The organism is Variovorax sp. OAS795, from assembly GCF_040546685.1.
Lineage (GTDB): Bacteria > Pseudomonadota > Gammaproteobacteria > Burkholderiales > Burkholderiaceae_C > Variovorax.
Genome location: NZ_JBEPOH010000001.1, coordinates 888289 through 1115198, shown reverse-complemented (window position 1 = coordinate 1115198; position 226910 = coordinate 888289). Strand labels below are relative to the sequence as shown.

At 68.9% G+C, this 226910-nt stretch carries 197 protein-coding genes, 4 tRNA genes and 3 pseudogenes (2 of these 204 only partly in view); 70 read left to right on the top strand and 134 right to left on the bottom strand.

Annotated elements, in window-relative coordinates:
• The 20 genes from rpoB to trpE all read right to left on the bottom strand — a co-directional run.
• Positions 1–1602, bottom strand: partial view of a DNA-directed RNA polymerase subunit beta gene (gene rpoB, locus ABID97_RS05345; protein ID WP_354397502.1) — the start only. It extends 2523 nt beyond the left edge of the window; only the first 1602 of its 4125 coding nucleotides appear in the window; its start codon is at positions 1600–1602; its stop codon lies beyond the left edge, outside the window.
• Positions 1603–1896: 294 nt separating this feature from the next.
• Positions 1897–2271 (bottom strand): 50S ribosomal protein L7/L12, encoded by a 375-nt coding sequence (gene rplL, locus ABID97_RS05340; protein WP_055801198.1) that lies wholly within the window; start codon positions 2269–2271, stop codon positions 1897–1899.
• A 43-nt stretch (positions 2272–2314) separates the two neighbouring features.
• Positions 2315–2848 (bottom strand): 50S ribosomal protein L10, encoded by a 534-nt coding sequence (gene rplJ, locus ABID97_RS05335; RefSeq protein ID WP_354397501.1) that lies wholly within the window; start codon positions 2846–2848, stop codon positions 2315–2317.
• 256 nt (positions 2849–3104) lie between these two features.
• Positions 3105–3803: a 50S ribosomal protein L1 gene (rplA, locus tag ABID97_RS05330; RefSeq protein WP_028258526.1), complete on the bottom strand. Its 699-nt coding sequence runs from the start codon at positions 3801–3803 to the stop codon at positions 3105–3107.
• On the bottom strand, positions 3804–4235 hold the full coding sequence (gene rplK, locus ABID97_RS05325) for a 50S ribosomal protein L11 (RefSeq protein ID WP_055801191.1): 432 nt from the start codon (positions 4233–4235) through the stop codon (positions 3804–3806).
• A 134-nt stretch (positions 4236–4369) separates the two neighbouring features.
• Positions 4370–4981 (bottom strand): transcription termination/antitermination protein NusG, encoded by a 612-nt coding sequence (gene nusG / locus ABID97_RS05320; RefSeq protein WP_354397500.1) that lies wholly within the window; start codon positions 4979–4981, stop codon positions 4370–4372.
• Entirely contained in the window at positions 4982–5365 is a 384-nt protein-coding gene (secE, locus tag ABID97_RS05315) for a preprotein translocase subunit SecE (RefSeq protein ID WP_354397499.1), read from the bottom strand. It abuts the gene before it with no gap.
• A 170-nt stretch (positions 5366–5535) separates the two neighbouring features.
• Positions 5536–5611, bottom strand: a tRNA-Trp gene (locus tag ABID97_RS05310).
• Between the two features lie 22 nt (positions 5612–5633).
• On the bottom strand, positions 5634–6827 hold the full coding sequence (tuf, locus tag ABID97_RS05305) for an elongation factor Tu (RefSeq protein WP_012745744.1): 1194 nt from the start codon (positions 6825–6827) through the stop codon (positions 5634–5636).
• Positions 6828–6900: 73 nt separating this feature from the next.
• Positions 6901–6975, bottom strand: a tRNA-Thr gene (locus ABID97_RS05300).
• A 40-nt stretch (positions 6976–7015) separates the two neighbouring features.
• Positions 7016–7089: transfer RNA gene (locus ABID97_RS05295), tRNA-Gly, on the bottom strand.
• 64 nt (positions 7090–7153) lie between these two features.
• Positions 7154–7239 (bottom strand) — tRNA-Tyr (locus ABID97_RS05290).
• A gap of 106 nt (positions 7240–7345) precedes the next feature.
• Positions 7346–8053, bottom strand: a complete 708-nt coding sequence (locus ABID97_RS05285) for a uracil-DNA glycosylase (RefSeq protein WP_354397498.1) — start codon at positions 8051–8053, stop codon at positions 7346–7348.
• Positions 8050–8850, bottom strand: a complete 801-nt coding sequence (trpC, locus tag ABID97_RS05280) for an indole-3-glycerol phosphate synthase TrpC (RefSeq protein WP_354397497.1) — start codon at positions 8848–8850, stop codon at positions 8050–8052. The genes ABID97_RS05285 and trpC overlap by 4 nt, the downstream gene beginning before the upstream one ends.
• 29 nt (positions 8851–8879) lie before the next feature.
• Positions 8880–9902: an anthranilate phosphoribosyltransferase gene (gene trpD / locus ABID97_RS05275; RefSeq protein ID WP_354397496.1), complete on the bottom strand. Its 1023-nt coding sequence runs from the start codon at positions 9900–9902 to the stop codon at positions 8880–8882.
• Positions 9903–9923: 21 nt separating this feature from the next.
• Entirely contained in the window at positions 9924–10586 is a 663-nt protein-coding gene (locus ABID97_RS05270) for a LysE family translocator (RefSeq protein WP_354397495.1), read from the bottom strand.
• Positions 10587–10602: 16 nt separating this feature from the next.
• A complete protein-coding gene (gene ltaE, locus ABID97_RS05265) occupies positions 10603–11661 on the bottom strand; it encodes a low-specificity L-threonine aldolase (RefSeq protein WP_354397494.1) in 1059 nt (352 codons plus the stop codon).
• Between the two features lie 5 nt (positions 11662–11666).
• Complete coding sequence (locus tag ABID97_RS05260) at positions 11667–12251, bottom strand: aminodeoxychorismate/anthranilate synthase component II (protein WP_354397493.1); 585 nt, start codon at positions 12249–12251, stop codon at positions 11667–11669.
• Positions 12248–12640: a GxxExxY protein gene (locus ABID97_RS05255; RefSeq protein WP_354397492.1), complete on the bottom strand. Its 393-nt coding sequence runs from the start codon at positions 12638–12640 to the stop codon at positions 12248–12250. Before ABID97_RS05255 ends, ABID97_RS05260 begins: the two co-directional genes overlap by 4 nt.
• Positions 12637–14139 carry an anthranilate synthase component I gene (gene trpE, locus ABID97_RS05250; protein ID WP_354397491.1) on the bottom strand — a complete coding sequence of 501 codons (1503 nt, stop codon included), beginning with the start codon at positions 14137–14139 and terminating at the stop codon, positions 12637–12639. The genes ABID97_RS05255 and trpE overlap by 4 nt, the downstream gene beginning before the upstream one ends.
• A gap of 326 nt (positions 14140–14465) precedes the next feature.
• Here trpE and ABID97_RS05245 point away from each other — a divergent pair, with 326 nt between their 5' ends.
• Positions 14466–15071: a chalcone isomerase family protein gene (locus tag ABID97_RS05245; protein WP_354397490.1), complete on the top strand. Its 606-nt coding sequence runs from the start codon at positions 14466–14468 to the stop codon at positions 15069–15071.
• Between the two features lie 15 nt (positions 15072–15086).
• On the opposite strand, the gene gph is transcribed toward ABID97_RS05245, so the two are convergent.
• From gph to ABID97_RS05230, 3 genes are all read right to left on the bottom strand, one after another.
• Positions 15087–15803, bottom strand: coding sequence for a phosphoglycolate phosphatase (gene gph, locus ABID97_RS05240; RefSeq protein WP_354397489.1), 717 nt, complete (start codon positions 15801–15803; stop codon positions 15087–15089).
• Positions 15804–15882: 79 nt separating this feature from the next.
• On the bottom strand, positions 15883–16362 hold the full coding sequence (locus tag ABID97_RS05235; protein ID WP_354397488.1) for a ferritin-like domain-containing protein: 480 nt from the start codon (positions 16360–16362) through the stop codon (positions 15883–15885).
• Positions 16363–16562: 200 nt separating this feature from the next.
• On the bottom strand, positions 16563–16748 hold the full coding sequence (locus ABID97_RS05230) for a hypothetical protein (protein ID WP_354397487.1): 186 nt from the start codon (positions 16746–16748) through the stop codon (positions 16563–16565).
• 278 nt (positions 16749–17026) lie between these two features.
• Between ABID97_RS05230 and ABID97_RS05225 the strand changes: the two genes are divergently transcribed.
• Positions 17027–17383, top strand: coding sequence for a translation initiation factor IF-2 (locus ABID97_RS05225; RefSeq protein WP_354397486.1), 357 nt, complete (start codon positions 17027–17029; stop codon positions 17381–17383).
• Between the two features lie 20 nt (positions 17384–17403).
• Entirely contained in the window at positions 17404–17631 is a 228-nt protein-coding gene (locus tag ABID97_RS05220) for a hypothetical protein (protein WP_354397485.1), read from the top strand.
• Between the two features lie 16 nt (positions 17632–17647).
• Here ABID97_RS05220 and ABID97_RS05215 read toward each other — a convergent pair whose 3' ends face one another.
• The 3 genes from ABID97_RS05215 to ABID97_RS05205 all read right to left on the bottom strand — a co-directional run bounded on the left by ABID97_RS05215 (position 17648) and on the right by ABID97_RS05205 (position 19493).
• Positions 17648–18103, bottom strand: a complete 456-nt coding sequence (locus tag ABID97_RS05215; RefSeq protein WP_354397484.1) for a hypothetical protein — start codon at positions 18101–18103, stop codon at positions 17648–17650.
• A gap of 22 nt (positions 18104–18125) precedes the next feature.
• Entirely contained in the window at positions 18126–18524 is a 399-nt protein-coding gene (locus tag ABID97_RS05210) for a hypothetical protein (protein ID WP_354397483.1), read from the bottom strand.
• A gap of 285 nt (positions 18525–18809) precedes the next feature.
• On the bottom strand, positions 18810–19493 hold the full coding sequence (locus ABID97_RS05205; protein ID WP_354397482.1) for a response regulator: 684 nt from the start codon (positions 19491–19493) through the stop codon (positions 18810–18812).
• Positions 19494–19738: 245 nt separating this feature from the next.
• Here ABID97_RS05205 and ABID97_RS05200 point away from each other — a divergent pair, with 245 nt between their 5' ends.
• Together ABID97_RS05200 and ABID97_RS05195 are read left to right on the top strand one after the other, a co-directional pair.
• Complete coding sequence (locus tag ABID97_RS05200) at positions 19739–21067, top strand: DotU family type IV/VI secretion system protein (RefSeq protein ID WP_354397481.1); 1329 nt, start codon at positions 19739–19741, stop codon at positions 21065–21067.
• The gene (locus tag ABID97_RS05195) at positions 21064–22182 is read left to right on the top strand and encodes a type VI secretion system protein (RefSeq protein WP_354397480.1); all 1119 of its coding nucleotides are present in this window, start codon (positions 21064–21066) and stop codon (positions 22180–22182) included. Before ABID97_RS05200 ends, ABID97_RS05195 begins: the two co-directional genes overlap by 4 nt.
• A 17-nt stretch (positions 22183–22199) precedes the next feature.
• Here the strand turns inward: ABID97_RS05195 and tssJ are convergent, their stop codons facing one another.
• Complete coding sequence (tssJ, locus tag ABID97_RS05190; protein WP_354397479.1) at positions 22200–22718, bottom strand: type VI secretion system lipoprotein TssJ; 519 nt, start codon at positions 22716–22718, stop codon at positions 22200–22202.
• A 71-nt stretch (positions 22719–22789) separates the two neighbouring features.
• Here tssJ and tssA point away from each other — a divergent pair, with 71 nt between their 5' ends.
• The 5 genes from tssA (at position 22790) to ABID97_RS05165 (ending at position 27188) form a co-directional block, all read left to right on the top strand.
• The gene (gene tssA / locus ABID97_RS05185; RefSeq protein WP_354397478.1) at positions 22790–23821 is read left to right on the top strand and encodes a type VI secretion system protein TssA; all 1032 of its coding nucleotides are present in this window, start codon (positions 22790–22792) and stop codon (positions 23819–23821) included.
• Positions 23822–23890: 69 nt separating this feature from the next.
• Entirely contained in the window at positions 23891–24406 is a 516-nt protein-coding gene (gene tssB, locus ABID97_RS05180) for a type VI secretion system contractile sheath small subunit (RefSeq protein WP_354397477.1), read from the top strand.
• Between the two features lie 32 nt (positions 24407–24438).
• Positions 24439–25935, top strand: a complete 1497-nt coding sequence (gene tssC / locus ABID97_RS05175) for a type VI secretion system contractile sheath large subunit (RefSeq protein WP_354397476.1) — start codon at positions 24439–24441, stop codon at positions 25933–25935.
• A gap of 138 nt (positions 25936–26073) precedes the next feature.
• Positions 26074–26556 (top strand): Hcp family type VI secretion system effector, encoded by a 483-nt coding sequence (locus tag ABID97_RS05170; RefSeq protein WP_354397475.1) that lies wholly within the window; start codon positions 26074–26076, stop codon positions 26554–26556.
• 65 nt (positions 26557–26621) lie between these two features.
• Positions 26622–27188 (top strand): hypothetical protein, encoded by a 567-nt coding sequence (locus ABID97_RS05165; RefSeq protein ID WP_354397474.1) that lies wholly within the window; start codon positions 26622–26624, stop codon positions 27186–27188.
• 51 nt (positions 27189–27239) lie between these two features.
• Here ABID97_RS05165 and ABID97_RS05160 read toward each other — a convergent pair whose 3' ends face one another.
• From ABID97_RS05160 to ABID97_RS05145, 4 genes are all read right to left on the bottom strand, one after another.
• The gene (locus ABID97_RS05160) at positions 27240–28064 is read right to left on the bottom strand and encodes a PP2C family protein-serine/threonine phosphatase (RefSeq protein ID WP_354397473.1); all 825 of its coding nucleotides are present in this window, start codon (positions 28062–28064) and stop codon (positions 27240–27242) included.
• A gap of 32 nt (positions 28065–28096) precedes the next feature.
• Complete coding sequence (gene tagH / locus ABID97_RS05155; protein WP_354397472.1) at positions 28097–29809, bottom strand: type VI secretion system-associated FHA domain protein TagH; 1713 nt, start codon at positions 29807–29809, stop codon at positions 28097–28099.
• 126 nt (positions 29810–29935) lie between these two features.
• Complete coding sequence (locus tag ABID97_RS05150; RefSeq protein WP_354397471.1) at positions 29936–30103, bottom strand: hypothetical protein; 168 nt, start codon at positions 30101–30103, stop codon at positions 29936–29938.
• A gap of 10 nt (positions 30104–30113) precedes the next feature.
• Positions 30114–31268: a TIGR02270 family protein gene (locus tag ABID97_RS05145; protein WP_354397470.1), complete on the bottom strand. Its 1155-nt coding sequence runs from the start codon at positions 31266–31268 to the stop codon at positions 30114–30116.
• Here ABID97_RS05145 and ABID97_RS05140 point away from each other — a divergent pair.
• The 3 genes from ABID97_RS05140 (at position 31261) to ABID97_RS05130 (ending at position 32467) form a co-directional block, all read left to right on the top strand.
• Positions 31261–31506, top strand: coding sequence for a hypothetical protein (locus ABID97_RS05140; RefSeq protein WP_354397469.1), 246 nt, complete (start codon positions 31261–31263; stop codon positions 31504–31506). The genes ABID97_RS05145 and ABID97_RS05140 overlap by 8 nt on opposite strands.
• Positions 31507–31582: 76 nt before the next feature.
• The gene (locus ABID97_RS05135; protein ID WP_354397468.1) at positions 31583–32254 is read left to right on the top strand and encodes a hypothetical protein; all 672 of its coding nucleotides are present in this window, start codon (positions 31583–31585) and stop codon (positions 32252–32254) included.
• Positions 32255–32260: 6 nt separating this feature from the next.
• Positions 32261–32467 (top strand): hypothetical protein, encoded by a 207-nt coding sequence (locus ABID97_RS05130; RefSeq protein ID WP_354397467.1) that lies wholly within the window; start codon positions 32261–32263, stop codon positions 32465–32467.
• A 27-nt stretch (positions 32468–32494) separates the two neighbouring features.
• On the opposite strand, the gene ABID97_RS05125 is transcribed toward ABID97_RS05130, so the two are convergent.
• The 31 genes and pseudogenes from ABID97_RS05125 to phnD form a co-directional block, all read right to left on the bottom strand.
• Positions 32495–33574 (bottom strand): DUF2169 family type VI secretion system accessory protein, encoded by a 1080-nt coding sequence (locus tag ABID97_RS05125; RefSeq protein WP_354397466.1) that lies wholly within the window; start codon positions 33572–33574, stop codon positions 32495–32497.
• Between the two features lie 16 nt (positions 33575–33590).
• Positions 33591–34085 (bottom strand): hypothetical protein, encoded by a 495-nt coding sequence (locus ABID97_RS05120; RefSeq protein WP_354397465.1) that lies wholly within the window; start codon positions 34083–34085, stop codon positions 33591–33593.
• A gap of 41 nt (positions 34086–34126) precedes the next feature.
• Positions 34127–34606 carry a hypothetical protein gene (locus ABID97_RS05115; RefSeq protein WP_354397464.1) on the bottom strand — a complete coding sequence of 160 codons (480 nt, stop codon included), beginning with the start codon at positions 34604–34606 and terminating at the stop codon, positions 34127–34129.
• 37 nt (positions 34607–34643) lie between these two features.
• Positions 34644–35405 carry a DUF4150 domain-containing protein gene (locus tag ABID97_RS05110; RefSeq protein WP_354397463.1) on the bottom strand — a complete coding sequence of 254 codons (762 nt, stop codon included), beginning with the start codon at positions 35403–35405 and terminating at the stop codon, positions 34644–34646.
• Positions 35406–35434: 29 nt separating this feature from the next.
• Complete coding sequence (locus ABID97_RS05105; RefSeq protein WP_354397462.1) at positions 35435–35905, bottom strand: DUF6484 domain-containing protein; 471 nt, start codon at positions 35903–35905, stop codon at positions 35435–35437.
• Between the two features lie 10 nt (positions 35906–35915).
• Positions 35916–38318, bottom strand: coding sequence for a type VI secretion system Vgr family protein (locus tag ABID97_RS05100; RefSeq protein WP_354397461.1), 2403 nt, complete (start codon positions 38316–38318; stop codon positions 35916–35918).
• Positions 38319–38361: 43 nt separating this feature from the next.
• Complete coding sequence (locus ABID97_RS05095; RefSeq protein ID WP_354397460.1) at positions 38362–38757, bottom strand: DUF4150 domain-containing protein; 396 nt, start codon at positions 38755–38757, stop codon at positions 38362–38364.
• 24 nt (positions 38758–38781) lie between these two features.
• The gene (locus tag ABID97_RS05090) at positions 38782–39165 is read right to left on the bottom strand and encodes a DUF3540 domain-containing protein (RefSeq protein WP_354397459.1); all 384 of its coding nucleotides are present in this window, start codon (positions 39163–39165) and stop codon (positions 38782–38784) included.
• 79 nt (positions 39166–39244) lie between these two features.
• Positions 39245–39427: pseudogene (locus tag ABID97_RS05085) on the bottom strand (hypothetical protein); the annotation flags it as partial.
• A gap of 44 nt (positions 39428–39471) precedes the next feature.
• Entirely contained in the window at positions 39472–40524 is a 1053-nt protein-coding gene (locus ABID97_RS05080; RefSeq protein WP_354397458.1) for a pentapeptide repeat-containing protein, read from the bottom strand.
• The gene (locus tag ABID97_RS05075; RefSeq protein WP_354397457.1) at positions 40521–43115 is read right to left on the bottom strand and encodes a DUF2169 domain-containing protein; all 2595 of its coding nucleotides are present in this window, start codon (positions 43113–43115) and stop codon (positions 40521–40523) included. Before ABID97_RS05075 ends, ABID97_RS05080 begins: the two co-directional genes overlap by 4 nt.
• A gap of 19 nt (positions 43116–43134) precedes the next feature.
• A complete protein-coding gene (locus ABID97_RS05070) occupies positions 43135–46173 on the bottom strand; it encodes a type VI secretion system Vgr family protein (RefSeq protein WP_354397456.1) in 3039 nt (1012 codons plus the stop codon).
• Between the two features lie 24 nt (positions 46174–46197).
• Positions 46198–48927 carry a type VI secretion system ATPase TssH gene (tssH, locus tag ABID97_RS05065; protein ID WP_354397455.1) on the bottom strand — a complete coding sequence of 910 codons (2730 nt, stop codon included), beginning with the start codon at positions 48925–48927 and terminating at the stop codon, positions 46198–46200.
• Positions 48928–48996: 69 nt separating this feature from the next.
• On the bottom strand, positions 48997–49671 hold the full coding sequence (locus ABID97_RS05060) for a class I SAM-dependent DNA methyltransferase (protein ID WP_354397454.1): 675 nt from the start codon (positions 49669–49671) through the stop codon (positions 48997–48999).
• A gap of 184 nt (positions 49672–49855) precedes the next feature.
• Positions 49856–50332 (bottom strand): annotated as a pseudogene (locus ABID97_RS05055) (tetratricopeptide repeat protein); the annotation flags it as partial.
• Positions 50329–51408 (bottom strand): type VI secretion system baseplate subunit TssG, encoded by a 1080-nt coding sequence (tssG, locus tag ABID97_RS05050; RefSeq protein WP_354397453.1) that lies wholly within the window; start codon positions 51406–51408, stop codon positions 50329–50331. The gene tssG and the pseudogene ABID97_RS05055, both read right to left, overlap by 4 nt.
• Entirely contained in the window at positions 51384–53276 is a 1893-nt protein-coding gene (gene tssF, locus ABID97_RS05045; RefSeq protein ID WP_354397452.1) for a type VI secretion system baseplate subunit TssF, read from the bottom strand. The genes tssG and tssF overlap by 25 nt, the downstream gene beginning before the upstream one ends.
• A 27-nt stretch (positions 53277–53303) precedes the next feature.
• Positions 53304–53816, bottom strand: coding sequence for a type VI secretion system baseplate subunit TssE (tssE, locus tag ABID97_RS05040; protein ID WP_354397451.1), 513 nt, complete (start codon positions 53814–53816; stop codon positions 53304–53306).
• Entirely contained in the window at positions 53809–54651 is an 843-nt protein-coding gene (locus ABID97_RS05035; RefSeq protein ID WP_354397450.1) for a type VI secretion system accessory protein TagJ, read from the bottom strand. Before ABID97_RS05035 ends, tssE begins: the two co-directional genes overlap by 8 nt.
• A 22-nt stretch (positions 54652–54673) precedes the next feature.
• On the bottom strand, positions 54674–55231 hold the full coding sequence (locus tag ABID97_RS05030; RefSeq protein WP_354397449.1) for a hypothetical protein: 558 nt from the start codon (positions 55229–55231) through the stop codon (positions 54674–54676).
• 27 nt (positions 55232–55258) lie between these two features.
• Entirely contained in the window at positions 55259–57274 is a 2016-nt protein-coding gene (locus ABID97_RS05025; RefSeq protein WP_354397448.1) for a caspase family protein, read from the bottom strand.
• A 134-nt stretch (positions 57275–57408) separates the two neighbouring features.
• On the bottom strand, positions 57409–58548 hold the full coding sequence (locus ABID97_RS05020; RefSeq protein WP_354397447.1) for a hypothetical protein: 1140 nt from the start codon (positions 58546–58548) through the stop codon (positions 57409–57411).
• A 28-nt stretch (positions 58549–58576) separates the two neighbouring features.
• Positions 58577–59326: a hypothetical protein gene (locus ABID97_RS05015; protein WP_354397446.1), complete on the bottom strand. Its 750-nt coding sequence runs from the start codon at positions 59324–59326 to the stop codon at positions 58577–58579.
• Positions 59327–59359: 33 nt separating this feature from the next.
• The gene (gene mltA, locus ABID97_RS05010; RefSeq protein WP_354397445.1) at positions 59360–60961 is read right to left on the bottom strand and encodes a murein transglycosylase A; all 1602 of its coding nucleotides are present in this window, start codon (positions 60959–60961) and stop codon (positions 59360–59362) included.
• 52 nt (positions 60962–61013) lie between these two features.
• On the bottom strand, positions 61014–62915 hold the full coding sequence (locus tag ABID97_RS05005) for a protein kinase domain-containing protein (RefSeq protein ID WP_354397444.1): 1902 nt from the start codon (positions 62913–62915) through the stop codon (positions 61014–61016).
• Positions 62916–63018: 103 nt separating this feature from the next.
• Positions 63019–63669, bottom strand: coding sequence for a type VI secretion system-associated protein TagF (gene tagF, locus ABID97_RS05000; protein WP_354397443.1), 651 nt, complete (start codon positions 63667–63669; stop codon positions 63019–63021).
• Complete coding sequence (tssM, locus tag ABID97_RS04995) at positions 63666–67265, bottom strand: type VI secretion system membrane subunit TssM (protein ID WP_354397442.1); 3600 nt, start codon at positions 67263–67265, stop codon at positions 63666–63668. Before tssM ends, tagF begins: the two co-directional genes overlap by 4 nt.
• Positions 67262–68590, bottom strand: a complete 1329-nt coding sequence (locus tag ABID97_RS04990; protein ID WP_354397441.1) for a DotU family type VI secretion system protein — start codon at positions 68588–68590, stop codon at positions 67262–67264. Before ABID97_RS04990 ends, tssM begins: the two co-directional genes overlap by 4 nt.
• A gap of 32 nt (positions 68591–68622) precedes the next feature.
• Positions 68623–69954 carry a type VI secretion system baseplate subunit TssK gene (tssK, locus tag ABID97_RS04985; RefSeq protein ID WP_354397440.1) on the bottom strand — a complete coding sequence of 444 codons (1332 nt, stop codon included), beginning with the start codon at positions 69952–69954 and terminating at the stop codon, positions 68623–68625.
• 138 nt (positions 69955–70092) lie between these two features.
• Positions 70093–71148: a phosphate/phosphite/phosphonate ABC transporter substrate-binding protein gene (locus ABID97_RS04980; protein ID WP_354397439.1), complete on the bottom strand. Its 1056-nt coding sequence runs from the start codon at positions 71146–71148 to the stop codon at positions 70093–70095.
• Positions 71148–72146, bottom strand: coding sequence for a phosphate/phosphite/phosphonate ABC transporter substrate-binding protein (phnD, locus tag ABID97_RS04975; protein ID WP_354401674.1), 999 nt, complete (start codon positions 72144–72146; stop codon positions 71148–71150). The genes ABID97_RS04980 and phnD overlap by 1 nt, the downstream gene beginning before the upstream one ends.
• 266 nt (positions 72147–72412) lie before the next feature.
• On the opposite strand from phnD, the gene ABID97_RS04970 reads away from it, so the two are divergent.
• From ABID97_RS04970 to ABID97_RS04955, 4 genes are all read left to right on the top strand, one after another.
• Positions 72413–74323 (top strand): ATP-binding response regulator, encoded by a 1911-nt coding sequence (locus ABID97_RS04970; protein ID WP_354397438.1) that lies wholly within the window; start codon positions 72413–72415, stop codon positions 74321–74323.
• A gap of 137 nt (positions 74324–74460) precedes the next feature.
• Complete coding sequence (locus tag ABID97_RS04965) at positions 74461–75510, top strand: ABC transporter substrate-binding protein (RefSeq protein ID WP_354397437.1); 1050 nt, start codon at positions 74461–74463, stop codon at positions 75508–75510.
• Positions 75507–77498, top strand: a complete 1992-nt coding sequence (locus ABID97_RS04960) for a hybrid sensor histidine kinase/response regulator (RefSeq protein ID WP_354397436.1) — start codon at positions 75507–75509, stop codon at positions 77496–77498. Before ABID97_RS04965 ends, ABID97_RS04960 begins: the two co-directional genes overlap by 4 nt.
• A 28-nt stretch (positions 77499–77526) precedes the next feature.
• Positions 77527–78321 carry a hypothetical protein gene (locus tag ABID97_RS04955; RefSeq protein WP_354397435.1) on the top strand — a complete coding sequence of 265 codons (795 nt, stop codon included), beginning with the start codon at positions 77527–77529 and terminating at the stop codon, positions 78319–78321.
• Here ABID97_RS04955 and ABID97_RS04950 read toward each other — a convergent pair.
• The 5 genes from ABID97_RS04950 to ABID97_RS04930 all read right to left on the bottom strand — a co-directional run bounded on the left by ABID97_RS04950 (position 78318) and on the right by ABID97_RS04930 (position 90634).
• The gene (locus ABID97_RS04950; RefSeq protein WP_354397434.1) at positions 78318–83864 is read right to left on the bottom strand and encodes a beta strand repeat-containing protein; all 5547 of its coding nucleotides are present in this window, start codon (positions 83862–83864) and stop codon (positions 78318–78320) included. The two genes, ABID97_RS04955 and ABID97_RS04950, sit on opposite strands and share 4 nt — an antisense overlap.
• A 16-nt stretch (positions 83865–83880) precedes the next feature.
• A complete protein-coding gene (locus ABID97_RS04945; RefSeq protein WP_354397433.1) occupies positions 83881–85584 on the bottom strand; it encodes a ShlB/FhaC/HecB family hemolysin secretion/activation protein in 1704 nt (567 codons plus the stop codon).
• A 386-nt stretch (positions 85585–85970) separates the two neighbouring features.
• Positions 85971–88043, bottom strand: coding sequence for a CHAT domain-containing protein (locus tag ABID97_RS04940; protein WP_354397432.1), 2073 nt, complete (start codon positions 88041–88043; stop codon positions 85971–85973).
• Positions 88044–88256: 213 nt separating this feature from the next.
• Positions 88257–90443 (bottom strand): catalase HPII, encoded by a 2187-nt coding sequence (katE, locus tag ABID97_RS04935; RefSeq protein WP_354397431.1) that lies wholly within the window; start codon positions 90441–90443, stop codon positions 88257–88259.
• A complete protein-coding gene (locus ABID97_RS04930; RefSeq protein ID WP_139188787.1) occupies positions 90440–90634 on the bottom strand; it encodes a hypothetical protein in 195 nt (64 codons plus the stop codon). Before ABID97_RS04930 ends, katE begins: the two co-directional genes overlap by 4 nt.
• A gap of 306 nt (positions 90635–90940) precedes the next feature.
• Here ABID97_RS04930 and ABID97_RS04925 point away from each other — a divergent pair, with 306 nt between their 5' ends.
• Positions 90941–91756 carry a transglutaminase-like domain-containing protein gene (locus tag ABID97_RS04925; RefSeq protein ID WP_354397430.1) on the top strand — a complete coding sequence of 272 codons (816 nt, stop codon included), beginning with the start codon at positions 90941–90943 and terminating at the stop codon, positions 91754–91756.
• Positions 91757–91772: 16 nt separating this feature from the next.
• Here ABID97_RS04925 and ligD read toward each other — a convergent pair whose 3' ends face one another.
• Together ligD and ABID97_RS04915 are read right to left on the bottom strand one after the other, a co-directional pair.
• A complete protein-coding gene (gene ligD / locus ABID97_RS04920; protein WP_503012749.1) occupies positions 91773–92663 on the bottom strand; it encodes a non-homologous end-joining DNA ligase in 891 nt (296 codons plus the stop codon).
• A gap of 64 nt (positions 92664–92727) precedes the next feature.
• The gene (locus ABID97_RS04915) at positions 92728–93735 is read right to left on the bottom strand and encodes a M14 family metallopeptidase (protein WP_354397429.1); all 1008 of its coding nucleotides are present in this window, start codon (positions 93733–93735) and stop codon (positions 92728–92730) included.
• 143 nt (positions 93736–93878) lie between these two features.
• On the opposite strand from ABID97_RS04915, the gene ABID97_RS04910 reads away from it, so the two are divergent.
• Positions 93879–94151, top strand: a complete 273-nt coding sequence (locus ABID97_RS04910; protein ID WP_354397428.1) for a hypothetical protein — start codon at positions 93879–93881, stop codon at positions 94149–94151.
• Between the two features lie 6 nt (positions 94152–94157).
• Here the strand turns inward: ABID97_RS04910 and rpe are convergent, their stop codons facing one another.
• A complete protein-coding gene (gene rpe / locus ABID97_RS04905) occupies positions 94158–94850 on the bottom strand; it encodes a ribulose-phosphate 3-epimerase (protein WP_354397427.1) in 693 nt (230 codons plus the stop codon).
• 71 nt (positions 94851–94921) lie between these two features.
• Here rpe and apaG point away from each other — a divergent pair, with 71 nt between their 5' ends.
• The 4 genes from apaG to ABID97_RS04885 all read left to right on the top strand — a co-directional run bounded on the left by apaG (position 94922) and on the right by ABID97_RS04885 (position 99907).
• Complete coding sequence (apaG, locus tag ABID97_RS04900) at positions 94922–95317, top strand: Co2+/Mg2+ efflux facilitator ApaG/CorD (RefSeq protein ID WP_354397426.1); 396 nt, start codon at positions 94922–94924, stop codon at positions 95315–95317.
• 122 nt (positions 95318–95439) lie between these two features.
• Positions 95440–97416: a transporter-like protein TlpB gene (gene tlpB / locus ABID97_RS04895; RefSeq protein ID WP_354397425.1), complete on the top strand. Its 1977-nt coding sequence runs from the start codon at positions 95440–95442 to the stop codon at positions 97414–97416.
• Positions 97413–98684: a cation:proton antiporter gene (locus tag ABID97_RS04890; protein WP_354397424.1), complete on the top strand. Its 1272-nt coding sequence runs from the start codon at positions 97413–97415 to the stop codon at positions 98682–98684. Before tlpB ends, ABID97_RS04890 begins: the two co-directional genes overlap by 4 nt.
• A complete protein-coding gene (locus tag ABID97_RS04885) occupies positions 98681–99907 on the top strand; it encodes a YbdK family carboxylate-amine ligase (RefSeq protein ID WP_354397423.1) in 1227 nt (408 codons plus the stop codon). The genes ABID97_RS04890 and ABID97_RS04885 overlap by 4 nt, the downstream gene beginning before the upstream one ends.
• Before the next feature lie 6 nt (positions 99908–99913).
• On the opposite strand, the gene ABID97_RS04880 is transcribed toward ABID97_RS04885, so the two are convergent.
• Entirely contained in the window at positions 99914–100891 is a 978-nt protein-coding gene (locus tag ABID97_RS04880; RefSeq protein ID WP_354397422.1) for a GlxA family transcriptional regulator, read from the bottom strand.
• Between the two features lie 101 nt (positions 100892–100992).
• On the opposite strand from ABID97_RS04880, the gene ABID97_RS04875 reads away from it, so the two are divergent.
• Both ABID97_RS04875 and thiL read left to right on the top strand, forming a co-directional pair.
• Complete coding sequence (locus tag ABID97_RS04875; protein WP_354397421.1) at positions 100993–101622, top strand: isochorismatase family protein; 630 nt, start codon at positions 100993–100995, stop codon at positions 101620–101622.
• Between the two features lie 32 nt (positions 101623–101654).
• The gene (gene thiL / locus ABID97_RS04870; protein WP_354397420.1) at positions 101655–102611 is read left to right on the top strand and encodes a thiamine-phosphate kinase; all 957 of its coding nucleotides are present in this window, start codon (positions 101655–101657) and stop codon (positions 102609–102611) included.
• Here the strand turns inward: thiL and ABID97_RS04865 are convergent, their stop codons facing one another.
• Positions 102612–103322 carry a DUF3053 domain-containing protein gene (locus ABID97_RS04865; protein ID WP_354397419.1) on the bottom strand — a complete coding sequence of 237 codons (711 nt, stop codon included), beginning with the start codon at positions 103320–103322 and terminating at the stop codon, positions 102612–102614.
• A 158-nt stretch (positions 103323–103480) separates the two neighbouring features.
• Between ABID97_RS04865 and ABID97_RS04860 the strand changes: the two genes are divergently transcribed.
• Genes ABID97_RS04860 through ABID97_RS04845 form a run of 4 tightly spaced genes read left to right on the top strand, consistent with a single transcriptional unit; the run spans position 103481 to position 105363 of the window.
• The gene (locus ABID97_RS04860; protein WP_354397418.1) at positions 103481–104008 is read left to right on the top strand and encodes a phosphatidylglycerophosphatase A family protein; all 528 of its coding nucleotides are present in this window, start codon (positions 103481–103483) and stop codon (positions 104006–104008) included.
• A 5-nt stretch (positions 104009–104013) separates the two neighbouring features.
• Positions 104014–104556, top strand: coding sequence for a CinA family protein (locus ABID97_RS04855; RefSeq protein ID WP_354397417.1), 543 nt, complete (start codon positions 104014–104016; stop codon positions 104554–104556).
• A 1-nt stretch (position 104557) separates the two neighbouring features.
• Positions 104558–105052 (top strand): nuclear transport factor 2 family protein, encoded by a 495-nt coding sequence (locus tag ABID97_RS04850; protein WP_354397416.1) that lies wholly within the window; start codon positions 104558–104560, stop codon positions 105050–105052.
• Entirely contained in the window at positions 105049–105363 is a 315-nt protein-coding gene (locus ABID97_RS04845) for a GNAT family N-acetyltransferase (protein ID WP_354397415.1), read from the top strand. Before ABID97_RS04850 ends, ABID97_RS04845 begins: the two co-directional genes overlap by 4 nt.
• On the opposite strand, the gene ABID97_RS04840 is transcribed toward ABID97_RS04845, so the two are convergent.
• Complete coding sequence (locus ABID97_RS04840; protein WP_354401672.1) at positions 105353–106540, bottom strand: MFS transporter; 1188 nt, start codon at positions 106538–106540, stop codon at positions 105353–105355. The two genes, ABID97_RS04845 and ABID97_RS04840, sit on opposite strands and share 11 nt — an antisense overlap.
• 46 nt (positions 106541–106586) lie before the next feature.
• Entirely contained in the window at positions 106587–107366 is a 780-nt protein-coding gene (locus tag ABID97_RS04835; protein ID WP_503012803.1) for a UPF0149 family protein, read from the bottom strand.
• 60 nt (positions 107367–107426) lie between these two features.
• On the opposite strand from ABID97_RS04835, the gene ABID97_RS04830 reads away from it, so the two are divergent.
• Positions 107427–109124: an FMN-binding glutamate synthase family protein gene (locus ABID97_RS04830; RefSeq protein ID WP_354397413.1), complete on the top strand. Its 1698-nt coding sequence runs from the start codon at positions 107427–107429 to the stop codon at positions 109122–109124.
• A complete protein-coding gene (locus ABID97_RS04825; RefSeq protein WP_354397412.1) occupies positions 109121–110032 on the top strand; it encodes a BUD32 family EKC/KEOPS complex subunit in 912 nt (303 codons plus the stop codon). Before ABID97_RS04830 ends, ABID97_RS04825 begins: the two co-directional genes overlap by 4 nt.
• Here ABID97_RS04825 and ABID97_RS04820 read toward each other — a convergent pair.
• Positions 110029–110433: a putative toxin-antitoxin system toxin component, PIN family gene (locus ABID97_RS04820; RefSeq protein ID WP_354397411.1), complete on the bottom strand. Its 405-nt coding sequence runs from the start codon at positions 110431–110433 to the stop codon at positions 110029–110031. The two genes, ABID97_RS04825 and ABID97_RS04820, sit on opposite strands and share 4 nt — an antisense overlap.
• Before the next feature lie 176 nt (positions 110434–110609).
• Here ABID97_RS04820 and ABID97_RS04815 point away from each other — a divergent pair, with 176 nt between their 5' ends.
• On the top strand, positions 110610–111014 hold the full coding sequence (locus ABID97_RS04815) for a surface-adhesin E family protein (RefSeq protein ID WP_354397410.1): 405 nt from the start codon (positions 110610–110612) through the stop codon (positions 111012–111014).
• Positions 111015–111032: 18 nt separating this feature from the next.
• On the opposite strand, the gene ABID97_RS04810 is transcribed toward ABID97_RS04815, so the two are convergent.
• Positions 111033–112280, bottom strand: coding sequence for a THUMP domain-containing class I SAM-dependent RNA methyltransferase (locus ABID97_RS04810; protein ID WP_354397409.1), 1248 nt, complete (start codon positions 112278–112280; stop codon positions 111033–111035).
• A gap of 81 nt (positions 112281–112361) precedes the next feature.
• Here ABID97_RS04810 and ABID97_RS04805 point away from each other — a divergent pair, with 81 nt between their 5' ends.
• From ABID97_RS04805 to ABID97_RS04790, 4 genes are all read left to right on the top strand, one after another.
• Positions 112362–114158, top strand: a complete 1797-nt coding sequence (locus ABID97_RS04805) for an ATP-binding response regulator (RefSeq protein WP_354397408.1) — start codon at positions 112362–112364, stop codon at positions 114156–114158.
• A gap of 126 nt (positions 114159–114284) precedes the next feature.
• Positions 114285–114863 (top strand): cytochrome b, encoded by a 579-nt coding sequence (locus ABID97_RS04800; protein ID WP_354397407.1) that lies wholly within the window; start codon positions 114285–114287, stop codon positions 114861–114863.
• A complete protein-coding gene (locus ABID97_RS04795) occupies positions 114860–115438 on the top strand; it encodes a YceI family protein (protein WP_354397406.1) in 579 nt (192 codons plus the stop codon). Before ABID97_RS04800 ends, ABID97_RS04795 begins: the two co-directional genes overlap by 4 nt.
• 51 nt (positions 115439–115489) lie before the next feature.
• On the top strand, positions 115490–116122 hold the full coding sequence (locus tag ABID97_RS04790) for a YceI family protein (protein ID WP_354397405.1): 633 nt from the start codon (positions 115490–115492) through the stop codon (positions 116120–116122).
• Between the two features lie 18 nt (positions 116123–116140).
• Here ABID97_RS04790 and ABID97_RS04785 read toward each other — a convergent pair whose 3' ends face one another.
• From ABID97_RS04785 to argS, 7 genes are all read right to left on the bottom strand, one after another.
• Positions 116141–117745 carry a phospholipase D family protein gene (locus ABID97_RS04785; RefSeq protein ID WP_354397404.1) on the bottom strand — a complete coding sequence of 535 codons (1605 nt, stop codon included), beginning with the start codon at positions 117743–117745 and terminating at the stop codon, positions 116141–116143.
• 10 nt (positions 117746–117755) lie between these two features.
• On the bottom strand, positions 117756–119348 hold the full coding sequence (rpoN, locus tag ABID97_RS04780; protein WP_354397403.1) for an RNA polymerase factor sigma-54: 1593 nt from the start codon (positions 119346–119348) through the stop codon (positions 117756–117758).
• A gap of 17 nt (positions 119349–119365) precedes the next feature.
• On the bottom strand, positions 119366–120160 hold the full coding sequence (gene lptB, locus ABID97_RS04775) for an LPS export ABC transporter ATP-binding protein (protein ID WP_354397402.1): 795 nt from the start codon (positions 120158–120160) through the stop codon (positions 119366–119368).
• The gene (gene lptA / locus ABID97_RS04770; RefSeq protein WP_354397401.1) at positions 120157–120885 is read right to left on the bottom strand and encodes a lipopolysaccharide transport periplasmic protein LptA; all 729 of its coding nucleotides are present in this window, start codon (positions 120883–120885) and stop codon (positions 120157–120159) included. The genes lptB and lptA overlap by 4 nt, the downstream gene beginning before the upstream one ends.
• Before the next feature lie 156 nt (positions 120886–121041).
• Complete coding sequence (locus ABID97_RS04765) at positions 121042–121689, bottom strand: thiol:disulfide interchange protein DsbA/DsbL (protein WP_354397400.1); 648 nt, start codon at positions 121687–121689, stop codon at positions 121042–121044.
• A gap of 170 nt (positions 121690–121859) precedes the next feature.
• On the bottom strand, positions 121860–122597 hold the full coding sequence (locus ABID97_RS04760) for an SPOR domain-containing protein (RefSeq protein WP_354397399.1): 738 nt from the start codon (positions 122595–122597) through the stop codon (positions 121860–121862).
• Between the two features lie 7 nt (positions 122598–122604).
• Complete coding sequence (gene argS, locus ABID97_RS04755; RefSeq protein ID WP_354397398.1) at positions 122605–124290, bottom strand: arginine--tRNA ligase; 1686 nt, start codon at positions 124288–124290, stop codon at positions 122605–122607.
• 130 nt (positions 124291–124420) lie between these two features.
• Between argS and ABID97_RS04750 the strand changes: the two genes are divergently transcribed.
• On the top strand, positions 124421–124843 hold the full coding sequence (locus ABID97_RS04750; protein WP_354397397.1) for a PsiF family protein: 423 nt from the start codon (positions 124421–124423) through the stop codon (positions 124841–124843).
• Between the two features lie 64 nt (positions 124844–124907).
• Here ABID97_RS04750 and ABID97_RS04745 read toward each other — a convergent pair whose 3' ends face one another.
• The 5 genes from ABID97_RS04745 to ABID97_RS04725 form a co-directional block, all read right to left on the bottom strand.
• Complete coding sequence (locus tag ABID97_RS04745; RefSeq protein WP_354397396.1) at positions 124908–126935, bottom strand: fused MFS/spermidine synthase; 2028 nt, start codon at positions 126933–126935, stop codon at positions 124908–124910.
• 6 nt (positions 126936–126941) lie between these two features.
• A complete protein-coding gene (locus tag ABID97_RS04740; protein ID WP_354397395.1) occupies positions 126942–127394 on the bottom strand; it encodes a DUF2214 family protein in 453 nt (150 codons plus the stop codon).
• A gap of 65 nt (positions 127395–127459) precedes the next feature.
• Positions 127460–128440, bottom strand: a complete 981-nt coding sequence (locus ABID97_RS04735) for a LysR family transcriptional regulator (RefSeq protein ID WP_354397394.1) — start codon at positions 128438–128440, stop codon at positions 127460–127462.
• Between the two features lie 25 nt (positions 128441–128465).
• Positions 128466–129656 carry a CaiB/BaiF CoA transferase family protein gene (locus ABID97_RS04730; RefSeq protein WP_354397393.1) on the bottom strand — a complete coding sequence of 397 codons (1191 nt, stop codon included), beginning with the start codon at positions 129654–129656 and terminating at the stop codon, positions 128466–128468.
• A complete protein-coding gene (locus tag ABID97_RS04725; RefSeq protein WP_354397392.1) occupies positions 129649–130587 on the bottom strand; it encodes a hydroxymethylglutaryl-CoA lyase in 939 nt (312 codons plus the stop codon). Before ABID97_RS04725 ends, ABID97_RS04730 begins: the two co-directional genes overlap by 8 nt.
• A gap of 115 nt (positions 130588–130702) precedes the next feature.
• Here ABID97_RS04725 and ABID97_RS04720 point away from each other — a divergent pair, with 115 nt between their 5' ends.
• From ABID97_RS04720 to ABID97_RS04705, 4 genes are all read left to right on the top strand, one after another.
• Positions 130703–131443, top strand: a complete 741-nt coding sequence (locus ABID97_RS04720) for an IclR family transcriptional regulator (RefSeq protein ID WP_354397391.1) — start codon at positions 130703–130705, stop codon at positions 131441–131443.
• 103 nt (positions 131444–131546) lie between these two features.
• The gene (locus tag ABID97_RS04715; protein ID WP_354397390.1) at positions 131547–132224 is read left to right on the top strand and encodes a haloacid dehalogenase type II; all 678 of its coding nucleotides are present in this window, start codon (positions 131547–131549) and stop codon (positions 132222–132224) included.
• Positions 132225–132285: 61 nt separating this feature from the next.
• Positions 132286–134460 carry a malate synthase G gene (locus tag ABID97_RS04710; RefSeq protein ID WP_354397389.1) on the top strand — a complete coding sequence of 725 codons (2175 nt, stop codon included), beginning with the start codon at positions 132286–132288 and terminating at the stop codon, positions 134458–134460.
• Positions 134430–135734, top strand: coding sequence for an MFS transporter (locus tag ABID97_RS04705; protein WP_503012748.1), 1305 nt, complete (start codon positions 134430–134432; stop codon positions 135732–135734). Before ABID97_RS04710 ends, ABID97_RS04705 begins: the two co-directional genes overlap by 31 nt.
• Here ABID97_RS04705 and ABID97_RS04700 read toward each other — a convergent pair.
• Together ABID97_RS04700 and ABID97_RS04695 are read right to left on the bottom strand one after the other, a co-directional pair.
• Positions 135731–136495: a hypothetical protein gene (locus tag ABID97_RS04700; RefSeq protein WP_354397388.1), complete on the bottom strand. Its 765-nt coding sequence runs from the start codon at positions 136493–136495 to the stop codon at positions 135731–135733. The two genes, ABID97_RS04705 and ABID97_RS04700, sit on opposite strands and share 4 nt — an antisense overlap.
• Positions 136488–136616 (bottom strand): hypothetical protein, encoded by a 129-nt coding sequence (locus tag ABID97_RS04695; RefSeq protein WP_354397387.1) that lies wholly within the window; start codon positions 136614–136616, stop codon positions 136488–136490. Before ABID97_RS04695 ends, ABID97_RS04700 begins: the two co-directional genes overlap by 8 nt.
• A gap of 498 nt (positions 136617–137114) precedes the next feature.
• Between ABID97_RS04695 and ABID97_RS04690 the strand changes: the two genes are divergently transcribed.
• Positions 137115–137687: a fasciclin domain-containing protein gene (locus ABID97_RS04690; protein ID WP_503012747.1), complete on the top strand. Its 573-nt coding sequence runs from the start codon at positions 137115–137117 to the stop codon at positions 137685–137687.
• 41 nt (positions 137688–137728) lie between these two features.
• Here ABID97_RS04690 and ABID97_RS04685 read toward each other — a convergent pair whose 3' ends face one another.
• A complete protein-coding gene (locus ABID97_RS04685) occupies positions 137729–138664 on the bottom strand; it encodes a LysR substrate-binding domain-containing protein (RefSeq protein WP_354397386.1) in 936 nt (311 codons plus the stop codon).
• An 84-nt stretch (positions 138665–138748) separates the two neighbouring features.
• On the opposite strand from ABID97_RS04685, the gene ABID97_RS04680 reads away from it, so the two are divergent.
• The 6 genes from ABID97_RS04680 to ABID97_RS04655 all read left to right on the top strand — a co-directional run bounded on the left by ABID97_RS04680 (position 138749) and on the right by ABID97_RS04655 (position 143896).
• Positions 138749–139072 carry a DUF2917 domain-containing protein gene (locus ABID97_RS04680; protein WP_354397385.1) on the top strand — a complete coding sequence of 108 codons (324 nt, stop codon included), beginning with the start codon at positions 138749–138751 and terminating at the stop codon, positions 139070–139072.
• 130 nt (positions 139073–139202) lie between these two features.
• Entirely contained in the window at positions 139203–140381 is a 1179-nt protein-coding gene (locus ABID97_RS04675) for an acetyl-CoA C-acetyltransferase (RefSeq protein ID WP_354397384.1), read from the top strand.
• Positions 140381–141184, top strand: a complete 804-nt coding sequence (locus ABID97_RS04670; protein WP_354397383.1) for an enoyl-CoA hydratase-related protein — start codon at positions 140381–140383, stop codon at positions 141182–141184. Before ABID97_RS04675 ends, ABID97_RS04670 begins: the two co-directional genes overlap by 1 nt.
• Before the next feature lie 4 nt (positions 141185–141188).
• On the top strand, positions 141189–142352 hold the full coding sequence (locus ABID97_RS04665) for an acyl-CoA dehydrogenase family protein (protein ID WP_354397382.1): 1164 nt from the start codon (positions 141189–141191) through the stop codon (positions 142350–142352).
• Positions 142353–142400: 48 nt separating this feature from the next.
• On the top strand, positions 142401–143657 hold the full coding sequence (locus ABID97_RS04660) for a 6-phosphofructokinase (RefSeq protein WP_354397381.1): 1257 nt from the start codon (positions 142401–142403) through the stop codon (positions 143655–143657).
• On the top strand, positions 143657–143896 hold the full coding sequence (locus tag ABID97_RS04655) for a cysteine-rich CWC family protein (RefSeq protein ID WP_354397380.1): 240 nt from the start codon (positions 143657–143659) through the stop codon (positions 143894–143896). The genes ABID97_RS04660 and ABID97_RS04655 overlap by 1 nt, the downstream gene beginning before the upstream one ends.
• On the opposite strand, the gene ABID97_RS04650 is transcribed toward ABID97_RS04655, so the two are convergent.
• Entirely contained in the window at positions 143887–145281 is a 1395-nt protein-coding gene (locus tag ABID97_RS04650; protein ID WP_354397379.1) for a zinc-binding metallopeptidase family protein, read from the bottom strand. The genes ABID97_RS04655 and ABID97_RS04650 overlap by 10 nt on opposite strands.
• Positions 145282–145407: 126 nt before the next feature.
• Between ABID97_RS04650 and ABID97_RS04645 the strand changes: the two genes are divergently transcribed.
• The 3 genes from ABID97_RS04645 to ABID97_RS04635 all read left to right on the top strand — a co-directional run bounded on the left by ABID97_RS04645 (position 145408) and on the right by ABID97_RS04635 (position 148922).
• Entirely contained in the window at positions 145408–146892 is a 1485-nt protein-coding gene (locus ABID97_RS04645; protein ID WP_354397378.1) for an MFS transporter, read from the top strand.
• Positions 146893–146964: 72 nt separating this feature from the next.
• Positions 146965–148104: an ABC transporter substrate-binding protein gene (locus ABID97_RS04640; RefSeq protein WP_354397377.1), complete on the top strand. Its 1140-nt coding sequence runs from the start codon at positions 146965–146967 to the stop codon at positions 148102–148104.
• Between the two features lie 50 nt (positions 148105–148154).
• Positions 148155–148922, top strand: a complete 768-nt coding sequence (locus ABID97_RS04635; RefSeq protein ID WP_354397376.1) for a class II glutamine amidotransferase — start codon at positions 148155–148157, stop codon at positions 148920–148922.
• 18 nt (positions 148923–148940) lie between these two features.
• On the opposite strand, the gene gshB is transcribed toward ABID97_RS04635, so the two are convergent.
• Complete coding sequence (gene gshB, locus ABID97_RS04630) at positions 148941–149894, bottom strand: glutathione synthase (RefSeq protein WP_354397375.1); 954 nt, start codon at positions 149892–149894, stop codon at positions 148941–148943.
• The gene (locus tag ABID97_RS04625; protein WP_354397374.1) at positions 149891–151156 is read right to left on the bottom strand and encodes a benzoate/H(+) symporter BenE family transporter; all 1266 of its coding nucleotides are present in this window, start codon (positions 151154–151156) and stop codon (positions 149891–149893) included. The genes gshB and ABID97_RS04625 overlap by 4 nt, the downstream gene beginning before the upstream one ends.
• A gap of 117 nt (positions 151157–151273) precedes the next feature.
• Between ABID97_RS04625 and ABID97_RS04620 the strand changes: the two genes are divergently transcribed.
• The gene (locus ABID97_RS04620; protein ID WP_354397373.1) at positions 151274–151711 is read left to right on the top strand and encodes a nuclear transport factor 2 family protein; all 438 of its coding nucleotides are present in this window, start codon (positions 151274–151276) and stop codon (positions 151709–151711) included.
• A gap of 10 nt (positions 151712–151721) precedes the next feature.
• Complete coding sequence (locus ABID97_RS04615) at positions 151722–152645, top strand: polysaccharide deacetylase family protein (protein WP_354397372.1); 924 nt, start codon at positions 151722–151724, stop codon at positions 152643–152645.
• A 20-nt stretch (positions 152646–152665) separates the two neighbouring features.
• Here ABID97_RS04615 and ABID97_RS04610 read toward each other — a convergent pair whose 3' ends face one another.
• The 6 genes from ABID97_RS04610 to leuS all read right to left on the bottom strand — a co-directional run bounded on the left by ABID97_RS04610 (position 152666) and on the right by leuS (position 161776).
• The gene (locus ABID97_RS04610; protein WP_354397371.1) at positions 152666–154537 is read right to left on the bottom strand and encodes a potassium transporter Kup; all 1872 of its coding nucleotides are present in this window, start codon (positions 154535–154537) and stop codon (positions 152666–152668) included.
• A 178-nt stretch (positions 154538–154715) separates the two neighbouring features.
• Positions 154716–156023 (bottom strand): glutamate--cysteine ligase, encoded by a 1308-nt coding sequence (gene gshA, locus ABID97_RS04605; protein ID WP_354397370.1) that lies wholly within the window; start codon positions 156021–156023, stop codon positions 154716–154718.
• A gap of 120 nt (positions 156024–156143) precedes the next feature.
• Entirely contained in the window at positions 156144–157436 is a 1293-nt protein-coding gene (locus ABID97_RS04600; RefSeq protein WP_354397369.1) for a glutamate-5-semialdehyde dehydrogenase, read from the bottom strand.
• A 79-nt stretch (positions 157437–157515) separates the two neighbouring features.
• The gene (gene holA, locus ABID97_RS04595; protein WP_354397368.1) at positions 157516–158589 is read right to left on the bottom strand and encodes a DNA polymerase III subunit delta; all 1074 of its coding nucleotides are present in this window, start codon (positions 158587–158589) and stop codon (positions 157516–157518) included.
• Between the two features lie 20 nt (positions 158590–158609).
• Entirely contained in the window at positions 158610–159131 is a 522-nt protein-coding gene (locus tag ABID97_RS04590; RefSeq protein WP_354397367.1) for an LPS-assembly lipoprotein LptE, read from the bottom strand.
• Positions 159132–159145: 14 nt separating this feature from the next.
• Positions 159146–161776: a leucine--tRNA ligase gene (leuS, locus tag ABID97_RS04585; RefSeq protein WP_354397366.1), complete on the bottom strand. Its 2631-nt coding sequence runs from the start codon at positions 161774–161776 to the stop codon at positions 159146–159148.
• A gap of 123 nt (positions 161777–161899) precedes the next feature.
• Here leuS and ABID97_RS04580 point away from each other — a divergent pair, with 123 nt between their 5' ends.
• Entirely contained in the window at positions 161900–162877 is a 978-nt protein-coding gene (locus ABID97_RS04580; RefSeq protein ID WP_354397365.1) for a Bug family tripartite tricarboxylate transporter substrate binding protein, read from the top strand.
• Positions 162870–163949, top strand: coding sequence for an NAD/NADP octopine/nopaline dehydrogenase family protein (locus ABID97_RS04575; protein WP_354397364.1), 1080 nt, complete (start codon positions 162870–162872; stop codon positions 163947–163949). Before ABID97_RS04580 ends, ABID97_RS04575 begins: the two co-directional genes overlap by 8 nt.
• 3 nt (positions 163950–163952) lie before the next feature.
• On the opposite strand, the gene ABID97_RS04570 is transcribed toward ABID97_RS04575, so the two are convergent.
• Genes ABID97_RS04570 through ABID97_RS04560 form a run of 3 tightly spaced genes read right to left on the bottom strand, consistent with a single transcriptional unit; the run spans position 163953 to position 166570 of the window.
• Positions 163953–164543 (bottom strand): peroxidase-related enzyme, encoded by a 591-nt coding sequence (locus ABID97_RS04570; RefSeq protein ID WP_354397363.1) that lies wholly within the window; start codon positions 164541–164543, stop codon positions 163953–163955.
• Positions 164540–165061, bottom strand: a complete 522-nt coding sequence (locus tag ABID97_RS04565; protein ID WP_354397362.1) for a CMD domain-containing protein — start codon at positions 165059–165061, stop codon at positions 164540–164542. The genes ABID97_RS04570 and ABID97_RS04565 overlap by 4 nt, the downstream gene beginning before the upstream one ends.
• A 30-nt stretch (positions 165062–165091) precedes the next feature.
• Positions 165092–166570, bottom strand: coding sequence for an FAD-dependent oxidoreductase (locus ABID97_RS04560; RefSeq protein WP_354397361.1), 1479 nt, complete (start codon positions 166568–166570; stop codon positions 165092–165094).
• Between the two features lie 146 nt (positions 166571–166716).
• Between ABID97_RS04560 and ABID97_RS04555 the strand changes: the two are divergent.
• The 6 genes and pseudogenes from ABID97_RS04555 (at position 166717) to ABID97_RS04530 (ending at position 178084) form a co-directional block, all read left to right on the top strand.
• Positions 166717–168406, top strand: a pseudogene (locus tag ABID97_RS04555) (alpha-amylase family glycosyl hydrolase).
• 5 nt (positions 168407–168411) lie between these two features.
• Positions 168412–170583: a 1,4-alpha-glucan branching protein GlgB gene (gene glgB, locus ABID97_RS04550; protein WP_354401668.1), complete on the top strand. Its 2172-nt coding sequence runs from the start codon at positions 168412–168414 to the stop codon at positions 170581–170583.
• A gap of 4 nt (positions 170584–170587) precedes the next feature.
• Entirely contained in the window at positions 170588–172711 is a 2124-nt protein-coding gene (gene glgX, locus ABID97_RS04545; RefSeq protein ID WP_354397360.1) for a glycogen debranching protein GlgX, read from the top strand.
• A 40-nt stretch (positions 172712–172751) separates the two neighbouring features.
• Entirely contained in the window at positions 172752–174056 is a 1305-nt protein-coding gene (gene glgC, locus ABID97_RS04540) for a glucose-1-phosphate adenylyltransferase (RefSeq protein ID WP_354397359.1), read from the top strand.
• A gap of 17 nt (positions 174057–174073) precedes the next feature.
• The gene (glgA, locus tag ABID97_RS04535) at positions 174074–175558 is read left to right on the top strand and encodes a glycogen synthase GlgA (protein WP_354397358.1); all 1485 of its coding nucleotides are present in this window, start codon (positions 174074–174076) and stop codon (positions 175556–175558) included.
• A gap of 42 nt (positions 175559–175600) precedes the next feature.
• Positions 175601–178084, top strand: a complete 2484-nt coding sequence (locus ABID97_RS04530) for a glycogen/starch/alpha-glucan phosphorylase (protein ID WP_354397357.1) — start codon at positions 175601–175603, stop codon at positions 178082–178084.
• A gap of 43 nt (positions 178085–178127) precedes the next feature.
• On the opposite strand, the gene ABID97_RS04525 is transcribed toward ABID97_RS04530, so the two are convergent.
• The 4 genes from ABID97_RS04525 to ABID97_RS04510 all read right to left on the bottom strand — a co-directional run bounded on the left by ABID97_RS04525 (position 178128) and on the right by ABID97_RS04510 (position 180849).
• On the bottom strand, positions 178128–178598 hold the full coding sequence (locus tag ABID97_RS04525; RefSeq protein WP_354397356.1) for an ExbD/TolR family protein: 471 nt from the start codon (positions 178596–178598) through the stop codon (positions 178128–178130).
• 20 nt (positions 178599–178618) lie between these two features.
• On the bottom strand, positions 178619–179326 hold the full coding sequence (locus ABID97_RS04520) for a MotA/TolQ/ExbB proton channel family protein (protein ID WP_354397355.1): 708 nt from the start codon (positions 179324–179326) through the stop codon (positions 178619–178621).
• A gap of 10 nt (positions 179327–179336) precedes the next feature.
• Positions 179337–180137: a 4-hydroxy-tetrahydrodipicolinate reductase gene (dapB, locus tag ABID97_RS04515; RefSeq protein ID WP_354401667.1), complete on the bottom strand. Its 801-nt coding sequence runs from the start codon at positions 180135–180137 to the stop codon at positions 179337–179339.
• Positions 180138–180285: 148 nt separating this feature from the next.
• Complete coding sequence (locus tag ABID97_RS04510; RefSeq protein ID WP_354397354.1) at positions 180286–180849, bottom strand: outer membrane protein assembly factor BamE; 564 nt, start codon at positions 180847–180849, stop codon at positions 180286–180288.
• An 87-nt stretch (positions 180850–180936) separates the two neighbouring features.
• Here ABID97_RS04510 and fur point away from each other — a divergent pair, with 87 nt between their 5' ends.
• Positions 180937–181356, top strand: coding sequence for a ferric iron uptake transcriptional regulator (fur, locus tag ABID97_RS04505; RefSeq protein ID WP_028259096.1), 420 nt, complete (start codon positions 180937–180939; stop codon positions 181354–181356).
• 41 nt (positions 181357–181397) lie between these two features.
• On the opposite strand, the gene hprK is transcribed toward fur, so the two are convergent.
• The 4 genes from hprK to ABID97_RS04485 all read right to left on the bottom strand — a co-directional run bounded on the left by hprK (position 181398) and on the right by ABID97_RS04485 (position 185854).
• Complete coding sequence (gene hprK / locus ABID97_RS04500; RefSeq protein ID WP_354397353.1) at positions 181398–182357, bottom strand: HPr(Ser) kinase/phosphatase; 960 nt, start codon at positions 182355–182357, stop codon at positions 181398–181400.
• An 80-nt stretch (positions 182358–182437) separates the two neighbouring features.
• Positions 182438–182905: a PTS sugar transporter subunit IIA gene (locus ABID97_RS04495; RefSeq protein WP_028259098.1), complete on the bottom strand. Its 468-nt coding sequence runs from the start codon at positions 182903–182905 to the stop codon at positions 182438–182440.
• Positions 182906–183088: 183 nt separating this feature from the next.
• Complete coding sequence (gene hpf / locus ABID97_RS04490; RefSeq protein ID WP_354397352.1) at positions 183089–183418, bottom strand: ribosome hibernation-promoting factor, HPF/YfiA family; 330 nt, start codon at positions 183416–183418, stop codon at positions 183089–183091.
• 318 nt (positions 183419–183736) lie between these two features.
• Positions 183737–185854 carry an ATP-dependent helicase gene (locus ABID97_RS04485; protein ID WP_354397351.1) on the bottom strand — a complete coding sequence of 706 codons (2118 nt, stop codon included), beginning with the start codon at positions 185852–185854 and terminating at the stop codon, positions 183737–183739.
• Between the two features lie 217 nt (positions 185855–186071).
• On the opposite strand from ABID97_RS04485, the gene corA reads away from it, so the two are divergent.
• Positions 186072–187058: a magnesium/cobalt transporter CorA gene (gene corA, locus ABID97_RS04480; RefSeq protein WP_354397350.1), complete on the top strand. Its 987-nt coding sequence runs from the start codon at positions 186072–186074 to the stop codon at positions 187056–187058.
• Here the strand turns inward: corA and ABID97_RS04475 are convergent.
• From ABID97_RS04475 to ABID97_RS04430, 10 genes are all read right to left on the bottom strand, one after another.
• Positions 187051–187836, bottom strand: coding sequence for a 5'-methylthioadenosine/adenosylhomocysteine nucleosidase (locus tag ABID97_RS04475; RefSeq protein WP_354397349.1), 786 nt, complete (start codon positions 187834–187836; stop codon positions 187051–187053). The genes corA and ABID97_RS04475 overlap by 8 nt on opposite strands.
• A 3-nt stretch (positions 187837–187839) precedes the next feature.
• Positions 187840–189474, bottom strand: coding sequence for an ABC transporter substrate-binding protein (locus ABID97_RS04470; protein WP_354397348.1), 1635 nt, complete (start codon positions 189472–189474; stop codon positions 187840–187842).
• Positions 189475–189505: 31 nt separating this feature from the next.
• Complete coding sequence (locus ABID97_RS04465) at positions 189506–190549, bottom strand: dipeptide ABC transporter ATP-binding protein (protein ID WP_354397347.1); 1044 nt, start codon at positions 190547–190549, stop codon at positions 189506–189508.
• A complete protein-coding gene (locus tag ABID97_RS04460) occupies positions 190546–191577 on the bottom strand; it encodes an ABC transporter ATP-binding protein (RefSeq protein ID WP_354397346.1) in 1032 nt (343 codons plus the stop codon). Before ABID97_RS04460 ends, ABID97_RS04465 begins: the two co-directional genes overlap by 4 nt.
• A complete protein-coding gene (locus ABID97_RS04455; protein ID WP_354397345.1) occupies positions 191574–192479 on the bottom strand; it encodes an ABC transporter permease subunit in 906 nt (301 codons plus the stop codon). The genes ABID97_RS04460 and ABID97_RS04455 overlap by 4 nt, the downstream gene beginning before the upstream one ends.
• 2 nt (positions 192480–192481) lie before the next feature.
• Positions 192482–193486, bottom strand: coding sequence for an ABC transporter permease subunit (locus tag ABID97_RS04450; RefSeq protein WP_354397344.1), 1005 nt, complete (start codon positions 193484–193486; stop codon positions 192482–192484).
• A gap of 50 nt (positions 193487–193536) precedes the next feature.
• Positions 193537–195216 (bottom strand): long-chain-fatty-acid--CoA ligase, encoded by a 1680-nt coding sequence (locus tag ABID97_RS04445; protein ID WP_354397343.1) that lies wholly within the window; start codon positions 195214–195216, stop codon positions 193537–193539.
• Positions 195217–195316: 100 nt separating this feature from the next.
• On the bottom strand, positions 195317–196744 hold the full coding sequence (locus ABID97_RS04440; RefSeq protein ID WP_354397342.1) for an NAD(P)(+) transhydrogenase (Re/Si-specific) subunit beta: 1428 nt from the start codon (positions 196742–196744) through the stop codon (positions 195317–195319).
• Positions 196741–197073 (bottom strand): NAD(P) transhydrogenase subunit alpha part 2, encoded by a 333-nt coding sequence (locus ABID97_RS04435; RefSeq protein WP_028259109.1) that lies wholly within the window; start codon positions 197071–197073, stop codon positions 196741–196743. The genes ABID97_RS04440 and ABID97_RS04435 overlap by 4 nt, the downstream gene beginning before the upstream one ends.
• 39 nt (positions 197074–197112) lie before the next feature.
• Entirely contained in the window at positions 197113–198243 is a 1131-nt protein-coding gene (locus ABID97_RS04430; protein WP_354397341.1) for a Re/Si-specific NAD(P)(+) transhydrogenase subunit alpha, read from the bottom strand.
• A gap of 352 nt (positions 198244–198595) precedes the next feature.
• Here ABID97_RS04430 and ABID97_RS04425 point away from each other — a divergent pair, with 352 nt between their 5' ends.
• The gene (locus ABID97_RS04425; protein ID WP_354397340.1) at positions 198596–199291 is read left to right on the top strand and encodes a response regulator transcription factor; all 696 of its coding nucleotides are present in this window, start codon (positions 198596–198598) and stop codon (positions 199289–199291) included.
• Between the two features lie 169 nt (positions 199292–199460).
• Positions 199461–199943, top strand: a complete 483-nt coding sequence (locus tag ABID97_RS04420) for an NUDIX hydrolase (protein ID WP_354397339.1) — start codon at positions 199461–199463, stop codon at positions 199941–199943.
• Between the two features lie 24 nt (positions 199944–199967).
• Here ABID97_RS04420 and mnmA read toward each other — a convergent pair whose 3' ends face one another.
• The 10 genes from mnmA to ABID97_RS04370 form a co-directional block, all read right to left on the bottom strand.
• Complete coding sequence (gene mnmA, locus ABID97_RS04415; protein WP_354397338.1) at positions 199968–201074, bottom strand: tRNA 2-thiouridine(34) synthase MnmA; 1107 nt, start codon at positions 201072–201074, stop codon at positions 199968–199970.
• Positions 201075–201135: 61 nt separating this feature from the next.
• Complete coding sequence (locus tag ABID97_RS04410) at positions 201136–202122, bottom strand: LLM class flavin-dependent oxidoreductase (protein ID WP_354397337.1); 987 nt, start codon at positions 202120–202122, stop codon at positions 201136–201138.
• A 43-nt stretch (positions 202123–202165) separates the two neighbouring features.
• The gene (locus ABID97_RS04405; RefSeq protein WP_354397336.1) at positions 202166–203848 is read right to left on the bottom strand and encodes an FxLYD domain-containing protein; all 1683 of its coding nucleotides are present in this window, start codon (positions 203846–203848) and stop codon (positions 202166–202168) included.
• Positions 203845–206409: a DUF5682 family protein gene (locus tag ABID97_RS04400; protein WP_354397335.1), complete on the bottom strand. Its 2565-nt coding sequence runs from the start codon at positions 206407–206409 to the stop codon at positions 203845–203847. Before ABID97_RS04400 ends, ABID97_RS04405 begins: the two co-directional genes overlap by 4 nt.
• Complete coding sequence (locus ABID97_RS04395) at positions 206400–207545, bottom strand: ATP-binding protein (protein ID WP_354397334.1); 1146 nt, start codon at positions 207543–207545, stop codon at positions 206400–206402. The genes ABID97_RS04400 and ABID97_RS04395 overlap by 10 nt, the downstream gene beginning before the upstream one ends.
• Entirely contained in the window at positions 207542–209419 is a 1878-nt protein-coding gene (locus ABID97_RS04390) for a VanW family protein (protein WP_354397333.1), read from the bottom strand. The genes ABID97_RS04395 and ABID97_RS04390 overlap by 4 nt, the downstream gene beginning before the upstream one ends.
• Positions 209392–209997, bottom strand: coding sequence for a DUF6891 domain-containing protein (locus tag ABID97_RS04385; RefSeq protein WP_354397332.1), 606 nt, complete (start codon positions 209995–209997; stop codon positions 209392–209394). The genes ABID97_RS04390 and ABID97_RS04385 overlap by 28 nt, the downstream gene beginning before the upstream one ends.
• 131 nt (positions 209998–210128) lie before the next feature.
• The gene (locus tag ABID97_RS04380; protein WP_354397331.1) at positions 210129–213947 is read right to left on the bottom strand and encodes a DUF4132 domain-containing protein; all 3819 of its coding nucleotides are present in this window, start codon (positions 213945–213947) and stop codon (positions 210129–210131) included.
• 81 nt (positions 213948–214028) lie between these two features.
• On the bottom strand, positions 214029–216080 hold the full coding sequence (locus tag ABID97_RS04375) for a YehQ C-terminal OB-fold domain-containing protein (RefSeq protein WP_354397330.1): 2052 nt from the start codon (positions 216078–216080) through the stop codon (positions 214029–214031).
• Positions 216080–217207: a VWA domain-containing protein gene (locus tag ABID97_RS04370; RefSeq protein ID WP_354397329.1), complete on the bottom strand. Its 1128-nt coding sequence runs from the start codon at positions 217205–217207 to the stop codon at positions 216080–216082. The genes ABID97_RS04375 and ABID97_RS04370 overlap by 1 nt, the downstream gene beginning before the upstream one ends.
• A 123-nt stretch (positions 217208–217330) precedes the next feature.
• Here ABID97_RS04370 and ABID97_RS04365 point away from each other — a divergent pair, with 123 nt between their 5' ends.
• Positions 217331–218323: a hypothetical protein gene (locus tag ABID97_RS04365; RefSeq protein ID WP_354397328.1), complete on the top strand. Its 993-nt coding sequence runs from the start codon at positions 217331–217333 to the stop codon at positions 218321–218323.
• Between the two features lie 72 nt (positions 218324–218395).
• On the opposite strand, the gene ABID97_RS04360 is transcribed toward ABID97_RS04365, so the two are convergent.
• Positions 218396–218776: a helicase SNF2 gene (locus ABID97_RS04360; RefSeq protein WP_354397327.1), complete on the bottom strand. Its 381-nt coding sequence runs from the start codon at positions 218774–218776 to the stop codon at positions 218396–218398.
• A 378-nt stretch (positions 218777–219154) separates the two neighbouring features.
• Here ABID97_RS04360 and ABID97_RS04355 point away from each other — a divergent pair, with 378 nt between their 5' ends.
• The gene (locus tag ABID97_RS04355) at positions 219155–219868 is read left to right on the top strand and encodes a YebC/PmpR family DNA-binding transcriptional regulator (protein WP_354397326.1); all 714 of its coding nucleotides are present in this window, start codon (positions 219155–219157) and stop codon (positions 219866–219868) included.
• Positions 219869–219932: 64 nt separating this feature from the next.
• Here the strand turns inward: ABID97_RS04355 and ssb are convergent, their stop codons facing one another.
• On the bottom strand, positions 219933–220499 hold the full coding sequence (gene ssb, locus ABID97_RS04350; RefSeq protein ID WP_354397325.1) for a single-stranded DNA-binding protein: 567 nt from the start codon (positions 220497–220499) through the stop codon (positions 219933–219935).
• A gap of 125 nt (positions 220500–220624) precedes the next feature.
• Between ssb and ABID97_RS04345 the strand changes: the two genes are divergently transcribed.
• Positions 220625–222007 carry a chloride channel protein gene (locus tag ABID97_RS04345; protein ID WP_354397324.1) on the top strand — a complete coding sequence of 461 codons (1383 nt, stop codon included), beginning with the start codon at positions 220625–220627 and terminating at the stop codon, positions 222005–222007.
• A gap of 18 nt (positions 222008–222025) precedes the next feature.
• A complete protein-coding gene (uvrA, locus tag ABID97_RS04340) occupies positions 222026–225142 on the top strand; it encodes an excinuclease ABC subunit UvrA (protein ID WP_354397323.1) in 3117 nt (1038 codons plus the stop codon).
• Between the two features lie 61 nt (positions 225143–225203).
• Here uvrA and ABID97_RS04335 read toward each other — a convergent pair whose 3' ends face one another.
• On the bottom strand, positions 225204–225659 hold the full coding sequence (locus tag ABID97_RS04335) for a sterol desaturase family protein (protein ID WP_354397322.1): 456 nt from the start codon (positions 225657–225659) through the stop codon (positions 225204–225206).
• 493 nt (positions 225660–226152) lie between these two features.
• Between ABID97_RS04335 and ABID97_RS04330 the strand changes: the two genes are divergently transcribed.
• Positions 226153–226910, top strand: partial view of a DMT family transporter gene (locus ABID97_RS04330; protein ID WP_354397321.1) — the 5' portion only. Its footprint extends 133 nt past the window's final position; the window shows 758 of its 891 coding nt (coding positions 1–758); the start codon lies at positions 226153–226155; the stop codon falls past the right edge of the window.

Below are 226910 nucleotides of genomic sequence, written 5' to 3'. Positions count from 1 at the left end.
GGACAGCGGGTTCGTCTGGTCCATGAACTGCGACAGCTGCGAAGCGCCGAAGAATTCCTTCAGCGCGGCCGAGATCGGCTTGCTGTTGATCAGGTCGTGTGGCATCAGCGGCTCTTGCTCCGCTTGGCCCAGGCGTTCCTTCACGGCCTTTTCGATACGCGCCAGGCCGGTGCGGTACTGGTTCTCGGCCAGTTCACCGACGCAACGCACGCGGCGGTTGCCCAGGTGGTCGATGTCGTCGACTTCGCCGTTGCCGTTGCGCAGGTCCACGAGGATCTTGACCACGGCCAGGATGTCTTCGTTGGTCAGCACCATCGGGCCGGTCGACTCGTCGCGGCCGACCTTGGCATTGAACTTCATGCGGCCGACGCGCGACAGGTCGTACGTGTCCGGGTTGTAGAACAGGCGCTGGAACAGGGCCTGCACCGCGTCTTCCGTCGGCGGCTCGCCGGGACGCATCATGCGGTAGATGGCCACGCGGGCAGCGAACTCGTCCACCGTCTCGTCGATGCGCAGGGTCTGCGAGATGTACGCGCCCTGGTCGAGTTCGTTGGTGTAGATGACCTGGATGTCCTGCACGCCGGCCGTGCGCAGCTTCTTCAGCAGCGCTTCGGTCAGTTCGTCGTTGGCCTTGGCCAGGATTTCGCCGGAGTCGGCGTCCACGATGTTGCGGGCGATGACGCGGCCCACCAGGAAGTCTTCCGGCACGCTGATGTGCGTGGTTTCCGACTGCTCCAGTTCACGCGTGTGGCGCGCGGTGACGCGCTTGTCCTTGGCGACCACGACCTTGCCCGACTTGTCGGTGATGTCGAAGCGCGCGACTTCGCCGCGCAGGCGCTCGGGAACGAATTCCATCTGCGCGCCGCTGTCCATCAGGCGGAAGTTGTCGTTCACGAAGAAGTTCGCGAGGATCGATTCCGGATTCAGGCCGATGGCCTTCAGCAGGATCGTGACCGGCATCTTGCGGCGGCGGTCGACGCGGAAGTACAGCATGTCCTTCGGGTCGAACTCGAAGTCCAGCCACGAGCCGCGGTAGGGAATCACGCGGGCCGAGAACAGGAGCTTGCCCGAGCTGTGCGTCTTGCCCTTGTCGTGCTCGAAGAACACGCCCGGCGAACGGTGCAGCTGCGAGACGATCACGCGCTCGGTGCCGTTGATGATGAAGGAACCCTTTTCGGTCATGAGCGGCACTTCGCCCATGTAGACCTCTTGTTCCTTCACTTCCTTGACCACCTTCGACTGCGACGTCGACGACTCGCGGTCATAGATGATGAGCTGGACCTTGGCGCGCACGGCCGAGGCGAACGTCAGGCCACGGGTCTGACATTCGCGCACGTCGAAGGCGGGCTTCGCAAGGTTGTACTCGAGGAACTTCATCTCGACAAAACCGTTGTGCGAGACGATCGGGAACGCGGCGTCGAACGCGGCCTGCAGGCCTTCGACGGTGCGTTGTTTGGGAGGAATGCCAGCTTGCAGGAACGCGGTGTACGCGTCTTTCTGCATCTGCAGCAGGTAGGGGATTTCTACGACGCTGTCGCGATTGCCGAAACTTTTTCGGATGCGCTTGCGTTCGGTGTAACTGTACGCGGACGATTGGGCCATGAGAGCTCCGGAGCTTGAGATCTTCAGCGACTTGTCAGCAGTGCCGAGGCACCACTGCTTGGCGGCTGGCCACTACCAGCCGTTGGCGGACAGCGATGCGTTGCACATCGCCCGAACCAAGGGGTCTTCTGCAGTCGGGGTCAGAAGACACTCAAAAATCGTCTCGTTTTGACTTTTCCGTCGACCTGGAGGTCTCCGGGTAAGCCGGCAACGAGCCGCCTTTTGGGTGCGCTCTGAAAGCGGCAAAGGCTGGAGGGCCTTTTCAGGCACCTCCAGCCCTCTAGGGGGTCTGAATTACTTCAGTTCCACCTTGGCGCCAGCGTCTTCCAGCTTCTTCTTGGCGGCTTCGGCGTCAGCCTTCGACAGGCCTTCCTTGACAGCCTTGGGAGCGGCTTCCACCAGGTCCTTGGCTTCCTTGAGGCCCAGGCCGGTGATTTCGCGAACGGCCTTGATCGCCGACACCTTGTTCGCGCCTGCATCCATCAGCATGACGTTGAACTCGGTCTGCTCTTCGACCACGGCTGCAGCAGCGCCGCCGCCAGCAGCGGGAGCCGACATTGCTGCGGCGCTCACGCCGAACTTCTCTTCGATGGCTTTCACCAGGTCGTTGAGTTCCAGGACCGTCATGCTGTCGAGCGCGGTCAGAAATGCGTCTTTATCGAATGCCATTTTTGTTTCCTAACAATTGGGTTGAATACTTCAAACGCAAGGCTCAGGCGGCCTGCGCTTCTGCCGGTGCATCGGCGGGTGCAGCTTCGCCACCACCGCGCTTCTCGGCCAGCGCCGCGAGCACGCGGGCGGTACGAGAGATCGGGGATTGCATCAAGCCCAGCAATTGCGCCAGCAGCACTTCCTTGGAAGGGATGTTGGCCAGTTGCTTCACGCCGTTCACGTCCAGGGCCTTGCCGCCGAATGCGCCGCCGCGAATCACCAACTTGTCGTTGGTCTTCGCGAAATCGGCCACCACCTTGGCGGCGGCCACTGCGTCTTCGGAAAAGCCATAGATCAGCGGACCGGTCATCTGGTCGCCAACAATCTCAAACGCGCTACCAGCAACAGCACGGCGTGCCAGCGTGTTCTTCAACACGCTGAGGGTCACGCCCTTGCTGCGAGCTTCGCTGCGCAGTTTGGTCATATCGGCCACCGAGATGCCACGGTATTCCGCCATCACGAGCGTTTGAGCTTTAGCGGCGAGGCTGGTCACATCACTGATGACCGCTTCTTTCTCACTGCGATTCAGACTCAAGGTCTACTCCTTTTAATGCGACCTTCGGCCGGGGCCTCGGATCGCGCTTCATGCAGCGACCAACTGTTTCGGAACAAAAACAAATTCCTTGCAGTGGGGTCGCCATCTGCGCTGGATACCGGAAGGATCGATCCGGCGATTAAGTGCAGCGCCCTGCACACCAGCGGTCTTGGATGGCTCGCGGCAACCGGAGCTGCCGCGACCCACCACATTCGCCCCGCCCCTCACCGTGAAGTCAGGGGCGGAGCCAATCTCTTCAGCTCGCCGAGATGGTCTGCGTGTCGACGCGGACACCCAGGCCCATGGTCGACGACACAGCCACCTTGCGCAGGTAGACACCCTTGCTGGTCGCCGGCTTGGCCTTGACCAGGGCGTCGATCAGCGCAGCGAGGTTGCCCTGCAGCTTGTCGTTGTCGAACGAGCGGCGGCCGATCGTGCCGTGCACGATGCCGGCCTTGTCGACGCGGAACTGGACCTGGCCAGCCTTGGCGTTCTTCACGGCCGTGGCGACGTCCGGGGTCACCGTGCCAACCTTGGGGTTGGGCATCAGGCCGCGCGGGCCGAGGATCTGGCCGAGCGTACCGACCACGCGCATCGCGTCGGGGGCAGCGATCACGACGTCGAAAGGCATGTCGCCAGCCTTGACCATGGCAGCCAGGTCGTCCATGCCGACGATGTCGGCGCCGGCGGCCTTGGCTTCTTCAGCCTTGGCGCCCTGGGCGAACACGGCCACGCGCTTGGTCTTGCCGGTGCCGTTGGGCAGCACGACGGCGCCACGCACGACCTGGTCAGACTTCTTCGCGTCGATGCCGAGCTGCACGGCCACGTCGATCGATTCGTCGAACTTGGCGGTGGCGGCTTCCTTCACGATGCCGATGGCGTCAGAGAGGGGGTACAGCTTGTTGCTGTCGACCTTGCCTGCCAGCGCTTTTTGCTTCTTGGTGATCTTGGCCATTTACACGCCCTCCACATTCACGCCCATCGAACGGGCAGAGCCGGCGATGGTGCGAACTGCTGCGTCCAGGTCGGCTGCAGTCAGGTCCTTCATCTTGGCCTTGGCAATTTCCTCGAGCTGTGCGCGCGTGATCTTGCCGACCTTGTCGGTGTGCGGACGGGCCGAGCCCTTGTCCAGCTTGATGGCCTTCTTGATCAAGGTGATCGCCGGCGGCGTCTTGATGATGAAGGTGAAGCTCTTGTCAGCGAACGCGGTGATGACCACCGGCAGCGGCAGACCAGGCTCGACGCTCTGGGTCTGCGCGTTGAACGCCTTGCAGAACTCCATGATGTTCAAACCACGCTGGCCCAGTGCGGGACCGATGGGTGGTGACGGGTTGGCCTTACCAGCTGGTACTTGCAGCTTGATGAAGCCGACGATTTTTTTCGCCATGCTTTGCTCCTTGCGGGTGATATCGCCTTGGCTCTCGCCGCAGCTCCCCGGGGTTTGACGACTCTTCGATCAAGGCCGCGCGCCGAGTCGGACAACGCGCAGCCGGAAATGGTTCCGGTCCGAAGACCGGCGGCTCAGGTCTTCTCGACCTGGCTGAATTCGAGCTCCACGGGCGTCGCGCGGCCGAAGATCATGACCGACACACTGACCTTGCTCTTCTCGTAGTTGACTTCTTCGACCGTGCCGTTGAAGTCGGTGAACGGGCCTTCCTTGACGCGCACGAATTCGCCGACGGTGAACTCGACCTTGTGGCGCGGCTTCTCGGTGCCCTGCTGCATCTGGTTGACGATGTCCTCGACCTCTTTCTGGGAGATCGGGGCCGGACGGTTCTTGGCGCCGCCCACGAAGCCCGTCACCTTGTTGGTGTGCTTCACCAGGTGCCAGCTCTCGTCGTCCATGATCATCTCGACCAGCACGTAGCCCGGGAAGAAGCGGCGCTCGGTGGTGCGCTTCTGGCCGTTCTTGATCTCGACCACTTCTTCGGTCGGGACCAGGATGCGGCCGAACTTGTCCTGCATGCCGGCACGGTTGATGCGCTCGGTGATGTTGCGCTCGACGGCCTTCTCCATGCCCGAATAGGCATGCACCACGTACCAACGCAGATCGGGGTTGGCGGCGGGAGCCAGCAGGGAAGTGTTTTCTTCTTCCGTGCCCGCTGGGGTGGTATCAACTGCGTCGTCGGTCATTTATTTTCTCCAGCCCAGAATGAGGTCGAAAAACACCCATTCGAGCGTCTTGTCGGTGAGCCAGAGGAAGACGGACATGATCGCCACGAAGGCGAACACATAGGCCGTCATCTGCATCGCTTCCTTGCGGGTCGGCCAGACGACCTTCTTGACCTCGCGCCACGAATCGCGGCCAAAGGCCCAGAGCTGGCGACCATTCTCCGAACTGCCGAAGGCACCCACGGCCGCGGCCAGGCCGACCAGCAGCGCAGCCCATTGCACCAGCGAGCCCTTGCCCGCCAGCAGGTAGAACGCCACGATGGCGCCTACCGCAAGCGCCACCGCCGCAGCCAGCTTGGCTTTGTCGGCACCCGTGCTCACGGTTTCGATTTGAGAAGTGGCCATGTTCGGCTGATTTCCTGTGGCCTTTCGGCCTTCAATTCAATGCGCCTTTTTGAGACGCCGAAGCCCATCGGGTCACGATGGGCTTTTTTGCCTTCCATCGGGTCACCGATGGGGCTTTTTTTGCCTACCGCCGGGTCATCGGCGGGGCTTTTTCGGAGGTGCCACCTAGGTGGCAGGGGCAGTAGGAATCGAACCTACAACCTTCGGTTTTGGAGACCGACGCTCTGCCAATTGAGCTATACCCCTCCGGTACTCTTTACGCTCGGCTTTAGATGTCGAGGATCTTGGCCACGACGCCCGAACCCACGGTACGGCCGCCTTCGCGGATGGCGAAGCGCAGGCCCTCTTCCATCGCGATCGGGTTGATCAGCTTCACGGTGATGCTGACGTTGTCGCCAGGCATGACCATTTCCTTGTCCTTGGGCAGCTCGATCGCGCCGGTCACGTCCGTCGTGCGGAAGTAGAACTGCGGACGGTAGTTGTTGAAGAACGGCGTGTGACGGCCACCTTCGTCCTTGGACAGCACATAGACTTCAGCGGTGAAGTGCGTGTGCGGCTTGATCGAGCCGGGCTTGCACAGCACCTGGCCGCGCTCGACTTCTTCACGCTTGGTGCCGCGCAGCAGCACGCCGACGTTGTCGCCAGCCTGGCCCTGATCGAGCAGCTTGCGGAACATTTCCACGCCGGTGCAGGTGGTCTTGACGGTCGGGCGGATGCCCACGATCTCGATTTCCTCGCCGACCTTGATCACGCCGCGCTCGACGGCGCCGGTCACCACGGTGCCGCGGCCGGAGATGGAGAACACGTCTTCCACAGGCATCAGGAAGGTGCCGTCCACGGCGCGCTCGGGCGTGGGGATGTAGGTGTCCAGCGCTTCGGCCAGCTTCATGATGGCTTCTTCACCGAGCTTGCCCTTGTCGCCTTCCAGGGCGAGCTTGGCCGAGCCGTGGATGATGGGGGTGTCGTCGCCGGGGAATTCGTACTTGTCCAGCAGCTCGCGCACTTCCATCTCGACCAGCTCGAGCAGCTCGGCGTCGTCGACCATGTCGCACTTGTTCAGGAACACGATGATGTAGCCCACACCGACCTGGCGCGCCAGCAGGATGTGCTCGCGGGTCTGGGGCATGGGGCCGTCGGCGGCCGAGCACACGAGAATGGCGCCGTCCATCTGGGCCGCGCCGGTGATCATGTTCTTGACGTAGTCGGCGTGGCCGGGGCAGTCGACGTGGGCGTAGTGGCGGTTGGCCGTCTCGTACTCGACGTGGGCGGTGTTGATGGTGATGCCGCGGGCCTTTTCTTCGGGCGCCGCATCGATCTGGTCGTAGGCCTTGGCTTCGCCGCCGAACTTGGCCGACAGCACCGTGGCGATTGCAGCCGTCAGCGTGGTCTTGCCGTGGTCGACGTGACCGATCGTGCCCACGTTCACGTGCGGCTTGGTGCGGGTGAATTTACCTTTTGCCATTTTTCGACTCCGAAAAAAACGATTTCAACGTATGCAGATGGGTTGCAAACCGTTCGTTGCAACCCCCAGAAACTGGTGCCCTTTGCGGGAATCGGACCCGCGACCTCTCCCTTACCAAGGGAGTGCTCTACCACTGAGCCAAAAGGGCTTTTGTCTAACCAATCGCTTCCGGCGTCGAACCGGGTCTCTGGAGCGGGAGACGGGAATCGAACCCGCGTCATCAGCTTGGAAGGCTGGGGTTCTACCATTGAACTACTCCCGCATCGGGGGCACCCACGGCACCCAAAGCGCTAGATCCAATCGCTCTTAGAAACCAAATTCATCGCTGGTGGAGAGGGCTGGATTCGAACCAGCGTACTCGTAAGAGGGCAGATTTACAGTCTGCTGCCATTAACCACTCGGCCACCTCTCCGGCGAACCTCGAAATATAGCACGATTTTGTGACTACGCAGAAACTCCGGCACCAAGAAGAAGCGCGGGAACTGCACGAGGCGGAACGCCGGCAATTATCCCTGAATTCAATCCGCCCCTTGCCCAGCCTTCCGCCAGGCACGCGCCTCGCCGAAGTGGCCGCACCCGATGAACGGCACCGGCGGCCGCAGCGCGGAAAGCGGCGACGGGTGATTCGACATCAGCACCTTATGGCGCCCAACATCGATCAATGCACGCTTACTTTGGGCATGCGCGCCCCAGAGCATGAAAACAACAGGTTTCCCGCTGGCTGATACATGCCGGATGACCGCGTCCGTCAACACCTCCCAGCCGCGGCCCGAATGGCTGGCGGGCTGCCCCTCTTCGACGGTGAGGCAGGTGTTGAGCAGCAGCACGCCGTGCGTGGCCCATTTCACCAGGCTGCCTCCCGGATCGGGGAATGGCGGTGGCGGCGTGCCCAGATCGCGCTGCAGCTCCTTGAAGATGTTGCGCAGCGACGGCGGCAGCGCCACGCCGGGCGCCACCGAGAACGCGAGTCCCTCGGCCTGTCCGCGCCCGTGGTACGGGTCCTGCCCCAGGATCACGACCCGCACGTCGTCGGGCGGCGTCAGCTCGAGCGCGCGCAGCGGCTTCGGCGGAAAGATCACCGCGCCGGCGTCGAGCCGCTCGCGCAGGAAGCCCAGCAGCTTCTGCCCCACGGCGCCGGCGAAAAACGCATCGACCAGCGGCCGCCAGCCCGGCGCCACGGGCCAGTCGGCCGGATCGCTGCTCGACAGTTGGTCCTGCCTGGTCATTTGAACAATGCCGCGAGCGCCTCGCCGGGCTCCTTGGCGCGCATGAAGGCTTCGCCCACCAGGAAGGCATGGACGCCCGCGGCGCGCAGCGTGGCCACGTCCTCGCGCGTGGCAATGCCCGATTCGGTGACGGCAAGCCGGTCGGCCGGCAATCTCGGAAGGAGGTCGATGGTGGCCTGGATGGAGACCTCGAAGTTGCGCAGGTTGCGGTTGTTCACGCCGACGAGCGGTGTCTTGAGCTTGAGCGCACGCTCCAGTTCGGCCGCGTCGTGCACCTCGACGAGCACCGTCATGCCGAGCGCGCGCGCCGTGGCTTCGTAGTCCTTCATCTGCGCGTCGTCGAGCACGGCGGCAATCAACAGGATGGCATCGGCGCCCATCGCACGCGATTCGTACACCTGGTAGGCGTCGACGATGAAGTCCTTGCGCAGCACCGGCAGGCCGCAGGAGGCGCGGGCCTGCTTGAGGTAGTCCACGCCGCCCTGGAAAAACTGCTTGTCGGTGAGCACCGAGAGACAGGCGGCGCTGATTTCCCCGTCGCCTTCGGCATAGCTCTGCGCGATGTCGGCTGGAATGAAGTCTTCGCGCAGCACGCCCTTGCTGGGGCTGGCCTTCTTGACCTCGGCGATCACCGCGGCCTGGCCGGCGGCGATCCTGGCGCGCAGCGCGCCTTCGAAGTCGCGCGTGAGCACGCGGCTCTCGGCATCGAAGCGCACGGCTTCGAGCGGGCTTCTCTTTTGCGCAGCCGCAATTTCCTGCCGCTTGACGGCAACGATCTTGTCGAGGATGTCGGACATGTTCTGTGTTCCCGGAAATCTGTGGTGGCTCAAGCGGCCGTGGAGGCCTTGACCAGCTCGGCCAGCTTGGCCCGCGCGGCGCCCGAGGCGACCGCCTCGCGTGCACGCGCAATGCCCGCGGCCATCGAATCGACCACGTTGGCCGCATACAGCGCCGCACCGGCGTTGAGCAGCACGATGTCCAGCGCGGGACCGGACTGGTTGTCCAGCACCCCCAGCAGCATGGCCTTCGACTGCTCGGGCGTCTCCACGCGCAGCGCGCGGTTGCTCGACATGGCAAAGCCGAAATCCTCGGGGTGCAGTTCGTATTCGCGGATCTCACCGTCCTTGAGCTCGCCCACCATGGTGGCAGCGCCCAGCGAAATCTCGTCCATGCCGTCGCGGCCATACACCACCAGGGCGTGCTCGGTGCCCAGGCGCTGCAGCGCGCGCACCTGGATGCCCACCAGGTCGGGGTGGAACACGCCCATGAGGATGTTGGGCGCGCCCGCCGGGTTGGTCAGCGGACCGAGGATGTTGAAGATGGTCTTGATGCCCAGCTCCTTGCGCACCGGCGCCACGTTCTTCATGGCGGGGTGGTGGTTGGGCGCGAACATGAAGCCGATGCCCACCTCTTCGATGGAGCGTGCGATCTGCTCCGGCTGCAGGTTGATGTTGACCCCGAGCGACTCCAGCACGTCGGCGCTGCCCGACTTGCTCGACACGCTGCGCCCGCCATGCTTGCTCACCTTGGCGCCGGCCGCTGCCGCGACGAACATCGAGCAGGTCGAGATGTTGAAGGTGTGCGAGCCGTCGCCGCCGGTGCCCACGATGTCGACCAGGTGCGTGGTGTCCTTCACCGGCACCTTGGTCGACACCTCGCGCATCACCTGCGCGGCCGCGGTGATCTCGCCGATGGTTTCCTTCTTCACGCGCAGGCCGGTGATCAGCGCGGCCATCATCACGGGCGAGCATTCGCCGCTCATGATGAGCCGCACGATGTGCAGCATCTCGTCGTGGAAGACCTCGCGGTGCTCGATGGTGCGCTGCAGCGCTTCCTGGGGGGTGATCATGGGAAGTCTCCTGGGTGTTTGTCAGTGGCCGGCGCGAACCGCCGGCGCGTCGGTGAACGCAAGCTTGAGGCCGAAGCCGATGAAGAGGACGCCCGCCGCACGATCGAGCCAGTGCATGCCCTTCTGCACCGTGCTTTTGCGCGCCATCCACCCCGCGAAGGCAGCCCATCCGACGACGATGGGAATGGAATTCAGGTTGAACAGCACGCCCAGCAATACGAAATACAGGCCCTTGTGGTCGGCGTCCGGGGCGATGAACTGCGGCACGAAGGCCAGGAAGAACAGCGCGACCTTCGGGTTCAGCACGTTGGTCCAGAAGCCGCCCATGAAAATCTCCTTCAGGCTGCGGCTGGGGATCGCGGTTGCGGCGGCCTGCGTCATGTCGGCCGGCGGCCCCGCGCGCGACAGCACCATGCGCAGGCCCAGGTACAGCAGGTAGGCCGCGCCCACGTACTTGAGCACCGTGAAGGCCGCCGCCGAGGTGGCCATCAGCGTGCCGACGCCGATGGCGGCCGCGAAGATGTGGACGAAGCAGCCGGTGAGCACGCCGAAGCCCCCCACGATGCCGGCGCGCACGCCCGAGCGCAGCGAGTTGGCCACGATGTACAGCACGTCGGGGCCCGGCGTCAGGTTCAGCAGCCAGCCCGCGGCGATGAAGGCGAGCAGATGCGGAAGATCGGGCATCGCGGGCTCCCGTGCGTCAGGCGTTGAAGAAACCGCGGATGGCGGCGACGGCGCGATCGACTCCGGCCGCATCGACATCGAGGTGCGTCACGAAGCGCAGCCGGTAGAGGCCGGTCGCAAGGATGCCCTGCTGGTTCAGGTGCGCGAGCAGCTCCGCGGAACGGGCCTGCGCCGCGCCCGTGAGATCGACGAACACGATGTTGGTGTGCGGTGCCTCGACCTTCAATCCCTCGATGCCTTCCAGCCCTTCGGCCAGCCGCCGCGCCAGTGCGTGGTCGTCGGCCAGGCGATCGACGTGATGCTCGAGCGCATGCGAAGCCCCCGCGGCAAGCAGTCCGGCCTGCCGCATGCCGCCGCCCGCCATCTTGCGGATGCGGTGCGCCCGCGCAATGAACTCGCGCGAACCGACCAGCGCCGAGCCGATGGGTGCGCCCAGGCCCTTGCTGAAGCAGACCGACACGCTGTCGAAGCACTGCGCGATCCGGCGTGCTTCGGCGCGGATATCGCTGCGCTTGTCCAGCGCCGCCTGCGCCGTTGCGGCGTTGAAGAGGCGCGCACCGTCCAGGTGCCGCTGCAGGCCCTTGCGCTTGGCCAGGTCCGTTGCGGCCTGCACGTACTCGAACGGCAGCAGCTTGCCGCCCAGCGTGTTCTCCAGCGCGAGCAGGCGGGTGCGCGCAAAGTGCGCGTCGTCGGGCTTGATGGCCGCATCGATCTGCGCGAGCGGCAGCGTGCCGTCGGGCGCATGGTCGAGCGGCTGCGGCTGCACGCTGCCGAACACCGCGGCGCCGCCGCCTTCCCAGCGGTAGCAATGCGCCTGCTGGCCGACGATGTATTCGTCGCCGCGCCCGCAGTGCGAAAGAATGGCGCAGAGGTTGCTCTGCGTGCCCGTCGGCACGAAAAGCGCCGCCTCGAAGCCCAGCAGCGCAGCGATTTTTTCCTGCAGCCCGTTGACGCTCGGATCGGTGCCGAAGACGTCGTCGCCGAGCGGCGCCGCCATCATGGCCTCGCGCATCGCCGCGGTCGGTTGCGTGACGGTGTCGCTGCGCAGGTCGACGAGTGAAGAGCGGTCGGTCATGGCGTTCAGTCCAGGAAGTTCTTGAGCATCGCGTGGCCGTGCTCCGTGAGGATCGATTCGGGGTGGAACTGCACGCCCTCGATGCGCACATCATGCGCAAAGCCGGTGTGCCGAACGCCCATGATCTCGCCGTCGTCGGTCCACGCGGTGATCGCCAGGACCGAAGGGCAGCTTTCGCGCTCGATCGACAACGAGTGATAGCGGTTGACGGTGAACTTCTCGGGCAGTCCCGCGAACACGCCTTCCTGCGTGGTGGTGATCTCGCTGGTCTTGCCATGCATGAGCTGCCGCGCGCGAATGATCTTGCCGCCGAAGGCCGCGCCGATGGCCTGGTGGCCGAGGCACACGCCGAGGATCGGCAGCTTGCCCGCGAACGCCTCGATGGCCGCCACCGACACGCCCGCCTCCGCCGGAGAGCAAGGCCCCGGCGACACCACGAGCCGCGTCACGCCCGATGCGACCAGTTCGCCGATCTGCGCCACGGTGATCTCGTCGTTGCGGTGCACCTGGACATCCGCCCCCAGTTCGCCCAGGTACTGGACGATGTTGTAGGTGAAGGAATCGTAGTTGTCGATCATCAGCAGTTTCATGGCTTGCTCACAATCCGGTGCACGCCCTTGACGACGGGGAACACGTTGAAGTTGATCAGGAGGCCCAGCTTGAGGCCCGAGAGGCGCAGCGCAGCAAGCACCTGCGCGCGGTGCAGGTCGGTCAGCACGTCGACCGCCTTGAGCTCGACGATGACCGATTGCTCGACCACGAAGCCCGCGCGGTAGACCTCGCCCAGCGAACGGCCCTTGTAGCTGGCCGACAGCGCCATGCCTTGCGCAAAACCGATCTCGCGCTCCGCGAGTTCGATCGCCAGTGCCGCGGCATAGGCGTCTTCGCTCAGGCCCGTGCCGAGCACGCGCTGGACCTCGACCGCTGCGCCGATGATCTCGTGCGAAAAATCGTTCTGGATGTCGGGTACGTTGCTCATTCCAGCCCCTCCTCGACCAGCTCGGCCGCCCGCAGCAACGCGCGCGCCTTGGCCTCTGTTTCTTTCCACTCCAGCTCGGGCACCGAGTCGGCGACCACCCCGGCCGCGGCCTGCACGTGCAGCATCTGGTCCTTCACGATCCCGGTGCGGATGGCGATGGCCACGTCCATGTCGCCGGCATAGCTGATGTAGCCGCAGGCGCCGCCGTAGAGGCCGCGCTTGGTGGGCTCCAGCTGGTCGATGAGTTCCATCGCATGCACCTTGGGCGCACCGGTCAGCGTGCCGGCCGGGAACGTGGCCTTGAGCACGTCGATGGCGGTCATGCCGTCCTTCAGCGTGCCTTCGACGTTGCTCACGATGTGCATCACGTGGCTGTAGCGCTCCACCGCGAAGGCCTCGGTCACCTTCACGGTGCCGGTCTTGGCGATGCGGCCGATGTCGTTGCGCGCGAGGTCGATCAGCATCACGTGCTCGGCGCGCTCCTTCGGGTCGTTGATGAGTTCTTCCTCGGCGGCCTTGTCCAGCTCCAGCGAGGCGCCGCGCGGGCGGGTGCCGGCCAGCGGTCGGATGGTGATCTTCTGCTCGCCGTCGCCCGTGTTCTCCTGGCGCACCAGGATCTCGGGCGAGGCGCCCACCACGTGGAAGTCGCCCAGGTGGTAGTAGTACATGTAGGGCGAGGGGTTCAGCGAACGCAGCGCGCGGTACAGCGACAGCGGCGACTCGGTGTAGCGCTTGCTGATGCGCTGGCCCACCTGCACCTGCATGAAGTCGCCGGCGGCGATCATGTCCTTGGCGCGCTCCACGGCCGCAAGGTAGTCGGCCTTGGCAAAGCTGCGCTCGGGCGGATGCGGCTGCGTCGGTTTCACGACCGGCGCACTGACCGAGTACTTGAGCTTCTCCTTGAGTTCGCGCAGGCGGCGCTTGCCCACCGCATAGGCCTCGGGCTGCTTCGGGTCGGCATAGACGATCAGGTAGAGCTTGCCCGAGAGGTTGTCGATGACGGCCAGCTCTTCGCACTGCAGCAGCAGGATGTCGGGGCAGCCCAGCGTATCGGGCGGGCAGCTCTTCTCGAGCTTGCGCTCGATGTGCCGCACCGTGTCGTAGCCGAAGTAGCCCGCAAGCCCGCCGCAAAACCTTGGCAGGCCGGGCCGCAGCGCCACCTTGAAGCGCTTCTGGTACTCGGCGACGAAGTCCAGCGGATTGCCGGCGGCGGTCTCGACCACCTGGCCGTCGGTCACCACCTCGGTCACGGCGTCGGCCCCGAAGCCGGATGCGCGCAGCAGGGTCCGCGCGGGCAGGCCGATGAAGCTGTAGCGCCCGAAGCGCTCGCCGCCCACCACCGATTCGAGCAGGAAGCTGTGCTTGCCGCCGCCTTGCGAATGGGCCAGCTTGAGGTAGAGGGAAAGCGGTGTCTCGAGGTCGGCAAAGGCCTCGGCCATCAGCGGAATGCGGTTGTAGCCCTGCGCGCTGAGGCTCTTGAATTCAAGTTCGGTGATCACGGATTCGTTCTCCAATTGCCGCTGGCGCATCTTTCGGCCGGGGCAAGGTCATTCACAGGTGGTCCGGCGTCGATGGGCGATCCGGTACCGCGGGCGCACGGCGTGCGCCGTGCAATCAAACAGTCAGCGATGTATGGCGACGCCAGGGCCAGGCTCCCCGGCTGCCTTCACCTGTTTGAATGATGTGATGAACGAACATGGAGCGTGGAGTTTAGCCGACGAAAACGCCGCCGCGTGCAACCGGCCGCTTCAGGGTTCCCCCGAGGAAGACGGGGTAGAACGAAAAGATACATTAGCACGACCGTTCGCAAATTGAGGAGAACCCCTTGCCCGCCTTTTCGCTCCCGACCTTGCCGTTCTCCCGCCTGGCGGCCCTGGCCTTCGCCTGCGCCGTGCTCGGCGCCTCCGCCGCCCAGGTCGACGTGGGCGGCGTCAAGCTGAATGACACCCTCGACCTGCGCGGCAGCACCTTGCAGCTCAACGGCGCGGGGGTTCGCTACAAAGCCGTCTTCAAGGTCTACACGGCCGGGTTCTATGTGGGAAAGAAAGTCTCCACCCCCGAAGAGGCGCTCGCCGCGCCAGGTCCCAAGCGCGTGGCCATCACCATGCTGCGCGACATCGATGCCAACGAACTCGGCAAGCTCTTCACCAAGGGCGTGGAAGAAAATTCGCCCAAGAGCGAAATGGTCAACCTGATTCCCGGTCTGCTGCGCATGGGACAAATGTTTGCCGACCAGAAGCAGCTCAAGACCGGTGACACCTTCACGGTCGACTGGCTGCCCGGCACGGGCACCGTGATCACGGTGCGCGGCGTGGCGCAGCCCGACCCGATCAAGGAACAGGCCTTCTTCAACGCGCTGCTGCGCATCTGGCTCGGCCCGGTGCCGGCCGACTGGAAGCTCAAGGACGCGCTGCTCGGCAAGCAGCCTTAGCCACGACCTTCCGGCTCAGACCGCCGCGTGATCGAGCGCGGCCAGCGAATCCACGAAGCCATCGGCATCGACGCCGCGCACCGGCTCGCCGTGGTTGTAGCCGTAGGTCACCAGCAGCACCGGACAGCCCGCTGCACGCGCGGCCTTGGCGTCGTTGCTCGAGTCGCCGATCATCAGCGTGCGTGCGGGCACGGTGCCGAGCGCCTCGCAGGTCTTCAGCAACGGCAGCGGATCGGGCTTCTTGCGCGTAAACGCATCGCCGCCGAACGCGAACTCGAAAAAGCCATCGAGCCCCTTGGCCGCCAGGAGCGGCCTGGCGAAGGAGGTCGGCTTGTTGGTGAGGCAGGCGAGGCGCAGCCCCCGCGAGCGCAGCGCCTCGAGGCCCTCGACCACTCCGGGGTACACCGCCGAGTGCTGCCCGTTGATGGCGAGGTAATGGTGCTGGTAGCGTTCCCAGGCCCGGTCGAACAGCGCCTCTGGCCGTGCATGCAGCGCCGGTGCGCCCGCGGTCTCATCGCTCGGCATCACATGCGCGAGGGCCGAGAGAATCAGGTGCTCAGACCCCTTGCCCACCATGTTCCCGATGGCGGCCGCAGCCACCGGCGGCAAGGACAGGTCGGCGAGCATGCGGTTCAGCGACACCGCAAAGTCGCCGAGCGTGTCCACCATGGTGCCATCGAGATCGACGATGGCGGCTTCGAAGCGGGTGAGGTCGGGGAAGAAGGAGTTCAAGTACGGACTGCCGCAGTTGCAAGACGATGTCCATTTTGCCCCGCCGTCCCCGGGCCGCCCGCTCGCCGGGGCAGCGCCCTTACTTGTTGCGCATCTGGTCGCGCAGCTGCTTGATCTGGTCGTGGTTGCGCTGCGCGCCGTCGGCCTGCTGCTGGATCGCGGCACGCACGTCGGCCGGGAGATCGGCCTTCAGCGCCTTGCGGTAGCGCGCCACCGCGGCGTCTTCACCGCGCTCGCACTCCTCAAGCATCGAGAGCGCGCTGTTGGCGCCCACCGAGCCCTTCACGTGCACCCAGCCGCGGTGCATGGCGCCGCTCACCGTGCCGCCATCGTCGGGCGAGCCGCCGAAGCGCCGGATGAGTTGCACCAGTTCCCCGGCGGCCTTGGCGCATTCGGCCGAGCGGTTCTGGAAGACCTGCTTGAGCTGCGGCGAATCGACTTCCTCGGCACAGGCGCGGAATCCGTATTCGCCGTCACGCGTGTTCTCGAGCAGGTCGTTCAGCACCTCGACCACGTTTTCATTGGTGGCGGTGCCGGCGGTGTTCGTGTAGTTGGCCATGGTATTTGCTCCATCATGTGCCTCGCTGGAATCGAGGCGGGTTGAAAAATCGCCAGCTGCAGGCGGGGCACTAGGCGGCCGCGATGCGCCGGGTTCCAAATCGAATGGTGTTCGGGCGGACACGCGCGCGTGTCGGTGTCGCCCGACGTCCGCTGTAGGGGTTCTTCGGCCACGGCCCGGCGGCCGGGCCGGGCAGCGCCTCACTCCTCGCGGAATGGTTTTTCGGGGCGCCCGGGCTGGCTGTAGGGCGAACTGCCCTCGTTGTCCGACTCGCCCACGCCCGCGTCGCCCGGCGTGGGCGGCTTGCGCGCCGAAGTGATCGCGGGGCCGTCGTTGGGGCCCACGGGCTCGCCGTTCTCTGCGGATGTCCTGGCTTCGCGCTTCATGCTTTTCTGCGCGGGTGTGGGTTTGCCGTAGGCAGGTGTATCCGCCGGTTGCGCTGGCTTGTTCGTCTCTGTGGTGGATCTGGTCACGCTCGAATCCTTCCTTGCAAAACTGCACCGTGCCCCGCGCCCGTGCGCAGGTGCGTAGGAAAGCTGCGCGTCTTTTGCACCAGCAAGTGCGCAGGCATGCCACCGGCGCGGGAATGCTGCGCCTGCCTACAAGGGCGCGCCCAGGGTGCGCGAGAAAGGAGGCTTGCAGATTCATCTCAAGGATTTCTCCCATGGCCACACCTGCATCGCGCTCCGCACTCCGTCATCTGAAATATGGCCTCGTGGCCGGCACCCTGCTCGCCATGGCCGTCGCGGCCCAGCCCACCGGCAACCCCAAGGGCACCCGCGCGCCGCCGCAGAGCGACGCGCAGAAGGCACCGGCCACGCGCCCGGCCGAGCAGCCGAACGGCGCCATGGACCAGGGTGGCCTCGGCAGCGACAAGGGCCCGGCGAGCGCGCGCACACAGACCTCGCGCCCGCCGTCGGCCGCAACGCCCGGTGGCCTCGCGCCCACCCGGGACGGCGATCCGTCGAAGGAACAGCGCAAGGACGGCAGCAACCGCCATGCGCGCCCCGCGCCCCAATGAGCCACGAAGGAACACAGCCGATGACTTCCACCACGCAGATCGACGCCCGCATCGTGGGCAACGTGGAGTTCCGTGCGGGCGATGGCCCGCAGTTGAAGATTCCCGAGGGCGATGTCCAGGTCCTCATGGCCGACGACAGCGTCGTGCTCACCTGGACGGAGAACGGCCAGTCGCTGACGGCGGCCATTCCCAAGATCGAGTTCGACCGCTACATCCAGGACAAGGCCGTCGTGCTGGGCCGGGGTTGAGGCGGGCGCGTGAAGCTCACTCCTCGCGCATGCTGCTGGCGCGCGCGTCGAGCGCCTGCGCGTAGGACGCGGCTTCCTCTGTCGACATGGAGCCTTCGAGCTCGGCCAGTTCGAGCCGTTCGAAATCGTAGGAGATCCATTCGAACAGGTGGGAGTGCGGCATCTCGCCCATGCTGGCGCTGTCGCTCCACGACTGGAGGCGCGAGGGTGCGCTTTCGAGCAGCATGCGCAGGTAGAGCGCCCGCGCAATCTTGATCCTGGCAATCTGGCGCTGATCGTCGAACAGCAGCCGCAGTTCCGCGAGCACCCGCTCCCAGTGCAGCACGCGGCGGTGTGCTTCGTCCATCACCGTGTCGGTCTCCAGATCGAGGTCGGTGCGCGCCTGCCTGGCGCGATGGAACTCGCGTGCGATCCGGGCATAGGCCAGCTGCTGGAGACTCTGCAGTGCGCATTCGAGAGGAGGGCCGTGCATGCGTTTCACACCGGGCTTCGCCTCAATCGGGCTCGTCGCCGGCGTCCTCCGTTTCGTCTTCATCGATGCCGGCATCGGCCAGCTGGTCGGGCGTGCCCGCATCGTCGTTGTCGATGGATGCGGCCACGTCGGCGGCGCTGTCCGGAAAGATGCCGATGCGGTCCGGCAGGATGTCGGCATCGGCGGCAGGCGGCGGCGCATCCGCCGATGCGCGCTCGCCGGTGCCCTCCGCATCACTGCTGCTGTCGTGCGCAATGGGGATCGCGCCTTGCGCGGCGTCTTCGGGAATGGCGGTGCGTTCGCGCGAGGTGCGCACGTCGCTTCCGCTGTCGCTCGTGTCGCTGGGGCCGAGGCTGTCGACGTCCGTTCCCTTCGGTTCCATCGGCAGGTAGTCGCCTCCCAGGATGCTGCTCGTGGCCATGGTTTCCTTCGATCGGAAAGAGAAAAAGAATGAGATGGATCGGATACAGACTGGACATCTCGCGCACCGGGCAGCGTAGGAAATGCGCGCATCCGGGGAGCAGCCATGCGCGGAGATTTCCACGGCCGAGTTGCGCGGGGCAAACAGCCGGGCGGGACGCGGCGATCCTGCTGGTGCCTGTCCGCGTGGAAGACCCGGCACTGGGACAGCGTGAGCGTCGGCCCGAGGCCATGAAGCTCAGCTGCACCTGAGCCAGCGAACTGGCCCGCGGCGCAGCTGCGCGGCCTAGGCCTGCTGCGCTTCGGTCAGGGCCTGCGCGGCCACCACCGCCTCGGTGCGGTTGCGCACGTTGAGCGCACGAAAGATCGCCGCCAGGTGGATCTTCACGGTGCCTTCGCTGATGCCCAGGCTGCGGCCGATGAGCTTGTTGGGCTTGCCCTGCGACAGCAGCTGGAGCACCTCGACCTGGCGCTCGGTGAGCACGCTGCGCAGGTGCTCCAGCGTTGCCGACGATGCGCCCGCGGAGCGCGCGTCGCCGTTCTGCGCGGGCGGTACGCCGGCCACGATGCCCGGCGGCAGCGCCGTCAGCATCATGGGCGGCACATAGACGCCGCCAGCCAGCACCAGCCGCACGGCCGACAGCATGACCTCGGGCGAGTACGCCTTGGGAATGAAGCCGAGCACGCCGCGTTCGAGCGCGCTGCGCATGATGGCGGGGTCTTCGTAGCCGGAAAGCACGATGACCGGCAAGGCCGGATGCCGGCGGCGGATTTCGTCGATGTGGGCCTGGCCGTCGGCACCGGGCATGTTGAGGTCGATCAGGGCCAGGTCGAGCTCGTCGGTGGCGCCGGCAAGCAGTTCGTCGACGCTCATCGCCAGGACGAACTCGATGCCGGGCTCGAGCTCCGACAACTTGGCTTTGACCGCCTCGATGACGAGCCGGTGGTCGTCGGCGATCAGAATTTTCATGGCATGTCCCAGTCCCAGCGTGCATTGAACTCAGCGTACGCCGAAGATACCGGCGATTGCCTCGCCCAGCAAGGCCGGTTTGCCCGTCGAACGGCATAGACCCCAAGCGGTATGGCGTGCGCCGCCTCGCGTTTGGAAGAATGGCCGCCTATTCGAAGGAACCCGGGACATGGGCATGTGCCATCGCTGCAGACGCCGGTGCAAGGCATCCTTCGCCATGCAAGCGCAGTGAACGGGCGCGGTTCATGGCCCGTCTGCTCGACTGTTTTTCGGCATTCCTCTCCTACGGCCTCGCGCTCGACGCATCGAATGCCGCCGGCCGCCCCACGCTGTCCCATGATGGTGCACAACAGCAGGCCCGCCGCCTGCTGGACGCGGCGCGCGCCGCGGCGGCTGCAGCGGGCACGCCTGCGGCACAGGTCGAATCGGCGGCCTTCGCCATGGTGGCCTGGATGGACGAGATCCTGGCGCGCCATCCCGACGCGGCAACCAGCCCCGCGCCATTGCAGGCGCAACTCTTCAATTCGAACAACGCGCACAGCGAGTTCTTCCACCACCTGTCGTCGCTGACCGCCGCAGACGACGAGGTGCGCGAGGTCTACTGGCATGCGCTCGTGCATGGCTTCAAGGGCCAGTACTACTTCGAGGACGGCGACCAGGGCGAGCTCGGCAAGCTGAAGGACCTGCACGGAAGGCAACTGCGGCTGCGACCACTGCCGCTCGGCAGCCTGGTGCAGGACCGCATCACGCCGCAACCCTATCGCGCGCCGGACCCTCCGGGATCGCACGACCCCCGGCGCCGCGACCGCGCATTGCTGCGTGCCGGCGGCGCGCTCGCATTGCTGGTGCCGCTGGTGGTCCTGCTGTGGTGGCTCTGGCTTGCCGGGCCGCCCGCCGTGGAACCCAACCTGGGGCAGCGCATCGAGCAGCACCTGCAGACCTATGCCTGCGCCGACCTCGCGGCCACCGCCGGCAAGGACGGCAGGCTGCGCGTGAGCGGCTTCGTCTCGCTGCCCGAGGACGTGAAGAGAGTCGAGCGCGAAGTGGCTGCGATGCCGGGCGTCGGCTCTCCCGCGTTCGACATCGACCTGCGCCTGTGGCCGCACTGCGAGGTGTTCGCCATCCTCAAGCCCTACCAGCTGCGCAACCGCGACAAGGCCTACGGGCTGGACGTGGAAGCCCCCACCGCCAGGAACGGACAGCTGCGCGAGGGCGACAGCGTACGGATGCTGGTGGCGGCGCCCAACCACGACAGCTACCTGTGGGTGGACTACTACACGGCCGACGGCGCCGTCATGCACCTGAACGCAGGCCAGGTCGCCACGCGGCTGCGCGCCGGCGAAAAGCTCGAACTCGGCCGCGAGATTCCTTCCAGCTGGCTCGTGGGCCCGCCGTTCGGCAGCGTGCTGGTGACCGTGCTCTCGTCTCCCATGCCGTTCAACGAAACCGCCGACCGGCCACCGTTCGAACTCGCCTCGGCCTATCTGCTGCGCCTGCGCGAAGCGCTCGCGGCCAACAAGGGCGGCGACCGGCTGATCGCGGATTTCGTGTCGCTCGAAACCGCCGCGCGATGAACATCGCACCGTCGCCCATCCTTCTCTTCTGCCTGCTGCTGTCGCTGTGCCTGGCCGGCTTCGTGCTGCTGTACGCCAGCGTGCGCGACGCCGGCCGCGGTGCCCGAAGGCGCGCGCTGCGGCGGCGCATCGGTGCCCTGGGCCCGCAGGCCGCCGACATCGACGAGGCCGCGATCGACGCGCTGCGCGACGCCATGTCGCAGGCACGCCAGGCGCTGCGCCAGCCACACCGGCAACGCAACGCACCAGTGCCGTGGTTTCTCTTCATCGGCGACGCCGCGGCCAACCTGCCCGGGCTGCTGGCCGCGGCGAATGCCGAGCGGCTGGCGCCTTCGGGCAGCGAGCCCTTCGGCGATCCGTACTGGCGCTGGTGGCTCACGGGTTCGATGGCCGCCATCGAACTGCATCCCACCGCCGTCAGCGAAGCGGCGGCGGCGCCACGCACGCGCGGCCTCTGGCTGCAGGCGCTCCTGGCCCTGGCCGAGCGGCGCGAGCGGCAGCCGCTGCACGGGCTGGTGGTGTGCGTGGCCGCGAGCGAGCTGCTGCGCCAGGGCGCCGAGACGATGAACCCACTGGCGGCCCGCATGCACCGGCTGCTCGAAGAGGCCGGCGAAACCCTGCGCCTCCAACTTCCCGTCTACCTGGTGGTGACGGGCCTGGAGCAGCTGGCGGGCTATGCGACGCTGCGCGGTGCGCTGCCGCCCGAAGTGCTGGCGCAGGCGATCGGCCATCGCATGGCGCAGCCGATCGCCGGCAATGAGCCGGCGGCCGCACGGCTGGATGCCGTGTTCGATCCCGTGGCGCGGCAGCTGCACGCGCTGCGCATGGCGCTGCTGCGTGAACAGCCGGGCGCAAGGGGCCGGCTTGCGATCCATGAATTCATCGAGGCGATGCGCGCGCTGCAGCCCGCGCTGCGCCAGGTGGCCGAGGCCCTGTTCGAAAGCCCCGCGCGCCCGGCACGCGGGCTGCGCTGGCGCGGCCTGTACTTCACGGCCGCTGCGTCAGGTGCCGCCGGCGGTGCGTTCGTGCACGACCTGTTCACGCATTTTTTGCCGGCGGACCAGCCGCTCGCGCGCTCCGGCCGGCCTTCGCCGGGCCATGCGGCACCGCCATGAGCGGACGGCGCGCGAAGCTATTTGGCGTCGACGCGGATCTGCCGGGCGCCGAAGGTCACCGTGAGCGTCTGCGGCTTGCCGGGTTCGACGGCGCGCACTTCGCGCCAGCGCGCACGGTCCAGGTCGCGGAACGCGGCCATCACGCCGATGGCCTTGGCATCGGCCGGCAAGGTGAGGTCGAGCTTCCTGGTTTCTCCAGGGCGCAGCAGCATCTCTTCGCGCTGCACCAGTTCGGCGCCGAGCGTGGCCTGGTCTTTCTCGAACAGCGAGAAGAAGTCGGCGCCCTCGAACGGGCCGGGCGTCTTGAGCGCATACACACGCACCGTGAGCGGCGATGCGCGGCCGCGCGCATCGGGGTTGGCGTCGGCACCCGCCACCAGCGTGATCGACACCGGCGTGACCACCGGCTTGGGTGGTGCTGCGCAACCGACCATCAGCGCGCCGGCCAATGCGAGCCCCGAGGCCAGTGCCACGCGCCGCGCAACCGCGGCAGGAGAGCGTCCATAGGACGAATGGTATGTACCCAGCGTGCGCATGCTATTCCCTTCGTTGCATTGACCGGTTCGGACGCATCTTTGATTATCACCAGCCAACTCGAACAGGCAACATGCTGACCAACGAACTTGTCGAAGCCCTGCTCACGCCCATCGGCGAGGCATCGCCGTGCGGCGACGACCTGGAGTACGACGCCGCGTTCACCGCGCTGGCGGCCTCCGCGCAGGGCAAGCCCGAGCAGCAGTTCGGCGACACCGTGATCCCCGCGGTGGAGCCGGAGTGGCGCGACGTGGCCGAACAGTCCGACGCCATCCTGCGCCGGAGCAAGGACGTGCGTGCCGCCGTCCTGCTGCTGCGCGCATCCACGCGGCTGCAGGGCGTGCCGGGCTTCGTCGCCGGGCTCCAGCTGCTCGTCGGCCTGTTCGACCGCTTCTGGGACGGCATACATCCAACGCTCGATGCGGACGACGACAACGACCCCACGATGCGCCTCAATGCGCTGGCACCGCTCACCGACGAGAACATGGTGCTGCGCGACCTGTACGACGCGCAGGTGGGCGTGGCGGCCGGTGTCGGCCCGATCCGCGTGCGCGACATCGCCATTGCGAGCAATGCGCTCACGGCCGTCGGCGGCGAAGCCACCTATTCGATGTCGCAGATCCAGGGCGGCCTCGAGGCGATCCAGGCGGATCGCCCCGAACTCCTGCAGGCCGCGGTGAGCGTGCCGGGCCTGGTCGAAAAGCTGCAGGCGCTGCTGGCCGAGCGCACCGGCCGCGGCGATGCCATCGACCTGGGCGTGCTGCGCGGCATCGGCCGCGTGCTGCAGCGGGCCTGCAGCCTCGCGAGCGGCGCCCCCGAAGAGGTGGACGCCGGGGCCGCCGCCGATACCGACGAATCGCAAGGCGCCGGCGCATCGCGCCCGGCCGCCGCGCGCGGCGAGATCCAGAACCGGCAGGACGCGGTGCAGATGCTCGACCGCGTGATCCGCTATCTCGAACAGGCGGAGCCCGGCAATCCGGCGCCGCTCCTGATCGAACGCGCGAAGAAGCTCATTGGCGTGAGCTTCCTCGAGATCATGGCCAACCTCGCGCCCAACGCGATGGACACCATCGAGAACGTGACCGGCAAGCGCCCGTCCGAGTAAGCCCGCCTCATCTTTTTCGTTCCCAGTTTTACCGGCCCGACCCATCCACACCCGCAAGGAGCACTTCCCATGGCCAAGAGCAGTCAGAAATTCATCGCCAGAAACCGGGCGCCCCGGGTACAGATCGAGTACGACGTCGAACTCTACGGCGCCGAGAAAAAGATCCAGCTGCCCTTCGTGATGGGCGTGCTGGCCGACCTCTCGGGCAAGCCGGTCGACCCGCTCGCACCGGTGGCCGACCGCAAGTTCCTCGAGATCGACACCGACAACTTCGACTCGCGCATGAAGGCCATGAAGCCGCGCGCCGCGTTCTCCGTGCCCAACACGCTGACCGGCGAAGGCGACCTGAAGGTGGACATCACCTTCGAGAACATGGAGGACTTCTCGCCCGCCGCAGTGGCCCGCAAGGTCGACGCGCTCAGCAAGCTGCTCGAAGCGCGCACGCAGCTGTCGAACCTGGTGACCTACATGGACGGCAAGGGCGGCGCCGAGGACCTGCTGGCCAAGGTGCTGGAAGACCCGGCGCTGCTGGCCACGCTGGCCGCGAGCAAGAAACCCGAAGACGGCACCGCGCCCGCCGCCTGACCAACACCACCGGACCACCAGGAGAAAGCATCATGGCAGAAGCACTCGAGCAGCAGAGCGCACTCAAGGACGTCGCGTACGCGGGGAGCGACTTTTCATCGCTCCTGCAAAAGGAGTTCAAACCCCGCAGCGACGAGGCCAAGAGCGCCGTCGAGGCGGCCGTGCTCACGCTGGCGCAGCAGGCGCTGAGCAACAGCACGGTCATCGGCAAGGACGTGACCAAGTCGATCCAGGCCATGATCGCGGCAATCGACAAGAAGCTCACCGACCAGGTCAACGCGATCCTCCACAACGAGGACTTCCAGAAGCTCGAGAGCGCCTGGCGCGGCCTGCACTACATGGTGAACAACACCGAGTCGGACGAGCACCTGAAGATCCGGGTGATGGACATCTCCAAGAAGGACCTGAGCAAGACGCTCAAGAAGTTCAAGGGCGCCGCGTGGGACCAGAGTCCGCTGTTCAAGAAGGTCTACGAGCAGGAGTACGGCCAGTTCGGTGGCGAGCCCTTCGGCGCGCTGGTGGGCGACTACCACTTCGACCAGAGCCCGCCCGACGTCGAGCTGCTGGGCGAGATGGCTAAGATCGCGGCTTCCGCGCACGCGCCCTTCATCACGGGCGCGAGCTCCAACCTGATGCAGATGGAGTCGTGGCAGGAGCTCGCCAATCCGCGCGACCTGACCAAGATCTTCTCCACGCCCGAGTACGCCGCCTGGCGGTCGCTCCGCGAATCGGACGACTCCAAGTACCTGGGCCTGTGCATGCCGCGCTTCCTGGCGCGCACGCCCTACGGCGCCAACACCAACCCGGTGGAGGAGTTCGACTTCGAGGAAGACACGGCGGGCGCCGACCACAGCAAGTATTCGTGGGCCAATGCGGCCTACGCCATGGCGACCAACATCAACCGCTCGTACAAGCTCTACGGCTGGGGCTCGCGCATCCGCGGCATCGAGTCGGGCGGCGCGGTGGAGAACCTGCCGCTGCACACCTTCCCGAGCGACGATGGCGGCGTGGACCAGAAGTGCCCGACCGAGATCGCCATCAGCGACCGGCGCGAGGCCGAGCTTTCGAAGGCCGGACTGCTCTCGCTCATCCACCGCAAGAACTCCGACTTCGCGGCCTTCATCGGCGCGCAGTCGCTGCACAAGCCGGCGGAGTACGACGACCCCGACGCCACGGCCAACGCCAACCTGGCCGCACGCCTGCCCTACCTGTTTGCCTGCAACCGCTTCGCGCACTACCTCAAGTGCATCGTGCGCGACAAGGTCGGCAGCTTCAAGGAGCGTGACGACATGCAGCGCTGGCTCAACAAATGGATCATGAACTACGTGGACGGGGACCCGGTCAATTCGTCCGAGGAAACCAAGGCGCGCAAGCCGCTGGCCGCGGCCGAGGTGGTGGTGGAAGAGGTCGAGGGCAACCCCGGCTACTACACCTCCAAGTTCTTCCTGCGTCCGCACTACCAGCTCGAAGGCCTCACCGTCTCGCTGCGACTGGTGTCCAAGCTGCCTTCCGCCAAGGGCGGCAAGTAGCCGGCGGCATATGCCTTCGGTGGGCCTTTGAAAACCGGGCCCATCGCTCGTTCTCTCCATAGCTCCCGGGCACACATGCGGTGGCACCGCCCGGAAGCCCTCTCTTTTTCCGACTCACACAACTGAAAGGTAAGCATCATGGCTGCAGACATGTTTTTGAAGCTCGAAGGCGTCGACGGCGAATCCAAGGACGATTCGCACAAGAAGGAAATCGACGTTCTCGCCTGGAGCTGGGGCGCGAGCCAGTCCGGCACCGGCCACGTGGGCGGCGGTTCGGGCGCCGGCAAGGTGAGCGTGCAGGACCTCTCGGTCACCAAGTACGTCGACTCTTCGTCGCACCTGCTCTTGCTCGACTGCTGCAACGGCCAGCACATCAAGAAGGGCACCCTGGTGGTCCGCAAGGCCGGCGCCACGCCGCTCGAGTACATCAAGCTCACGATGGAAGACATCATCGTCAGCAACATCCACACTGGCGGCAGCGGCGGCGAAGACCGCCTGACCGAAACGGTCACGCTGAACTTCTCCAAGTTCAAGTACGAATACACGCCCCAGAAGGCCGACGGTTCCGGCGACGGCACCAAGGAAACCGGCTGGGACATCGCGGCCAACAAGAAGGTCTGAGGCGCGCTCTCCGGCTGCCGCTCGCGGCCGGAGGCCGCTTCTTCAACCTCGAGCCGGAGAACACGATGGCAACACTCAACGCCAAGGCCCTCCAATGGGCCAGTGGACAGGTCGGCAAGCAGATCGGCGCGGGCGAATGCTGGGACCTGGCCAACAAGGCCCTGCTCCAGGCCGGCGCCGGCACCTCGTCGGACTTCGGGCCCATGGGCGACGACGCCGACTATGTCTGGGGCGACGAAGTCGCGCTCAAGGATGCGCTGCCCGGCGACATCCTCCAGTACCGCGACTACGAGATGACGACGACCACCACGACCGACGTCACCTTTTCGGACGACTCGGGCTGGGTGGACGAACCTTCCGTGATGATCGGGCATCCGCACCACACCTCGATCATCTCCAAGAACCCGGGCACCGGCGCCCTCACCGTGCTGGAGCAGAACTACAAGGGCAACAAGGAGGCGGTGCGCTCCAGCACGATCCGCTGGAACGACGCGCCCACCAAGACCACCTCCACGCGCAAGCAGATGAAGCGCCAGGACAACGGCAAGCTCGAGATGGCGCTCGTCGTGGTGACGGTCGACGTGACGGTGACGGGCAAGCTCAAGGCCTACCGGCCCAAGAAAAAGCCCTGACGGAAGCCTGCTGCCCCGCGGCGCCGTGCAGGCACCGCGGGGCGTGCGCGCCTATTCCGCCGGCTTGGCGCCCGGCTCGAGCCCCGCCGGCATCGTCGCTTCCCCGCCCGCCGGCAGCAAGCGCGTCGCATCGCTGTCGTCTGCGATCACCCACAGCGTGAGCACCGTGTAGTTGTCGTGGCCGGGCTTGGCGTGCGCCTTGATCTGCGTGTCGAGCAGCTCGGCCCACTGGCTGGGCGTGCGCGAGGCATGCAGCGTGTCGACCAGCGCTTCGTCGCCCAGGGGCTCCCAGACACCGTCGCTGCAGAGCAGCAGCACGTCGCCGGGCAGCAGGCGCATGCGGTCCGACACCGTGATGTCGGGTGCCTCTTCGACCGAGCCGAGCGCCGACAGCAGCATGTTGCGCTGCGGATGCAGGCGCGCGCCCTCCTCGTCGAGCATGCCCCCGGCCACCATCTGCTGCACCAGGCTGTGGTCGGTGGTGCGCGCCACCACGGCGCCGCCGCGGAACAGGTAGGCCCGGCTGTCGCCGCTGTGCACCCAGGCGAGCACGTGCTGCTCGAGGTCGATGGCCGCGAACACGATGGTCGAACGCATGCCCGCGAGCTTGCCGCCCTCGGCCTGACGCGCGACCACGTCGAGGTTGGCCTGGTCGACGAGTGCGCGAAGGCTGGCGCCGTCCAGGCTTGGGGCGGCCGCAAAGCCGGCCAGCATGCTGGTGCGCGCCGTGGCGGCGGCCACGTCGCCGCCCCCATGGCCGCCCGCGCCGTCGGCCACCAGGCACGCGACAAAGCGCTCGTCGTGCCAGTGGCCATGCACGTCTTCGTTGTAGTTGCGGCCGCCCTGCCGGGACAGCGTGACGATTTCGATTTCCAAGCGGAGTGCCTTTTGCTTCTTGTGCCGGACGTTCAGTTGCCAGCGGGCGGCACGTCGGCCTTCAGGCGCGCCATCTGTTCCTCGTAGGCCTCCAGGAAGGCCTTGCCGAAGAGGTTGTGGAAGTCGTCCTCGGCCTCGCTCGCGATGCCGCCGTAGAGCGCCACGAACTGATCCCAGAGCTTGGCCTTGCGGTTGGCGCTGAACAACGCATCGAGCGCCGACCTGGACGCGATCTTCTTCTCGAGCTCTTCGGGCTCGAAGCGCGCGATGACGTGCGCCAGCGCCGCGCGCATGCCGACCATCACGCCGAACTGGTGGGCGCGCAGGTCGTTGAAGGCATCGCGCATCGCGGCTTCGGGCGGCATGAAGCCGCGCACGCCGGGGCCCAGCAGGTGCGCGAGCGCCACCTCCACCGTGGGCGAGAACTTGAGCGGGTTGTTGGCCTGCGACGCGATCATCGTGACCTCGGCGCGCACCTCGCGCTTGAACTCCTGGCGCGTGAGCAGCAGCTGCAGCGTGCCTTCGGTGGCGCTGCGAAGAATCGAGCCGATGCGCTCCATGAGGCCCGGCGTGAGCATCTCGGGCGTCTGGTGCGTGCTGGCAAGGCCACGCACGAAGGCGGCCAGCAGCTCGTCGTCGGAGGCCGTGCGCTGCGCTGCCGGCCCGGCGGCCCTGGCAGCCGCTACGGGCTGCGGCCGCGGCGCCGGCGGGGTCGGCGGCAGCAGCGGTTCGATCGGCTCGCGCAGTGCGACATCCGGCCCGCTGATGCGGATCGGCTGGCCCGTGATGTCGTCGAACTGCGGCAGTTCGACGCGGGGCATGGCCGGCGCAGCGGGCGGTGGCGGCGGAGCGGGCGGTGGCGCGGTGATCGCCTTCGGCGGCGTGAAGCCGAACTGGTCGATCGGCAGGTGGTCGGCGCGCGGCACCGGCGTGGCGGGGGCTGCACGCTGCAGCGCCGCGAGCGGATCGGCGTCTGACGCGGTGTTGGGTTGCAGCAGCGGGTCGGCCAGCGGAGAGAGCGCCAGCGGATCGCCGCCAATGCCACCCATCCCGCCCATGCCGCCGAACAGCTCGTCGATGCCCGCGGCCTTGCGGTGCGCGGGCGGCGCGCCCAGGTCCGAGAAATCGTCGAGCCCGCCGAAGTTCGTGCCCGGCGGCGACGAAGGCGCGGAAGACGACGCCGGCCCGAGCAGATTGGCGAACGGATCGACCTGCGCGGCCTGTGCATTGCGCGAACCGCTTTGCATCGGGTCGGGGAACAGCAGCGAATCGGCGGGCGACGCCTTGGGCGCCGCGCCGGGCGCCGAGGGTGGCGGGGGCGGCGCCAGGCCCGCCAGCAGGTCCGCGAACGGATCGTCGCTCGACACCGCGGCCGTCGCTGCGGGTGCTTTCATCACCGTGTTCGGCACCGCCAGCGAAGGCGGCGCCACGCCGGCCAGCGCGCGCACGCGAAGCTCGAAGCTGCCCACCACGAGCTGCGTGCCGTCGGTGAGCGCCGCTTCCTTGCCCGAGCCCAGCGGCACGCCATTGCACTGCATGGGATTGCTGCCGCGGTCGATGACGAAATACTGGCCGTCGCGGCACAGCACCTGCGCATGCACGCGCGAGACCGTGCGGTCGGGGTCGGCCAGCACCAGCGTGTTGGTGTCCGCACGTCCGATGGTGCCCCCGTTGGGGCCGAAATCGGCGGCAATGGGCTGCCCCGCCGGGGCGCCCTGCCGGGTGATGACAGCAATATGGATCATGAATCGGCCCCCGGGGCTCTATGCCCCTCTACCTGCGAAGACTGCCTGCGAACACTGTCCGCGCGTGCGCGGGCGAAAAAACTCAGAAGGAGTATTCATTCCGTGGGTCGGGTTGGCAATCTCGCCTTAAGTGGTATGCCATTGCAGCCACGCGGCCACGGCGCTGAAGACGATCGCGATGAGCAGCCAGGTGCGGATGTCCAGGTCGCCCGAGGTGCGGCCCTTCGCATAGCGCAGCCCGGCCGCGGCGAAGAATGCGATGGCGAGCAGGACGAGGGTGTATTTGGCAGCCATGCGGGTCCGCTCAGGCTTGAAGGGCATCGAGCCAGCGCTGCTGGCGCCATGCGGGGGCCGTGGTGGGAAACAGCGGCATCCCGGGCTGCAGCAGGCACAGGTGCTGGGCGGCCGCGGCGCGCTGGCGCTGGTGGCCGTGGCGCAGCACGCGCAGGCAATGGGCCGCGTGCGGGGGCTGGCCCATGAAGTAGCGAAGGCCCGGTGTGAAAAGATGTTCGTTGTCCTGCCACCAGCGGGCAATGGCTCCGGCGTCCGGCCAGGGCAGTCCGGCGTCTTCGTCCTCGGCGACGTTGTCGTCGTCGGGATCGTCGGTCAATCCTGCGCTGCCCCGCCCTGCCGATGCACCGGTCAGCGAAGTCGCTTCGACGGCAAGGCCGGTGATCATGCGCAGCGCCTCGCCGGTGAGCCGGGCCGACGCCGCGTCGTCGAGCTGCCGGATCAGCCACGGCACGAGCTGGACATCGCCCGCGGCGCCGCACGCTTCGATCAGGCGGCGCAGCGCCGCACGACCCTCGGCGCCCTCTATGGACAGGGTCATCTGGCCGAGGACGCGGCGCGCGCGCGGCAGGTCGGCGGCGCGCAGGAACAGCGCCAGCGCCTCGGGCGCCTCGGCCGAGCCGCCTCCCGCGATCTCGGCAAGCACATCGAGGGCGGGTTGGGCCTCCCCGAGCAGCACGGCCGCCGATGCCGCGCGAAAGCGCACCTGCGCGCTCCCGTGCGCCAGGTTCACGCGGACGCGTTCGATGCTGCCGGCCACCCCGACCTCGCCTGCGAGCTGCAGCGCTCGCGCGCGAACCGCATCGACATCGTCTTCCAGCAGCGGCCACAGCAGGTCGCCTGGCGGCGTGCGGTGCAGATGCAGGGCGGCGGCGGCAAGGTAGCGTGCGAGCGGCGATCCCGAGCTTGCCATCTTCACCACGAGACCTTCCAGCACCTTGCGGGACACCCAGCCGAATGCGCCGACCAGGCTGGCGTCGCAGATGCCGTCTTCCACCTCGACCTGCGCCGCGGCAGCCGCTACCTGCCGCAGCTGCAACGCATCGCCCGACTCCACCGCGAGCACCGCGGGTGCGAAAAAGCCCTCCGGCTCCGGCGTCCTCCATGCTTGCGACGCAGGCGTTCCAGCCCTCGGCGTCGGTGGTGCGCAACAGCGCCATGTGCGCATCGATGCGCTCGTCGAAATCGGCGAGCTGGCGCAGCGTGTCCCGCCCGTTGACCACCCGGTTGCGGTGCTGCACCAGCCAGGCGAGTTCGTGCGGGAGGCGCTCCACCTGCCGCGCGACCACCGCGCGCGGCGACGCGTTGGCGCCGCTCCAGTGAAGGAAGGCGCGGAACGGCGGCGTGCGCGCGCCGCCGGCGGGACCGATGAGGCAGGCCCCGCGCATCTCGCCTTCGGACGATGACTCGCACACCGCGACCGGCCCCGGCGCATGGCCCCAGTACATGGCGTGCGCCCCCACGATCACCTGAAGTGGCAGCGTGGCGCATCCCACGTCGCCGGTGAATGCCGGCAGGTGGATGCACGGCAGGCCGTCCCGCCAGGCGCGGTACTGGCGCGCGAGCAGCGCGGTCGACTCCCAGGCGCGGTACCGCTCGCCATTCACGTCGGTGATGCGCCACGCGATCTGTTCCTCGGCCGCGCCCGCGCTGCGCAGTGCCGCATCGATCGCCTGCTGCAGCCCGCTGCCCACCGAATATCGGTCGGTGCGCAGGCTGTCGGGTTCGTGCGCCTGGGCTGCGCCCAGCAGGCACGCCATCGCGGGCTCCGAGAACGGCCCTTCGGTGCGCCCCGTGAGGAAGAACGCCGCCGCCTCGCCAGGGATCAGCCCGAAGGGGTTGGACGCCTCGTGCAGCCGCCCGCTGTCGTGCAGCCGTTCGCGGTCCTCGTCGTTCAGCATCGAGTCGACACCGCCGATCAGCGCGGCGTCGATCTCACCTTGCGCAAGCAGCGCGTCGGCCAGCACCATGGCGCCCGCGGCCGATGCGTGCCCGTCCAGCAGCACGCGCGAGTGCGGCGAAGGCCGCAGGCCCAGGCTGCGCAAGGCGCGCGCGGCGAAGGCGTGGCCGGTGCCGTCCTGGGTGGCCGCATGGTTGCGAAACGGCTCGGGCAAGGCAACGAAGAAGGCACAGCGCGCCATGTCGCCGGCATAGGCTCCCATGCATTCGCGCAGGGCGCGCAACAGGAGCTTGCGCAGCCATGCCACTTGCGACCGCTTCAGCTTGCCGGCGCCGGGCACGCGCGCCGCCAGCAGCGGGTCTCCGGTGTCGGGCAGCACCGCCTCGATGCCGCTCAGCCCCGCGCGCACTGCCGCGCAGGTCTGGGCCGCGTCCATGCCCACGGCGGTGACGCATCCGGTGGCGTAGATCAGTTGCATGGCGGCGGGCCCGGTTTCATTCGGCCAGCACCGGTGCGCCGCGGCCGACATGGCGCTTGCCGCGGCGCTGCGCGCGCAGCCACGCGGGCGACACATCGCCGATGACGATCTCGCGCACCAGGCCCAGCCGGCGCAGACCGGTGAGGCAGTGCCGCGCCAGCACGGACACGGTGCGCGCCTCGGCATCCACATACACGGTGTCCACGCGCAGCCGGTGCTGCGAGACGCCGGCCGAGTGCAGCACCGTCGCATCGATCTCCGGGGCCGGCATGCGGAAAGCCCAGAGCCCGTCCGGCGTCAGGTTGGCCAGTTGCACCTGCGCGCCGGCCATCGCATGCGACCATTGCTGGTCGAGCGGTGCGCACTGCGAGAAGCGAGGATCGAGATCGACCGGAGGCAGCGGCCAGCGCGAATCCGTCCAGGCCTTGTCGTAGGTGCCGGCATGGTTCAGGCGCGGCGTCCAGTTCGGCGCGATGGCGCCGAAGCCGGCCACCGGGAATGCGGCGTCGGCCGCGTCCATCTGCTGGCCGAACGGCCCGATGTTGGGCAGGTCGCTGGCGACCGCGGGGTCCGGCGAGCGCGCGCCGCGCCACCCGACGCCAACAGGGTTCCCCAGATGGCAGGCGCTGACAGCGCCCGCGTCGTCGCGCAGGCTGCCGCCGAAGGCGCGTTCATACCGCAGCGGCATGCTCGTGAAAGGCTGCGGCGGCGACGCCCGCGCGCCGGTGAGCCCGGTGCGCTGCCGGTCGCCGGTAACGCTCAGCACCTTGCGCCATTCGCCCGCGCGCACGCCCACGGCCATCTCGGTCACCGGCTCGCCATGCGGCGCATGGGCGCAAGCGTTCACGATGAAGTCGACGGCGGGCTTTGACGCGCTGGCTGCGCTCGCGCGCAGCAGCGACGACTGGCCCGGCACGCCGTGCGGCTCGTCCCCCAGCGGGGGCGGCAGCTGCGAAGGCAGCGGGAACGGCTCGCCCTCCTCATCGAAACCGTAGGTCGCGCACACGAGGATGCAGAAGAACAGCTGTCCCTCCCGGTCCATCAGCAGCATGCATTGCTGCGCGAACGGCGTGGTGTTGAAGATTGCGGGCGACATGCGCGTGCACCGTGCCTCAGGTCCAGCGGCCGGCGCCGTCGAGCCCCACGGGCCAGTACGGCATCGCCGAGAGCAGCTCGGCGGTGGCCATGTCGCCTTCGTCGACCACCCATTGCAGCAGGAAGGACTCGGGCGCGACCGGCGCAGCCTCCCCGGCGTTCAGGGCCGCGCAGGCGAGCCAGTACTTGCGGATGACCGCGACGGTGTTCGGGTCCGAGACCGGACCCGCCGGAAACTCGGCCCAGTTCGCGATGCGCGCCTCCTTGGCCGAGCCCACCTCTTCCTTCAGCGACTCGGTGCGGTAGGCCCACCATTGCTCCGCCTCGTCGAGCACCTTCTTCAACTCCTTGCGGTACCTGGCGTAGAGCGCGCGGTGCGCGGCCGAAGCCTCGCTGCGCGCAGGCGAGGCATGGATGACCACCGCGCCGCTCAGCGCCAGGTCGCGCGGCGCCACAAGCAGCCTCGCAATCCCTTCGTTCATCCCTTCTTCCGTCATGTACTTCGGCTTCATGGCAACTCCTTCATCGGCGCGAACGGCAGCAGAGGCCGCGTTCAGATCCATCGCTCGTTCTTGTCGAGGCCCAGCGGCGTAAAGACGAAGTCGGCCATGAACTCGGCCAGGTCCTCGATCCGGTTCGCAAGCATCTCGATCAGCAGCTCGCGCGGCTCCACCGGGGCTTCGAGGGCATCGAGGTCGGCTTCCTCGTCCTCTTCATCGGTGTCGTCGCGGCCCCAGTCGGACTCGCTGGAGTCGTCCAGGTCCTCTTCATCGTCTTCGTCTTCTTCGGCTTCCTCCGCCGCATCGTTGAGCCGCTGGCATTCCAGCGCGTACTTGCGAAAGACCGCAATCACGAAGGGATGCGACACAGGCCCGAGCGGCCATCGCCAGTCCACGGCCTCCCGGGCCGCCTCCGCATCGGCGCCGGCCTGCATCTCGCCCACCAGCAGGGCCTGCCACCAGGCCTCGGCCACGGCCTTGGCCTGCCGCAATTCGACGACATAGGCGTCGAACAACTCCTTGTAGTCGCTCATCGGCATCTCCTAGTTCCTGGCTGGCCGCGTTCCGGCCCTACTTGATCTTTTGCAGGAAGGCGTTCACACGCGCCGTCCCATGCCGCCTGGACACCGTGCCGCCCTGCTTGCCCGAGCACGGCCGGCAGTGGCCCTTGGACGTGGCGCCCGTGGATTTGGCCCAGTCCTTGAACTTGGCCACCGCATTGCACCCGCCCAGGTACCAGGCGACGATCAGCGGCGGCTGATGGTCCGGCACCGTGGCGTTTCGCCACTTGCATTTCCAGCATTTCTTGCCCGCGATCTTCTTGCGCTGCGCTGCATTGGGCTTGCCCTCCTTGGGGCGCTTGTAGCGGTTCTTGCAGGGCTGGCTTCCATCCCATTTGTGGGACTTCGCCACGCGCACCAGCGCCGCGGGCTCGATGATTCCCACCGGCGGTGTCGCGCAGTTCTGGCCCATCGGGTCGCCATGGCGGCACACGCCCTTTCCCTCGACCTTGACGGTGTGCGACCAGTTGGAGAAAACCGCCTTGCCCTTGGTCTTGTGCGTGACCACGTTGCCGCCCTGCGTGCCGGCTTCATTGCCGGTGCTGGTGCTGACCTCCGAGGCATCCTCGAGCGCAGTCGGCTCTCCGTCGATCAGCACCGAGCGGCTTCCCTTGGACAGGTCGGACGCGCTGCACACGTTCACGTACGGCACAGGCAGCGGCCCGCCCGGCGGTGGCGGCGGCGTCAGGCACACATCGCCAGGCGCAATACCCTTGCCGCCGCTTCCCTTGTGGAAGAGGCCCATGCCCTCTGCGTAGACGGTCAGCGACATCGTGGCAACACCAGTGATCGGTCTCGCGCTCAGTTGAGCTCGATGGAGCCGCCCTTGAGGGCGTTCACGCCGGTGGCGCGGCTCTGCACGAAGTGGCCGTCGATGAGCACCTTGCCCGCACGCGTGAGCGTGATGCTGGCGCTGCCGCACCGAAGCACGATGCGCTCGCGCGCCGACAGCACGAGCCGGTCGCCGTCGGCCTGCGCATGCATGGCGCGGCCCTTGTCGCCTTGCTGCGCCGGCAGCACGCGCCCGAGGACCAGGGGACGATGCGTGTCGCCCCGGTCGAAGGCGACCACCACTTCGCCGCCCACGTCTTCGTCGCCGAGCTGAACGGTGGTGCGCGCGCACAAGGGCGCTGCATCCTCGTCCATGCGCACCCAAGGCCCGGCGCCGGTCAGCGCGACCAGCCGCCCGACCTGCACACCCAGTTGCATCGCGCCGGGTGCATCGCGCGTGGCCGGCATCAGCCGCGCCAGTGCTTCATCACGTCCGCTCATGTCCACTCCTTCAGTTGTGGGTGATCTTGGAGCCCTTGACCACGACGTTGCCCGAGGCCTTGACGTTGACCGAGCCCGAGCCTTCGATCAGGATGTCCTTGCCCCTGATCGTGATGGAGCCGTCCTTCTTCATCACGATGCTTGCGCTGCCCGTGGTCAGCGAGATCTCGTCGCCCGCATCGACCACGAACTTCTTTCCCACGCTGAACGAGTCGTCCTTGTCGATGCTGGCCGAGCGGCCTGCGCCCACGGTCATCGACGCATCGCTTCCCACGTTGACTGCAAGCTTGGCGCCGACCTTGACCACCCGGTTCGCGCCGATGGATTCCGTCTGGTCGGCGCCGATGGTCACGCTCTGGTTCGCCCCCACGTTGATCGTCTGGCTCGCCCCCACGGTCACCGCCTGCATCGCCCCTACCGTGATCTCTTGCGCAGCGCCTACCGTGATGGTCTCGTTGATCCCCACCGAATGCGTGCGCTGCAGCGCCACTGTCGCCGTCTCGCTCGCGCCCACCGTGATCGAGCGGTTCTGGCCGATCGAGATCGTCTCGTTCAGGTCCACCGTCTCCGTGCGGTTCTGGTGGATGGTGATGGTCTCGTTCTTGTCCACGGTTTCGGTGCGCTGCCCGTGCACGGTGATGGTCTCGTTGTTGTCGACCGTCTCGGTCCGGTCATGCTTGACGTGCGTGGTCTCGTCGTGGTCGATGGTCTTGGCGCGGTCGTGGCCGACCCAGTGCGTCTCGTCGTTCTCGACCTCGATGTCCTGGTTCTTCTCGGCATGCAGGTACACCTGCTCCGAACCCTTCTTGTCCTCGAAGCGGAACTCGTTGCAGTTGGAAGCGCTGCCCTTGGGCGTGGAACGCGTGCGGAAGCCGCTCTGCGTGTGGGAGCCGAAGGGAATCGGCTGGTCGTCGTTGTAGACGCGGCCCACGATGATCGGGCGGTCGGGGTCGCCGTTCAGGAAATCGACGATCACTTCCTGCCCGATGCGCGGAATGAAGTAGCCGCCCCATCCCTTGCCGGCCCAGGGCTGCGACACGCGCACCCAGCAGGTCGACTTCTCGTCGCTCTTGTCGTAGCGGTCCCAGTGGAAGTGCACCTTCACGCGGCCGAAGTCGTCGGCGTGGATCTCTTCGCCGGCCGGCCCCACCACGATGGCCGACTGCGGGCCCGGCATCACGACGCGCGGCGTGAGCCGGGGCGGGTGGAACGGCACGTCGACCGGAATGGCGGTCAGGAGGAAGGCGCTGGTGCCCTGCGGCCCGGTGCGCAGCGCAGGCGCATCGGCAATCAGCGCTTCCAGCGCCGGCAACGCCTCCGCGTTCACCGCGTCGTCGGCCAGCGCCTCGCGCAGCGCGCGCTCCGGCGTCGCCGACGGCAGGTCGTGCGTGAGGCTCTCGTAGCCGGGGTGGCTCGCCACGAAGGTGCATGCCGCAATGATGTAGTCGCCGTCGCGCGTGCCGTCGGGGTCGTCCTGGAACGTGAAGCTGCGTCCCGCGGCCACGTCGGGCCACGTGGTGAGGGCCCAGTGGCGCTGGCGCCGTGCGCCGATCTCCTCGCCGCGCAGCTTGCCCTTGTCGTCCGCGTCGGCGCCCGAGAAGTAGCCGCCCGCGTATTCGAAGGCCTCGAACTCGGCCAGCTCGTGCTTGTCGGGTTCTCCGCCCGCGGCTTCGAGCTTCTTCTTGATGGCCTTGAAGTCGCTGTCCTGGGAGGCGTACTTTCCGGTGTCGAACTGGCGCGCGCTGACCCAGCGGGAGATCTCGTTGTGGCGTGCCTCGCTCGCGTCGCCGGCCACATGGCGCAAGGTGCCCTCCACCGGCAGCTTGTCGTGCGCGATGTCGCTCGCGTCCGACAGATGCATGGTGCCCGGCGCATCGTGCGCATCGAACCAGTAGTAGATGCCTTCGTCCTCGAGCAGCCGCGACAGGAACTGGTAGTCGCTCTCCTGGTGCTGCACGCAGTAGCGCCGCGGGTTGTGCGTACCGATGACGTTGTCGGCCTTGGTCTTCTTGAAGCGCTTGATCGGGCTGTCCTCGAACACCGCATCGAGCACCTCGAGCACCTTCTTGTCCTGCAGGATGCGCGAGTTGCTGCGCTTGGTGAGCAGCCAGAACCACGAGCGCAGGCCGATGCGGTATTCGAAGTGCCGCCCCACGTGGCCCGTGCGCTCGAAGCGCACCGCATGGCCTTGGCAATGGCGTTCGTGCAGGCCGCCTTCGGCATCCTGGAATCCGATCACCACGTCGAAGGCGCGGCCGAGGATGTCCTTGGCGTCGAGCGCACGGTTCTTCGACAGCACGGTGAGTTCGTAGGTCGACGGGCGCGCCAGCGCCTCGTGGCCGACGATGCGCCAGAACATCAGCTCGCCGTTGGTGGGCGAATCGCTTTCGATACGGAACTCGTGATCGGCCATGAATGGCTTTCTCCCGTGGCCGGCGCATGGCGCCGGCGTTTCTCTAGGGCGCGAGCAAAAGAACGAGCGGCTGGCTGGGCACCGTGCGCACGCCCGGGCAGTTGGTGCTGTTCTGCAGCGAAACGCTGGTGAGCCGCGTGGCGGGCATGCCGTTCCACAGCACCGTGAAGGCGCCGGTGAGATGGCGGCTCGGTCCCATCACGGTGCCCGATGCGACGCCCAGCAGCACGCCGGAGTTGTCGCCATTGGTCATCGGGATCGACGTGCCGAGGTTGTGTGCCGGTGCGCCCATGACCAGGATCGTGGGGCAGTTCGGGATCGCCATCGGCCCCATGGCGATGTTAGGGTACGGCACCGGAATCGGGGATGGCGCGGCGGGCGTGATGCAGACATCGGGAAAGCCCATGTCGGTGCCCATCAGCTGGCAGTTGGCGAACATGCTGTGCTCCGCTTCTTTCTTCTTTCAGCCGAAATGGATCTGCGCGCCGCGTGCCTTGATGAGCTCGCGGCCGTTCACCAGCGTGTGCTCGCCTTCGAGGCGCAGCAGCTGCTTCGCTTCGCACTCGAGGTGCGTGGCGGCCACGCGGTCGATGCCGTCGGTGGTGCGCAGGTAGTGCTTGCTGAAGTGCTGCACCCGGTCCATCACCGACGACAGCACCGACCCCACGAGCTTGAAGCTGGTCGCAACGACGCTGAGCTGGCGTCCCACGATGTCGGCGGTGTCCGTGGCCACGCGCGTCTTCTGCGTGGCGACTTCGAGTTCGTCCGACTGCACGGCGACGCGCGCCGCCGCCAGTTCGAGCGCGCCGCCTTCCACGGCGATGCGCATGTGGCTGGGGCAGCTCACGACATTGGGCGTGCCCTTCCTCGCGCTGCAGCACCGCCATGATCCAGACCTCGTCGGGCGCGATGCGCAGGCACGCCACGCTATCCCCGGCTGCGGGCTCGAGGAGGCAGCTCGCGGCGCGCGTGGCACGAAGCCGCAGGTCGCCGCTCCTCACGACCGATGCGCCCGAGCCGTCGTCGCCCAGGACGCCCACGCACCATTCGCCGGTGATGGCTCTCCCGGCGCGAGGCTTGCGCACTTGCGCGGGATCGGACTTCTTCATCGTTGCGTTCATGGTGTGTTCCCTTGTCGGTTCGTTCGTTGCGTTCAGGCGGCCTGGGGCTGCCAGCGCTCGGACTCCAGCAGGTCCAGGTCGGATTCGATGGCGCGCGCGCGGTCGCTCATCTGCGCGTTCTCGGTGTTCGCCCCGTGCAGCACGGCGCGCAGCATCGTGGCGCGGCGCAGGTCGGCCGCAGTGAGGTCGGCATGCCGGAAGTCGGCGTAGGTCAGCTCGGCGCCGGTGAAGTTGGCGGCTTGCAACTTCGCGCCCGCGAAGTGCGTCTGGAACAGGTCGCAGCCGCTGAAGTCGGCACCGGGCAACGCCGCATCCGTGAAGATCGCCTGGCGCAGGCGGGCGCCGGAAAAATCGACACCCTTGCCCGTGGCCGCGCAGAAGATCGTCAACGGTGCGATGGCCCCGGCGAACTTCGCACCATCGAGGTTGGCACCCTGGAAGCTGCATTGCTGCAGCATGATGCCGCTGAAGTTCGCGCCGCTGAGGTCGGCCGACGAGAACTGGCAGCCGTCGAGCTTCATGCCCTCGAAAGACATGCCCTTGAGCGAGGTCTTGAAGAACACGTTGCGGTGCATGCGAGCGCCCGTCCATGTCAGGTGGGAGAGATCGCATTCGTTGACCGTGGTGTATTGCCAGCTGGTGTCGTCGGCGCACACGTCGAGCAGCACCGACTGGCTGATCACCGCGGCGTCGAGCCGGGCGCCGCGCAGCACGGCGTGGTCGAGCTTGCAGCGCGCCACGGTGGCCATCGTCATGGCCGTCTGCGCCATCTGTGCATGGGTCAGGTCGCATTCGGTGAACACGGCACCGTGCAGGTTGGCGTCTCGCAAGTCCACGTGGTCGAGCTTGCAGCGGTTGAAGACGGCCTTGCGCAGGTTGGCGCCGGAAGCGATGGCGCCGCGCAGGTCGCACTGGTCGAAGACGGTCTCGCGAAGATCGGCGCTCCGGAAGTCGGCTTCTGCAAAGTTGATGCGCGAGAAGATGCCGCCACCGAGCGACAACCCGGCGTAGCGTCCCTTGGGCATGTCGAGCCCTTCCAGCGTCTCGCCCACGCTGACGGCAATGGCCAACAGATGGGGACTCATGCGACCGCCTGCTGTTCTGGCGTGAGCCGCGGCCAGGTGCGCGCGCGCTTGAGCAAGGCGCCGTCGAATCGGGTCGACCCGTCCAGCCGCACCCGGCCAAGGTCGGCGCCGAAGAGATTGCTGCGCCGCAGGTCGGCCCCGCGCAGGTCCGCCGACTGGAAGATGGCGCCGCTGAAGTCCACGCCGGACAGCAGGGCGTTGGTGCAGACCGCCTTGCGCATCAGCGCTCCCTTGGCGCTTGCAAGACGCAGGTCGGCCCCTTGGAGCCCCGCTTCGCAGAGGTTGGCCCCATCGAGCACCGCACGCACCAGCCTGGCGCCGCGCATGTCGGACGCACCGAAGTTGAAATTGCGCAGGTTGGCCTGGCTCATGTCCGCCGCGGCCAGGCTGGAACCCTTGACCGCCACGGCGCCGGTGCATTGCGCTGCCATCATCCGCGCGCCGTCGAGCTTGCTGGTCGCGAAGGTCGCGTTCTCCAGTTTGGCGCCATGCATGTCGACGCCCGAGAGGTCCGACTCGATGAAGTTGCAGACGGACAGGTCCGCCTCCGGCCAGCGCATGCCCTTGAGATCGAGCTTGTAGAAGACCTGCCCGCTGAGCGTGGCGCCGGTCCAGTCGGCGTCGCCCCAGGTGGTCTCCAGCAGATTGGCTTTGGCGAAGTTCGCGTGGCGCATCTGCGTGCCGGCAAATGCGCAGCGCATCAGCACCGCGTCGGAAAAATCCGACCCGTCGAAGACACCGCGTGCCAGCACCGCCTTGCCAAGGTTGGCCTTGCTGAAACGGGCACCGAAGGCGATCACGCCTTCGAGATTGGCATGGGCCAGCACGGCACCCGCGAGGTTGGCACCGGAGAGGTTGGCATTGCGCAAGTCCGCGCTTTCGAGCCACGCGCCTTCGAAGTTCACTTCCCGCAGATCGAGTCCGGAAAAATCGGCGCCGGTGAAATCGATGCCCGCAAAGAACTTGATGCCGGCCGCCACCGCGCGCGCCATTTCGTCCCGCAGCTTGGCGGCCTCGCCGGCCGGCATGGCAAAGGCCGGCGGCTGCATGTGCGCGGACTGGAGATATCCCGCGCGATGCGCGTCCTCGATGCGGCACAGCTTCGGGAAGAGCGGCGCGAGGTCGAGCGGCCGGGTGCCCACGGCCAGTTGCGCGCGCATCTCGGCCATGTGCCTGTCCGGGTCGTACCTGGGTGGGCCGCGGTGCTGCGCCTTCGCGATATCGATCTTGTGCGCCTCCGACATCGCCATCGCCCGCTCGATGGCCGTCACGGCGTCCTCGACCGCCGCCCACTGCTGGGCCTCGGCTTCCTTCATCTTCTTCTCGAGGTAGGGCGGCAGCTCGTCGCCGACCGGTACCTTTTCGCGCGGAGGCATGCGGATGCCCAATGCGTCCGGGTCCTTGCCCATGGCGATGACTTTCTCGCGCGCGAACGCGACGTCCATCTCGGCGCGGCGGTATTGGGCCTCGCCTTGCAGGCCTTGCGTGCCGAAGGGCGCCTTCGCGGCTTCCACATCCGGATCGAGCGTGCTCACGCCTTCCGGCAGCAGGTCGCTGTCGACGATGGCGTAGATCGGGCCCATCTTCGGATCGGCGCGCTTGGCGGCGGCATCGAGGTAGTGGGCATCTGGCCGCACCTCGCCGGCCCGCTCGACCGCGCCCATGAGACTGACCACGTCGGAGCCATCGTCCGTGCCGACCTCCGCCAGTCCCTGGAAGATCGCAATGCAGCGCTCCGCATGCGGGAAGAACCACACGGTGGTCAGCCGCAGCGGAACCTCGCGCACCTTGGGCTCGCCGGCCACCATCCTGTAGCCTACGAAAACACGTGCACGCATGCCCGGCAGCCGGCCTTCGATCATGCGCTTCTCGGGGTGCATGTTCTCGAACGAGAAGGGCTCGTCGCCGGCGAGCGGGCCGCCCATCCACTGATCGGCCGGCGCAAGATTGAAGTAGCGCCAGTCGGTGTCCGGGGCGAAACCCGGTGCGTGCTGCTTCAGGTAGTCGGCGTCGTAGGTGCCGCGGTATTGCACGCGCTGCGGATGCATCAGGTCCAGCGCACCCATGCCGGCCGGCGCAATGGCCTGGTCGGGCCGCAGCAGGCGGTCGTGCGGCAGTTCAATGTTCGGCAGCCACGCCACGCCATCGATCTTCTGGCGGCCGCGGCCGCCGGTGTTGGACGGGAAGTCCGCTCCGCCGTAGGCCCTGGACCAGTCCAGCGGCATCTCCGCGAACGGCTGGGCCGGGCTCGGCCGCGCGCCGTCCCAGTGGCGGTCACCCAGCACGAGCAGCGTCTTTTCCTTCGTGCCGAAGCGGGCCCGCACGGCACAGCCATTGGGGCGATCGGGCGGCGGAAACGCCTTGCCGTGCACCAGGAATTCGGGCGTGAGCTTGGCCACGCCTTCGTCGATCAGCGGCTGGGCCATCTCCTTGGAAAGAAAGGACCACATGGACTGTTCGGCCCACAGCGTGCCGCGCTCGCCCTGCGCGAATGGCAGGTGCAGGCAGGCGCTGATGCTCAGGCCGAAGCGCTTGCGGAACTCGATGGGGCGCGTCGACAGGCCGAGCGCCTGGGGTTTCAGGACTTGCATGGTCGCTCGATGACGTTCTCTATTCCGAGTCGTCGTTCGGCGGCACACCGCCGTCCAGCGAATCGGAAGGTGGCGGTGGCGGTGGCGGTGGCGGTGGCGGTGGCGGTGCCGGCGGCGGCGGCGGTGGCGGTGCCGGCGGCGGCGGCGGTGGCGGTGGCGGTGGTGGCGGCGGTGGCGCAGGTGGCGAGGGGCTCCACTCCTGCGTCGGTTCTGCCGGTGCGCCCACACCGGACGGCGGTGGTGGTGGCGGCGGTGGCGGCGGCGGCGCCGCGCTGCCGTCCGAATTGACAGACTCGTCGGCCGCGAGGCGTTCTCCGCCGGTCCCGATGCCGGCGGCGCCGAGCCCGCCGACGATCAGTTCGCCGGCGGCGATCGCGACCGTCCCGATCACCGGGACGCTGCCGATCACACCTTCCATGCGCCGGTTGCGCGTGATGCCGGCGAGCGACCTCAGCCGCCCCGCGAGTCCCGGCAGGTGCGCAGCATCGGCTTCATTGGCTGCGTTCTCGAGTGCATTGGCGGCATCGGCATATTGCTTGAACGTTGCGGCGAGGTCCGCATCGGCGCTGGCCAGGCCCGCGACCGCGCCAAGCGCGCCGGCCACCGCGGCACCGCCGGCGCCCCCGGCGCCCGCGCCCGGCGTGAAGGTGTGCAGCGCCGCCTGTTCCACGTCCATCGGGAAAGCCTGGATCTCGGGCGCCACGCCGGACGACAGCTTGACCCCCAGTGCGGTGTCGATCGCCACGCCGCCGAAATTGGAGATCGCGATGGCGAGCGCGTTGTCGATGCTCATGCCCATGAAGGTCGAGCGCGCAATGCCCAGGTTGGCTTCGCTGTTGGTGCCGATGTAGCCGCTCGTGTTGGGCCCGAGGATCGTCGTGTTGGATCCGACCGAGGTGGCATCGATGCTTCCCACCGCCATCATCTCGATGCCGGTGTTGCTCATCAGCTTGATCTTGTTGGCCATCAGGTGCAGCGGCCCGGTGGGCACCGTGATGTACTTGGAGCTTGCCCCCGTGACCATCCAGTCGATGTGGCCGGCCTCGAAGCTCATGTTCGCGGCCTTGTAGGTCAGGTTGCCGCTGACGGTGACCGTCTGGTTGCCGATGACGGTGCGGGTCTCGCCGGCGCGCGAGGTGTCGGTGCGCGCGCCCGTCACGTCGGTCTTGTGGGTGCCGCCCACCGTGAGCGAATCGTTCGCATCGACGAAGGTGTCGCGGTTGCCCACCACCTGGTTGTTCTGCTTGCCCTTGACCGTGTTCTTCTGGTCGACCGCCACCATGTTGGTGTCGTTGCGCGTCACCGTGCTCTTGCGGTCGCGGTCCACGTGGTTCGTCTGGTCGCGCTTGACGGTGACCGACTGGTCGCGGTCCACGGTCGTCGAATCGTCCAGCTCCACGCTGCGGCTCATGTTCCGCTCGGCGTGGATGTTGATGTTCTCCTCGCCCTTCTTGTCCTCGAACATGATCTCGTTGTAGTTCGAGGAGCCGCCGCCCGGCGTGGAGCGGGTCTTGAAGCCGCTTTGCGAGGGCGACTTGTACGGAATCGGCTGGTCGTCGTTGTAGACGCGGCCCACGATGATCGGGCGGTCCGGGTCGCCGTTCAGGAAGTCGACGATCACTTCCTGCCCGATGCGCGGGATGAAGTAGCCGCCCCACCCCTTGCCGGCCCAGGGCTGCGACACGCGCACCCAGCAGGTCGACTTCTCGTTGCTCTCGTCGTAGCGGTCCCAGTGGAAGTGCACCTTCACGCGGCCATGGTCGTCCACGTGGTACTCGTCGCCCTTGGGGCCCACCACGATGGCGATCTGCGGGCCGGGCATGGTCACGCGCGGCGTGAGGCGCGGCGCGCGGTACGGCCGGTCCACCGGGATCACGGTCAGGAGGAACGCACTGGTTCCGGGCTGCGCGGTGTGCAGCGTGGGCGTGCTTGCGATCAGCTCTTCGAGCACCTGCAGCGTGTCGGCGTTCACCGCATCGTCGTGCAGCGCCTCGGAAAGCGCCGTGTAGATCGGCTGCTCGACGGCGCTGCCCGCCACGCTTTCGTAGCCGGGGTGGCTGGCCATGAAGGTGCAGGCGGCGATGATGTAGTCGCCGTCGCGCGCGCCGTCCGGGTCGCCTTCGAACTTGAAGCTGCGTCCCGCGGCCACGTCGGGCCAGTTGGTCAGCGCCCAATGGCGGTCGCGGTGCGCGTTGAGTTCGTCGCCGCGCAGCTTGGCGCGGTTCTCGGCATCGTCGCCCGTGAAGTAGCCACCGGGAAACTCGAACACCTCGAGGCCGGCGAGCTCGTGGTCGTCGGACACGTCGATGGCCGCGCCCAGCTTCTTCTTGATGGCCTTGAAATCGCTGTCGCGCGAATCCTGCTTGCCGGTATGGAAGTGGCGTGCGCTGACCCAGCGCGAAATCTCGTTGTAGCGCGCCTCGCTCGCATCGGTTCCCGCATGGCGCAGCGTGCCCTCCACGGGCAGCTTCTCGTGCGCCATGTCGCTCGCGTCGGACAGATGCATGGTGCCCGGCGCATCGTGCGCGTCGAACCAGTAGTAGATGCCTTCGTCCTCGAGCAGCCGCGAGATGAACTGGTAGTCGCTCTCCTGGTGCTGCACGCAATAGCGCCGCGGGTTGTGCGTGCCGATCACGTTGTCGGCCTTGGTCTTCTTGAAGCGCTTGATCGGGCTGTCCTCGAACACCGCATCGATCACGTCGAGCACCGGCTTTTCCTGCAGGATGCGCGAGTTGGCGCGCTTGGTGAGCAGCCAGAACCACGAGCGCAGCGTGATGCGGTACTCGAAGTGGCGGCCCACGTGCCCCGCGCGAACGAAGCGCACGGCATGGCCCTGGCAGTGCCGCTCGTGCATGCCACCGTCCTTGTCCTGGAACTCGATGACCACGTCGAAGGCCCGCCCGAGAATGTCCTTGGCGTCCAGCGCCCTGTTCTTCGACAGCACCGTGAGCTCGTAGGCCGAAGGCCGCGCGAGCGCCTCGTGGCCGACGATGCGCCAGAACATCAGCTCCTTGTTCGCCGGTGAATCGCTCTCGATGCGGAACTCGTGGTCAGCCATGTCGGGTGTCTCTGGGTGAAAGCCTCAATCGAAGGCGTAGGTGAAGTCGGCGTCTTTCACGTCGAGCGCCACGCGGCGGATCTCGCCGCCGGAAGCCAACCTCTGCAGGTACTCGACCGAGATGGTCGGCAGCACCGTGTTGGTCAGGATCGCGTCGATCACGCGGCCACCGGACTCCGGGTCCTGGCAGCGCGCCACCACCTGGTCGACCACCGCCTCGCTGTACTCGAAGGGCACGCCATGGTTGGTCTCCACGCGCTTCTTGATGCGGCCCAGCTGCAGCCGCACGATCTTCTTCATCATGTCGGGCGACAGCGGGTAGTAGGGGATGGTGACGATGCGGCCCAGCAGCGCGGGCGGGAACACCTTCATGAGCGGCGCCTTGAGCGCATCGGCCAGCGCGTTGGAATCGGGCAGCAGCTCGGGGTCGCGGCACATGCTCATGACCAGCTCGCTGCCGGCATTGGTGGTGAGCAGGATGATCGTGTTCTTGAAGTCGATCATGCGGCCCTCGCCGTCTTCCATCCAGCCCTTGTCGAAGACCTGGAAGAAGATCTCGTGCACGTCGGGGTGGGCCTTTTCCACCTCGTCGAGCAGCACCACGCTGTAGGGGCGCCGGCGCACGGCCTCGGTCAGGATGCCGCCCTCGCCGTAGCCCACGTAGCCGGGCGGCGCGCCCTTGAGCGTGGAGACCGTGTGCGCTTCCTGGAACTCGCTCATGTTGATGGTGATGATGTTCTGCTCGCCGCCATAGAGCGCCTCGGCCAGCGCCAGCGCGGTCTCGGTCTTGCCGACGCCCGAGGTGCCGCAGAGCATGAACACGCCGATGGGTTTTTGCGGGTTGTCCAGCCGCGCGCGCGAGGTCTGGATGCGGCGCGCGATCATTTCGAGGCCATGCTTCTGGCCGATGACGCGCATGTTCAGCGTGTCGGCGAGCTTGAGCACCGCCTCGACCTCGTTCTTCACCATGCGGCCGACCGGAATGCCGGTCCAGTCCGCGACCACCGAGGCCACGGCCTGTTCGTCGACCGACGGAAGGATCAGTGGTGACTCGCCCTGCACCGCGTGGATCTTGGCCTGCAACGCATGCAGTTCTTCAAGCAGCGCTGCGCGGTCTTCGCTCCCTGCCGCGCCGGCGGAGGGTTGGGGTGGGGGCACGTCGGCCTTCGCATTGCCCTCTGCGGAAGCGGTGTCCACCGGCTTGCTTCCCGCACGCAACTTGCTGCGCAATTCGAGCAACCTGTCGACCAGCCCTTTTTCCTCCTGCCAGCGCGCATTCAAGCCTTCGAGCTGCAGCTTCGATTCGGCCAGCAGCGCCTCCACCTGCGCCGAGCGCTTGGTCACGTCGATGCCGATGGTGGCCTCGCGGCCGATGATCTCCTGCTCGACCGTCAGGCCCTCGATGCGCCGCATGCAGTCCTCCACCTCGGGCGGCGTGGCGTGCTGCGACACGGCCACGCGGGCGCAGGCGGTGTCCAGCAGGCTCACGGCCTTGTCCGGCAGCTGGCGCGCGGGAATGTAGCGGTGCGACAGTTTCACGGCCGCCTCGATGGCCTCGTCGAGCAGCTGCACGCGGTGGTGCTTCTCCAGCACGCTGGCCACGCCGCGCAGCATCAGGATGGCCTTCACCTCGTCGGGCTCGGGCACCTGCACGACCTGGAAGCGCCGCGTGAGCGCCGGGTCCTTCTCGATGTACTTCTTGTACTCGGCCCAGGTGGTCGCGCCGATGGTGCGCAGGTTGCCGCGCGCCAAGGCGGGCTTCAGCAGGTTGGCCGCATCGCCGGTGCCGGCCGCGCCGCCCGCGCCCACCAGCGTGTGGATCTCGTCGATGAACAGGATGATGGGCGTGGGCGAGCTCTGCACCTCGTCGATCACCTGGCGCAGCCGCTGCTCGAACTCGCCCTTCATGCTCGCACCCGCCTGCAACAGGCCGATGTCGAGCGTGAGCAGCTTCACGTCCTTCAACTGCGGCGGCACGTCGCCGCGCGCCAGGCGCTGCGCGAAGCCTTCCACCACCGCGGTCTTGCCGACGCCCGCCTCACCCGTCAACAGCGGGTTGTTCTGGCGGCGCCGCATCAGGATGTCGACGATCTGGCGGATTTCCTCGTCCCGCCCGGTCACCGGATCCATCTCCCCCTTCTTCGCCTTCTCGGTCAGGTCGACAGCAAATTTTTTCAGGGCATCGCCCTTGCCCATGGCGGCGGGCGCCATGGCGCCGGAGTCTTCGCCCGGTGCACCGCTGCCCATGCCGGTGCCATCCTGCGCGCGCATCTGCGATTCGGGCGAAGGGTCGCAGATCTTCACGAAGTTGTCGGCCAGGTCCTCGACCTTCACCTTCTCGAACTGCTTCGACAAGCCGAACAGCGGGTTGCGCAGGCTCTGCGTCTTCAGCATGCCGACCAGGATGTAGCCGGTGCGCACCTGCGCCTCGCCGAACTGCAGCGTGGCGTAGGTCCAGGCGCGCTCGATGGCGTTCTCGATGTGCGGGGAAAAGTCGCTGATGGCGGTGGCGCCGCGCGGCAGCCGGTCGAGCGCGGCCGTGATGTCCTTGGCGATGACCGACACATCCAGGCCGTAGTGCTGGATCACGCGGTGCAGGTCGGAGTCCTGCGCCTGCAGCAGCTGAGCGAACCAATGCTCCAGCTCCACGTACGGGTTGCCGCGCATCTTGCAGAACACGGTGGCGCCTTCGATGGCCTTGTAGGCCAGCGAGTTGAGCTTGCCAAAAAGGGCGGTGCGGCTGATTTCACTCATGGAAGACTCCGTATCTGTTGAAGACGATTCATGCCGGTAAATTTGAAGTTCGGTGATCCGTGTCCGGCGTCAATGCGCGGAAAGCCTTGCGCTGGCCAGCCACCCCTGCACGTCCTGCCCCGCTTCGCGGCGCGGAACGATCGGCTCGATGCGCACGGCACCGAAACCGGCAGTCGCAAGACAGGCCTCGACATGCGCAGCCGCATGGCGGTAGCGGCCGCTGCCCTCGATCCTGAAGTCGTCCCGGCCCCCGACCATGGCCTCGACCGTGAACACCACGCCGCCTTCCGGACGCAGCGCACGCGCGGCTGCCGCCAGCACCTCGTGGAGGTCGCCGAAGTAGCACAGCGTGTCGGCCGATGCCACCAGGTCGAAGTGGGCGGGCTGGGTGCGCAGGTAATGAGTGAGCTCGGCCTTGTGCAGCACGTCGTAGCCGCCGCGCTGCTCCGCGCGCTGCAGCATGCCGACCGACAGGTCGCAGCCAGCCAGGTGCGCGGCCCAGGGCCGCAGCAGCGGGGCGCAGAGTCCGGTGCCGCAGCCGGCATCGACCACGGCCAGATGCGCGGACGGCGGGCCATACATGTCCTGCACCGCGCGCGCCACCAGTTCGGGTGCGCGGTAGTGCAGCTTCTCCAGGCTCGCGTCGAAGCTTCCGGCGTAGCTGTCGAACAACGTCTCCACATAGCCGTCGCTGGCCCGCGGGGGCGCATGCCCCTCGCAGGCGGCCAGCAGATGCGCGACCACGGGATTGCCTCGGATCTTCGGCCAGCCACTCCCGGTACATGCAGATGGCCTGCTCGTTCTCGCGGAGCAGCTCCAGCGCGCGAATCACCTTCGAGCGCGCGCCCAGGTTGCGCGGCTGCAGCAGCACCGCACGGCTGTTGGCGATGACGCTCTCCTGGATGCGCCCCTGCTCCATCAGCGCGATCGACAGGTTGTACCAGGCCTCGCTGAATTCCGGCCGCAGCTCGAGCGCGCGGCGGCTGACACGCTCGGCGGCCTGCCAGTGGCCTTTCCTGCATTCGAGCGATGCAATGTTGCTCAACGCATCGGCACCTTCATCGCCTTCTTTCGCGAAGGAGATGCTGTTGTGGTAGGCAAGCATCGCGTCGTCGATGCGGCCGGTCTCGACCAGCAGGTTGCCCAGGTTGTTCCAGGCGCCGCTCTGCGCGGGTTGCAGCGTGAGCGACCGCCCGATCAACGCGATGCTCTCGTTGCTGCGGCCTTGCGCATGGCGCAGCAGGCCCTGGTAGTGCAGGGCGTCGGGGTCGTCCGGCCCGGCGTCCAGGATGCGGTCGAGCAATTCGCTCGCCGCTTCCAGCTCCTGTGCCTTGATCAGGGCCGCGGCTTGCGCCAGCGCGGCCGCATGCGCCGTCGTGTCCGGGTGCGCGGGCGTCGTCGTCATGCGGCGGCTCCCACGGTGGCCTGGGCGGCACGGGCGGCCATCGGGCGGCTGCCTATGCGCACGTCCGCCGCATCCTTGGCGCGCGGGCGCTGCCCGAGCCACGCGATCCATCCGAGGCGCGGCGCGTTGCCCTTGGCTTGCCCCAGGCGCGTGGGCGGCACCTGCGCGCCTTGCAGCGCAAGCTGCGCGTCCCACTCGAGCTCGTCGCCGAGCAGCTGCTGCATCCAGCGCTGCAGCACGGGCTGCGCATCGCCGATGGGCAGGAACATGCGGTACTGGTCCAGAGAGAGCGGGCCCACGTGCAGGCGCACGCGGTGCTGCCGGTCCCACGCCCGCGTGCCGAGCATGGCGCCCATGCCCATCGAGCGCGAACTCTCGCCCTGCCCGAGCCGCGTGAGTTCGCCCGCGGGCAGGCTCATCCAGTGGCCGACCCAGCGCTCGAGCGTGACGGGCACGCCGAAGTAGCTGCACAGCACCGATTCCACGCTCTCCGCGTTGTGCACGCGGCGCGCCAGCCAGCCCGAGAAATGGAGCCGCGCGTCGTCGTGGATCTCGTCGCGGCCGATGCGCCCGGGCATGCCCATGCCCACGAGCGCGCCCACCTGCAGCCGGAAGCGGTCTTCGCCCGGACGGTCGAGCGCCACCGCGGGCCGCGACTGGGCCCAGGCACGGTAGAAGTGCAGCGAGAAGCGGTGCAGGAAGCTGTCGAGAAAGGCCAGCCAGGTCGGGTCGCCATGGTTCAGGCTGCGCTCGCGGATGAAGTCGCTCAGGTGCACCGGCAGCGGGCCGTTGGGGCCCACGTAGCTGAAGAAATGCTGGCGCAGGCGCGGCGGCGAATCGGCTGTCGCGGGCTCGAAGCGGCTGAAGCTGGCGGGCGCGAACGACAGCGACGGCTCCTGCCCCACGCGCACCGGCTCGGCGCTCGGCAGCAGCGCGCGGCCCCAGCGCGGCGTGGTGCCGGCCACCGACTCGAGCCGCCGCATCACCGCGAAGTAGTCGAAGGACCAGGGCTCGGCCGACCATGCGCGCAGCGCGCCGTCGACGCGGCCGGCTACAGAATCTGGCGTGTCCCGCACAGCGGCCTCCATCGCATGTTCTCGCCCTTGCCCGCCACGCGCAGCACCGTCTCGACGAAGTGGTTGACCTCCACGTGGCGCGCCAGGTAGCGCGACAGCACGGCACCGAACAGGAAGACGCTGTGCCCGTGGAAGGCGTCCTTGTCGACCTCGACCGTCACCTCGAGCCCGCGTCCGAAGGCGATCGGCCCCTTGAGCGGCAGGCGGCGCGCCACCGGCTTGCTCTTGACCGACAGCAGGCCGCGCACCTGGCCCTGGCGCATCTCGTCGGCGTGCACGGCATAGAGCATCAGGGTTTCGCGCAGCGCCGCGGCGCCCTGCTCCGGCGTGCTGTCGGAAATGGAAAGGTAGTTGAGCGCCAGGTGGTCGAGCACGCGCCATCCGAGGCCCTGGCTCACCACCGGCGACACCGGCCGCGACGGTCCGCGCACCATGCGCACGCGCTGCGCCGGGAACGAGTCGATGCAGTCGAAGTCATTTTCGCGGCCGAGCGGCATCAGGAGCGGCAGGTCGCGGTTGGTGCACAGCGCGGACACCGCCAGCTGCCGCAGCGCGGCCGAATAGGGCGCCTGCTGCGGATCGACGATCTGCATGTAGACCTCGGAGCCGATGTGGCTGCTGCGATGGCCTTCGGTGCGCTGCCGCACCGACAGCATGCGCGGATCGCGCGTGGTCGTGAAGTAGGCCGGGTGGCTGTGCCGCGTGCCGTGGAAGGCCGAATAGAAGGGCCGGAACAGCTGCTCGGCCGCTGCCGCGTCCGCGCCGGGCGCGCCGTGGCCGACGACCTCGGTCACCGTGTGCACCTCGAAATCCTGCGGGCGCGTGCGGTCGGGCACCAGGTGGAACTGGCTCACGCCCTCGGTCAGCGGCACGCGGTCGAGCCGCTTGTTGAACAGGTTGACGATCGGCACGCAGTGCAGCTGCACGTTGTCCACCCCCACGAGCTTTTCGAGCGCCGCATCGCCGCGCGAAAAAAGCAGCACCAGTTCCAGGTCGGACACCGGCATGGTGGACAGCAGCGCCTGCAGCCCCGAGATCCGAAGGAACTGGAAGCGCTGCGGAAACGCGAAGTACTCCTGCAGCAGCCGGAAGCCCGAGAAGCCCGTGGCCGTGACGGGCAGCAGCGCCTCGTCGTCCTCGAAGCCCACGGCGCCGATGGCGCTTGCGGGCAGGCTGCGCGCCTCGCCCTGCAATGCGCCGGTGGGCGACAGCGGCCGCACCATCACGCCGATGGGCTGGCCCAGTGCGCATTCGTGCAGCTGCCAGGCCACGTCTTCGGCACCCCCCAGGTGCATCACCAGCTCGTCGATCGCGATCTGGTTGAACTTGAGGCCGGCGGTGGCATGCAGCCCGATGCGCAGGCCTCCGCGGATGGCACGCGATTGCGGGTGCGTGTTGAGCGGCAGGTCCGGCGCATAGGTGAAGTACTGCGCGCGCTGCACCTCGATGGGCCAGAGCCGCAGTGCACCTGCGGTGCGGAACTCGCAATGCGTGTTCTGCCCCACGGCCTGGCGCGCGCGCAGCCCGCTGCCGCGCGGCAGCGTGGGACCGGTGGCCAGGTTGGCGTCGTCGGGGTCGTGCGCGAACGAGGCCACGGCCATGGCCGGCGTGGGCGCAAGGAAGTTGGGATAGACGATGTCGAGCAGGTGGCCCGTGAAGCGCGGGTACTCGGCATCGAGCTTCAGATTGACGCGCGCCGACAGGAACGCCGTGGCCTCGATCAGCCGCTCCACATACGGGTCGGCGACCTCCTGGCCCTCGATGCCCAGGCGGTGCGCGATCTTGGGAAACGCGCGCGCGAACTCCGAGGAGCTCTCGCGAAAGTAGCGCAGCTCCTGCTCGTAGAGGTTCAGCAACCGGGGGTCCACGGCATCACTCCAGGAAAGGCCGCACGCTCATGAGCGCTGCGCCATGTCCACGATCTCGATCCGGCCTTCTTCCAGGTCGACGCGGCTGCGCATCAGGAACTCGAGCGGCACGGGCTGCGCCCACAGCATCCCGCGGATCTGCAGGCCAATGCTGTTGTGGGAGTCCAGTGCGGAGCCTTCCATGACGAGTTCGACTTCGAGGGTTCGGGGCAGGATGCGGGGCTCGAACTGCAGGATCGCGTTCTTCAAAGCCTGTTCCATGCTGACACGCTGCACCGACGAGGTGAACTGGCCAGACAGCATAGGCAATCCGTAATTGATGACGGAGCGCGCGGCGTGGGGGTATTGCCTGTCGTCCATCGCCAGGCCGTAGCCGGTGGCGTTGAAGAGCCAGCTCAGGTCGCGCAGCACGGCCTGGCGCAGCGCCTGCTTGGTCAGCGTGCGCTTCTCGTCGCTCTCGCGCTTCTCGTCGGGCGCATGGTCCACCAGCCGGTCGAGCAGCGACGGCTGAAGGCGCTCCTGGGCCGTGAGCTCAACCACCGTGGCCGCCCTGTTCCGCTGCGCCCTCCTCGATCGGCTGCGCCACCGCGTTGAAGAGGATCTCGCGCACGTCCATGAGCGCGTACTCGCCCGCATCGCTGCCGAGCACGCGCTGGCCACAGCCGGCCCAGACCTCTGGGCGCAGTTCGCGCCACTCGGTCTTGCGCGCGAGCAGCAGTTCGCCATCCTGGCTTTTCTCGGTGCCTTCGTAGCGGGTGGGAATGAGCGCCAGCGTCTCGCCGCCGTTCTCCAGGAGCAGGTGCGCGGGCATCCAAACGCAGTCGCGCAGGTCTTCCGGCGCTTCGATCTTGATGTGCGCGAGCCGCGCATAGGGAATCCAGTAGTACTTGCCGTTGACGAAGGCCTCGAGCACGGGGCCCAGCCGCATGTCGGCATCGGCCAGCCATTCGAAAGGCACGCCGTCGATGGTGCCGCCGATGGCGGGTGCGGCATCGAAGGCACGCTGGCGCAGGTCTTCGGCCAGGTCGAGCTCGCCGCGGCCCTGGCGCAGCAGCGATTCGATCAGCAGTGCCAGCCATTCGTCCGGCTGGCCGAAGATCATGGGCGTGCGCGTGCCGGCAAACACCTCGGCGCGCAGGCCCTCGCAGCGCACGGCCTCGCCGTAGACCTGCTTCATGGGAACGGCGAGCGCGTCGAGCTCGGCCGCGACGGTCAGCTGGTTGAGCGCGCGCTCCCACTGGCCCAGCACGCACAGCAGCTGCGCCATGAAGACGCGCTGCTTGCTGTCGGCGGGCTTGGCGCGGACCTCGTCGCTCAGCGCCTTGAGCGCAGCGACCGGGTCGGAGGACTTGATGAGTTCGGCAGAGGTGCTCATGGGTTTCTCCGTTCGGTCCGCTTCAGTTGCCGGTGAAAGTGCAGGTGCGCACTGCGCCGCGCGCGCCGGTCTTCTGCTGCGGTGCCGAGCGGATCTCCAGCTTGGTGTAGTGGAAGAAGACGATGTCGCACGGCCGCTTGGGCGTGCCGCCGGTGACGATGGCGTGGCAGTCGACCCGCGCGCCCTCGAGCACGAACTCCAGGTGCGACTGCAGGTCCTTGGAGCTGTCGCCGCCGGCCTTGAAGACCGACACCGTGACCTTGAGATCGTTTTCCTGGTTCTTCAGCAGGCTGGCGATGGAGGCGGTGGCGGCGTCGCAGTCGCGCACGACGATGAACGAGTAGCTGCGCAGCTTGCCCTTGGTCGAGCCCGGCGGAATGGCGACGTCGGACTTGTACGAGTAGCCGCCGATGTCCATGCGCTGCTTGCCGTCCTCGTAGGTGCGCACCGACTCGCCCTCGATCGGCGTGCCCTTGCTCTCGATCATCATCGAGAAGTCGTTGCCCGATTCGCCCGACAGGTAGTCGAGCAGCCGCAGGGCCTCGTCGGGGTCCAGTCTTCCATCGTAGGTCCAGCTCATGTCGATCTCCTGAGAACAAAAAAGCAGTTACTTGGCGGGCGGCGCATCGCCCGCCCAATGCACCATGGCGGCAAAGGTCTGGCGGGCCTTGCCTTCGGACAGTTGCCCGCGCACGCGCACCTCGGGCGCGCCCGCATCGCTCGGCCCCGCCCCGAAGAGGCGCGGGCTGGTGTAGGGGCTGGCGGTGGAAGCCAGCACGAGCAGGCGGCCGCCGGGCGCCTCGAACCAGGGCAGCTCGAAGCGCTTGGCGGCGGGCGCACCCGGCGTGCCGCGCTCGAAGCGGTTGGTCTCGCCCGGGTCGTCGGGGTAGACCGCGCGCAAGCCGCCCTGCGCGTCCACGCCCACCACCACCATGTCGATCGAATGGCCGCTGGCGTTGCGCACGCTGAGCGCGGCGCGCTCGCCCGCGCGCAGCGGCAGGAGCGATGCGCCCGCCCGCTGCACCGGTTCGCTGCGCACCAGGCGCTCGCCGCTCCAGATCTCCAGGACGGCCTCGAGCCCCTCGACCTGCGCACTGCCGCCAGTGCCGAGCGCGGCGAGCTGGGTCCACCACTTCAGGCGGGCCAGGGCTTCGAGCCGGCGGCGCAGCCCGGCCTGGTCGGGCACCACCTGCGCCGAGGCCTCTGAGCCGCTGCGCAGCGCGGGCGACAGCACCTCGATGCGCAGGCCGGCCGCGCCGAGGTCGGTCCAGCGCACGTCGGCCGGTGCCTCGCCGGGTGCATTGCCGGCCACCGCGGCGACCGACGCCGGGTAGTCCAGGCTCATGCGCGGCGGCAGTGCGCCCTTGTCGCCGCGCACGCGCAACGCGAGCGCGGGCGGCGGCGCCAGCGCAGAAGCGCTCCACGACGCGGCGCCCGAAAGCGCGCGCAGTGCGGGCGGCACGGCCACGCGCGCGGAATCGATGTCGGCCTGCAGCAGCCGCGCCTTTTCGCTGCGCACGGTGCCGTCTTCCATCGTGGCGGTGAGCCGCAGCTCTTGCTGCGGCTGGAGCCCGTCGATCAGCCCCGCCTGCAGCACGAGGGTGTCGCCGCTGCGCTGCGCGCGCCACACCGGCCGCGTCGAGGCCGCCACGTCGCTGTTGGCGAACAGCTGCGCATCGAGGTTGCCTTCGGCCACCGGCGACGGCAGCTCGCGGGTGGGGAAGCGCTGCGCGAGCTCGTCGATGACCGGTGGATAGAAGGAGAGCACGCCGTCGAAAAGCTCGCGCCAGGTGGCGGGCCGGCGCTCGAGCGCGCCCACCACGGCCCAGGTGAGCAGGCCCTGCGGCTGCGCGCCGCGGCTCTTGCGCGGAAGGCGGAGCTCGGGCGTGATCTGGTGGCTCTCCGATGCGAAGAAGGCCACGTAGCGTGCCCGCGCCACGCGTTCCGATGCCGGCGGTGTGGCCGGCACGGCGGCCTCGGCGGTGGCCTGCGGCAGCGCGCCGCGCAACTGCGCGGCACGCAGTCCGCGCCAGCGCACTTCGTCGTCTGGCGGGCCTTCGGCGGTGCCGCCGGCGGCGGCCTGGGTGCTGCGCGTCATCGAGGTGGCGGCGCAGGTGTCGAACACCGACCACACGAACACATTGCGCGCGAGAAAGGCCTGCACCCAGGCGTCGAAGTCCACGTCGCGCACGCCGCCGGCGAGCGCCGTGTCCACGCCCACCGCGCCGCGCACGTCGCGCGCGAGGAAGTTCTCGGCCAGGCCGTCGGGCTCCTGGTAGCGCTTGCCGGCGTCGCGCCAGCGCGCGCCATGGCCTGAGAAATACAGCAGCACGAAGTCGCCGCTCCTGGATTGCGCGAGCAGCCGGCCGAGCGCCTCGTGGATGGCGCGCGATTCGGGCAGCGCCGCGCCGCCCACGCCGTCGGCCAGCACGGTGATGTCGGGTGCCGCGAAGCCCTGCTTCAGCAGCGCATCGCGCATCAGCATCACATCGTTGCGCGGCGCCTGCAGCCAGAGCGACTGCGGTTGGTTGACGAGTTCGGAAACGCCGACGAGCAGGGCGCGCTGGGCGGCGAAGACGGCGTTGCCGGCGAGCAGCAGCGCGAGGGACAACAGCAGCTGCAAGAAGCGTGTGGCTCCTTCCCCCGCTGGGAGAAGGCGGGCATGGGGGCGGGCAGCGCGCCCGATGGATGCGCCGCTTGCCCCCGCCCCTGCCCTCCCCCCGGGGGGGAGGGAGAGAAACGCAGGCGCCATGAACATCATGGGCGCTCCGTGGCCGGCCCCGCCGACTGCACCAGCGCCGAAGCCGCGAGCACCGCCTGGGCTTGCGCCGGATCGGGCACACGCAAGCGCCACGCACCCTGCGTGCCGGGTCCGCCCAGCACCTCGGCCGAGACCGATTGCAGGAGCCGGTCGGCTTCGTCGATGCGCACGCCATCCTTCCAGCGCACGACCAGGTTCGCCTGTGGGGCCGAAGGAGTGGCGGGCACGGCGCGAAAGCGCACGTCGTCGTCGTCGCCGCTGCGGTGGCCCGGAAGGCCGACGTTCTGCACCACCACGACCAGCGCGAGCACCGCGAACGCGGGCCGCACCCAGCCTTCGGCGCCGAACCAGCGGCGGATGCTGCCCCACCAGCCGCCCTCGGGCCTGGGCTGCGGCTTCGCGGGCGGTGCGCCGGCGTCCACGGGCGCACGGCCAGCACCCGGCAGCAAGGACGTGCCCAGCTGCGATGCGGCATCGCGGTAGATCGCCTGGTAGTCGGCGCGCGGGTCTTCCTTGCCGAGCGGCGTTCCCGAAAGCACCGGGAACACGCCGCCCACGGTGCGCAATGCGATGCGCCCGGGTTCGGGCGCGATGGCCAGCGGGACTTGCGCGGCCCATTCGTCGTGCACCGCGCGGATCGCGGCCAGCCGCGTGGCCGAGACCTCGCCGAGCACGCGCGCGCACAGCTGGGGGCTGGGTTCGAGCGTGAGCACGTTCCAGGCCTGGATCAATCCGAAGGCGGGCTCGAAGGGCTCGTCGTCGGGTTCGAGCAGGACGTCGTAGGCGCCGGCCCAGTCGGCCTCGCCCGCGGCCATCCAGCCCTGCCATTGGTGGCCGTGGACGCAGCGATCGAGCAGAACGCCGAGCAGGCGGCCTTCGACCACCACGCTGACGAGGCGGCCCGGCGCCCAGCGCGCGTTGAAGGCGCGCTGGGCGACAGCCTCGCGGCGCCGGGCCAATTCGGAGAGCGGAAGCACGAGATCGAGCACCGCGCGCGGCGGCGCGGCGGCGGTACGGGCGGCAGCGCCCGGCACGGCGACGACGGCTTCGCCGCCGAAGGCGCCGGGCGCCGCGGGGACGTTGCCGTCGAACGCACTTCGGATCACGCTGAGAGGGGGCCAGAGGTCGGTGTGCATGGCGGTCTGTTCCTGAATGGCTATGTCTTCAGGCATAAGACGCTTCAGCACCGAGGATTTTGAAAACCTGCAGGATCGCGGCCATGTTCCCGGGCTCGATGGCGATGCCCAGCGTCTGCTGGATCCAGCCGCCGATGCGGGTCCTCGCGTAGTCGGCGGTGAGGCCTTCGCGCTTGTGCACCAGGCCCAGCCGGCCCGCGCGGTAGTGGTAGGAGGCGATGGCATGGCGCGACGCGATGCCCGAGAGGCCGCCCTCGGCCTCCTTGCCGAAGCCTTCGCACAGCAGGATGCGTTCGGGCTCGGGCAGCTCGGCGATGAAGGCGCGCGCGGCCAGCTGCACCTTGCCGGCGCCGAGGCCGTGCTCCGCCAGGCAGCCATCGAGGTCTTCGTGGGCGCCGAGCGCGTCTTCCAGCTGCGCCTCCGTGACCTGCTCGCCGATCGAAAGCTTGCGGCGAAAGGAGCTCGCGCGCGTGCAGTCGATCAGGTAGCGCCGGAAATAGGCGCACAGGGCGAAGGCGCTCGAGGGTGCGCTGTGGCCCGCGCGTTCGTCGGCCTCGTCGGGATCGGCATCGAGCCGCAGCACCTTCACATAGATGAACTGCGCCACCAGCTCCTGCCGCCCCTCGCCCAGCGCCTGGAGCTCGGGCGGATTGCAGGCCACGAGCGCGTCGCCCACGATGCGGTACATGCTGCCCATGTCGTCCGGCGACAGCGTCTGCCGCCGCCGCCAGAGGCGGACAAGCGCGGAGCTCTCCGCGGACGAAAGGGTTTCCTGCATGACGAAGCGGCCAGCGATGCAAAGGCGATCGGACTAGTCGTCCACGCACACGCCTTCCGTCGGCACCAGGCATTGCGGCAGGCCCGCGCCCACAGGGCCGCCGCGCGTGCGGATGGCCGAGGATACCGATGCCGACGCCACGGCGAGGCCGCGCGGCAACAGGATCCAGAGCTGGCCGCGCTCCTTCATGCGGCGCGCGTTGGTGGCGGCCTGCTGGCCGTTGCCGAAGAAATAGTCGGCCCGCACCGCGCCGCGGATCGCGCCGCCGGTGTCCTGCGCAATGGTGAGGCGCTGCATGGGCGCACCGGTGCCGGGCGCGCGCGTGGAGACGAACACCGGGTAGCCGAGCGGCGTGCTGCGCGGGTCCACCGCGATCGAGCGGCCCGCGGACAAGGGCACGCCGAACGCACCCACCGGCCCGCCCGAAGGCGACGGCGACTCCTTGAAGAACACATAGCTCGGGTCCTGGATGCCAGAGCCCGCAACCGGACCGGCCGCGCGCCGCCCGGGCACCACGACCGCGCCGCTCGTGACGGGCCGCGCGAGCGTGAAGCCGCGCGTGCGGATGGTGCTGGTCGAGGTGCTTCCCACGTCGTCGTCCTCGTCGCCGTCGTCGAGTTGCAGCTCGATGGACGAGCCACGCACCTTGACCGGCGAGCGCGGCTTGCCGTTTGCAGCTTGCGCCAGCGTGGGCCTGAAGGGCTGGCCGTTCTGCTCGGCATAGGCCACGCGCACGATGTCGCCGTTGGCCAGCTTGATGCGGCCCGAACCCTGGATCTGCATCTCGTACAACGCGGTGGCGCTGCTCACGAAGGCCAGCACCTTGGCATTGGGCGCGCCCTTGGTCTCGATTTCTTCGCGCGTGTAGTAGGGCAGCAGCTGCTTGCCCTCGATGCGCAGGCGCACCTTGCGGTCGAGCGTGTCGCGCGTCAGGGCCGAGAGGTCGAGCGCATAGAGGCCCGGCGCGCCCATGTCGCGCGTGCTGAGCCCCGTCTGCACCACCACGTTGCGGCCTTCGACGCGCGCGGCCACGGTGCCGTTGCCGGCCGGCAGCTTGCGCACGTCGGCAAACAGCATGTCCTCGGGCTGGCCGTAGACGGGGTAGATGTAGGGCGCCGCGTACTGCCGGCTGCCCGCGATCTCGGGCTCGAAGTAGCCGGTGACCACGCCGTCCGGCTTGCGGTCGTCATCACGGATCTGGTAGGCCGAGAACTCCTGCTCGAAGAAGGCGCGGATGGCGGTGTTGTTCTTGCTGTCCACGCGCAGGGCGCGGGCGCAGACGTCCTTCCACTCGGCGCCCCGGCCGGTGAGCACCTTGCAGCTGCCGAGGAAGGCCGGCCAGCTCTCGGAAAAATCGTCGCGCGCCCAGCCGGGCACCGCATCGAAGCTGACCGAGGTGTAGGTCGCCAGTTGGGTCGAGAAGGTCCGCGCCTGCCCCGCCACGCTCCCGCCGGTGGCGGCCGGCCGCGGCGTCGCGGCCGGTGGCGTGGCCGTGGTGTCTGGCGCGGCGGTGGCCGTGCCGGCGCTTGCGCCCGCGTTGCCTGCCGGCGTGTTGGCGCAGCCCGCAGCCAGCACGGCCGCCGCGACGGCGGCCCAGCGAAGGGTGGAAACGAAAATCGGCGACTGCGTGTACATGAAAGCCTCCTTGTCCGAAAGACGGCCCAGCGGGCCAATGCTCTACAGACGATTACTTCTCGACGATTTTGAAATTCGCGACGCCATAGACGTCGTTGCAAGGGGCGCCGGGCGCGCACGACGGCTTGCCCAGCAAAGGCGACGGCCCCGTGCCGCGGCTCGCTTCGAGCGCCGCCAGCACGGGCAGCGGAAACTGCGGAAACACGCCGTCGTTCTGCATGCCCGAGGCGCTGAAGTCGCGCTCGTGCTGGCTCACGAGCACCGCGAACTGGTTGGTCCCCGCCGGCCCGCCGGCATCCATCGGCCAGGAGGCGCGCGGCAGGGACAGCGGGCTGTTCGCGGTGATCTTGTTGTACTTGTCGAGCAGGTTGGGGAACAGCAGGAACATCTCGCCGCCACTGGACAGCAGGAACACGTAGACGAAGCCTTCGCGCTTGCTGCGGACCTCGAACGCGAGCTTGTCCTTGCCGATCGCCACCTCCGGCTTCTTCGGCGTGGCCGTCACGTCGAAGCCCGGCGCCGCGCCGGCCGCGAGCGACTGCAGCGAATCGAGCGGCGTGCGCGGTGCGGGCGGCGGGGGCGGAGGCGGTGGCGGCGCCTGGGTCACGCGCGGCTCCGGCGGCGGCGGCGTGGCCACCGCGACCTGCTGGCCGCCCTCGCCCGCCACGCCAGCACCCGCGCCGCGGCCCTGGAACCACCACCAGCCGCCGCCGGCCACGGCAGCAAGCACGGCGACCGATGCGATCGCGGCCACGGCCTTGCCGCTCTTTCCGCCCGCGCCTGCGCCCGCGCCCCGGGCAGGTGCCGGCGCGGGTGCCTTGCCGCGGCCGATGGTCGTCGGCAGGTCGGCTTCGCCGTGCGTATTGCGCGCGCCCGGCGGCGTGGTGCGCGGCGTCGGCGCGATGCTGTGGCCCACCTCGAGGTCGAGTGCGGCGCGGAACTCGGCCATCGACTGCGGCCGTGCCTCGGGCCGAACGCCCAGGCCCGCGTCGATCGCCTGCAGCAGCCGCAGGCTGTAGCGCTGGCGCAGGATCTCGTTGCCCGCGAGCGGCACGTAGCTGTCGGACAGCAGCCGCGCCACCGAAGGCGGCGGTGCGCGGCCGCACACGGCCACGTGCATCACGGCCGCGAGCGCATAGACGTCGGTCCATGCGCCCTGCGACATGTCGGGCATCTCGGCGTACTGCTCGATGGGCGCGTAGCCGGGCTTGAGGATGACAGTGATCGCCTGCGTCTTGTCGGTGATCACGCGGCGCGCGGCGCCGAAGTCGAGCACCACGGGCCGGCCCGAGCCCTCGAGCAGGATGATGTTGTCGGGCGCGATGTCGCGGTGGTAGCAGTTGGCGCTGTGCATCACCGCCAGCGCCTGGGTCACGCCGTCCATGATGCGTATGAGCCACGCCTCGTCCACGCCCGCGGGAATGGACACCAGCGCCTGGCGCAGCGTGTCGCCGCGGTAGAACGGCATCACCATGTAGGTGGTGCCGCGCTCCTGCCAGAACCGGTAGACCTTCAAGAGCGACGCATGGTCGAACTGCGCGAGCAGGCGGGCTTCGTTGATGAAGCTGCGCATGCCGAGGTCGAAGGTCTCGCGGTGGCGCTCCGACAGCGGGACCACCGTTCCGTCCTGCTGCCGGGTCGACAGCGAGGTCGGCAGGTATTCCTTGATGGCGACGACGCGCTCGAGCGTGTGGTCCCAGGCTTCGTAGACGACGCCGAAGCCGCCCTGCCCCACGACGCGCGTGATCTCGAATTCTGCGAGGCGGCTGCCGACGGGGAGGAGGCCGGCTTCGTTGCCTTCCGTTGCCGGGCTTGTGACCGGGGCGTTGGACAGGCTTGTGCGGTTGGCTGTGATGACGGTGGCGGAGGTGTCTTCGTTGCCTGCGGGTTGCGGGGCGGGTCTGGACATGACCTGGGTGCGGTCGTCTTCGGGCGGCTTGTTTTCTTCGGTCATTGGCTGGCTCCCGTTTCAACGCATACGGGTGCTTGCTTCCCGAGGCCGGGACTCGCCCGCCGGGGCGAGACCCGGCCTCGGACAAAAAAAGAAAGCAAGGATCTCATTCCCCACCCCCCACAAACAAAGCCTCGAACTCCCCATCCAAAGGCAACCCCGCAACCACCATGCGAACCGTCCCTTCAGCGCCAGGATCGCCCATCCACGACGACCTCCCCGCCCCTGGCAAAACCAGCGACTCCACCGCGCCCGCCTGCACGTCGCCAGCAGCGGCAAACAACCGCCCCAGCAAAGCATCGAAGCGCAGCGCATCCAGGTCCGACTCGAGCCCCTCGAGCGCAGCCCGCGTGCCAAGCGCCCACCAGCGCAATGCGGCTTGCAGCGCATCTCCCCGCAGCGCCTCGCCCACGGAAGCATCCAGTTCGATGGCGATGGTGAACGGGAAGTACCGCCCCACCCCATCCACCGAAGGCATCAGCACGCCGATCCAGGCCCCATCGCCGACGACCTGCGGGCCAAGCGCAAAGCACCAGATCGGCGCTTCGAGGTAGTGCGAGGTCCAGTCGTCGTGCCGGTCCTTCAAGCGCGCGAGCCCGCGCTGAAGCCACAGGTCCCACACGGAACGAAACGAATCGGGCAGGCGCCGGTGCGCAAAATCCCCCATGCCCGGCAACTTGCCGAACCACCCCGGCAGCGCCGCCGAAGAGGAGGCGAAGACAGAGGAGGAGGAAGAAGCAGCGGCCACGTCGCTCACAGCCCCTCCGGACAAGAGAACTCGCGCAGTTCCTTCAGGCGGATCGGGTGCTGCACGCTGTTGGTCGTCACCTCGAAGCGGGTCTTGCGCGGACCGACCTGGAAGGTGATGAAGAACTTCTCGGGCGCGTCGCCGGCTTCGAGCTGGCCGTCGTCGAGCGCGCGGAACAGCGCCCACGGCCCATCGACCGCGGAACCCGAGCTGCCAGTGGTCGATGGCGGGCTCACCTGGATACGCACCTGGTTGCTGCCCTTGGGACCGGGCCACTGCACGGCCATGGGCACCACGGGGCCGTGCGCGTATTTCACGAGCTGGCCGTCCACGTCGAGGATGAATTGCGTGATGCCCGCGTCCATCTCCACCGGCTTGAAGTCCAGCCGCATCGATGGGCCGCGGCCGCCGCCGCGGAAGAAGATGTCCTTGATGCGCGCGGCACGCTCGAACTGCGCCAGCGCCTGCGTGGTGACCGCCCCGCGCTCGGCCACGGGCTTGTAGCGCCACGGCTTGGTGCTGGTGTCGACCAGCGCGGCCAGGCGCTTCTGGAAGAAATCGTCCATCAGGCCGCCGGCGCCGAACATCTGGCCGAAGTCCTCGGGCAGCACGTCGCGCTTGCTGCTGCCCACGAAGGGGTAGCGGCCCGCGATGGCGCGGTTGCAGAACTCGGTCACGGGGCGCAGGTCCTGGCTCAGGTTGCCGCGCTCGGCCACCTGTGCCTGCGCCGCGCCCGACTGGCTCAGGTTCTCGACCATCGTGCGCACCGGCTCGGGCAGGCGGCCCGCGTCGGACTTGAGCTTGCCGGCCACGTCGCCGGGCGGCGGCGAGGTGCGGCCCTTCACGGCCGTGTCGACGGCGTTGAGGTACACGTACACCTCGTTGAAGAGCTTGAGCGCGTCGTCGATGGGCGCGGGCTGGTTGGGCGCCACCGGCGTGACGAGGCGGCGCAGCGGCTCGAAGCGGTCGTCCACGATGCTCTCGATGCGCTTGCCGCTGGCCACGGCCTTGTTGGGGTCGCCGCCGAACAGGTCTTCGAGGCCCTTGCGGGTGTTGGCGACCGTGGCGGTGGCCTTGCTCACCACGTCCTTGGGCTGGTCGGCCGGAATGAGCGTGGTTTCCTTCACCACCGCGCGCAGGAAGTTGGCCAGCGGCGAACCCACGCCCGAGAGGATGCGCGCCGCCTCGATGTTCTTCTCGAGCCCGCTGGCGCGGATCAGCCGCACGTCGGCCAAGAGCGTCTCCCACACCTTGACGTATTCCGCCAGGTAGAGCCGGCGCACGCGGTCGGTCAGCGCGCCGAGCGCGGCCACGTCGCGCATGCGGTCGGCGGCACTGCGGTCCTGGCCGAGCACCCACGGGTCTTCCTGCGCGAGCAGGCCGGTGAGCACCGTCACTTCGTTCTGGAAGCGCTTGTGGTAGCCGTCGTAGGTGAACATGCCCGGCACGCCTTCGGTCAGCGGCTTGCCGCTGATGCGCTCGAACACCAGCGGCGCCGAGGGCCCCGCGGCGGTGGCGATGCTGAAGCCCGGAATGTCCTTGGTGGCGCGCTGGCGCTTGAGGCGGCTGAACACGCGCTGCTCCAGCGGATAGCTCGCGAGCACGGCACGCACGCTGCGCACCAGGTTCTCGTCCATCTTGAGCGGCGAGCGCGGCGGGCCTTGCGCGATGAGCACGTCGAGCTGGTCCTCGAGCGCCTGGCGCTGGTCCTCGGGAATGCCGCGGTCCAGGCTGCGCGCCCAGTCGAGCGTGATCCAGGCCTTGAGCGCCTCGGCATCGAAGTGCTCGGGCTGGTAGAGCATGAGGTAGCTCTTGAGCGCCTCGTAGGTGTACTCGAGGTTGTCCTTCTGCGCGGTGCGCAGCTGGTCCTCGATGCGCTTGGCGATCTGCGGCAGGAAGGCGTCGTTGAGCGCGCGCTGGTGCGTGAGCATGGCGGCCGCATCGAGCTTGTCGCCCTGGTAGAGGCCCAGCGTCATCGACAGCGGCTCGTCGCCCTGCCGGTTGTCGGGCGTCTTCCAGATGTCGCGCAGGCTCTGCAGCACGGGCGCCACCTCGACCAGGTTCTGCACCCGCGACGGCAGCGCCGCGAGGTTCTGGCGCGCGGGCTCGACACGTGCCTCGACCGACTTCAGGTAGTTGACGTTCTGCAGCGTGCTGTAGCCCCAGCCCGCCAGCAGTGCGAGCGTGACCAGCGTCATGGCCGCCACGCCCGCCATGCGCAGCGCATGGCGCCGGCGCTCCAGCTTCACGTTGGCGCCGGCCAGCCGCTGCTCGGGAAACACCACCTCGCGCAGCAGCGCGGTGAGAAAGTAGCTGCGGCCGCTCGACTTCTGCGGCGCGAGCATGGCGCGCTCCAGGCCGAAGCTGCGAGACAGACTGCCCATCACGCGGTCGATCGGGCTGCCCTCCTGCGTGCCGCTGGTGAAGTACACGCCGCGCACCCACGGCGGCTGCGCGAAGCGCGAGCCGGTGAAGACCTGGTCGAGCAGGTCGGACAGCATCGAGCCGATGGAGCCGAACTGCGCCGGAAAACCGAAGATCGCGGCGCGGCGCGTGCCGTCGGTCTCGCGCTGCATGCGGGCGATGAGGCCGTCGTTGACGCGGTTGTGCAGCAGCGCGAACTCGCGGTTGAAGGCGGTCGAAAGGCCCTTCTCCTCGGTCTGCACGTTCTCGCCGGCCGCGAGCGTGAAGCCGAACACCTGCGCGCGCTGCTCCTTGCCCAGGTCGTCGAAGTAGTCGGTGAAGCCGTAGAGCAGGTCGCTCTTGGTGACGAGCACATACACCGGCAGCCGCGTGGTGAGCTTCGCATCGAGTTCGAGCAGGCGCGCGCGGATGGAGGCGGCCAGCTGCGTGCGCTGCTCGGGCCCCTGGCTCAGCAGGTCGGCCACGCTCACGGTCAGGAACACGCCGTTGAGCGGGCGGCGCGGGCGCGCCTTCTTGAGCAGGCCCAAAAAGCCTTCCCATGCGCTCTTGTCTTCCGATTGGTGGCTGTCCTGCGTGGTGTAGCGGCCCGCGGTGTCGATGAGCACGGCCTCGTCGGTGAACCACCAGTCGCAGTTGCGCGTGCCGCCCACACCGCGGATGGCGCCGGGGCCGAACTTCTCGGCCAGCGGGAACGACAGGCCCGAATTGACCAGCGCCGTGGTCTTGCCCGCGCCGGGGGCGCCGATGAACACGTACCACGGCAGGTCGTACAGGTAGCTGCCGCCGGAGATGGAAAGCCAGTCGCGCCAGCCCGGCTTCTTGCCGGCCGCATGCAGGCGCATCTGCTTGAGCGTGGCCACGGCTTCGCTGAAGCGCGTGTCCAGGATCTTCTGCTCGCCGTTGACCGGCGCGTCGGTCTTGGCGGCCGGCGCCTTCATGAGGCCGTCTGTCAGGTGCTGGCTCGCGCGGCGCGTGCGCCAGCGGCGGTAGAGCGCGCGCAGCACCACGATGAGCACGATGGCGCCGATCAGCAGCGCGCGCACCAGTTCGCTCTCGAGCGGTGCCCAGGCGCCGATCTTCACCAGCGGGCCGATCCACCAGATCAGCAGCGAGACGATGACCAGCGCGAGGATCGTCAGCAGCAGCGGGCTGAACAGGAATCCGAAGATTTTCTTGATCATTTCGTCACTCCTGCCGAAGCGACCCGGTCCGGCTCGGACAGCAGCACGATGTCGACGCGGCGGTTGCGCGCACGGTTGGCCGGGGTGTCGTTGGCCACCACGGGCTCGGCGTCGGCCTTGCCGTCGGAGCGCATGCGCGCGGGGTCGACCAGGGTGGTGAGCGCGCCCTTCACCGCGTCGGCGCGCGCGGCCGACAGGTGCCAGTTGGACGGATAGCGCAGCGAGCGGATCGGCTGGTTGTCAGAGTGGCCGGTGATCAGCACCTCGCCCTTCACCTCGGCCAGCGCCTGCCCGATGCGGCGCAGCACCGGCAGCGACGCCGACATCGGCTCGGCGCTGCCGGAGCCGAAGAAGGAATCGCCGCGCAGGCGCACCACGCTGCGGTCGGCCTCGTCGGTCACGGTGACCAGGCCCTGCTTGATCTCGGGCTCCAGGAAGCGCGCGAGCCGGGGCGTCTTGGCCGGCGCTGCGGGCGGCGCGATCTGCAGGTTGGGCACGCGCAGGCCCGACACGGCGGCATAGGTGGTGTCGGAGCGGTAGTTGAGCGTGAGCCGGAGGCCGAACCACGCCAGCGCGAGCAGCAGCGCGAAGCCGGCCGCGAACACCCACAGCGGCAGCGACTCGCGCAGCCGCACCGTGCCGGCGCCCTGCCCGCGCCAGTGCGGCGAAAGCTCCGCTTCGAGCGGCGGGCGGTCCTTGGCGATGAGGTCCGCCAGCCGCTGGCGCACCTGGTCGAGCTGCGCGCGGCCGTTGTCGACCACGCGGTAGCGGCCTTCGAAACCGAGCGCGAGCACGCTGTAGATCAGCTCCAGCAGCTGGCGGTGGGTGGGCACGTCCTGCGCGAGCTTGGCGAGCAGCTGGAACACCTTCTCGCCGCCCCAGGTCTCGTTGTGGAACTGCACCAGCAGGCTCTGCTTGTTCCAGCCGGCCTGCACGCCCCAGGGCGTGTTGGCCACGGCTTCGTCCAGCGCGGTGCACAGCACGTAGCGCGCCGCCAAGACCGACTCGTTGCTCACGCCGGCGCGGCGCGCAGCGGCATCGAACTGGTTCACCGCCTCGGCGGTGGAGGCGCGCAAGGCCGGCACATTCGGCGGCTGCACCAGGTTGCGCAGCTTGCCGATCAGCACCAGCAGCTTGCCCGCGGCCGAGACCAGCGGGTTGAGCAGCCCGATCTCGCCGACGTCGGCGGCCGGCGTCGGATCGACACCGCCGAAGAAAGGCGCCGGCGCCGCGGAGGGTGGCGGCGTGCCGGCTGGCGTGCGCGGCTTGGGCTTGATGACCGTGCGCTCCGACTCGAAGGCGGCGAAGGGGTCTGGTGTGGTCATGATGGTGTTCCGTTTCCGTCAGCCGGATGCGGCTAGGAACGAATGGCCCAGAACGCGAGGTCGAGGCCGGGAAAGTCGCCCGCGATGTGCATCGCGATGCCGCCCGATTGCTCCAGCTGGCGCCACAGGTCGCTGTTGCGCGTTTCGAGCTCGAAGTAGTTGGCGCCGGTATGGAACGGAATCTGTCGCGGCGCCACCGGCATGGGCGTGAGCGTGACGCCGGGGAGCGCGAGGTTCACCAGGTCGCGGATGCGCTCGACCGGCCCGATCTTGACCTGCGTGGGAAAGCGCGCGCGCAGCGCCTCGCTCGGCATGTTGGCGTTCACCGCGAGCACGAAGGTTGCCTTGCGCTGCAGTTCCACGTCGGTGACCATCGCCACGCGCACGCCGTGCTTGCGGTCGTGCAGCTCGATCCGGATGGCCGACTGCTCCAGCACCATCGAGAGGCTGCGCCGCAGGTCGTCCATCACCGGCCGGAAGCTCAGCGCCAGGTCATCGTGGATGTAGGGGCCGAAGCGCGTGACGCGGCGCGAATCGCGAAAGCTCGCGAGATCGCCCGCGAGGCCCAGCGCGTGCTCGAAGAAATGCTGCGGATGCAGCATCGCGCTCCGGGCCAGGTGCGCGAAGACGGCTTCGTTGCGGTTGACGGTCTGCAGCAGCATGAAGTCGGCGATCTCGGCCACGCCGCCGGTGCCGCCTTGCGTCATGCGGCCGGCCAGCGCCTCGCCGCGCTGGCGCATGAGGCCCAGCAGTTCGTCCAGCCAGGCGCGGATCACGGCATGGCCGGCCACGTCGAGCAGCGGCGGCAGCATGGCGCGGTCGAGCTGCACCTGGTTGTCGACGCGGCGTTCGACCACACGGGCCACGCCCAGCGTGGTCCAGGCGTCGGTCGCTTCGCTGGCGCGCATCAGGCGCGTGTGGAGCTGGCCCAGCTGCAGCATGGCGGTGCGCTCGCCGGCGGTGTTGGAGTCGGGCACCTCGGACTCGAGCACGCGGTGGCGCACCAGCTCTTCATATTCCTCGGCATCGGCCTCGCGGGCACCGGCGCGGCGCAGCGGCAGCGCGAGCATCACGGCCTCGTCGCGCATGGTGGGCGGAATGTCGATGGGCTCGGGCAGCGGATCGACCGCCGGCATGTCGAACACCGTGCCGTCGCCGAAGATGCCCACGGCGCGCACCAGCGCGAGCTTGCCCAGCGTGAGCGCGGCCTGATCGATCTCGATCTCCGCAAAGCCCCAGGCATAGGGCGTCGTGGAGCGCAACAGCACATGCCGCGCATGGTCGCCATGACGCTCGCTCTGCTGCAGGTGCTGGGGCTGCAGCAGCATCCCCTCGCTCCAGACCACTTTTGTTCGCCAACTCATCCGCACTCCGTCAAAGGCAAGGGCTGCCTGAAAGAAGCACGGAGTTTCCGGCGCCGGGCGCTGCCGGCAAATCCGCCTAACGGCCTAGGCGGAGGGATTTGGAGCTACGGCGAAGGGACTAGACGGGGCGATGACCGCTCAGCGCCTGGCGCCGCCCGCCCCGCGCAAGGTCTCGACCTGTTCCTTGTACGCCTGCTCGATGCGCCGCAGGCGCTGCTCGCGCGCGGCATCGTTGACCCAGGCCGCGGCCATGGCGCGCTGCTTGCCGAGCTGGTATTCGAGCAAGGCCTCGGGCAACAGCGCGCTGTCGTCCGCCAGCGCATAGCCGTAGGCCGCGCGCAGGGTCTTCAGCACCTCGCGCTCGGCCTCCGCGCGCGGGCCCTTGCCTTGTCCATAGCCCACCAGGAAGGCCTGGATCCGGGCCTGGAACTCGGGCGGATAGGCGCGCCGCACCACCATCTGCGCGCCGGGCGGCGGCTCGGATTCCCAGACGACGTGCAGCCGCGCGGCCTCGACCGGGAACTGCTCCCTGAAGCGCTCGAAGTCGGTGGTGTTGTTGGTGGCGACGTCGGCATCGCCGTTGGCGACGGCCAGCGCCGTGGCCTGGTGGTTGCCGACGATCTCGCCGCGAAAGCGCGTCTCCAGCTCGATGTTGCGCGGCAGGAAGAGCTGGCTTTGCGGAATGAGGAAGCCCGTGACCGACCGGCTGTCGCCGCGCGCCAGGCGCCAGCGCTCGGGTTCGGCCAGCACGGCCTCCAGCGTGTTGGGCACGCCGCTCTTGCGCGTCAGCAGCACCGCGCGGTGCGTCGGCATGCCGGGCCGCCGCGCGATCTGCGCCACCACCTTCATGCGTTTCTGCATCACGGCATCGAGCGCCATCTTGGCCGACAGGAACGCCATGTCGATCTCGTCGCGCTGGATGGCGCGGTCCAGCTCTTCATAGGATGCAACCGAATAGACGCTCACCGGCACGCCCATGGACTGGCCCAGGTCGGCCAGCAGCGGCATCCAGAAGGCGCGCGATTCGACGGTGCCGCCCAGCGGCAGCACGCCGAATCGGATCGGTGCGGCCGAGGCAGCCGGCTTGTGGGCGCCGGCTGCCCCGCCGCCCTGCGCCAACGAGACCGCGGAGGCGGCCGCCAGCAGCAGCGCCGCAAGAAGGCGCAGGACGCGCGGCCACCCGGTGCAGCGCATCAGGGCGACAGGTCCCGCAGCACGGTGACCTGCTCCGCGTAGGTGGATTCGATGCGCTGCAGCCGCGCCTGGCGTGCCGCGTCGTTGACCCACTGGGCCGTCATGGCGTTCTGCCGGGCCAGCTGGTAGGCGAGCTTGGCCGCCGGCTGCAGCGAGCTGTTGTCCGCGGCCACGAAGCCGGCCAGGTCGTGCAGCGACTTGAGCACCCCACGCTCGGCATCGCCGCGCGGGCCCTTGGCGCGCCCATAGCCGACCAGGAACGCCTGCACGCGGCTGCGCAGCTCGGGCGAATACTCGCGCCGGACCACGATCTGCGCATGCGGAATGAGCTCGGACTCCCACAGCACCTGAAGCCGCTGCGCCTCGGACGGAAAGCGCAGCTTGAAGCGCTCGAAATCGGCCGTGTTGTTGGTCGCCACGTCGGCTTCGTTGTTGGCCACGGCCAGCGCGGTGGTCTGGTGGGTGCCCACGATCTCGCTCAGGAAGCGCGTCTCCATCACGATGTGGTTGGGGAGAAAGAACTGCAGCTGCGGCACGATGAAGCCGGACACCGACTGCCGCTCCCCGCGCGCGAGCCGCCAGCGCTCCGGCTCGGCAAGCAGGCTCTTTTTGGTATTGAACGGCGGCGTCTTGCGGGTCAGCAGCAAGGCGCGATAGCCGGGCAGCCCGTCGTGCCGCACCACCTGCGCCACGACCTTCATGCGGCGCTGGGTGACGGCGTCCAGCGCCATCTTGCCGGACAGGAACGCCACGTCGACCTCGTCGCGCTGGATGGCCTGCTCGAGCGCTTCGTACGAATTGACGGACAGCACGCTCACGGGGCGCGCGATGGCGCGGCTCAGTTCGGCCAGCAGCGGGTCCCAGTCGTTGCGCGATTCGAAGGCGCCGCCCAGCGGCAGGATGCCGAAGCGCACCGGCGCCTCTGGTTGCGGCAAGGGCTGGGCCATCGCCACCACGGGCAGTGCCAGCGCCAGCAGGGCGGTGCCGCGGCGCACCACGGCAGCCGCACGCGAGAAACGCGCAAAAAGGGCGCAACGGCGGGAGGCGCGAAACGCGTCAGGCGCGCCGGAAGCCGTGAAGGCGCTGCGGAAAGGGGCCTGCATTTTTAGACACGGAGACATGGGGCCGCTGCGGACCAGCGGGTCTAACATCGGTGAAGCGATGCAATTAGATACTAAGTACGGGTTATTTTCGTGATGTTTTTCCTATCTTTCGCCCTTGCGGTCGGGCCCCTAAGCTTCGCCTCCATGCGCCCAATGCCCCCATGAACTGGAACTTCCACGTCTTGCGGGGGCTTGCCCGCCTCACGTTCGCACAGCAGCTGATCCTGCTCGCGCTGGTGCCCGCCACCGCGGCCACGCTCGCGGCCATTGCCGTGCTGACGCGCCAGCACCTGGACAACCTGACCGAGCTGATGCGCGCCAATGCGCAGACCGTGGCGCTGCAGGTGGCCACGGCGGCGCAGGCGCCGCTGGTGCGCATGGACCGGCGCATCCTGCAGCGCACGGCCCAGTCGGGCACCTACCAGCCGCACGTGCAGCAGGTGCAGATCTGGTCGGACGAAGGCGAGATCGTGGCCAACTCCGAGACCGTCGACCGCGCGCGCGGCGAAGGCCTGCAGGTGGTGGTGCCGATCGTGGGCGACGACGGCAAGCACAACGGCAAGGTGATGGTCGAGATGAGCCTGGACGCCGTGCAGGACGCGCGGCGCTCGGTGTGGCTCAACGTGGTGCTGGTGCTGGCGATCAGCCTGGTGGGCGTGGGCCTGGCGGGCTGGTGGGCCGCGCGGCGCATCAGCGAGCCGATCCGCGCGCTGGGCAAGGCGGTCGACCGGCTGGGCGCGGGCGAGGCCGCGAGCGTGGAGATCGAAGGCACCTCCGAGGTCCGGCACCTGCAGCACGGCTTCAACCAGGCGGCGCGCGCGCTGGCCGAAAGCCACCGGCTGCTGCAAAGCCGCATCAGCGAGGCGACGGCCGAACTGGCGCGCAAGAACCAGCAGCTGGAAGTGGCGAGCCAGGCCAAGACCCGCCTGCTGGCGGCGGCCAGCCACGACCTGCGCCAGCCGCTGCACGCACTCACGCTGTTCTCCGACGGCCTGGCCAACGGCGAGACCGATCCGGTGCGGCTGCAGCGCATCGGCCACATCCGCGAGTGCGTGGATTCGCTGGACCGGCTGTTCTCGGAGCTCCTGAATCTCTCGCAGCTCGATGCCGGCGTGCTGCAGCCGCAGTGGGTCGACTTTCCGCTGGACCAGCTGTTCGACGAGATCAGCCGCAACTTCCGGCCGGTGGCCGAGCAGCAGGGGCTGCGCCTGGTGGCACGCAAGACCGACCTGTGGGTGCGCTGCGACTACGTGATGCTCTCGCGCATCCTCAACAACCTGGTGTCGAACTCGCTGCGCCACACCATCGAGGGGGGCGTGCTGATCGGCGCCCGGCGGCGCGGCAGGGGCGTGCGCATCGACGTGGTCGACACCGGCGTGGGCATCGCGTTGCAGCACCAGGCGCGGGTGTTCGAGGAGTTCTACCAGGTGGAGGGCACCGGCCGCCAGGCGCCCCGCGGCCAGCGCGGCATGGGGCTGGGCCTGGCCACGGTGCAGCGCCTGGCCGACCTGCTCAACACGCGCGTGGAGCTGACCTCCCGGCCGCAGCGCGGCACCTGCGTGCGCGTGCTGGTGCGCTCGGCGCCGGCCGCGCTGCCTGCGCCCGACGCCGCGCCGGCCGTCGGCGCCGTCGAGGAGGACGCCAGCCTCGATCAACTGCGCATCCTGGTGATCGACGACGAGCGCACGATCCTCGAAGGCCTCACCGTGGTGCTGACCCACTGGGGCGCCGAGGTGATGGCGGCGCAGACGCGCGCCGAGGCGCTCGCGCTGGCCGACACCTGGACGCAGCCGCCCGACGTGGTGGTGAGCGACCTGCTGCTGCAAGGCGGCGACAACGGCCTGGACGTGATCGCCGCGCTCGAGCGCCACCCGCGCGGCATCGGTGCGGGCACGGCACGGCTCCTGGTCACCGGCGAGACCAAGCCCGACCGGCTGCGCGAAGTGGCGAGCGCCGGCATCACGGTGCTCTACAAGCCGGTTTCGCCGCGCGTGCTGCGCCAGGCGATCCAGGCGCAGCGCGCGAGCGCCCTGCTGAACGCCGAAGCCCAGGCCCTAGTCCATCGGACATAGGCCAAGCAGCTGCCGAAGGCTGCGGTTCGCCGCCCCGGCACGCGGTGGGGGGCGGCGACATAAGCCCTCCGCCTTATCGCGCGAAGCGGGGGGCTTCCGTACATTGGGTGCATCTGCCCTTGCTGCAGATGCAGTCCATGTTTGTCGCCGTGAACCCCTTCATCCCGCTCCTCCGGAAACGGCTCTGCCATAGCGCGCGCTTCGCGCTGGCGATGGGCGTGGCGCTGCTCGCCGTCCACGTGCCGGCCGCCGCGCTCACGGTGCTGATGGGCGACGAGCTCGCCGCGCACTCGGAGTTCGTGCAGCACCTTCGCGCGGGCCAGGAGCCGGGGTCCCGCTTCGAGTTGGTGCGGCTTTCGCCGGGCGGCGCGGACCTGCCGCAGCCGACCGAAACCGCCGGTGCCGATCCCGATCAGCGCAGCGCCAATGCCGGCGTGCGCACGCGCAGCATGCGCGCCCTCGCGGCGGACGCCAACCTCACGATGGCGGTCGGGCTGCCGGCCGCGCGCGCCGCGCTCGACCGGCCGGGCCAGCAGCCGCTGGTGCTCGCCATGCTGAGCCGGATCGACTACGAGAACCTGCGCGCCAGCAGTCCCGCGCTGCGCCGCGGCGACCGGCGCGTGGGCGTGCTGCTGCGCGACCCGGCCATGGCCGACCAGCTCGCCCTGGTGGCTGCGGTGCTGCCGCAGAAGCCACGCATCGGCGTGGTCGCCACGCCCGAATCGGAGCCGCTGGTGCGCGAGCTGCAGCGCGCCGCGCAGGGCGGCGGTGCGGCCTGGGACGTGCAGGTCGAATACGCCCCCGACGCCAAGTCGCTGGCCGCGTCGCTGCGCGCGGTGGTGCCGCGCAGCGATGCGCTGATGGTGCTGCCCGACCTGATCGGCGACAGCCAGGCGGCCACGCTCTCGGTGCTGCGCGCCGGCGCGGAGGCCGGCCTGCCGGTGTTCGGCGCCAGCGAGGGGCTGGTGCGCTCGGGCGGCCTGGCCGCGGCCGTGTCGACGCCCGCACAACTGGCGCAGCAGGCGCGGCTGCTCGGACAGAAGCTCGCCGGCACCGGCGGCGCTGGCCCGCTGGTGGAGTCGGCCACGCCGGCCGCCGTGCGCGTCAACGCCACAGTGGCGCGCGGACTCGGCCTGCGCGTGCTGGAAGAGCGGGAACTGGCCGAGCGGCTCACGGTCACGCGATGAGCGAGCAGCTGCCGCCCGAGGGCACGCGGGCCGACATCGCCCCGCCGCCGCCCCATTCCGCACCCAAGCTGGTGGTGCGCGGCAACCTGCAGCGCGACCTGTTCCGCCTCGGCGTGGTGCCGTGCGCCGCGGTGGCGCTGGCGCTCACCGGCTGGTTCACCCACAGCCGCCTGCAGACGCTGGAGGCCGCGTTCGACGCCGAGGGCCAGGCCGTGGCGCGCCAGGTGGCGGCCATGTCCGACCTGAGCCTCTATGCCGGCGACCTGCCGGCGCTGCAGAACGTGGCCAATGCCGCGCTGCGCGGCGGCCAGGTGATGCGCGTCGAGATCAGCAACAGCGCCGGCATCTTCGTGACGGCCGGGCCCAAGGCCTCGTCGCTCGCGCAGCTGCGCATGTTCACCTCGCCGGTCACGCTGCGGGAGGCCTCGCGCGCCAACGCCTTCGCGCCCGCGGGCTCCACCGCGGGGGGCGAGACGCCCATCGGGCTGGTGCAGACCTTTCGCGACACCACCGCCTATGCGCGCGAGCGCAGCCGCTCGCTCTTCGCGGGCATCGGCATCGCGCTGGTCGCGCTGCTCGCGGCCTGGGCGTCGGTGCGCCACATGGCACGCACCGTGGCAAGGCCGCTGCGCCGCGTCTCGCGCACCGTGGCCGCGCTGGAGGCGGGCCACTTCGAGGCGCGCTGCGACGTGGTCGAGGGCGATGCGCACAGTGCGCCGCCGGCCTCTGCAGAGAACGACTCGCACGAGCTCGCCGTGCTCGCGCGCGACATCGACCGGCTGGCCGAGCGCCTGCAGAGCAACCGCCGCATCAGCGAGGAGCGCGTGCGCGAAGCCACGGCCGTGGCGCTGCAGCGCATGGCCGAGGCCGAGCAGGCGGCGCTCTCGCGCGCACGGTTCCTGGCCGCCGCCAGCCACGACCTGCGCCAGCCGCTGCACGCCATGGGCCTTTTCATCGATGGCCTGCTGCCGGGCGCGAGCCCCGCGCAGCGCCCGGCCGTGCTGCGCCTGCAGGAGAGTACCGAGTTCATGGGCGTGCTGCTGGACGACCTGCTGGAAATCTCGCGGCTCGATGCGCAGGTGCTGACACCGGCGATCGGCAAGGTGCCGCTGGCTGCGCTGTTCGACCAGCTCGATGCGCAGCATGCGCCCACCGCCTCGGAAACCCGCGTGCGGCTGCGCTGGAGCGACCGCGGCCTGGCGGTGCGCAGCGACGCGGCGCTGCTGCAGCGCATCGTGGGCAACCTGGTGGCCAACGCGCTGCGCCATGCGCCCGCGGGTGGCACCGTGCTGGTGGCCGCGCGCCGCGGCCGCAAGGACGGCGACAAGGTGCGCATCGAGGTGCGCGACAACGGCGTGGGCATCGCACCCATCCACCAGGGCCGAATCTTCGAGGAGTTCTACCAGGTGACCAACACCGAGCGCGACCGCCGCCGCGGCTTCGGCCTGGGCCTGGCGATCTGCGCGCGCATTGCCGCGCTGCTCGGCACCCGCATCACGGTGCGCTCGGCGCTGCAGGCGGGCAGCACCTTCGCGCTCACCCTGCCCGCGGCCCGCGCCGACGAAGCCGCCACGCCCGAGCCCGCGCCCGTGGCGCTCACGCCGCTGGCGGGCCTGCACTGCATGGTGATCGACGACGACCCGGCGATCCTGGACGGCAGCCGCGCCCTGCTGGAGCAGTGGGGTTGCCAGGTCGAATGCGTGTCCACCGGGGCCGAGGCCATCGCGCGGCTGGGCACGGGCGACCTGCATTTCGACGCCGTGCTGTGTGACCTGCAACTGGCCGGCGACGACGACGGCATGGACGTGATCACGGCCGCCAAGCGGCTGCAGCCCGACGCGCTCGCGGTGCTCGTCTCCGGCGCCACCGGGCCCGAGGTGCTGCAGCGCCTGCGCCACGGCGGCGTGATGCTGTTGACCAAACCGGTCGCACCGGCCAAGCTGCGCGCATTGCTCACCACGCGCCGGCATGCGCCCGCGCCGGCCTGAGCCGCCATCCGACGAACCACCGCAGCCGATGCTCGACCTTGCCGCACTGAAAGACATCCGCCCCTTCGTCGCCACCCCCAGCCACAGCGGCAGCATGGCCAGCCTCTATGTGCGCAGCCTGCTCGGCCTGGTCGACCTGGCCTGGACGCATGGCTTCTCGATGCAGACGCGCTTCCTCGACGGCGACAGCCTCATCACCCGCGCACGCAACCGCCTGGTGGCCGAGTTCATGGCCGACACGCGCTGGACGCACCTGTTCTGGATCGATGCCGACATCGGCTTCCAGCCCGACGCCGCATTGCGGCTGCTGCTGTCGGGCCGCGACGTGGTGGCCGGGATCTATCCGCACAAGACCGACGGCTGGCCCGACGCCGGATTGCAGGCGCCGCTGCCGGCCGGCAGCACGCGGCAGGACTTCGAGGCCCGTCATGCCCGCTTTGCCGCCAATGCGCTCGGCACCACCATGGTGATCGATGCCGACGGTTTCATCGAGATGCGCGACGCGCCCACGGGCTTCATGCTCATCGCGCGCTCGGTCTTCGAGCGCATGGCCGCGGCCTACCCCGAGCTGCGCTACACGCCCGACCGCGATGCCGACCCGGCCGAGCGCGGCCGTGTCCACTACCGCTTCTTCGACGTGCTCGCCGAACCGGGCAACGGCCCCTACCTGGCCGAGGACTTTGCCTTCTGCCGCCGTTGGCAATCCATCGGCGGCAAGGTCTTCATCGATGCCCACTCCGACCTCGCGCACCAGGGCATGCGCACCTACACCGGCCACTTCGGCCGCGCGCTGGCGGCACGCGGCACGCCGGGCGCGCCCTAGAAGTCGGCGCAGCCGTTGCGCTTCTCGGTGTCCACGCAGCTGGTGAGGTTCGGCCGCGAGCGCACGCGCGACCATTCGCGCGCCAGCAGGTCGCCGCCCTGCTGCGCACGGTCGCCCTCGAGCGGACCGGTGGCAAAGCAGATCGGCGCCTGGCCGATGTTGCGGTCGTACAGCCAAGTGGTCGGCTGCTCGCGTACCACGTCCACGCTGGGCAGCCGCGGAAGTCCGGTCACCTGGAGCTGGCCGGGCACCACGCGCACGGCATAGCCCTCGGCCGAGGTGAAGCTGCCGTTGATCGCATAGAACCCCGGCGGGCTGCCCAGGAAGGCCGCCGTGGTCGGCGTGCCGGTGAAGCCGACGCCGGTGTCGCCGAGGATCAGCCCGGTGATGCTGTAGGTGAACAGCGGGTTGGGCCGCCCGAAGCCGCGCACCACACTGTCGATGACCACCGTGGCCTCCGGCTGCTGCGCATAGATGAAGTGGTTGGCACCGGCCGGCACGTTCACGGTGCACAGGCCCAGGTACGCGCAGTGGTACAGGTTGGGGTACAGGCCCGAGCCGGCGAGGCCGCCGCGCGTTTCGCCCACCCAGGTGTCGGCCCAGACACGCCAGTTGGCGCCCGCGATGCTGCCGCCCCCCGCGTTCTGGAACCGCGCCGCGGCCACCAGGTCGGTGCCCGAAGCGCTGGACACCGGCACCGCCAGCGTGAGGTCGCCGGCCAGCGTGCGGACCAACACCGAGTCCGCGGCCATCGACGTGGCCGAGATCAGCTGCGGCGTGTTCGACGCGGCATCGAAGCCCGTGACCGACACCGGCCCCAGCGTCACCGCGTCGGCATCGACATATGCGAAGCGGCCCGCGGCGCTGCCGCCCACTGCGGCGACGTTGTTGCCCGCGCTCTCGAGCAGCACATTGCCGCCGGTCGAGCGTGCGAGCAGCGTTCCCGCCGTGATGGCCGCATCGGCGGCCTGGCCGATGTTGCCGGCGCTCACCAGCCCGAGCTGCGAGGTGGTGATGGCGCCGTTGAGCTGGATGTTGCCGCCCCCGCCGTTCTGCAGGGTCAGGGCCGAGGCCAGCGCCAGCCGCCCCACCACGTCGATGTTGCCGGCGTGCGCATTGCTCCCCGCCACGATGGTGGCGGCCGAGAGCCGCGTGAACTCGTCGGCCGAGACCGCGAAGCCGGTGGCCGCCGTGCCGCCCAGCGTGATGGCACTGGCGGTGCGGTCGCCCGCGTTGCCCGCGGCATCCACGCCACCGGGGCGCAGGTCGAGCACGTTGGCCGCGCGCACCGTGCCGCCGATCACCAGCGCGTCGGTCGTGCCGTCGTTGGCGGCGCGCAGCACCACGTTGCTGTTGCCGTCGATGCGGCCGGCTGGCTGCGACGGTCCGCCGAACGGGCCCGGCGGGACCACGCCCGCGATCGTCACGCCGGCGCCGTTGGCCTGCGATTCGCCCGTGACCTCGATGTTGCCCGCGCCCAGCGAAGTGACCAGGCCGCCGTTGGCGATCCGCACGCCGCTGCCCGTGGCATCGTTGGTTCCGCTCAGCACCAGGCCGTCGATGCCGATGTCGCCATCGACGCTGCGCACGGTGGCGCCGTTGATGACCACGCCGTTGCCGGTCACCGGCACGGTGCTGGAGAAGCCCCCGCTGCCCACGCCGACGATGTCGATGTTTCCGCCGGTGGTGAACACGCCCTGCGTACCCGGCGTGCCGCTGATCGAGACCCCGCTGCCCCTGAGGCCGATGCCCGAGATGGACACGTCGCCGGTGGCGGTGGAGACCGTGGCGCCCGACAGGCTCACCACGGGGGAACTCAGGAACGCGGAGTTCGCGGTGGAACGGCCCGCGATCGTCACGGCGCCGCCCGGCCCGGCATCGAGGAGCGCGGTGCGCGTGTCGATCCGCGCGCCGTTCAGCGTGATGGCCGCGCTGTTGGTCACGGCACTCGCATCCATCGACACCGTGCCGCCGTTGGTCGCGATCGCGCCGTTGTAGAAGATCGTCCCGCCCACGGCGCCGAGGCCCGCGTTGAACGCGACGTTGAGCGCGCCGACCGCCGGGTCCGCGGTGTTCGATCGGATGGCGATGTTCGGGTCGAAGGCGAAGATGCTGGTGTTGGCGTCGAGCCTGAAGTTCACCGGCGCCGCGCCCACCGTGCGATCGATCACCACGCCGTTGCCCAGCGTGATGGCGCCGGCCCCCACGGGCCCGGTGCTGCCGGTGGTGATGGTGACGCTGGTGCTGGCGTTCAGCGCATTGTTGATGTCGCCGTCCAGCACGATCGACGCGGCAACCGGGTCGAAGGGGTTGCCGGGCAGCGTGCCGGCCGCGGTGCCGTGGTTGATGGCCACGTTGTACGGGTCGATGGTCCAGGTGCCCGCGGTGCCTGCCGGCGCCGAGGCATCGACCCGCACGCCCGAAAGGTCGAACAGGGGCGCCGAGGTCTCGATGGCGCCGCCATTGCCGCCCGCCGTTCCGGCGCGCGCCGAGAGGCCGCCATGGCTGCGCAGCGTGGCGCCCCCGATCACCCGGATCGAGCCCCCGTCGCCCGAGGCTCCGCCCACATTGGCCTCCAGGCTGGTGTATTGGCCGACCGCGAGCGCATTGGTGGCCGAGATGTCGATCGTGCCGCCGCCCGCGGCGCCGTTGGCATCCAGGCGTGCGAAGCGCAGCGTGCCTTCGAAATTGTTGTAGCCTTCGATGACCACGTTGCGGCCCGTCACGCCGATGGTGCCGCCCTGGCCGGTGCCGCTGGCCACCGAGAGCAGCGCATTCGACCCGAGGACCGGGAAACCGCTGCCCATGCGAAGCGACACGTCGCCGCCACGGCCGTCGACGGACACGCGCCCGCCCTCGGCCGCCAGCCCCTGCCCTGTGCCGGCCACCACATTGACCGCGAAGGCATCTGCCGCGCTCTGCGTGACCACCGGGGTGCCCGCGCCGTTGTTGACGATGGTGAAGGCCTTGCTGCCTGCGGTGCCGGCCACGCTGACCTCGCCGCCGCTGCCCGCCGCGATGCTGCTGGAGCGGATCGCCACGCCGTCGCCCGCCGAGAAGGCCGAGCCGACGACGACTTGAAATTCGTTGGTGGCGCCCCCGGCCGTCGAGAGGAACTCGGCGTTGCCGGGCGCCGTCGTCAGCCCGAGGACGTTGCCGCCGACGCCGTCGATGCGCACGTTCCCGCCCGTGGCCACGGTGGCGCCCGACAGGATCACGCCGATGCCGCCGCCCAGGCCCGTGCCGGACTCATCGGGCTGGCCGCGGTAGAGGCCGACCGGGTCGCCGGTGGCCCAGCTGCGCGAGCTGCCCACCAGCGATATGCCGCCCGTGCCCGAGCGGATCACGGGGTCGGACGAGCCCGATTCGCTCGCGTAGAGCGTCGCCACGACACCCGCCGAGCCGATGCCGCCGCGCCCGTCGATGGAAATGCCGCCGGCGCCGGTGGTCATCGAGCCGCCGTTGATCCCGACGCCCACGCCGCTGAGGAAGAAATTGCTCTCGTTCAACCGCACCGTCTCGCCATGCCCGCGCAGGCTGATGAGGCCCGTGCCGCCGCAAGCGCCACCCGTGCCCACGGCGCAGGTGGACAGCGTGCTGTTGGTCAGGCCGACGCCCGGAAGCGCGAAGCTGCCGACCTCGAACGTCAGCACGTCGCCGCGCGCGCGTCCATTGAGCGGGTCGGTCTGTCCGTAGAAGCGGATGTCGCCGCCGCCGCTCTCGATCGAGGCGTTGTTCAGGTAGATGCCGCCGGCGGACCGCGCATCGTTGGTGCTCAGGATCTCGGGCAGCTCGGACGGGACCGTGCCCTTCGAGTCGGCATTGAAGTCGACATTCAGCGCGCCGGCCGTGGAGCGGATCGACGATCCGTTGCTCATGCCGATGCTGCGCAGCGAGTTCACCGTCAGCGTCGATGCGCGGCCTTCGGACTTGACGACCTGCGCGTCGCTGTCGAAGACGACGCCGAAGCCGCCGGTCGTCAGCCGGCCTTCGACAAACCGTCCGGCCGAACTCTCGAGCACCACGTCGGTCCCGCGTCCCAGCGCGCCGCCGATGGCCTGTGCACTCACGCGCGAGGGCAGCCCGCCCACCGGATAGGCGGCCGGGTCGTAGGCCGGCACGTCGGTGACCACGTTGAGGTCCGGTCCGGAGACCATGCGCCACTTGCCGTTGGCGCCGGACTCGCCGCCGCTCGCATCCACCACCGCATCGCCGGCCACTTCGAGCGAGCCGGCGGCAATGCCGGCGACCAGGGTCACGTTGCCGCCGGCGCCGCTGCCCAGGCCGCGGGCCTCGAGCCTGCCGGACAGGTGCGTGCCGTCGCCGCCCAGGCCGATGCGCCCGCCCGTGCCGCCGGCGACGGTGGCGTTGGCGCGGATCACCGCGTCGGGCGACATGGTCGCGGCCGTGCCGCCGATCAGCGTCACGCTGCCGCCGCTGCTGCCGCTCGCATCGATGCTGGCGCCATCCACGCGCAGGCGGTCCGACACGGACTGCACGCTGCCGCCCGTCACGCCGGCCTCGGTGCCGGTGACGTCGAGGGTGCCCGCGATGCGCATGGCATTGGACGGCGCACCCAGCAGGATCTCTCCGCCGCGATCGACCGTGAGGGATCGCGCCTGCAGCACGCCGCCCTGGTTGACCACCACGTCGGCCGGATTCACCGATTGCGCCAAGAGCTGGATGCGCCCGCCGTCGGCCCGGATGGTGCCGTCGGCGGTGTTCTCCACCAGCGCCGTAGCGGCCTTGCTGGTGGTGGGAATGCGGAAGGTGGTCAGCCCGTCGCCCATCGGGTCCACCACCATCACCACCTCGTTGCCGGACACCAGCCCGGCCGTGCCGCGCGCGACGTTGATGGTGCCGCTGTTGCTGACGTTGGCGCCGACCAGCGCCACCAGCCCGCCGGTGCGCGAATCGCCCTCGCCCGAGCCGGCGACGATCTGCGCGCCCTTCTCCACCGTGATGCCCGCAGGGCTGCTGCCGCTGAGCGTGAGCTCCATGCGCTGGGTGCCGGTGTTGAGCACGCCACCGGCCATGAAGGCGTCGTTGCGCGCCTTGAAGTTGTCCGCCGCGCTGCCCGCGATGTCGAGCGTGGAAGCGACCAGGCCACCCACGCTGACCGACGATTGCGCACCGAAGAGCACCCCCGAGGGGTTGATGAGGTAGACGTGGCCGGTGGCCGAGAGCGACCCCATGATCCGCGATTCCTGGCCGCCCACCACGCGGTTGAGCAGCACGCTCGACGCGCTCGGCTGCGTCACGACCACGGCCGAACCGAAGGGCACGCCGAAGGTCTGCCACTGCGCGACGGCGCGGGGCGAGTTCTGCATGATGTTGAGCGTGGTGGCGCCGAGCGGCGCCTGGGTCATGCCAGGTACGCACGCGCCGCCCATCGCGAGGCAGACATTGCCCGCCATCTGCGCAAAGCCGGTGGGAAGGGTCTGCGCGAGCGCGGGCGCCAGGCCCATGCAGGCCAGCGACAGCGCGAGCGGGCGAAGGCGCATGCGCCGCTGCAGGTGAATTGCCGTGCCACGTGGTGTCATGGGGATACCTTCATGGTCAGAACGCCTTGGTGAGCTGCACGAACAGCCGGGGGTTGCGCCCGCCGCCGTCGGTCTGCGCCGGCCGCGTGCCGTCGCGCCAGGCGATCGTCGCGTTGATCGAGAAGTTGCCCGGCCGGGCCCAGCTCACGCCGATGCCGTAGCCGCGCAGGCTGTGGGTGTTTTCGCCATCGAAGGGCGTGGGGTGGCGCACGATCTTGCCGCGCGCCGCGTCGTAGAACACGAAGGGCGTGAGCTCGTCGTTGAAGGACCAGCGCCATTCGACGGTGCCGATCAGGCCCTGGTCCACCAGCAGTTCGCCCGAGGGATAGGCACGCACCGCGCGCGCGCCGCCGAGCGCGAGTTTCTCGGAGGCATCGAGGTTCTTGCTCGCCCATTGCCCGCCCACCGACAGGTACAGCGAATGGCGCGGCACGATGGCCTGCAGCCGCGAGAGCTGGAAGCTGAGCTTGGTGAACCCGCCTTCGGTGCGGTGGCCGCCAACGCCCTGGTCGGCCTGGTAGCTCTCGGGATCGCGGATCGAAAGATCGCCGTGGTACAGCGTGCCGGAGCTCGCCCAGTAGCCGCCGCCCAGCAGGTCGTCGCGCCGTTCCCAGGTCCACCCGACGCCGAAGCCCTGCACGCGTTTCTTCGCGGTGAAGCCGACGCCGCGCAGCTCGTCCGTCAGGTCCTTCACGTCGACGCCCAGGCGCAGGAACAGGTTCTGCTGGCGCTGGCGGATGAGCGGGTAGTTGAGGGAGAAGTCGAGCACGTCGGCGCGGCCCTGCGCCTCCAGGTCGACGAACTGCCCGCCGAGCTCGTAGTTGACGCGTGCCAGGCCCACGCCGGCGCGCAGGCCGCTGGTGCCGATGGGTGCCTCGTAGGCGATGCGGCCGAACTGCAGCGCATTGCTGTTGGACACCATGAGCCGCATGTCCAGGTTGTCGCCGATGCCGAAGGGGCTGAGCCAGCGCGCGGTGCCGCCGACGCGATAGCGCCCCGATTCCTTGGTGCCGTGGTTGTCGGCCTCGGCCGCGAAGGCCCAGCGCGGCGCGGCCGCCACTTCGACCGAGAGGTCGGTGGTGCCCGGCTGCGTGCCTTCCTGCAGCGCCGACGAGACCTTGACGCCGGGCTGGTCCGACAGCAGCAGCATGGAACGCTCATAGGCCGGCGCGCTCACGGCCTCGCCGGGCTGCAGCGCCGCGAGGAAGCCGCCCACGCGCGCTTCGCCGAGCGGCGCATCGGGCGCGACCGTCACTTCGACCTTGCCGAGCCGGCCTTCGATGACGCTGATCTCGACGATGCCGTCCCGCACGGTCTGCACGGGCACGACGGCCTGGGCGAGAAAGTAGCCGAGCTCCTTGTAGCGCGCGGTGATGGCCTGTGCCAGGCCTTCGAGATCGCCGAGGGTGACGTCGCGGCCGATGTAGGGCGCGGTGATGCCTTGCAGTTCTTCGTTGGTCAGCGCCTTGACGCCGTTCAGGCGCAGGTCGTTGAGCCTGAAGGAGGCGGCGGGCGGCTGGGGCGCGGCAGGCAGGCTTTGCGGTGCCACGGCGCCGGTAGCCTGTGCGATGGGGCGGTCGCAGGTGCCGCAGGGGTCCTTGGTGGGAAGCAAGGCGGTGGCTTCGGCCGCGTGGGTGCGGGGGGCAGCGGCCAGCAAGGCGGCACCTGCCAACAGGGCGGCGGCAAGTGCAGTGGGTGTGGGGCGGTGGCGAACGCGCATCTCAGTGCTCCACCGCGCGTTGAGCTGCGGGCTGATTGTTGTGTTCGTGCTTGTGTATCGATCGCTTGTTCAGGGCGCGTGCACAGGCCACCGGGTACTCCCCTCCGCGAATGTCCCCCGGGCTTCGCCCTCCTCCTTTATTTCGCTGCGGGGAGCACCCTGCGCCCTGTGCACTGGGGCACGCTCGTGGTGTACCGCTGAGCAACGACTGCCCTGCCCAACGCTCACGTCGATGGCGTGCTCTGCGCAGCGAAATAAAGGAGGAGGCTTGCGGCCCTGGGCCGCGCCGGGGGACATTCGCGGAGCAGAGCACGCCGTCGGCGGGAGCGCGCCCTGGATGACAACGACGCTCAACGCAACGAATAGACATCGCAGTTCTTTTCATGTCAGCTTCCCACCGTGAGGCGCCAGTTGCCGATGAGGTTGAACGGGGCCCAGAAGAAGGGGTGGGACATCTTGGGGTCCTTCAGGACCGCCAGCTGTCCGGCCTGCATCGCCTTCTGGATGTCGCGGCCCTTCGACAGCTCCCCGTAGAGCGTGCCCATGAGCACCGCGGTCGCGTCGTCCGACACCGGCCACAGCGAGGCGATCAGGCTCGAGCTGCCGGCCGAAAGAAAGGAGCGCGTGAAGCCCAGCACCTCGTCGCCCTGCGCGATGCGTCCGAGCCCCGATTCGCAGGCCGAGAGCGTGACCAGCGCCGTGCCGTCCATCGGCAGGCCGAGGATCTCGTGCGCCTCCAGGAAATTCTGCTTGCCGCCTTCGTTGGCCAGCAGGATGCGCGAGTACAGCGGATCGACCGCATCGGCCTCGGCATGGGCCGCCACGTGCATCAGCGGCGACCGCGCGGACACCTCGCGGAACTGCGTCTTGGTGGCCGCGGCGCCCATGTACACGGTGTTGCGCGGGAACAGCTGCGCCAGCTGCTTCACTTCGAGCTCGGCGCCGGGCAGGTCGTACTTGTCCTCGATGCGCGGATTGCCGAAGGCCGTGAGCGATGCGCTCACGCGCGGCGTGCGCTGCGCGAGCTGCACCGCGATGCTGATCGAGGGGGCCACCGCCACCGGATGCGCCTCGATCACGTAGCGTCCATCGAGGCGCAGCGCCTGGAACGGCAGGTAGTGCAGCGGCCCGTGGGGCACCACGATCATCCGCTGTCCCGATGCGAGGCCGAGCGGTGCGAGCAGCGCGGTGCCCAGCTTGTCGGCATTGGCGATGGCCGTGCGGCGGCCGCGCACGATGGAATTGCGGAACACCTCGACCAGCTCGGTCAGCTCCTCGCGGCGCACCGCCACGGTGTGGGCCTGGATGCCGGTGGGGCTCACGACCCACACCAGCAGCCGGTCGGGCAGCGAATGGAACTGCACCACGCGCTCGTCGGGCGCCAGCGCGCCCTGCAGCGTCGCCAGGTCGACGGTGTTCGCGGCACGGTCGCTGATCTTCGCGCGGCCGCGCACCGCGTCGAGCAACGCGCGCGAACGGCTGCGCTCGCTCACCTCGAAGGCCTGGCGCGCATCGCCGGCGTCGCTGTAGATCGACACGCCCCGCTCGAACACCGACTGCAGGTCCGAGAACAGGCCCATCTTGAATTCTTCGCTGCGGAACCTGGCGCGCACCTGGTCGATGCCGCCCAGCGCGCGCGCCATGGCTTCGGCCGCGGCCTGCTTCTGCCCCAGCGCGAGCTCGCTGCGCGCCACGCCGTCCCAGGCCCACAGGCGGTAGTACTCGGTGTCGGTGCCCACCTGCCGCGCGGTGAGCGCGCGGTACAGGTCGCGGGCCTCGCCCGGCTTGTTCTCGGCCAGCAGCAGCCGTGCGCGGGTGCGGTCGAGCTGCGCGGTGAGCGGTGCATCCTTGGGCGGCGCCATGCCGGCGAGCACGTCGCGCGCCCGCGCGGCGTCACCCGCTTCGATGAGCGCGTTGACGAGCGAGGCCTGCACCAGCGGCGCATAGCGCGTCGAGCTGTTGGCCAGGGCCTCGTCGTAGCTGAGCACGGCGCCGGCATAGTCGCCGCGGCGCGTGCGCACGTCGCCGATCACCTTCTGCACCGGGCCGACCACCAGCTTGGGGTCGCGTGCCGGGTGCCTGAGCGCCTCGCGGGCAAACTCCTCGGCCTTGTCGAGCTGGCCCGAATAGCTGTAGACGATGGCCAGGTCGCGGTTGGCCATGGCCATGAGATTGGGATCGCGCGTGGCATTGGCCAGGTGCAGCGCCTTGCTGGCGGCACGCACGCTCTGGCGGAACTCGCCGGCCTCGGCGAGCGCCACGGCCTGGCTGCAGTACTGGTAGCCCGAGAGCTTGACCGCATCCTGCCCGTAGAGCACCGCGCCCTCGCTGGTCAACGCCAGCAAGGTGTCGGTGTCGGCGAGCCGCGCCTGCTCGGCCTTGCTGGCCTCGGCCTCGGCACTGGGCGCCTGCTGCGCGAACGCCAGCGGCCCGTGGCCCAGCAGAAGAACGCACGCCAACCCGAGGGCACCGGCAGCGCCTGCACGACGTGCCGAGCGCTCCCATCCCGTTCTCGAAAACCACGTCATTGGACCCCCGCGCGCGGCCCGTGTACCCGCGGATGCGGGGGTCGACGCCGCGGAAGTGCGCGCCGTTCAGGCCTCGTGGGGAAAGTCTAGGAGGGGCCTTGCGCCCCGCCTATTCACAAGACGGCCTAGCGCAAAAGGACTACGTCAGGCGGGGACCGAATCGATGTCGGTCCGCTCCCAGTGCCGATGCCTGGCAATGGCGGCGATGAAATCCTGCGCGATCTGCATGGCCGCGGTCGCGTCGCCGAGGTTGGTCACGGGTGTGGCGGCCACCACCACGCCGGGCGGCAGGTCGGCCTGTTGTGCGTCCGCGCCGATGCCCAGCCTGGAGAGCAGCTGCACGCCCTCGCCCACGGTGCAGATCGCCTTGCAATGCTTGTAGGCCTCCAGCACGAAGTGCACCGCATCGCCCATGCCCGCGAGCGTCGCGGCGCCGAGGCTGCCACCGGGCACCAGCACGGCATCGAACATCACGGACGGCGCGTTGGCAAAGGTCATGTCGATGTCGATCTGCCGCTTCGATGCGCTGGCGACGGTGCCCAGGCGCGGCCCGACCACCTTGCAGCGCCCGCCGGCCTGCTCGAGCGCATCGCGGATCGGCTTGAGCGAGGCGGAGTCGATGCCGTCGGCCACCAGGATCGCGATCTTGCGTGTGCGGATGGAACCGTCGCCGGTATCGGCCATGCTGAGCGCGCGTGATTCCTCGATCGGCAGGGTCATGCGGTGCTCGCGAAAGCCCGCGCGGCCGGCGGCCGCCTTGGCGTCGGGCGCACCGATGCCCAGGGGCTCGGCCACGCGGCGCGCGAGCTTCTCGTCGACGTGCGCGAGGTTGTCGACCATGCGCTGGCGGATCGCCGGCACATCGACCTTCGAGAGCTCGAAGCGGAAGCCCGCGACGATATGTTCCTTCTCGGCCGCGCTCTGGCTGTTGAAGAACAGGCGCGCCTGCGTGAAGTGGTCGTCGAAGGTGGGGCTGCGCCGCCGCACCTTGGTGCCCTCGATGTCCTCGGGGTAGGTCTGGAAGCCGACGCTGCCGCCATCGACGCGGAACTCCTTGCCGTCGCCGAGCGAATTGGGCTCGTAGGCCACCTGGCCGCGCGCGATCGTCTGGCGGTGCATGCCGTCGCGCTGGAAGTTGTGGAAGGGGCACACGCTCTTGTTGATGGGCAGCTCATGGAAGTTGGCGCCGCCCAGCCGCGAGATCTGCGTGTCGGTGTACGAGAAGAGCCGGCCCTGCAACAGCGGATCGTTGCTGAAGTCGATGCCCGGCACCACGTGCCCGGGATGGAACGCGACCTGCTCGGTCTCGGCAAAGAAGTTGTCGGGGTTGCGGTTGAGCACCAGCCGGCCGATGCGCTGCACCGGCACCATCTCCTCGGGAATGAGCTTGGTCGGGTCCAGCAGGTCGAAGCCGAGCGACTGCGCCTTGTCGGGCGCGATGAGCTGCACGCCGAGCTCCCATTCGGGAAAGTCGCCCTGCTCGATGGATTCCCACAGGTCGCGGCGATGGAAGTCGGGGTCCTTGCCCGCGATCTTCTGCGCTTCGTCCCAGGCGAGGCCATGGATGCCGAGCTTGGGCTTCCAGTGGAACTTCACGAAGTGGCTCTCGCCGCGGTTGTTGACGAAGCGGAAGGTGTGCACGCCGAAGCCTTCCATCATGCGAAGGCTGCGCGGAATGGCACGGTCCGACATCGCCCACATCAGCATGTGCGTGCTCTCGGGCATCAGCGATGCGAAGTCCCAGAAGGTGTCGTGCGCGCTCGCGGCCTGCGGCATCTCGTGGTGCGGCTCGGGCTTCACGGCGTGGATGAGGTCGGGGAACTTCATCGCGTCCTGGATGAAGAACACCGGGATGTTGTTGCCCACGAGGTCGTAGTTGCCTTCGCGGGTGTAGAACTTGACGGCAAAGCCGCGCACGTCGCGCACCGTGTCGGCCGAGCCGCGCGAGCCCGCCACGGTCGAGAAGCGCACGAAAACGGGCGTCTTCGCATCGGGGTCCTGCAGGAAGTCGGCCGAGGTGAACTGCGACATCGACTTGTAGACCTGGAAGAACCCGTGCGCCGCCGAGCCGCGCGCATGCACCGCGCGCTCCGGAATGCGCTCGTGGTCGAAGTGCGTGATCTTCTCGCGCAGGATGAAATCTTCGAGCAGCGTGGGCCCGCGCAACCCGGCCTTGAGCGAGTTGTGGTTGTCGGGAATCTGAAGACCCTGGTTGGTCGTCAGATTGGGCGCATGATCGGTCGCGAAGCCATCGAGCTGCTGCTGCTTGGCATTGCTGCCATCCGTGGCCTTCGACCGGCGACCGGCGGCGGCCTTGTTCTGAGGCGTCATCGAGGATCTTTCATGGGGGGGTCAACTTCGTTGTCGAGAAAAAGGTCCAGCACGTTCACCAGCGCAATCAGGCAGATGAAGCCCGCCACGGCGGCCACCACCCAGAAAAGGATTTCATCTCCCCAAGCACCGGTGAGTGAATCGAACAGCGACGAGAACTCCATGATTCGCTCCAGCAGGTCTGATTTCAACAACTCGATGCTTGCGCTGCAGCCTCCATGAAGCCACGAAAGCGGTGTCGCGAGGCTTTTGCGAGCGAATCCAAAGGTTATGTTTTTCTCACACTGTTACCCGTAGTGGCGGCTCGCCCCCGGGTGTGGGAGAGGCGGCGTGCAGGGGGTAGGAGCGCACCGACAGCCCCGGGCCCCCGCCTACGGCGCCTGGCGTATCTGCCCGCATGCCGCGGCAAGGTGCGCCCTATAGCATCGGCGGCAGGCGGCACGAAGCCTGCTTGCACGACAGCGGCAGCACATGATTCACACACAGGGAAGAAGCAAATGCAGATCAGGATCGGTTTCGACATCGAGCTCGCCGTCACGGCCCCCACGGCCTTGATCTACATGCTGCAGGTCCATCCGTCGCGCGCGGCGGATCTCCAGGACGGGGAGCACATCACCATCACGCCGCCGCTGCACACCGACTACTACATGGACAGCTTCGACAACCATTGCGCGCGGGTGCGCATTCCCGCGGGTGTGGCCAGCGTGCGGCTGCGCAACCATGCGGTGGTGTTCGACCCCGGCTGGACCGACCCGGTGGACTACGGCGCCGTGGAGCACGCGGCCGCCGACCTGCCGGTGTCCACGCTGCCCTTCCTGCTGCCGAGCCGCTATTGCGAGGTCGACAGCGAACTGCTGCAGTTCGCCTGGGACACCTTCGGCCGCGTGGCGCCGGGCTGGAACCGCGTGCAGGCGATCTGCGACTACGTGCACGGCCACCTGCGCTTCGACTACCAGACCGCACGCCCGACGCGCACCGCGCTCGAGGGCCATCGCGAGGGCACGGGCGTGTGCCGTGACTTCGCCCACCTGGCCATCACGCTGTGCCGCTGCATGAACATTCCGGCGCGCTATGCCACGGGCTATCTCGGCGACATCGGCATCCCGCCGGTGCCGTACCCGATGGACTTCAGCGCCTGGTTCGAGGTCTACCTGGGCGACCGCTGGCACACCTTCGATGCGCGCCACAACGTGCCGCGCATCGGCCGCATCGTGATCGCGCGCGGCCGCGACGCGGCCGACGTGCCGATCACCATGGTGTTCGGCGCCAACTCGCTGCTTCGCTTCGAGGTGACGACCGACGAGGTCCTGTAGCAGGCCGCGCCTGGCGCTACGGCAGGTAGCCCAGCATCCGCATCGCGGCGCCCAGCGTCGCGCGGCGGGCTTCCATCGCATTCCAGGGCGTGTTGCCGACGGCCAGCCGCTCGCCGATGTTGGCGACCGTCCAGTGTGCGGCGCTGCCCAGGTCGGGCAGCTCTTCCCAGGCCAGCGGCACCGAAACGCCCAGGCCCGGGCGCGCGCGCACCGACCAGGCACAGGCCGTGGTGGCGCCGAAGCCATTGCGTAGATAGTCCGGGAAGATCTTGCCGATGCGGTTGCGCGGGCCGCTCTTGGCCACGAAGCGCCCCGGCACCGTGCGCGCCAGGTGCTCCACGATGGCGCGCGAGAAGCCCCGCACCTCGTCCCAGCCGTACTGGCGGCGCAGCGGCACCACCACGTGCAGCCCCTTGCCGCCGCTGGTCTTCACGAAGGCCGGCAGTCCGAGTTCGTCGAGCAGCACGTGCACGAGCAGCGCCGCCTCCTGCATCTGCTGCCAGTCGACGCCTTCGCCGGGGTCCAGGTCGAAAGTCATGCGGTCGGGCTTGCCGATGGCGCGCGAGGTGGCGTTCCAGGTGTGCAGCTCGAGGGTGTTGAACTGCGCGGCGCCGACCAATGCCCGTTCGGTGTCGATCTGCAGCAGCGGATCGTGTCCCGGATCGAGCGCGGGATCGAGCAGCTTGATGCCCTGGATGTCGCTGTGCCGCGCATGCTTCTGGAAGAACAGCTCGCCGCCCACGCCTTCCGGTGCGCGCACCAGCGCCACAGGCCGGCCCTGGAGGTGGGGCAGGATCAGCGGCGCCACGCTGGCGTAGTAGGCCGCGATGGCGCCCTTGGTGATGCCGCTCGCCGCGTCGATCACACGTTCGGCATGGGTGATGCGCGGTGGTGCCGGGGTCTCCATGCATGGAGACTTGCGCGGCGCGCCGCCGCCCGATGTAGGAACGCTGCGGCGCCCGCCGTAGGGTTCAGGCCGACTGCGCGCCGGCCGCGGCCCCGAGCACGCGCTCGCTCGGCCGCGCGAAGTAGAACCACTCGGCGCCGGGCAACGCCAGCGCATTGGGAAAGACGATGAACCCGTCGTCCGGTGCGCTCACCAACGTGCCGTCGTGGCGCATGCCGATGGGCTCGCCGCGCTGCACCGGATCGAAGGTGGCCCAGTCGCGCACGAAGCTGTCTTCCTCGTGGAGCCGGTCCGTGACGCTGGCCAGGCGCAGGAGCCGGGGCGGCGTGGGCGGCACGCCCGGCAGGCCCTCGGGCAGCGCCGCCATGCCGAGCAGCGCCAGCGCGCGGCGAATGGCGCGCCACGCGACCTCGGGCGCTTGCGGGTCGCGGTGCTGGCCGCATTCGAGCGTGACGCCGTAGCCGCCGCAGTTGCGGATGTATTCGTTGGTGCCGCGGCCGAAGTCGAGCGCGTCGTCGCCGACCGCCGCGCCGGCCGCGCGCTGCGCCAGGCCAGCGGCATAGATGTCGAGCCAGCCCTCCACCACGACGGGCGTGCCCAGGTGCAGCGCAAGCAGCCCTTCCTCGGTGGCGCGCGCGAAGGGTTCGAGGGCGCCGCGGTTGTCACGCGGGCCGATCATCGCGAAGGCCTCGCCCTCGCTCTGGAACGAATGCAGGTCGAGCAGCACGTCGTGCCGCTCGATCAGGGGGCACAGCACGTTCGTGACCTTGCCCTCGTAGTCGGTGGGCTCGGCCACGGGCTTGAACAGGCGGTTGAGGTTGCGCTCGCCCTCGCGCTGCAGCCGCCGCCGGGCCAGCGGGTTGGCCACGGGCACCAGGGTCAGCTGGCCGCGCAGCAGCTGGAGCGCGCCGCCGTCGATCTCGGCCCGCACGCGCTCGATGCCGACGGTGCCGCAGGTTTCGTCGCCATGGACGCCGCCCATCACGAGCAGCCGGGGACCGGGATTCAGCGAGGCCACGGTGTGGATGCGCAGGCTGTCGGTGGCGGCGCCGGCAAAAGGATCGGAGGACATGCGGTCGATTATTGCGGAGGCTTCGCCCCTGGTGCAAAGAGGCGCGGCGCGGAGGGCCTACAGGGCGTGCCTCGCCTGTCCTACCGGATCCACTGCCGGCGCCATGCAGGCTTCAGCGGACCCTACAGAGAAGGAACCGTGCCATGACCAGCAGCAAGCCCCGTCCGAAGGAACCCGACACCTCGAAAGACCCGGTGCGGGACGCCGGCGGCGGCAACACCAAGATCGAACAGGGCGGCGATTCGGCACCGCGCCTGCCGCATGAACGCGACGAGTCGTCGGACAGCCAGCAGACGCAGGACGCACAGCCCTCCGAGGTGGGCCGCAAGGGCCATGACGACATCGAGCGCGGCGTCGTCGACACGGACCGCGGCCCGGTGACCGACCGCGTCTACAACGACAAGGTCAAGCGCTGAGCTCTTTTACTTGCCCACGCCCGCGAGCTGCTCGCGCATCGACGAGATCACTGCGCCGTAGTCCTTGGCGTTGAAGATCGCGCTGCCGGCCACGAAGGTGTCGGCGCCGGCGGACGCCACGCGCGCGATGTTGTCGGCCTTGATGCCGCCGTCCACCTCCAGGCGGATGTCGCGGCCGCTCTGTTCGATGCGCTTGCGTGCGAGTTCGATCTTGCGCAGCGCCGAGTCGATGAAGCTCTGCCCGCCGAAACCCGGGTTCACGGACATGATCAGGATCAGGTCGATGTCGTCGATGGCCCAGTCGAGCGCCTCCAGGCCGAGCCCGGGATTGAATACCAGGCCCGCCTTGCAGCCCGCGCCCTTGATGGCCTGGATGCTGCGGTTCACGTGCGGCGAGGCGTCGGGGTGGAAGCTGATGTAGTCGGCGCCCGCTTCGGCGAAAGACGCCGCCAGCGCGTCGACCGGCTGGATCATCAGGTGCACGTCGATCGGCACCGGCTCGCCGCTGGCCGTCTTGGCATGGGGCTTCAGGGCCTTGCAGATCATCGGGCCGAAAGTGAGGTTGGGCACGTAATGGTTGTCCATCACGTCGAAATGGATCCAGTCGGCGCCGGCGGCGATGACCTTGGCCAGCTCGTCGCCAAGGTAGGCGAAATCGGCGGAAAGAATGGAGGGGGCGATGCGGAACGGCGTGCTCATGCGCCGATTGTCGCAGCGCGCGCAAGACCCGGAAAGCAGCGCAGGAGAAGCCGCAAGTTACCATCGCGCGCATGCCGCAAAGCCCCATCAGTGTCCAAGTAGAGCCGCGCTATCTCGCGGAGCAGTCCTCGCCGGCAGACAAGGTCTACACCTTCGCCTACACGGTCACGCTGACCAACGTGGGTGAAATCGGCGCCCAGCTCATCGCCCGCCACTGGCTGATCAACGACGCTTCCGGCCATGCCCAGGAGGTGAAGGGGCTGGGCGTGATCGGCCAGCAGCCGCTGCTGGCGCCGGGAGAATCGTTCCGCTACACCAGCGGCTGCCGCCTGCAGGCGCCCAGCGGCACCATGCACGGCAGCTATTTCGTGGTGACCGAGGACGGCGAACGCTTCGACGTGCCGATCCCGATGTTCGTGCTGGAGGCCGACATCGGCGGCGCACCGGTTTCGCGCGTGCTGCACTAGGCTCGCGCCCACCCTCTCGCCCATCGTGGCGCCTTTCCCGCCCCCACCGGGGGCGACACCCGTGGTCCGGCGACGCCGGTTCCGCGGTGTTTCCGACCTGACTTCCTTCTCTACCTTGTCCTATGGCTGCTGCATCGCTTGACCTGCAGGGCCTCCTGGCCCGGCTCGACCCGACCGCGGACGTGGCGCAGCGCCACATCTGGCTGATCGACGTGTTCGACTGGCTGCGCGGCGACCGCGCGTCGCCGCAGGCGGCGGCGGGCCGCGTGTCGCTGCTGCTCGGCGCCATCGAGGCGCGGCCCGAAATGCGCGCGCGCCTGCGCGCCTGGTGGCAGGCTTTCACGCAGACGGTCGACCTGACCACGCTGCTGGCCGACTACGGCTTTGCGCCACGCACCGCCTTCCTGAGCGAATTCTCCGAACGCCTGCGCCGCAAGATCCTGCCCGGCACGCCGGAAACCACCGACGCCTCGGACCTCTTTCGCATGGTGCTGCCCGGCGTTTTCGACGCGGGATGGATCGCGCTGCTCGACGAAGACCAGCTCGCGCGCATCGCGGACCTGCTGGCCGACAGCGATCCGGCCGACGAGGGCGGCGCCCCGCGCTGGCGCCACACGGTCATGGACGCCGTCACCTACTGCAGCAGCCAGGTGGTGGCGGCCGGCTTCTCGCCCGAATTGCGGCTGCGAATGAGCCAGAGCCGCGCCTTCCATTCGCTGATGTCCGACCTCGACGCGCTGCGCGAGGAGATGTTCGCGCCGCCTGCGGACCCCGGCGGCGGCGAGGCCGCGCTGCAGGCCGCCTTCGTGGCCTTCCGCGATCGGCTCGACGCCTGCCGCGCCAGTGCCTCGTCGGTCTACACGCACCTGGAGGACAACGGCATTTCGGTCGGCCTGGTGTTCCGGCTGCGCCAGCTGCGCGAGCGGGTGCTGCGCATCCGTGAACTGCTCGACTGCCTGATGTCGGCCGCGCCGGCACCCAGCGTGGCGCGGCTGGTGGGCCGGCTCGTGCTCGCGGGCGGCGAGCGCAACAGCATCCGCGCGCTGATCGCCACCAACTCCTCGATGCTCGCGGCCAAGGTGACGGAGCGCAGCGCCGAGACCGGCGAGCACTACATCACGCGCGACCGCGGCAGCTACCTGCGGATGGTCCGCCAGGCCGCGGGCGGCGGCGCCCTCACCGCGGTGACGGTGATGCTCAAGTTCGGCATCTATGCGATCGGGCTGTCGGCCTTCTGGAGCGGCTTCTGGTCGGGCCTGATGTATGCCGCCAGCTTCGTCGCGATCCAGCTGCTGCACCTGACGCTCGCGACCAAGCAGCCGGCGATGACCGCGCCGGCCATGGCGGCGCGGCTGCGCGACATCAAGTCCGACGCGGCGGTGTCCGATTTCGTGGACGAAGTCACCCACCTGGTGCGCTCCCAGGCGGCGGCCGTGCTGGGCAACGTGGGGGTGGTGGTGCCCGCGATGCTGGTCCTCGCGTTGCTCGCGCAGCTCGCGCTCGGGCGGCCGCTGCTGGACGCGGCCCATGCCGGGGCCACGCTGCAATCGCTCTCGCTCCTGGGCCCGACGGCGCTGTTCGCGGCCTTGACGGGCGTGCTGCTGTTCGCGGCCAGCATCGTGGCCGGCTGGACAGAAAACGCCTTTGTCCTGCATCGGCTGGACTCCGCCATGCGTTACAACCCTCGCATCGGCGCTTTTCTGGGCGCCGCCCGCGCCCGCCGTTGGGCGACCTTCATGCGCACACACATCTCGGGCTTCGCCTCCAACATCTCGCTCGGGCTGATGCTCGGGCTGCTGCCGGCATTCGCGGGTTTCTTCGGGCTCGGACTGGAGGTGCGCCACGTGACACTGTCCGCCGGACAGATCGCGGCCGCCGCGGCGTCCCTGGGCATGCCGGTGCTCCATCAGCCCGCGCTGTGGTGGGCGGTGGCGGCCATCCCGGTGATCGGCGTGCTCAACGTGAGCGTGAGTTTCTATTTCGCTTTCCGCCTGGCGCTTCGCGCGCACAGCGTGAGCCTCGGTGACCGCGCGCGCATCCGCAGCGCCATCCGGGCGCGCTGGCGCAGCCGGCCCATCAGCTTTTTTCTACCTGCATGAACCTGACGAGTCTCTTCAACGACCTCCTGGGCTTCTGGTCCGAGTGGCTGCGCCCTTCGGCCGGCCTGCCGACCGTGCTGTGGTCGCTCCTCCTGGCGGCGGCCGCCGCTGCCGGCCACCTGGTGCAGCGCTACCTGGGCCTGCCCAAGGTGGTGGGCTATTCGGCGGTCGGCGCGGTGGTCGGCCTGGCCGGCTTCGAGGGCGCCATCTGGCCGCTGCGCGGCATCAGCCTGTTCCTGCTGGAACTCGGCGCGGCCGTGGTGCTGTTCGAAGCCGGGGGCCGGCTGCCGCTGCGCTGGTTCCGCCACAACCCGATGGTGCTGGTGCAGAGCCTGCTCGAGGCCACGCTCACCTACTTCGGCGTGTTCTGGATGCTGCAGCTGCTGGGCCTGCCCGACCCGGTCGCCAATCCGATCGCGCTGATGGCCATCGTGGCCTCGCCCGCGGTGCTGAGCCGCGTGATCATCGACACGCGCGCCTCGGGCCCGGTGACCGAGCGCGCCATGACGCTGGCCACGCTCAACACCTTCTATGCGCTGGCGCTCGGCTATGCGCAGGCCGGCCTGATCGAGCGCGCGCCGCAGACGATGCTGCAAAAGCTCTACCCGGTGGCGGTGGTGCTGGGCCTTTCGTTCGTGATCGGCGGCATCCTGGCGCTGGCGCTGCGCACGGCGCTGCGCTTCATGAGCCCGACCAGCGAGAACACCTCGATCCTGCTGCTCGCGCTCATTGCCGCCGCGAGTGCGCTCACGGCCCACGTCGGCGGCTCCGCCCCGCTGGCCGCGCTGATCGGCGGCGTGCTGCTCAAGACGCTCAATCCCAAGCCCTGGGCCTGGCAGCGGCAGCTCGGCACGGCCTCGTCGCTGCTCACCATGCTGATGTTCGTGCTGGTGTCCATCGTGGCGGCCCAGGCCGACTGGACCCTGCCGGTGGCCAGCGTGGTGCTGGCCGTGATCGGCATCCGCCTGGTCGCCAAGATCGCCGGCGTGGCCATTGCCAACCCGGGCAGCGGCGCCAGCTGGAACCAGGCCTTCTGGGTCGGCTGCGCGATGTCGCCGCTGTCCTCGATCGCGCTGCTCATCGCCTCCAACTTCACCACCGCGTCGCCGCTGCTCGGCACCATGATCACGCAGGTGGCCCTGCCCTCGATTCTCCTGATGGAAGTCCTGGGCGCCGTGATCGCCACCGTGGCCATCCATGCGGTGGGCGAAAGCTCGGTGCCCTGGACGCCGCAGGCCTTCAGCACCACGGAGGACACGCAGCGATGACCGCGGCCATGCCCCTTTCCGGCCACACCCCTCCTCGCGTCGACCCGGACAGCGACGACTTCCGCTCCGCGGCGCTGCCCGCGGACCCGGCGAGCCGCGTGGTCCAGCTCGAGCCCTTCAACCGCTCCGAGGCACTGTCGCTCGGCGTGGAGCTCGAACTCCAGCTCGTCAACACGCACGACTACGACCTTGCGCCCTATGCCGAGGACATGCTGCGGCTGATGGCGCAGACGCCGCTGCCCGGCAGCGTGGTGCCCGAGATGACCTCGAGCATGATCGAGATCTCGACCGACATCTGCCATTCGGCGCAGGACGTGATCAAGCAGCTCTCGCCGATCCGCGAGGCGCTGATCAAAAACGCCGACAAGCTCAACATCGCGGTGGTGGGCGGCGGCACGCATGCGTTCCAGCAATGGCACGAGCGGCGCATCTACGACAAGCCGCGCTTTCGCGAGCTGTCGGAACTGTATGGCTACCTGAGCAAGCAGTTCACCATCTTCGGCCAGCACGTGCACATCGGCTGCCCCGATGCCGATGCCGCGCTCTTGATGCTGCACCGCATGTCGCGCTACATCCCGCACTTCATCGCGCTGTCGGCCTCGTCGCCTTTCGTCCAGGGGCAGGATACGCAGTTCGACTCGGCGCGGCTCAACTCGGTGTTCGCGTTCCCGCTCTCGGGCCGCGCGCCCTTCACGCTGAGCTGGAAGGAGTTCGAGGCCTACTTCGAGCGCATGACCCGCACCGGCGTCGTGCGCAGCATGAAGGACTTCTACTGGGACATACGGCCCAAGCCGGAGTTCGGCACCATCGAGATCCGCGTGTTCGACACGCCGCTCACGGTGGAACGCGCGGCCGCACTCGCGGGCTACGTGCAGTCGCTGGCCGCGTGGTTCCTGCAGGAGCAGCCCTTCGAGCCGACCGAGGACGACTACCTCGTCTACACCTACAACCGCTTCCAGGCCTGCCGCTTCGGGCTCGATGCGGTCTATGTGGACCCGGCCAGCGGCCAGCACATGCCGCTGCGCGACCACATCCTCATGACGATGACGCAGCTCGAATGGCACAGCGAGGCGCTCAACGCCACGCAGGCACTGGGCGAACTGCGCACCAGCGTGGAGGCCAACCGCAACGACGCACGCTGGCTGCGCGAGAAGCAGGGCAAGGAACGCCTGCTGGCCGAGGTGGTGCGGCAGGCGTCGCTGCGCTTCCGCGGCGCGGCCTGACGCCACTCAGGCGGCCGCGGCCTCCTGCGAGAACTGCCTGCGGTAGGCCGTGGGCGAGGTCTTGAACGCCGCGGCAAAGTGCTTGCGCAGCAGCACCGCCGAGCCGAAACCCGCCTCGGTGGCCACCCGCTCCACCGGGCGGTCGGTGGTCTCCAGCAGCCGCTGCGCCAGCGCCAGCCGCTGGTTCTGCAGCCATTGGCCGACCGTGGTGCCCGTGGCTTCGCGGAAGCGCCGCGTGAAGGTGCGCCGGCTCATGAGCGCGCGCCGGGCCAGGTCGTCCAGCTCGTGCGGGCTGTGCAGCTGGCGGCCCAGCCAGGCGAGCAGCGGCGCGAGCCGGTCGCTCTCGGCCGCGGCAGGCACCGGCCGCGCGATGTACTGCGCCTGCCCGCCCTCGCGGTGCGGCGCCACCACCATGCGGCGCGCGGCGCGGTTGGCCGCCTCGGCGCCGTAGCGCACGCGCAGCAGGTGCAGGCAGCAGTCGATGCCCGCGGCCGTGCCCGCCGAAGTGAGCACGTCGCCGTCGTCGACATAGAGCACCTCGGGCTGCAGCGTGACCTTCGGATATTGCCTCGCGAAGGCCTCGGCCAGGTTCCAGTGCGTGGTGGCGGGGCGGCCGTCCAGCAGGCCCGCCTCGGCCAACACGAAGGCGCCCAGGCACAGCCCGACCACGGTGGCGCCGCGCCGATGCGCCGCCTGCAGCGCGCGGACCAGCGCCGGCGGCGCGGGCCGGCCATCGTCGCGCCATGAAGGCACGATCACGATCTGCGCCTGGCGCAGGGCCTCGAGCCCGTGCGGCACCACGAGCGAGAAGCCCGCGTTGGTTTGCAGCGGGCCCGGCTCGGTGCCGCACACGCGCAGGCGAAAACGCGGTGCGCCGGTTTCGGTGCGGTCCTCGCCGAAGACCATGCACGGCACGGACAGGTGGAAGGGGCTGATGCCGTCGAAGGCGACGACGGCGATGGTTTCGGCGGGCTTGCTCTGCATGGCCCGATTTTATCGGTGAATGGCTGCCGGGCCACTTTCTCGCAGGCGCCCGAGCCGGAACAATCACCCCATTCCACAACAAGCAACGGAGCAGACAGACCATGAGCACCACCCCCGCACCGCGCCGCGCCCTCGTCGTGATCGACGTGCAGAACGAATACTTCGAAGGCGGCGGCCTGCCGATCGAATACCCGCCGGTCGAGCAGTCGCTGCCCAACATCGCACGGGCGATGGACGCGGCGCATGCCGCCGGCACGCCGGTGGTGGTGGTTCGCCACCATGCGCCCAAGGGCGCGCCGGTGTTCCAGGCCGACAGCCACAACGGCCAGCTGCACCCGGAGATTGCCCGCCGGCCGCACGACCACCTCGTGACCAAGGCCATGCCGAGCGTCTTCACCGGCACCGACTTCGGCGACTGGCTCGCGCGCCATGAGATCGACACGCTGAGCGTGGCCGGCTACATGACCCAGAACTGCGATGCGTCCACCGTGTTCGAAGCCATGCACCGCGGGCTGAACGTGGAGTTCCTGTCGGACGCGACCGGCGCCCTGCCCTACGCCAATGCGGCCGGCAAGGTCAGCGCCGAGGAAATCCACCGCGTCTTCAGCGTCGTGTTCCACAGCAACTTCGCGGCCGTGGCAAGCACCGAGGCGTGGATCGCCGCGCTGCAGGCCGGCCAGGCGATCGAGAAGGACAACGTGCTGATGTCGAACCGGCGCGCGCGGGGCTGAGCGCCGCAGGTCGGAGCGCTTATGCTCGCCGCATGGGTGAATTCGACCTGATCGCACGCTACTTCAAGCGCCCCGCCAAGCGCTCCCCGCTCGGCGTGGGCGACGACTGCGCCTTGCTCGCGCCGGCGCCCGGCATGCAGCTGGCGGTGTCGTCCGACATGCTGGTCGAGGGGCGGCACTTTCTCTCGACGGTCGATCCGGCGCGGCTGGGCCACAAGGCGCTGGCGGTGAACCTCAGCGACCTGGCGGCCTGCGGTGCCAGGCCGCTGGCCTTCACGCTCGCGCTCGCGCTGCCCGGCGTCGACGAGCCCTGGCTCGAAGGTTTCTCGCGCGGGCTCTTTGCGCTGGCCGACGAACACGGCTGCGAGCTCGTGGGTGGCGACACCACGCGCGGCCCGCTCAACATCTGCATCACCGTCTTCGGCGAAGTGCCGGCCGGCGCGGCGCTGCTGCGATCGGGCGCGCGCGCCGGCGACGACATCTGGGTCAGCGGCACGCTCGGCGATGCGCGGCTCGCGCTGGAAGTGTTTCGCGGCACGCTCGCACTGCCGGCCGAGGTGTTCGCAGCGGCGCGAATGCGCATGGAACAGCCCACGCCGCGCGTCGCGCTCGGCCAGGCGCTGCGCGGCACGGCTTCGGCCGCCGTGGACGTGAGCGACGGCCTCGTCGGCGACCTGGGCCACATCCTCGCCGCGAGCCGGGTGGGTGCCACGCTGGACGCCGATGCGGCCGTGTCCCTGGTGGCGGCCGCCGCAACGGGCCTTGGCGCCGGCGTGCTGCGCACCTGCGCGCTGTCGGGCGGCGACGACTACGAACTGGTCTTCACCGCGCCGCCCTCCGCGCGCGCGGCAGTCGAACAGGCCGGTCAGGACAGCGCCACGCGCGTCACGCGCATCGGCCGCGTCGAGGCCGACACCGGGCTGCGCATCGTGGACGCGAGCGGCTCACCGGTGGCGCAGCGCTTCGGCTCCTTCGACCACTTCGGCTGATCAGGATCCGCGGACCATCGCCTGCATCTTCGACTGCGCGGCGTTGATGGCCTTCGAATGGCCGTTGAGGTCCTGCAGCATCTTGTTGAGCTCGGCCTGCACGGCCGGGTCGGTCACGGTGACGGACGCGCCCGACACCTGGATCTTCGACTTGTTCCTTTCGATGTAGTCGCCGATGGCCAGCGCGCCGTCGAACACCGAATCGAGCGCGGGGAACACCTCCTTGAAGGTGGCGGCCGGCGCGGACACGGTCTTGTCGTAGGCCTTGCCGTAGACCTGCTTCAGGTCGTCGGCCTGCTTGAGGCCGGCATGCGCCGCGTCGGCCTTGGCGAGCTCCTGGTCGAGTGCGGTGCGCAGGCCGCGCAGGCCGTCCTTCGCGGCCTTGAGGTCGTCGCGGCGCGACGACAGGTCGGCGATCGACCGCAGCGCGCCCTTGGCCATCACCTGGGTCATCGGCTGGCTGACCGACTTGTTCATGCCTTCGTTGAAATCGGCGATCACCGCGTAGTGCTGCGCGTAGTCGCCGAAGGAGGCCTTCTCGTCGGGCGTGAGCGTGGGCACGCGCAGGCCCGGCTTGTCCAGCACGCGGGTCTGCAGGAAGCCGATGAAGGCGGTGCGCTGCTCGGCCTCCTTGTTGCCGCAGGCCGCGAGCAGCACGCTGAATGCAAGGCACATCCACAGGGTGTTGAAACGGACCAGGGTTCTCTTCATGATGGCCATGCCTTCGTTTGGGAATGAGCCGCCGAGCATACGATGGCCGGGGTCCCCATCCCATACGCCGAACGGCATGGCAAAAGGCACTCGGTGACCGAATGCGCGACACTCCAGTCTCGATGCAAGCTGCTTCTTCTTCCTCCTTTCCAGGCGCCATGCTACAAGCCACGCCCCACCGCCCGACCCTCGGCTTCCTGTTTTCCCACCCGGCCCATTTCATCGCCTTGGGTTTGGGCTCGGGACTGCCGCGGGTGGCGCCCGGCACCGTCGGCACGCTGTGGGCGTGGGCGGCATTCACGGTGATGCAGCTGTGGTTCACGCCCGCCACCATCGGCTGGATCATCCTGGCCTCGCTGCCGGTCGGCTGGTGGGCCTGCAGCGTCACGGCACGCGACATGGGCGTGGCGGACCCGGGCAGCATCGTGTGGGACGAGGTGGTCGCGTTCTGGATCGTGCTGTGGCTGGTCACGCCGGCGGGCCTCTGGGCGCAGGCCATCGCCTTCGGCCTGTTCCGGTTTTTCGATGCGGCCAAGCCCGGTCCGGTGGCCTGGGCCGATGGCCTGTTCAAGCAACGCGACGCCTCAGAGGTGCGCTGGTGGCGCGCCGGCTTCGGCATCATCCTGGACGACCTGGTGGCGGCGTTCTGCACGCTGCTGGTCATTGCGCTCTGGCGCGCCTGGTGAACCTCATGGAACCCTCCTTTCCCTCGAACTCTCCCGCCGACCAGGCCACGCCCGCGCTGGTGGCGGCCACGGCCGCACTGCTGCTCCAAAAAGGCTGGATGATGGCCACGGCCGAAAGCTGCACCGGAGGCCTCATCGCGGGGGCCTGCACCGAACTCGCAGGCTCCAGCGCCTGGTTCGAACGCGGCTTCGTCACCTATTCGAACGCGGCCAAGACCGAACTGCTGGGTGTCGATGCGGCGCTGATCGAAGCGCACGGCGCGGTCAGCGAGCCCGTGGCCCGCGCCATGGCCGAAGGCGCCGTCGCGCGGTCGGCGGCCCAGGCGGCCGTGGCGGTGACCGGCGTGGCGGGCCCCACCGGCGGCAGCCCCGAAAAGCCGGTCGGCACCGTGTGGTTCGGCTGGGCGGTCGACGGACGGGTCCGCACCGAGCGCCGCCGCTTCGAGGGCGACCGCGCCGCGGTGCGTGCGGCCACGGTGCACTACGCGCTCCAGACCCTGGCGGGCCTTCTCGGCTCCCCACCCGACACGACAAGAAAGGCCCCATGACATGACAGCAGCAGCCAATGCGCAGACCATCGAACGCTTCTACGAAGCCTTTTCCAGGCTCGACGGCCCCGCGATGGCGGCCTGCTATGCCAGCGACGCGGCGTTCGACGACGAGGCCTTTTCGCTGCGCGGCCGGCGCCAGGTGGGCGGCATGTGGCGCATGCTCTGCGATGCCACGCGCGCCAAGGGCGCCGACGTGTGGCGGCTGAGCTGGCGCGACGTGCGCGCCGACGACACCGGCGGCCAGGCCCACTGGGACGCGCACTACCGCTTCAGCGCCACCGGCCGGCTGGTCGACAATAGCGTCGACTCGCGCTTCGGCTTCACGCCCGACGGGCTGATTGCCACGCAGCAGGACAGCTTCGCGTTCTGGACCTGGTCGCGCCAGGCCCTGGGCGCGCCCGGCCTGCTGCTGGGCTGGACACCGATGCTGCGCAACAAGGTACGCGCCACCGCGGCCGCCAATCTCACCACCTATCTCGCACGCCAACCATGAGCAACAGCAACCTCGCCATCACCGACAACGCCGCCCAGCACCGCTACGAAGCCATGCTCGAGGGCCAGCTCGCGGCCTACGCCGAATACAACCTGCTGACCGACGCCATCATGTTCACCCACACCGAGGTGCTCCCGGAGCACGAAGGCAAGGGCGTGGGCTCGGGCATTGCGCGGCACGTGCTCGACGAGGCGCGCGCCAAGGGCCTGCACGTGATCCCGGTCTGCCAGTTCATCGCGGGCTACATCCGCAAGCACCGCGAATACGCCGACCTCGTGCGGCCCGACATCCAGCGCGCCTTCAAGATCTGAGGGCCTGGGCCCTGGGCGCGGGCAGCCACGCGAAGGCTGCGACGCCCAGCACCAGCAAGAGCGCGATGGTGGCCAGCACGGCCGTGAGCGGATCGCCCCCATGCGCCGCGGCCACCGAAGCCGCCACGCCGGTGCCCCACTGCATGAGCGCCACGCCGAGGAACATCGCCATGGTGAACACCGCCATCGCGCGGCCCGTGAGCGCGGCGGGATAGGCCACGCGCACGTCGGCGTACTGCCAGACGATGAAGCCCGAGAGCACGCCGATGAGCACCATGCCGCCGATGTCGAGCCAGGCCGAATGCGCGAACGCGATGAGCGCGAACAGGCCCGCATAGCCCAGCGCGCAGGCCACGATCCAGCGGCGGCGCGCGGCGCCGTCGCGGTCGAAGCGCCCGAACAGCGGCGCCCCCAGCAGCGAGATCACCGACACCGCGAGCGCGACGTTGCCGCTCTGCACCAGCGAATAACCATGGCGCTCCATCATGAGCGGCCCGAGCCAGAGGCCGCGCAGCGAGATGAAGGCGGCATAGGTCACGGCGCCGAGCAGCACGATGCCCAGCGTGTGCGGCATGGCCAGCAGCGCGCCGAACTGGCGGATGGCCTCGGGAATGGATTCCCGGACCTTCGGCGCGGCCGATGCGGGCTCGTGCACCCAGCGCCAGATCGCGAGCCACGCGAGCGCCGAGGCCGCGGCCAGCACCACGAACCCCGCGCGCCACGAATACGCCTGCACCAGCCAGGCGAGGGGCGTGCCGGTCACCAGCATGCCGATGCCGCCGATCGCGAGCACCAGCCCCGAGACGGTGGCGAAGCGCGCCGCCGGAAAGTGCCGCGCGATGAACACGGTGCACACCAGGAAGGCCGGCGCGCAGCCGACGCCGATCAGCGCCTGCCCCGCCACCAGCACCAGGTAGTTGGGCGCCACGGCCGACAGCAGCGCGCCCGCAATCGCGATCGGAAAGGCAACGAGCACCGTGCGGCGCACGCCGTGCAGGTCGATGCCGATGCCCATGAAGAGCTGCATCGCGCCGAAGGCGAAATGGAACGCCCCCGAGAAGATGCCGAGCGCCTGGGCCGAGAGCCTGAAATCGGACTGCAGCGGGCTCGCCATGATGGCGCCCACGGTGCGGAAGGCCTGGCTCAGCGCCACCCCGGCGCACAGCGCCAGCACCATGACCCACGCCGCGCGCGTGGTCAGCGGGGCGGTGGCCGGGCCGGTCTCAGGCACCGTGGCACTTCTTGTATTTTTTCCCGCTGCCGCAGGGGCAGGGATCGTTGCGGCCGGGGGTGGCTTCCTTGCGGAGGGTCTCGACCTTCGGCCCCAGGCTCTTCCAGAGCTGGCGCAGGTCGTACACGGCCCAGATGGCGGCGCCGAAATCGTCCAGCCGCTGCTGGCTCACGCTGGGCGGGCCGTCGTCGCTGAACATGGAAAGCGTGGGCTTGGCCTTGTCGTCCTCGGTGAGCGCGACGATGTTGTCGAGCGCGTCGTCCAGCATCTGGGCGGCTTCCTTGTCGCGCGGGGCGGCCCAGTCTTCGGGCCAGTTCTCGACCGCGTACATGAAGCCCAGCGCCCAGACCTGTGCGAACGAGGGAATCTCCTCGCCTTCGACCGCGGCGCGCTCTTCCTCGGGCAGCGAGGCGATGGCGCCCCGCGTGTCGAGCACCTCGGGTTGCCAGCTGCGCTCGTCGTCGAGCGACTGCACGTCGGCGTCCAGGCCCTCCTCGATCTCGCGCCAGCGGCGCTTCCAGTTCCAGACGAACTCCATGTGCCGGGCCGGCACGAAGCCCTCGCCCAGCAGCACGGGCCAGTATTCGGCGGGTTCGATGGCCCGGCGGGTGCAGATCAGCGCGGCCATGAAGCCTTCGCAGAACTCCCACTGGGGAATTTCCTCGTCGTGCTCGCGCATGGCGTCGAGCGCCTGGTCGAGCGCGTCGAAATCATCGGGGCCGAGGGGGGTCGAATCGGGCGCTGCGGCCTGGGGGGTGTCGTTGATGGTCATCATGGCAAGTTCGGGGCAGCCCTCTATGATGCAGCAGGCTCCGGCAGTCCACTCCTATCCATGCCCACGATTATTCCGTTTCCGGCGCGCTACAGCGCCTTTGCCCTGTGCGCCGCGGGCCTGGCGGCCAGCCTGGCCGCCGTGCTGGTGTCCCCGCACCTGTGGGTGGCTTGGGTGGCGCTGGTGGTTTTTGCGGCCCTCGTCGGCACCGGCGTGCACGACCTGCGGCAAACGCGCCATGCCATCCTGCGCAACTACCCGGTGATCGGCCACCTGCGCTTCCTGCTGGAATTCATCCGGCCGGAGATGCGCCAGTACTTCATCGAGAGCGATTCCGAGGCGGCACCATTCTCGCGCGCGCAGCGCTCGCTGGTGTACCAGCGCGCCAAGGGCGACCCCGACAACCGCCCCTTCGGCACGCAGCTGGACGTCACCATCGCGGGCTACGAGTGGATCAACCACTCGATGCGGCCGACCCGGCTCGAGAACCACGACTTCCGCATCGTGATCGGCGGCACGCCGCAGCCGGCGGAGGCGAACCCGGCCCAGGTCTGCACCCAGCCCTACAGCGCGAGCGTGTTCAACATCTCGGCCATGAGCTTCGGGGCGCTGTCGGCCAATGCGATCCTCGCGCTCAACCAGGGCGCGAAGATGGGCGGCTTTGCGCACGACACCGGCGAAGGCTCCATCTCCCAGCACCACCGGGTGCATGGCGGCGACCTGATCTGGGAGATCGGCTCGGGCTACTTCGGCTGCCGCAACGAGGACGGCAGCTTCGACGCCGAGCGCTTCAGCGCCAATGCGCGCGATCCGCAGGTGAAGATGATCGAGCTCAAGCTGAGCCAGGGCGCCAAACCCGGCCACGGCGGCGTGCTGCCCGCGCCCAAGGTCACGAAGGAGATCGCGGCGGCCCGGGGCGTGCGGGTGGGGGTCGACTGCATCTCGCCGGCCTCGCACAGCGCTTTCTCCACGCCCATCGAAATGATGCATTTCATCGCCAGGCTGCGCGAACTCTCGGGCGGCAAGCCCACGGGCTTCAAGTTCTGCCTCGGCCATCCCTGGGAGTGGTTCGCGATCGTCAAGGCCATGCAGGCGACCGGCATCACGCCCGACTTCATCGTGGTGGACGGGGCCGAGGGCGGCACGGGCGCGGCGCCGGTCGAGTTCAGCGACCACGTGGGCGCGCCACTGCAGGAGGGGCTGCTGCTGGTGCACAACACGCTCATCGGCGTGAACCTGCGCCACCGCATCAAGCTGGGCTGCGCCGGCAAGGTGATCACCGCCTTCGACGTGGCGCGCATGATGGCGCTGGGCGCCGACTGGTGCAACGCGGCGCGCGGCTTCATGATGGCGCTGGGCTGCATCCAGGCGCAAAGCTGCCACACGGGCCACTGCCCCACCGGCGTGACCACGCAGGACCCGGTGCGCCAGCAGGCGCTGGTGGTGCCGACCAAGGCCGACCGGGTGCGCAACTTCCACCGCAGCACCCTGCACGCGCTGCAGGAACTGGTGCAGGCCGCGGGCCTGGACCATCCGCAGCAGATCACAGCGCACCACATCGTGCGGCGCATTTCCGACACCGAGGTGCGGCTGCTGAGCAACCTGGTGATGCAGGTGCAGCCGGGCGCGCTGCTGGGCCCGCTGGACAAGCAGCACAACGTGTTCCGCACCTACTGGCCGCTGGCCAGCGCCGAGAGTTTCCAGCCCCTGACGCAGGGGCCGCACGGCCTGGTGTCGAATCTTCCGCTGGCCGCATGACACTGCGACGCGGTGCTTCGGCCCGGCCCCATGGCGGCAAGGGTGCGGCCACGGCGCCGGCACCCCTCGATGCGAACGCCCCTGCGCCGGGCCCGGGCGACTATGCCGAGTTTTTGCGCGTCATGCTGCCCAGGCAGCAGAAGAACGTGGCCAGCCACCGCCTGGGCAGCGAGCGCGTCTGGCTCAAGAAGGCCGGCCCGCGCCACGGCAAATGGGGCTACCGCGTGATGGCGGCGGTCGCGCGCATGGCGCGGCTGGACATCATCAAGCCGGTGCCCAATCCGGGCGGGGAGGCCGCCATCGCCACCGAGGCCCGGCGCCTGCGGCAACTGGCGGCCGCGGGCCTGCGCGTGCCCGCGGTGCTGGCCGAACAGCCCGACGGCCTGCTGATCTCGGACCTGGGCGAAAGCGGCCGCGGCACCCTCGTGCTGCAGGAAAAGCTCGACCAGGCCGCCGCGGCCGGACCTGCCGCGCTGCTGGCGGTCTGGCGCGAAGGACTGGCCGCGATCGCCCAGGTGCACGTGCGCGGCCAGCACCTGAGCCAGGCCTTCGACCGCAACCTGGTTCAGTGCCCCGACGGTGTCATTGGCTACATCGACTTCGAGGACGACCCGGCCGAGGTGATGACGCTGGCCGAGTGCCAGGCGCGCGACTGGCTCAGCTACCTGCATTCGACCGCCATGATGCTGGAGGCCGCGGCGCCCGAGGCCGCGGGCCTGCACTGGCATGCCGCGCTGGCGGAGGTGGGCGAGGAGGTGCGCCAGCGCATTGCCGAGGCGGCACGGCGCATGAAATGGGCCCAGCGCCTGCCGGCCAGCCGACGCTGGGGCCGCGACACGCAGCGCGTGCGCGCGGTGGCGCGGCTCCTGGGGCGCTGGCACGGCGCGCCGGCGCCCTCTGCCGGCTAGGTCGCCAGCACCGCCTGCACCACCACGCCTTGCGCGGCAAGGCGCTTGCGCATCGTCAGCACGGCCTGGTCCTTGCTCAGGAGCCGCGCGCGCCGGGCCACCGCCAGGTCGATGAAGACCTGGTCGTCGGGGTCCTTGCAGACGCAGGAGGCGCGCGGCGGCGTTTCCGCGACCCGTTGCACGCGTTCGTCGAAGGCCGCGAGAACGGCTTCGGCCGACAGCTTCCTGTGCGCCAGCCGCGCCGCGATGAGTGGATAGCCCAGCACCCGCGCGAGTTCGCTGCGCATGGAGGCAGTGGCGAGCCAGCGCAGTTCGCCTGCCGCCAGCGCCGCCGCGAGCGGCAGGCAGTCGGGGTTGTCGAACACCAGCAAGTCGAGCGCGATGTTGGTGTCGATGACCACGAAGGCGCCGGGCGCGGCGTTTGCTTCTTCGGGAGGGAGGGAGGCTTGTGCGTTTGGAATACCCCGATGTTGCACCATGCGCCAGCGCAAGGCGAAAAAGCTCGCATCGATTCACAATCAGCCGCACCGGCTTGCGCGGTGCCCTTCAATGTTTTCAGATGACGAAACGAACTTTCTTGCTGCTCGCCTTTTTCACCGTGCCGCTGGCCCATGCGGAATGGCTCACCCTGACCGGCACCGCCGGGGAGGCGGCCAACAGCTATGTGCAGGTGGACCCGACCAGCGTGGTGGTGGACGGAAGCAAGCGGCTCGTGGCGGTGCGGATCAGCCTGGCCGAGCCGCGCACCGGCCAGGACGGCCTCAAGTTCCGCTCGGTCGCGGCCAAGGCGAGCGTGGACTGCGACGCGCGCAAGGCGCGCTACGTGAGCGCCACCTATTTCTCACAGCCGAATTTCGTCGGCGAACCGGTCGCGGTGCGGGAGTTCGACGAGAGCGACGTGCGTCCGATGAAATTCGACGGCCTGCCGGTCGAGCTCGCGCCGCGGACGATGAACGCGGCCTGCGGCGTCGGGGTGAAGTAGCCCCCGCCGGGGTGCCGGCTACTTGCTTCGGGCCGAGCCGGCCACCATGTCGAAGCGGAACAGCCGGCATTCGATCGGCCCGTTCCACATCGGCACGCGGCGCGATTCCTTGAGCCGCATGCGCTTGGGCAATTTCAGGTCGGGCGTGAGCACCCAGGCGGTCCAGCCGGGGTAGTTCTTCTTCCAGTGCGTGGCGAGCTGCGGGAAGAACTCGCCGCCCTCGTCGGCTTCGCCCCCGCCTTCGGGGCTGCCGGGCGTCTGCGCAGCCTCGCGGGCGCCGAAGCGCGCCACGCCGCCGACCTCGATGCGTTCGCCGTAGGGCGGGTTGAGCATGATCACGCCGCCCTCTGCGGGGGGCATGCGCTGCAGCGCATCGCCGCCACGGAACTCGATGGCCTCGGCCACGCCGGCACGCTCCGCGTTGCGTTCGGCAAAGTCGACCATGCGGTGCGAAACGTCGGAACCGAAGATCGCGACCTGCCGCACGGCGGCCGACGATGCGGCCCCCTGCCTGATCGCCTCCCACACATGGGCCTGGAACGGCAGCAGCTTCTCGAAGCCGAAGCGCCGCAGCGACCCGGCCGGGATGCCGCGCGCGATCTGCGCCGCCTCGATGGCGATGGTGCCGCTGCCGCAGCAAGGGTCGTACAGCGGCTCGGCGGCCACCAGTCCGGTCTCGGGGTTCCACCAGCCGCTGGCGGCGAGCATGGCGGCGGCCAGCGTTTCCTTCAGCGGCGCATCGCCCTTGTCCTGCCGCCAGCCGCGCTTGAAGAGCGGCTCGCCCGAGGTGTCGATGTAGAGCGTGCAGTGGTCCGTGGTCAGGTGGGCGAACACGCGGCAGTCGGGCCACTGCGTCTCGATGCTCGGGCGCACGCCGCCGGCCTTGGCGCGAAAGCGGTCGGCAATCGCATCCTTGATGCGCAGCGTGGCGAAGTTCAGGCTCTGCAGCGGGCTGTGCTGCGCCGTGGTCTCGATCTTGAAGGTCTGCTTGGGCGTGAACCAGATCTCCCAGGCCACGCCGCCCGCGATGGCGTACAGGTCGTTCTCGCTGCGGTAGGGCGCATGGGCCAGTTCGACCAGCACGCGCTGGGCGAGCCGGCTGTGCAGGTTGAGCTTGAGCGCATCGCGCCATTCGGCGCGCACCCGCACGCCGCCGCGCAGCGTGAGCAGGTCTTGCCCGACGCGGCCGGTGAGCGCATGGACTTCCTGCGCAAGGAATTCCTCGACGCCGGCGGCGCAAGGCAAAAAGAGGGAAAGATCGTTCACAGGGGGTTCGCCATCATCGGCCGGCTGGGGAGACGCCATTGTCGCCGCGCCGGGCCGCTTCTCTATATAGTGGGCCGGCCGATGAATTCCACCACCGCGCCCATGGTTGCTCCGGCCGCTCCCGGGGACGACCGCTTTGCCATCGAGTGCGAGGTGCTGCGGCTCTCGGTCCGCCCGATCGGCCCGGTGCTGCTGGTGCAATACCTGCTGAACTGCGGCGTGGCGGCACTCTTTGCCTGGCAATACTCGCTACCCCATGCGCTCGCATGGATCGCGCTGATCACGGGGGTGACGGTCATGCGCGGCTTCTTTCCCGAGCGCCTGCCCGAGCCCTTCACGCCCGCGAGCCTGCGCCAGGCGCAGCGCCTGCACACGGTGCGCACCGGCATCTGGGAGCTGGCCCACGGCCTGGCCGGGGTGCTGCTGTTCAACACCGGCCATGCGGACCAGCAGCTGCTGCTCGCCCTGATGCTGATGGGCATGACCCTGTCTTCGGCGTTCTCGGTTTCGTTCTACACGCCGGCCACGCAGCTGGCGATCACCCTGCTGCTGGCGCCCGTGATCGTCACCGGGCTGTGGCTCGGCGCGCCCACGATGATGGCCGTGTCGGTCATCGGCATCGGCCTGATCGCGATGATGTGGAAGCTGGTGGCCGAGCGCTCGCGCCAGCTCGAAGAGAACATCGGGCTGCGCCTCAACGAGCGCCGCCTGCGCGAGCAGGCGCTGGCCGGGCTGCGCGCCTCCGAGCAGGCCCAGGCCGAGCGGCTGCGCTTCTTCTCGGCGGCCAACCACGACCTGCGCCAGCCGGTGATGGCCATCGGCCTGCAGGCCGAAGTGCTGCGCCAGCAGCTGCAAGGCGGCGCCGAAGCACCGGCGGTGCAGCACACGGTGGCTTCGCTCGCGCGCGCGCAGCAGGCGCTGGAGGGCCTGACCAACCAGCTGCTCGAGATCGGCCGCATCGAAGCCGCGGTCGATCCGCTGCACCCGGTGGCGGTGCCGCTGGCCCCGCTGCTGCACGAACTCGCACGCCAGGCCGGCGGAGCCCGCGTGCGGGTGCGCTGCCCGGCCGATGCGGTGGCCTGGGCCGATGCCGTCTCGCTGCGCCGCGTGCTGGCCAACCTGGTGGACAACGCCGTCAAGTTCACGCCACGCGGGCGGGTGCTGCTGGCGGTGCGCGCGCGCCGGCGCAACGGCCATCGGGCCTGGCGCGTCGAGGTGCGCGACAGCGGCATCGGCATTGCGGCCGAGGCGCAGGAGCGGGTGTTCGGCGACTTCGAGCAGGTCGGCAATGCCGAACGCAACCTGCAGCGCGGCCATGGCCTGGGGCTCGCGATCGTGCGGCGGCTCGCGGGGCAGCTCGGCATCGAGGTGTCGCTGCGTTCGGCACCGGGGCGCGGTTCGGTGTTCGGCTTCGAGCTGTCCGCCGCGCCGGCCGACGCGCCGCTGCCGCGGGCTTCCGGGCGGCCGCCGCAACCCTTCGCGCAGGCGGCGGTCGCCCTGGACCCCGGGCTCGCGGTGCTGGTGGTGGAAGACAACGCCGTGGTGGCCGAGAGCCTGGGGGCGCTGCTGAGGCAATGGCAGCTGTCACCGCGCATCTACGGCAGCGCGGCCGAGGCGCTGGCGCTGGCGGACCTCGACGCGCTCGACGTGGCGCTGTGCGACATCCGCCTGCCGGGCCGGCTCGACGGCATCGCGCTGGCGGAACGGCTGCAGCGGCAGAAGCCGTCGCTCACCATCGCGCTCATCTCGGCCGACATCGGCGAAGCCACCTGGCGGCTCGCCTTGGAGCGCGGCTGGCATGCGCTGCGCAAGCCGGTGCAGCCGGCCGAACTGCACGCGGTGCTGCTGCAGGCCCGGCAGCCGTCCGCCGTGCGCTGACCGCCGGCGCGGCGCCTGGCACGGCTCGTGCACTGCCTACGGCGCTTCCGATATATGCTCCGCGCACAGGCCGCTGGTCCTGCTTCGATGCCCGCCGACACACCCCTACCCTCCGCCACTGCCGGCATGCCTCTCCCGCGAGAACCGCGAGACCTGCGCTATGGCCCCGTCGCCATGGCGCTGCACTGGCTGCTCGCGGCCATGATCGTCGGCTCGCTCGGCGTCGGCCTCTACATGACGGGGCTGCCGCTCTCGCCCGCGCGCATCAAGCTCTACAACTGGCACAAGTGGGCCGGGGTGACGATCCTGCTGCTGTCGGCCCTGCGGCTCCTGTGGCGGCTGCGCCATGCGCCGCCACCCTTGCCGTCGGCCGCGGCGATGCCGCGCTGGCAGCGCACCGGCTACCGCGCGAGCCACGCGCTGATGTACCTGCTGTTCCTCGCGGTGCCGCTGTTCGGGTGGGCCTACAGTTCGGCGCTGGGTTTTCCGGTCGTGTGGTTCGGCGTGCTGCCGCTGCCCGACCTGATGCCGGTCGACAAGGAACTGGCCGAGGCCGTGCTGAAGCCGCTGCACAAGGGCAGCGCGTTCACGCTGGCCGCCGTGGCGCTGCTGCATGTGGCGGCGGTGCTCAAGCACCACTGGATCGACCGCGACGGCATCCTCCAACGCATGTGGCCCGCGCCACGCAAGGAACCCCTCCGATGAACCGCGTCCTTCGCTTGTTCCTTGCGGCCGCGGCGTCCGTCGCCCTCGCACCCGCGGGCGCCGAGCCGGCAAGCCCGACGCGCCTCGTGGCCGACAAGAGCCAGATCGCGTTCGTCAGCAAGCAGATGGGCGTGCCGGTGGAAGGCACCTTCAAGAAGTTCGATGCGCAGGTGGCCTTCGACCCGCGCAAGCCCGAGGGCGGCACCGTCGCGCTGCAGATCGACACCGCGAGCGCATCGCTCGGCGTGCCGATGAGCGATGCCGAGTTGCCCAAGGGCCCCTGGTTCGACGCCGCGCATTTCCCGCAGGCCGTCTTCCAGTCGAGTGCCATCAAGGCGCTGGGCGACGGCCGGTTCGAGATGGCGGGCAAGCTCACCATCAAGAACATCTCGCGCCAGGTCACGGTGCCGGTCACCATCGCGCCGGCCGGCAGCCACGCGGTGGCCACCGGAAGCTTTACGATCCAGCGGCTCGACTACAAGGTCGGCGACGGCGAATGGACCGACACCTCGGTGGTCGGCAACGACGTGCAGGTCCGATTCAAGTTCACGCTCGCGGGCTTCGGCCCGCTTTGAGCCGCGGTTTCTCCCTCTCTCCCATCCTGTTCTCACGAGCACACCCTTGCCATGAAGAAGCTCTTCCTCGCCGCCGCGCTGTCCGCAGCGGCCGTTGCCACGCCCGCCCTCGCGCAGGAATACACGGCGCCGGCGGTGGCCGCCAAGCCCGCGGGCGGTCCGGCCAAGAACGCCAGCTACGTGATCGACCCGACCCACACCTTCGTGATGTACGAGATGGGGCACTACGGCACCACCACCAACCGCGGGCGCTTCAGCACCAAGGACGGCACGGTGCAGATCGACGGCAGCGGCAGCAGCGGCAAGGTCGACATCACGATGGACATCAGCTCCATCAACACCGGCGTCGACCTGCTCAACCGCCACGTGCAAAGCAAGGACTTCTTCAACGTGGCCGAGTTTCCGACCGGCCGCTTCGTGGCGGACCGCATCGAGTTCAACGGCGACAAGGTGGTCGACGTGCCGGGCACGCTCACGCTGATGGGGCAGACCAGGCCGGTCACGCTCAAGGCCGTGCGCTTCAACTGCTACCTGAATCCGCTGATCAACCGCCAGGTCTGCGGCGGCGACTTCGAGACCACGGTGCAGCGCAGCGACTGGGGCATCACCTGGGGCCTGAACTTCGGCTTCGAGAACAAGGTGAAGCTGCTGGTGCAGGTCGAAGCGGTCAACGTGCAGCAATAGGAACCGTCGAGCACCGCGCTACAGCAGGCTCTCCGGCGTCAGCGGCGCAAGCAGTTCGAGCATGGCGCGGCCCCAGAAATCGGAGTCGGGCTCCTCGTTCAGCACGGTGGTCTTGCCGGCCTCCTCGCTGATCCACTCGATGCGCGACGCGTCGCCTTCCGCGGCAAAGCGCAGCCGGTAGGCGCCCTGCTGCTTCAGCACGTCGATGAGCTTGAGCGCCTGCTGCGCCATCTCGGGGCTGCGGATGAAAAGCCCGATCTCGGTGTTGTGCGTCTCGGAGCGCGGATCGAAATTCATCGAACCGACGAACAGCACCTGTCGGTCGATCACGGCCGACTTGGCATGCAGCCGTCCGACCGAGGTGCCGAAGAGCCCCAGCCGCACGCTGCGCCGCGTGCGCGTGGTGCTGAGCTCGTACAGGTCGGCGCCCAGCTTCAGCATGTCGGGCCGGTAGCGGCGGTAGGCGGTGTGCACCAGCGGCTCGTCGGTGGCGGCGAGCGAATTGGTGACCACGCTGATCTTCACGTTGCGCCGGCGGATCTCGCGCATCACCTCCAGGCCGGCCTCGCCCGGGATCAGGTAGGGCGAGACGATGGTCACCTCGGAGCGCGCGCGGCGCATCTGCTCGACCACGTTGTAGCGCACGCTGTCGACGGCCAGCAGCGGCACGCCGCCGTACGAGGCGGTCTTGCCGATCACGCGGTCGGGCGAATCGGCGTAGGCCTCGGCCAGCGCCCAGATCAGCCCGAGCTTGCCGGCGGCCAGGTCCTCGGCCACCGGGCTGTAGCCGAGCAGGTCGTTGGGCGCGGGCGGCGGCGGCGGCGGCGTGGTGTCGGGGCCGGTGGCGGTTTCGAAGCGCGCTTGCAGCGCTTCGCGCGAGAGGCCCGTGGCCACCACCGACTGCACCGGCCGCACGTAGGCGCTGTTCCAGTACTGGTCGAACAGGGCGCCCAGGCGCGTCACCAGCGCGCCTGTCACGAAGGTGTCGAGGTCGATGAAGTTCTCGCCCGCCGTGCGCCTGAAGTACTGGTTGCCGATGTTCCGGCCACCCGCGACCGCCATGGCGCCATCGGCGATGAAGAGCTTGTTGTGCATGCGCCGGTTCACGCGGCTGAAATCGAAAAGCGAGGCCGTGAAGCGCTTGAGGATGCTGCCGCGCCCGGCCGGGAACGGGTTGAAGAGGCGCAGCTCGACGTTCGGCGTGGCGGCAAGCCCGAGCAGCAGCTCGTCCTCGCCCGAGGTGTACAGGTCGTCCATCAGGAGCCGCACGCGCACCCCGCGCGCGGCCGCGTCGCGCAGGGTGCGCAGCAGGTAGCGGCCGGTCTCGTCGTTCTCGATCTGGTAGTACTGCACGTCGAGCGTGCGCTGCGCGCGGCGTGCCAGCTGGATGCGCGTGTCGAAGGCGAAGTCGCCGCCCGGCATCAGCCGGAAGCCGCTGAGGTCCGGATCGGGCAGCGAAGCCAGCGCGATCTTGCCGAGCGCGGTGTCGGCCGACACGGCCATGGCGCGGGTGGGCGGGCGCGGGGCTTCGTCGGGCAGGGTGGCGCAGCCGCCGATCGAGAGCGCCGCCCCGATGGCGAAGAGCCAATGCCCACAGCGCAACAGCAGGCGGCGGCAGGCCATCGGCGGCTTTCTACAGCGCCTTGCGGAGGTTGGCGGGCGCGATGCGCAGCGCCTCGCGGTACTTGGCCACGGTGCGGCGTGCGCACTCGATGCCCTGCTCTTTCAGCATCTCGGAGATCTGGCTGTCCGACAGCGGCTTCTTGATGCTCTCGGAGCTCACGAACTGCTTGATCAGCGCGCGCACCGCGGTGCTCGAGGCGTTTCCGCCGGTCTCGGTGCCGAGCGCCGAGCCGAAGAAGTACTTGAGCTCGACGGTGCCGAAGGGCGTGGCCATGTACTTGGCGGTGGTCACGCGCGAGATGGTCGACTCGTGCAGGCCGAGCTCGTCGGCGATCTCGCGCAGCACCAGCGGGCGCATCGCAAGCTCGCCGTGCACGAAGTAGCTCTTCTGCCGCTCGACGATGGCGTTGGAGACGCGCAGGATGGTGTCGAAGCGCTGCTGGATGTTCTTGATGAACCAGCGCGCCTCCTGCAGCCGCTGCGACAGCGCCTGGCTGCCCTCGCCCTTGTGCGACTTGAGCGCGCCGGCGTAGATGTCGTGCACGCGCAGCCGCGGCATCACCTCGGGGTTGAGCATGACGCGGAACTTGACGTTGGTGCCGCGGCCGATCTTGGTGACGATCACGTCGGGGACCACGATGTTGCGCTCGACGTCGACGAAGCGGCGGCCCGGCTTGGGTTCGAGCCGCGAGATGACCTGCAGCGCCGAGCGCACCAGCTCTTCGTTGGTGCGCGTGAGCGTGGCCAGGCGCTTGAAGTCGCGCCGCGCGAGCAGTTCCATCGGCTGCTTGCAGATGGCGATGGCGGTCTTGCGGACCAGGGCCTCTTCGTCGGTTTCGTCTTCCCGGGCGAGGCCGCGCAGCTGGATGCCCAGGCATTCACCCAGGTCGCGCGCGCCGACGCCGGCGGGCTCCAGGCTCTGCAGCAGGCCGAGCGCCACCTGGAAGTGGTGTACCAGTTCGTCGAACTGGTCGTTGTCGTCGCCCGCGAGGCCCGAGGCCAGCGCGGGCAGCGAATCCTCCAGATAGCCATCGTCGTTGAGCGACTCGATCAGGAAGCGCAGCGCGGCGCAGTCGTTCTCGTTGAGGCGCAGGCTCAGCGCCTGCCGGTGCAAAAAGGATTGCAGCGACTCCTGGCTGCGCGCGAGCTCGGTGGCATCGGCGCGCTCGTCGTCGCCCAGGTTGTTCTGGCGCGCGGGCGCGTCGCCGCCCCATTCGCTGTCGTCCGGCGCCATGTCGATGGTGCCGTCGCCTTCCCAGTCGGGCTCGCGCTCGGCGGCATCGGCGGCGGGAACCTCGCTCTCGGCCGGTGCGGCGGTTTCGGTGGACGTGGTGGTTGCGCTGCTGGCCGGGGGCGCGACGAAGTCGCTCTCGCCGGCTTCGCCCGCATCATCGCGCGGCACCGGGGTGTCGATGGCATCGAGCCCGAATTCCTCGCGCGCCGCTTCTTCCGCGGTGCGTTCGAGGAACGGGTTCTCGTCGAGCATCTGCTCGACCTCCTGGCTCAGTTCGAGCGTGGAGAGCTGCAGCAGACGGATCGACTGCTGCAGCTGGGGCGTGAGCGCCAGATGCTGCGAGACGCGAAGGGACAACCCTTGCTTCATGGAGACCGACTCCTCCCTTACATCCGGAAGTGCTCGCCGAGGTACACCCTGCGTACTTCGGCGTTGTCGACGATCTCCGAGGGCGTGCCTTGTGCCAGCACATGCCCGTCGCTGATGATGAAGGCGTGATCGCAGATGCCCAGCGTCTCACGCACGTTGTGGTCGGTGATGAGCACGCCGATGCCGCGCTCCTTCAGGAAGCTGATGATCCGCTGGATCTCGATCACCGCGATCGGGTCGATGCCGGCAAAGGGCTCGTCCAGCAGGATGAAGCGCGGCTGCGTGGCCAGCGCGCGGGCGATCTCGACCCGGCGCCGTTCGCCGCCCGAGAGCGCGAGCGCGGGCGAATCGCGAAGGTGGTCCACCCGCAGGTCGGCCAGGAGCCCGGAGAGCCGCTCCTCGATGCGCTGTCTGGAAAGGGGCGCGGGCTTGCCGTTGCCGTCGGGCTCGCGTTGCAGCTCGAGCACGGCGCGCACGTTTTCCTCCACCGTGAGCTTGCGGAAGATCGAGGCTTCCTGCGGCAGGTAGCTCAGGCCCATGCGGGCGCGGCGGTGGATCGGCATGTGGGCGATGGGTTCGCCGTCGATGGTGATCTCGCCGGCATCGGCCCGCACCAGGCCCACGATCATGTAGAACGACGTCGTCTTGCCGGCGCCGTTGGGGCCGAGCAGTCCCACGACCTCGCCTTTCTGCACATCGAGCGAGACGTCCTTGACGACCTTGCGGCTGCCGTAGCTTTTTTGCAGGCCGCGCACCACCAGGCGGCTGCCCGGCGTGCCATCGGCGTTCTGGCTTCCAGCGGTTTCGATCACTTGCGCCCTTCCCCTTCGCTGCCGCCGAGCGTGGTGCTCGGGCGCAGGCCCGCACCGGGTGCGGGCTGGGGCGCGGGCGGGGCGGCCCGCTGGCCGGGCGCCGCCGGGGCGCCGGGCGCGGCCGCCGTGGCGCTCTTGGGCGTGAGGATGGTGCGCACGCGCCCGCCGCCGGCCGGCGCATTCACCGCCGTGTTCGGCGGCACGGTGGAACCGTTGACCGTGTAGGTGTCGTTGCTCTGGTCGTAGACGATCAGCGCGCCGCTGCTTTCGTCGTTCGGCGTGGCGCCGAGCAGGCGCCGCATGACCGCATTGCGGATGAACTTGACGTTGTCGGCGCGGCTGTCGTATTCGATGACTTCCGACTCGCCCTCGATCCACTCGTCGGGCGCGTTGCGCTTCTGCTTGTAGTAGGCGCGCTTGCCGGGCGCTGCCGTGACCACGCCGTACTGGTAGCCCTCGGCGTCCTGGCGCACGTCGATGCGCGCGCCCCGGATGATGATCGTGCCCTTCGTGACCAGCACGTTCCCGGTGAACACGCTGGTCTGCTTGAGGTCGTCATAGCGCATCGCATCCGATTCGATGTTCATCGGCTTGGTGCGGTCGGCGGTCTCGGCCAGCGCGCCGGAGGCAGCGCCGGCCAGCAACAGCAGGCCGATGTTCAGCCGGGCCAGGCGGCCGATGCGACGCAGGAGAGAGGGGGTGTGGGTGTAGGAGTGCAATGTCATAGAGGCACGAAACTTGCTGTGCATTGTATGCGGCAGATGGCGCGAGCCCCGCCCGCACCAACGAAAAAGCCCGCCGAAAGCGGGCTTGACATCCGGTCCGGAAGCGCCGCGGAACCGGCGCTGCCGGCCCCGCGTGTCGGCCCCTGAAAAAGGGGGTCAGCCCTTCTTGGCTTCGCCGATCAGGTAGTTGGTGACCTGGAGCGCCTTGGTCATGTTGCCGGCCAGTTCGCCATCCACATACCAGCGGCCGGCCACGGCCAGCGCCGGAACGCCCGCGACCTTGTAGGCCTCGGTCAACTGGGAGGCGCGCTTGGCCTTGCTGGCCACGCCGAAGGACGAGAAAACATCCTTGAACTTGGCGCCGTCCAGTCCGTTGGCACCGGCCCACGCGAGGATGTTGGCCTCGCCGTTCACGTTCTGGCGCTGCTTGTGGATCGCGTCGAACACCTTGGGCTGGAATTCGTCGACCTTGCCGAGCGCCTCGAGCGCGTAGTAGAGGCGCTGCTTGGCCTCGACGTCGTTGCCCACGAAAGGCACGGGCACGCGGCGGAACGCGACTTCCTTTGGCGCTGTCTTGAGCCAGGCTTCGAGCTGCGGCTCGAAATCGTTGCAGTGCGGGCAGTTGTACGAGAAGAACTCGACCACCTCGATCTTGCCGGCCGGCGCATCGACCGGCACGCGCTTGTCGAGCACGAGGTACTCGGTACCGGCCTTGGGCACGCGCGCCTGGGCGTGCGCGGTGTTGCCAGCCAGGGAAAGCAGCCCGAGCGAGGTGGCGGCCAGCGAAAAGTCACGACGTTTCATTGAAAGAGTTCTCCTGTGGGTACGGCAGTACTGAGCCTGCGCGCCGCGCGGAGTTCCCGCTTGCGGCTGGCCAGGCCCATCCTGGGGGCGGCGGCCCTTGCCGCGCGCCGAAGCTTAAAGAATATTCGTGACGGCCGCTCGCGCAGGCCTTGGCCTGCCGAGCGGCGGTGTCAGCGCTGCACGCGCACGAGCGCCGATTCGAGGCCGCCGCTGTCGAGCCGCTCCTTGAGGCGGTCGGCGTCGTCCTTCTTGTTGAACGGACCCGCGCGCACCCGGTAGACGGTGCGGCCGGCCTGCTCGCGCTCGGTGACCCGCGCCTCGACACCCATCAGCGACAGCTTGGCGCGCTGGGCTTCGGCGTCCTCGGTGGTACGGAAGGCGCCAGCCTGCACGAAATACATGAACGGATCGGCGCCCGGCGCCGCGGCGTTGCTGTTGCTGCCGGGCGCCGCCGCGGCCGTGGTGGTGCTGCCGCTGTTGCCGCCGGCACGCGCGCGGGCGAGGTCGCCGAGCGGATCGTTCGAAGGCGGCAGCGGCTTGGCCTCGGCCGGCACCGGGGCCGGCCGCGTGGGCTTGGCGGGTGCCACGACCACCGGCACCGGCGGTGCGGGCGGCGCAGCGCCCGGCGCCACGGCCGTATTGTCGCCACCGGCGGGCGCCACCGGGCCCGTGGCGGCCGGCTTGGGCGCCCCGGCCTTGCCCGCGAGCGGTGCATTGGGGTCCCAGTCGCGGTTCTTGCGGGCTTCGGCCTCGTCCTGCTCGGCACCGCCGCGCTGGGTCTTGGTCACGAAAGGAATCGGCACCTTGGTCACGTAGACCGCGATGCCGAGCGCGACACCCAACCCCAGCACCAGGCCGATGATGAGCCCGATGACGATGTTGCCGCGTTGTCTGGTTGTCTTCTTCATGGTGGTTTCACATCTTGCTCGGCGCACTGACGCCGAGAATCGCGAGGCCATTGTGCAGCACCTGCGCGGTGGCGGCGACGAGCGCCAGCCGCGCCAGCTTGACCGGCTCTTCATCGACCAGGATGCGCTCGGCATCGTAGTAGCTGTGGTAGCTGGCCGCGAGCTCGCGCAGGTAGAAAGTCACATCGTGCGGCGCGAAATCCTTCGCCGCGGCGGTGAGCATGGCGGGGTACTTGGCCAGCAGCAGCATGAGCGCCTGCGCGGCCGGGCTTTCGAGCGGCGACAGGTCGACGTTCTTCAGCGTGGCGGCCTCTCCGCCCCACCCGGCCAGCACCGAGCAGATGCGCGCATGGGCGTACTGCACGTAGTACACCGGGTTGTCGTTGTTCTTCGCCACGGCCAGGTCGACATCGAAGGTGTATTCGGTGTCGGGCTTGCGGCTCAGGAGGAAGAAGCGCACGGCGTCGGTGCTGGTCCACTCGATCAGGTCGCGCAGGGTGACGTAGCTGCCCGCGCGCTTGCTGATCTTGACCTCTTCGCCGCCCTTCATCACGCGCACCATGGTGTGCAGCACGTAGTCGGGGTAGCCCGCGGGAATGCCGACGCCCGCGGCCTGAAGGCCGGCGCGCACGCGCGCGATGGTGCCGTGGTGGTCGGTGCCCTGGATGTTGACCACCTTGTGGAAGCCGCGCTCCCACTTGGCGATGTGATAGGCGACGTCGGGCACGAAGTACGTGTACGTACCGTCCTGCTTCTTCATCACCCGGTCCTTGTCGTCGCCGTAGTCGGTCGACCTGAGCCACAGCGCGCCGTCCTGCTCGTAGGTCTTGCCGGCGGCCACGAGCTTCTGCACCGCCGCCTCGACGCGGCCGCTGGTGTAGAGGCTGGACTCGAGGTAGTAGTTGTCGAACCGGACGCGGAAGGCCTGCAGGTCGAGGTCCTGTTCGCGGCGCAGGTAGGCCACGGCGAACTCGCGGATCGAATCGAGGTCGTCGATGTCGCCGCTGGCGGTGTATTCGCGGTCGTCCGACCTGACGGTCTTGCGCGCCTTGAAGTCCTCGGCGATGTCGGCGATGTAGTCGCCGTTGTAGGCCGGCGCCTTTTCGCCGCTCGGCCATTCGGGGTCGCCGGGCTTGAAGCCGCGGGCGCGCAGCTGCGTGCTGTTGGCCAGCGTCTGGATCTGCACGCCGGCATCGTTGTAGTAGAACTCGCGCCACACGGTGTCGCCCTGCGAGGCGCGCAGGTTGCAGATGGCGTCGCCAAGCGCAGCCTGGCGGCCGTGGCCGACGTGCAGCGGACCGGTCGGGTTGGCCGAGACGAACTCGACCAGCACCTTCTCGCCCGTGGCAGGCTGCCGGCCGAAGCTGCCGGCCGCGTCGAGCACCTCGCGCACGATCTGCTGCTTGGCAGAGGTCTTGAGTCGGATGTTGAGGAAACCGGGACCGGCGATCTCGATGGCTTCGACCCATTGGCCGAAAACCGGGGTGGCGAGCAGCGCGGCGCTGAGCGCCTCGGCCAGTTCGCGCGGCTTGCGCCCGAGCGGCTTGGCGAGTTGCATGGCGGCCGTGCTGGCGAAGTCGCCATGGGCAGCCACCTTGGGCGACTCGAACGCGGCTTTGGAGCCGGCGCCGGGCGAGAGGGATTCGAGCGTGTTCGCGAGCGCCGCGAGCAGCTCCTGTTTGACCAATAGCATCTGCGGATTTTACCGGGGGCAAACCCGGTCGGCCGCGGCGATGGTCATCCGGCCGCCGAGGTCGGCCGTTAGGAGGGGCAGCCCCGGGGCGGGGCACTGCCACAAACCAACCCTGCAAGGACATATCACCATGAAGAAGCTCCTTTCCCTCGTCGCCCTGGGCGCCTGTCTCTCGTTCGGCGCCGCCCAGGCGCAAGACAAGGCCCCCGCGCCCGCGGTCGCCCCGGCTGCGACGCCCGCCACCCCCGCTACGCCCGCCATGCCGGCCGCCAAGGCTCCGGCAACGCCCGCCACGCCTGCGACCCCGGCCATGCCGGCGGCCAAGGCCCCCACCGCCCAGCAAAGCAAGATGACCACCTGCAACCAGGAGGCCGGCGACAAGAAGGGCGACGAACGCAAGGCCTTCATGAAGAGCTGCCTGAGCGCCAAGCCCGTCGTGGCCGCCAAGCAGACCCAGCAGCAGAAGATGAAGACCTGCAATGCCGACCAGAAGGCCAAGACCCTGAAGGGCGATGCCCGCAAGGCCTTCATGAAGGAATGCCTGAGCGCTTGAGCGCTCCCTGAACGAGCCCCGCACGCGCATGGCGCCGGCGGGGCTTTTTCTTGGGCGCTGCGCGCTACTTGAGCGCGCCCAGCAGGTTGTTGAAGTCGTCGGTCCAGGGCCGTGCATCCGCGCCGGTGGCCACGGGCGAGGCCGCACCGCGCAGCGGACCGCGTGACAGCACCGCCGCATCGCGCGCCACCAGCACCCAGTCGGTCGGGTTGAGCCACTTCGAGGCTTCCGCGTCGTCGCTGACGAGCATCGCGTGCAGGCCTTTCAGTTCGGCAATGCGCGCCACCACGGGGGCCAGCTCGAGGTAGCGGTTGGTCACGTGAAAGGCCACGATGCCGTCGGGCCTGATGTGCCGCAGGTACACGTCCATGGCCTCGGCCGTGAGCAGGTGGACCGGGACCGCGTCGCCCGAGAAAGCGTCGACGGCGAGCAGGTCGAAGCCCTGCGGCGGTTCGCGCTCCAGCGCCAGCCGCGCGTCGCCCAGCACGCGCTCGATGCGCGCGGGGCTGTCGCGCAGGAAGGTGAACTCGCTGTCCGCCAGCTCGAACACCTGCGGATTGATCTCGTAGATGCGGTAGGTGTCGCCGCTGCGGCCATAGGTCGCGAGCGTGCCGGCGCCCAGGCCGACCAGCCCCACTCGGCGCGGCTCGGCCGGCGCCGCGGCCAAGGCCCGGCCGATGCCCGACGTCGCGCCGTAGTAGGTCGTGGGCTCGCGCCGGCGCAACGGGTCCAGGAACTGCTCGCCATGCTTGATCGACCCATGGGACAGCAGGCGCACGTTGTCCGCGGGGTCGGTGCGGCGCACGTCGAAGGTGATCAGCGCGCCGTAGAAATTGCGCAGCAGCTGGCGTGCGTCCGAGCGGTCGCCATTGATCTGCACGACCAGGAAGAAGGCGCAGCAAGCCGCCAGCGCCACGCTGCACGCCCGCAGCCAGGTGCGCCGGTACAGCACGGCCGCCGCGGCGAGCGCCGACAGCGTCAGGCCGATGCCCAGCTCGTAGTACGCCGGCAGCACATGCGGTGCCACCAGCCCGACCAGGGCGCCGCCCGTGGCCCCGCCGAGCGACATCATCAGGTAGAAGCGCGTGAGAAAGCGCGGTGCCGGCCGCAGGCTGGCCGTTTCTCCATGCAGGAACATGCACAGCACGAACAGGCCGCCGACATAGATCGGCAGCCCCGTGCGCACGTCGGAGCCGATGTGATGCTGCAGGCCGAAGGCGCACAGCACCAGCACGCCCGCCGCCAGCGGCAGGAAGATGCCGCGCCGGTACCAGCGGTCGCTCTCGAAGCACAGCACGAAGGTGAAGAGGTACAGCGAGAGCGGCAGTATCCAGAGAAACGGAACCGCGGCGACGTTCTGGGTGATGTGGTTGGTCACCGCCAGCAGCAGCCATGAGGCCAGGGCCGGCAGCACGAGCCAGAGCAGGCCGTCGGTCCAGGACGGGGGCTTGCCCGTATCGGCAGCCGCGGTCGGCAACGGCGCGGCCCCTGGCCAGCGGCGTGCCACCAGCAAGGTCGTGCCGGCGCAAAGCAGCACGAACAAGCCGTAGCCCCACGACCATCCCCAGGCCTGCTGCCAGAGCGAGCTGCGTGGCTCGATCAGCACCGGATAGCACAGCAGCGACAGCAGCGACGCGAGGTTCGACAGCGAGAAGTAGCGGTAGACCTGCGTACTCCACGGCGTTCGCGCCACCCACGACTGCACCAGCGGACCGGTGGTCGAAAGCAGGAAGTACGGCAGGCCGATGGTTGCGAACAGCAGGCCCAGGATCAGCCAGGTCGGGTCTTCGGCGCCGCCGGGCTTCCAGGCCGCGCGCACCACGATCGGAAGAAGCGCCAGGCTCGCGAGCAGCAGCCCCACGTGCAGCGCGGCCTGCACCCTCACGCGCAGGTGGCGCGTGACCCAGTCCGAGTACGCATAGCCCGCGAGCAGCACGGCCTGGAAGAACACCATGCAGATCGACCACACGGCGGCCGAGCCGCCGAACCACGGCAGGATCTGCTTGGCGATCAGCGGCTGCACCAGGAACAGCAGGAACGCGCTGCTGAAGATGGTGCCGGCAAACAGGAGCTGGATGCCGGCGCGTTCCATGCGGACCTACTTGCCGAAGCCCCGTGCGAGGAACACGGCCACCAGCGGAATCAGCGCGATCAGGTGCGCCTGCACCATCACCAGCTTGCGCGTCTTCCTGATGTCGTCCTCGGCCGGCAGCGTGCCGTTGGCGCGCAGCGCCTTGCGCCAGCGGAAGTAGGTCAGGGTCGGGAAGATCGAGAGCACGCCGACGACGATGAACAGCCCGAGCTTCACGTGCAGCAGCGGATTGGTCCAGTACCAGGCCGTGCCCTTCACGCCCCACACGGTGCGTGCGATGCCGGTGGCCAGCACCGCCACGGCCGCCATGCCGTAGACCATGTCGACCTTGGCGAGCCGCTCGACCACGGCGGCATTGAGCCATTGCACGCGGCACAGCGCCGCTTCGCTGGAGATGAAAACGACCATCGTGAGGATGGCGAGCAAATGCAGGTAGGCAAGGATGGCTTCGAGCGTCATCGTCGGCTTTCTCTCTCTTCAATGGGGTTGCAACTGCCTGCGCATTGTGCCGCCGCCCGAGCGCTTCAACCCCGTCCGCCCCAGAATTCGGGGCGTCCGTAGTGCGCCTTGAGGAAATCCAGCCACAGTCGCACGCGCAGCGGCAGGTGCTTGGTGCCGGTGAAGACCGCATAGATGCCATTGGGCGGCGCCGCGAACTCGTCGAGCAGCGGCACCAGCAGGCCGGCATCGATCTCGGCCTCCACCTCCCAGGTGCTGCGCCACGCAATGCCGTGGCCCGCCAGGCACCAGTCGTGCAGCACCTGGCCGTCGGAACAGTCGAGCGGGCCTTCGGGCCGCAGGTAGATCAGCTCCTCGCCACCGTCTTCCGTCGGCACGCCCGCGCCCGCCAGGGTGCGTTCCTGGCCCCGCCCCTGAGCGGTCCGCGGAACGCGGAACGCCCAGCCGCGCGTTTGCGAGGCATCGCTCGAGAGCGTGAGGCAGGCGAAGCGCGCGAGCTCGCCCGGGTGCCGCGGCATGCCGAAGCGGCGCACGAACTCCGGCGTGGCGACACAGCGGCGGCGGTTGTCGGCCAGCCGCACGCTCACCAGCGACGAATCGGGCATGTCGCCCACGCGCACCGCGCAGTCGAAGCTCTCGCCGCGCACGTCGACCACGCGGTCGCTGAGGTTGAGCGAGATCGTCACCTCGGGGTGCAGCGCATGGAAGCGCGGCACCAGCGGCGCGACGTGGCGGCGGCCGAAGCCGGCTGGCGCCGTCACGCGCAGGTGGCCGCTGGCCTTGACGCCGCCGGCGCTCACGCTGGCCTCGGCATTGGCGAACTCGGTCAGGAGACGCTGGCAGTCTTCCAGGAACGCGCTGCCTTCGTGCGTGAGCGTGATGCGCCGCGTGGTGCGCACCAGCAGCTTCACGCCCAGCCGCGCCTCCAGCGCATCGAGCCGCCGCCCCATGATCGCGGGCGCCACGCCCTCGGCCTTCGCCGCGGCCGTGAGACCGCCGCGGGTCGCCACCGAGACGAAGGATTCGAGTTGCTTCAGGCGGTCCATGGCGCCCGAACTATATCGCCCGCGTTCAGGAAGCCATGCCGGTCCGGCGCGCCTCGAAGGCGGCGATCTCCTCGTCGCTGTAGCCCACCTCGCGCAGCAGCGCGCCCGTGTGCTCGCCGATGCGCGGCGGCTGCAGGCGGATGCCGGGGCGCTCGCCGCCGATCGTGAACGGCATCAGCGGCACCTTCGCCATGTGGCCGTCGTTCATGCGCACGGGCGCGAGACCGCTGGTGGCGTTGAGGTGCGGATCGCCGAACAGGTCCTGGGGCCGGGTGATGGGCGCGAAGGGCAGCTCGTTCTGCTCGAACACGGCGCTGAGCTCGGCCGCGCTGTGGCCCGCCAGGTGCGAGCGCAGGATCGGCATCATCCAGTCGCGCGCCAGCACGCGGTCGTTGTTGCTTTGCAGGCGCGGGTCGGCCAGCATCTCTTCGAGGCCGAAGGCCCTGCAGAAGATGGCCCACTGCTTGTCGCTCACCACGGCAAGAAACACCTGCTCGCCGTCCTTCACGGTGAACACGTCGTACACGGCCCAGGCCGAGATGCGGCTGGGCATGGGGTCGGCTGCCTTCCCCGTGGCGGCGAACTGCATCATGTGCTGCGCCACCAGGAACACGTTGTTCTCGAACAGCGCCGATTGCACCTCGCAGCCCTTGCCGGTGAGCTCGCGCTGGCGCAGCGCAGCCATCGCGCCGATGGCGCCGAACATGCCGCCCATGATGTCGTTCACGCTGGTGCCCGCGCGCAGCGGGTCGCCGGCGCGGCCGGTCATGTAGGCGAGGCCGCCCATCATCTGCACCACCTCGTCGAGCGCGGTGCGGTGGTCGTAGGGCCCGGGCAAAAAGCCCTTGTGGCTCACGTAGATGAGGCGCGGATGGCGCTCTCGCAGCGCCTCGTAGTCGAGCCCCAGCTTCTTCATGGTGCCGGGCTTGAAGTTCTCGCTCACGATGTCGGCGGTGGCGACGAGCCGCAGCGCGGCCTCCACGCCTTCGGGCGTCTTGAGGTCGAGCGCGATGCTCTTCTTGTTGCGGTTGAAGGTGGGGAAGAAGCCCGAGCCCGAGCCGAGGAGGCGGCGCGTGCTGTCGCCCTCGATCGGCTCGACCTTGATCACCTCGGCGCCCAGGTCCGCCAGCAGCAGGCCGCAGGTCGGGCCCATGACCATGTGGGTGAACTCGACGACGCGGATGCCGGCATAGGGAAGTGGAGGGGTTTCAGCCATGTGCGTTGGTTTCCTTTGGGACGAAGCCCTTGGGCAGGCCGGCTTCGGGGGTCATGCCGTAGACCGGTTCGCCGGGCAGGCCCGCCATGAGCGGCGCGCGCGCCGCGATGAGCTTTTCGATGTCGATGCCGGTGCGAACGCCCATGGCCTCGAACATGAAGACGAGGTCCTCGGTCACGGCATTGCCCGAGGCGCCGGGTGCATAGGGACAGCCGCCGAGCCCGCCGAGCGATGCGTCGAAGGTGCGCACGCCCTCGTCCCAGGCGGCCAGGCAGTTGGCAATGCCAAGGCCGCGCGTGTTGTGCATGTGGGCCGCGCCCGCGTGCCGGCCGAGCTCTGCGCGCAGCCGCCTGAAGAGCCGGCGCACCTGCGCGGGGTTGGCATAGCCCACCGTGTCCGAGAGGCCCACCTCCTCGGCGCCGGCCTCCACGCACTGCACCGCGAGGCGGATCACGTCGTCTTCCGGCACCCGCCCCTGCAGCGTGCAGCCGAAGGCGGTGGACAGGCCGGCTTCGAGCTTCACCTGCGGCGCGATGGCGCGACGCAGTTCGGAGATGGCGCGCACCTCCTCCACCATCTCGGCCGGGGTCTTGCGCACATTGGCGATCGAGTGCGCCACGCTGGCCGACACCGGCATGGTGAGCTTGTGCACGCCGGCGGCAAGCGCGGCCTCCGCGCCCTTGCGGTTGGGCACCAGCGCCATCACCGCGAGTCCCGGCAGCGTGACCGCATGGCGCACCACCTCGGCCGCGTCCGCCATCTGCGGCAGCAGCCGGGCCGGCACGAACGAGGCGACCTCGATCTCGCGCAGGCCGGCGGCGTGGAGCGCGTCGATCCAGCGCAGCTTGTGGGCCGTGGGCATGGTGGCCTTGACCGACTGGAGGCCGTCGCGCGGACCGACCTCGCTGATGAGGACATCGGGAGAAGTCATCGGGTGTTCCTTGGTGCGACCGGACTTAGATCGCTTGACAGTTCTATCTTACGGAACTAAATTCCGTCAAACAGAATTACACCTCTGATCGACTTTCACTGTCAAGCGACCCGCCATGCCCCGCAAAGCCCAGACCGAATCGCTGGCCGATCGCCATGCCGCCCCCGGCGGCGCCGCGGCGGTCGACCGCGCGCTGAGCCTGCTCTCGGCCTTTGGTCCCGGCGACGAGGCGCTGTCGCTCGCGCAGTTTGCCGAGCGCACGCAGCTCTACAAGAGCACGGTGCTGCGCCTTCTCGCGTCGCTCGAACACGCGCGGCTGGTGCGCCGGCAGGACGACGGGCGCTATGCACTGGGTGCCGAGATCGCACGGCTGCACGGCCTGTATGCCGCGTCGGCCTCGCTCGACCGCATCGTGCTGCCGGTGCTGCGCGCGCTCGCCACCGCCACGGGCGAAAGCGCCGCGTACCACGTGCGGCAGGACCAGGGCGCAGGCTGGGTGCGGCTGTGCCAGTTCCGCGTCGATTCGTCGCACGTGGTGCGCGACCACGTGCGCGCGGGCGACCTGCTGCCCAGCGACCGCGGCGCGGGGGCGCGCGTGCTGATCGCCTTCGGCCCCGAGGCCGGGCGGCCGCGCGGTTCGACCGAGCGCAAGCTCTACGACACCATCCGCGCGCAGGGCTATTGCGCCCTGGTCGGCGACCGCACGGCCGAGCTGGCGGGCATTTCGGCCCCGGTGTTCCATGCCGACGGCCGGCTGGCCGCGGCACTCACGCTGACCATGCCCACGCACCGCTACGACGAAGCACATATAGAACCGGTGCGTGCCGCGGCGCGCGAACTCAGCGCGATGATCTGACACCGGAATGCAGGCAGACGCTCGCCATTACCTTCATTTTTGTCACTGATAAATCCCGGTTTCGGCTCTTACTCACCGACAAAGTATCGAATAAAGTCAAGCCATGGACCATCCCGGGGCAGTTCTCTTCGACGCGTACGGCACTTTGTTCGACGTGTACAGCGTCGCGGAGACGGCCGAGCGGCTGTTCGCCGGCCAGGGACAGGCGCTGGCCGCGGGCTGGCGCGACAAGCAGATCGAATACACCCGTCTCGTGACCACCAGCGACGACGGCGCGCACTACCAGCCCTTTGGCGAACTCACGCGTGCCGCGCTGCGCTACACCTGCAAGCGGCTCGGGCTCGGCTTGACCGAAGCCGCCGAACAGCAGCTGATGGGCCAGTACCGCACGCTCACGGCTTTTCCTGAATGCCGCGAAGTGCTCCAGGCGCTCAAGCGCCGCGGCGTCGTCACCGGCATCCTCTCGAACGGCGACCCCGGCATGCTCGACGCCGCCGTGCAAAGCGCCGGCCTCGAGGGCCTGCTCGACCACGTGCTGAGCGTCGACGGCATCCGCAAGTACAAGACACACCCCGAGGCCTACCGGCTCGGCCTCACGGCTACGGGCCTCGCGCCCGCGCAGATCGCCTTCGTGAGCTGCAACGGCTGGGACGCGCTCGGCGCCACCTGGTACGGATTCCGCACGCTCTGGGTCAACCGCTACCAGCTTCCCTTCGAAGAACTCGGCACATCGCCCGAGCGCACCGGCACCAGCCTGCGCGATGTGCTCGGGTTCTTCTGACAGACACCGCCGCCCCTCTCATCCAGCATCCGCATTGCATCGTTTTCCAGGAGATAGACACATGACCGCCCGCACCACCACCCACGGACTCCAGGTTGCGACCGAGCTCCACCGCTTCATCGAGGACCAGGTCCTGCCTGCCAGCGGCGTGGCGAGCGACGTGTTCTGGAAGGGCTTCGACGCCATCGTGCACGACCTGGCACCCAAGAACATCGCGCTCCTGGCCGAGCGCGACCGCCTGCAGGCCGAGATCGACGCCTGGCACAAGAAGAACCCCGGCCCGATCGGCGACATGCCGGCCTACCGCGCGTTCCTCGAGAAGATCGGCTACCTGCTGCCGCAGCCCAAGGGCGCAAAGGCCACCACCGCCAACGTCGATTCCGAACTCGCCTTGCAGGCCGGTCCGCAGCTGGTGGTGCCCATCCTCAACGCCCGCTACGCGCTCAACGCGGCCAATGCGCGCTGGGGCTCGCTGTACGACGCACTCTACGGCACCGACGCCATTCCCGAAACCGATGGCGCCGAAAAGGGCAAGGGCTACAACCCCGTGCGCGGCGCCAAGGTGATCGAGTTCGCGCGCAACGTGCTCGACCAGGCCGCACCGCTGGCCAACGGCTCGCACAAGATGGCGACCGGCTACAGCGTGAAGGACGGCCAGCTGCACATCGCGCTGCAAAGCAGCAGCACCACGCTGCGCGATCCTTCGGCCTTCGTCGGCTACCAGGGCGATGCGGCGTCGCCCTCGTCGGTTCTGCTCAAGCACAACGGCATCCACCTGGACATCCGCATCGACCGCGCAACGCCCATCGGCAAGAACGATGCGGCCGGCGTGAGCGACGTGGTGCTCGAGTCCGCACTTTCGACCATTCTCGACCTCGAGGACTCGGTGGCCGTGGTCGATGCGGCCGACAAGGTCCTCGCCTATGCGAACTGGCTCGGCATCGTGCAGGGCACGCTCACCGAAGAAGTCGCCAAGGGCGGCAAGACCTTCACGCGCGGCCTCAATCCCGACCGCGAATACACCGGCCCCAACGGCCAGCCCGTGAAGCTGCACGGCCGCTCGCTGATGTTCCTGCGCAACGTGGGCCACCTGATGACCAACCCCGCCGTGCTGTACGCGGGCGGCAAGGAAATCCCCGAAGGCATCCTCGATGCCGTGGTCACCACCACCATCGCGATGATCGACCTGAAGCGCAAGGGCAACTCGCGCACCGGCAGCATCTACATCGTCAAGCCCAAGATGCACGGCCCGTCCGAAGTGGCCTTTGCTAGCGAGCTGTTCGGCCGCGTCGAGCAGCTGCTCGGCCTTGCCGCCAACACCGTGAAGCTCGGCATCATGGACGAGGAGCGCCGCACCAGCGTGAACCTCAAGGCCTGCATTGCCGAGGCCGCCGCGCGCGTGGCCTTCATCAACACCGGCTTCCTCGACCGCACCGGCGACGAGATGCACACCGCCATGCACGGCGGCCCGATGATCCGCAAGGGCGACATGAAGTCCAGCGCATGGATCGGCGCCTACGAAAAGAACAACGTGCTGGTCGGCCTCTCGTGCGGCCTGCGCGGCAAGGCGCAGATCGGCAAGGGCATGTGGGCCATGCCCGACCTCATGGCCGCCATGCTCGAACAGAAGATCGGCCACCCCAAGGCCGGTGCCAACACCGCCTGGGTGCCCTCGCCCACCGCCGCCACGCTGCATGCGCTGCACTACCACCAGGTGAACGTGACGGCCGTGCAGCAGGAGCTCGAGAAGACCGACGCCGACGCGGAGCGCGACAACATCCTCAATGCGCTGCTGCAGGTGCCGATCGCGCCCGAAGCCAAGTGGACCGACGCCGAGAAGCAGCAGGAGATCGACAACAACGTGCAGGGCATCCTCGGCTACGTGGTGCGCTGGATCGACCAGGGCGTGGGCTGCTCCAAGGTGCCCGACATCCACAACGTGGGCCTGATGGAAGACCGCGCCACGCTGCGCATCTCGAGCCAGCACATCGCCAACTGGCTGCTGCACGGCGTCGTGACCAGGGCGCAGGTGGACGAGACCTTCCAGCGCATGGCCAAGGTGGTCGACGAGCAGAACGCGGGCGACCCGGTGTACCAGCCGATGGCCGGCCACTTCGACACCTCGGCCGCCTACAAGGCCGCGCAGGACCTCGTGTTCAAGGGCATCGAGCAGCCGAGCGGCTACACCGAGCCGCTGCTGCATGCATGGCGCCTGAAGGTCAAGGGCCAGGCCTGACCGGCAGCCCCGGCACCCCGCCGCGCGGGCCCGTCTCGGCGGCCGCGATGCTCGTGGCGCTGGCCTCGGCCTTCGCCCTGAGCCAGGCCTTCCGCACGGTGGGCGCCATGATGGCCACGCCGCTCGGCGGCCAGTTCGGCCTCACGCCGCAGCAGCTCGGCACCTGGGCCGGCACCTTCCATTTCATGTTCGGCATCATGCAGCTCGCGATGGGCGTGTCGATCGACCTCTTCGGCGTGCGCCGCACGGTGCTGGCCGCCTTTCCGCTCGCCATCGCGGGTGCCGCGCTGTGCGCCGCGGCGCCGAGCTTCGGCGCGCTGCTGCTGGGCCAGGCGCTGATCGGCGTCGGCTGCGCGCCGGCCTTCCTTGCATGCACCGTGTTCATCGCGCGGCATTTCGATGCATCCCGCTTCACTGCGATGTCGGGACTGGTGATGAGCCTCGCGGGCCTGGGCATCCTCTTCACGGGCACGCCGCTGGCGCTGCTGATCGAGGCCGCGTCGTGGCGCGCGGGCTACGCGGTGCTGGCTGGCTTTGCGGTGCTCTCGTGGCTCGTCATCTTCTGGCGCGTGCGCGAACCGGCGCGCACGGCTGAGCCCACAGGCCCCGAGGTTGCGCCGGCCGAACGCCAGTCGCTGCGCAAGGCGGTTCGCGAACTGCTGCCGCTGTTCGCGATGCCTCACACGCTGGGGCTGCTGTGCTTCGCCTGCGTGTCGTATGCGGCCTTCATCACGCTGCGCGGGCTGTGGCTCGGACCGGTGCTGCACGAGCGCCACGGCCTCTCGCTCGTGGCCAGCGGCAACGTGGCGCTGGTGATGACCCTCACCGGCATGATCAGCCCCGCGCTGTTCGGCCGCCTGGACCCCGGCGCCGCGCGGCGCGCGCGCTGGATGATGGCGTGTGCGGCCATCGGCGCGCTGATGTTCGGCGCGATGGCGCTCACGCATTCGCGCGCGGTGGACATCGGCCTTCCGATCGTCTACGGCCTTCTCTCCGGCTACGGCGTGCTGCAGTACGCGTATGCCAGGAGCGCCTACCCGGCAGCCATGACGGGGCGTGCCATGGCGCTGCTCAACATGGCGATGTTCCTCGGCGTCTCGCTGATGCAATGGACGACTGGCGTGGCCGCGTCGTGGGCCGTGGCGAACGGCGTCGAGACCTACCGCGTCGTGTTCCTCACGATCGCCGGCATGCTGGCCGCCGGAACGCTCGCGTTCCTGGCGCTTCCGCGCGCGTCGGAGGCGGGCTCGCCGCGCGGCGTCGACCACCGCTAGCCATCGCCGAGCCGCGCGCGCACTTCGCGGCGGCTCAGCTGGCGCTTGGCCACCGCATGGACGAAGGCCCGCGCATAGGTCACCGGGCGGTTCGACATCCCTGGCATGACGTGGCATGCACCGCTGCGCGTCACGAGGCAGCCGCGCATCACGTCGAAACGCTTGTCCTGCCTCGCGCTGTCGCCCTGGGGTTCGGGAAAGGGCGCCAGCCGCACCTCGAACCAGCAGCCATCGATCCGGTGCCACTCGGTGAACGCATCGATCACGAGGCGATCGGCCACCGCCTGCCTGCGCTTCGCGGCCTCCTGCTGCCGGCCTTGGCGCCGCAGCCGGTTGGGCAGCAGGATGCCGGTGGCCGGATGCACGAACAGCTCGACATGCGCGGCATCGCGCAAGGGCACGCGCTCGCCGCCGCTCCTCCACCACGATTTGCGCACCCACACTTCGCCGTCCCGCAGCACCGCCTCGCGTTCGACGAAATCGTCGATGTGCTCGAAGATGTGCGCCTGCACCGTGCTGCGGCGATCGATGCCGCTGCACAGTTCCGCATACACCTTGTCCCACGGCCGGTGCACCTGCTTGTGCAGCCAGCGCCTGAGCGGCGCGAGGTTCTCGTTGAGCCCCTTGCGATAGCGGTAGCCCTGCGTCATGCCCAGGTGCGAACCACGCTCCCTGCTGTTGCGCCACTGGCGGCCGTCGCCTTGCACGCCGCCGCCGCGGCGGGGCCGCTCGACGATGACCTTGTCCATGTCTTCACGCATCGCCGCTTCTCCCCTGCAGGCTGCGCGCGGCCTTCTGCAGCGCCACCTTCTGCGCGCGCCGCTCGGCGCGATGGGTGCGCAGATGGCGGCCCGCGCCCTGGCTGGATTGGCGGCGTGCCATGGCGGCCACCACGGGATTGCGCGGCGCCGCATCCGGCACCGAAAAATAAAACCGGCCCAGACGCCTTGTCGTCGTCGCGGGCCTTTCGCTGAGCACTCATGTGCGCACACTCCACAAACAAAAAGGCCCCGGCGAATGGCTGCGCGGGGCCTTTGTCGAGAGGCCTCGGGCGGATGCATGGATGCACATCCGGCCGGGGCGGTCGGTGTGCGGGTCAGGTGTTCAGGAAACGGTTCATGGGTTGGTGTTGCCGCCCGGGAGGTCGATCGTCGCCGGGCGCGGATGAAAAACAGTTGCCGAAAAAGAAGGGCGGATTCTGGCGAGCACGCGCCGGGTGCGCAAGCGCCGCGTGAATCCGTGTGGCGCAAAGCCCACGCAGTGGCGCACGAATCCAATCGCGCCTTCACCCCGTATTGATCAGGAGCGCGTCGCGCTTGCGAACTGTCGGCGATTGCCGCAGCTGTGTTTCGAGAACCATTCCTACCAGGAGACTTTCAAATGAAGAAACTCGTGATTGCCATCGGCGTATCGGTCCTGCTCGGCGCTTGCGCGGGCGGCATGGGCATGGGCGGCAGCGGCGCCACGGCTCCCAACCCGATGGTGGGCGGCGCCGCGATGTACCCGACCAAGGACATCGTCGACAACGCCGTGAACTCGAAGGACCACACGACGCTGGTCGCCGCGGTGAAGGCCGCGGACCTCGTGGGCACGCTCAAGAGCCCCGGCCCCTTCACCGTCTTCGCACCGACGAACGCGGCCTTCTCTGCCCTGCCGGCCGGGACGGTCGACACGCTGCTCAAGGCCGAGAACAAGCCCACGCTCACCAAGGTGCTGACCTACCACGTGGTGCCCGGCAGGATGGACGGCGCGGCCCTCATGAGCGCCATCAAGGCGGGCGGCGGCAAGGCCGTGCTGAAGACCGCAAGCGGCGGCACGCTCACCGCGACGATGAGCGGCAGCAACGTCATGGTGAGCGATGCCAAGGGCGGCACCGCAACGGTGACCATCGCCAACGTGTACCAGTCGAACGGCGTGATCCACGTCGTCGACAAGGTGCTGCTGCCGGGCTGAGCGTTCGCCCACGCGCAAGGGGCGCACGCGTCGCGAGTGCGTCAGCTCCGCCGTGCCGCCTCGGCTTCGTCGCGCAGCCATTGCGCGAACTCCTGCGCGTCGCGGTTGCCCGCGGCGCGCCTTGAGGTCTCGATGAAGTAGCCGCGGTGCGAGGCCACGTCTTCGCCGAGCGGTGCCACAAGCCTGCCCGCCTGCACCAGATCGCGCAGAAGGGGCAGCCGCCCGATCACCACGCCCTGCCCGGCCACCGCGGCAGCCACCGCATCGGTGTAGAGCGTGAAGCGCAGCGTGCTCTTCATGCGCAGGTGATCGAGCCCCATCACCCGCAGCCAGGGCTCCCAATCGACGGTCGGGGCCTCGCCGTGATCGGGATGCTCCACGGTCAGCAAGGTGAGCTTCGACAGATCGGACGGCACGCGCAGCGAGGCGGCGAGTTGCGGCGAGCACAGCGGGATCACCGATTCCTCGAACAGCGCGGGGCCGATACCGCGCCCGATCGGCACGAAGCGCACCGCCAGGTCGATGCGGCTGCTCTCCAGGTCGAGCACGTCGAGCGTGGCCGACACGCGCACGTCGACCTGCGGATGGGTGCCGGTGAAGCGCGCCAGCCTCGGAATGAGCCAGAACGATGCGAAGCCCGGCGTGCTGGTGATCGCGACCTGCCGCGGCGCCGAGTTCGCGCGCACCCGGGCGGTGGCATCGCGCAGCCGCTCCAGGCTGTCGACCGTGGCGCGCTGCATGACGCTGCCCGCCTCGGTGAGCGCCAGCGCGCGGTGGCGGCGCTCGAACAGCAGCACGCCCAGACTGGCTTCGAGCTGCTGGATCTGGCGGCTCACGGCGGACTGCGTGAGGTGCAGTTCCGCGGCCGCCAGCGTGAAGCTGAGCCGGCGCGCGGCGGCCTCGAAGCTGCGCAGCAGCTCGAGCGGAGGAAGATCGCCATGGACGGCTTCCGAGCCTTTCGCATTCTCTGGATGCATGCAACGAGTTCCGAATGACCGCGTGTAAGAGGGAGGGCAACTCACTATATTCATTCGTATCACGAATGCAATGGAGAGCTTGCCATGAGCACCCTGTCCCATCCCTCTTCCCGTTTCCAGGTCAGCCTGCCGACCCGTTCCATCTTTGCCGTGCCCGATGGCGCGGGTGTGGGCATCGAATGCCGGAGCGGTTCGGTCTGGGTCACGCTCGACCACGATCCGCGCGACATCGTGCTTGCGCCGGGCGAAAGCTTCGAGGCCACCGACCACCGCCGCGTGCTGGTCTCCGCGCTCGAGCCGTCGTGCATCACTGTCTCGGATGCGCAGCCCGCGGCCATGCCGCTGCCGCCGGCCACGCGCCTGCGGTCGCCTTGGCGACTGCCGGCTCTGGGGTTGTCCCCGGCTTGACCTGAGTGCTCGCGGCATCGAACCTCGATGCCATGGACTCTCCAGGCACCGGATGCCGCCGTCCCGACCGGCGGCTTTTTTGCGTTGGCCGTCCGTCTCCCGCAGTTTTCTTTTCGAGAAGGACATGACCATGGCAGAGGCATACATCGTGGCCGCGGCGCGCACCGCGGGCGGCCGCCGCGGCGGCAAGCTCGCGGGCTGGCATCCGGCCGACCTGGCGGCGCAGGTGATCGACGCGCTGGTGGCAAGGGCCGGCATCGACCCGGCGGCGGTGGAGGACGTGATCCTCGGCTGCGTGAGCCAGGTGGGCGAGCAGGCCACCAACATCGCGCGCAACGCGGTGCTGGCGTCCGGGCTGCCCGAATCGGTGCCGGGCACCTCGGTCGACCGGCAGTGCGGCTCGTCGCAGCAAGCGCTGCACTTCGCGGCGCAAGCCGTGATGTCGGGCAGCATGGATGCGGTGATCGCGGGCGGCGTCGAAAGCATGACGCGCGTTCCCATGTTCACGCCCAACGCGCTGCCGGCCAAGGCGGGCCTGGGCACCTACATGAGCCCGGCCATGAAGAGGCGCTACCCGGGCGTGGAGTTCAGCCAGTTCACGGGCGCCGAGATGATCGCGAAGAACTACGGCATCGAGAAGGAAGCGCTCGACCGCTATGCACTCGAAAGCCACCGCCGCGCGATGGCCGGGACCCGCGAAGGCGCCTTCGACGAGGAGATCGTGCCGATCGAGATCCTCTCGGCCGACGGCACGGGCAGCGGCGAACGGCATGCGGTGGACGAAGGCATCCGCTTCGACGCGACGCTCGAAGGCATCGCGGGCGTCAAGCTGATCGCCGAGGGCGGGCGCTGCACCGCGGCCACCGCGAGCCAGATCTGCGACGGCGCGAGCGGCGTGCTGGTGGTGAACGAGCGCGGCCTCAAGGCGCTGGGCGTGAAGCCGCTCGCGCGCATCCACCACATGAGCGTGATGGGGCACGACCCGGTGATCATGCTGGAGGCACCGCTGCCAGCCACGCTGCATGCGCTGAAGAAAGCCGGCATGCGCATCCAGGACATCGACCTCTATGAAGTGAACGAGGCCTTCGCGCCGGTTCCGATCGCGTGGCTCGAGGCGCTGGAGGCCGATCCAGCGCGGCTCAACGTGAACGGCGGCGCGATTGCGCTCGGCCACCCGCTGGGCGCCTCGGGCACCAAGCTCATGACCACGCTGATCCACGCACTGGGACGGCGCGGCAAGCGCTACGGCCTGCAGACCATGTGCGAAGGCGGCGGCATGGCCAACGTCACCATCGTGGAAAGACTCTGATGAACGCACAGTCCCCCGTGATCTGCGAACTGGCCGGCGGGATCGCCACGCTCACGCTGAACCTGCCGGCCAAGCTGAACCCGATCGCGCGCGAACTGCAGGTCGAACTGCGCGACGCGCTCGAACGCATCCGCGAAGACCGCGCGGTGCGCGCCGTGATCCTGACCGGCGCGGGCAAGGCCTTCTGCGTCGGCGCGGACCTGAGCGCCATGGCGCCCGGCGACCAAGGCAAGTCGCTCGGCGACCAGACCGCCGAATGGATGCAGTCGCTGAGCAATCCGCTGGTCGAGACGCTGCGCACGCTGCCGGTGCCGGTGGTGGCCGCAGTGAACGGCGCCGCGGCGGGCGCGGGCGTGGGCCTGGCGCTCGCGGCCGACGTGACGGTTGCCGCGCGCAGCGCCTACTTCTACCTGCCCTTCCTGCCCAAGCTGGGCATCGTGCCGGACCTGGGCTGCACCTGGGAGATTCCGCGCCGCGCCGGCCGGGCGCGCGCCATGGGCATGGCGCTGCTTGACGAACGCGTGGGCGCGGAGCAGGCGGTGCAATGGGGCCTCATCTGGGCCTGCGCCGACGACGCGCAACTGGCGGAAGAGGCACGCGCCATTGCACAGCGGCTCGCCCGCCTGCCGGCGCATGCGGTGGCCGAGGCGCGCGCAGCCTTCGCGGCCTCCGAGCGCCACACGCTGGCCGAACAACTGCGCTACGAAAGCGAACGCCAGCGCGAGCTGATCGACCGACCCACGTTCCGCGAAGGCGTGAGCGCCTTCCTGCAGAAGCGCCCGCCAACCTTTCCGGGGCGCTGAGGCCATGATCGAACGCACGCTTTTCGGCGCCGACCACGAAGCCTTTCGCGACAGCTTCCGCCGCTTCATGGACAAGGAGATCGCGCCGTTCCACGCGGCGTGGGAAGACCAGGGCTACGTGGACCGCGCCGTGTGGTCCAAGGCCGGCGAGAACGGCTTTCTCTGCATGGCGCTGCCCGAAGAACATGGCGGCGCGGGCGCCGACCTGCTCTATTCGGTGATCCAGTTCGAGGAGCTCTGGGCGCGCGGCTTCACGGGCATCGGCTTCGGTCTGCACAGCGAGATCGTGGCGCCCTACATCCTGCGCTACGGCACCGGGGCGCAGAAGAAGCGCTACCTGCCCAGGCTCGCGAGCGGCGAGATGGTCGGCGCCATCGCCATGAGCGAGCCCGGCGCGGGCAGCGACCTGCAGGCGGTCAAGGCCAGCGCCATCCGCCAGGCCGACGGCAGCTACCTGCTCAACGGCAGCAAGACCTTCATCACCAACGGCTGGCATGCCGACCTCGTGATCGTGGTGGCCAAGACCGACCCGGCCGCGGGCGCCAAAGGCACCAGCCTGTTCCTCGTCGAGCGCGGCATGGCGGGCTTCGAAAAAGGCAAGCGGCTCAAGAAGCTGGGGCTGAAGGCGCAGGACACGTCCGAGCTGTTCTTCAACGACGTGCGCCTGCCCGCCGACGCGCTGCTCGGCGATGCCGCGCAGCTGAACCGCGGCTTCGTCTGCCTGATGGAGCAGCTGCCGTGGGAGCGGCTGCAGATCGCGATCAGCGCGGTGGCCGCGTCGCAGTCCGCCATCGACCAGACCGTGGCCTACGTGAAAGACCGCAAGGTGTTCGGCCAGCCGGTCGCCAACTACCAGAACACGCGCTACACGCTCGCCGAGCTGCAGACCGAAGTGCAGGTGGCGCAGGTGTTCGTCGACAAGTGCATCGAGCTGCTGATGGCCGAAAAGCTCGATACCGCCACCGCCAGCATGGCCAAGTACTGGACCACCGACCTGCAGTGCAAGGTGATGGACGAATGCGTGCAGCTGCACGGCGGCTACGGCTTCATGTGGGAGTACCCGATCACGCGGGCGTATGCCGATGCGCGGGTGCAGCGCATCTACGGCGGCACCAACGAGATCATGAAGGAAGTGATCACGCGGGCGATGGGCCTCGGCGGCCGCTGAAACACAGCGTCACTGGCGCCCGGCGAAGGGCTGCGGGAGAATGGCCGCATGCCCATCCTCAACGCCTTCTACGCCCAGTCGGGCGGCGTCACCTCGGTCATCAACGCGTCGGCCTGCGGCGTGATCGAGACGGCACGGAAACACCCTGACCGCATCGGCCAGCTCTATGCCGGGCGCAACGGCATCATCGGCGCGCTGACCGAGGACCTGATCGACACCGGCGCCGAGCCGGCCGAGGCCATCGCGGCGCTGCGCTCCACGCCCGCAGGCGCCTTCGGCTCGTGCCGCTACAAGCTCAAGTCGCTCGAGAAGAACCGGCGCGAGTACGAGCGTCTCATCGAGGTGTTCAAGGCGCACGGCATCGGCTACTTCTTCTACAACGGCGGCGGCGATTCGGCCGACACCTGCTTCAAGGTGAGCCAGCTGTCGCAGTCGCTCGGCTATCCGCTGCAGGCCATCCACGTACCCAAGACCATCGACAACGACCTGCCGCTGACCGACTGCTGCCCGGGCTTCGGCTCGGTGGCCAAGTACGTGGCGGTGTCGACGCTGGAGGCCTCTTTCGACGTGCGCTCGATGGCGGCCACCTCCACCAAGGTGTTCGTGCTCGAGGTCATGGGCCGGCATGCGGGATGGATCGCCGCGGCGGGCGGGCTGGCGGCGGACCATGGCATTCCGGTGGTGGTGCTGTTTCCGGAGATCGAGTTCGACAAGGCGCGCTTTCTCGCGCGCGTCGATGCGCTGGTGAAGCAGCACGGCTACTGCTCGGTGGTGGTTTCCGAAGGCTGCCACTACCCGGACGGAAGCTTCCTGGCCGAACAGGGCACGCGCGACGCGTTCGGCCATGCGCAGCTGGGCGGCGCCGCACCGGTGGTGGCGCAGATGGTCAAGGACGCGCTGGGCCACAAGTTCCACTGGGCCGTGGCCGACTACCTGCAGCGCGCGGCGCGGCACATCGCCTCGGCCACCGACGTGCGGCAGGCCTACGAGCTCGGGCAGCGCGCGGTCGAGCTCGCGCTCGAAGGCCGCAACGCCGTGATGCCGACCATCGAACGCACTTGCGACGCACCCTATGCCTACCGCATCGGCAGCGCACCGCTCGATGCGGTGGCGAACGTCGAGAAGCCGATGCCGCGCGACTTCATCTCGGAGGACGGCTGGGGCATCACCGACAAGTGCAGGCTCTACCTGCTGCCGCTGATCGAGGGCGAGGACTACCCCGCCTACCGCAACGGACTGCCGGTGTACGCCACCTTGCGGAACGTGGCGGTGACAAAGAAGCTGCCGGCCTTCGAGCTCGCCTGATGCGCACGCCGTCCCCCGTCGATGCGATCGATGCCACGCGCTGTCCGCTGTGCGGCGAAGAGAACCGCTGCGCGATGGAAACCGCGCGCGAAACCGGCGAGCCGCAGCCGCCGTGCTGGTGCATGGCGACGGACTTCCGCAATGCGCCGCTCGCGTCGCTGCCGGCGGCTTCGCGCGGCAAGGCCTGCATCTGCGCGCGCTGCGCCGCGGGAACGCCGGCAGCCGCGGCTCAGAATTGAGTGGTGCCCTGCTGCTGGCCCTGCGATTGCGATTGCACCTGTGACTGCGCTTCCGGCTGCGGCTCCGATGGCGCAGGCCCCTGAGCCGGTTCGATAGCGTCAGGCGCGGCCTCCTCGGGTTGCGGCACATCGGGCGCGGCCGCGGTCGATACCGTGCTGTCGCGCTGCTGCGTGACCACGCAATGGATGAACTGCAGCTTGCCCACGGCCGCGCGCGGCAGCACGAAGGGGTAGTAGTCGGGCTGCCCCATGCTGCGCGAGAGTTCGTTGAGCACGTTGGTGAGCAGCACCCAGCCGTTGAGGAAGTCCAGGAACTTGGCCGCGCCCGGGTGCTCGGGCTGCCACAGGTCGTCGGTGGCGAAGAGGTCGCTCGCGAGTTCCACGTTGGTGGCGTCCACGCCGAAGCTCATGGCCGTGTCGGTGGTGTCGGCCATGTGAAGGTAGTGGGCCCAGGTCTCGGCCCAGTCTTCCCACGGATGCATGCTGGCATAGCTGCTCACGAAGCGGTTGGCCCAGTCGGGTGGAGGGCCCTGTTCGTAGTGCCGCTGCAGCGCCGCGGAGTAGTCGGCGCGCTCGTCGCCGAACAGCGCGCGAAACTCTTCGAGCCAGGGCGTGGGCTGCACCAGCAGGTCCCAGTAGTAGTGGCCGATCTCATGGCGGAAATGGCCGAGCAGCGTGCGGTAGGGCTCGCGCATCTCGGCGCGGATGCGCTCGCGCACCGCGTCCTCGGCCTCCTCGGCATTGAGGGTGATGACGCCGTGCTCGTGCCCGGTCATCACGTGCGGGCTGCCCGGCATGTTGCTGAGAAAGTCGAAGGCCAGGCCGTGCACCGGATCGGCATGGCGGCTGACCACCGGCAGCCCGAGCGCCAGCAGTTGCGAGATGAGCCGCCGCTTCGCATGCTCGAGCTTGCGCCAGAGCTCGCCGTTGCTCTCCACCGAAAGGTCGGGAATGGTGCGGGTGACGCTGCAGGACAGGCAGTAGCCCGGGGCGAGGCCATCGGCGTCGGACGACGCGTCGTCGCCCTCGCGCGGCGCCGGCACCATCCAGTTGCAGCTGGCGGCGGTCAGCAGGTTGGCACAGCGGCGGTAGCGCTTGCCGTCCGGGTTGCCGAACACGGTGAAGCTGTCGGGCTCGGCGCCCTCGCCCTGCCCTTCGTCGCCGGATTCGGCAGGCACCGGCGCCAGCGGCACCACGCCAAGCCGGTCGATCACATACCCGAGCGGCGTGCCGCAGGCCAGGCACTGGCTGTTGCGCAGGAACACCGGGCGGCCGCACTGGCAGCGGTAGGCACGGCTGACGGTGGGGGCCGCCAGCTCGGACGCGAGATTGGGCGGGGCGCCGGGATCGGGGGCTTTGGCGATGGCGCCGGATGGGAGATTCATGTCGTTGTTCTGGGAGGCAGGGCGGGACAGCGCATGCATTGTGCGGCGGCGCGGAGCCAGCCTCGCGCGCAAAGACCGATATGCTTGTAGGACGACGGAACCGCATCCAGGCCGGCCCGCTCTCCCATGACCCCCATTCCCCCGCCAGAAACCGCGTCCCCGGCCCCGCCCTCCCTCGGAGCGCTGCGCGAGCGCCATGGCCCGCGCTACCGCTGGTACCTGCTGCTCTCGGTCATGGTGGGGGTCATGGCATCGATCATGTCCTCGACCATCGTCAACGTGGCGATTCCGGGCATGAGCCACCACTTCTCGCTCGGCCAGGAGCGGGCGCAATGGGTGAGTTCGGGCTTCATGGTGGCCATGACCGTCTCCATGCTGACCACGCCCTGGCTGCTGTCGCGCTACGGCTACCGGCGCACCTACGCGGGCACCATGGTGCTGCTGCTCGCGGGCGGCGTGGCCGGCGGCCTGGCCAACGACTTCTCGCTGGTGCTGCTGGCGCGCGTGGCCGAAGGGCTGGCTGCGGGCGTGGTGCAGCCGATTCCGGCCATCATCATCCTGCGCGCCTTCGAGCCGCACGAGCAGGGCCGCGCCAGCGGCATCTTCGGCATGGGCGCGGTGCTGGCGCCGGCCATCGGCCCGAGCATCGGCGGCGTGCTGGTCGACCTGTTCGGCTGGCGCTCCATCTTCTTCATGGTGGTGCCGTTCTGCCTGGCCTCGCTCTGGCTGGCGTTCAAGTTCGTGCCCACCACGGCGCCCGGCGGCGTGGCCGCCTCGCGCGGCAGCGGGCTCGACTGGCGCGGCCTCGCGCTGGGCACCGCGGGCACCCTGTGCCTGCTGAACGGCCTGGTCGCGCTGCGCGGCGATTCGCCGGTGCAGGCGGCCCTGCTGCTGGCGGGCGCGGTGCTGGCGTTTGCGGGCTTCGTGTGGTGGCAGCGCCGGATCGCGGCCTCGGGCGGCGAGCCGCTGATGAACCTGGCGCTTTTCAAGTACCGGCAATTCGCCATGGGCAGCGTGGTCGCCTTCATCTACGGCACGGCGCTGTTCGGCTCCACCTACCTGCTGCCGGTGTACATGCAGGTCGGGCTGCAGCTCTCGGCCTCGCACGTGGGCACCATCCTGCTGCCGGCGGGCATCGTGCTGGCCGTGGCCATCGCCGGCGTCGGCCGGCTGGCCGACCGGCAGCCGACGTGGCTGCTGGTGAGCATCGGACTGGCGCTGCTGGCGGCCTCCTTCGCGCTCATGGTGGTGCTCCGGCTCGACAGCGCACTGTGGCTGCTGGTGGCGTTCGCCATCATCGGGCGCATCGGGCTGGGCTTCATCCTGCCGTCGCTCAACCTGGGCTCGATGCGGCCGCTGGCCAAGCCGCTGATCCCGCAGGGCGCGAGCGCCATCAACTTCCTGCGCATGCTGGGCGGCGCGGCCGGCGTGAGCCTCTGCGCCATCGTGCTCGAGTGGCGCCTGGCGGCGCATGGCGACTCGCTGGCCAACCCGGCGAGCAGCCCGGCGAGGCTGGCGGCGTTCGACGAGGTGTTCCTGATGTTGGCGGCGCTCTGCGCCCTCGCCATCTGTGCGGCCTGGCAGCTGCGCCGGCCCGCGCACCAAGGGTAAGCCCCAAGTAATACCTAAGACTCCATCGTTTCTAATTGTTAGTATTGTTAGCTAATGATGGAATGGGCTCCTATGCAGCGCAGAAGTTTTGTCGCCTCGACGGCGGTCCTTGCCGCCGGCCTGGCCGGGCTGTCGTCCGCGCATGCGGCCGAAGCGGGCGTGAGCGACAGCGAGATCGTGCTCGGTAGTTCCGCGGTGTTGAGCGGCCCCCTCGGCTCGCAGATCAAGGTGGTGCACAACGGCGCCGCGCTGGCTTTCGACGCGGTCAACGAGCAGGGCGGCGTGGGCGGTCGCAAGATCAAGTTCGTGGCGCTGGACGACGAACTCAAGCCCGAGAAGGCGCTGGAAAACTACGGCAAGCTGCTGAACGACCACCATGTGTTCGCGTTCTTCGGCTGCGTGGGCTCGGGCACCACCTCTGCCGCGGCCAAGCTGCTGCAGCAAAGCGGTGCGCCCAGCGTCGGCGGCTACGGCGTGGGCGACAGCGCGCGCGAGCGCGTGGCAGGCTCGGCCTACTTCGTGCGCGCCAGCAACTCGCGTGAAGCGCAGGCGCTGGTCGAGCACCTGGTCACCATCGGCGTGAACAAGATCGCGATCGCCCACCTGGACAACCCCGGCGGCCTCGAGGCGGTGAAGCTGATCGAGGGTGCCATGTCCACCCACAAGATGACGCCTACGGCCGTGGTGTCGGTCAAGGGCGACGGCTCGACCTCCGCCGCAGCGGGCAAGGTGCTGGCCGACAGCCAGCCCCAGGCCGTGCTGATGTACCTGGCCGGCACGGTGACCGGCGAAGTAATCAAGGCGATGTATGCCGCCGGCAGCAAGCCGATGTTCTACGGCATGTCGGTGGTGTCGGGCGAAGTCACGGCCAAGGTGGTTCCGCTGCAGGCCGGCGGCCTGGCCATCTCGCAGGTCACGCCCTACCCCTGGGGCGAAGTGGAATCCGTCACGCGCGACTACCGCCGGCTGGCCGAACGCGCGCAGGTGCCGGTGGGCTACGGCAGCTTCGAGGGCTACCTGAACGGCCTCGTGATGATCGAGGCGATCAAGCGCACCGGGCGCGACCTGACGCGCGCGCGCCTGCATGCGACACTGCGCGCACTGAAGCTGCGCCTGGCCGGCATGGACATCGACTTTTCGACCGGTGCCACCACCGGTTCGCGCTTCATCGAGATGGTGCGCGTCACGCCCGAAGGCCGCTTCGTTCGCTGAGCGGTCCGGGGGTTTCGCCGGGCGGCTGCCGCACGCGCTTTAATAGCGCCATGTGCCAACTGCTCGGAATGAACTGCAACACCCCCACGGACGTGGCCTTCAGCTTCACGGGCTTCGCCCAGCGCGGGGGCCGCACCGACCACCATGCCGACGGCTGGGGCATCGCGTTCTTCGAGGACCGCGGGCTGCGCCACTTCGTCGACCACATGCCCGCGAGCGAATCGCCGGTGGCCGAGCTGATCCGGCGCTACCCGATCCAGAGCCGCAACGTCATTGCGCACATCCGCAAGGCGACGCAGGGCGCCGTCAACCTGCAGAACTGCCATCCCTTCGTGCGCGAGCTGTGGGGCCGCTACTGGGTGTTCGCCCACAACGGCGACCTGAAGGAATTCCGCCCGCGGCTGCACGGCAACTTCCATCCCGTGGGCGACACCGACAGCGAGCATGCCTTCTGCTGGCTGATGCAGGAGCTGGCCAAGTCGCATGCGGGCGTGCCGAGCATCGCGGAGCTCACGCTCACGCTGCGCGAGCTGGCGCCGCAGCTTGCGGGCCATGGCACCTTCAACTTCATGCTGTCGAACGGCCAGGCGCTCTGGGCCCATGCCTCGACGAACCTCTGGTACGTGGAGCGGCGCCATCCCTTCGTGACCGCGCAGCTGTCGGACGAAGACCTGGAGATCGACTTTGCCAAGCACACCACGCCGAACGACCGCGTGGCGGTGGTGGTGACCTCGCCGCTCACCACCAACGAGCAGTGGACCGCCTTCGCGCCGGGCGAGCTGCACGTGTTCGTGGACGGCCAGCTGGCGCCGCGCTGAACGGCGCGCCGCTGCGCCTCAGGCGCGGGCCAGGTGCGCCTCCAGCGCGTCGATGAACATCGCCGGCACGTCGAAACCGGTCTGCTCGGTGATCTCCTGGAAGCAGGTCGGGCTGGTCACGTTGATCTCGGTGACCGAGTCGCCGATCACGTCGAGCCCGATGAGGAGCAGCCCGCGCGGCGCGAGCGCGCGGCCCACGGTTTCGGCGATCTCGCGATTGCGCGGCGTGAGCGGCTGCGCCACGCCCTTGCCGCCGGCCGCAAGGTTGCCGCGCACCTCGGAGCCCTGCGGAATGCGCGCCAGCACGAAGGGCGCCGGCTCGCCCGCGATGATCAGGATGCGCTTGTCGCCCTGCACGATGTCGGGCACGAAACGCTGCACCATGATGGTCTCGGCGCCGTTCTTGTTCAGCGTCTCGACGATGGAGCCTAGGTTCAGCGCATCCTGCCTGACGCGGAAGATGCCCATGCCGCCCATGCCGTCGAGCGGCTTCAGGATGATGTCGCCGTGCTCGGCATGGAAGTCGCGCACGGCCTGGGCGCTGCGCGTCACCAGCGTGGGCGTGGTGAACTGCGGAAACTCCATGATCGCGAGCTTCTCGGGATGGTCGCGCAGCGCGCGCGGCTTGTTGACCACGCGCGCGCCTTCGCGCTCGGCCTGCTCCAGCAGGTGGGTGGCGTAGATGTACTCGGCGTCGAAGGGCGGGTCCTTGCGCATCAGAACGGCATCGAAGTCCTTCAGCGCCTTCGACTCCCGGATGTCCTCGCGGTACCAGGCCTTGCTGTCACCGGTAAGGGTGATCTGCTGCACGTTGGCCGTGACCACGCCGCCCGACACCCACTGCAGGTCTTCGGGCAGGCAGGCCGCGATGCGGTGGCCGCGGCGCTGCGCCTCGCGCATCATCGAGAACGTGGTGTCCTTGTAGATCTTGAAGTGGTCGAGCGGATCGGCGACGAAGAGGATGTTTTTCATCTGGGAGTCTTTCGGGCGCCGGGTGTGGCCGCCATGTTGCTGCTGTCTGGCGCGATGTTGCCGGAAGCCGCGATGTCCTTGCCGGCGGAGGCCTTTGTGCGCCCCGCCTGCTGCACCGCGAGCGCCAGGGCCCCGGCCACCACGCCCCAGAAGGCCGAGCCGATGCCCGCGATGGCCACGCCCGAGAGCGTGACCAGGAACGTGATGATCGCGGCCTCGCGGTGCGGCTCGTCGCGCACCGCGGCGGCCAGCCCGGCGCCGATGGTGCCGAGCAGCGCCAGGCCCGCGATGGCGGCCACCAGCTCCTTCGGAAAGGCCGTGAGCAGCCCGGTCACGGCCGCGCCGAACAGGCCGATCACCACGTAGATCGCGCCGCAGCTCACGGCTGCCGTGTAGCGCCGGGCCGGATCCTCGTGCGCCTCACGGCCCATGCAGATGGCCGCGGTGATCGCGCCGAGGTTCAGCGCGAAGGCGCCGAAGGGCGCGAGCACCAGCGTGGCGAGCCCGCTGATCGTGATGAGCTTGCTGATGGGCATGTCGGTGTAGCCCGCGGCGCGGATCGCCGCCACGCCCGGCAGGTTCTGCGATGCCATGGTCACGATGAAGAGCGGCAGGGCCAGGCTCACGATGGCCTGCCAGGTGAACACCGGCATGGTGAACACGGGCCAGGTGAACGCGAAATGCACCGCCGACCAGGCCAGCTCCCCGCGCGCCGCGACGAAGGCCACGGCCACCATCAGCGTGACCGGCACCGCATAGCGCGGCAGCAGGCGCCTCGCGGCCAGGTAGGTGCCGAGCATCAGCAGCACCAGCGGCAGCGCCGTGCGGGCCGCAACGAATGCCTCGAGCCCGAAGCGCGCGAGCACCCCGGCCAGCAGGGCGGAAGCCAGCGCCATCGGGATCCTGTTCATCACGCGCTCGAACCAGCCCGTGGCACCCGCCAGCACGATCAACGCCGCGCAGACGATGAAAGCGCCGACGGCTTCGTTCATGCCGTAGCTTCCCGCCGCCACCGCGAGCACGGCGGCGCCCGGGGTGCTCCAGGCGATCATCACCGGCTTGCGCCACCAGAGCGAAGCCAGCATGGAAGGCAGGCCCATGCCGAGGCCCAGCGCCCACATCCAGGAAGCCGCCACCTCGGGCGTGGCGCCGAAGGCCTGCGCGGCCTGGAACACAATGGCCACCGAGCTCGTGAAGCCCACGAGCACCGCGACGAAGCCCGCAGTGAAGGCCGAAAGGCTCAGATCCTTGAAAAAACGCATCGCGCGATTGTGCCGGGGACGCCGGGACCACAGCGCGGCGAAGATTCGGCGCAGGATTTGCTTGGGGCTTCCGGACGCCTTCCGCCATGCACCGCCATGGCCCCCGATGGAGAACCCATGGACACGCTTTCGCCCGATGCCTCCGCACCCTCCGTCCCTTCCACGCCCGCCGAAGTGGTCGACGAATTCCTTCGCCTGGTGATGATCCCGGACCCGCAATCGGCCTCACGCTACACCGCGCCCGGCATCCGCATCCGCTTCACCGGCAACCGCGAGATGCATGCGCCCGGCGACACCTCGGCCTTCAATGCGAAGCGCTACGCCTGGGTCAAAAAGAAGATCGAGCGCACCGAAGTGGTGGCGGGCGGCACGCCCGACCAAACCGTGGTCTACAGCCTCGGCACGCTGTACGGTGCTTGGCCCGACGGCACGGCCTTCGAAGGCAACCGCTATGTCGACCGCTACGTGGTGCGCCAGGGCCTCATCGTGCAGATGGACGTGTGGAACGACAGCGCCGAATGGCTGCTGGTGCGCGCCGGCCTCGCGGCGCAGTGAGGCGCGGCGCATGACCGCACGCTGGCCCGGCCTGCTTCCCGCGCACGGCCGCTTCGGCTACAGCCCCATCACGCGGCGGCCAGGCTACACGTGGCCCAACGGCGCGCGGCTGGCCGTGTACCTGGGTTTCAACATCGAGCATTTCGCGTTCGGCGACGGCATGGGCGCGTGCATCGCACCCGCCTCGCCCGAGCCCGACGTGCTGAACCATGGCTGGCGCGAATACGGGAACCGCGTGGGTGCGTGGCGCTGCCTCGAGCTGTTCGACGCGCTGGCGCTGCCCGCGGGCGCGCTCGTCAACACCGCGCTCTACGACCATTGCCCGGAACTCGTGCGAGCCTGCGTGGCGCGCGGCGACGAGCTGGTCGGCCACGGCCACAGCAACGCCGAACGCCAGGGCACCCTGGACGAAGACGAGGAGCGCGCGCTGCTGCTGCGCTGCCGCGAGCGCATGCGAGAGGAGAGCGGCCGGGCGCCCGCCGGATGGCTCTCGCCATGGATATCGGAGAGCCCGGTCACGCCCGACCTGCTGGCCGAGACCGGCTACGGCTACACGCTCGACTGGTGCCACGACGACCAGCCGGTGCGCATGCGCACGCGCGGCGGCGGCTCGATCTGGTCGGTGCCCTACCCGCAGGAGCTCAACGACATTCCGATGATCGTCGGCCGCCAAATGGATGCGAAGGATTTCAGCGCGATGATCGTCGACAACTTCGACGAGATGCGGGAGCAGTCGCGCGCGCAGCCGCTGGTGATGGGGCTCGCGCTGCATCCGTACATCGTGGGCCAGCCCTACCGGCTGCGCCACCTGCGCACGGCGCTCGCGCACATTGCGCGGGCCCGCGACCGCGGCGAGATCTGGGTCACCACGCCGGGCGCCATTGCATCGCACATGCAGCAGCTTGCGGCGGAGCGGCCCAGGGACTTCGGCTGAGCCTCGGGGCCGCCCGGCCGTCAGATCTCGATCTTCGACCCCAGCTCCACCACCGCATTGTTCGGCAGCCCGAGGAAGGCCGCGGCGCCGCTCGCGTTGTGGTGCATCTGCGCGAACAGCTTTTCGCGCCACGGCGCCATGCCGCTGCCCAGCGTGGGGATAACCACGTCGCGCGAGAGGAAGTAGCTGGTCGTCATCGGCTCCAGCTGGCAGCCGCGCATGCGCGCGTTATCGAGCGCGCGCGGCAGGTCGATATCGTTCTTGAAGCCGTAGTGCACGATCACCTGCCAGCAGTGGTGGCCCAGCGCATCGATCTCGATGCGCTTGTCCATCGGGATCCAGGGCACTTCGTGGTTGCGCACCGTGACGAACATGTTCTGCTCGTGCAGCACCTTGTTGTGCTTGAGGTTGTGCAGCAGCGCGTTGGGCACCACGCCGGGCTCGGCGGTGAGGAACACCGCGGTGCCGTCCACGCGCGCGGGCGGGTTCTCGAACACCGAATCGAGAAAGGCCTTGAGCTCGATGGCATCGGCGCGCTGCACTTCGCCCATCAGGCGCCGACCTTCCTTCCAGGTGATCATGAGCGTGAACACGGCGCCGCCGATCACCAGCGGGAACCAGCCGCCCTCGAAGAGCTTGAGCAGGTTCGATGCGAAGAACAGGAAGTCGACCACGAAGAAGACGGCCGTCGATGCGATGCACAGCGCGAGCGGCAGCTTCCACGCGTAGCGGATCACGAAGAAGGTCAGCACCGTGGTGATGAGCATGTCGGTGGTCACCGCGATGCCGTAGGCCGCGGCCAGGCTGCTCGACGAGCGGAACATGACGACCGCCAGCACGATGGCCACGAACAGGCCCCAGTTCACGAGCGGAATGTAGATCTGCCCGGCCGTGCGCACGCTGGTGTGCTCGATGTTCAGCCGCGGCAGGTAGCCCAGCTGGATGACTTGGCGCGTGACGCTGAAGGCGCCGGTGATGAGCGCCTGCGACGCAATGACCGTGGCCGCGGTGGCCAGCAGCACCAGCGGGACGAGCGCCCACTCGGGCGCCATCATGAAGAAGGGGTTCTTCACGGCCTCGGGGTTCTCCAGCAGCAAGGCGCCCTGGCCGAAGTAGTTGAGCGTGAGCGCCGGCATCACCACCGTGAACCACGCCACTCGGATCGGCCGCTTGCCGAAATGGCCCAGGTCGGCGTAGAGCGCCTCGGCACCCGTCACGCACAGCACCGTGGCGCCCAGCAGGATGAAGGACGTGCCCGGGTTGTCCCACATGAACTTCAGCGCGAACCACGGGTTGAGCGACTTGAGGATCTCGGGGTGGTGCACGATCTGGGACACGCCGAGCACCGCGATGGCCAGGAACCACACCAGCGTGATCGGTCCGAAGAACTTGCCGATGCCCGCCGTGCCGCGCTTTTGCACCACGAAGAGGCAGAACAGCACCACCAGCGTGATCGGCATCACGTAGTGCTTGAAGTGCGGCGAGACCACCTCGAGGCCCTCGACCGCGGAAAGCACCGAGATGGCCGGCGTGATGACGCCGTCGCCATAGAAGAGCGAGGTGCCGAAGATGCCCACCAGCAGCAGCACATGGCGCAACCGGGGCTTGTCGGCCACCGCGCGCGAGGCCAGTGCCAGCATGGCGACCAGGCCGCCCTCGCCCTCGTTGTCGGCCCGCAGCACCAGCACCACGTACTTGATCGACACGATGACGGTGAGCGTCCAGAAGAACATCGACAGGATGCCGTAGACGTTCTCGACGGTGAAAGGCAGGTGGCCGTGGCCGAACACTTCCTTGACTGCATACAGCACGCTGGTGCCGATGTCGCCATAGACGACACCGACGGCGCCGATGATCAAGGCGGCGGCGGAAGTGGATTTGGGAGGTGACACGAAGTCGTTGGAAAAAGGGCAGGCTGAAAGCGAGTGACCGGAGGCCACACGCATTGGATCGCGGCCGCGGTGGAATCAGTTTCCAGCGCCGCGCGCAAACCTCCGCCCTTTTGTTTCCTTTGCTGTGGGGCCGCTATTTTGCCGCCGGCCGCCGCCGCCGCAAGCCGCGGCGGGAAAATCATTCGTAGATTTCGGCGTCCGGGTCGGTGGCTTCCATCTCGTAGCTCGCTGCCACCATGGCCAGGCGGCCCACCACGCCGTACATGTAGAAGCGGTTGGGGGCGCTTGCGCCGGGCTTGGCGCCGGGCTGCGGCAGGTGCGCGCTCTCGGAAAAAGCCAACGGCACGAAGCTCGCGCCCGGCGACTTCAGGTTCTCATCAGGGTTGCGCTCGGCGTGCACGCGATAGAAACCGCCCACCACGTAGCGGTCCATCATGTAGACCACGGGCTCGGCCACGCCGTTGTGCACCCGCTCGTTGGTCAGGACGCCTTCCTGCACGATCACCTCGCCGGGCTCGCGCAATTCCCGGGCCGCACCGCCCCTGGCCGATGCGCCGCCGCGCGGCTTGCCGACCAGGCCTTCGACTTCCTTGGCATCGCGGATCGTGATCACGCCCGGGCCTTCGGCGCCGGTATCGCCCTTGACGACCACGAAGGGCTTTTCGTTGATGCCGTATTCCTTGTACTTGCGGCGCACCTTGGTCAGCACCGCATCGACGTGGCTGGTCAGCACATCGATGCCGCGGCCTTCGGCGAAATCGACGCTGTCGCCGCGCGCATAGATCGGGTTGATCAGCCACGGGTCGATGCCCAGCAGCTTGCCGAAGCGCTTGGACAGCTCTTCGTAGCTGTGCAGGTGGTTGCTCTTGCGCCGCACCGACCAGCCGGCATGCAGCGGCGGCAGCAGGTATTGCTCGTGCAGGTCTTCGAGGATGCCCGGCGTGCCGGCCGACAGCTCGTTGTTCAGCAGGATGGTGCAGGGGTCGAAATTCTTCAGGCCCAGTCGGCGCTTGCTGCGCACCACGGGCTCCAGGCACACCGTGTCGCCGTTGGGCAGTTCGATCTTCTTGGGCGACTTGATGGCCGGGTCGATCGAGCCCACGCGCACGTTGAGTCCCGCCATGTGGAAGATGCGCACCAGCTGGGCGACATTGGCCAGATAGAAAGTGTTCTTCGAGTGGTTCTCGGGAATGACGAGCAGGTTGCGCGCTTCCGGACAGATCTTCTCGATGGCGGCCTGCGCGGCCTGCACCGCCAGCGGCAGCATCTCCTTGGTGAGATTGTTCCAGCCGCCGGGAAAGAGGTTGGTGTCGACCGGTGCCAGCTTGAAGCCCGCATTGCGGATGTCGACCGCGCTGTAGAACGGCGGCGTGTGCTCCATCCACTCGAGCCGGAACCAGCGCTCGATGGCCGGGGTCGAGTCGAGTACCCGCTGCTCCAGTTCGTTGATCGGGCCGGTCAGGGCGGTGACGAGATGCGGAACCATGCGGCGGCCTTGTTGGTTTTGTACTTGGAGGTAGAGCGGAATTGTAGGATTTGGGGGTGGCCGCCCCAATGACAAGACTACGTACGGCAGTCTTGGTTCAATCCGCCCGCCCGCGGCGCATCAGCTGCGCACTTCGCCCTGCCCCAGGACCACGTACTTGAGCGAGGTCAGGCCCTCGATGCCGACCGGTCCGCGCGCATGGAATTTGTCGGTGCTGATGCCGATCTCGGCCCCCAGGCCGAACTCGAAACCGTCCGCGAAGCGGGTGCTCGCATTGACCATGACGCTCGCCGAATCGACCTCGCGCAGGAAACGCTGTGCATGCACGTGGTCGCGCGTGACGATGGCGTCGGTGTGGTGGCTCGAGTAGCGGTTGATGTGCGCAATGGCCTCGTCGACCCCGGCCACCACCTTGATGCTGATCACCGCGGCAAGGTATTCCTCGGACCAGTCGGATTCCACGGCATCGACGATCCTTGCGCCCGGGGCGAGGGATTCGTCGGCGCGCAGGATGCGGGCGGCGACCGGGTCGCAGCGCATCTCGACGCCCTTGGCGGCAAAGATGGCCGCGATGCGGGGCAGGAAGTCTTCCGCCACCACGGCCGAGACCAGGAGGCCTTCGGCCGCATTGCAGGGGCTGTATTTCTGCGTCTTGGCGTTGTCGACGATGCGCAGCGCCATCTCGAACTCGGCCGTGTCGTCCACGTAGACATGGCAGTTGCCGTCCAGGTGCTTGATGACGGGCACCTTGGCGTCGCGGCTGATGCGCTCGATCAGGCCCTTGCCGCCGCGCGGAATGATCACGTCCACGAACTCGGGCATGGCGATGAGTTGCCCCACGGCTTCGCGGTCGGTGGTCTGCACCAGCTGCACCGCCTCGACCGGCAGGCCGGCCTCGGCCAGCGCCGCGGACACCAGCAGCGCCAGCGCCTTGTTCGACTCGATGGCTTCGGAGCCGCCGCGCAGGATCGCCGCGTTGCCGCTCTTGATGGCGAGGCTCGCGGCCTCGATGGTGACGTTGGGCCGGCTCTCGTAGATCATGCCGAAGACGCCGATGGGCACGCGCATCTGGCCCACGCGGATGCCGCTGGGCTGCTGCTTCATGCCGATGATCTCGCCGATCACGTCGGCCATGCCGGCAAGCTGCTCGCAGCCGAGCGCGACCGTCTCGATGACCTTGGGCGTGAGCTTGAGCCGATCGACCATCGGCGCGGGAAGGCCGGCGGCCGTGGCGCGCGCAAGGTCCTTCTCGTTGGACTCGGCCAGCCCCGGGCCGGCTTCGCGCAGGCGCCGGGCCAGCGCCTTCAATGCTCTGTTTTTGGTAGCTGCATCCGCACGGGCCATGAGGAATGCAGCGGCTTTTGCCTGCAGGCCCAGGGCCTGCATGTGCTCGCTGACGTTGAACGCATTCATCGCGGCATTTTCCTGCATTTGGATCAACCCCCAAGCTTTGGGCCCTTGCCGTGTTGTCCCCTCTCCCTCCGGGAGAGGGCTAGGGTGAGGGAGAGGGGGCTGGACCGCTGCTGCAAGCGCGGCACAGCATCAGCGCCAAACGTTGCAGCGCCTGCCACCCGCTCGCAGGCCAATCGGGCTGCTTCAAGCCCTTGCAAATGCCGTCCACCACATGCGCCGCGCGCAGCAGCCGCGCCAGCATGCGGTCGTCGAGCCGCGGCAGCACGCGCTCGAACGCGCGCTCGCGCGGACCCCAGATGCGGTTCTCGCGCAGTGCCATGGGCAGCGGCCGGCCCGAGGCCATGGCGTCCTTCACGCGCTTGAGCGCGCGGATGTCCTCGGCCAGCGTGTAGTGCACCAGCACCTCGGCCTCGCCTTCGGCCTGCAGGCCGTCGAGCATGCGCGCCACGCGCTGCGGGTTGCCGGCCAGCACCGCTTCCGAGAGCTTGAAGACGTCGTAGCGGGCCACGTTGTTGACCGCGGCTTCGACCTGCTCCCAGCTCAGTTCACCAGCGGGATGCAGCAACGCGAGCTTCTGGATTTCCTGGTGCGCGGCAAGCAGGTTGCCCTCGACGCGGTCGGCAAAGAACTGCAGCGTGCGCTGCCCTTCGTCGCCCGGCATCACGCGCTGGCCCTGCAGGCCCAGGCGCTGCGCGATCCATTGCGGCAGCGCGGCGCGTTCGATCGGTTCGACCTGCAAGGTCACGCCGTTGTTCTCGAGCGCCGAAAACCAGGCGCCGGTGCGCGTGCCCTTGTCCAGGCGCGGCAGCATCACGAGGGTGAGCGTGCTGTCGTTGCCCTGTGCCGCCTCGGCCAGCTGCTGCAGCGCCGTGCTGCCGTCCTTGCCGGGCTTGCCGGAGGGAATGCGGATCTCGACGATCTGCTTGTCGGCAAAGAGCGAGAGCGAGCCACCCGCGGCAAGCACCGCGCTCCAGTCGAAGTGCGCGCCCGCCACGGTGTACGAGCTGCGCTCGGTATAGCCCTGCGTGCGCGCCGCGGCGCGGATGGCGTCGGCCGCCTCTTGCGCAAGCAGCGGCTCGTCGCCGTGGATCGTGTAGAGGGACTTCAGGCCCTTCTGCAGATGGGGGCCCAGTTGGGCGCTGGCAAGTTGCATCGCGGGGCAGGGGCCTCGGCCTAGAGTTCCTTGACGGCCGCCAGGCGGCGCATCAGCTGCTGCGCGATGTCGGCCTGCATGTCGCGGTACAGCAGCTCGGCCTCGCCTTCCTTGGCGAGCGCATTGGTCTCGTTGAAGCTCAGGTCGCGCGTCTGCGAAACCTCGGTCGGCGGCAGCAGCAGCTTGCCGCCCGGCGTGCGCAGGCTGAAGCGCACGCGCAATTGCAGCTGCAGCTCGCGCAGCAGGCCGGCCGAGTTGGTCGAGATCACGATGCGGTCGCGGTTCTCGGCCAGGATCTCGAGCACGGCGTCGGCGGTCTGCGCCTGTTCGGCCGGCACCAGCGTGACGGTGCCCGCCGCGCGCATTTCGCGCCGCAGCCGGTTGATCAGCTCCGAATTGCCCGACACCGACAGCGTCTTGAACGCAAACACCGGCGCCTTGCGCAGTTCGAACCCGCAGCCGGCCAGGCCGAGAGTGGCGCCCGCCACGGCGAGACCCAGGAGAAAGCCGCGGCGCGGCAGCGAGGCGTTGCGATTGTTCATGCTTCTATCGTTACTCAGATGACCACGTTGACCAGGCGTCCGGGAACCACGATGACGCGCTTGGGCGGCGCACCTTCGGCGAACTTGACGAAGTCGTCGCACGACAGCGCGAGCTGCTCGATCTCGGCCTTGGAAGCGCCGGCCGGCACGCGCAGCGCGCCGCGCAGCTTGCCGTTGACCTGGAGCATGAGCTCGATCTCGTCCTGCTCGAGCGCGCCGATGTCGACCACCGGCCAGGGAGCGTCGAGCAGGTCGCCCAGCGCCTTGTCGTAGCCGAGCTGCTGCCAGAGCTGGTGGGCGATGTGCGGCGTGGCCGGATAGAGGCAGCGCAGCAGGATGCCGAAGCCTTCGCGCAGCGCGGCCGCATCGGCAGGGCTGCCGTCCGGCTTGAAGCCTTCGAGCGCGTTGAGCAGCTTCATCGCGCCCGACACCACCGTGTTGTATTGCATGCGCTGGTAGTCGTAGTCGACCTGGCGCAGCACGGTGTGCACTTCGCGGCGCAGTGCCTGCGCGGCCTTGCCGAAGGCCTGGCCGCCAACCGCCACGGACTGCACGTCGGCCTGCGCGACGCCGAAGTTCCAGACCCGGCGCAGGAACCGGTAGCTGCCTTCGACGGCCGCGTCGTTCCACTCGAGCGTGGCTTCGGGCGGCGCGGTGAACATGGTGTACAGGCGCGCGGTGTCGGCGCCGTATTTCTCGATCAGGTCCTGCGGGTCGACGCCGTTGCGTTCGCTCTTGCCCATCTTGCCGACGCCGCCGTAGTCGACCTTGGTGCCGTCCGCCGTGGTGCCGCCCGTGATGCGGCCCTGCGCATCGAGCACGGGCGTCACTTCGGAGGGCGGGAAGTAGTCCTTGCCGCCCTTCTCGTTGCGCTTGTAGAAGATGTGGTTCAGCACCATGCCCTGCGTGAGCAGCTTGGCGAAAGGCTCGTCGGCCTTCACCAGGCCGAGGTCGCGCATCACCTTGGTCCAGAAGCGCGCATACAGCAGGTGAAGGATCGCATGCTCGATGCCGCCGATGTACTGGTCCATCGGCATCCAGTAGTCGGCGCCCCCGGCCACCATCGCCTGGTCGTTCTTCGGGTCGCAGTAGCGCATGAAGTACCACGACGAGTCGACGAAGGTGTCCATCGTGTCGGTCTCGCGCCGCGCGGCCTTGCCGCACACGGGGCACACCACGCCGGCGTGGAAGCCTTCGTGCTTGTTCAGCGGGTTGCCCGAGCCGTCGGGCACGCAGTCTGTCGGCAGCACCACGGGCAGGTCCTTCTCGGGGACCGGCACCGCGCCATGCTCGTCGCAATGGATGATCGGGATCGGCGTGCCCCAGTAGCGCTGGCGGCTCACGCCCCAGTCGCGCAGGCGCCAGGTGGTCTGCATCTCGCCCAGGCCCCTCTGGCTCAGTGCATGCGCCACGGCGGCCACGGCCTCCTTGTAGGTCATGCCGCTGAAGTTGTCGGAGTTGATGGTGACGCCGCGCTGCTTGTCGCCGTACCAGTCCTGCCACTTGTGATAGTCGAAGTGCGGCTCGTCGTCGACCAGCACCACCTGGATGATCTCGATGCCGTACTTGTTGGCGAAGGCGAAGTCGCGCTCGTCGTGCGCGGGCACGCCCATCACGGCGCCGTCGCCGTAGTTGATGAGCACGTAGTTGCCGACCCACACGGGCACCTGCTCGTCGGTGATCGGGTGCGTCACGGTCAGGCCCGTGGGCACGCCCTTCTTCTCCTGCGTGGCGAGCTCGGCCTCGGTCGTGCCGCCGGCCTTGCATTCGTCGATGAAGGCCGCGACCTTCGGATCGAGCGTGGCGGCGTGCGCGGCCAGCGGATGCTCGGGCGCCACGGCGCAGAAGGTGACGCCCATGATGGTGTCGGCGCGCGTGGTGAACACGTACATGCGGCCGTCCTGGATCAGCTTGCCGCTCGCGTCCTTGATGTCGTGCGTGAAGGCGAAGCGCACGCCCTCGCTCTTGCCGATCCAGTTCTCCTGCATCAGCTTGACGCGCTCGGGCCAGCCCGGCAGCTTGTGCTGGGTGTGCTCGAGCAGTTCCTCGGCGTAGTCGCTGATCTTCAGGTAATAGCCCGGGATCTCGCGCCGCTCGACCGTGGCGCCGGTGCGCCAGCCCTTGCCGTCGATCACCTGCTCGTTGGCCAGCACGGTCTGGTCGACCGGGTCCCAGTTGACGACCTGGGTCTTGCGGTAGGCAATGCCCTTTTCGAGCATCTTGAGGAACAGCCACTGGTTCCACTTGTAGTAGCTCGGGTCGCAGGTGGCGATCTCGCGGCTCCAGTCGATGGCCAGGCCCATGGCCTGGAGCTGGCCGCGCATGTAGTCGATGTTCTCGTAGGTCCACTTGGCCGGCGGCACGCCGTTCTTGAGCGCCGCGTTCTCGGCCGGCAGGCCGAAGGCGTCCCAGCCCATCGGCATCAGCACGTTGTAGCCGCTCATGCGCAGGTAGCGCGTGAGCATGTCGTTGATGGTGTAGTTGCGCACATGCCCCATGTGCAGCTTGCCGCTGGGGTACGGCAGCATCGAGCAGGCGTAGTACTTCTTGCGGCTGGCGTCCTCGGTGACGCGGTAAGCATCGGCGGCGCTCCATTGCGCCTGGGCAGCGGACTCGACGTCGCTGGGTTTGTAGCTGGGGTTCATGACGGTTCGGCAGGGCCCGGCTCGGAGCGGCCGGGGAAGGCGGATTATCGCGCCGGACTAGACTCGTCTCCCGTCTTCGCGCAGTTCAAGTCGCCTGCCGGGGGACGCCGAGGGAAAAACGCCATGAAATTGCTCCTGAAACACCTGGCCCTGGTGCTCGCGGCCGCCGCCAGCCTGGCCGCCATGCCGCTCCAGGCCCAGCCCGCGGGCGACAAGCCGCTGCGCATCGTCGTGCCCTTCGCCCCGGGCGGGGCGCAGGACGTGATCGCCCGCTACCTGGGCGCCAAGCTCACCGAGAAACTCGGCGGCACCGTGATCATCGACAACAAGGCCGGCGCGGGCGGCATCGTCGCGGCCGACGCGGTGGCCAAGGCGACCGACGGCGCCACCGTGCTGCTGGCCACGGGCGGCGCCATCACCATCGCGCCGCATCTGCAGCCCAAGCTGCCGTACGACCCGGTGCACGACCTGGCGCCCGTCGCCCTGGTCGGGGACACGCCGATGACCGTGGCCGTGCGCACCGAAAGCCCCTACAAGACGCTGGCCGACGTGCTGCGCGACGCCAAGGCCAGGCCCGGCCAGGTGACCTACGCCTCGACCGGCAACGGCACCGTGTCGCACCTGACCGGTGCGCTGCTGGCGCAAGCGAGCGGCGTGGACCTGCTGCACGTGCCCTACCGCGGCGCTGCGCCGGCCTTGACCGACCTGCTGGGCGGCCAGGTGGCGCTGATCGTCACCAGCGCCGCCTCCATCGAGCCGATGGTCGCGAGCGGCAAGGCCCGCGTGCTCGGCACCTTCTCGCGCGCGGCCCTGCCCAGCCTCGGCACGCCGCCCACCGTCGCCGAGGCCGCGCGCCTCGCCGGCATGGACGTGCCGGTGTGGGTCGGCGTGATGGCGCCCGCGCGCATGCCGGCGGCCAGCGTGGAGAAGCTTTCGGCCGCGCTGGTCGAGGTGTGCAAACTGCCCGAGACCCAACAGCGTTTCGCGCAGCTCGGCGCGGTGAACACCTGCGGCGGCGGTGCGGCGCTCGGCAAGGTCATCGCCGAAGACAGCCAGCGCTGGGCCAGGGTGATCAAGCAGGGCGGGATCAAGGTTGACTGAGCCCGCAGGCCAGCGGCACCGCGTCGGCATCGCGGGCGCCGGCGCGATCGCCTTCGCCAGCGCGGCCTGGCTGCGGCAGGCGGGCCACACGGTCACGCTCTGGTCGCCGGGCGGCCAGGGCGCCGAGGCCTTGCGCAAACGGCCGCTGGAAGCCGGTGGCGTGCTGGCCTGCCGCGTCTCGGTCGAGGTGGCCGACGACGCCGCGCAGCTTTGCCAGGCCGCGGACGTGCTGCTGCTCGCGCTGCCGGTCAACGGCCACCGCCGCGTGATGGACGCGCTGCTGCCCTTTCTGCGAGATGGACAGATGGTGATCGTCAGCTCTATGGCCTCGCTGTCGTCGCTCTACCTGTACGAAAACGCAAGGCAGGTGGGCCTGCGGATCACCGTCGCGAGCTTCGGCACGACCGTGCTGACCGCACGCCGGGAATCGGCCACGCTGGTGCGGGTGATGACGCGGCGCCAGGCGGTCGGCGTGTCGGCGCTGCCGGGCGGCGATGTCGGCAAGGTGCTCGATCTGTGCACGGCGCTGTTCGGCGGCAGTTTCTTCGCGCAGGACAACACGCTCGCCAGCGCCCTGGCCAACGTCAATCCGCAGTCGCACGGGCCGCTGGCCGTCTTCAACTGGACCCGCATCGAACGTGCCGAGAACTGGCCGCAGTACCACTGCATGACGCCCGGCGTGGCGCGCGCGATCGAGGCGCTGGACCTGGAGCGGCGCGCCGTGGCCCGGGCTTTCGGCCTGGAACTCGGGCCCATCGAGGCGCACTTTGCGCGCTCCTTCGGCACCGCGTCGGCGCGGCTCGAGGACATCGCGGCCGAACTGCATGCCAAGCGCGGCGGCCCGCCCGGGCCGGTGCGCACGGACACCCGCTATGTGTCCGAGGACATGCCCTACGGCTTGGCCTTCGTGGAAGCGCTGGGGCGGATCGCCGGCGTGCCGACCCCCGCCACGCGCACCATCGTCGATGCCGCCTCGCTGGTCAACGGCATCGACTACCGGCAGCAGAACGACCTGCTGGCACCGCTCGGGCTGGCCAAGGAAACAGTCGCCGGACTGCTCGCGCGCCTGTGACGCTCAGGCGGCCGGCGGAAAGACCGGCTCGCCAAGGTTGAGCATCAGCCGGTTGGCCCAGGCAAAGAGCGCCACCGAATGGATCAGGTCGAGGATCTCGAGCTCGGTGAGCCCGACCTCCTTCAGCATCCGGACATCGTCGGCCGACACCTTGCCGGGCTCGGCGCCGAGGCGGATCGAGAACTCGACGATCGCCTTCTCGCGCGCCGTGGTGCCTGCGGAGGCCGGCTCCTCGAACACCTGCGAGATCACGTCGCTGCGCTTGGCAAGCTGCTCGAAGCGCTGCGCATGCACCGAGGCGCAGTACACGCAGCCGTTGACGCGCGATTCCACCGTGGCGCCCAGCTCGCGTTCGGCGCGCGGCATGCCGCCGGGCGCGAACATGATCGCATTGAAGGCGATGGAGCGCTGCAGCAGCATCTCGGGCTGGTGCGCCAGCACCAGGAAGTAAGGCGAGGTGCGCGCCTGCGGGCTCATCTCGTCCAGTGCCGCCAGCTGCGCCGGCGTGGCCGTGGCGACCTCCACCGGGTCGAGCCACGGCTTCCAGCCCAGCACCTCGTTGGTGAAGCCCTTGATGCGGATCGGCGTGGTCATTGCGACACCTCCGCAGCCGCGAGCGCCTGAAGACCGGCGACCAGGCGTATCTGGTAGGACAGGAAGGCGATCAGCTGGCCGAGCGCGACGATGGCGGGTGTCGAAAGCCCCGCCTCGGCCAGCGCGTCGACCGCCGCCTTGTCGCCGTCGATGGGCCGCTCGATGAGGCTGGCGGTGAATGCCAGCACGGTGCGCAGGCGCGCATCCGCCACCGGGGCGCCGCTTCCCACGGCCGCGACCAGTTCGCGCTCCGCGCCTTCGGCCAGCAATCGCTCGCGGTAGTGCGCGGCCAGCGTCGCGGCCCTGGAGACGCTGCAGGCGTGCAGCGCGACCAGCAGGCGCTCGGTGACCGGCAGGCCCTCGACCGAGGGCGAGAACATGGCGTCGTAGCTGCCCTGCGTGGCGGCCATGACCTTGTCGCGCTGCAGTCGCAGCGCGCGGGTGGCCTGCGTGGGCGCCAGGGGCACCGTGGCGTCGATCACGTCGGGCCGTGAGGATGTGTCGTTGAGAGTTGTCATGCGTTCCAGGAAAAAGTGAGGGTTTGCCGCTCAGCTGCGCTCGGAGGGCGGCGGCGCGGGCGTCCATTCGTCGCCGAACAGTTCGGGCTCGCTGTACGCCTCGAGGTTGGCGAAGTGGTGCTCGAAGTCTTCGCGGTAGAACAGGCTGGCCATGCCGCTCGCAAGCCGCCTGGCGCCTTCGCTGATCGCGGGAATGTCGCCCGACACCGTGCCGTGCGACAGCGCCGCCGGGTAGCAGAAGCAATGGATGCGTTCGAGCCCGGGGCATTCGCCTGGCGCGCGCTGCTGGAATTCGAACACGGGCCCGAGGTCGGGCGAGTCGGCCAGCTCCTGGTCCTCGTCGCCGGGCGCGGGGGCGAAGCGGTCCTTCCATGTGCGCACGTGCGCCGCGATGGCGTCGAATTCGGGGCGGCTGTTCCAGTCGACCTTGAAACCGGTCGAAACAATCAGGAAATCGAACACGAACTCGCCCCTGGGCGTGGCCACGCGCATCGACGACGTCCCTTCGGGCTCGATCGAGAGCACCGGGCAGCCGAAGTTGAAGAACGCGTTCGCAAACCGCGAGACACGCAGCGTGCTGCCATGCGGCGGCGGCACGTTGGCCACGTTGATGTAGTGGCGGATGCGCCACTTGAGCGCATCGGGCAGGTCGTAGTGGCCCTGCGTCAGGCCCGGCACGCCGGCGCCCTTGCCCTTGTTGACGCGCGGCAGGTCGGGCCGGCGGATCAGCAGTTCGACGCTGTGCGCGCCGCATTCGAGCGCGGTGGCCGCGCTGTCCATGGCCGACGAGCCCGCGCCGATCACGCCCACGCGCAGCCCGGCCAGCCGGGTGTAGTCCATGGCGTCGGACGAGTGCGCCCACTGCGCGCGCGGCAGCGCGTCGACGAAGGCTGGAACGGCCGGGCCGCCGAGGCCGTCGCGGCCCGTGGCCAGGACCACGCGGCGCGCCAGCACCTGCTGCGCCCCGGCGGGCGTGCGCAGGCCGAGCCGCACCAGCGCGGCATCGGGCAGCGGAAGCATCGCGGTGACCGCCGTATCGTTGCGCACGTCCACGTTCATCACGCGGCGGTACCAGGCCAGGTAGTCCATCCACTGCAGGCGCGGGATCTTGTCCAGCCGGGCCCAGGCGTCGGCGCCGAACTGGGCTTCGAACCAGGCGCGGAAGGTCAGCGCGGGCAGGCCCAGCGCCGGGCCGGTGAGTTCCTTCGGGGAACGCAGGGTTTCCATGCGCGCCGTGGTGGCCCACGGACCTTCGGAGCCCGCGGGCGCGCGGTCGAACACCACCGCCCGGATGCCTTGCTGCGCCAGGGCCGCGGCCGCCGCCAACCCGGCCTGCCCGCCGCCGATGATGGCCACGTCGAGCACCGGTTCGCCGGCGTGCGTGCGAACGGGCATCCAGGCGCGCGCGGGCCAGCCGAGGCATTCCAGGTCCCTGGCGAGCCGCCGCTCGAGCGCGGCAAGGCCTTCCGGCGAAGAGGACAGTGCGGAGGAAGCGGAATCGGTGGTCATCTTGCGGAAACGGGAACTGGAAGCCAGGGTTCACAGGCGTGGACCCGTGCCCAGTGTAGAAAGCTTTTCGGGGCGCGCCCGCGGGCCTTGCATGGATCGGGCCCGGATCTCGCATGCCACAATGATTTTCAGACCACAAGGGCAGCATGCGCAGCAATCACGGCAGCAACAGCGAATGGTGGCGCGGCGCGGTGATCTACCAGATCTACCCGCGCAGCTTCATGGACAGCAACGGCGATGGGATCGGCGACCTTCCCGGCATCACCTCCCGGCTCGAGCACGTCGCGGGCCTGGGGGTCGATGCGATCTGGGTGTCGCCCTTCTTCCGTTCGCCGATGAAGGACTTCGGCTACGACGTGGCCGACTACCGCGACGTCGATCCGATCTTCGGCACACTGGGCGATTTCGACGAGATGCTGGCGCGCGCCCATTCGCTCGGCCTGAAGATCATCATCGACCAGGTGCTCTCGCACACGTCCGACCAGCACGCGTGGTTCACCGAGAGCCGATCGAGCCGCGACAACCCCAAGGCCGACTGGTACGTGTGGGCCGACCCGCGGCCCGACGGCACGCCGCCCACCAACTGGCTCTCGGTGTTCGGCGGCCCGGCCCTGGCAATGGGATTCGCGGCGCCGCCAGTACTACCTGCACAGCTTCCTCAAGGAACAGCCCGACCTGAACTTCCATTGCGCCCAGGTGCAGGAAGCCCTGCTGGGCGAAGTGCGCTTCTGGTGCGAGCGCGGCGTGGACGGCTTCCGCTTCGACGCCTGCAACCACCAGTTTCACGACGCGCTGCTGCGCGACAACCCGCCGGCCAGCGCCACGCTGGTCGATGAAGTGAGCACCGTCCGGCCCGACAACCCGTACGCCATGCAGCAGCACCTGTACGACAAGAGCCAGATGGAGAACCTGGCCTTCCTGGAAAGCCTGCGCAGGCTCCTCGACGGCTACGGCGCGGTCGCGCTCGGCGAGGTGGGCGACGAGAATGCGCCGCCGGTCATGGCCCAGTACACCGAGCTGGGCAAGCGCCTGCACCTGGCCTACAGCTTCAGCCTGCTGACCGCCGAGCACAGCGCCCGGCACCTGCGCCACCAGGTCGAGACGCTGGACGCCGCGCTCGCGCCCACCGGCGGCTGGGGCTGCTGGGCGGTGTCGAACCACGACGTGCCGCGCGTGGCCACGCGCTGGAGCGGCGGCGCGCCCGAAGACACCCGGCGCGACCGGCTCTGGCTCTCGCTGCTGCTCACGCTGCGCGGCAGCGCCAGCATCTACCAGGGCGAGGAACTCGGCCTGCCGGAGGCCGAGGTGCCGTTCGAACTGCTGCAGGACCCGTACGGCCGCGCGTTCTGGCCCGAATTCAAGGGCCGCGACGGCTGCCGCACGCCCATGCCGTGGAAGGCCGACGAGCTGCATGCCGGCTTCACCACCGGCGGGCCCTGGCTGCCGGTCCACGGCCGGCACCTGCCGCTGGCCGTCGACCGCCAGGCCAGCGACCCCGATTCGATGCTCGTGTTCAGCCGCGCGCTGCTGCGCTGGCGCCGCGGACAGCCGCTGCTGCGCACCGGCAGCATCGCCTTCTTCGATGCGCCAGAGCCGGTGCTGTGGTTCGAGCGCCGCGACGGAAACCAGTCGCTGCAGGCCCTCTTCAACCTCGGGGACGCGTCGGTCTCGGTCACGCTGCGCGAACCGCTCGAGGCCCTGCCGGGACATCCGCACGCGCCCTCCGCCGACGCGCGCGTGCAGGCCGGCGACGGAAAAAGGCGCATGCTGAGGCTGGCGCCGTACGGCGTCTTTTTCGGTCGACCTGCCGGCGAAGAAGAACGAGAACGGATGTGACGAACATGCCCCCGATGCTGCTGCCCGAACGCGAAGTCGATGCGCTGATGCGCGCCGAGCATGGCGACCCGTTCGCGGTGCTCGGCCCCCATGAGACCCGCGACGGGCTGCAGGTGCGGGCGCTGCTGCCCGGGGCGCAGAGCGTGGCGGTGATGCACACGCGCACGGGCTGGCCGCTGGCCATGCTGACGCGGCAGGAGGGCTCCGACCTGTTCGCGGGCCTGGTGCCGGCGGCCGAGGCGCTGCTGGGCTATTCGTTCCAGGTCGACTGGGGCACGCACACCTCGCGGCTCGAAGACCCGTACCGCTTCCCCTTCGTGCTCGGCGACACCGACGTGTGGCTGCTGGCCGAGGGCACGCACCTGCGGCCCTGGGAGCGGCTGGGCGCGCACCTGCGCGAGATCGATGGCGTGAAGGGCGTGGCCTTCGCGGTCTGGGCGCCCAATGCGCGGCGCGTGTCGGTGGTCGGCGACTTCAACAACTGGGACGGCCGCCGCCACATGATGCGGCTGCGCCGCGAATGCGGCGTGTGGGAAATCTTCGCGCCCCAGGTGGCCACGGGCGACAGCTACGAATTCGAAATTCTCTCGGCCGAGGGCGAGGTGCTGCGCAAGGCCGACCCCTTCGCCTTCTCGGCGCGCCTGCGGCCCGACACCGCCTGCGTGGTGGCGCCGCTGCCCGCGCCGGTGGCCATGCCGCCCGAGCGGGCCATTGCCAACGGCCGCCACGCCCCGATGAGCATCTACGAAGTGCACCTGGGCTCGTGGCGGCGCAAGAACGGCCACGAATGGCTGGACTACCGCGAGCTGGCCGACCAGCTCGTGCCCTATGCGCGCGACATGGGCTTCACGCACATCGAGCTGCTGCCGGTCAGCGAGCATCCCTTCGATGGTTCGTGGGGCTACCAGCCCATCGGCCTGTATGCACCCACCTCGCGCTTCGGAACGCCCGGCGACTTCCGGCACCTGGTCGAGACCGCGCATGCGGCGGGGCTGGGCGTGATCCTCGACTGGGTGCCCGCGCACTTTCCCACCGATGCGCATGGCCTGGGCCGCTTCGACGGCACCGCGCTGTACGAATACGCCGATCCGCGCGAAGGCTTCCATAACGACTGGAAGACGCTCATCTTCAACTACGGCCGCACGGAGGTGCGCAACTACCTGGTCGGCAATGCGCTGTACTGGCTCGAGCGCTATGGGGTGGACGGCCTGCGCGTCGATGCGGTGGCTTCCATGCTGTACCGCGACTACAGCCGCAAGCCCGGCGAATGGGTGCCCAACGTGCATGGCGGGCGCGAGAACCTCGAGGCCATCGAATTCCTGCGGCGCATGAACCACGTGGTGGGCGTCGAACGTCCGGGCGCCGTGACGCTGGCCGAGGAGTCGACCAGTTTCCCCGGCGTGACGCGCCCGCCCGAGGACGGCGGGCTGGGCTTCCACTACAAGTGGAACATGGGCTGGATGAACGATACGCTGGCCTACGCGGGCATCGACCCCGTGCACCGCAAGCACCATCACCAGCAGATCACCTTCGGCCTGATGTATGCGCACAGCGAGAACTTCGTGCTGCCGCTCTCGCACGACGAAGTGGTGCACGGCAAGGGCTCGATGCTGGGGCGCATGCCGGGCGACGAGTGGCAGAAGTTCGCGGGGCTGCGCAACCTGTACGGCTACCTCTGGGCCTATCCCGGCAAGAAGCTGCTGTTCATGGGCGGCGAATTCGCGCAGGGCGCGGAATGGAACGCCGACCGCAGCCTCGACTGGCACCTGCTCGAGCTTGCCTCGCACCAGGGCGTGCGGCGGCTGGTGCGCGACCTCAACAACGTGTACCGCCACTTCCGCGCGCTGTACGAACTGGACACCGAACGTTCCGGCTTCGAATGGATCGTGCACGACGACGCGCAGCAGTCGGTGTTCGCCTTCGTGCGAAAGGCGCGCGACGGCTCCTTCGTGGTGGCGGTGTGCAATTTCACGCCGCTGCCGCGGCACGGCTACAAGCTCGGGGTGCCCGCCGCGGGCGCCTACCGCGAAGCCATCAACACCGATGGCGCCGTCTACGGCGGCAGCGGCATGGGCAATGGCGTGGTGCAGAGCGCGCCGGTTCCGTGGCACGGCAAGGAGCATTCGATTGCCATCGACGTGCCGCCGCTGGCCACCGTGCTGTGGGTGCTGGCCTGACGCGATGCTGGGCGCAGGTTCTCCCCTCCCTCTTGGCGCGTCGATCACCCCGGGCGGGGTGAACTTCGCGCTGGCCGCGCCGAACGCCGAGGCCGTCGAACTCTGCCTGTTCGACAGCACCGGCCGGCACGAGCAGCAACGCATCCGGCTGCCCGCCTTCACCGACGGCGTCTGGCACGGCCTGCTGCCGGGCGGGCGCGCCGGGCTGGTCTATGGCTACCGCGTGCACGGCCCGTGGGCGCCGCACGAGGGACACCGCTTCAACGCAGCCCGCGTGCTGCTCGATCCGTATGCGCGCGAGATCGTCGGCACCTACGACGGCAGCGACCTGTTCCTCGGGCACGATCCGGCCGACCCCGCGCAGCGCAACACGCGCGACAACGGCGCCGTGGCGCTCAAGGCGCGCGTGGCGGCGCCCGGCGGCGCTGCGGCGGTGCCGGGCCATGCCCGCATCGCAGCCGGCGACCGCGTCCTGTACGAGCTGCACGTGCGCGGGCAGACGCGCCTGCACCCCGGCGTGCCCGCCGCCCTGCGCGGCACTTATGCAGGCCTCGCCGAGCCCGTGGTGCTCGACCACCTGCAGCGCCTGGGTGTCACCACGCTGAGCCTGATGCCAGTGCAGCATCGCGCGGACGAACAGCGGCTGCTGGCCATGGGCCTCAGCAACTACTGGGGCTACAACACCATCGGCTGGTTCGCTCCCGAGGCGCGCTACTGGAGCGGCCGCGCCGGCACCACGCCGGCGAGCGAGTTCCGTGCCATGGCCGACGCGGTGCATGCGCGCGGCATGGAGCTGGTGATCGACGTGGTCTACAACCACAGCGCCGAGACCGACGAGTTCGGCCCCACGCTGTCGCTGCGCGGCATCGACAACGCGCTGTACTACCACCTGCGCCCCGACGACCGCACGCTCTACGCCAACTGGACCGGCTGCGGCAATTGCCTCGACCTGGCCGAGCCGCGCGTGCTGCAGCTGGTGATGGACAGCCTGCGCCACTGGACCTCCGCGCTCGGGGTCGACGGCTTCCGCTTCGACCTTGCGCCGGTGCTGGGACGCGGCGCCGACGGCGGCTTCGATCCGCGCGCGCCCTTCTTCGCGGCCGTGGCGCAAGACCCGGTGCTGTCGCGCACGCTGCTGGTCGCGGAGCCCTGGGACATCGGGCCGGGCGGCTACCGGCTGGGCGAATTCCCGCCGGGCTGGCTCGAATGGAACGACCGCTACCGCGATACGCAGCGCGGCTTCTGGCTGCGGCAAGGGCGCGACGGCGCCGCGGGTCTCGGCGATTTCGCGCACCGCTTCACCGCATCGAGCGCGCAGTTCGCCCACCATGGCCGTGCGCCCACGGCCAGCGTCAACTTCATCACCGCGCACGACGGCTTCACTCTGCGCGACCTGCTCAGCTACGAGGAGCGGCACAACCTCGCCAACGGCGAGGACAACCGCGACGGCCATGCCCACAACCTGGGCAACAACTGCGGCGTCGAAGGCCCGAGCGACGACCCCGCCGTGCAGGCCGGGCGCACCCGGCTGCAGCGCGCGCTGCTCGCCGTGTTGCTGCTCTCCCAGGGCACGCCCATGCTGCTGGCCGGCGACGAGCTCGGCCACAGCCAGCAGGGCAACAACAATGCCTATTGCCAGGACAACGAGACCACCTGGCTCGCGTGGATCGGCGCCCAGGAACCGGGCAGCGAAGCGGCGCAGCTGGGCGCCTTCGTGGCCCGGCTTGCCGCGTTGCGCCGGGAAGCGCCGGCGCTGCGCAGCACGCGCTGGTGGCCGGCCGAAGCGCCGGAGGGCGCGGCCGGCATCCACTGGCTGCGGCCGGACGGCGGACCGATGCAGGCCGGCGACTGGCACGGCGGCACGGCCCTTGCAATCCTTTTCGGCGCTGCGCCGGGGAACGAGGGCGACTGGCTGGTGCTGGTGAACGCGGGGGCAGAGGCGGTTTCTTTCGCGCTGCCCGCGGGTGCCTGGCAGTGCCGCCTCGCGAGCGATCCGGCGCTGGACCCCGGCACCGCCCCGCCGGCGGCACGCACCGGCGTCGTGGAAGTCCCTCGCTCGAGCCTCTGGATTGCAAGAATGCAGGCGCCAGCCGCGCAGCGCGGTGCTAGGCTGGTCGCGGAACCCTGACGACGAACCGAACGAACCGAAGAACGAACGGAGACACATGATGGACAACGACAGCAGCACCACGCCGCAGGCCTCCCTGCAGGCGCATCAACTGGTCCGCCGCACCATCGCGCTGGTGCTGGCCGGCGGACGCGGCTCCCGGCTCAAGCAGCTGACCGACCGGCGCGCCAAGCCGGCGGTGTACTTCGGCGGCAAGTTCCGCATCATCGACTTCGCGCTCTCGAACTGCCTGAACTCGGGCATCCGTCGCATGGCGGTGGTCACGCAGTACAAGTCGCACTCGCTCATGCGCCACCTGCAGCGCGGCTGGAGCTTTTTGCGCGCCGAGCTCAACGAAATGGTCGACGTGCTGCCCGCGCAGCAGCGCACCGGCGACGAGCACTGGTACCGCGGCACGGCCGATGCGGTGTTCCAGAACCTGGACATCATCCAGACGCGCTCCACCAAGCACGACTACGTGGTGGTTCTGGCGGGCGACCACATCTACAAGATGGACTACTCGATCATGGTCAAGGACCATGCCGAGCGCGGCCTGGGCTGCACCGTCGGCTGCATCGAGGTGCCGCGCATGGAAGCCACGGCCTTCGGCGTGATGGCCATCGATGACGACCGCCAGATCACCGCCTTCCTCGAAAAGCCGGCCGATCCGCCCGCCATGCCGGGCCACCCCGACGTGGCGCTGGCCAGCATGGGCATCTACGTGTTCGATTCCGAGTACCTCTACCAGCTGCTCGAGGAAGACGCCATCAACCCGGATTCGAGCCACGACTTCGGCAAGGACATCATTCCGCGCGCCGTGGCGCAGGGCCGCGCGCTGGCGCATCCCTTCGGCATGTCGTGCGTCACGCGGGCCTCGCGCGGGCCGGGCGCCAAGGCCTACTGGCGCGACGTGGGCACGATTGATGCATTCTGGGCAGCCAACCTCGATCTGGCCTCGATCACCCCCGAACTCGACATCTATGACACAGACTGGCCCATCTGGACCTACCAGCGGCAACTGCCGCCGGCCAAGTTCGTGCTCGACCGGGACGGCAAGCACGGCATGACGGTCAACACCATCGTCTCGGGCGGCTGCATCGTCTCGGGCTCCAAGGTCAGCAGCTCGGTGCTGTTCTCGGGCGTGCGCATCCACTCGTTCTGCGAGATCAACGAAGCCGTGCTGCTGCCCGATGTGGAAGTCGGCCGCGCCTGCAAGCTGAACCGCGTGGTGATCGACCGCGGCTGCGTGATCCCGGACGAAATGGTGATCGGCGAGGACGCCGAGGCCGACGCCGCGCGCTTCGAACGCACAGAGGCCGGCGTGGTGCTGGTCACGCGCGAGATGCTCAAGCGGCTGGCCGCCTGAGGCCGCACCGTTCCACGATGCGAATACTCCAGGTCAGCGCCGAACTTTTTCCCCTCCTCAAGACCGGCGGCCTTGCCGACGTGGCGGGCGCGTTGCCGATCGCCCTCATGGCGGCCGGCCAGGATGCGCGGGTGCTGCTGCCCGGGTTCCCGGCCATCCTCGCAGGCCTTGGCGAAGCGGTGCCGGTGGCCGAATTCGCCGCGCCCTGGGGCGAGCGCTTCGCGCTGCGCGCGGGCCGCATCGCGATCGACGGCAACCCGCCGCTCCTGGCCTACGTGATCGATGCGCCGGCGCTCTACGACCGGCCCGGCAACCCCTACGAAGACGCCGCCACGCGCCAGCCCTACACCGACAACCACCGGCGCTTCGCGCTCCTGGGCTGGGCGGCGGCGCAGCTGGCGCAGGGCCTGGATCCCTCGTGGCGGCCCGAGGTCGTGCATGCGCACGACTGGCATGCGGGCCTGGCGCCGGCCTACCTGCACTTCGCACGGCAGGCCGGTGCGCCCCGCGTGGGCAGCGTGTTCACCGTGCACAACCTGGCCTACCAGGGCGTCTTCCCGCCCTGGAACTTCGTCGACCTCGGCCTGCCCGCGCCGGCGTTCCACATGGACGGGCTCGAATACCACGGCCAGCTGTCTTTCATGAAAGGCGGCCTCTCCTATGCGGACCGCCTGACCACCGTGAGCCCGACCTATGCGCGCGAGATCCAGACGCCCGAGCAGGGCTTCGGGCTCGATGGCCTGCTGCGCCTGCGCGGCGGCGTGCTCACGGGCATCCTCAATGCGGTCGACGACAAGGTCTGGAACCCGGCCTCCGATGCGGCGCTGATGCAGGGCTTCCACACGCCCGAAGGCCGCCACATGGCCGGCAAGGCACGCTGCAAGTCGGTGCTGCAGCACCAGCTCGGCCTGGCCGAGCGCCCCGATGCGCCGCTCTTCATCCTCGTGAGCCGGCTCACCGAGCAGAAGGGCCTGCACCTGGTGCTCGGCGGGCTCGACGCGCTGATCGCCCAGGGCGGCCAGCTGGCCTTGCTGGGCAGCGGCGACACCTGGCTGGAGGACGCCTTCCGGGAGCGGGCGGCGGCGGCGCCGCAGTCGGTCAGCGTCACCATCGGCTACAACGAGACGCTGGCGCACCAGCTCTTCGGCGGCGGCGACGTGACGCTGGTACCCTCTCTTTTCGAACCCTGCGGCCTCACGCAGATGTACGGCCTCAAGTACGGCAGCCTGCCGCTGGTGCGCCGCGTCGGCGGGCTGGCCGACACCGTGGTCGACTGCACGCTGGAGGACATGGCCAGCGGCGACGCCACGGGTTTCGTGTTCGACCGCTTCGACGACGCCGACTACGGCCGCGCGCTGCGCCGCGCGTTCGCGCTCTACCAGCATCCGCCCGACTGGCGGCGCGTGCGCGGCACGGCCATGCGGCGCAGCGCCGACTGGGCCACCGCGGCCGACCGCTACATCGAGGTCTACCGGCAGGCGCTGGCACCGGCCGGCACCTGATTTGCGCCACGGCGCACCACCACAACCTTTGCACCGAAGCCCATGACCCTCAAAGACTTCGCCTACGACCATCCCGACCGCGACGTGGCCGCGTTCAAGCGCGCCGTTGCCAACAAGCTGATCTATGCGGTCGGCAAGGACCCGGTGGCGGCCAGCCAGGACGACTGGCTGAACGCCACCGCGCTGGCCGTGCGCGACCAGCTCGTCGAGCGCTGGATGGCGACCACGCGCGCCAACTATGCGCAGGACCTGAAGCGCGTCTACTACCTCTCGATGGAGTTCCTGATCGGGCGCACCTTCACCAATGCGATGCTGGCGGTCGACCTGTACGACACCGTGCGCGACGCGCTGGCCGACTTCGGCGTCGACATGTCGGCGCTGGCCGAGCGCGAGCCCGACGCGGCGCTGGGCAACGGCGGCCTGGGCCGGCTCGCGGCCTGTTTTCTCGATTCGATGGCCACGCTCGGCGTGCCGGGCATGGGCTACGGCATCCGCTACGAGTACGGCATGTTCCGCCAGCGCATCGTCGAAGGCCAGCAGGTCGAGACGCCCGACTACTGGCTCACGCGCGGCAACCCGTGGGAGTTCCAGCGGCCCGAGGTGAACTACCGCGTGCGCTTCGGCGGCCACGTGCAAAGGCGCGAGGGCGCGAACGCACCCTATGGCGCGGCCGACTGGGTCGACACGCACGACGTGCTGGCCGTGGCCTACGACACCATCATCCCGGGCTACGGCACGCAGGCCACCAACACGCTGCGGCTGTGGTCGGCGCGCGCCACCGAGGAGATCGACCTCTCGGCCTTCAACCGCGGCAACTACATGGCGGCGGTGGAGAGCAAGAACCACTCGGAAAACGTCTCGCGCGTGCTCTACCCCGACGACTCCACGCCCTCGGGCCGCGAGCTGCGGCTGCACCAGGAATATTTCTTCTGCAGCGCCAGCGTGCAGGACCTGCTGCGGCGCTACCTGCGCAACCACAAGACCTTCGACCAGCTCGCCGACAAGGTCAGCATCCACCTGAACGACACGCACCCGGTGCTCGCGGTGCCCGAGCTCATGCGCCTCCTGCTGGACGAGCACGGCCTGGCGTGGGACGTGGCCTGGGCCCACACGCAGAAGGTGTTCAGCTACACCAACCACACGCTGATGCACGAGGCGCTGGAGACCTGGCCGGTGGAGATGCTCGGGCGCATCCTGCCGCGGCACCTGCAGATCATCTACGACATGAACGCGAAGTTCCTCGCGGCCGTGACGCAGAAGGCGGGCAACGACGTCGAGCTGCTGCGCCGGCTGTCGCTGGTGGACGAAGCGGGCGAGCGCCGCGTGCGCATGGCCTACGTGGCGGTGCTCGCGAGCCACTCGATCAACGGCGTCTCGGGCCTGCACTCCGAGCTCATGAAGCAATCGATCTTCGCGGACTTCGCAAGGATCTTTCCCGAGCGCTTCAACAACAAGACCAACGGCGTCACGCCGCGGCGCTGGCTCGCGCAAGCCAACCCGCCGCTCGCAGGCCTGCTCGACCAGCGCCTGGGCAAGGGCTGGCGGCGCGACCTGTCGCAGCTCGAGGCGCTGCGGCCAATGGCGGCGCAGCCGGCCTTCGCGCGCGCCTTCCGGCACGCCAAGCGGGAGAACAAGCTGCGGCTGGCCAACTGGGTGGAGCAGCACATGGACATCGTGCTGGACACCGACGCGATGTTCGACGTGCAGGTCAAGCGCATCCACGAATACAAGCGCCAGCTGCTCAACGTGCTGCACGTGATCACGCGCTACCACCGCATCCTCGATGCGCAGGCGGCGGGCACGCCGGTCGACATCGTGCCGCGCGTGGTGGTGTTCGCGGGCAAGGCCGCCTCGGCCTACCAGATGGCGAAGCTCGTGATCCGGCTGATCAACGACGTTGCGAAGACCATCAACAACGACACGCGCGTGGGCAAGCTGCTGAAGGTGGTGTTCCTGCCCAACTACAGCGTGAGCCTGGCCGAGATCATCATGCCGTCGGCCGACCTCTCGGAGCAGATCTCGACCGCGGGCACCGAGGCCTCGGGCACCGGCAACATGAAGTTCGCGCTCAACGGTGCGCTCACCATCGGCACGCTCGACGGGGCCAACGTGGAGATGCGCGACAACGTGGGCGCCGAGAACATCTTCATCTTCGGCAACACCACGCCCGAGGTGGCCGACATCCGCGCACACGGCTACCAGCCGCGCGACATCTACGAAGAGAACGCTGAACTCAAGCGCGTGCTCGATGCGATCCGCGATGGCGCGTTTTCGGCCGGCGAGCCTTCGCGCTACCAGGGCATCTACGACGCGCTGGTGAACTGGGGCGACCACTACCTGCTGCTGGCCGACTATGCGAGCTATGTCGAGAAGCAGGCCGAAGTCGATGCGCTCTACCGCGATGCGGATGCCTGGACGCGCATGGCGATACTGAACGTGGCGGGCATGGGCGCGTTCTCTTCGGACCGCACCATTGCGCAGTACGCGCACGAGATCTGGCGCACCAAGCCGGTGGTGCTGGGCTAGTCTTCGTCTGTCTCCCTCCCCTCCGGGGAAGGAGCAAGGCCGGTCAGCGCGGCTTTTGCGGCGCCGCGTCGGCCTCGGTCACGAACCCGATGCGGCTCAACCCCGCCTTGTTGGCGATGCCCATCAGCGCCACCACCTTGCCGTAGGGCACGGTCTGGTCGGCGCGCAGCTGCACTTCGGTGTCCTTGCTGTCGGCCGCGGCTTTCTGCAGCCGGGCAGCCAGCTCTTCGTCGTTGACCGCCTGGTCGTTGAGGAAGACCTTGCCCGCGGCATCGACCGAGACGCTGACGAACTTTGGCGTGTCGTTGGGCTGGCCGGCATCGGTCTGCGGCAGGTCGAGCTTGATCGAGCTCGCCATCAGCGGGGCGGTGATGATGAAGATCACCAGCAGCACCAGCATCACGTCGACCAGCGGCGTCACGTTGATGTCGGACAGCGGCCGCTGCCCGCCGGCGCCCGTTGCGCGCCCGCCGCCGGCGGCACTGCTGCCCAGCGAGGTGCGACCGAAGGCCATCTTCCGGGTGCTCCGTTCGGCTAGGCCGACACCGGCATGGGACGGGCCGGTGGTGGCGCCGCGGGCGCCGGTGCGCTGCCGAAGCTGCCGAGCAGGTCGTGCGCGAAGCCTTCGAGCTCGGCCTCGATGCGGCCGATGACGCGGCCGAACACGTTGTAGGCCAGCACGGCCGGAATGGCCACGGCAAGGCCGAAGGCCGTCATCACCAGGGCCTCGCCCACGGGCCCGGCCACCTTGTCGATGGTGAAGCCGCCGGTCTGGCCGGCAATGCCCGACAGTGCGCCGTAGATGCCCCACACGGTGCCGAGCAGGCCAACGAAGGGCGCGGTGGCGCCGACGGTGGCCAAGAGGATCTGGCCGGACTGCAGGCGCCGCAGTGCCCCATGCAGCGCGCCGCGAAGCGCCCGCGTGAGCCGCTGGTTGCGGTCGCCGGTGGTCGCGCCAAGCGTGGCACTGCCCGCATCGGCGGCTGCCGCAAGCCTGATCGCGCTCACCGCCGGGCCCACGAGCGTGGCGCGGTCGAAGGCCTTGAGCCGCTGCTCCGCATCGGTGAGCGTGGCCGACTGCCAGAACGCGGCGATGCTGCGCAGCACGTCGCGCGTGCCGCCGCGCAGCAGCCAGGCTTTCCAGAGAATCACCACCCAGCTGGAGATCGACATCGCGAGCAGCAGCGCAGCCACCGAACGGCTGACAGCGTCGCCCTGGGTCAGCAGTTCGAGGACGCTCATCGTTCGTTGTTCAGCGAAGGCCCAGCACGTCGAACATGTCGAACAGGCCGGCCTTCTGGCCGGCCAGGAAGCGCACGGCGCGCATCGCGCCCTGGGCGTAGGTGACGCGGCTGGCCGACTTGTGGGTGATCTCGATGCGCTCGCCGATGCCCGCGAACAGCACGGTGTGGTCGCCCACGATGTCGCCGCCGCGGATGGCCGAGAAGCCGATGGTCGAAGGATCGCGCTCGCCGGTGATGCCTTCGCGCGCATAGACGGCGCATTCCTTCAGGTCGCGGCCCAGCGCGTCGGCGATGACCTCGCCCATCTTGAGCGCGGTGCCCGAGGGCGCATCGACCTTGTAGCGGTGGTGCGCCTCGATGATCTCGATGTCGTAGCCGGTCGACATGGCCTTGGCGGCCATCTCGAGCAGCTTGAAGGTGACGTTGACGCCCACGCTCATGTTGGGCGACATCACGATAGCGATCTCTTTCGCGATCTCCGCGATCTCGGCTTTCTGCGCGTCGCTGAAGCCGGTGGTGCCAATGACCGCCTGCACGCCCAGTTCGCGGCAGATCGCGAGGTGCGCGAGCGTGCCTTCGGGCCGCGTGAAGTCGATCAGCACCTGTGCGTCCTGCAGGCCGGTGCGCAGGTCGGACACGATGGGTACGCCGCTCGTGAAGCCGAGGAACGCAGCCGCATCGGCGCCGATGGCGTTGCTGCCCGCCATGTCGAGCGCGCCGGCCAGGCGGCAATCGGGCGCCTCGCGCACCGCCTCGACCAGCATGCGGCCCATGCGGCCCGAGGCGCCCGCGATGGCGATGCGCCGCAGGGGTGGCGTGGAAGACTCTGAAAGGGAAGAAGAGGAGATGGTGTCAGTCACGCGGATTCAGCCTTCGATGGTTGGCATGGGGACCGGCACGCACCCGCCCGGCCCGGCGGGCGCGCCCGCCCTCGCCGGCTCGCCGTGCGGCGCGTGCTCAGCGCGCCGATTCGAGCGGGGGGTACGCGGCCGGCAGCGGCGGCAGGTTGGTGGCCGTCGCCGTGGCGTCGTCGGCCTTCTTGCTGCCTTCCTTGGGCGAGAACTTCTTGAGCTCGTCTTCGGACGCTTCGAGCTGCGGGACCTTGCCGCTCTTCTTGCGCGTGTCGAGCGTGGCGACGAACTCTTCTTCGCTGGGCATCGGGTCGCCTTCGTAGCGGTCGAGCAGCTCGCCCTTGAAGAACACGGTCAGGCGGCGTTCCTGCGGATCGACGCCCTGGCGGCGGATCGTGAAGACGTAGTCCCAGCGATCCTTGTGGAAGACGTCGGTCAGGAGCGAGGTGCCGAGGATTTCACGCACCTGCTGGCGCGACATGCCGGGCTTGAGCGCCTCGACCTGTTCCTTGGACACGAAATTGCCCTGGACCACTTCGACCTTGTAGGGCGTGATGGCCGACAGCGCACCCCGCGTGCGATCGCTGAAACCGCTGCAGGCGCCGAGGCAGAACATCGCGGCGACGGCCGCGGCCAGCAGCCAGGGACGGCGTTGGAGAATGGCAGGCATGGGAGGAGAAGGGGGTAGCGATATGATCGGCCATTGTAGCGGCTGGCCCTTTGGGGCCCACCCGCAGCCCAGGGCGCAGGAACCATCATGGCCAACATCGACGAACTCAAGAATACCGGCCTCAAGGCCACATTGCCACGCCTGAAGATCCTCGAGATCTTCCAGACCGGCAGCCAGCGCCACATGACGGCCGAAGACGTGTTTCGCGTCCTTTTGAACGAGCACTCCGACATCGGCCTGGCCACGGTCTACCGCGTGCTGACGCAGTTCGAGCAGGCCGGCATCCTGGAGCGCAGCCATTTCGAAAGCGGCAAGGCGGTCTACGAGCTCAACGAGGGCACGCACCACGACCACCTGATCTGCACGTCGTGCGGCAAGGTCGAGGAGTTCTACGACGCCGAGATCGAGCGCCGCCAGCAGATGATTTCCAAGGACAAGGGCTGGATCCTGCAGGACCACGCCATGTCGCTGTACGGGCTCTGCGGCGACTGCGTCAGCAAGCGCTAGCGGCCCGGCGGCGGCCGCATCGGTAGCCTGGAGCGGCCCGCTCAGTCCCCGTCGCGACCGTTTTCCATCGCCTTGTGGTGGCGCGCCACGAAGTCCGCATAGGTGTCGATGCCGCGCAGCTGCAGGATCGAATTGCGCACCGCGGCTTCCACCAGCACGGCGATGTTGCGCCCGGCCACCACCTGGATGATGACCTTGCGCACCGGGATGCCCAGCACGTCCTGCGTGAGCGGCGCCGAGGGCATGCGTTCGTAGTCGCGCTCGAAGCTGTCGCGCCGCACCAGGTGCACGATGAGCTTGAGCCGCATCTTCCGGCGCACGGCCGTCTCGCCGAAGATCGCGCGGATGTCGAGCAGGCCGATGCCGCGCACCTCGAGCAGGTTGAGCAGCAGGTCGGGGCAGCGCCCCTCGATGGTGTTCTGGTTGATGCGGTAGAGGTCGACCGCGTCATCGGCCACCAGGCCGTTGCCGCGCGAGATCAGCTCCAGCCCGAGTTCGCTCTTTCCCAGGCCCGATTCGCCGGTGATCATCACGCCCATGCCCAGGATGTCCATGAACACCCCGTGCATCGAGGTGCGTTCCGCGAAATGCTTGGACAGGTAGGCCCGCAGCAGGTCGATCACGTAGGCCGACGATTCCCGGGTGGCAAAGAGCGGCAACTGGGCGCGCTCGCAGATCGACAGCAGCTCATCCGGCGCGGCCTGGCCGTCGGCCAGCACCAGCATCGGCGGCTCGAGCGTCACGATGCGGGCGATGCGCCGGGCGCAGTCTTCCGGGCTGCCGCGCGTCAGGTAGGACACCTCGCGCGCCCCGAGGATCTGCACGCGATAGGGATGGATGTAATTGAGGTAACCGACCAGGTCGGCCGCCGACTGGGCGCGGCTGATGACTTCAGGGTCGAATTGGCGTTCGGAGGCGCCGAGCCCGGCGAGCCATTCCCAGCGGAGCGACCCGCGGAATTCCTCGAACATGGCGTCGGCACTGATGACGGTCGGCTTCATGCGTAGGGGAGTCGGCGCTCAGCGCCCGGATTTGGAGCAGCCCAGAATACCGCGAAGCGGCCCTGCCGGGGCGGCCACCGCTACGCGACCTGCGTCGATTGCCAGTTGGCAATGAGTCCGTGCAGCGCGGCCGCGTCGTTGCTCGACTTGATCTGCTCGCGCAGGCCGGCGTCGCTGAGCAGTTCGGCGATTTCAGAGAGGATTTCGAGGTGCTTCTGCGTGGCCGCTTCGGGCACCAGCAGGAAGATCAGCAGTCCGACGGGTTGTTCGTCCGGTGCGTCGAACCCGATGGGGTTGGCCAGCTGGAACACCGCGGCCATGGGGGCCTTGAGGCCCTTGATGCGGCCATGCGGAATGGCGACCCCATGGCCGAGGCCGGTGGAGCCGAGTCGCTCGCGCGCAAACAGGCTGTCGGTGATCAGGGCGCGGCCGAGGCCATGAAGGCTTTCGAACAGCAGGCCTGCTTCTTCGAAAGCACGCTTCTTGCTCGTAGCGTCAACGCTCACGAGCACTTGAGCGGGCGGCAGGATGGACGCGAGGCGATTCATGGTGTGAAGGGGCGGGGGCGATTATGCACCTGCTCGGTAAAAACCCCAATCCCGTTGGCTACTTTTTGGCTACATGTTGCCCGGAGGCCTCGCGGCGACGGGAACGGAAGATGAGGAAGGGCAACAAAAAGCCGCCCTTGGGCGGCTTGTCGCAGGGGCCGAAAGCCCTTGCCCGTGGCTTGGCTACATCACCCGCTTGGGCGCCGTGTGATGGTGGTCCTGCAGGCGGTCCTTGTGGCGAACCACCTGGCGGTCGAGCTTGTCGACCAGCTCATCGACCGCAGCATAGAGATCAGCGTGGCTCGACTCCGCGAACATGTCATTGCCCTTGACGTGAATGTTGCACTCCGCCCTTTGGCGGCGTTCCTTTTCCTTCTGCTTTTCCACCGTGAGGAGCACCTTCACATCGACCACCTGGTCGAAATGCCGTGTGATCCGGTCCAGCTTGCTCGTGACGTAAGTCCGCAAGGCAGGTGTGACGTCGAGGTGATGACCGCTGATCGTCAAATTCATGAATGACCTCCTGAGAATTGACGGTTGGGAAAATGACCCCGCTCCGGAATGAAGCGTGGCCGGCGAAATCAGATGTGGGACGGAGGGAGAAGAGAAAAGAGCGGAAATGAGGGAAGGTCGATTCACTATGCCCAAGCTGTCACGGGTTTGCAATAGTCGGGTTTTCCGGGGGGCGCCCGCATCGTGGCCGCACCGGCCGTTCCGCTACAGCTTCCATAGCTGCCGCCGCAGGCCGGCCAGCTGTCGGCGGCAAGGTGCTGCGCAAGTGTTTCATTGCGTCACCAGCGGTGACCCTGCCGGGCAAAGGGCCGGCCGGATTCAACCCCAGGCGGCGCGCATCCGGTTGCGCAGGTCGATCACCGCGGCCGGCGGCGGAACGGCCGGTGGACGCGCCGGCGGCGCGGGCCAGGTCTGCTGCTCGAAACCCGCGAGATCCGCCTCGGTGATGAAGCGGGTGCGGTTGGCGTACAGGTGCCGGTCGCCGCGCACCGCCTGCTGGGTGACGTAGAAGCGCTGCGGCACCAGCAGGTGCAGGTGGTCGCGCGCCCGGGTCATCGCCACGTAGAGCAGGCGCCTTTCCTCTTCGAGCTCTTGCGCGCCCTGCGCCACGTCGGCCGGCAGGCAGCCGTCGACCACGTTGAGCACATGCACCGAGTTCCATTCCTGCCCCTTGGCCGAGTGGATGGTGGAAAGGATGAGGTAGTCCTCGTCGAGCAAAGGCGGCCCCGGCCGGTCGCTGGTGGCTTCGGGCGGATCGAGCGTGAGCTCGGTCAGGAAGCGCTCCCGCGAGGCATGGGCCGATGCCAGGCGCGCCAGCTGCTCGACGTCGCCGCGCCGCACGCCCGAGGGGTCGTCGTAGAGCCGGTCGAGGTGCGGCAGGTACCAGCGCACGGCCAGTTCCACGTCGGCCGGCCATGCGAGCCCCGGCGCGCACAGCGCCGCGTAGGCTTCGGCGAACACCGCCCATTCGGCGCGCGCGGCCGAGGGCGGCACGAAGCCACGCACCGCCGACACGGGGTCGGCCGCCTGGTCCATGGCGTCCAGCAGCCGCGTGCCGGTGGCGGGCCCGATGCCCGGAATCAGCTGCGTGACGCGAAAACCCGCCATGCGCCCGCGCGGGTTCTCGGCAAAGCGCAGCACCGCGAGCAGATCCTTCACGTGCGAGGCCTCGAGAAACTTGAGGCCGCCATATTTCACGAACGGGATGTTGCGGCGGGCCAGTTCGAGCTCGAGCGGCGCGCTGTGCGTGGAAGCGCGGAACAGCACCGCCTGCGACTTGAGCGCGAGGCCGCCTTCGCGGTGCGCCAGCACCTTGTCGGCCACCCAGACCGCCTGTTGCGCCTCGTCGGGCACCAGCACCAGCTGCGGCCGGCCGGCCGATGGCTTGTCGGTCCAGAGGGTCTTGGCATGCCGCTCGGCCGCGTGCGCGATGACCCGGTTGGAAACGTCGAGGATCGGCTGCGTGGAGCGGTAGTTGCGCTCCAGCGTGACGACCCGGGCAGCCTGCGAAAACTGCGACGGAAAGTCGAGGATGTTACGTACGGTTGCGCCGCGGAACGAGTAAATCGACTGCGCGTCGTCGCCCACCACGGTCACGCCGCGGCCATCGGGCTTGAGCGCAAGAAGAATGGAGGCCTGCAGCAGGTTGGTGTCCTGGTACTCGTCGACCAGCACATGGTCGAAGCGGGCACCGACCAGTTCGGCCAAGGCTGGCTCGGCCACCATGCCGGCCCAATAGAGCAGCAGGTCGTCGTAGTCGAGCACGTTCTGCTGCTGCTTGGCTTCCACATAGGCGCCGAAGAGGCGCTTGAGCTCGGCCTCCCACTCGGCGCACCACGGAAATGCCTGCGCGAGCACGTCCGCCAGCGGCGCGCGCGTATTCACGCAGCGCGAGTAGATCGCGAGGCAGGTGCCCTTGCGCGGAAAGCGGTTCACGCTGGACGACAGGCCGATCTCGTGCCGCACCAGCCCCATCAGGTCCTCGGCGTCGCCGCGGTCGTGGATGGTGAAGTTGTCCTTCAGGCCGATGTGCGCGGCGTACTCGCGCAGCAGGCGCGCTCCGATGCCGTGGAAGGTGCCGGCCCACGGCAGCGCAGGCGGCTTTTCCGACTTGAACCCGAGCACGCGTGCCAGCACCTGCCCTGCGCGGCGCTCCATCTCGATGGCCGCGCGGCGGGAAAAGGTCAGGAGCAGCAGGCGCTGCGGATCGACACCGCCGGCAATCAGGTGCGCGACGCGGTGCGCCAGCGTGCTGGTCTTGCCGGAGCCCGCGCCGGCAATCACCAGCAGCGGCCGCTCGTCGCGGCCGACCAGCGTGCCGATGCCATGTTCGACCGCGGCGCGCTGCGCATCGTTGAGCCCGGAGAGCGCGGCGGCCAGGCGCTCGGCCTGGGTGGCGGCGGCGGCGGAAAAGACGGGGAGCGCAGCGGTCTGCATGGCCGCAACTTTACTGTATGTCCATCCAGATCGGCAGGCTTGCGTCACATGGCCGATGACATAATCGCGCCTCGCTGCAACAGGAGACCGCACCTTGGAAACCGCCCCGTCTCGGCAGCTTTCAACTCCCCCCTGACGCTTGCCTGCGCCGGGCCCGGGAATTGAAAGCGCCCCTTCCCTCGCCCCATCGCCCCAGCCATTTCACGGGAGTGAGCCCATGCTCAACATCTTTACGCTCGCCAACGGCCGCCTCGTCCAGGAAGAGATCGAAGCCCTCGAGGAGCTTTCCAAGTTCCAGCCGATCTGGGTCGACCTCGAATCGCCCACGCTGGAGGAAAAGCGCTGGATCAAGCAGTACTACGGCCTGTCGATTCCCGAGGACGCGATGGACGAGGACATCGAGGAGTCGGCGCGCTTCTATGAAGAAGACAACGGCGAGCTGCACATCCGCTCCGACTTCCTGATCGACGACGACGAGGACCCGCGTTCGGTGCGCGTGGCCTTCATCCTGAATCAGCACAACGCCGAACTGCGCAGCCGCGGCGTGCTGTTCTCGATCCACGACGAGGACGTGCCGGTGTTCCGCCTGCTGCGCATGCGCGCGCGCCGCGCACCGGGGCTCATCGAAGACGCGAAGGAAGTGCTGCTCAAGCTGTTCGACGCGGACGCCGAATACTCGGCCGACACGCTGGAGAACATCTACGACGAACTCGAGGTGGCCGGCAAGAAGGTGCTCGAAGGCAACGTCAGCGACGAGTTGGCCGGCGAAGTGCTGGCCGCCATCGCGCGCCAGGAAGACTTGAACGGCCGCATCCGGCGCAACGTGATGGACACGCGCCGCGCGGTGAGCTTCATGATGCGAAGCCGCATGCTCAACGCCGAGCAGTTCGAGGAAGCGCGGCAGATCCTGCGCGACATCGAATCGCTGGACAACCACACGGCCTTTCTGTTCGACAAGATCAACTTCCTGATGGATGCGACCGTCGGTTTCATCAACATCAACCAGAACAAGACCATCAAGATCTTCTCGGTGGCCAGCGTGGCGCTGCTGCCGCCCACGCTGATCGCGAGCATCTACGGCATGAACTTCAAGCTCATGCCCGAGCTCGACTGGGCGATGGGCTATCCGTACGCGCTGGCGCTGATGGCGGCCAGCGCGCTGGTGCCGATGTGGTACTTCCGCCGGCGCGGCTGGCTCAAGTAGCCGCGGGCGATTCAGGCAAGGAAGGCAGCGTGGCCAGCCACGCGTCGACCAGCGCCAGGCTGTAGCGGCTCGCCACTTCGGCGACGAAGCGCGCGAAGTCGCCGTGCGCGGCATCGTCGGCGCGATCCGAAATCGTCCGCATCGCCGCGAACGGCACCCCGTAGTCGTGGCACACCTGCGCCATCGCGGCGCCTTCCATTTCGACCGCGAGCGCATCGGGCAGGTTGCGCCGGAGTGCCGCGCTCTCGGCGCTGGTCGACACGAAGCGGTCGCCGCTCACCAGCAGGCCGCGGTGCAACTTCGGCGCGCGGATGCCGAACGCGTCCATGGCCGGCTGGCCGATCAGTGCGACCGGATCGCGCAGCACATCTTCCGCCACGCCGGAGAGCGCGTCGGCGATCGCACCATCGGCCGCGAAGCGCGCGATGCCCACGAGCGGCACCTCGTACTTCGGAAAGATCGGCGAGGCATCGAGATCGTGCTGCAGGAGCTCCGATGCCACCACCACGTCGCCCACGTTCACGCCCGGCGCGAGCCCGCCCGCCACCCCCGTGAACACGATGGCCCGCACGCCGAAGCGCTCGAGCAGCACCGTGGCCGTGACCGCGGCTGCGACCTTGCCGATGCGCGAGAGCACCGCGACCACCGGCTGGCCGTGCAGGTGGCCGAGCCAGAAGTCGCGCCCCGCGGCACGCACGCGTTGCTCGTCGGGCATCCGGGCGAGGAGCGCGCCGAGCTCCTCGTGCATGGCGGCCACGATGGCAACGGGCGCACTCATCGGCTACTTGATGTCCACGCCATAGAAGGTGTGGCGACCGAAGGGGCTGAGCTTGAAATCGACCACTTCCTTGCGCACCGGCTTGAGCTGCACCGCATGCGCGATGGTGAACCACGGCGCCTGTTCCTTGAAGATCACCTGCGCCTTCTTGTAGAGCGCATCGCGGTCGGCCTGCTTGGTGGTGCTCTTGGCCTTCAGCACGAGGTCTTCGTACGGCTGGTAGCAGAACTTCGAGATGTTGCTGCCGCTCGCCGACTTGGCCGAGGCGCAGCCCAGCAATGTGTAGAGGAAGTTGTCCGGGTCGCCGTTGTCGCCGGTCCAGCCCAGCATGCCCATCTGGTGCTCGCCGGCCTGCAGGCGCTTGCGGTACTCGCCCCACTCGAAGCTCTTGATCTCGGCCTTGACGTTGATCTTGGCGAGGTCGGCCTGCATCAGCTCGGCAATGCGCTTGGCGTTCGGGTTGTAGGGCCGCTGCACCGGCATGGCCCACAGGTCGGTCGAGAAGCCATCGGGAAAGCCAGCCTGCGCCAGCAGCTTCTTGGCGGCTTCGGGATCGTAGGCATCGTCCTTGACCGCATCGTTGTAGGACCACATGGTCGGCGGGATCGGGTTCTTCGCGGCCACGCCGGTCGACAGGTACACGCCGTCGATGATCGCCTTCTTGTTGATCGCCATGTTGATGGCCTTGCGCACGCGCACGTCGTCGAAGGGCTTCTTGGTGGTGTTGTACGAGAGATAGCCCACGTTGAGGCCGGGCTGCTCGAGCACCTGCACGTTCGGGTCCTTGCGGATCGCGTCGAGGTCGGCCGGGTTCGGATACGGCATCACGTGGCACTCGCCCTTCTGCAGCTTGGCCCAGCGCACCGAGGCATCGGGCGTGATCGCGAACACGAGGTCGTCGATCTTCGCCTTGCCGCCCCAGTATTGCGGAAAGGCCTTGAAGCGGATGACCGCGTCCTTCTGGTATTGCACAAGATAGAACGGGCCCGTGCCGATCGGGTCCTGGTCGACTTTCTCGGGCGTGCCGGCCTTGAGCATGGCGATGGCGTATTCCTTCGACTGGATGCCCGCGTACTGCATCGCAAGGTTGGCGAGGAACGGCGCCTCGGCCTGGTTGAGCACGATCCTGACCGTGAACTCGTCGACGCGGTCGACCGACTTCAGGAGCTTGGGCATGCCCATGTCGTTGAAGTACGAATGGTTCTGGCTCGTGACCTTGAAGAACGGGTCGCTTTCCTTCCACTGCCGCTCGAGCATGAAGATGAAGTCGTCGGCGTTGAAGTCGCGCGTCGGCTTGAAGGTCTTGCTGGTGCTGTGCCACTTCACGCCCTTGCGCAGGTGGAAGGTGTACTGCGTGCCGTCGGCCGAGATGTCCCACTTTTCCGCCAGGCCGGGCACGACCTTGGTGCCGCCCCGCTCGAACTCGACGATGGTGTTGTAGACCTGCGTGGTCACGTCGAACGAAGTGCCGGTGGTGTTCACGCCAGGATAGAAGTTCTCGGGACTCCCCTCCGAGCAGTAGACCAGCGTCTTGGCGGCCGCGGCGCCGGAAGCCAGCGCGAGCACGGCGAGTGCGGTCGGCGCGAGCAATGCAACGAGCTTTCGCGAGGGTCGCGAAACGGATGGCTGGGTCTTCATGGCAACTCCTTGGGACACGGGTTGAAGTGAACTAGGGGCTCGTCGCCAAAGGCGCGACGAACGGCGGAGACAACGGCATGTCGGCGCCCACCGGCGCCGCGCCATCGAGAAACTTCTCGGCGTAGTGGCAGGCCACCAGCCGTTCGTCGAGCGCGCGCAGCAGCGGCCGCTCCTCGCGGCAGCGCGCTGTCACGTGCGAGCAGCGCGTGCTGAAGACGCAGCCCGAGGGCGGATCGAGCGGCGACGGCAGCTCGCCCTTGAGCACGATGCGCTGGCTGCTGAGACCGGGCGTGGACGCCAGCAGCGCCTGCGTGTAGGGATGCAGCGGCCGCGCGAAGATGCGCGACTTGGGGCCCTGCTCCACCGCATGGCCGAGGTACATCACGAGCACGTCGTGCGCGATGTGCCGCACGACGCCAAGGTCGTGCGAAATGAAGAGATAGGCCAGGCCCAGCTCGGCCTGCAGGTCGGCCAGCAGGTTCAGCACCTGCGCCTGGATCGACACGTCGAGCGCCGACACCGGCTCGTCGGCCACCAGGAGGCGCGGCTCCAGCATGAGCGCGCGCGCAATGGCGATGCGCTGTCGCTGCCCGCCCGAGAACATGTGCGGATAGCGGTTCGCGTGCTCGGGCCGCAGGCCCACGCGCGCGAGCATCTCGCGCGCCTTGTCGGCCCGCTGCGTTTTGCCCAGCGTGGTGTTGATGGCCAGCGGATCCTCGAGCACGGTGGAGATCTTCTTGCGCGGATTGAGCGAGCCATAGGGGTTCTGGAACACCAGCTGCACCGCCTGGCGCAGTTCGCGCCGGTGCTCGGGCGGCGTGCTCACCGCATCGTGGCCCACCAGCGTGAGCTGTCCGGCCGTCGGCTTCTCGATCAGCGCGACCATGCGCGCGAGCGTGGACTTGCCGCAGCCCGATTCACCGACCACTGCAAGCGTGCGCCCACGATCGATGCGAAAAGAGATGTCGCCGACCGCACGCAGCTGCGTAGCCGCGCGGAACATGCCGCGCCGCACGGCATAGGTGCGCTGCAGGTTGCGCGCATCGACGACAGCATCCCCGGGCATTTCGCTCATCGGTGCATCTCCGCAACTCGCGGCCGGTCCGCCTCGATGGCCGCAAGCCGCCCCGGCTCGCCGAGCGGAAAATGGCAGCGCACTTCGGCGCCCGGCTGCGACGCGACCGCACGCAGTGCCGGCCGCACGTTGCAGGCCCTGTTCGTCACGTAGCCGCAGCGCGGCGCAAAGAGGCAGCCCGCGGGCCGGTCGTGCACGCCGGGCACCACGCCCGCGATGGTGGCCAGCCGCCCCTCGGGCGCCGCGCGCTCGGGCAATGCCGCCAGCAGCGCCTCGGTGTAGGGATGCTGCGGATTCGCAAAGAGCCGGTCGACGCGCTGCTGCTCCATCACCTGGCCCGCATACATGACGGCAATGCGCTGCGCCATCTCGCTCACCACGCCCATGTTGTGCGTGATGAGCACCAGCGCCATGCCGCGCTCCTTCTGCAGCTGGCGCAGCAGGTCGAGGATCTGCGCCTGGATCGTGACGTCGAGCGCGGTGGTCGGCTCGTCGGCGATCAGGAGGCGCGGGTTGCAGGCAATGGCCATCGCGATCATCACGCGCTGGTTCATGCCGCCCGAAAGCTGGTGCGGATAGCTGCCGAGGCGAGTCGACGGGGCAGGTATGCCGACCTGCTCCAGCAATTCGGTCGCGCGCCTTTTGGCCGTGCGCCGGTCCATCTGCAGATGCAGCCGCAGCGTCTCCATCAGCTGGAAGCCGATGGTGAAGCAGGGGTTGAGGCTGGTGGTCGGCTCCTGGAAGATCATCGCGACCTCCTTGCCGACCAGCGTACGGCGGGCCTTGTCGGAAATGCCGAGCAGCTCCTTGCCGGCAAAGCGCATGTGGTCCGCGCGCACGCGGCCCGGATAGCCGATGAGCCCCATCAGCGCCATCATGGTCACGCTCTTGCCCGAGCCCGATTCTCCGACGATGCCGAGCACCTCGCCCTCCTCGAGCGTGAGGCTCACGCCATCGACGGCATGCAGCACGCCGCCTTGCGTGGGGAACTCCACGTGCAGGTTTTTGATGTCCAGCAGCATGCTCATCTCTTGAGCTTCGGATCGAGCGCATCGCGCAGGCCGTCGCCGAGCAGGTTGAAGGCCAGCACGGCCGCAAGAATGGCGAGGCCGGGGAATGTGACGACCCACCAGGCGCGCAGCACGAACTCGCGCGCGTCGGCCAGCATCGTTCCCCATTCGGGCGACGGCGGCTGCGCGCCGAGTCCGAGGAAGCCGAGCGCGGCCGCATCGAGAATGGCCGTGGAGATGCCGAGAGACGCCTGCACGATGAGCGGCGCGGCGCAGTTGGGCAGCACCTCGCTGAACATCAGGCGCAAGGTGCCGGCGCCGCTCACGCGCGCGGCCGTGACGTAGTCGCGCGAGACTTCGGCGATGACCGCCGCGCGCGTGATGCGCACATAGTGCGGCAGCACCACGATGGCCACCGCGAGCATCGCGTTGACCAGCCCGGGCCCGAGGATGGCGACGATCACGATGGCGAGCAGCAGGCTCGGCAGCGTGAGCACGATGTCCATGAGCCGCATGATCGCAATCTCGAGCACGCCGCGAAAGAAGCCCGCCACCAGGCCGAGCACGATGCCCGCAACCACCGACAACGCCACCACCGCCACGCCGATCGACAGCGAAAGCCGCGCGCCGAACATGAGGCGCGAAAGAATGTCGCGCCCGATGGCGTCGGTGCCCAGCAGGTAGCTGGCCGACCCGCCCTGCTGCCACGCGGGTGGCAGCAGGAACACGGCGCTGTTGGTTTCGTTGGGCGCATGCGGCGCGATCCACGGCGCGAACAGCGCCACCAGCAGCAGCGCCGCGATGGTGGCCAGCCCGATCACCGCGCCGCGGTTGGCGGAGAACGCGGTCCAGAATTCGCGCCAGGGGCCGGGCGGCGCCTGGGTCGCGACGGGCGGGGCGATGATGTCGGTCGAGGCCATGTTCAGCGCCTGATCCGCGGATTGATGATGCCGTAGGTCACGTCGACCAGCAGGTTGACCAGCATCACGATGCCGCCCAGCAGCAGCATGCCGCCCTGCAGCACCGGGTAGTCGCGCCGGCCGATCGCCTCGATGAGCCACTTGCCCACGCCGGGCCACGAGAAGATGGTTTCGGTGAGGATCGCGCCCGTGAAGAGCACGCCCACCTGCAGGCCGATCACCGTGACGACCGGGATCAACGCATTGCGCAGCGCATGCAGCCCCACCACGCGAAGGCGAGACAGGCCCTTGGCGCGCGCAGTGCGGATGTAGTCCTCGCCCAGCACCTCGAGCATGGCCGACCGCGTCATGCGCGCAATGACCGCCAGCGGCACGGTGCCGAGCACGATGGCCGGAAGCACCAGGTGGTGCAATGCCGACCAGAACGCGTCGACCTCGCCGGCGCGCAATGCATCGACCAGCAGGAAGCCGGTCCGGGGCTCGACGAAGTACTGCACCGCGATGCGGCCCGACACGGGCGTCCAGCCCAGCTGCACCGAGAAGAACAGGATCAGCAGCAGCCCCCACCAGAAGATCGGCATCGAGTAGCCGGTGAGCGAGGTGGCCATCACGCCATGGTCGAAGATGGAATTGCGCCGCACCGCCGCGATGATCCCGGCCGGAAGGCCCAGCAGCAATGCGAAGAGGATGGCGCACACGCCGAGCTCGACCGTGGCGGGAAAGAGCGCGAGAAACTCGTTGGCCACCGACTCCTGCGTGATGAGCGACTTGCCCAGGTCGCCATGCAGCACGCGGCCGATGTAGATGCCGTACTGCACGATCACCGGCTTGTCGAAGCCGTAGGCCGTGCGCAGCTGGGCATGGCGCGCGGGATCGATCCCGCGCTCGCCGGCCATGGTTTCGATCGGGTCTCCGGGCACCATCCGGATGAGGAAGAACGCAAGCAGCGTCATGCCGATGAAGGTCGGCACCAGCAGGCTCACGCGCGTAAGGAGGAAGCGAAGCATCGCTCCGCAATATGCAAGATCGATGCCGCCGCCCTACCCGGGCCGAACCCTTACTTCTTCGCGTCGCGCAGTTCGCGGCGCAGGATCTTGCCCACCGGCGTCTTCGGCAGGTCGGTGCGGAACTCGATGGTTCGCGGCTGCTTGTAACCCGTAAGGTTTGCCCGGCAGTATTCGCGCACCTGCGCTTCGGTCAGCGACGCGTCCTTCTTGACGATCACGAGCTTGACGGCTTCGCCGGTCTTCTCGTCGCTCACGCCCACGGCCGCGCATTCGAGCACGCCCGGAACCTGCGCCACCACGTCTTCGATCTCGTTCGGGTACACGTTGAAGCCCGAGACCAGGATCATGTCCTTCTTGCGGTCGACCACCTTGAAGTAGCCGCGCTCGTCGACCACGCCGATGTCGCCGCTCTTGAAGTAGCCGTCGGGCGTCATGACCTTGGCGGTCTCGTCGGGCCGCTGCCAGTAGCCCGCCATGACCTGCGGGCCCTTGATCGCGATCTCGCCGGCCTGGCCGGGAGGCACTTCGCGGCCCTCGTCGTCCAGCAGCTTGAGCCAGGTGCTCGGCAGCGGCAGGCCGATGGTGCCGGTGTAGGCCTTGCTGTCGGTCGGGTTGCAGGTGGCCGAGGGCGAGGTTTCGGAAAGGCCGTAGCCCTCGCAGATCGGGCAGCCGGTCTTCTCGAGCCAGAGCTTGGCGACCGCGGCCTGCACGGCCATGCCGCCGCCCACCGAGACCTTGAGGTTCTTCCAGTTGACGGTGTTGAAGTCCGGATGGTTCGCCAGGCCGTTGAACAGCGTGTTGACGGCCGGGAAGCTGTGGATCGTGTGCCTGGAAAGCTCCTTGAGCACACCCGCCAGGTCGCGCGGGTTCGGGATCAGGATCAGCTTGCCGCCGGTGCGCATGTTCAGCATCATGCCGACCGTGAACGCGAAGATGTGATAGAGCGGCAGCGCGCAGACGCTCGTCGGCTGTTCGCCGGCCGGCACCTTCGCCATCACGGGCTCGTTCCAGGCTTCGGACTGCAGCACGTTGGCGATCACATTGCGATGCAGCAGCACCGCGCCCTTGGAGACGCCGGTGGTGCCACCGGTGTACTGCAGCACGGCCACGTCGTCGGGGCCGATGACGGGCACCTGGAGCGTACGGCCCTTGCCCTGGTCGAGCGCATCGTTGAAGCGCACTGCGCCCGGCAGGCTGTAGTGGGGCACCAGCTTCTTGACGTTGCGCACCACGTAGTTGACCAGCGCGCCCTTCAGCAAGCCGAGGCGGTCGCCCATGGCGGCGAGCACGATGTGCCGTATTGGCGTGGCCGCGATGCACTGCTGCAGCGTGGTGCCGAAGTTCTCCATGATGACGATGGCCTTTGCGCCCGAGTCCTTGAGCTGGTGCTCGAGCTCGCGCGGCGTGTACAGCGGATTCACGTTCACCAGGATGAGGCCGGCGCGCAGGATGGCCGCGACCGCGATCGGGTACTGCGGGCAGTTGGGCATCATCACGGCCACGCGGTCGCCCTTGGCCAGCCCCAGGCCCTGCAGGTAGGCCGCGAAGAACTTGCTGAGCTTGTCGGTTTCCGCGTAGCTCACGTCCTTGCCCATGAAGCTGTAGGCCGTGCGGTCGGCGTACTTGGCGAAGCTCTCTTCCATGAGCGCCACCAGCGAAGGGTAGTGGGAAGGATCGATATCGGCAGGCACGCCTTGCGGGTAGCTGGTGAGCCAGGGACGGTCGGTCATGGATGTGTCTCCTCCAAATCGAGTTATCTGAAAACGAAAACGGCGCTCGTGATGGCGCCGCGATGATCTGGCCCGCGGTGTGCGGGCACGGACCTTCTGCCTATTCGATGGCCTTGCCCATATCTTCCACTACTTTTTTCGCATCGCCAAAGACCATCATCGTCTTGTCCATGTAGAACAGCTCGTTGTCCAGGCCCGCATAGCCCGCTGCCATCGAGCGCTTGTTCACGATCACCGTCTTGGCCTTGTAGGCCTCCAGGATCGGCATGCCGTAGATCGGGCTGCCCTTGGTGAGCGCGGCGGGGTTCACCACGTCGTTGGCGCCCAGGATGATCGCCACGTCGGCCTGGCCGAACTCGCCGTTGATGTCCTCCATCTCGAACACCTGGTCGTAGGGCACCTCGGCCTCGGCCAGCAGCACGTTCATGTGGCCCGGCATGCGCCCGGCCACCGGGTGGATCGCGTACTTCACGGTGATGCCCTTCTCGGTGAGCTTCTGCGCCAGCTCCTTCACCGCATGCTGGGCGCGCGCCACCGCCAGGCCGTAGCCCGGCACGATGACCACCGTCTCGGCATTGCCCAGCACGAAGGCCGCGTCGTCGGCGCTGCCGCTCTTGACCGGGCGCTGCTCCTTGGCGCCGCCGGCGGCCGTGACCGCCTCGCCGCCGAAGCCGCCCAGGATCACATTGAAGAACGAGCGGTTCATGGCCTTGCACATGATGTAGCTCAGGATCGCACCCGAAGAGCCCACCAGCGAACCGGCCACGATCAGCATCGCGTTGTTCAGGCTGAAGCCGATGCCCGCGGCCGCCCAGCCCGAGTAGCTGTTGAGCATCGACACCACCACCGGCATGTCGGCGCCGCCGATCGGGATGATGATGAGCACGCCCATCACGAAGGCCAGCGCCAGCATCGCGAAGAACGCCGGCCAGCTTTCGGTGGCCATGAACACCAGCCCCAGGCCGATCATGGCCAGGCCGAGCACCAGGTTCAGCATGTGCTGGCCCTTGAACTGCACCGGCGCGCCCTGGAACAGGCGGAACTTGTAGGTGCCCGAGAGCTTGCCGAAGGCGATCACCGAGCCGCTGAAGGTGATGGCACCGATGGCCGCGCCCAGGAACAGCTCCAGCCGGTTGCCGGCGGGAATGGGTGCGCCCTTGGCGATGCCTTCGAGCATGGCCGCGGGTTCGACCACGGCCGCGACCGCGATGAACACCGCCGCCAGGCCGATCATGCTGTGGAAGAAGGCCACCAGCTCGGGCATCTTGGTCATCTCGACCGTCTTGGCGCGGTAGGCGCCGTAGCCGCCGCCGGCCACCAGCCCGAGCAGCACCCAGCCCAGGCCCATGAGGTGGCCGCCGGACAGGTTGTAGATCAGCGCGCCGGTGGTCACCACCGCGATGGCCATGCCAACCATGCCGAAGAGGTTGCCGCGGATGGAGGTGGTGGGATGGGACAGGCCCTTCAGGGCCTGGATGAAGCAGACGCTGGCAACCAGGTACAGCAGCGTGACGACGTTCATGCTCATTGGGCGGCTCCCGACTCGGCCTTGGGCGCCGCGGCCTTCTTGTCCTTCTTCTTGAACATCTCGAGCATGCGCCGCGTGACGAGGAAGCCGCCGAAGATGTTCACCGCCGCCAGCGCGACGGCCAGCACGCCCATGGTCTTGCCCAGGGTGGTTTCGGTGAGCGCGGCCGCCAGCATGGCGCCCACGACCACGATGGCCGAGATGGCGTTGGTCACGGCCATCAGCGGCGTGTGCAGCGCGGGCGTGACGGTCCACACCACGTGGTAGCCCACGTAGATGGCCAGCACGAAGATGATGAGGTTGATGACGGTGTGGGAAACGGGATCCATGATTTCTTCTCCTCGCGGGGGTGCCGGGGGCGGCTTGGCTTATTTCTTCGTGACCTGGCCGTCGTGCGCGACGCGGCAGGCGGCGACGATGTCGTCCTCGAGGTCGATCTTCAGGCCGCCCTCCTTGGTGACGATGAGCTTGAGGAAGTCGAGCACGTTGCGCGCATAGAGCGCCGACGCGTCGGCCGCCACGAGCGCCGGCAGGTTGGTCTCCCCGACGATGGTCACGCCGTGCTTGACCACCGTCTTGTCGGCTTCCGACAGGGGGCAGTTGCCGCCGACGCCATCCGCGCCCTTGCCGGCCGCGATGTCGACGATCACCGAGCCCGGCTTCATGGCCTTGACCATGTCCTCGGTGATGAGCGTGGGCGCGGCACGTCCCGGGATGAGCGCGGTGCTGATGACGATGTCGGCCAGCGCCACGCGCTTGGCCACCTCGACCTGCTGGCGCGCGAGCCAGCTGGGAGGCATGGGCTTGGCGTAGCCGCCCACGCCGACCGCGGCTTCCTTCTCTTCATCGGTGTCGTAGGACACCTCGATGAACTTGCCGCCCAAGGATTCGATCTGCTCCTTGACGCTCGGGCGCACGTCCGAAGCCTCGATCACGGCGCCCAGGCGTTTGGCGGTGGCGATGGCCTGCAGGCCCGCCACGCCGACGCCCAGGATGACCACGCGCGCGGCCTTCACGGTGCCGGCGGCGGTCATGAGCATCGGGAAGAAGCGCTGGTATTTGTCGGCCGCCATGATCACGGCCTTGTAGCCCGCGATGTTGGCCTGCGAGCTGAGCACGTCCATGCTCTGGGCGCGGGTGGTGCGCGGCGCGGCCTCCAGGGCGAAAGCCGTGAGGCCGGCCGTGGCCAGGCGCTGCAGCCCGGCGGCATCGAAGGGGTTGAGCATGCCGATGACCACGGTGCCGGGCTTCATGCGCGCGGTTTCCGCATCGTCGGGCGAGCGCACCTTGAGCACCATGTCGGCCCCGAAGGCGCCGGCCACGTCGGTGATTTCAGCGCCGGCCGCCTGGTAGGCGGCGTCGGTCACGCTGGCTGCAACGCCGGCCCCCGACTGCACGCGAACCGCGTGCCCGGAGGCGACAAGTTTCTTCACCGTCTCGGGCGTAACGGCCACACGGGTTTCGCCGGCCGTCGTCTCGGCAGGCACGCCTATCAGCATAGAGATCTCCTCGGGGCAAGGGCAATACGGAACGCGGCCAGAGCTTACAGCAAGATTACGGCCACCCCTGTCGCCTAAATCTCGCTTCGATTCATCGCTTGATGACCGTGGTCATTGCATTTGCAGCTATCCAAATGCTAGCAACGGCGACCGCACGCGGACTGGGTCCGCCAACCGTCAACTTGCCGCCCGAGATGACAATGTTTTGCATTTGTCGTTAAAAGAATCCAGCTTCGCAGAAAACGACGTCTACCGTGCATTTATTGCGTTCAACTGTTTTTCAGGAAGATTCGCGTCGATACACTGCGCTCGTTCGACGGCTCCCGGCAGCCGTCACGATGAAGGGGACGGAATGCGAATCGCGGTACTTGATCATCAAACCGAGCAGGCGCTCAGCCATGCCATGGCGGGGTTCGGGCACGAATGCCACCCCTACACCGAGGGGCGGATGCTGCTGCAGGCCTTGCGCCGCCAGACTTTCGACTTGCTGGTGCTGGACTGGCGGCTGCCCGACATCCCGGCCGTGGACGTGGTGAAGACGGTTCGCAACGAACTCCGGAACCGCCTCCCGATTCTTTTCGTCGCCGGACAACGGGAAAGGGCGAACGCGGTCGAAGGGCTCAACGCGGGCGCCGACGACTTCATGACCAATCCGGTTCAAGCGAATGAACTCGAGGCCCGCGTGAATGCGCTCCTGCGCCGGTCCTACCCGGCCTCGCACGAGGCAGAACTGGTGTTCGGCGACTTCCACTTCTACCCGCAGGCGCGCACCGTCAAGCTTCACGGCGCCAAGATCGACCTGAAGAGCCGCGAGTACGACCTGGCCCTGTTCCTGTTCCAGAACCTCGGACGCATGCTGTCCCGCGAGCACCTGCACGAGTCGGTGTGGGGCGGCACCACCGAAGTGCAGTCGCGTTCGCTCGACACCCACGTTTCCCGCCTGCGGACCAAGATGGGGCTGCGCGCGGAAAGCGGCTTCCTGCTGCTCGCCATCTACGGCATGGGGTACCGGCTCGAAGCCGTCGAGACCTATCCCTACACCGTATAGACGTCACAGCCCCGTAGACCCCCGCGACAACAGGGCCGGCCGGGCTGCCGCGGCCGGGAGCGCGCGAACATGCGGGGAATCTCTGGAGCGATACTGTCTCCAATTCATCCTCGACCCAACGACCCTCCCGGGCGCTTCAGCGGCTGCCCGCCGCGCCAAAGGCCGACACATGACGATATCCCGCTGGAAACCCAACGTCACCGTGGCCGCCGTCATCGAACAGGACGGCAAGTTCCTGCTGGTCGAGGAGCACACCGCGCAGGGCCTCCGGCTCAACACGCCCGCGGGACACCTCGACCCCGGCGAATCGCCCATCGAGGGATGCGCGCGCGAAACGCTCGAGGAAACCGCCCACGCCTTCACGCCCACCGCGCTGATCGGCATCTACATGGCGGGATCGAGCCACCGGACCGGCAGGAAGGAAGACGACGTCATCTACATGCGCTTTGCCTTTTCGGGCGTCCTGGGCCCGAGGGAAAACGGCCGGGCGCTCGACCACGGCATCGTCCGCACGGTCTGGATGAGCGCCGACGAGATCCGCGCCAGCGTGCCGAGGCACCGCAGCCCGCTGGTCCTGCAATGCGTGGAAGACCACCTGGCCGGGCGGCGCTACCCGCTGGAGCTGATCCATGTCCATGACTCGGTGCGCTGAGGGCCACGCACCGGTCCGGGGTGGTCAGACGATGACCCCGCCTCCGAGGCAGCGCTCGCCGTCGTAGAGCACGGCCGACTGCCCTGGCGTGACCGCCCATTGGGGCTCGCCGAAGCGCAGGCTGAAAGCTTCGTCGCCCGCTGGCGCATCCATCTCGCAGGCGGCATCGGCCTGCCGGTAGCGTGCCTTCGAGCCATAGCCGCCCGGCGCGGGCGCCTCGCCGGAGACCCAGCTCGCGTCGCCTGCCGCCAAGGCGGACGACAGCAGCCATGGATGGTCGTGCCCCTGCACCACCCACAGCGTGTTCTTCTCGACGTCCTTGCGCGCCACGAACCATGGCGAATGGTCGCCCGAGCCGCGCTGCGCGCCCTTGTCTTTCACGCCGCCGATGCCCAGCCCCTGCCGCTGGCCCAGCGTATAGAAGCTCAGGCCCTGGTGCTCGCCGAGCTTGCGGCCGCGGTCGTCCTTGATCGGGCCCGGTTCCTTGGAGATGTAGCGGTTGAGGAACTCGCGGAACGGCCGCTCGCCGATGAAGCAGATGCCGGTCGAGTCCTTCTTCTTCGCATTGGGCAGGCCGATTTCTTCCGCGATGCGGCGCACTTCGGTCTTGTGCAACTCGCCGACGGGGAACAGCGTCTTGGACAGCTGCGCCTGGTTCAGCCGGTGCAGGAAGTAGCTCTGGTCCTTCGACGGGTCGAGCCCTTTCAGCAGCTCGTGCTTGCCGGTGGCCTCGTTCAGCCGCACGCGGGCGTAGTGGCCGGTGGCGATCTTCCCGGCCCCCAGGCGCATCGCGTGGTCCAGAAAGGCCTTGAACTTGATCTCGGCATTGCACAGCACGTCGGGGTTGGGCGTGCGCCCGGCCTTGTACTCGCGCAGGAACTCGGCGAACACCCGGTCCTTGTAGTCGGCCGCGAAGTTGACGTGCTCGATCTCGATGCCCAGCACGTCGGCCACGGCGGCCGCGTCCACGAAGTCGATGTTCGACGAGCAGTATTCGCTGTCGTCGTCGTCTTCCCAGTTCTTCATGAAGATGCCGACCACCTCGTGCCCCTGCTGCTTGAGCAGGTGCGCCGTCACCGCGGAATCCACCCCGCCGCTCAGTCCGACCACGATCCGTTGCTTTGCTGCCATACACCCACCAGTTAGCCCGCCATTGTCCCAGCCCGGCGCCGGGCCCGGCGGCGTGGGGGAATCAGCCCTGGCCGCGCAACCCGGCCAGGAGCTCGTAGGAGCGCAGCCGCGCGGCATGGTCGAACACCTGCGAGGTGATCATCAGCTCGTCGGCGCCGGTGCGGTCGATGAAGGCCTGCACGCCTTCGCGCACCTTGGCGGGCGATCCCACGGCCGAACACGAGAGCACCGAATCGAGCAGCGCGTTCTCGGCCGGCCCGACCTTCTGCCGGTAGTTCTCGACCGGCGGCGGCAGGCGTCCCGGACGGCCGCTGCGCAGGTTCACGAAGGCCTGCTGCCACGAGGTGGCGCGGAATTCCGCCTCGTCGTCGGTGTCGGCCACGAACACGTTGAAGCCCAGCATCACATAGGGCTTCTGCAGCTGGGCCGAGGGCTTGAAGGTCTCGCGGTAGATCCGGATCGCCTGCAACAGCTGCTGCGGCGCAAAGTGGGAGGCAAAGGCGTAGGGCAGGCCCAGGTGCGCCGCCAGCTGGGCGCCGAAGGTGCTCGACCCCAGAATCCACACCGGCACCTCGAGCCCCGCGCCGGGCACCGCGCGCACCGGCTGCTGCGGCGCCTTGGACATGAAATCCATCAGCTCGACCACGTCCTGTGGAAACTGGTCGGCGTCGGATTCGAGGTTGCGGCGCAGCGCGCGCGCAGTGCGCTGGTCGGAGCCCGGCGCCCGGCCCAGCCCGAGGTCGATGCGCCCCGGGTACAGCGATTCGAGCGTGCCGAACTGCTCGGCGATCACCAGCGGCGAATGGTTGGGCAGCATCACGCCGCCGGCGCCGATGCGGATCGTCGAGGTGCCCGCGCCGATGTGGGCGAGCAGCACCGCCGTGGCCGCGCTCGCGATGCCCGGCATGCCGTGGTGCTCGGCCAGCCAGTAGCGGCGGTAGCCCAGCGCTTCGCCGTGCTGCGCGAGCGACAGCGAGTTGCGGAACGACTGCGCGGCATCGCTGCCTTCGGTGATCGGCGAAAGGTCGAGGATCGAGAACGGAATCATGGGCCGGATGATCGCGCGATCCGGCCATCCTTGCTCGTGCAGGCTATTCCGTGCTCTGGTACCCGGTGTCGACCGTCGCGAAGTCGCGCGCCTGCTGCTGGATGCTCACCTCGAACGGTGCGCTCTCGCCCGGGCCGATGGCCGGCAGGTCCTCCACCATCTTGAAGCCCGTGAGCCGGCCCTCGCGGTCGCGCAGGCTCACCCACACGCGCGCCTTGCGCACGATGCCGGCACCGGGATTCCTGACGCTGCCCTTCACGTCCACGGCCTTGTAGGCGAAGCGCTGGCTGAAGTTGAGCAGCACGCTGCCGGTGGTGGCGCGGGTGCTTTCGATGGTGACCTCCAGCGGCGTGCGCTGGCCCGGCAGCGCCGCGCGCCGCATCGGCTTCCATTCGACGCGGGTCTGCGTGATGCGGTCGGCGCGCGACGGATCGACCTGCACCGGAAAGCGCTCCCCCGGGTACAGGTAGGCCGGACCGGCGAGCACGGTCGTTCCATCGAGCTTGCTGCCGTCGTAGCGCGAGATCACCGCCGCGGGTGCGATCGCGATCCGGTCCTTGCTGCGGTTCACGAGCTCCGTCATGTAGGTGCGCTGGCGGATCGTGCTGAGTCCGGGCACCAGCGCAAGCAATTCCAGCTGCTCCGGGTCGAAACGCTCGCTCTCGTCGGCCAGCAGGTCTTCGGTGCCCATGCGCAGCTCGGGGTTGAAGACCTCCGGCGCACCCACGGCCCGGATCACGCGGTCCGCGCTCAGCACCGCCACGCGCGCGCCACCGGTCTCGAGCGTGCTGTAGCCGATGCGGTAGTCCCAGGCGGCCACCGGCGCTCCCCGTCCGAAGCTGCGGATGTTCATGTCCATCGACGTGCGCGCGCCCGGCTTGAGTTCGCTCGCCTGCGCGTAGCCGTGCCCGATGCCGATCACGCGGCCGGCGTCGTCGTAGAGCGTGACCAGCGCCTCGATGCCGGCGAGCGTCGCGCCGCTGTCCTTCGCGTGGGCGATGCGGCCGACCAGTCTCACGGCTCCGGTGCCTTGCTGCACCAGCCGCACGCGCTCGAATGCGAGCCGCGGCCCCTCGGCCGAGCGGTAGGGTGCCGAGAGCCGCTGCACCTGGAGCTCCTGGCGCGTGGCGGTCTTCCCGCTCGGCAGGTCGATCAGCACGGGCGCGCTCTCGCCGGGCTGCAGCACGCCGATGGGCACGGTCTCGCTGCGCTCCTCGAGCCGGGTGTCGCCGTCGTAGAACACCGCCTTGATGCCGGCGCGCTCCAGCGGCTTGCCGGTCTCGTTGCGCGCCACGACCAAGAGCCTGGCCTGCGCCGACCCGCCGTTTCCCACCAGCACCTGGCGCGGTTCGCCGAGCCTGAGCCCTTCGACGGGAATGCTGCGGTCGACGACCGCTGCCACCACCGGCCGCTGCGCAGGCGGACGTCCCTCGCGCGCGAAGATCAGGCTCGCGAGCATGGCCACCAGCCCCAGGCCCAGCAACGCCGCCACGGCGATGCCCGCGTTGCGCAGCACCGCCTTCTGCTTGAGCGACTGCGCCTGTGCAAGCCGTTCCCCCGCCGCGTCCTTCACCTGCTCGAGCACGCGTTCGAGCCGGTCGGAGACGTTGTCCTCCACCAGCGTCACGGAGCCGCAATGCTGGCAGGCGTACTGGTTCAGGCCGGTGCGTTTCAGCGCGCTGCTGCCGCACTCGCCGCACTTGAGTGTCTGGAGGTCGATGGTCATGAGGCGTTTTCCGTGTTCTTCTTGTCCTGCGCGGCGCCCAGCCATCCGGCCAGCCCGTCGCGGCGCAGGCACTCGGCAAGCGCGAGCTGCAATTGCGCGCCTTCGAGCATGTCCTGTTCCGTGGTGTCGTAGTGCATCTGGTCGAGCGCCCCGCCCTCGGCCTCGTTCATGCCGTGCAGCGCGGCCACGCGGCCCGCCAGATCGGAAGTCTCCTGCGGCTTGAGGCGCGTGAAGGCCTGGCGCAGGTCGGGCAGGTGCGCGATGAAGGCTTCGGCGTCCCAGGCCTGCACCAGGCCATCGAGGCCTTCGAGCAGCGCCGGGAGGCGCAGCAGCAGCTCGGGCGCGGCGGCCATCACCCCGTTGAGAAAGCGCACAGCCTCGCGCGGCTGCGCGCCCGGGCCGAAACGTTGACGCACCACCGTGTCCAGCGCCTGCTCGTCCCAGTGCCCGTCGAGGTACAGCAGGGCCGAGGCGGCGCCGGCGACGCCGGGTGCGGCCTGCGCGCCGCTCGCAAAGCGTTCGAGCTGGGCGCGCAGCAGGCCGAGGTCGATGGCGTCGTCCCTGGCTTGCCCCTGCTCGCCCTGCAGCGAAGCCAGCAGCCGTCCGAGCTCGCGCAGCGAGAGCATCTGCTTCACCGCGCCGGCCTCGCCCTCTTCGGCGCACGCTCCCGCATCGGGCAAGAGGAACAGCGCCGCGGGCCACACGCGCTCCAACAGGCCGAGCAGTTGCGGATGCTGCTGCACGCCCAGCGGCTCGCGCGCACGCCACAGCGTGACGAGCCGATGCCCGCAATCGACCACCGAACCCAGCGAGGCATCTTCGTCGAGGTGCGTGGAAAGCATCGAGAGCAGCTGCGGCAGGCGCGACTGCAGCCCGACCAGGCAGGCGCGCAGGAGCAGCGCCACGGCCGCGCTCGCGCTGCGTCCGCGGCCCTGGCCGCAGAGCGCGTCTTCTTCCTTCTGCAGCCTGGCCATGCACACGGCCTCGACGCTCGCGCCGTCGGCCGCGAGCTCGATCAGCCGCGCCTCCACCAGCGGCGACCATGCGGCGCGCCACTCCTCGAACAGCAGGTGCAGGCGGCTGTTGCCGAGGAAATCCGGGCCCGCGAGCCAGGTGCCGAGCCCCGCGTCGAGGTACGCCATGGCATGGAAGAAGCGGCTGCGCTCGCGGTGCGAGGGCTTGCGGTACAGGTCGAGCCGCGCCACGCGCGCGGTGCTGTCGTCCAGCCGCACGCCGGCTTGGCGCGCGAGCCGGCGCGCGTCCTCGATCAGCGGCGGCGAGCCGGCCGAAGGCGGCACGTCGCCGATGCGCGTGCCGCTGAGAAAATTTCGCAGGTCGGCCGTGAAGCCGCGCGTGCCTTCGTCGATCGCGCCCTTGATGAAGCAGGAGCGGATCGCATCGAGCAGGTCCTGCCGCCCCGGGCCGGCATTGCCGCGCAGCGCCGCGAGCCGCATGGCCTGCGCGGCCGCGGCCTGCACCAGCGCGGTGGACACCGCATCGGCCTGGTCCTGTTCGCGGGTCTGGCGTGCGAAGCGCGCCAGGCTGTCGAGCGCCACGGCGGTGAACGGATCGGGCTGGCCGGCCTCGAGGCGCTCCCACACCTGCTGGTAGTAGCCGGGCGACGGCATGCCCGAGGCATAGCCGTTGAGCGCGTCCAGCCGCTCGAAGCTGTAGCGGATCAGCCAGGCGCCGGCCGGCGCTTCCCTGGCGGCCGGCGCCTTGGAGGGCTTGGCTTCACGCCACTGCGCGATGAGTTCGAGCGTGTGGAAGCCGCCGGTGACGACCACGATCGGGCCCTCGACCTCGTTGCGCCAGCGGCGGATGTGCGCCGCCATGTGGCGCTCGCGCGGCAGGCTCAGCTCGGCCTCGAGCACCTCGGGTTCGTAGTCGAGCCGCGCCATCGCGCACCAGCTGAAGACGTCGCCGAAGAATGCGCGCCAGTCGCAAAGTGCGGCGGTGGCGCGCAGTTCGAAGAGCCGGTCCCAGAGCTCCTGGTGATCGGCGCAGCCCAGCTGCGAGGCCATGGCGCCAAGGTAGCGGCTGTGCGCAAAATGGCGCTCTTCCATCAGGCTGCGCGCGGCGCCGCGAGCATCGCCTTCTTCTTCGTCGTCGCTCTCGCTGCGGTGCCAGGCCTTGTCGGCCCACGGAAGATCGATCAGGCCGAGCCGCGCGCCCAGCGCCGCGCCTTCGCGCACGGCGATCCACTCGGGGCTGTAGTCGCAGAACGGAAAGAAGGATGTGCGCGATTCGGTGCGCGTCCTTGCGTCGACCTCGGGGTCGGGATCGTCGACCGGCACCTCGCGCGTGCTCTGGCAGAGCCATGCGACCGGCGCGCTGGTCTGCGCGTGCTGCAGCAGTGGCAGCAGCGCGCCGAGGTCGTCCGGCCCCTCGATCAGCACGGCCGCGGGCCTGATCTCGCGCAAGAGCGCACGCAGCGCGAACGCACAGGCCGGGCTGTGGTGCCGCACCGGCACGAAGAAGATGCCGTCCTCGCCGAACAGCCGCAAACGCGCCGCATCCAGCGCCGCAGGCAGCCGGCCGTCTTCTCCTGCTATTGCCACAGCGCACGCGCCGCGTCGTGGAAGGTCTTCCATTGCGCATCGCGCTTGCCGCGCTCGCGCACCACGGTGTCGAAATAGTGGCGCACGCGCTTCACGTCGTCGGCGCTGTCCTTCAGCACCACGCCCTGCAGCTGGCCCGCGATCTCGCGCGGGGTGAGCTGGCCGCCGTTGAAGTGCCGCGCCTGCAAGGCCGCCGCATAGGCCACGTTCACGGCCTCGGCGGTGGACATCACGGCATCGAGCCCCTTGATGGCCGTGCCTTCCTGCGTCTGGCCCGCGCGCAGTTCCTGGAAGGTGGTGACCAGGAGCCCCACCACGTCGCGCGGCACGTCGACCGGCGACTCGCCGCCGGCATCGAGCTCGCGCTGCAGCTGCGCCATCACGAGCTCGACCTCGAAGGCATGGTCGCGGATCGGCTTCACGGTTTCGAAGTTGAAGCGCCGCTTGAGCGCGGACGACATCTCATGCACGCCGCGGTCGCGCAGGTTGGCGGTGGCGATGATGTTGAAGCCGCGCCGCGCGTAGAGCCGCGCGCCCTCGCCCTCCCCCTCACCCTCGTTGCGGCCCAGTTCGGGAATCATGAGCTGCTTTTCGCTCATGAGCGAAATCAGCACGTCCTGGATCTCGGGCGGGCAGCGCGTGATTTCCTCGAAGCGCACCAGCTTGCCCGCGCGCATGGCCTGGTACAGCGGCGAAGGCACCAGCGCGCGCTGGCTCGGCCCCTCGGCCAGCAGCAGCGCGTAGTTCCAGCTGTACTTGATGTGGTCTTCGGTGGTGCCCGCGGTGCCCTGGACCGTCAGGCCCGAGTCGCCGCTGATCGCCGCCGCAAGCAGTTCCGACAGCAGCGACTTGGCGGTGCCGGGCTCGCCCACGAGCATCAGCCCCTGGTGGCCCATGAGCGTGACGATGGCGCGGTCCACGAGCGGATCGTCGCCATAGAACTTGCGGCTCACCGCCAGCTTCTCGTCGCCGAGGATGAAGCGCCGCACGGCGCGTGGCGAGAGCTTCCATCCGGTCGGCCGCGCATCGGCGTCGGCCGCGTGCAGGCGTGCGAGTTCGTCCGCATAGCGTGCCTCGGGAGCGAGGCGCACGGCCTGGTTGGCGGTGGAGGAAGACGGTGAAGTGCCGGTGCTCATGGTGGTGTTGCTGCTGGTTCTCGTGCTGCGGATCGGCCCGGCGCGATCGTAGCCGTTGCCTTGGTGAAAAGTGAGGCCAGCAGCGCCGCGCGCAGGCCCTCGACGTCGCCCGCCGCGACCTCGCGCACGCCCGGCAGGCCCGCAAGCCCGCAGGCGGTCGAGGCCACGACCGGCACGCCGGCAGCCACGGCGCGCAGAAGGGCGCGCGGCGCGTGCTCGACATGGGCCGGCAGCACGACCACGCGCGCGCCGGCGAGCCAGTCGCCTCGCCAATGCATGTGCTCGACGCCATCGATGCCGAGCCACAGTTGCGCGTCTTCCGAGGGGGAGCCCAGCACGCGCAGCCGGCATGGCCACCCTTGCAATGCCGCGGCCAGTTCGCTCGCACCCTTGCGGGCGAGTGCGCTGGCGGCGAACACGATCAGCGGCGGCGCGTGCCGATCGGTGGCGGGCGCATCGGGGACGGCGCAGGCATCAGGTTGCACCCAGCCGAGCCGCAGCAGTGCGGCTTGCGGCGCCGTCCTGGCCAGGTGTGCGGCGACTTCCGCATGCGGCGTGACCACGGCCGTGGCGCGGGCCAATGCCAGGGCCTCGGCCTGCACAAGCGCGGGCGGGGCGCGAAAGTCACGCAGCGTGGGATCGGCGGGCCACTGCCCGGCAGCCGCGTCGAGCCGGGCTTCGATTTCCGCCATCGGCAAGGCGCCGGCGAGCACGGTGATGCGGCGGCCGTCGAGCGCGCCCGCCAGTTGCAGGTGCGGCAACAAGGCCTGGTCGACCACCAGCTGCGTGTGGCCGGGCTTCAGCCGCGCGGCGAAAGCGAGCGCCAGCCAGCGCTGGCCATCGATCGAGCTTGCTTGCCGCCGGCCCGCGTGGCGGGCCCAGAGCCGCTGCCACAGCGCGCGGCGCAGGCTGCTCCACCAGGGACGGATCGCATCGGGCTCCGCGTGCCAGCCAGCGGCCGGCCATGGGCGCCAGAAGGCCAGCCGCATCGGCACCGGCTGCATGCGGTCCGCGCCGGCATGGTGCGCATCGAGGTAGCGCGCGCATTCAGGCGTCCAGGCATCGAGCAGCACGGCCGTGCGCCCCCGCAGCCCGTCCTCCATCGACGGCCGGTGGCGAAAGCACGCGGCCTGGTCGCAGCTCAGGCAGCCGCGCGCCGTCGGCAATGTCTTTCTTTCGCTCGCCTGGGGGCTTTGTTGCAGCACCATGGGCATCGCCGTCGGCGAAAGCGCACGGATGCGCAGCACCAGCTCGGTGGCCGTCAGCTCGACTTCGAGCCGCCAGGCATGCGGGGCCCGCACCTTCAGGTCGACGTAGTTCCAGAACACGGTCGCATCCACGGCGTCGTCCGGTGCCTCGGCGGCGTGTTCGACCCGCGCCGTATGGCCATGCCGTTCCACGAGTTCGAAACCGGCGCGGGCCGCGGCGGTGGCGAGTGCATTCGACAACTGGCAAAGCCCACCGGCCAGCGTCGGCACCACGCAGCCGGCGCGCAGCTCGCGGCCGGGCACGAAACCGCGCCGCGCGCTCGGTCGGCCCAGCTGGCGCCAGAAGCTCAGCAGCTCGCCGGCCGGCACCTCGATGGCATCGAAGGAATGGCGCGCCACGCGCAGGTTCTGGACCTTGCCGGCCACCAGGGGGAACTCGTCTTCGCGCCCGTCGGTCCAGAGCGCGGTGCGGCATTGCGCCAGCACGGGCGCGTCGGCCAGGGCCTGCGTGCCGCCGTGCCAGCGTCGCGCGGAGGGCCGCAGCGACTCGCGCAGCGCATGGGCGGTGGCCAGCAGCCGGGAACGCAGCCAGAAATCGATCGCGTCGATGCGGCGCGGCGGCTGCCAGGCCCGGGCACTCACGCCGGCGGGCTTCGCTTGCGCCATTGGCCGAGCTCGGCCTCGATGCGCTCGTTGATGTCGCCGCTCCAGCGGGCCTCGAAGCCGGCCGTGCGCAGCAGCTCGACGATGCGATGGCCGATGGCGACCGTGTTCGCGTCGCGCCGCTCGACCTCGGCGATCATGCCGCCGCTGAACGCGAGGTAGAGCCGGCCGTCGCGCACCGCGGCGTCCAGGTCCTGCGCGTGATAGAAGCAGCAGCCGCGGATGCCCGAAGCCAGGCGCCCCGCGGCACGCCATGCTTCGCGCACGTCGTCATGGCCATCGGACAGCGTGTTGCCGGCGCGGTGCAGCGCAATGACCTTCTCGCTGCGAAGCTGCGCGAACACGGCTTCGAGCCGGTCGTACTCGGTCTCTGCGGGCCATTCGGCTTCGGCGGCGCGCTTGGCGGCGCATGCGCGCGCGGCTTCGGCCTTGACCCAGGCCCGGTCTTCGGGCGTGAGCTCGTCGGGGTCGAGGTGCTCGTCCGTGATCATCCATGCGATGTCGGCATCGGCATGAAAGCCGCACCACACCAGGCCGTGAATGCGTTGGCGCGTGTCTTCAGGGTCGAGCGTGAGAGCCATGCGTGGTCACATGTAGGGGCTTTGCGGGCCATGGTAGCGGGCCAGGGCCCGGCGCAGGCACCTGCCGGCCGCGAGCGCGCCGGGCCTGTAGTGCGAAAGCATTGGCCTGCGTGGCGAATCGGCGACGGTGCCTACCATGGCATCTTCTTTTCCCAGTCCGCGTCGAATCCGGCGCAGGCCTGGGCCACGGCCAGGTAGTCGGCATAGGCCTCGGCCAGCAGCACCGGCGGCACGCCCGAGAGCGGCAAGGCCCGGTCGCCGTAGCCGCGGGCCCTGGTGTCCTCGAAGCCCAGGGTCTTGAGCGCGGCGGGCACGTTTTCCTCCGGCAGGGTGTTGCCGGAAAAGTCGATGGCCACGCGCACGCCGGCCGACGAGAACTCCTTGGTGTACCGGTAGAAGAAGCCGCCGTCCTCGGCCTGCGCGCGCTGGTAGCCGAGCTTGGCAAAGCTGCCGCGCAGGGTGAAGGTGTCGCTGACCCAGCCCAGCCGGTCGTTGATCTCGCTCACCGGGTGGCCCTTGTCGTCGGCAAAGGCAATGGCCGGCGGCTTGCGCGTCATCTGCGCGAAGAGCGGCGCGAGCTTGTAGTCCTTGAAGTGCTTGTTCCACGCGGCGGCCGCGGTCTCGTCGACCAGCGAGGCATGGCCCAGGCGCAGCCGGCTGCCGGGCGCGAGTTCGACCTCGTCGTCCTGCGTGTCGATCAGGCTGCCGTCCTCGGTGGGCCGGAAGCTGCCGCGCACCTGGCCTTCCGCGTCCAGCTCGAGCCACACGAGCCGCTGGATCAGCCGCCCGGCCACCGGATGCCGGTGCAGGTAGTCGCGCCACTCGGCCTCGGGCCAGACGCGGCCGGTGCACATGGCCTCGAACAGCCGCGCAGTCTGCAGGTCGATGACCTGCTTGAGCTCTTTCTTGCTGGTCGAAAACTGCGCCTTGGCCTCCTTGATGAGCGCGGGGTCGTCGTTCTGGCGCGGCTCGGGCAGCGCCTTGACGGCCTTGCCCTCGGGGTTGCGCAGCTCGGGCTTCATCGCGGCGTCGAGCACCATGGTGAACACGCGGTCGCCGTAGGCGAGTTCGAGCTTGCCCGTGTCGTCCAGGCCCGCGGTCGGAATGGTCCGGTCGGCCAACTGGTCCTGCGTCCAGCCGTTGCGGTCCGCGATCTCCTGAACCAGCGTGCGCGCTTTCTCCTGCACGGAGGCGGTGCGGTAGCGCCGCGAGATGCCCAGCAGCAGCTGGATCACCACCGGATCGTTGCCCGGCGCCACGCCTTCGAGCATGGCTTCGATCTGCGAGCGGCGCTGGTAGTGGTCGCGCATGTATTGCTGCAGCAGCGTGACCACCTCGTGGCCCGGCGCCTGGGCAGTGAGCGCCAGGATGCCTTTCTCGCCGATCGCGCTGCCGAGGTATTCGCCCATCTTCTCGCGCTTGCATTCCTCGAAGACCTGTTCCTGGGTCTTCCGGAAGTCGATCTCGTAGTACTGCTTGTGCTCGGCCTTGGCGTTCTGGTAGCGCTGCTGGTTGCCCTGGTAGCGCTGCGGTGCGCTGGCATTGGCGTGCGCGATGCCTTCGTCGAGCGAGGGGCTGCGCGTGTCCTGCGCGATGAACTGCCGCAGGACCAGGCTGCCGATCGCCTGGCGGCTGGGCGCATCGAGCAGGCCCAGGTAGCGCGTGAGCAGCGCATTGCCGCCCGGCTCCTTCAGCTTGCAGGCCAGCACCACCCACCAGCGCAGGATCTCGGGCTCGACCGCGCTGCCGTCCAGCCACTTGCAGGCGGGCAGCGCCTCGAGCGAGAACCACGCGAGGCCGGCCGGCGGCCTGGCCTTCAGGCCCTTCCTCGCTTCGGCGAGCAGGATCGCGGGCGCGAGCCGCGGCGAGATGTTGTCGCCCAAGGCTTCCAGTGCGGTCAGATAGGCGGCGCGCACGGTTTCGCGGGTTTCTTTCTCGAGCGCCCGGGTGAGCGCCGGAATCGCCTCCGCGTGCTTCAGGTCGGCCAGCCAGTTGGCGGCCTCGATGCGCACTTCGCTCTTGGTCGCATCGAGCGACTCGATGACGCGGCGGCCGATGTCCGGCAGCATCGACAAGGCTTTTTGCGCCGCCGCGCGGTGGGTCTTGCCTTCGCCGAGCGCCAGCTCCATCACGCGCGGCAGCCAACGCGACTGCACGGTGGGAAAGATGGCGAGCGTGCGCAGCGTGGCGCCCAGGTCGAGCGAGGAACGCCGCCCCTCGCGCTGCGCGGGCGCGGTGAGGCCCAGTCCCTCGTCGATGTATTGCGGATGCTCCGCAAAGAAGGGCCAGATGCGGTCGGCCGGAAGCAGGTCGATGGCCGATGGCCGGTTCCAGTACGGGAACAGTGCGGTGTGCGCCACGTCGTCGATCGGCATGCCCGAGCGCTGCAGCAGCTCGGCCAGTGCGCGCAGGTCGACCGAGCCCACGGGCTGGCGGCCGAGCCATTGATGAAAACCGTCGTCGAACCAGAAGCTGTTCCAGTGGCGCGAGAGCACCAGCCAACGCACCAGGTGCGCCACCCCGAAGGACGGCACCGCGTAGAGCCGGCCGCCAAGGGTCACCGTCTGCTGGAGCTCGCCGCTGCGGACACGGTCCTGGTCTTTCTTGCTGCCCTGGCCGTTGAGCACGCGCACCACGGCGCGCATGTCGTCGTCGGTGATCTTCTTCTGGGCGGCGTAGCTCTGCTGGCGCCACTTGTATTTGTGGCTCTCCTTCGACTGCCTGTTCTCCTCGATCTCGGCCTCGGCGGCGAGACGGCATTTCTCGAGCAGCTCGACGCGGTTGCCGATGAGCAGCTTCACCACCTCTTCGCCAAGCGGAACATCCTCGAACGGCTGCCAGGCGGGCGGCTCCGGCAGCTCGAGCTCACCCGCGTCGCCCGCCGCATCGAGCCGCGAGAGCGCCGAGCGGATGGCCTGCTGCACCGCCTTGCTCGACTCGGCTTCCAGCGCCTGGGCGAGCAGCGCGCGGGCGGTGTCGCCCGGCAGGCGCGCCATCAGTTCCGCGGCCTGCGTGCGCTGCGTGCCGTCGCCTTCCTTGAGCATCTGCACCAGCAGTTCGAGCCGCCGGGCTTCGGCAATGCCTTCGAGATGGGGCGCGGCTTCGGCGCGCACCGTCTTGCCGCCATCGAGGGCGAGCCGGATGAACAGCGCGGCGAAGTCGTTCTGGAGCCCCTTGTCGCCACCGAGCCGCTTGGCCAGCAGCACGCGGCCGGCGGCCGAGAGCTGCGCGGGCAAGGCCTCGGTCGCGGCGCGCCGCTCGCGCATGTACGCGGCCACCGCCTCGGACTTGACGACGCCGTCGAGCCGGTCGTGGTACCAGCTGTCGAGGTTCTTGCGCTCGAACACCTCTTGCAGCGCAAGGTCGGGATCGAGCCCTTCGTGCGCCAGCAGGGCCGCAAAAAGGTGCACGTTCCACGCGGGGCGCTGCCTGGCAAGATCAGTTTCCTTGCCGTTGCCCTGGTTGAAGCTCGCGAACACCGCATCGTTGACGAGGTACTGCAGCCAGTCGGGCACCGCCGCACCCGGATGCTCGAGCGACTGGCCGCCATCGGCCGCCGCGAGCAGCTTGCCCAGCCGCACCAGCACGTCGAGCGGCGGGGCCTTGGCGTCGATGCTGGCGTAGAAGCGAGCCCGCGCCGACAGGCTGGCTTCGCCGATCTTTTGCAGCGGCTTGTTCTGGTAATTGCTGAAGGCCCAGCGCAGGCGCCCGGGGTTGCCGAGCAGTTGCCCGGGCTCGGAGACCCTGGCAGCCTGCAGGTCGAGCAGCACGGTTTCCTGCGTGCCGTCGATCAGGAATGCGGCGGCCTTGTCGGGCAGCTCCTTGCCGGCTTTTTCGAACGGCTCGACCGCCTGCTTCAACAGCTGCGCCTGCTCGCGGGTGAGGCCGTTGCCGGCTGCGTGGCTGGCGCCGCCCGTGACGGCGCCCAAGATCTTGTCCAGAAATCCCATGCGTTCTCCTCGTGCTCCTGACTCCGAGCGCGATTCTGGCAGCTGACGGTGACGATCCCGCAGTCCGGCAGCGACGACGCTTCAGTCGGCGTGAGAAATCTCGCGTTCGGGCAACCCGTCGAGCTCGCCGAGCAGCTGGCACATGAAGCCGAGCCGCAGCAGCGGTGCCGTTCCGGGCGCGGCCAGGTGCGCGCGCAGCGCCTGCGCCAAGGCCTCGAGGCCGACCGAGCCGGTGCGCGCCAGCGCTTCCTGCAGCCGTTGCCGCTGCGGCGCGGTCAGTGCCATGCGGCCGGTGGCGGCCTGCGTCTCGGCCACGTCAGCCACCGGCGCGAGGAGGCGGGCTGAGAGCGTGGGCGTGGCCGACGGCGGTGCCTGCCGTTGCTGCTGCCTGGCCTCGAACAGGCGCAGGATGCGCTGGGCCAGCGAGGTGGTGCGCGGGGCTTCGCCGGCGAAATCGAGCGACACCACCTGCAGGCTGCCTTTCGGGTCGCTGCTCAGCACCGCGATGGGCATCAGCTCGGTGCTGGCGGCGGAGCGTTCGATGCGCACCAGCACGCCATGCACCGGTGCGCGCCGCGCGGTGAAGCGGTCGAGGTTTTCGAGGCGCTCCCGATGTTCCGGCCCCACGGGGATGCCGAGCCGCAGCCATTGGCCGGCGGCGTCCTGCACCATCCAGTCGAGCCGCTGCTGCGCTTCGTCGAGCACCGGCGGCCGTGTGCCGGCGGGGCGGAGCAGCACCGCGTCGAAAGGTTCGGCCGCGAGCCCTGTGGCGGCGCGCAGCCGCTGGCCGAGTTCGGCCCAACTGCCACAGCCGACCTGCAGCAGGCGCGCGTCGCCCGCCGACCACATCGGCAGGCACTGCGCCCTCGTGGCGCCGCCCAGGGCCAGCCGGCCGTCTTCGGCCAGCCGCGGCTGTTCGAGCCGCAGCGCGGTTTCGCACACGCGCTGGGCCGAGCCGATCCCGCTCCAAAGCGAATGTGCTGTCCAGGCGCCGCTGCGCGTGAAGCCGGTGTCGCTGCCGTCGGGCCGCGCGAGGCTGGCCTGCAGCAGGCGATGGCCGCCCACGTCCCACAAAGCGAGCGTGAGGCCGCGTGCGCCGCCGCGGGTCTGCCACCAGTGGGCGCCCAGGGGCAGCAGTTCGAGCGCCGCGGATTCGTCGAAGTCGCGTCTCACGCGCCCGCGCAATGCCGCGGCCAGGTCGCCCTCCGCCTCGGCCAGCGCGAGGCACAGCGCATGGATGCGCGCCATGAGCGCGAACGCATCGCGCTCTTCGGCGCGATGGTCGCGGCGCACCAGCAGGTCGACCGTGCCGCCGAGGTTGCGCAGCAGCGCCGCAAGGCGGGGCAGGCCCTCGCCGCGCGCGGACATGTTGAGCGCCAGCAGGCGCGCAGAGGTCAGCTCGCTCACATGCGAGAGCCCACCGGCCAGCAGCTCCTGCAGCATCGATCCGACCTGCAGCAGGAACGCGCGCTCGCGCTCGCCGAGGCGTGCCTCGTCTTTCACGGGCGCGGGCCGGGCCGCTTCGGGCCATTCGAAAGCCTGGCCGTGCGCGCGGCGCAGCGCGGCAATGGCCATGAGGTGCACGGCCTTGCGCTCGGCGGCGGCCACGTCGGACACCATGCCGCCGTAGCCCGCGCCGGCCACCCAGCGGCAGGACACGCCGAGCTCCGGCAAGTCCATCACGAGCGCGCCGCCTTGCACCCGCCATTCGACGGCATGGGCCGAAGCGGCGGCCGCACGGCGCACCGCGGCAAGGCCCGCCGCCTTGAAGAGCGGCGCCGTGTCGAGCGCGAGTATTTCGGCCAGCGGGTCGGCGGCGGGGCCGGCCTCCGCGGCAGCGGCCGTGCCGTCCGGCGGGGCCTCGGACGCCAGCGTGCGCAGCCACAGCGCCGCGCCGAGCACATGCTTGCAGATGCCGGGCGCCGGGCAGTCGCAGCGCGCCTGCTGCGGTCCGCGCGCATCGAGCTGCACGCGCTGGCCGTCGGCCTCGACCACGCCGCCTTTGCCGCCCTGCTGTGCCCATGCGACCTTGCCCGCCTCCACGTCCTTTGCGGCGCGCCGCAGCAGGCCGGGGTTCGCGAGCGTGGCGAGCGTCTCGTCGTCGTAGGCGCGATAGCCTTCGTACCAGGCCATCAGTTCATGACCTCGGCGAGCCAGTGCGCGAAATGCGTGGGCGTGAGGGCGGCCACGTGCATGCCGTGGCCGGCCAGCCGCTGCGCCATCTGCCGGTCGTACACGGGGTTGGCCGATTCGTCGAGCGCGGCCAGTCCCAGCAGCTTGACGCGCGCCTGGGCCATGCGCTGCACGGCGGCCAGGAGCGGCCCGGGCGCGGCGCCCTCCATGAAGTCGCTGATGAGCGCGAACACCGTGCGCTTCGGGTTGCCGACCAGCGATTCGCAGTACGCCACCGCGCGGCCGATGTCGGTGCCGCCGCCCAGCTGCACGGTGAGCAGCACTTCGACCGGATCGTGCGCCAGGTGCGTGAGGTCGACCACGGCGGTGTCGAACACCACGAGCTTCACGCGCACCGCGGGCAGCGAACTCATGATGCCCGCGATGACGGCGCTGTAGATCACCGAATCCATCATCGAGCCGCTCTGGTCCACGCACAGCACCACATCCCAAGGCAGGTTGCGCTTCACGCGCGCGTTGAAGCGCGGTTGCTCGATGACCAGCTGCTTGCGGTCCAGGTCGTAGTGCTTGAGGTTGGCCGCGATGGTGGCGCGTGCATCGAAGTTCTGCGCGCTCTTGATGTGCGAGCGCCGCATGCGGTTGCGCCGGCCGACGAGCGCATTGACGAAGTCGTTCCGGAGCTTGCGCGTGATCTCGTCGACGGTCTTCTGGATCACCTCGCGCACCGCGTCGCGCATCTGGCCCGACAGCCGCCCGCGCATGCCGAGCAGCGCCTTCGCAAGCCCGGGCGTGGCGTCGAGCGAGCGCAGCACGGCCGGGTCGGAGAGAAGGTCGGTGAGCTGGTAGCGGTCGATCGCCTGCGTCTGCATGCGTTCGAACACCTCTTGCGGAAAGAGCTTGCGCGAGCGGTTGAGCCAGTCGACGGCGCGCAGCTGGCTGGGGTCGAGCGACCCGGGGCCGCCGCTGCGTCCCGCGAGGCCGCGGCCTTCGTACTCACGGCCGTAGAGGTATTCGAGCGCCTGGTCGAGCTTCCAGTCGCCGGCCGAGAACCGGGTTTGCGCCAGCGGCTGCGCCGCGTACCGGCCGAGGATCAGGCGCCAGCGGCGCAGGGTTTCTTCGGACGGCATGCGCAATGCGTGGGCAAGGACGAGGGTGGAAGGAACAGGTCGGTTGAAGGGCGCCGGCAGCTTAGCAGACCGACTCGCATGGCATGCTCGGCGCTTTTTCCGCCTTTTTGCCGCCTCCTCTGCATGACCCGGCTCCATCCCTCCATCGCCTCGATCGCCCACCTGTCGGGGCAGGCCGCAAGCTATGGCTTCGTCTCTGCGGACGGCCGCTACCAGGCCGCGGAAGTCGGCGGCGGCACCCTGGTCGTCGACCTGTGGGAGCGGCGGATGCACCGCGCGCCAGGCGTGTACCCGCGTGGTTTCGAGGGCGGCACGCTCGAAGTCGAAGGCGAGGAAACAGCCACGGGCTACCTGCCGGCCTGGACCGATCTGCAGCGCATTGCCTTGGCCGGCGCGCCGGATGGTTTCTGGGCGCCATGGCCCGATCCGCGCGCAGCCGGCCCGGCGCCGCTGGCCGAGCGGCGGCCGGCCCAATGGACCTCGGCGGCGCCGCAGGCCACGGAACGCATGCGCCGGTCGGCCACCGACTGGATCGCCTGGCTGTTCGCGCTCGCGGCGCTGGCTTTCTTCGCGCTCTTCGGGTTCAACGCCATCGGATGGTCGCTGGCCGGCGGATGGCACTGGCTATGGCTGCCGGTCGGCGTGGTGTTCAGCGCCTTCTGGGGGGTGCTGGTCCTCTTCGTCGTGACCACGCTGCGTGAGCGCAGGCGTGTGCGCATCGCGCTGCAAGAGCTTTCGCTGGAGCGCGGCGAAGGCTTCCGCATCGGCGAGCCATTCACGCTGCGGTTGCTCGGCACCGTGCCCGCGCCACAGGCTGGCGAACGCACGGCCGCGCCAGAACGCATCGGCGTGCGGCTGATGCGGCAATCGGTGGGCGGCGAACCCGATGGCGGCTGGACATGGATGGAAGACTGCCGCGGCGAGGCGGTTGCGCTGTGCGACAGCACGACGCGCGCGGGCCGCCTGCTCTATGCGTGCGAGCTTTGCGCCGAGCCCTCGCCCGAAGATGCCGACCGGGCTCCGCTGGCCGCGTGGTTCGTCGAACTGCACGACCCGGCCACGCCCGACGCTGCGCCCTTCTTCATCGCCGGCCTGCGGCTGCTGGCCGCTCGCTGACCCACACGGAAAAAGAAAAAGCCGGCCCATGCTTGCGCATGGCCGGCTCATGGAGCGGACGCTCGCCGAGGCTTAGAGCGGCAGTGCGTCGCCACGGGCAGCGGCGCGGGCTGCGGCACGCACCGTGGCGCGGTCCACCGTGCTGGCGACCACGGGTGCGACGCCGGCCGAAGCGCCTTCGGCATACGGGTCGGCGCTGCGGGCGGCGGCCACGGCGTCGGCACGGACCGCATCACGGCTGGTCGACGAGACGAACACGCGGGCGGGGCCTGCGTTGGCACCGGTGGCATAGGGGTTGGCGCTGTGCGCGGCAACCACGGCCTGGCCGGCGACGTCGGCGCGGCTGGCGGCCGAGGTCAGCTGGTGCACGCCTTCATAGGTTTCGGCATGGGCGGCGCCGGCAACGGCCATCAGGGCAACAGCTACGGCGGAGAGGATCTTCGAGGCGGTCATTTTCAATTCCTTCAATTCAGTTCAGTTTTGACTTTGGATGATGTCGAACCGGTCTTGGGTGGGTCACCGTCCCTCTTCTGGGGGGCGGCCACCTCGCTCGGGGCCCTGTTCACCCAGATCGGCTTGGGGGCCGGTCTGTGAGATGAATTGTGCGCCGTCTACTAAGTAAAAACCCTCATGGATCGGAACCGCGGCGTTCACGGAATGGAAACAATCGCAGCGGCTGGACGGCGCCTGGCGGCGCCGGTCGGCCTTGAAAAAGCGGTTGTGGATGGGCGCTGCGGCTACAGTAGCTGCCCCGAGCCGGTTGTCCCGCCCATTGGCCCCTGCGCCAGGCGCCGGGAGGACTCGGCCCACCCCACACAAGGAACATCCGCCATGGGCGCACAGTGGAAAGCAAAGCACAAGGACCTGGCGGCCAATGCCAAGGGCCGCCTGTTCGGAAAACTGGCCAAGGAAATCATGGTCGCGGCGCGCAGCGGTGCCGATCCGGGTTCGAACGCGCGGCTGCGGCTGGTCGTCGAGCAGGCCCGGAAGGTCTCGATGCCCAAGGACACGCTGGACCGCGCCATCAAGAAAGGCGCCGGGCTCACGGGCGAGGCGGTGCACTTCGAGCATGTGATCTACGAGGGCTTTGCGCCGCACCAGGTGCCCGTGATGGTCGAATGCCTGACCGACAACGTGAACCGCACCGCGCCTGAGATGCGCGTCTTGTTCCGCAAGGGGCAGCTGGGCACTTCGGGCTCGGTCTCGTGGGATTTCGACCATGTCGGCATGATCGAGGCCGAGCCTTCGCGCCCCGACGCGGATGCCGAAGTGGCCGCCATCGAGGCGGGTGCGCAGGATTTCGAGCCGGCCGGCGAAAGCGGCGCCACGGTGTTCCTGACCGACCCGACCGACCTGGACCTGGTGAGCCGCGCACTGCCGGCGCAGGGCTTCACGGTGCTGTCGGCCAAGCTGGGCTACAAGCCCAAGAACCCGGTGGATCCGGCCAGCCTGAGCGCCGAGCACCTCGAAGAGGTCGAGGTCTTCTTGGCTGCCATCGACGCGAACGACGACGTGCAGAACGTGTTCGTGGGCCTCGCGGGCTGAGCCTGCGGGCTCAGGGCCGCGGCACAAGCGGCGAGGTTACCGCGCAGCCACGCGGCGAATCGACTCAGAACGGGATGTCGTCGTCCATGTCGTCGAAGCCCGACGACGACTTGGCCGGCGCCTGCCGCGGTGCGGCGGCCGGCGCGCGGGGTGCCGCGGCCGGTGCACGGGGGGCGTAGCCGCCACCACTACCACCACCGCCGCCGCCCGCGCCTTGCGAGTAGCCGCCGCCACCACCGCCGCCCTGCGAATAGCCGCCATCGTCCTCGGGGCCGCCCGACGGGCCGCCCTGGCCCTGGCGGCTGCCCAGCATCTGCATCTGGTCGGCGCGGATCTCGGTGGTGTACTTCTCGATGCCGTCCTTGTCGGTCCACTTGCGCGTGCGCAGGCTGCCTTCGACATACACCTGCGAGCCCTTGCGCAGGTACTGGCCGGCGATCTCGGCCAGGCGGCCGTTGAAGACGATGCGGTGCCATTCGGTGGCTTCGCGCATTTCGCCGCTCTGCTTGTCCTTCCAGCGATCGGTGGTGGCGACGGTGACGTTCGCGACCTGGTCGCCGCTCGGGAAGGTGCGCATTTCGGGATCGCGACCCAGGTTGCCGACGACGATGACCTTGTTGACCGATGCCATATGCACTGCCCCTGATAAGTAGATGAAGGAGGAGGAAAAGAAGAACCCAAGATTGTGCCCGATGGCGCCCGGAAGGGGCCGTCCCGGGGCTCAATCCCTCGCCGGTGCCAGAATTAATGCCGCCCATGAACCGAGAACCCGATTTTTTCGAACACCTGCGCGCCGAACTCTCGGGCGGCCGCATCTGGCTCGACCGGGCCATCGTGCTCGGCTATGCCATTGCGGCCGGGCTCTTCGTGGTGGGATTCACGTTTGCCAGCGACTGGGTGTTCGGGCAGTTTCACCGCTTCTACCGGGCCTGGCCCTGGGCGGTGCTGCTGACGACGCCGCTCATCACAGCGGCCATCGTATGGTTCACGCTGCGATTCTTTCCCGGCGCGGGCGGCTCGGGCATCCCGCAGATCAAGGCCACATTGCATCCGGCCCTGCCGGAGGAACGGCGCTTCATGTTCGCATCGCTGCGCCTCACGGTCGCCAAGATCGGGCTCGGTGCGGCCGGTTTCGCGGCCGGCCTCTCGATCGGACGTGAAGGGCCTTCCGTGCAGGTGGCGGCCGGGGTGATGCAGCATGCGCGGCGCTGGTTGTCGCCCAACACCACCATCGATTCCCGCGCGCTGCTGGTGGCGGGCGGCGCGGCCGGCATCGCGGCAGCCTTCAATGCACCGCTGGCCGGCGTCGTGTTCGCCATCGAGGAGCTGTCGGGCCGACTCGAGGCGCGCTCCAGCGGGTTGATCATCACGGCCATCGTGCTGGCGGGCCTGGTGGCGGTTTCGGCCTTCGGCAACCTGAGTTATTTCGGCGTGATCCGCGTGCCCCGCCTGGGCTGGGACGCCCTGGGGCCGGGGCTGCTGGTCACGCTGCTGAGCGGCGCGGCCGGCGGACTGTTCGCGCGGCTCCTGATCGCCTCGCTCACCGGCGGCGCCGGGCGCTTCAACCGATGGCGGGCGCGTTATCCGGTGCGGTTCGCGGCGTGCGGCGGGCTGGCGGTGGCGGTCATCGGGCTGGTCACGGGCGGCGTGACCTTCGGTGCCGGCTCCGAGGCGGTCAAGCAGATGCTGCAGGGCCATGACGAGCTGACGCCGCTGTACACGGCGCTGAAGTTCGTCGCCACCTGGCTCACGGCCTGGTGCGGCGTGCCGGGCGGCATCTTCGCGCCTTCGCTGTCCATCGGCGCAGGCATCGGCGATGCGGTGGCGGGGCTGACCGGCAGCGAGTTCGGGCCGGCGCTCATTGCGATGGGCATGGCCGGCTTCCTGGCCGCGGTCACGCAGGCGCCGCTCACCGCCTTCATCATCGTGATGGAAATGGTCGACGGCCACTCGATGGTGCTGAGCCTCATGGCAGCGGCCATGCTGGCCAGCCTGGTCTCCCGCATGATCAGCCGCCCGCTCTACGAGACGCTTGCCGAGCACATGGTCGCAAGGGCCATCGGCAGCATCGAGCCGGTGCACCGGACGGCGCCGGCAGCCCCGGCGGAGAAACCCCCACAACCCGCCCCCTCGCCATGACATGGCAGGGGCACTATCATGCTCGGTTGCCCTCGGACGATCGACCCCTTGAAATCCCCCGCCACTGAAGACCCGGAACGCGATGCCTACCTGGGCGCCGTGCTCGCGCAGCAGCGCATCAGCATCCGCGGCGCACGCACGCACAACCTGAAGAACGTCGACCTCGACATCCCGCGCAACAAGCTGGTGGTGATCACCGGCCTGTCGGGCTCGGGCAAGTCGAGCCTGGCCTTCGACACGCTGTATGCCGAGGGGCAGCGGCGCTATGTCGAGAGCCTGTCGGCCTATGCGCGGCAGTTCCTGCAGCTGATGGACAAGCCCGACGTGGACGTGATCGAGGGGCTCTCGCCCGCCATCAGCATCGAGCAGAAGGCGACCAGCCACAACCCGCGCTCCACCGTGGGCACGGTGACCGAGATCCACGACTACCTGCGCCTGCTCTATGCGCGCGCCGGCACGCCCTACTGTCCCGAGCACCACCTGCCGCTGCAGGCGCAGACGGTTTCGCAGATGGTCGATGCGACGCTCGCCATTCCCGACGAGCCGCGGCTCATGATCCTTGCGCCCGTGGCGCGCGAGAAGAAGGGCGAATTCCTCGAACTGTTCGCCGAGATGCAGGCGGCGGGCTACGTGCGCTTTCGCGTCGACGGGCAAACCTACGAATACAACGACCTTCCCAAGCTCAAGAAGACCGAGAAGCACGACATCGACGTGGTGATCGACCGCCTGCGCGCGCGGCCCGACATGCAGCAGCGCCTGGCCGAGAGCTTCGAGGCGGCACTGCGGCTGGCCGAGGGACGGGCCATCGCGCTCGAGCTGGGCGCAAGGCCGGAAAGCAGCGCCGATGGCGCTGCGGGCGCTGCGGCCGCTGCCGACAAGGAACACCTGTTCAACGCCAAGTTCGCCTGCCCGATCTGCCACTACTCGCTGTCGGAGCTGGAGCCGCGCCTCTTCTCGTTCAACTCGCCCGTGGGCGCCTGCCCGAGCTGCGACGGCCTGGGGCACCGCGAGGTGTTCGACCCGGCGCGGGTGGTGGCCTTTCCCACGCTCTCGCTCGCGAGCGGCGCCATCAAGGGCTGGGACCGCCGCAACAGCTACTACTTCAGCATGATCGAGAGCGTCGCGAAGCACTACAAGTTCGACGTCGACGCGCCCTTCGAATCCTTGCCGGCCTCGGTGCAGCAGGTGCTGCTGCACGGCTCGGCGGCCGAAGAGATCAAGTTCAACTACACCATGGAGTCGGGCAACTTCGCGGGCAAGAAGCTCACGAAGAAGCATCCCTTCGAAGGCATCATCCCGAACATGGCGCGGCGCTACCGCGAGACCGATTCGGTGATGGTGCGCGAAGACCTTGCACGCTTTCGCAACCTGCAGCCCTGCCCCGACTGCGGCGGATCGCGCCTGCGGCCCGAGGCACGCAACGTGTTCCTGGTCGATGAGTCGGCCCGCCCCGCGGACGGCGGCGAGCCGCCGCGCATGGCGATCTTCGAACTGAGCCACCTCACCTTGCGCGATTCGCTGGCCTGGTTCCAGACGCTGAAGCTGCGCGGCGCCAAGGCCGACATCGCCGACAAGGTGGTGCGCGAGATCGGCCTCAGGCTCAAGTTCCTGAACGACGTGGGCCTCAACTACCTGAGCCTGGACCGCAGCGCAGAGACGCTTTCGGGCGGCGAAGCACAGCGCATCCGGCTCGCCTCGCAGATCGGCTCGGGCCTCACGGGCGTGATGTACGTGCTCGACGAGCCCAGCATCGGCCTGCACCAGCGCGACAACGACCGCCTCATCGGCACGCTGAAGCACCTGCGCGACATCGGCAACAGCGTGATCGTGGTCGAGCACGACGAGGACATGATCCATGCCGCCGACCACGTGATCGACATGGGACCCGGCGCGGGCATCCACGGCGGACGCGTGATGGCGCAGGGCAGCTATGCCCAGGTGGCGGCCAACCCCGACTCGCTGACGGGCCAGTACCTGTCCGGCGCCAAGAAGATCGAGGTGCCGAGGCACCGCACCGCGTGGCTGCCGGTGGTGAAGAAGCCGGCCTTCAACGACGGCAAGAAGGCCTCGCGCTTTCCGCCGAGCCCCGCGGCCGAACGGCGTGCCGCGCGCGAGGCGGCGCACCTGGCCTCGCAGACGGACCTGCAGGAAATCCGCGTGGTGGGCGCCACCGGCAACAACCTGAAGAACGTGAGCGTGGCCTTCCCGGTCGGCCTGCTCACCTGCGTCACGGGCGTCTCGGGTTCGGGCAAGTCGACGCTGGTGAACGACACGCTCTACACCGCGGTGGCGCGCACGCTGTACCGCGCGCATGAAGAACCGGCCGCGCACGAGTCGGTCGAGGGCATCGAGTATTTCGACAAGGTCATCAACGTCGACCAGAGTCCCATCGGCCGCACGCCGCGCAGCAACCCGGCCACCTACACGGGCCTGTTCACGCCCATCCGCGAGCTGATGGCAGAGACCAACACCGCACGCGAGCGCGGCTACGGGCCGGGCCGCTTCAGCTTCAACGTGGCCGGCGGACGCTGCGAGGCCTGCCAGGGCGACGGCGTGGTGAAGGTCGAGATGCACTTCTTGCCCGACGTGTATGTGCCCTGCGAGGTGTGCCACGGCCAGCGCTACAACCGCGAAACGCTCGAGGTGCAGTACAAGGGCAGGAACATCGCGCAGATCCTCGAGATGACGGTCGAGACCGCGCATGAATTCCTGAAGGCCGTGCCCACCATTGAGCGCAAGCTGCGCACGCTGCTGGACGTGGGCCTGTCGTACATCAAGCTCGGCCAGTCGGCCACCACGCTCTCGGGCGGCGAGGCGCAGCGCGTGAAGCTCGCGCTGGAGCTCAGCAAGCGCGACACCGGACGCACGCTCTACATCCTCGACGAGCCGACCACCGGCCTGCACTTTGCCGACATCGAGCTGCTGCTGAAGGTGCTGCACCAGCTGCGCGACGCGGGCAACACCATCGTCGTGATCGAGCACAACCTGGACGTCATCAAGACGGCCGACTGGCTCATCGACATGGGCCCCGAGGGCGGCGCGGGCGGCGGCACGGTGGTGGGCGAAGGCACGCCGGAAGACATCGCGGCCAACGAGGCGAGCCACACCGGGCGGTATCTCAAGCGGCTGCTGTAGGCGCCGAACGCCGTCGTTGCCGCTGGCGTTCCAGGCCTGGCTTCGCGCCGGATTTCTCGTCTCAGGGGCGAGCGCCAGGCCGGGAATAGCTGAGAAATATCAGGTCCCACAACGGAGACGTAACCCCGAAGTTTGTCTCCAGGCCTCTCAGATGATGCATCTCGTGGTTGCGCGCCACGCCTTCAAGAAGCCGGTACAGCTTGTGTTCCGGTCGATGAATCACGAAATGCATGAGAACGTACAAGAAATAGCCCAGCATGAATCCCGCGTAGAAGGATTGCAGCCCCATCCACCACGCCGGCAGCAGGAGCGCCGCATAGGCGATGCCCAGGTAGATACCGGATATTCCGATGTACGCCGCCGGATCTACATGGTGCGCCCAGTGATGCCTGCGGAAATGGCGATGAAACAGGAACCGGTGGGCGGCATACTCCAAAAACGACCAGATCAGGGCGCCGAGAAATATCTGGAGCAGTGACGGAGACGGCGACAGCCAAACCGCAATGCCGAACAGCATGGGAGCGACAATGAAGTCAATCTTGTACTCGAGAGGCGAGAGCTGCCATTTCGTTGATACGGCCATTATTTTTTGCAAGTCGAGTTAGCCTGCTGCCCGGGATATCTTCGGAGCAGGCGTGCTGCAAGCGTGCGCAACTTCGTCTCGGCGAGACATCAAGGCACGGCGACATGTTTCCCGCAAAAACTCGCAAGCGATCGACCGAGGTCGGCGACTTCGGACGGCTTGCGGAGAAACAAGATGGAGTTAGGTGCGTTCGCGCCCGATAGGCAAGTACGACTTTGCTCTTGACGCTGAGCGCGCGTGACAGTGGCGTTGCATTCCATTCCCTTTTTTGTGCGCAACCATCTTTGTGGTCGCATGCGCGTCTTGGAATTCTGGCGGCAGAAATCTCATTCGACCGCCCAATCGATCGATCAAAAATGAAAACCTGCCCCGTTGGTGATTTTTTCCTTCAGCGGCGCAAGAAGTTCGCGCGTCAAAATCCCTTCCCATGAGGACACTGACAACACGCGAACTCGCGCTGCTTCTTTTTCTCACCCTCGCTTGGGGGCTCAATTGGCCGGTAATGAAGCTCGGCGTGGCGGACTATCCGCCGCTGGCCTTCCGCGCGCTCTCGATCTGGCTCGGCGTGCCGGTGCTCGGCCTTGCACTGGTGGTCATGAAGGTGCCGTTTCGCGTGCCGCGCAGCGCGTGGCCCGAGCTGGTGTGGCTGGGCGCCACCAACATGTTCATCTGGCATGCCTGCATCATCCTCGCGGTGAAGGCGCTGTCGGGCGGGCGCACCGCCATCCTGGGCTACACGATGCCGGTGTTCTCCGCGATCATCGGCGCGGTGCTGTTCTCGGCCGTGCTCACGCGGCGCTCGTGGATCGGCGTGGGCGCGTGCGCCATCGGCGTCGGGCTGCTGCTCTGGCACGAACTCACCGACCTGGCGGGACGGCCCGGCTACGTGGCGCTCGCATTGGTGGCCGCCGCTACCTGGGCACTCGGCACGCAGCTGCTGCGGCACACGCGCATCGGTTTGCCGACGCTCACGCTCTCGTTCTGGATGACGGCCATGACCGCCGTCGTGATGACCGTGCTCACGCTGCTGTTCGAGCGCAGCCAGTGGCGCTGGCCGGGCCCGGTGACCTGGGCTTCGATCCTCTACAACGCGGTGCTGATCTTCGGCTTTGCGCATGCGGCCTGGTTCTACCTCGCGCGCGGCCTGCCGCCGGTGGCCTCGACGCTGAGCGTGATGTTCATCCC

Coding starts and splice junctions, on each gene's coding strand:
- ABID97_RS04455 (WP_354397345.1), bottom strand. CDS start 192,479: ATGGCCTCGACCGACATCATCGCCCCGCCCGTCGCGACCCAGGCGCCG.
- ABID97_RS05105 (WP_354397462.1), bottom strand. CDS start 35,905: ATGAGCGGACGTGATGAAGCACTGGCGCGGCTGATGCCGGCCACGCGC.
- ABID97_RS04840 (WP_354401672.1), bottom strand. CDS start 106,540: ATGGTGCTGGCGCTGTGCGCCGGGGTGGCGCTGAGCCAGGCCTTCCGC.
- tuf (WP_012745744.1), bottom strand. CDS start 6,827: ATGGCAAAAGGTAAATTCACCCGCACCAAGCCGCACGTGAACGTGGGC.
- ABID97_RS04715 (WP_354397390.1), top strand. CDS start 131,547: ATGGACCATCCCGGGGCAGTTCTCTTCGACGCGTACGGCACTTTGTTC.
- ABID97_RS04420 (WP_354397339.1), top strand. CDS start 199,461: ATGACGATATCCCGCTGGAAACCCAACGTCACCGTGGCCGCCGTCATC.
- ABID97_RS04965 (WP_354397437.1), top strand. CDS start 74,461: ATGTTTGTCGCCGTGAACCCCTTCATCCCGCTCCTCCGGAAACGGCTC.
- fur (WP_028259096.1), top strand. CDS start 180,937: ATGGCCAACATCGACGAACTCAAGAATACCGGCCTCAAGGCCACATTG.
- ABID97_RS05255 (WP_354397492.1), bottom strand. CDS start 12,640: ATGAGCAACGTACCCGACATCCAGAACGATTTTTCGCACGAGATCATC.
- argS (WP_354397398.1), bottom strand. CDS start 124,290: ATGCTATTGGTCAAACAGGAGCTGCTCGCGGCGCTCGCGAACACGCTC.
- ABID97_RS04865 (WP_354397419.1), bottom strand. CDS start 103,322: ATGAAGAGAACCCTGGTCCGTTTCAACACCCTGTGGATGTGCCTTGCA.
- ABID97_RS04425 (WP_354397340.1), top strand. CDS start 198,596: ATGCGAATCGCGGTACTTGATCATCAAACCGAGCAGGCGCTCAGCCAT.
- ABID97_RS04785 (WP_354397404.1), bottom strand. CDS start 117,745: ATGGCCTGCCGCCGCCTGCTGTTGCGCTGTGGGCATTGGCTCTTCGCC.
- ABID97_RS04620 (WP_354397373.1), top strand. CDS start 151,274: ATGGACACGCTTTCGCCCGATGCCTCCGCACCCTCCGTCCCTTCCACG.
- ABID97_RS04685 (WP_354397386.1), bottom strand. CDS start 138,664: ATGCATCCAGAGAATGCGAAAGGCTCGGAAGCCGTCCATGGCGATCTT.
- ABID97_RS04855 (WP_354397417.1), top strand. CDS start 104,014: ATGGAACCCTCCTTTCCCTCGAACTCTCCCGCCGACCAGGCCACGCCC.
- ABID97_RS05285 (WP_354397498.1), bottom strand. CDS start 8,053: ATGACCAGGCAGGACCAACTGTCGAGCAGCGATCCGGCCGACTGGCCC.
- ABID97_RS04845 (WP_354397415.1), top strand. CDS start 105,049: ATGAGCAACAGCAACCTCGCCATCACCGACAACGCCGCCCAGCACCGC.
- gshB (WP_354397375.1), bottom strand. CDS start 149,894: ATGAAAAACATCCTCTTCGTCGCCGATCCGCTCGACCACTTCAAGATC.
- ABID97_RS04730 (WP_354397393.1), bottom strand. CDS start 129,656: ATGGCTGAAACCCCTCCACTTCCCTATGCCGGCATCCGCGTCGTCGAG.
- ABID97_RS05225 (WP_354397486.1), top strand. CDS start 17,027: ATGGCCACACCTGCATCGCGCTCCGCACTCCGTCATCTGAAATATGGC.
- ABID97_RS04365 (WP_354397328.1), top strand. CDS start 217,331: ATGACCCGGCTCCATCCCTCCATCGCCTCGATCGCCCACCTGTCGGGG.
- ABID97_RS04700 (WP_354397388.1), bottom strand. CDS start 136,495: ATGCGTGAAGACATGGACAAGGTCATCGTCGAGCGGCCCCGCCGCGGC.
- ABID97_RS04510 (WP_354397354.1), bottom strand. CDS start 180,849: ATGCCTGCCATTCTCCAACGCCGTCCCTGGCTGCTGGCCGCGGCCGTC.
- gshA (WP_354397370.1), bottom strand. CDS start 156,023: ATGGTTCCGCATCTCGTCACCGCCCTGACCGGCCCGATCAACGAACTG.
- ABID97_RS04590 (WP_354397367.1), bottom strand. CDS start 159,131: ATGAACAATCGCAACGCCTCGCTGCCGCGCCGCGGCTTTCTCCTGGGT.
- ABID97_RS04525 (WP_354397356.1), bottom strand. CDS start 178,598: ATGGCCTTCGGTCGCACCTCGCTGGGCAGCAGTGCCGCCGGCGGCGGG.
- ltaE (WP_354397494.1), bottom strand. CDS start 11,661: ATGACCGACCGCTCTTCACTCGTCGACCTGCGCAGCGACACCGTCACG.
- ABID97_RS05215 (WP_354397484.1), bottom strand. CDS start 18,103: ATGCACGGCCCTCCTCTCGAATGCGCACTGCAGAGTCTCCAGCAGCTG.
- ABID97_RS04485 (WP_354397351.1), bottom strand. CDS start 185,854: ATGCAGACCGCTGCGCTCCCCGTCTTTTCCGCCGCCGCCGCCACCCAG.
- ligD (WP_503012749.1), bottom strand. CDS start 92,663: ATGGAGACCCCGGCACCACCGCGCATCACCCATGCCGAACGTGTGATC.
- ABID97_RS04445 (WP_354397343.1), bottom strand. CDS start 195,216: ATGACCGACCGTCCCTGGCTCACCAGCTACCCGCAAGGCGTGCCTGCC.
- leuS (WP_354397366.1), bottom strand. CDS start 161,776: ATGAACCCCAGCTACAAACCCAGCGACGTCGAGTCCGCTGCCCAGGCG.
- ABID97_RS04795 (WP_354397406.1), top strand. CDS start 114,860: ATGAACCGCGTCCTTCGCTTGTTCCTTGCGGCCGCGGCGTCCGTCGCC.
- ABID97_RS04735 (WP_354397394.1), bottom strand. CDS start 128,440: ATGGACCGCCTGAAGCAACTCGAATCCTTCGTCTCGGTGGCGACCCGC.
- ABID97_RS05195 (WP_354397480.1), top strand. CDS start 21,064: ATGAACATCGCACCGTCGCCCATCCTTCTCTTCTGCCTGCTGCTGTCG.
- ABID97_RS04825 (WP_354397412.1), top strand. CDS start 109,121: ATGACACTGCGACGCGGTGCTTCGGCCCGGCCCCATGGCGGCAAGGGT.
- ABID97_RS05110 (WP_354397463.1), bottom strand. CDS start 35,405: ATGTCGCTGACCGTCTACGCAGAGGGCATGGGCCTCTTCCACAAGGGA.
- ABID97_RS05080 (WP_354397458.1), bottom strand. CDS start 40,524: ATGAGTCCCCATCTGTTGGCCATTGCCGTCAGCGTGGGCGAGACGCTG.
- ABID97_RS04520 (WP_354397355.1), bottom strand. CDS start 179,326: ATGAGCGTCCTCGAACTGCTGACCCAGGGCGACGCTGTCAGCCGTTCG.
- rplK (WP_055801191.1), bottom strand. CDS start 4,235: ATGGCGAAAAAAATCGTCGGCTTCATCAAGCTGCAAGTACCAGCTGGT.
- thiL (WP_354397420.1), top strand. CDS start 101,655: ATGGGTGAATTCGACCTGATCGCACGCTACTTCAAGCGCCCCGCCAAG.
- ABID97_RS05260 (WP_354397493.1), bottom strand. CDS start 12,251: ATGAAACTGCTGATGATCGACAACTACGATTCCTTCACCTACAACATC.
- apaG (WP_354397426.1), top strand. CDS start 94,922: ATGCCGCAAAGCCCCATCAGTGTCCAAGTAGAGCCGCGCTATCTCGCG.
- ABID97_RS04690 (WP_503012747.1), top strand. CDS start 137,115: ATGAAGAAACTCGTGATTGCCATCGGCGTATCGGTCCTGCTCGGCGCT.
- ABID97_RS04830 (WP_354397413.1), top strand. CDS start 107,427: ATGCCCACGATTATTCCGTTTCCGGCGCGCTACAGCGCCTTTGCCCTG.
- tssC (WP_354397476.1), top strand. CDS start 24,439: ATGGCAGAAGCACTCGAGCAGCAGAGCGCACTCAAGGACGTCGCGTAC.
- ABID97_RS04410 (WP_354397337.1), bottom strand. CDS start 202,122: ATGATTCCGTTCTCGATCCTCGACCTTTCGCCGATCACCGAAGGCAGC.
- ABID97_RS04385 (WP_354397332.1), bottom strand. CDS start 209,997: ATGGCTCTCACGCTCGACCCTGAAGACACGCGCCAACGCATTCACGGC.
- ABID97_RS05115 (WP_354397464.1), bottom strand. CDS start 34,606: ATGAGCGACTACAAGGAGTTGTTCGACGCCTATGTCGTCGAATTGCGG.
- ABID97_RS04565 (WP_354397362.1), bottom strand. CDS start 165,061: ATGACAACTCTCAACGACACATCCTCACGGCCCGACGTGATCGACGCC.
- ABID97_RS04650 (WP_354397379.1), bottom strand. CDS start 145,281: ATGAATCTCCCATCCGGCGCCATCGCCAAAGCCCCCGATCCCGGCGCC.
- ABID97_RS04375 (WP_354397330.1), bottom strand. CDS start 216,080: ATGGCCTGGTACGAAGGCTATCGCGCCTACGACGACGAGACGCTCGCC.
- ABID97_RS04790 (WP_354397405.1), top strand. CDS start 115,490: ATGAAGAAGCTCTTCCTCGCCGCCGCGCTGTCCGCAGCGGCCGTTGCC.
- corA (WP_354397350.1), top strand. CDS start 186,072: ATGCTCAACATCTTTACGCTCGCCAACGGCCGCCTCGTCCAGGAAGAG.
- hprK (WP_354397353.1), bottom strand. CDS start 182,357: ATGAAGCCGACCGTCATCAGTGCCGACGCCATGTTCGAGGAATTCCGC.
- ABID97_RS04360 (WP_354397327.1), bottom strand. CDS start 218,776: ATGACCGCCTCGAAGATCCTCTCCGCCGTAGCTGTTGCCCTGATGGCC.
- ABID97_RS04850 (WP_354397416.1), top strand. CDS start 104,558: ATGACAGCAGCAGCCAATGCGCAGACCATCGAACGCTTCTACGAAGCC.
- holA (WP_354397368.1), bottom strand. CDS start 158,589: ATGCAACTTGCCAGCGCCCAACTGGGCCCCCATCTGCAGAAGGGCCTG.
- ABID97_RS04745 (WP_354397396.1), bottom strand. CDS start 126,935: ATGGAACGCGCCGGCATCCAGCTCCTGTTTGCCGGCACCATCTTCAGC.
- ABID97_RS04390 (WP_354397333.1), bottom strand. CDS start 209,419: ATGGCGCAAGCGAAGCCCGCCGGCGTGAGTGCCCGGGCCTGGCAGCCG.
- ABID97_RS05165 (WP_354397474.1), top strand. CDS start 26,622: ATGGCAACACTCAACGCCAAGGCCCTCCAATGGGCCAGTGGACAGGTC.
- ABID97_RS04890 (WP_354397424.1), top strand. CDS start 97,413: ATGAACCTGACGAGTCTCTTCAACGACCTCCTGGGCTTCTGGTCCGAG.
- glgC (WP_354397359.1), top strand. CDS start 172,752: ATGGACAACGACAGCAGCACCACGCCGCAGGCCTCCCTGCAGGCGCAT.
- ABID97_RS04835 (WP_503012803.1), bottom strand. CDS start 107,366: ATGACCATCAACGACACCCCCCAGGCCGCAGCGCCCGATTCGACCCCC.
- ABID97_RS04705 (WP_503012748.1), top strand. CDS start 134,430: ATGGCGCCTGAAGGTCAAGGGCCAGGCCTGACCGGCAGCCCCGGCACC.
- ABID97_RS04875 (WP_354397421.1), top strand. CDS start 100,993: ATGAGCACCACCCCCGCACCGCGCCGCGCCCTCGTCGTGATCGACGTG.
- ABID97_RS05030 (WP_354397449.1), bottom strand. CDS start 55,231: ATGAGCTGGACCTACGATGGAAGACTGGACCCCGACGAGGCCCTGCGG.
- ABID97_RS05170 (WP_354397475.1), top strand. CDS start 26,074: ATGGCTGCAGACATGTTTTTGAAGCTCGAAGGCGTCGACGGCGAATCC.
- ABID97_RS05220 (WP_354397485.1), top strand. CDS start 17,404: ATGACTTCCACCACGCAGATCGACGCCCGCATCGTGGGCAACGTGGAG.
- ABID97_RS05020 (WP_354397447.1), bottom strand. CDS start 58,548: ATGCACACCGACCTCTGGCCCCCTCTCAGCGTGATCCGAAGTGCGTTC.
- ABID97_RS04460 (WP_354397346.1), bottom strand. CDS start 191,577: ATGAGCATGCTGCTGGACATCAAAAACCTGCACGTGGAGTTCCCCACG.
- rplL (WP_055801198.1), bottom strand. CDS start 2,271: ATGGCATTCGATAAAGACGCATTTCTGACCGCGCTCGACAGCATGACG.
- tlpB (WP_354397425.1), top strand. CDS start 95,440: ATGGCTGCTGCATCGCTTGACCTGCAGGGCCTCCTGGCCCGGCTCGAC.
- ABID97_RS04910 (WP_354397428.1), top strand. CDS start 93,879: ATGACCAGCAGCAAGCCCCGTCCGAAGGAACCCGACACCTCGAAAGAC.
- ABID97_RS05210 (WP_354397483.1), bottom strand. CDS start 18,524: ATGGCCACGAGCAGCATCCTGGGAGGCGACTACCTGCCGATGGAACCG.
- ABID97_RS04635 (WP_354397376.1), top strand. CDS start 148,155: ATGTGCCAACTGCTCGGAATGAACTGCAACACCCCCACGGACGTGGCC.
- ABID97_RS04925 (WP_354397430.1), top strand. CDS start 90,941: ATGCAGATCAGGATCGGTTTCGACATCGAGCTCGCCGTCACGGCCCCC.
- ABID97_RS04970 (WP_354397438.1), top strand. CDS start 72,413: ATGAACTGGAACTTCCACGTCTTGCGGGGGCTTGCCCGCCTCACGTTC.
- mnmA (WP_354397338.1), bottom strand. CDS start 201,074: ATGGCAGCAAAGCAACGGATCGTGGTCGGACTGAGCGGCGGGGTGGAT.
- ABID97_RS05035 (WP_354397450.1), bottom strand. CDS start 54,651: ATGAGCACCTCTGCCGAACTCATCAAGTCCTCCGACCCGGTCGCTGCG.
- tssJ (WP_354397479.1), bottom strand. CDS start 22,718: ATGCGCACGCTGGGTACATACCATTCGTCCTATGGACGCTCTCCTGCC.
- ABID97_RS05270 (WP_354397495.1), bottom strand. CDS start 10,586: ATGCCCGATCTTCCGCATCTGCTCGCCTTCATCGCCGCGGGCTGGCTG.
- ABID97_RS04345 (WP_354397324.1), top strand. CDS start 220,625: ATGAACCGAGAACCCGATTTTTTCGAACACCTGCGCGCCGAACTCTCG.
- ABID97_RS05230 (WP_354397487.1), bottom strand. CDS start 16,748: ATGAAGCGCGAAGCCAGGACATCCGCAGAGAACGGCGAGCCCGTGGGC.
- tssB (WP_354397477.1), top strand. CDS start 23,891: ATGGCCAAGAGCAGTCAGAAATTCATCGCCAGAAACCGGGCGCCCCGG.
- tssA (WP_354397478.1), top strand. CDS start 22,790: ATGCTGACCAACGAACTTGTCGAAGCCCTGCTCACGCCCATCGGCGAG.
- rpoN (WP_354397403.1), bottom strand. CDS start 119,348: ATGAAGCAAGGGTTGTCCCTTCGCGTCTCGCAGCATCTGGCGCTCACG.
- glgB (WP_354401668.1), top strand. CDS start 168,412: ATGCCCCCGATGCTGCTGCCCGAACGCGAAGTCGATGCGCTGATGCGC.
- ABID97_RS04980 (WP_354397439.1), bottom strand. CDS start 71,148: ATGCGCTGCACCGGGTGGCCGCGCGTCCTGCGCCTTCTTGCGGCGCTG.
- ABID97_RS04765 (WP_354397400.1), bottom strand. CDS start 121,689: ATGAAACGTCGTGACTTTTCGCTGGCCGCCACCTCGCTCGGGCTGCTT.
- ABID97_RS05075 (WP_354397457.1), bottom strand. CDS start 43,115: ATGCAAGTCCTGAAACCCCAGGCGCTCGGCCTGTCGACGCGCCCCATC.
- tagH (WP_354397472.1), bottom strand. CDS start 29,809: ATGATCCATATTGCTGTCATCACCCGGCAGGGCGCCCCGGCGGGGCAG.
- ABID97_RS05070 (WP_354397456.1), bottom strand. CDS start 46,173: ATGGCTGACCACGAGTTCCGCATCGAGAGCGATTCACCGGCGAACAAG.
- ABID97_RS04645 (WP_354397378.1), top strand. CDS start 145,408: ATGACCCCCATTCCCCCGCCAGAAACCGCGTCCCCGGCCCCGCCCTCC.
- ABID97_RS04450 (WP_354397344.1), bottom strand. CDS start 193,486: ATGCTTCGCTTCCTCCTTACGCGCGTGAGCCTGCTGGTGCCGACCTTC.
- tssK (WP_354397440.1), bottom strand. CDS start 69,954: ATGAGTTGGCGAACAAAAGTGGTCTGGAGCGAGGGGATGCTGCTGCAG.
- ABID97_RS04695 (WP_354397387.1), bottom strand. CDS start 136,616: ATGGCACGCCGCCAATCCAGCCAGGGCGCGGGCCGCCATCTGCGCACC.
- ABID97_RS04465 (WP_354397347.1), bottom strand. CDS start 190,549: ATGAGCGAAATGCCCGGGGATGCTGTCGTCGATGCGCGCAACCTGCAG.
- ABID97_RS04880 (WP_354397422.1), bottom strand. CDS start 100,891: ATGCAGAGCAAGCCCGCCGAAACCATCGCCGTCGTCGCCTTCGACGGC.
- ABID97_RS04570 (WP_354397363.1), bottom strand. CDS start 164,543: ATGACCACGCCGATCCGCATCAAGGGCTTCACCAACGAGGTGCTGGGC.
- ABID97_RS05200 (WP_354397481.1), top strand. CDS start 19,739: ATGGCCCGTCTGCTCGACTGTTTTTCGGCATTCCTCTCCTACGGCCTC.
- ABID97_RS05150 (WP_354397471.1), bottom strand. CDS start 30,103: ATGGCTGCCAAATACACCCTCGTCCTGCTCGCCATCGCATTCTTCGCC.
- ABID97_RS04720 (WP_354397391.1), top strand. CDS start 130,703: ATGCCCCGCAAAGCCCAGACCGAATCGCTGGCCGATCGCCATGCCGCC.
- ABID97_RS04960 (WP_354397436.1), top strand. CDS start 75,507: ATGAGCGAGCAGCTGCCGCCCGAGGGCACGCGGGCCGACATCGCCCCG.
- ABID97_RS04615 (WP_354397372.1), top strand. CDS start 151,722: ATGACCGCACGCTGGCCCGGCCTGCTTCCCGCGCACGGCCGCTTCGGC.
- ABID97_RS04475 (WP_354397349.1), bottom strand. CDS start 187,836: ATGAGTGCGCCCGTTGCCATCGTGGCCGCCATGCACGAGGAGCTCGGC.
- ABID97_RS05205 (WP_354397482.1), bottom strand. CDS start 19,493: ATGAAAATTCTGATCGCCGACGACCACCGGCTCGTCATCGAGGCGGTC.
- lptA (WP_354397401.1), bottom strand. CDS start 120,885: ATGACATTGCACTCCTACACCCACACCCCCTCTCTCCTGCGTCGCATC.
- ABID97_RS05015 (WP_354397446.1), bottom strand. CDS start 59,326: ATGCAGGAAACCCTTTCGTCCGCGGAGAGCTCCGCGCTTGTCCGCCTC.
- ABID97_RS04885 (WP_354397423.1), top strand. CDS start 98,681: ATGACCGCGGCCATGCCCCTTTCCGGCCACACCCCTCCTCGCGTCGAC.
- ABID97_RS04725 (WP_354397392.1), bottom strand. CDS start 130,587: ATGACTTCTCCCGATGTCCTCATCAGCGAGGTCGGTCCGCGCGACGGC.
- ABID97_RS04395 (WP_354397334.1), bottom strand. CDS start 207,545: ATGAGCACCGGCACTTCACCGTCTTCCTCCACCGCCAACCAGGCCGTG.
- trpD (WP_354397496.1), bottom strand. CDS start 9,902: ATGATCACCCCCCAGGAAGCGCTGCAGCGCACCATCGAGCACCGCGAG.
- secE (WP_354397499.1), bottom strand. CDS start 5,365: ATGGCCACTTCTCAAATCGAAACCGTGAGCACGGGTGCCGACAAAGCC.
- ABID97_RS04915 (WP_354397429.1), bottom strand. CDS start 93,735: ATGTCCTCCGATCCTTTTGCCGGCGCCGCCACCGACAGCCTGCGCATC.
- nusG (WP_354397500.1), bottom strand. CDS start 4,981: ATGACCGACGACGCAGTTGATACCACCCCAGCGGGCACGGAAGAAGAA.
- ABID97_RS04710 (WP_354397389.1), top strand. CDS start 132,286: ATGACCGCCCGCACCACCACCCACGGACTCCAGGTTGCGACCGAGCTC.
- ABID97_RS04640 (WP_354397377.1), top strand. CDS start 146,965: ATGCAGCGCAGAAGTTTTGTCGCCTCGACGGCGGTCCTTGCCGCCGGC.
- ABID97_RS04355 (WP_354397326.1), top strand. CDS start 219,155: ATGGGCGCACAGTGGAAAGCAAAGCACAAGGACCTGGCGGCCAATGCC.
- mltA (WP_354397445.1), bottom strand. CDS start 60,961: ATGTACACGCAGTCGCCGATTTTCGTTTCCACCCTTCGCTGGGCCGCC.
- ABID97_RS04600 (WP_354397369.1), bottom strand. CDS start 157,436: ATGAATGCGTTCAACGTCAGCGAGCACATGCAGGCCCTGGGCCTGCAG.
- ABID97_RS04430 (WP_354397341.1), bottom strand. CDS start 198,243: ATGCTGATAGGCGTGCCTGCCGAGACGACGGCCGGCGAAACCCGTGTG.
- ABID97_RS05005 (WP_354397444.1), bottom strand. CDS start 62,915: ATGACCGAAGAAAACAAGCCGCCCGAAGACGACCGCACCCAGGTCATG.
- uvrA (WP_354397323.1), top strand. CDS start 222,026: ATGCTCGGTTGCCCTCGGACGATCGACCCCTTGAAATCCCCCGCCACT.
- ABID97_RS04750 (WP_354397397.1), top strand. CDS start 124,421: ATGAAGAAGCTCCTTTCCCTCGTCGCCCTGGGCGCCTGTCTCTCGTTC.
- glgX (WP_354397360.1), top strand. CDS start 170,588: ATGCTGGGCGCAGGTTCTCCCCTCCCTCTTGGCGCGTCGATCACCCCG.
- katE (WP_354397431.1), bottom strand. CDS start 90,443: ATGACGCCTCAGAACAAGGCCGCCGCCGGTCGCCGGTCGAAGGCCACG.
- ABID97_RS04990 (WP_354397441.1), bottom strand. CDS start 68,590: ATGACCACACCAGACCCCTTCGCCGCCTTCGAGTCGGAGCGCACGGTC.
- ABID97_RS04440 (WP_354397342.1), bottom strand. CDS start 196,744: ATGAGCATGAACGTCGTCACGCTGCTGTACCTGGTTGCCAGCGTCTGC.
- ABID97_RS04435 (WP_028259109.1), bottom strand. CDS start 197,073: ATGGATCCCGTTTCCCACACCGTCATCAACCTCATCATCTTCGTGCTG.
- ABID97_RS04760 (WP_354397399.1), bottom strand. CDS start 122,597: ATGAAGAAGACAACCAGACAACGCGGCAACATCGTCATCGGGCTCATC.
- ABID97_RS04860 (WP_354397418.1), top strand. CDS start 103,481: ATGCTACAAGCCACGCCCCACCGCCCGACCCTCGGCTTCCTGTTTTCC.
- ABID97_RS05095 (WP_354397460.1), bottom strand. CDS start 38,757: ATGTTCGCCAACTGCCAGCTGATGGGCACCGACATGGGCTTTCCCGAT.
- ABID97_RS04660 (WP_354397381.1), top strand. CDS start 142,401: ATGCCCATCCTCAACGCCTTCTACGCCCAGTCGGGCGGCGTCACCTCG.
- ABID97_RS04675 (WP_354397384.1), top strand. CDS start 139,203: ATGGCAGAGGCATACATCGTGGCCGCGGCGCGCACCGCGGGCGGCCGC.
- ABID97_RS04370 (WP_354397329.1), bottom strand. CDS start 217,207: ATGCCGTCCGAAGAAACCCTGCGCCGCTGGCGCCTGATCCTCGGCCGG.
- ABID97_RS04950 (WP_354397434.1), bottom strand. CDS start 83,864: ATGACACCACGTGGCACGGCAATTCACCTGCAGCGGCGCATGCGCCTT.
- ABID97_RS04670 (WP_354397383.1), top strand. CDS start 140,381: ATGAACGCACAGTCCCCCGTGATCTGCGAACTGGCCGGCGGGATCGCC.
- rpe (WP_354397427.1), bottom strand. CDS start 94,850: ATGAGCACGCCGTTCCGCATCGCCCCCTCCATTCTTTCCGCCGATTTC.
- tssH (WP_354397455.1), bottom strand. CDS start 48,927: ATGAGTGAAATCAGCCGCACCGCCCTTTTTGGCAAGCTCAACTCGCTG.
- ABID97_RS04580 (WP_354397365.1), top strand. CDS start 161,900: ATGAAATTGCTCCTGAAACACCTGGCCCTGGTGCTCGCGGCCGCCGCC.
- ABID97_RS04380 (WP_354397331.1), bottom strand. CDS start 213,947: ATGGGATTTCTGGACAAGATCTTGGGCGCCGTCACGGGCGGCGCCAGC.
- ABID97_RS05125 (WP_354397466.1), bottom strand. CDS start 33,574: ATGTCGCCCGCAATCTTCAACACCACGCCGTTCGCGCAGCAATGCATG.
- ABID97_RS05145 (WP_354397470.1), bottom strand. CDS start 31,268: ATGCGCACATGGCGCTGTTGCGCACCACCGACGCCGAGGGCTGGAACG.
- rplA (WP_028258526.1), bottom strand. CDS start 3,803: ATGGCCAAGATCACCAAGAAGCAAAAAGCGCTGGCAGGCAAGGTCGAC.
- ABID97_RS04955 (WP_354397435.1), top strand. CDS start 77,527: ATGCTCGACCTTGCCGCACTGAAAGACATCCGCCCCTTCGTCGCCACC.
- ABID97_RS04665 (WP_354397382.1), top strand. CDS start 141,189: ATGATCGAACGCACGCTTTTCGGCGCCGACCACGAAGCCTTTCGCGAC.
- ABID97_RS04560 (WP_354397361.1), bottom strand. CDS start 166,570: ATGACCACCGATTCCGCTTCCTCCGCACTGTCCTCTTCGCCGGAAGGC.
- ABID97_RS04655 (WP_354397380.1), top strand. CDS start 143,657: ATGCGCACGCCGTCCCCCGTCGATGCGATCGATGCCACGCGCTGTCCG.
- ABID97_RS04945 (WP_354397433.1), bottom strand. CDS start 85,584: ATGCGCGTTCGCCACCGCCCCACACCCACTGCACTTGCCGCCGCCCTG.
- ABID97_RS04405 (WP_354397336.1), bottom strand. CDS start 203,848: ATGACCATCGACCTCCAGACACTCAAGTGCGGCGAGTGCGGCAGCAGC.
- ABID97_RS05120 (WP_354397465.1), bottom strand. CDS start 34,085: ATGAAGCCGAAGTACATGACGGAAGAAGGGATGAACGAAGGGATTGCG.
- ABID97_RS05235 (WP_354397488.1), bottom strand. CDS start 16,362: ATGGCCAACTACACGAACACCGCCGGCACCGCCACCAATGAAAACGTG.
- ABID97_RS04495 (WP_028259098.1), bottom strand. CDS start 182,905: ATGAATCGCCTCGCGTCCATCCTGCCGCCCGCTCAAGTGCTCGTGAGC.
- ssb (WP_354397325.1), bottom strand. CDS start 220,499: ATGGCATCGGTCAACAAGGTCATCGTCGTCGGCAACCTGGGTCGCGAT.
- ABID97_RS04335 (WP_354397322.1), bottom strand. CDS start 225,659: ATGCTGTTCGGCATTGCGGTTTGGCTGTCGCCGTCTCCGTCACTGCTC.
- ABID97_RS04740 (WP_354397395.1), bottom strand. CDS start 127,394: ATGACGCTCGAAGCCATCCTTGCCTACCTGCATTTGCTCGCCATCCTC.
- ABID97_RS04530 (WP_354397357.1), top strand. CDS start 175,601: ATGACCCTCAAAGACTTCGCCTACGACCATCCCGACCGCGACGTGGCC.
- ABID97_RS05100 (WP_354397461.1), bottom strand. CDS start 38,318: ATGGCCGATCACGAGTTCCGTATCGAAAGCGATTCGCCCACCAACGGC.
- hpf (WP_354397352.1), bottom strand. CDS start 183,418: ATGAATTTGACGATCAGCGGTCATCACCTCGACGTCACACCTGCCTTG.
- ABID97_RS04470 (WP_354397348.1), bottom strand. CDS start 189,474: ATGAAGACCCAGCCATCCGTTTCGCGACCCTCGCGAAAGCTCGTTGCA.
- ABID97_RS04625 (WP_354397374.1), bottom strand. CDS start 151,156: ATGCGTTTTTTCAAGGATCTGAGCCTTTCGGCCTTCACTGCGGGCTTC.
- ABID97_RS04800 (WP_354397407.1), top strand. CDS start 114,285: ATGCCTCTCCCGCGAGAACCGCGAGACCTGCGCTATGGCCCCGTCGCC.
- ABID97_RS05130 (WP_354397467.1), top strand. CDS start 32,261: ATGCATTCGCGCAGGGCGCGCAACAGGAGCTTGCGCAGCCATGCCACT.
- ABID97_RS04805 (WP_354397408.1), top strand. CDS start 112,362: ATGAATTCCACCACCGCGCCCATGGTTGCTCCGGCCGCTCCCGGGGAC.
- ABID97_RS04680 (WP_354397385.1), top strand. CDS start 138,749: ATGAGCACCCTGTCCCATCCCTCTTCCCGTTTCCAGGTCAGCCTGCCG.
- tssM (WP_354397442.1), bottom strand. CDS start 67,265: ATGATCAAGAAAATCTTCGGATTCCTGTTCAGCCCGCTGCTGCTGACG.
- trpC (WP_354397497.1), bottom strand. CDS start 8,850: ATGTCCGACATCCTCGACAAGATCGTTGCCGTCAAGCGGCAGGAAATT.
- glgA (WP_354397358.1), top strand. CDS start 174,074: ATGCGAATACTCCAGGTCAGCGCCGAACTTTTTCCCCTCCTCAAGACC.